We start from the raw sequence: 230686 nt of genomic DNA, 5'->3' as shown, positions 1-230686 counted from the left end.
GTACTTGGCGAGTATCCGCAGGTGGTAGGAGCAGCTGGCCACGGACTCGCCGGTCAGTTCGGCGGCCCGGGTGGCGGTGAAGGGGCCGCTGCTGCGCAGCATCCCCACCAGCGACATCCGCAGGGGGTGAGCGTAGGCGCGCAGGGCTCGCGGGTCGGTGAGTCGGATACTGCGGGGCTGCTGGCCCTCGGGCTGCGGGTCGATGATCTCCTCCGGCATGATGAAAAGATATCTTTAGAAAGATTTCTTTACAAGCATTCTCTCCGTCGGCGGTCACCCTCCCCCCGGTACGGCCGCCAGCCCCGGCCCCGCCCCGACGACCGCGATCGCCCCGTCGCGGTCCGTCCGCAGCACCCGCGCCCCACCGGCCCGCAACGACTCCACCGTCCGGGGCGAGGGATGCCCGTACGGGTTGTCGCGCCCCGCCGACACCAGCGCGAGCCGCGGCCGTACGGCCCGTATCAGCCCCGGGTCCTGATGCGCGGAGCCGTGGTGGGCGACCTTGAGCACGTCCACCGGCGCGAGCCCCGGATGAGCCCGCAGCAGCCCCCGCTGGGCCGGCGGCTCCAGATCACCGAGCAGCAGCAACGTCAGCCCACCGGCGGCCCTGACGAGCAGCGCGACACTGGCGTCGTTCGCCCCACCGGAGCCCGCCGCCGCTCGCCCTCTCCCCACCGCCCCTCTCCCCACCGCCCCACCATCTGCCGCCCCACCACCTGCCGTCGGCCAGAGCACGGTCCACTCCAGCTCGCCGATCCTGCGTCGCTCGCCCGGCCCCGCACGGATCAGCGGCACCCGCGCCGCCGCCGCCGTCCGCCGTACGAACGCCGCCTGGGCCGGCGGCTCCTCAAGACCCGTCGTCTGGATCGCGCCCACCGACCGCCCCCGCAACACCCCCGGCAACCCGGCCACATGGTCCGCGTGGAAGTGCGTCAGCACCAGCAACGGCACCCTGCGCACCCCGAGTTCCCGCAGACACCGGTCCACCGGTACGGGGTCGGGGCCCGCGTCCACCACAACGGCCGCGTCCCCGCCCGCCGCGAGGACCGTCGCATCCCCCTGCCCCACCTGACACATCGCGAACACCCAGCCCCGCGGCGGCCATCCGGTGGCCCACCGCGTCAGCGGCACCGGCCGCACCACCACGAGCAGCAGCAGTACGACGACGAGCCCGGCGACCGGCCCCCGGTACGGCAGCCTGCGCGCCGCGAGAACCACCACCGCGGTCACCAGGGCGAGAGCGAACCCGCCCCACCACCCACCGGGCCAGCTCAGCTCCGCCCCCGGCAGCGCGGCGCCCGTACGGGCCACCCGCGCGATCCACCCGGCCGGCCACCCCGCCACCCACGCCAGCCCCTCCGCGGCCGGCATCCAGATCGCCGCCACGGCGAGCGTGGCGAAGCCGAACACCGTCGCGGGCGCCACCGCGAGCTCGGCGAACAGATTCGCCGGGATCGCCACCAGACTCACCCGGGCGGCGAAGACCACCACGACGGGTGCGCACACCGCCTGCGCCGCCAGGGACGCCGCCAACACCTCCGCCAGACGGCCCGGCACCCCGCGCCGCCGCAGCGCCTCGCTCCAGCGTGGCGCCGCCGTCAGAAGGGCTCCGGTGGCGAGGACCGAGAGCAGGAATCCGTAACTCCGCGCGAGCCACGGGTCGTAGAGCACCAGCAGCAGTACCGCGGCAGCCAGCGCGGGGATCAGCGATCTCCGCCGGCCGGTGCCGATCGCGAGCAGCACGACGAACCCGCAGGCCGCGGCGCGCAGCACACTCGGATCGGGCCGGCAGACCACCACGAAGGCAAGCGTCAGCGCTCCCCCGGCCACCGCCGTGACCCGCAGCGACATCCCCAACCTGGGCGCGAGCCCGCCACGTTCCACCTGATGGGCCCGCCCGGGACGGCCGACCAGCAGAAGCAGGACGACGGACAGATTGCTTCCCGAAACGGCAAGCAAGTGGGTGAGGTCGGTGGCCACGAAGGCGTCCCGCAGCTCGGACCCGATCCGTGAGGTGTCCCCGACGACCAGACCGGGCAACAGGGCCCGCGCGTCCGGGTCGAGGCCGTCCGTCGCCCGCCGCAGGCCGGCACGCAGCTCCCCCGCCGTCCGCTGCAGCGCGCTCGGCGGACCGACGATCCGCGGCGGTCCCCCACCGCCGACCTTGAGCACCGCCGCGAAGGGATCGCCGGGACGCGAGGGCGGCGCGAGCCGGGCACCGACCCTCAGCCGCGTGGACGGCAGCAGCCGCAGCCACTCCGCCCGCCCCTCCCCGGGCGGCACGATCAGCAGCACCGGCGCCCTCGTCCGGTGGACCGTCCCGTCCGACCGCTCGGCGCGGGTCACCTCGCCGTCCAGGACGACGGAGACCGGCACCGTCTCACTGCCCCGCACCCGGGGCCGGGTGAGCCGGGGATCCGAGGTCACCGTCACCTCCAGCTGCGCCCGCGCGTACTCCCGCGCCAGGGCCGGTACGGGACCGCGCCGCAGATCCGCCGTATGCAGCCCGGCCGACGCGGCCCCGGCGGCGGCACAGAGCAGGACTCCGGCGAACGCAGTCGCCCGTAACCGCCACCCGGGTGTGCCCCGCCGAGTCGGCGGGTCCGCCGCCGCGATCGCCTCGCCGGGCCAGGCGGTCCCGCCGAGCCAGCGCGCCGCCACAGGCGTCAGAAGGAGACCGCCTCCCACCAGACAGACCACGACTCCCGCCACCGTCCACCACCCGGAGACCCCCACCGCGATCGCCGCCGCCACCCACGCGGCCACCGCGAGCGGGATCAGCCGGAGATCGGCCGGCCCCTCCTCCCAGGAGGGCGCCCTGGCTCCCCGCTCGTCAGCTGTCTCTTCGTCCGCCGTCGCCCCGTCCACCGTCGCCTCGTCCGGCTTCACGGCCGCACCAGCCGTTCGAGTTCGGCGAACCGTCGCTCGCCGATGCCGTTGACCTCCCGCAGCTCCCCGACCGATCGGAAACCGCCGTGCTCCGCACGATGGTCGACGATGTGCCGGGCAAGAACCGGACCGACGCCCGGCAACGTGTCGAGCTGCTCGACCGTGGCCGTGTTGAGGCTCAACGGCACCCCCGGCCCACCCCCACCGGTACCGCCACCGGGGCCCGCTCCGCCGCCGGAGCCAGGACCTGAACCCCCGACCGGCGTCCCCGGCAGCCCGACGAGAACCTGCTCGCCGTCGAACAGCACCCGGGCCCGGTTGAGTCCGGTGAGATCGGCGCCGGGCTTCGCCCCACCCGCGGCCCGCAGGGCGTCCGCCACCCGCGAGCCGGCCGGCAGGGTCAGCACCCCGGGCCTGCGCACCTTGCCCCCGACATCCACGATCACCCGCGCCCCACCCGCGCCAGACCCCGGCCCGGCCCGCGTGGCGGACCCCGCGGGTACAGCGGGTACAGCGGGTACAGCGGGTACGGAGGGTACGGCAGCGACCGGCGCGGCGCGCACGAGCTCCGGAGCCCGCACCGGCTCCGGCCGCCCCGTCCAGAAATAGCCGCCCGCGAGACCCGCGGCCACGACCAGCACCACCGTCAGCGCGGCCAGCGCCCTCGGTTCGAGCCCGATCCGCGTCTGCACCCACACCGGAGTCCGGTCACGCAGCACCGCCGCAAGCCGCGCCCGCACCCCCGGCGGCGAACCCCGATCCCGTACCCCCGACGGAGATCCCCGCTCCTCCGCCACCGGGCCCGCAATCGCGTCCTCCGCCGCAGCCGCCTCCTCCGCTGCCGCTGCTGACGCCGCCGGGAACAGCTCATCCCCTCGCCGCCGTACGACAGCCTCGGGAACCGCCCCGGCCCTCCTCACCCGGGTCCGCCTCCTGACCCGCCCAGGAGCCGCGCCACGCGCCCCTGGGCGGGTCCTGCCGTCGGAGCCCGGCGTCCTGCCGGGACCGCTGGTCGGAGCGCCCGTCGTGACGAGAGCGCCGGAGGACGTCGATGAGATACGTGTACGAAGAGTCATGCGGATGACGGTAGGAATCACCGCCGTGCTGTGCGGGACTCACCCACGTTCCGTGGACAGAGCCCACGCTGTGGACAACTCCGTCACTCCCCCGGGGGATGGACCCGTGTACGGACTCAGCGCGGCGAGACGACCACCGCGAGCAGCCCGGGCCCCGTGTGGGCGCCGATGACCGCTCCCACCTCGCTGACGTGCAGCTCCGCCACACCAGGCACCCGCTCCTTGAGCCGGTCGGCGAGCGCGGCGGCCCGCTCGGGCGCGGAGAGATGGTGGACGGCGATGTCGACGGGTCCGGAGCCGGCGCGCTCCACGGCGATCTCCTCGAGCCGGGCGATGGCCTTCGAGGCCGTCCGCACCTTCTCCCGCAGCTCGATCCGTCCGCCGTCGAGTTCGAGGAGCGGCTTCACCGCGAGCGCGGAGCCGAGCAGCGCCTGCGCCGCCCCGATGCGACCGCCGCGGCGCAGATAGTCCAGGGTGTCGACGTAGAAGTAGGCGGAGGTGCCCGCGGCGCGCTTCTCGGCGGCCGCGACGGCCTCGTCGAGCGATCCCCCGGCCTCGGCGACCTCGGCCGCCGCGAGGGCGCAGAAGCCCAGGGCCATGCCCATCATGCGGGTGTCCACGACCCGCACGGGCACGGGAGCGTCCTTCGCGGCGAGCACGGCCGCGTCGTAGGTCCCGGAGACCTCGGCGGAGAGATGGAGGGAGACGACGCCCTTCGCGCCGGCCTCCGCGGCCTCGCGGTAGGCCTCGGCGAAGATCTCGGGGCTGGGCCGCGAGGTGGTGACGGCGCGCTTCTTCTGCAGGGCCTCGACGAGCGCCTTGGCCGAGACCTCGGTGCCCTCCTCGAGGGCGCGGTCGCCGATGACGACGGTCAGCGGGACCGTGGTGATGGCGTGCCGCTCCCTGGTCTGGCGTGGCAGGTAGGCCGTGGAATCGGTGACGATCGCGACATGCCGGGACATGAGCGGGAGGTTACCCGCCGAGACCGGCGCGCGGCAGCCCGGCCCCCGTCGTGAACGCTCTGACGCCACCGGGCGCCCGTCCCGACCGGCGCCCGGCCGGGCTTCCGCGTCCGCGGTTCCGTCAGGTGGTGGTCTCCGGGCGGGCCGACTTCTCCCAGGGGTAGGAGGTCAGCCGGGGGTCGGGCGCCGTGATCGCGGACGGCTCACCGCCGGCTCCCGGTCGCGAACTCCCGGAGGCGGCACCCTGGCCACCCGGCACCGTGCTCCCTGAAGCCGCCCCGGGAACCGTCCCCGGCGTGCCGGCGGTCCCCGACGTCCCGGTCGTCCCTGAGGTGGTCTCCGGGCCCGTCGTCGTCCAGTGCCGCAGCGCACCCGCCTCGACGTCGATCTGGGCGCTGAGCGACGACAGGTCGTCCTCGGCGAACCTGAGGGCCCGCTCCCGGGCGGCGCGGCGCAGTGCGTCGGCCGAGCTGGTGATCCGCTCGGTCCGTGCGGTGAGCTCGGGGAGCTGTCCGGCCGCCCAGGCCCGGTCGGGCTCCCGCTCGATCCGCTTGAGGTCCTCGTCCAGTTCGAGCCCGTGCGCGCTGAGCCGGTGGAACAGTTCGAGCGACTCCTTCAGCGAGGCGTCCTCGCCGACCCCGGCCTGCAGGGCCTCCTGGGTGGCTCGCATCGAGGTGCGCAGCGAGAGCCTCAGTCGGGCCAGCTCACCCGCCGTCCCGGCCTGGCCGAAGCTCTTGGCCCGCAGCGTGGTGTCCTCGACGGTGCGCCGGGCCTGGTCGATCGTGCGGTCCACGCCGCGCTTGGCGGCCTTGACCGCCTTCACCGTGGCGTAGACCCCCAGCGCCACGAAGGACAAGAAGAGCAGCGCCATGATCGTGATAATCGCGGCTTCCATGTGCGCCCCTCCGGCGTCCGTCCGGTCCCCACGGATGTGGTTCCTCCACGGTAAACGGAACGGGCAGGCCAGGGGTTCCATCGGAACCCCCAACCTGCCCGTAGGGGAAATCCCTATGTGCGTCAGCCGGCGACGATGTTGACCAGCTTCGGCGCCCGCACGATCACCTTGCGGATCTCGGCGCCGCCCAGCGCGGCGACCACGTGCGGGTCGGCCAGCGCCAGCGTCTCGAGCTCCGCGTCGGTGATCGACGGGGAGACCTCCAGGCGGGCCTTGACCTTGCCCTTGATCTGCACGACGCAGGTCACGGTCTCGTCGACGACGTACGCCGGGTCGGCGACCGGGAAGCCCTGGTGGACCACCGAGTCGCTGTGGCCCAGCCTGCGCCACAGCTCCTCCCCGATGTGCGGGGCCAGCGGGGCGACCAGCAGGACCAGCTGCTCGGCGACCGACCGGGAGAGCGCGCCACCGGACTTCGTCAGGTGGTTGTTCAGCTCGGTGATCTTGGCGATGGCGGTGTTGAAGCGCATCGCGACCATGTCCTGGGCGACGCCGTCGATCGCCTTGTGCAGGGCGCGCAGCGTGTCCTCGTCGGCCGCGGCGTCGACGACGGTGACCTCACCGGTCGACTCGTCGACGATGTTGCGCCACAGCCGCTGCAGCAGCCGGTACTGGCCGATCACCGCGCGCGTGTCCCAGGGGCGCGAGACGTCCAGCGGGCCCATCGCCATCTCGTACAGACGCAGGGTGTCGGCGCCGTACTCGGAGCAGATCTCGTCCGGCGTCACGGCGTTCTTCAGGGACTTGCCCATCTTGCCCAGGACGCGGCTGACCTTCTCGCCCTGGTACCAGAAGCCGCCGTCGCGCTCCTCGACCTCGGCCGCCGGCACGGCGATGCCGCGCGCGTCGCGGTACACGAAGGCCTGGATCATGCCCTGGTTGTAGAGCTTGTGGAACGGCTCGGCCGAGGAGATGTGCCCCAGGTCGAACAGCATCTTGGACCAGAAGCGCGCGTACAGCAGGTGCAGCACGGCGTGCTCGGCGCCGCCGACGTACAGGTCGACTCCACCGGTGGGCATGCCCTCGCGCGGGCCCATCCAGTACTGCTCGACGGCGGGGTCGACCAGCTGCTCGGAGTTGCGCGGGTCCAGGTAGCGCAGCTCGTACCAGCAGGAACCGGCCCAGTTGGGCATGGTGTTGGTCTCGCGGCGGTACGGGCGCGGACCGGCGCCGTCACCGAGGTCCAGGGTGACGTTGACCCAGTCCTCGTTGCGGGACAGCGGGGTCTCCGGCTGGGTGTCCGCGTCGTTCGGGTCGAAGGTGCGCGGCGAGTAGTCCTCGACCTCCGGCAGCTCCAGCGGCAGCATCGACTCGGGCAGCGAGTGGGCGACGCCGTCCTCGTCGTAGACGATCGGGAAGGGCTCGCCCCAGTAGCGCTGGCGGCTGAACAGCCAGTCGCGCAGCCGGAAGTTGACGGTGCCCTCGCCGATGCCGCGGTCGGCCAGCCAGGCGGTGATCTTCGCCTTGGCGTCGACGACGCCCAGGCCGTCGAGCGCCACGTCCTCGTTGGAGGAGTTGACCAGCTTGGCCTCGTACGAGGAGAAGGCGTCGTCCCAGGTCGACGCGTCGGTGCCGCGCTCGTCGCTCGGCTCGACGACGCAGCGCATCGGCAGCTCGAAGGCGCGCGCGAAGGCGAAGTCGCGGCTGTCGTGGGCGGGGACGGCCATGATGGCGCCGGTGCCGTAGCCCATCAGGACGTAGTCGGCGATGAAGACCGGGACCCGCTCGCCGCTGACCGGGTTGGTCGCGTACGCGCCGGTGAAGACGCCGGTCTTCTCCTTGGCGTCGGCCTGCCGCTCGACGTCGGACTTGGAGGCGGCCTGCTTGCGGTAGGCGTCGACGGCCTCGGACGGGGTGGCGTGTCCGCCGGTCCACACGTCGTGGGTGCCCTCGGGCCAGGTGGCCGGGACGATCTTCTCGACCAGGTCGTGCTCGGGCGCCAGGACCATGTAGGTGGCGCCGAACAGGGTGTCCTGGCGGGTGGTGAAGACGGTGATGGCACCGGTGTCGCCGACCTGGAAGTCGACGCGGGCGCCCTCGGAGCGGCCGATCCAGTTCCGCTGCTGCAGCTTGATGGCCTCGGGCCAGTCCAGCGCGTCCAGGTCGTCGAGCAGGCGGTCCGCGTAGGCGGTGATCCGCATGTTCCACTGGCGCAGCTTGGACTTGAAGACGGGGAAGTTGCCGCGCTCGGAGCGGCCGTCGGCGGTGACCTCCTCGTTGGCCAGGACCGTGCCCAGGCCGGGGCACCAGTTGACGGGCGCGTCGGAGGCGTAGGCCAGGCGGTACTCGCCCAGGACCTCGGAGCGCTCGGCGGCGGTCAGCTCGCTCCACGCGCGCGTGGTGCCGGGAACCTCACGCGTGCCGTTCTCGAACTGCGCGATCAGCTCGGCGATCGGACGGGCCTTGCCGGCCTCGTCGTCATACCAGGAGTTGAAGATCTGCAGGAAGATCCACTGGGTCCACTTGTAGTACTCGGGGTCGATCGTGGCGAACGACCGGCGCTTGTCGTGGCCCAGGCCCAGCCGGCGCAGCTGGACCTTCATGTTCTCCATGTTGGCCTCGGTGGACACACGCGGGTGCGTGCCCGTCTGCACGGCGTACTGCTCGGCCGGCAGGCCGAAGGCGTCGAAGCCCAGGGTGTGCAGCACGTTGTGGCCGGTCATGCGCGCGTGGCGGGCGAAGACGTCCGTGGCGATGTAGCCGAGCGGGTGGCCGACGTGCAGGCCCGCACCCGAGGGGTACGGGAACATGTCCATGATGAACTTCTTGGGCCGGGCGGCGATCGCGGGGTCGCCCGCCAGGTCACCGGTGGGGTTCGGGGCCTCGTACGTGCCCTCGGCGTCCCAGAAGTCCTGCCAGCGTGCCTCGATGTCGGCGGCCATGGCCGCCGTGTAGCGATGCGGGGCCGCCGTCTCGGCGGCCGTATTGATCTCGGTCATGGTCCTTGAAGCTCCATCGATCGTCTCTGCCCACTGCCACGGACTGCCGTGAAATGAAAAAACCCCTCACACAGGAGGGGACGCCGCGCCGACTCCGACGAATGTCTGTCATCCGCCGGGACTGATCAGCGCGGCTCGGTAAGCAGAAGGCGTACGGCACGCATGGCGCCAGGGTACCGCAGGGCCCGAGCGGGCCGCACCGGCGTTCCACGGCGCCGAGCCGCGGCGAATGAAGCCGGACGGAGCCGCGGCGAGTGAAGCCGGACAACGAAGAAGCGGGCCACCCGATCCGGGTGACCCGCTTCTTTTCTGTGGAGCTAAGGAGAATTGAACTCCTGACCTCCTGCATGCCATGCAGGCGCTCTACCAACTGAGCTATAGCCCCTTGCTTTCCGTCTCCGTTTCGGTTTCCCTCGCGGCGACAGACAGAACATTAACCGGCTCCCCGGCAGATCTCCAAATCGATTCTCCGGGCCCTCCTGACCTGCCGGGTAGGGTCGCCGACTGTGTCCGTCTCCGTGCTCTCCAAGACCCGCGCCCGGCCCTGGCCCCTGGCCACCGCCGCGGCGATCTGCCTGCTCTCGTTCGTGGCCTTCTGGGTGGCGCAACGCCTCGCCCACGTGAACATGCTCGACGTGATGGTCTACCGGGCCGAGGGCGAGACGGTCCGGGCGGGCGGTGATCTGTACGCGATGCGCGCGACCTCGGCGAACCTCGGCATGACCTACCCGCCCTTCGCGGCCCTGCTGTTCGTCCCGCTGACCCTGGTGAGCGTGCCCGTGATGCGGACGCTCGCCACCGCGGGGAACCTGCTCCTGGTGGTCGCGCTGGTGCAGCTGTCGCTCCAGCTGGTCCGCCCGTCGCTGTCGCGTACGGACCTGTGGCGTACGACACTGTGGGTCGCCGCGGTGGTGGTCTGGTGCGAGCCGGTGTGGACGACCCTGCGGTACGGCCAGATCAACCTGCTCATAGCGGTGGCGGTGCTCTGGGACCTCACCCGGCACCGGGACAGCCGCTGGGCCGGGCTGGGCATCGGCCTGGCGACCGCGGTAAAGCTCACACCGGGGCTCTTCGTGGTCCTGCTGCTCGTCGCGGGCGTGCTGCTGTGGCGCCGGGACCGGAGCTGGAACACCTGGCTGCGCACGGCGGTGACGGCGACCGGGGTGTTCCTGGGGACGGCACTGGCCGTGGCGCTCGTGCTGCCGGCGGACTCGAAGCGGTTCTGGACGGAGACGCTGTTCGAGACCGGCCGGGTGGGCTTCGCCGAGGAGACCGCCAACCAGTCGATCCGCGGGGTCCTGGCCCGGCTGATGCACACCGACGACCCGGGCATGTGGTGGGCGGTGACCGCGGCCGTCCTGGGCGGCGTGGCGATGGTCCTCGCGGTGCGGGCGGCGGTGCGCGGGGACAAGGCGGTGGCGGTGATCGTCTGCGCGTTCACGGCGCTGATGATCAGCCCGATCTCCTGGTCCCACCACTGGGTCTGGTGTGTGCCCCTGCTGATCCTGCTCGCGGACCGCGCCACGCGCACGTGGCCGGTGACGGGGGCGGTGGCCCTGGCCTTCGCCTCGTTCGCGCTGTGGTGGGTTCCGCACGACCCGGGCCGGCCGGAACTGGACCAGAACGCGGGTCAGATGGTGCTGTCCGCGATCTATCCGCTGACGACCACGGCCCTGCTCGTGGGGTACGTGCTGACGCTGCGGCGTCAGGCCGTGGCGAAGGAGTAGAACCGCTTGAGGGTGCAGTGCTCGTCGAGGAGCCGGCCGTAGATCGGCTCCCCCTCCAGCTCGCGGTACGTCTCGATGGGGTCGCCTTTTATGATCAGCGCCCGCGCGCACTCCTCGCACCAGTACTGGAACCCCGGGTTGACGGGGTCCATGTCGCGCACGATGGGCGTGCCGCTGCCGCACCAGTCGCACTTCCGCCTGTGTGCACCCATCAGTCAGCTCCAGCTGTGGCCGCAGGCCGTGCACCCATAGGACACCCCGCCGTTGTCGCCGAGCACTTGGGCCACCCTCCCGTCCGGATCCTCGTCCCCCTCCGGCCGTCCGATTCTGCCATGGCCCCGCAAGGGGGTCAGCGTGCTCGACGCCACGGTCCGGCCACCGCGCCGGCGAGCGCGGCGACGGCCAGGGCGATCATGGTCGTCCGCAGCGCGTCGGCGGAGTTCTGTGCTCCGGATCCGTCCGACGCGGCGAGGAAGAGGGTCCCGAACGCGGCGACCCCGATGAGCTGGCCGAGCTGGGTGACGGTGGCGAGCAGCCCGCTCGCGTCGGCCGCGTCCTCCGGTCGTACGGTGGCCAGCGCGCCGGTCAGGGCGGGGCTGAAGGCCAGCGAGATCCCGGCGCCGAGCGCGCCCAGGGCCGGATAGAGCCCCCAGCCGCCCGCACCACCGTCCGCGAGCAGCCCGCCGACGCCGAGGGCTCCCGCGGCGGCGAGCAGGAATCCGCCCGGGATCAGCGCGCGGTGGAGCCGGGCAGGCCAGCGCCGCCAGGTCAGCCCGACGGTGCCGAAGACGACGGCGGCGGGACCGAAGGTGAGCCCGGCGCGCAGCGCGCTGTGGCCGAGTCCGCCCTGCAGATGCAGGGTGAGGGTGAACAGGAAGCCGGCGTTGACTCCCATCGACACCGCGATCCACACGACGGCCCGCCCCATGCCCGGGAGCCGCAGCACGCGCGGGGCGATGAGCGGGGCGCCGCCGCGCCGGGCGAGCCGCGACTCGTACGCGCCGAAGAGGGCGAGGAGCATCAGGGAGCTGCCGAGCGAGAGCCAGGACCACAGGGGCCAGTCCTGTTCCTGGCCGAGGACCAGGGGAACGGTCAGCAGGGACACGGCGCCGGCGAGCAGGACGAGGCCCGGCAGATCGAGGGCACGCGCACGCGTGGCCCCGGCCGGGGCGTCACGGGGCAGGACCCGGGCTCCGAGCACGAGCAGGGCGATGCCGATGGGGACGTTGACGAGGAAGACGGGCCGCCAGCCGGTGCCGAAGAGGTCGGCGCTCACCAGGATCCCGCCGACGACCTGCCCGGCGGCGGCGCCGGTGGCCAGGACCGCGGAGTAGGCACTGAGCGCCTTCACACGGCGCTCGCCGGCGAACTCGCGCTGGATGAGGCTCAGGACCTGAGGGATCATCAGGGCGGCGCCCGCGCCCTGCGCGAGCCGGAAGGCGATCAACTGGCCGGTTCCTGCGGCGAGGCCGCAGGCGAGGGAGGCCGCGGTGAAGACGGCGAGGCCGCCGAGGTACATCCGGCGGTGTCCGACGAGGGCGCCCAGGCGGGCACCGGTGATCAGCAACACCGCGTAGGCGATGGTGTATCCGGCGACGACGAGCTGGAGCGCGGCTCCGGACGCGGAGAGCTCGACACGGATCGTGGGCGCGGCGACGTTGACGATGAAGACGTCGAGGAGCGCCATGAACTGGGCGGCGAGGACCACGCCGAGCAACAGTCCGGGGCGGTTGTCGGTGCCACCGTCTTTACTGAGTACGGGACGTGTTGTGGTCGAGGTCATACGCCGAGCGTGACCTCGATCGGATACGGGTAACGAGAGCCCGCTGATGCTGGTACTGACACCACCTGGCAGCGGCGGCACGGGGACTCGACCATGGGGGTGTGACGATCGTGGCAGCGGTACCGACACAGCGACGCCGACGACCGGAGCTGGCCGCGTTCCTGCGCAGCCGCCGGGCCAGGGTGACACCGGAGGACGTGGGGATGCCCCCGGGACTCCGCCGCCGCACGCCGGGACTGCGCCGCGAGGAGGTCGCCCAGCTCTCCGGCGTCGGCGTCACCTGGTACACGTGGCTGGAGCAGGGGCGCCCGATCAACGCCTCGGCGCAGGTGCTCGACGCGGTGGCCAGGACGCTCCGGCTCGACCGGCCCGAGCGCGAGCACCTCTACCACCTGGCCGAGGTGCCGTACGCGCCGGAGCGGTCGGCCTCGGACGTGGCGGTGGTCAGCCCGGAGATCCAGGGCATCCTCGACGCCCTGGACCCGCACCCGGCGGTGCTCTACAACGCGCGGTACGACGTGCTCGCGACCAACGCCATGTACGAGCTGCTCTTCTTCCAGGAGGGCCGGGACGACCTGGACACCGGCCCGTTCGGCATACGCAACGTGCTGTGGGCGCTGTTCAGCGTGCCCGGACCCACCTGCCCGGTGGTCGACCGGAAGCGGGAGCTGCCGCTGATGGTGGCCCAGCTGCGGGGCGCGTACGGCCGCCATGTCGGCGAGCCGGCCTGGGAGGAGTTCGTACGGGCCCTGGCGGAGACCAGCTCGGAGTTCACCCGGCTGTGGCGCAGCGGCGACGTGGTCCCGCCGGGGACGCGGGTGAAGACCTTCCGTCACGCGCGGACCGGCGAGATCCGGCTGACCTCGGTCTCCCTCTCGGTGAACGGGTTGCCGGAGTGCCGGATCGTGGCCTACACGCCGAACGACGAGGAGAGCCGCCACGGGCTCGCGTCCCTGCGGGAGATGACGGAACGACCGACCCCGTAGAACGACCGACCCCACCGGCCGACGGACCCCGGGAACGACGAATCCCGCCCCCTGCTGGGGACGGGATCCGGTGATTGTGGAGCTAAGGAGAATTGAACTCCTGACCTCCTGCATGCCATGCAGGCGCTCTACCAACTGAGCTATAGCCCCTCGTGTTCTTCGCGCTCTGCGCTGCGAACAAGAAGAACTTTAGCCTGTGACCTGCCGGAAAGCGAAATCCGGGTCCGGCAGGCCGGTCGTGGGGCTCAGTCGTCGTCGCCGAGGACCGGCTCGGGCAGCGTGCCCGCGTTGTGCTCCATCAGACGCCAGCCGCGCGCGCCCTCGCCGAGGACCGACCAGCAGCAGTTCGAGAGGCCACCCAGGCTCTCCCAGTGCTGGGACTCCAGACCGAGGAGCCGGCCGATGGTGGTGCGGATCGTGCCGCCGTGGCTGACCACGACGAGCGTGCCGTCCTCGGGAAGCTTGTCGGCGTGCTCCAGGACCACCGGGGCGGCCCGGTCGGCCACCTCGGTCTCCAGTTCGCCGCCGCCCCGGCGCACGGGCTCGCCGCGCTTCCACGCGGCGTACTGCTCGCCGTACCGCGCCACGATCTCGTCGTGGGTCAGTCCCTGCCACTCCCCCGCGTACGTCTCGCGCAGCGCGGAGTCGTGGGCGACGGCGTGGCCGGTGAGCACGGCGAGCTCGGCGGCGGTGGCCGCCGCCCGCTTCAGGTCGGAGGCCACGATGGTGTCCGGCTTCAGCGCGGCGAGCAGCCGGGCGGCCCGGCGCGCCTGGGCGACGCCGGTCTCCGTCAGCTCGATGTCGGTCGAGCCCTGGAAGCGGCGCTCCAGGTTCCAGGAGGTCTGGCCGTGACGCCAGAGAACGATGCGGCGGCCAGTGCCGCCCTTGGTGGTGCTCAGCTCAGCTCACCGTCGGGTCCGTCGGGCAGCCCTGCGGCGTGCTCGGAGAGGTCGACACCGGTCAGCTCGGCGTGCTCGGCACCCTTGCCGCGGGTCTTCGCCGCGTCCTCGGGGAGCTCGAGCTCGGGGCAGTCCTTCCACAGGCGCTCGAGCGCGTAGAAGACACGCTCCTCGCTGTGCTGGACGTGGACGACGATGTCGACGTAGTCCAGGAGGATCCAACGCGCGTCGCGGTCGCCCTCACGGCGGACCGGCTTGGCGCCGAGGTCCTTGTTGAGGCGCTCCTCGATCTCGTCGACGATCGACTTGACCTGGCGGTCGTTGGGCGCGGAGGCGAGCAGGAAGGCGTCGGTGATCGACAGCACATCGCTGACGTCGTACGCGATGATGTCGTGCGCGAGCCGGTCGGCGGCCGCCTGAGCGGCGGCGTTGACGAGTTCGATGGAACGATCCGTGGCGGTCACAAGCAGGCTTTCGTCGGCGGTCCAGTACCCCTCCAGGGTCTCACGGACCGCCGACGGCCCCGCCAACGTTTTCCGGAGCGCCGTTACGGGGCCTCCGGCACCTTGTAGTCCTGGCCCAGAATCACGGTCACCGCGGCCGCTCCCGAGGGCTTGCCCTTGGCTACCGAGCCGGCCGGCAGACCCAGCGTCTTGGCCACCTCGGCCGCCGTCGCCTTCTGGAGGTCGTCACCGTAGACGACCTGCGACTTCTCCTGGGTGTCCGCGTCGCCGCCGCCCACGAAGGCGTAGCCGCCGTTGATCAGGACGATCCGGGCCGCCTCGGTCGCCTTCTTGCCGGAACCGTCCCGCAGCGAGACCCGGGGCACGTCGCCCGCCTCGGGGGCGGTGACCTTTCCGCCCAGGATGTCCTTCACCACACTGTCGCTCGCGCCCTCGGTCAGCATGCCGTCCTGGCCGACCGGGAGCAGGGCCGTCTTGTAGTCGCCGACCTTGGCGTGCTCGGCGAGCTTGGCCAGGGCGGCGCCCAGGTCCTTCTCGGAGAGCGAGGGGTCGAAGATCTGGGTGAGGCTCTCGACGGTCATCGTGGCGGACTCGGGATTGTCCGAGATCTTGCGCAGTACCGCGAACATGACCTGGCCGAAGCGCTGGAGCTGCTTGGTCTCGGCCTCGCCGGGGGCCCGGTAGGTCGCGTAGGCGACGGCGGCGCGGCCGTTCAGGGACTGCTTCTCGCCCTTCCTGACCAGCGGATCGGCGCCCTTCTTCGTGTCGGGCACGTCGATGTCGGTGTCCGTCTCGATACCGCTGACGAGGTCGACGAGGGTGTCCAGGTACGGCGTGTCCAGGCGCCAGGTGCCGGTGATGGGGGCGCCGAGGAGATTGCCGATCGCCTCGCGGGTCCCGCTGGACCCGTCGTCCTCGACCGACTTGCCGAGGGTGGTCGCGGCGCCCTCTCCGTCGGCGACGACGACGGAGTTGGGAATCAGGACCGAGGTGCCCTGACCGGTGGTGGTGTTGTTGACGAGCAGGACGGTGGAGGTCCCGCCTCCCGTGGTGTTGTGGAGGTGGATGACGATCGTGTCGCGCTTCTGCGGACCGGTCGCGGTGCCCCCCTTCTGCTGCTCCTCGGAGGCCCCGGGGAGCATTCCCGCGGACCAGAGGTAGCCGACGCCGCCCACGGCCGCGAGGACGAGCACGACGACAAGGGCGATGATCCGGTTGCGGCCCTTGCGCCTGGCCTCCTCGCGCCGCTCGGAACGGCTCTCGGTGAACTTCAGCCAGTCGATGACGTCCTCGGAGTCCTCGTCCGGCTCCTCGATGAACGAGAACTGCTCGGTGCGGTACTCACGGTCGTCGTCGGGGGCGGGCCGGGCCGGCGCGGAGCGCTCGGAGGCGGGGCGCTGGCCGGGGACCCCGGCGGGCGCCGCGACGGGCGCGGCCGGCGCCGCGGGAGGTGCGGCCTGCGCCATGGGGGGTGCGGCGGGCGCGACGGGTGCGGCGGACTCGGGCTGGGCCGCCCACTGCTGCCCCGTGTCGTAGGAGGGGTAGCTGTAGCCCTGCTGTCCGTACGGGTCGTACTGCGGCTCGTGGGACGGCTGGGGCTGCCCCTGGTACTGCGAGGGCTGCTCCTGGTACTGCTGCTGCGGTTCCTGGTACTGCTGCTGGGCGTACGGGTCATATCCGTATCCCTGCTGCGGCTGCTGATACACCGGCTGCCCGTACTCGTCGTAGCCGATGATCTGCGGCTGCGGATAGTACGGGTCGTACGGATGCTGCTGATCGTTCACCGGTGGCCCTCCCCGAAGCTCACTCGCCGCGGTACAACTGGCGCTTGTCGATGTAGCGCACCACGCCGTCCGGGACCAGATACCAGACGGGATCGCCCTGTGCGACCCTCGCCCGGCAGTCGGTGGAGGAGATGGCGAGCGCGGGAACCTCGACCAGCGAGACGCCGCCCTTGGGCAGTCCGTCGTCGGTGAGGTCGTGACCCGGCCGGGTGACGCCGATGAAGTGCGCGAGCGAGAAGAGTTCCTCGGCGTCGCGCCAGGTGAGGATCTGCGACAGCGCGTCGGCCCCGGTGATGAAGAAGAGGTCCGAGTCGCTGTTGAGGGAGCGCAGGTCCCGCAGGGTGTCGATGGTGTAGGTCGCGCCGCCGCGGTCGATGTCGATCCGGCTGACCGAGAACTGCGGGTTGGAGGCCGTCGCGATGACCGTCATCAGATAGCGGTCCTCGGCCGCGGACACGGCCCGGTCGCTCTTCTGCCACGGCTGCCCGGTCGGCACGAACACGACCTCGTCCAGGTGGAACAGGGCGGCGACCTCGCTGGCCGCCACCAGGTGTCCGTGGTGGATCGGGTCGAAGGTTCCGCCCATCACGCCGAGTCGGCGCTTCCCGCGCCCGCCAGTAGGCATTTCCTGCTCTCCCATGCGTGCAGAGCCTACTGGCACGGCAGCGGACGCCTGATCAGGGTCGCCGGTTCAGCGGTCGCGGTTGAAGCGCGTGGTGATCCACAGCAGCAGAAGCAGGGCGCCGAAGGCACCGAAGCCGGTGAGGTAGGGGCTGAGGCTGTCGTGGTTGCCGCCGTGCTCGGCGCCCTCGGCGAGAGTGACCAGGTTGGCGGCGGTGCTGTGGAGGCTCATCTTCGGCAGACCTATCGATCGGGGATGGGAGCGGAGACTTCGCGCACATCGTATGCGGGCGGTCCGGGCGGGCTCACGCCGACTCAGGCACTCGCGTCACGGTCCGTGTTGCCGTCCGGGCCGCCTTCGCTGCCGCCGCCGGCGCCGTCGCCGGTGCGGGCGTCAGCCGAGTCGTCGGTGCGGTAGCCGCGCAGCAGGAACCAGGCGAGCAGCGCGCCGCCCACGATCGAGACCAGCAGCACGATACGGAGCGTGTCACCCGGCCCCTGCTGCGCGGCGGCCGCGAGCAGGGCGGCGGCGGTGTCGACGGTGTCCGGCATGTCGGTCGTGCTCCTCGGTCGTCCTTGGTGCCCGAGTTATCCACAGGCCCCGGCACACGGTAGCGCCAGCGCCTAGGCTGGGGTTCGTCAGGGGGACGAGCATCGACTCGTACGAACAGGGGGCATCCATGACCGAGAACGACCAGGGGAACGTGCCGAGCAGGCAGCGGAAGCGGTTCCCCGGCATCTCCTCGCGGGCCTACGAGCATCCGGCCGACCGCTCGGCGCTGGTGGCGCTGCGCAAGCTCAGCGGCTTCGACACGGTCTTCAAGGCGCTCAGCGGGCTGCTGCCGGAGCGCAGTCTGCGACTGCTCTTCCTCTCGGACTCCGTCCGGGTGAGCGACGCGCAGTTCAGCCATCTCAACGACATGCTGCGGGACGCCTGTTACATCCTGGACCTGGAGAAGGTCCCGCCGATGTACGTGACGCAGGACCCGAAGCCCAACGCGATGTGCATCGGCCTGGACGAGCCGATCATCGTCGTCACGACCGGCCTCGTGGAGCTCCTCGACGAGGAGGAGATGCGTGCGGTCGTCGGCCACGAGGTGGGCCACGCACTGTCCGGGCACTCCGTGTACCGCACGGTGCTGCTCTTCCTCACCGGCCTGGCCCTCAAGATCGCCTGGATCCCGCTGGGGAACGTCGCGATCATGGCCATCGTCACGGCGCTGCGCGAGTGGTTCCGCAAGTCGGAGCTCTCCGCCGACCGGGCCGGGCTCCTCGTCGGGCAGGACGTGCAGGCGTCGATGCGCGGTCTGATGAAGATCGCCGGCGGCAACCACCTCCACGAGATGAACGTGGACGCGTTCCTCGCCCAGGCCGACGAGTACGAGAAGGCCGGGGACCTGCGGGACTCGGTCCTCAAGATCCTCAACGTGCTGCCGCGCACGCATCCCTTCACCACCGTCCGGGCGGCGGAGCTGAAGAAGTGGTCGGAGAGCCGCGACTTCCAGCGGATCATGGACGGCCACTACCCGAAGCGCTCGGAGGACAAGGACGCCTCGGTCACGGACTCCTTCCGCGAGTCGGCTGGGCACTACGCCGACACCGTGCGGACCAGCAAGGATCCGCTGATGAAGCTGGTCGGTGACATAGCCGGTGGCGCCGGTGACCTGGCGGGCGACCTGGGCGGCAAGCTGCGCAACGCCTTCGGCGGCGGCCAGGGCCCGCAGAAGCCGGACGCCGCGGGGACCGACGGAACCACGGGGACCACCGGGACAGCCGGGGACGGCAAGAGCGGCCCGGACAGCGGCGCCGGGGACGCCAAGTAGCGAGAACCGGGCGCTCGGGGCCTCAGGAGCGAGGGCTGAGGGCTCGCGGTCTGAGAGCGACGGCGAAGCACTGCGGGCCTCAGAGCGACGGCTGAGGGCTGCGGGCCCCAGAGCAAGGGCTGAGGGCTCGTGGTCTCAGAGCAAGGGCTTAGGGCTCGTGGTCTCAGAGCAAGGGCTGAGGGCTCGCGGTCTCAGAGCAAGGGCTGAGGGCTCGCGGTCTCAGAGCAAGGGCTGAGGGCTCGTGGTCTCAGAGCGAGGGCTGCGCGTCCGGCGCCAGCGCTCCGCACAGTGAGGGGGCGGCGGGGCGGCCCGTGGCGTACGGGTCGGTGACCGGAGGTCCGCCGCCCGCCTCGGGGGCCCGCGCTCCGGCCAGGAGCGGCTTCAGGGAGCCGGTGGTGTCCGCGCCGCACGCCTGCGGGCCCGCCTCGACGGTGCTGGTCACCAGCTCGGCCCGGTGCATGCGCAGGTCCTCGCGGTCGAAGCGGAAGTGCACCTCGCGGTGGACGGTGAAGAGCGAGGCCTGACCGACCGGTCCCGCGCCCTGGGCGGCCGGGCGGAGCGCGTAGGTGTACGTGTGGTCCGCGGTGACGTCCAGGGTGTCGGGTCCGGTCTCCTCGAAGCGGAGAGTGCCCTGGACGCGGGCCGAGGGGTCCGCGAGGACGGCCTGGCGCGGGTCGAAGCGGACCAGCCAGGCGGCGAGGGCGTGCCGGCCGTCGTCGGCCGGTGCCTCCACGCTCCGGTCGAACTGTTCCAGCTGGTCGGGGTCGAGCAGCAGGCGCGCGGGCCGCACGGTGACCCCGGCCAGGACGTCGGGTTCCAGGGACGAGGCCACCAGATAGTCCTTGGCGATGCTCAGGGCGGTGACGACCTGGCTCTCGGCGAAGTGGGTGGTGCGCCCCGCGACGGGGAGGTTGATGCCGGCGGCCCCCGTGCGGTACTCGGCGACCGGACTGTGGTCGAAGAGCCGGTCGGGCACACCGCCGACGACGGGGCCCTGCGGGGCGAGCGGGACCACGGTGGTCCGCAGTGGCTCGGCCCGCTGGTCGGCGGGCGGCTGGTAGGGGTTCCGGACGCCCAGATAGATGGCCGTACCGAAGGCGAGGAGGATCAGCAGGACCAGCATGAGGGCCTGGCGGGAGCCGCTCCGGCCCTCCCAGGACGACGGGCGGCTGCGGACGGCCTCGGTGTGCTCGCCCATCCGCTCCCGGGCCGAGAACTCCTGGAGGTGGGCAGCACGGACAAACGCCTCGTCGAAGACGACGGACCTGTACTCGTCCTCACCGCCGGGGAGACCCTCGGGTGTCCCCTCAGGCGGGTCGCCACGCCCTGCCATACCTTCAGGGTAGGTCCGCGGGGGCTTCGGTAAACGCCCAGGTACAGGACAAGTTCGGAAGAATTCCGCCGTCAGGGTGTGTCCGCGCCGCCGTGGAGCCGTGCGGCTCGGCCACCCGGGGGACGCGGACCGCACCGGGACGGCAGCGGACCGCGATGCGGGGGACGCGGAGCGTGCCTACTCGGGAGATGCGGAGCCGGCCTACTTGGGGGACGCGGAGCGTGCCGCGGGCGCGTGGGCGGCGGGCGGGGCCGGGTTCGGGTTGGGCGTGTCGACGCCGGTCGTGGCCGGCGGCGGAACCTGGTCCTGGCGGTTGGCGGCCGCGCCCCGGTAGACGGCGCTGAACGCCAGGGCGACCATGCCGATCCCCATGACGAGAGCGAGGACCCAGGCGACGGGCCGGTGCCAGCGGGCGCTGCCCCGGTAGGGGCGCAGAGCGCCGCCGTGGCGGCCGTAGGGGCTGGCGTCGTCGCCGACGTCGTCCGGCTCGTAGGTGAGGCCGGAGACGTCGTGGAAGTCCTCGTAGAGGTCGTCGTCGGCCGATCCGCCACCGGCGCGGGCGCGGGCCGACTCGGCCTCCGCGCGGGCCTGGGCGGCGGCGAGCAGCCGCTCGACGGCGGTGGGTTCGTGGACGGTCGCGGCCCGCACGAAGGCCTCGTCGAACACCACGTCGGCGTAGACCTCGTCGGCGCCTCCGCGGTCGACAGAGTCCTCAGGGTCCCCGCCGTTCTGGAACGGCGTGCCCCCCACGTCGTCCGGCACGGATTCAGAGTAGACCCGCGAGGTGGTTTTGGGCAGGGAGAGTGCGAACCCTCCCCGCCCGTACCGAAAGGAGCGATTACCGCACGTGACCGTCGCCGGTGACGATGTACTTGGTCGAGGTGAGCTCCGGAAGGCCCATGGGGCCCCTGGCGTGCAGCTTCTGGGTGGAGATGCCGATCTCCGCGCCGAAGCCGAACTGGCCGCCGTCCGTGAACCGGGTGGAGGCGTTCACGGCGACCGTGGTGGAGTCGACCAGCTGGGTGAAGCGGCGCGCCGCGGCCTGCGAGGTGGTCACGATCGCCTCGGTGTGACCGGAGGACCAGGTCCTGATGTGCTCGACGGCCTTGTCGAGGGAGTCGACGACGGCGGCGGCGATGTCGTACGAGAGGTACTCGGTCTCCCAGTCCTCCGGCGTGGCCGGTACGACGGTGGCCTTGGAGCGCTCGGCGAAGGCGATCACCCGCTCGTCGGCGTGGACGGTGACACCGGCCTCGGCGAGCGCGTCGAGGGCCCTGGGCAGGAAGGCCGCGGCGACGTCCTGGTGGACGAGGAGGGTCTCGGCCGCGTTGCAGACGCTGACCCGGTGGGCCTTGGAGTTGATCAGGATGTCGACGGCCATGTCGAGGTCGGTCTGGGCGTCGACGTAGACGTGGCAGTTGCCGGTGCCGGTCTCGATGACGGGGACCGTGGACTCCTCGACGACCGTCCGGATCAGGGAGGCTCCGCCGCGCGGGATGAGGACGTCGACGAGGCCGCGGGCGCGCATCAACTCGCGGACCGAGTCACGGGACTCGCCGGGGACGAGCTGGATGGCGTCCGCGGGCAGTCCGGCGCCGCCGACGGCGTCGCGCAGGACCTTCACCAGGGCGCTGTTGGAGGCGTAGGCGGAGGACGAGCCGCGGAGCAGGACGGCGTTGCCGGACTTGAGGCAGAGGGCGGCGGCGTCGACGGTGACGTTGGGGCGGGCCTCGTAGATGATGCCGACGACGCCGAGCGGGACGCGGACCTGGCGCAGGTCGATGCCGTTGGGCAGGGTCGAGCCGCGGACGACCTCGCCGACGGGGTCGGGCAGCGCGACCACGTCGCGGACGTCGGCGGCGATGGCCCGGACGCGCTCGGGGGTGAGGGTCAGCCGGTCGATGATCGCCTCGCTGGTCCCGGCTTCGCGGGCCTTGGCGATGTCCTCGGCGTTGGCCTCGACGATTTCGGCGGTGCGCACTTCGAGGGCGTCCGCGATCGCCAGCAGGGCGTCGTCCTTGGTCGCGCGCGGGAGTGGCGCGATTTCGGCGGCGGCGCCACGGGCCCGGTAGGCGGCCCGGGTGACCGGGGACAGGTTGTCGAGGGGCGTGAGCGAGGTCATGCCCGCAGGGTACTGGCACCCCTGCGGACATCCCTCACGTATCCCGCACTGCGAGACGTGCCCCGGTGGTTCCGAGACGCCCCGCACGGGGAGGCGTCTTGAACACGCCCCCGTGCAGGAACGCGCCCCCGCTCAGTACGGGTGGACGCCGACCGGAGCGGCCGGCGGCGGGCCGTAGCCCTCCGCGATCCGCTGGTGGTAGGTCTCGCGGTCGATGACCTCGAGGCCGACGATCTCCCACGGCGGCAGCTTGGCGGTCTGCCGGTGCTCGCCCCACAGGCGCAGGGCGACGGCCGCGGCGTCGTGCAGGTCGCGGGCCTCCTCCCAGTACCGGATCTCGGCGTGGTCGTTGGCATACCTGCTGGTCAGCAGGAAGGGGTGGTCGTGGGCCAGTTGTTCGAGCCCGCGGCGCACCTCCTTCAGGGGTGACTCCACACCCGACACGCTGAGCGTGATGTGCCAGAGTTTGGACACGGGCTGTTCCTTGGCGCGTGCCTCACGTGCCTCGCGAACCTCGCGTGTCTCGGTGGTGGTCTCGGTCTTGGTGTCCGTGGACCTGTCCCGTGCCTCGTCGAAGTCGGCTCCGGCCTCGACACTGGTCAGGGCGCGTTCGGCAGTCCCTCGGGGCGGTGCCCCTGGGCGCGCTCGTCTCACCGGCGGCCTCCTGTGTGATGCGTGTGGTGCTGTACCCCGCCCCTGCTCTCTTACCCCCGAGACAAAGTTGACCAGCCCGAGGCGGCACTTGGGGCGGTTTTGGTAAACGTCCCTTCCGGATGGCCGCACTTTCAGCCGTTTCGGGAGGGGCCCGAGGGTCAGCGGATGACGACCAGGTCGTCGCGGTGGACGACCTCGCGCTCGTACTCGGGGCCGAGCTCCCTGGCGAGCTCGGGGGTGGAGCGCCCGAGCATCCGGGGCATCTCCTTGGCGTCGAAGTTGACGAGACCGCGGGCGACGGCCCGGCCGGCGGTGTCGCGCAGTTCGACCGGGTCGCCCGCCACGAAGTCGCCCTCGATGCCCGCGACACCGGCCGCGAGCAGGGACTTCTTGCCCTCGACGACGGCTCGTACGGCTCCGTCGTCCAGGGTGAGGGAGCCCTGCGGGGTGGAGGCGTGCGCCAGCCACAGGAGCCGGTCGGCGGAGCGGCGGCCGGTGCGGTGGAAGTACGTACCGGTGTCGCGCCCGGCGAGGGCGTCGGCGGCGCGGCTCGCGGAGGTGAGGACCACGGGGATGCCGGCGGCGGCGGCGATCCGGGCGGCCTCGACCTTGGTGACCATGCCGCCGGTGCCGACGCCCGCCTTCCCTGCGGAGCCGATCTCCACATGGGCGATGTCGTCGGGGCCGGCGACCTGGGCGATCCTCGACGTGCCGGGCTTGGACGGGTCCCCGTCGTAGAGGCCGTCGACGTCGGAGAGCAGGACGAGCAGGTCGGCGCGGACGAGATGGGCGACGAGGGCGGCGAGCCGGTCGTTGTCGCCGAAGCGGATCTCGTCGGTGGCGACGGTGTCGTTCTCGTTGACGACCGGCAGCGCGCCCATGGCGAGGAGCTGGTCGAGGGTTCGGTAGGCGTTGCGGTAGTGCGCGCGCCGACTGGTGTCGTCGGTGGTGAGGAGGACCTGTCCGACACGGACGCCGTAGCGGGCGAAGGAGGCGGTGTACCGGGCGACGAGGAGGCCCTGGCCGACGCTGGCGGCGGCCTGCTGCCGGGCGAGGTCCTTGGGGCGGCGGGTGAGTCCGAGCGGCGCGAGTCCTGCGGCGATCGCGCCGGAGGAGACGAGGACGATCTCCTTCTCGCCGCCGCTGCGGACCTTGGCCAGCACATCGACGAGGGCGTCGACGCGGTCGGCGTCGAGGCCTCCGGAGGCGGTGGTGAGGGAGGAGGATCCGACCTTGACGACGATCCTGCGGGCCTCCGTCACATATCGCCTCGCGTCGTCCGTCTCTCCGGTCATCTGCGTCGTCACCTGTGCCGCCACCTGCGTCGTCCTCACTCGGCTGTCCCACGCGCCGTGTGTTCCCCGCCGCGACTGCCAGGCAATCTACGCGAGCCGGGAGGGCTGCCGCTCGTCCGTTTCGCTCCCTGGACCGGGGTCGTCGGTGTCCTGTCCGTTGTTCCGGGGGACGAGGATCCGCTGGGAGATGAGGTAGGTGAAGGGGATGGCGACGACGGCCGCGACGAGTGGCGCGATTCTGTCGTCCATTCCGGCCCAGGTGACGAGCGCGTACAGACCGACGCTCTGCACCAGGTAGTTGGTGACGTTGGTAAGCGGGAAGAGGGCGAACTTCTTCCAGGTCGGCCGGGTGCGGTAGGTGAAGTACGTGTTGAGGAAGAAGGAGCCGATCATGCTGAGGACGAAGGCGAGGGAGTACGCGGCGAAGTAGGGCATCCACGGGTGGAGCAGCAGGTAACAGCCGAAGAAGGTGCCGGTGTTGACGCCGCCGACGAGCGCGAAGCGGAAGATCTCGGCGAGCCGTCCGCGCCGGGCGGTGGGAGACCCGGCTCCCATCAGTGCTCTCCCTCGGTGGCCACGACGCTGATCCGCTCGGCGGCGGCGCGCTCGGACGCGCCGCGGCCGAAGGAGCGGTGGGTCTCCTTGACGAGGAAGTGCGGCCGGCGCTTCGTCTCGTAGTAGATACGGCCGATGTACTCGCCGATCAGCCCCAGCATCACCATCTGCACGCCTCCGAGTCCCGCGATGATCGCGACCAGGGTGACGTATCCGGGGGCGGTGACGCCCTGGGTGAGGGCGGCGACGACGACCCAGGCCGCGTAGAGGGCGGCGAGGCCGGTCAGTGTCATGCCGAGCCAGAGGGCGATGCGCAGCGGACGGTTGTTGAAGGAGATCAGCCCGTCCATGCCGTAGTTGATCAGGGAGCTGAACCTCCACTTCGTCTCACCGCCCTCGCGTGCGGCGTTCTGGTAGTCGAAGGTGACGGTGTCGAAGCCGATCCAGGAGAAGAGGCCCTTGGAGAAGCGGTTGTACTCGGGCAGCGAGAGCAGCGCGTCGACGGCGGGCCGGGACAGGAGGCGGAAGTCACCGACGCCGTCGGTGAGTTCCACGTCGACCCAGCGGTTGACCGCCCGGTAGTACATCCGGCTGAGCGCGGATCGGAGCTTCTTGTCGCCTTCGCGGGTCCGGCGCGCGATGACCTGGTCGTGGCCCTGGTGGTGCAGGTCCAGCATGCGCGCGAGGAGCTCGGGCGGGTGCTGGAGGTCGGCGTCCATGATGACCACGGCGTCACCGGTGGACTTGCGCAGGCCGGCGAGCATGGCGGCCTCCTTGCCGAAGTTACGGCTGAAGGAGGCGTACTGGGTGCGGTGCGGGTGCCGGGCGGCGATCTCGCGCAGCTTGTCCAGCGTTCCGTCGGAGCTGCCGTCGTCGACGTAGCAGATCTCGTAACCGACGGGGAGTGTGTCGAGCACCTGGCGCATCCGCGCGTCGAAGCGTTCGACGACGTCCTCCTCGTTGTAGCAGGGGACGACGACGGAAAGCCTGGTCATGAACGGTCACTCCAGAGGGATGGGCAAGAGAACGTCCTGAGGGACCGCCACCGAACTCGCCTTCGAGCAGCGCGGCCACGGTACGAAGCGGCGGTGACCGTCCGGCGTCGCCCGGGTGGCCACCCCCGGTCGGCATGTCGTCCATGCGGCAAAGCATGCGGGGAAGATACTGCTATTCGTGGCGTTTTTTTGGCTTTTGTCACCCGAAGAGACCCGTTGTGCCGATACCTTGGCGACGCCACGGAGGCGGCGCCCTCGTGCCACGGAACTCGGCCCCCTGGAGCAATGCCCCGTGAGTAGAACGACCCTGTCGGACCTCGGTGACGCACGAATGTCGGACGACGAAGAACAGCACACCGACGCGGCGCGCGGACTCCGGCAGGTACTCCCCTGGATCGCGCTGGTCATCGCCACCGGAGCGGGCGCGCTGCTCTCGGTCGGCGCCTTCCTCGGTCTGTACGTTCGCCCCACGTCGGACGACTGGTGCGCCCTGTGGAAGACCCGGGACATGGGGGTCCTCGGCATCACGTCGGACTTCTACCTCACCCAGAACGGACGCGTCACCAACGCCTTTCTGACCGGGCTGCTCTACTCCGACGGCATGCGGGGGCCGAAACTGCTGCCCGCCTTCCTGGTGGTCGCGCTCGGCTCGGGACTGTTCCTCCTCGCCCGCGCCGCCCTGCGCTCCCTGCACCACGCCACGGGCACACGCGCCGAGCCCGCCGCCCTCGCCGAGCCCCGTCCCCGGCTGCCCGTCGTCCCGCTCGTGGCCGCGGCGGGGCTCCTCTCCGCGCTGCTGTTCTTCGCGGGCACCCGCTCGTACCAGGTACTGCTCTGGGCGCCCGCCACCATCTCCCACACCCTGCCGAGCGTGATCGGCCTCTGGACCGTGCTCGGCGCCGTGCGGGCCGCGCGCAGCGGCGTGCGGTGGGCCAGGATCGCGGCGGTGGGGGCGGTGCTCCTGACCGGAGCGGCGCTCGGCATGCTGAGCGAACCGTTCACGCTGGTGGCCGGCCTGCTCGCGGCCACCGTCGGGATCCTCTGTCTGCCCTGGTTCGGCTGGGCGGCGAACCGGTACGTCTCCACCTGGTGTGCGGCGGCGTGTCTTGGGCTCCTCCTCGGGCTCGTCCTGCTCTACACCTCACCCGGCGCACGCTGGCGGCGCGCCCAGCACCCGCAGGAGCCACTGTCGGCGGCCCAGCTCGGAGAGACGTTCCAGGACTGGTGGCGCCTCTGGCAGACGGTCGGCGGCCAGTGGGCGTACCTGGGGGCGCTCGCCGTCGGCGCGCTGCTCGGCCTGGCGCTGGCCGCCGCGCCCCGGCAGGACGGCAGCGCCGTCCCCCGGGATGCCTCGGGGCTCCCGCCCCGCAGGCTGTTCCTGGTCGCGGTGCTCCTGCCGCTGCCGCTGATCGCCCTCGCCTCCCTGGCCGTGGTCTTCGGACTGCGCAGCGGCTACGGCGACGTCGGCTGGACGTACGGCCGGACCTGGACGAGCTTCCTCCTGCCGATGCTGCTCGTGCTCTGCGCGTACGGCGCGTGGGGCGGCCACGTGTGGGGACGACGCCTGCTGAAGCCCGCGCGGCCCGCGGGACGCGCCGCCGCGCTCGTGGCGATCGGCGCGGTCGCCGTCGGCAGCGCGGCCGCCCTGGTGCAGCCGGTCTACGCGCTGACCACGGACACGGTGGTACGGGCTGCCGCATGGGACCGTCAGAACGCCCGCATCCGGGCGGAGGTGGCGGCGGGCGCCCGCGACGTCGCCTATCAGCCGCTGCTCATCGGGGGTCTCTCCGAACCCCTCTTCGCCTCCTCGTACCGGCGGGACTGGGCGGCGCAGTGCACGGCCACGTACTACGGAGTGGACCGCATCCACCGGCCCTGAGGGCCCGGCTCCGGCCGCCCACCCGCCACCGGCCCTGAGGGCCCGGCTCCGGCCGCCCGCCCGCCACCGGCCCGCGCCGGCATCCGAGCCCGCCGGCAGGGATCGGGCACGCGAAAGCGGGGTGCCCCACCAGGGGCACCCCGCCTACGGAAACGCTCGCGTCAGACCGTCGCGCGGACCGCGCGGTTCGCGCCCCAGCCCTCCCAGGCGGAGCTGATCATGGAGCGGACGTCGTGCTGCGCCTTCCAGCCCAACTGCGACTCGATGCGCTCCGCCGAGGCGACCACGCGGGCCGGGTCGCCCGGCCGACGCGGAGTGACCAGGGGCTCGATGCTGTGACCGGTGATCTCGTTGATCAGGTCCACCATCTCACGCACCGACACGCCCTCGCCGCGCCCGATGTTCAGGGTCAGCGCGGCCGTCTCGCCGGCCTCGCCCGCCGCGACGAGCGCGCGGGCCGCGGCCAGGTGCGCGTCCGCGATGTCGGCGACGTGGATGTAGTCGCGGATGCAGGTGCCGTCCGGCGTCGGGTAGTCGTCACCGAAGATGCGCGGGGACTCGCCGGCGTCGAGGCGCTCGAAGACCATCGGCACCAGGTTGAAGACACCGGTGTCGGCGAGCTCCGGGGCGGCGGCGCCCGCCACGTTGAAGTACCGCAGGCAGGCCGTGGAGAGGCCGTGGGCCTGGCCGACGGCGCGCGCCATCCACTCGCCGACGAGCTTGGTCTCGCCGTACGGGCTGAGGGGCAGGCACTCGGTGTCCTCGGTGACCAGGTCCACGTCGGGCATGCCGTAGACGGAGGCGGAGGAGGAGAAGAGGAAGCTCTTCACGCCCGCTGCGGCGGCCGCGTCGAGGATGATCTGCAGACCCGTCACGTTCTCGTGGTAGTAGAACAGCGGCTTCTCGACGGACTCGCCGACCTGCTTCTTGCCGGCCAGGTGGACGATGCCCTTGATCTGGTGCTCGCGCAGCACCCGGTCGAGGAACGCGCGGTCGAGGACCGTGCCCTGCTCCAGGACGATGCCCTCGGGGATGCGCGCGGGGTTGCCGGTGCTGAGGTCGTCGACCACGACGACGCGCTCGCCGCCCTCGGTCATTGCTTTGACGACGTGGGAACCGATGTAACCGGCGCCGCCGGTGATGAGCCAGGTCATTCCGACAGTGTAGCCACAGCCTCCGGGGCCTCCGGCGGCTCCGGAGGTGGCCTCGGACACCCGACCTGGGCACACGGCCCGACACGCGCGGAAGGCCCGTCCGGCCTCGTGGCCCGACGCGCGGAGCCCCGCCGGGACACCTCTGCCGACATGCGGAAGCCCCGTCCCGGCGCGTGGTCGGGGCGGGGCTTCCGCAGTCGTCCGTGGTCGTCCGTGGTCGTCGTGACCGGACGTCCTCCGGCGGACCTAGCGCTCGATCTCCTCGAACGCCGCGTCCCACTGGTCGAGGACGTGCGGCAGCGCCAGGTGCGCGACGTGCTCGCGGCCCGCCCTGCCGTACCGCAGGCGCATCGCGTCGTCGTCCATCAGCTCGCCGAGCGCGGCGGCGAGACCCGGCACGTCGGCCGGCGGCACCAGGGTGCCGGAGACACCGTCCGCGACGAGCTCCCGGACACCGCCGGAGACGTCGAAGCTGACGCACGGCACACCGCAGGCGGCGGCCTCGGCCAGCGCCATCGGGCGGCCCTCGCGCTCACTGCTGATCGCGACGACGGACAGCTCGCGGTAGGCGGCGGCCATGTCCTGCGCCGTGCCCCGGAAGACGACCTGCTCCGCCACGCCGAGGTCCTCGGCGCGCATCCGGAGCTCGCCCTCCAGCGGGCCCTCGCCGAAGAGGTGCAGCTCCCAGCCGTCGCGGCCCTTGTGGGCCTGGGCGAAGGCCTCGATCATCCGGTCGTACCGCTTGATCGGGTCGAGCCGGCCGACCGCGCCGATCTTGCGGGTGTCGAGCGGCGCCAGCTCGTCCGGGAAGAACGGCAGCGGATTCGGCATGACCCGCACGTTCGGCACGCGCTGGTTGACGAACTCGACCGCGTCGCCCTCGGAGAGCACCAGGGTCTGCTCGAGCGCCGGGTAGTGACGCCGGATCAAGCCCAGGTTGGCGCTCCGCTTCGCCTGCGCGAAGGACTCGTGGTACTGCCCGATGCCCTTGAGGTGACGCCACTTCAGCGGCATGACCCAGTCCACCGCCCACGGCGAGCCGAAGACGATGTAGCCGTCCTCGACCTCCGCGAGCTTGCGCTCGAACTCCGCCCGCGCGTTGTCGCGGTCGGAGAGGGCCCGGCGCGCTTCGGCGCGCCGCGCCAGGCTGATCCGGTCGCCGACCGTACGCACGGGCGGCTTGGGCTCGGAGGGGGCCGGGTAGAGCGTCGAGTGCCGGTACGCGCGCGTGGCGTTGTACGGGAACGGCTCCGGGCTCGGCCGGATGCCGATCAGCTCGACCCGGTGACCGCGCTCCCCCATGCCCTGGGCGAGGGTGTGCAGCACCCGCTGGGAGCCACCCATCGAGTCGACGTCGATGCCGACGAAGAACACGTTGCGGACAGGGGAGGCCTCAGTCATGGGTGCCGCCTTCGAAAAAAGCATCGACCACCATCTTGCTGGCGTGGCCGGTCTCGTACGAGCAGAACATTTCCTGGAAGCGCGCGTACCGCTGGGCGTGGCGCTCCTGGGTGCCCTCGAGGTCCCGCACGGCGGCGGCGAGGTCCTCGGTGGTCGTCACCATCGGCCCGGGCGCGATGTCCTCGAGGTCGTAGTACGTGCCGCGGTCGCCGCCCCGGTACGCCTCGTAGTCGTCCGTGTAGAGGAATATCGGACGACCGGTGTTGGCGTAGTCGAACATCAGCGACGAGTAGTCCGTGAGGACCGCGTCCGAGGCCAGCATCACATCGTTGATGTCGGCGAACGAGGAGCCGTCGCGCAGGAAGTGACCGAGCTCCGGAGCGATCTTGAACCGGTCGTACGGGTGGGTCCGCACGACGATGATCCACTCGTCGGACAGGTGCGGGGCCAGCGCCTCGAAGTCCACCCGCACCGACTGTCCGGTGCGGCGGGCCGCGTCGCGGAAGGTCGGCGCGTAGAGCAGCACCTTCTTGTCGGCCGGGATGTTCAGGGCCTCACGGACGGAGGCGGCCCTGGCCTGCTGCTCGGGCTCGGCCCAGCGCACCAGCACGTCGTTGCGCGGGTAGCCGGAGCGGATCAGGTCGGCGGACACCTCGAAGGCCGGCACGAAGGTCTTCTCGAACTCGGCGCTCGGGCAGACGAGCGCGTCCCAGCGGCCCACGGCCGCGCGGAAGCGCCCCTTCTCGATCTCCGACGCACCCCGCAGCGAGGGCACGTCGAAGCCCATCGCCTTGAACGTCTGACCGTGCCAGGTCTGCAGGTACCGGGTGCCCTTGGGCTTCGGGTACAGGTACGGCAGGTTGTGCGAGTCGACCCAGTAGGTGGCGCGGGCCAGCGCCCGCCCGTACGCGAAGCTGCCGCGCCGGACGAGGGTGACGTCCTTCGGGAAGGACGAGCGGTCGCCGGAGTACGCCCAGATCACGTCGATCGGGAGGTTCCGGCGCTTGAGCTCCTCGTAGATGTAGCGCGGGCTGTCCGCGTAGCCGCGGCCCTCCATCGCCTCGAACACGGCGAGGCTGCGCTTGCGCGGGAGCTTGGACACGGCGTCGTAGGCGGTGGCCTTGCCCTCGTTGCCGACGAGGATCTTCCTGACCTTGCCGACCTTGCCCTTGGCCTTGCGGGCGTAGGGGCCGAGCGGTTCGAGGGACTTCAGGACGCCGGACCGCTGCCAGGTCACCTCAAGACGACCGGCACCCTTCTGCTCCGCCTTGATGCGGAGGTGGTGGATGCCGAACTTGTTGTAGGTGACGGTGGCGCGGAAGTCCGGCTGGTCGTGCTCGGCCAGCAGGACGTCCGTACGGCGGGCTCCGTCGCGCTCCAGCGCGACCACCGGGTGGCGGCGGGTCGCCACGCCGGCGCGGCCGACGGGCACCTTGCGGAAGTCGATCTCGGCCTTGGAGACGTACTGTCCGTCGCCCTCCGGGCGCAGGGTCAGCGGCACCGTGAGCGGCGTCTTGTGCGCGGCCAGCTTCACCGAGGCCTGGGTGCCCTCGCCGATCAGACCCACCGGGTCGTACGTGCGGATCTCCAGGTGCAGGACCGGGCCCAGCATCGTCACGGAGGTCAGCTCGTGCCGGATGCGGCCGGTGGCGAGCGTCTGCTCGCGCATGTGCCACTCGCTGATGTCCAGCGCGTCACGGCTCGCGTCGTCGGCGGGGGCGACGGCGCCCCAGTAGGCGGTCTCGCCCTCCTCCGTCACGAAGCGCGGCGCGAGCTGCGGCCGGCCCAGCTGGCGGGCGGCGACCTTGAGGTCCTCCAGCCGGCCGGTGCGGAGCAGGTGGATGCAGATGCGCTCTTCGCGGGAGAGCCGGGCGTAGGTCTCGTCGGAGATCTCGTCCAGGTACGGGTTCACCACGTCGGCGAACTCGGCGACCCATTCGAGGTCGCGGAACGGCAGGTCGCCCAGGTAGAGACGGAAGTCGTGGCGGAGGAACTTGTAGTCCTTCTCCGCACGCAACTCGGCGCGGCCGTTCTCCTCGAACCAGGTGTCGATGAGCCGGGCCACACCGATGCGGTCCGCGACGTTCTGGATCTTGTGACGGCTGGAGGAGATGGAGACGCTCTCCGGGGCGAGACGCCAGGTGTAGACCGACCACGGGACGACGGCGAAGGTCTCCGCGAGCGAGAAGGCCTGCGCGGAGAACAGCTGGTCCTCGTAGTGGATGCCCTCGGGGAAGGTGAGCGCGTTGTCCCGGATGAAGGAGGTCCGGTAGAGCTTGTTCGTCGACAGGTGGTCGAAGAAGTACTCGGGGCGCTCGGCGATGCCGTTCACGACCCGCTTCTCGGTGAAGAGGTGCGGGTACCAGAAGCCGGTGGTGTTCGACTCCTCGAAGAGGCGGGTCACCTCACCGGTGACGAAGTCGACCCCGGTCTCCTCGGCGACGAGCAGCAGGCTCTTGCAGGCATGGCGGGGCAGCTCGTCGTCGCTGTCCAGGAACATGACGTACGGGGCGCGCGCGACCGCGATGCCGCGGTTGCGGGGCGCGCTGCAGCCGCCACTGTTCTGCTCCAGGCGCACGTAGCGCACGCGCGGGTCGGATGCCTCCAGGGCGCGCGCCACGCGCTCGGTGTCATCGGTCGAACAGTCGTCGGCGATGATCACTTCGAGGTTGTTCAGGGTCTGGTCGAGAAGTGACCGAACCGCTCGCGGGAGCCGTTCCTCATCGTTGTAGACGATGACGACGACGCTCACATCAGGGACGTCGCTAGTCGGCATCCAAGTCCTCTCACAAGTGCGGGCGGCAACATCTGGCGTGTCTCGGCCAGGCGCGGCGCTGCCTGCGCCATGGTCAATGGCGCACTACTGCCTTCAGGGGTGAAGGGTGTCGTCCCGCTTGTTCGACGAGCGCCACCCGGCGACCGGAAAGATTACCCGGCAGGAGGAATTGTTCCATACCTGATCTCCCAGACCTTCGGTGATTTTCACCGCATCGCAAACAACCTCTTGAAGCGGCCGGACATGACCTGCCGAGCGCCCACCGCGCCGCCCGCGAACCGCAGGACGAGGCCCCGGCGCGCCGAGGCCACCACCTGGACGAGCAGCACCCGGCCCAGTCGGCCGAGGACCATGCCACGCCGGCCCGCGAACCCCTGCGGGGCCCTGACCTCGGCGTTCGTCGTCGATCCGTCGGCGTACCGCAGCTCGGCGTGGAGCGACCAGGCGGCGAGGCGGCCCGCGCGGAGCAGCTTCGCGGTGGGGAGTGTCACGGTGGCGGTCCAGCCCCCGTCCGTCGGGAGCAGCGGTGCCTCGGCCGGCAGCTCGGCCGCGGAGACCCGCTCGGTGAACACCACGCGAACGGCGGTGGGGGCCAGCGCGCCGACCCGGCCGTACAGGTCGTGGACGGTCACGGTCAGCCGCGTCGACGCTCCGACGGTCACGGAACCGTCGACCGCCACGGGAAGCGCGGCGGGCGCCAGCTCCGCGAGACCCTCCAGGGGTACGTCGGCGGGCGCGGCGGCCAGGACGGGGGCGCCGTCCTCGGCACGCGGGTACGGCGGGACCAGCCGGGGCCGGGGCGCGGCCAGTTCGACGAACCGGGTCAGCTCCCGGCCCTCGGGTACGGCGCCGAGCGCGGTGAGCGCGGCGTGCAGCCAGCGGGACGGGGCCTGGGCGCCGGCGACCGCGGCGGGCTCGAAGCCGGCCAGATGGGCGCGGGTCACCGTCCACCAGTCGGCCCGGTAGGCGGCGGTCCGCTGCGGAAGCTCGCGCAGATACATGGGGAGGTCGTAGTCGAGGAACTTCGTCTGCGCGGAACGGGCGAGCGCGGGTCGCCCCGCCGCGCGGAACACATCGAGGACGGCGGCGTGCGCGGCGATCCGGTGCTCCCAGTTCGCCAGGGAGGCGCGGCGCAGCGAGATCGACAGGGTCGCGGCCTGGCGCCGGACGTGCCACACGTACACGGGCACGTCGGTGACGGCGAGCCGGGGGGCGGCGGCCTGGACGCGGGCGCTGAAGACGAAGTCCTCGTAGTGGAAGGCGCCGTCGGGGAAGCGGATGGCGTGCCGGTCGAGGAAGTCGCGGCGGTAGAGCTTGTTCACGGAGAGGGTGTCGAGGACGAACTCGGGGTTCTCCTCGACGCCGTCGAGGACGGTGCCGGGGAGCGTGGCGCCCTGGGACACGTCGTACAGCGAGGGGGCCCAGACGGTCTCCCGCCCCTCGGGGAGCTCGCGGCGCACGCAGATCCCGGCGACCACGTCGGCGTCCTGCTCGGCGGCGACGGCGAGCAGCCCGTCGACGGCGCCGGGCAGCAGCAGGTCGTCGCTGTCGAGGAAGAGGACGTACGGGTGGACGGCGGCGCCGATGCCGTCGTTGCGGGGGGTGCCGCAGCCGCCGCTGTTCTCGGTCCGGATCAGCGGCCTGACCCGCGGGTCGTCGGCGAACCGGGCGAGCACGTCGGGTGTGGTGTCCCCGGAGGCGTCGTCGACGACGACGACCTCACCGACCGCCTCGCCCTGGGCGAGAGCGGAGCGGATGGCGTCGGCGACGTGCGCGGCGTCGTTGTACGCGATGACGACGACACTGACGCGCGCGGGGTCCTGCGGCCGGGGGATCTCACTCACCCGTGAATCCTACGTGGCTCCCGTACGGCCCCCGGAGGACGAGGGCCTGAACGAAGCCCGACCGGGCCCCGAGGGGCCTCACCGGCATCGGGCGGTGCGCCGGACTCCGTCCGGCGACCGGCGCACCGCCCGGTCCCGCTAGAACGGGTCGAACTCGTCGAACTCGCGCTGCGGGTCGCTGCGCTCCGCGTCGCGGTCCCGACGGCGCTGGGCCGCCGGACGCGGGGCTTCGAGGCGGTGGTCCTCGCCGCGGCGGCCGAGCATCTCGGCGCCGGCCATCATCGAGGGCTCCCAGTCGAAGACGACCGCGTTCTCCAGGGAGCCGATCGCGACGCCGTCGCCCGCGCGGGCACCGGCCTTCATCAGCCTGTCCTCGACACCGAGGCGGTTGAGGCGGTCGGCCAGGTAGCCGACGGCCTCGTCGTTGTTGAAGTCGGTCTGGCGGACCCAGCGCTCCGGCTTCTCGCCGCGCACCCGGTACACGTCCTCGGCCTCGTCGTACACGATGGTGAAGCCCGCGTCGTCGACGGCCTTCGGGCGGATGACGACACGGGTCGCCTCCTCCTTCGGCTTGGCCGCGCGCGCCTCGCCGACGATGCCGGCGAGCGCGAAGGAGAGCTCCTTGAGGCCCAGACGGGCGACGGCGGAGACCTCGAACACCTGGTAGCCGCGCTCCTCCAGGTCCGGGCGGATCATGTCCGCGAGGTCCTGGCCGTCCGGGATGTCGATCTTGTTGAGGACGACGATGCGGGGCCGGTCGTCGAGGCCGCCGTACTGCCGCAGCTCCTCCTCGATGACGTCGAGGTCGGAGACCGGGTCGCGGTCGGACTCCAGCGTCGCGGTGTCCAGGACGTGCACGAGGACCGAGCAGCGCTCGACGTGGCGGAGGAACTCCAGGCCCAGGCCGCGGCCCTGGCTGGCGCCCGGGATCAGGCCCGGGACGTCGGCGATCGTGTAAACGGTCGAGCCGGCCGTGACGACGCCCAGGTTCGGGACGAGCGTGGTGAAGGGGTAGTCCGCGATCTTCGGCTTGGCGGCCGAGAGGACCGAGATGAGCGAGGACTTGCCGGCGCTCGGGTAGCCGACGAGCGCCACGTCGGCGACGGTCTTCAGCTCCAGGACGATGTCCCGCGCCTCGCCGGGCTCCCCGAGGAGCGCGAAGCCGGGGGCCTTGCGGCGCGCGGAGGACAGCGCGGCGTTGCCGAGGCCGCCGCGGCCGCCCTGGCCCGCGACGAAGACGGTGCCCTGGCCGACGAGGTCGGCGAGGACGTTGCCGTCCTTGTCGAGGACGACGGTGCCGTCGGGCACGGTCAGGACGAGGTCCTGGCCGTCCTTGCCGGAGCGGTTGTCGCCGGCGCCGGGCTGGCCGTTGGTGGCCTTGCGGTGCGGCGAGTGGTGGTAGTCGAGGAGCGTGGTGACCGACTGGTCGACGACCAGGGTCACATCGCCGCCGCGGCCGCCGTTTCCGCCGTCGGGGCCGCCGAGCGGCGTGAACTTCTCCCGGTGAACGGAGGCGCAGCCGTGGCCTCCGTTACCCGCGGCGACATGCAGCTCGACGCGGTCCACGAAGGTGGTCATGGGTGTGCCTCCATCTGAATACGTGCGGAATGTCTATCTAGTAACACGCGAAAGGCGGACCCGCTTCCCGACCGGGAAGTGAGGTCCGCCTCCGCAAAATGAACCGATCAGGCGACCGGAACGATGTTCACGACCTTGCGGCCACGGTGGGTGCCGAACTGCACCGAACCGGCCTGCAGGGCGAACAGCGTGTCGTCGCCGCCACGGCCGACGCCGGAGCCCGGGTGGAAGTGGGTGCCACGCTGGCGGATCAGGATCTCACCCGCGTTGACGACCTGACCGCCGAAGCGCTTCACGCCGAGCCGCTGGGCATTGGAGTCGCGCCCGTTCCGGGTGGACGATGCGCCCTTCTTGTGTGCCATGTCTCAGTCCCTCTTACTTCGCAGCCGCGGGGATACCGGTGACCTTGATCGCCGTGTACTGCTGGCGGTGACCCTGGCGACGGCGGTAGCCGGTCTTGTTCTTGTAGCGCAGGATGTCGATCTTGGCGCCCTTGTGGTGGTCCACGACCTCGGCCGTGACCTTGATGCCGGCCAGGACCCACGGGTCGCTGGTCACGGCGTCGCCGTCGACAACGAGCAGGGTCGAGAGCTCGACCGTGTCGCCAACCTTGGCAGTGGAAATCTTGTCAACCTCAACGATGTCGCCGACAGCAACCTTGTGCTGGCGACCACCGCTGCGCACGATGGCGTACACGCGGATCTCTCTCTCACTCGGGATCGAAACCTCTGAAGCCAGCCACTCACACGGACCCGAGGGTCCGCGGCGTTCCGGGAATCGGACGAGCGGCCTCTCCCGACGAGCGGGAGGGAAGTTGCTCAGAGGCGCGACGCGTCGATAGACACGCCGACGGTCTAGGTTACGGGCGGCTGCCTCGGAGGGTCAAATTCGCCCGTTCGGTGCGGGCCGCCCCCGGTCAGGGGGCGGCCCGCACCCACCGGTCAGTCCTGGGCCGGGGCGGCGGTCTTCTCCGCCGCCTTCTTGGCCGGGGCCTTCTTGGTGGTGGTCTTCTTCGCCGCGGTCTTCTTGGTCGCCGCCGTCTTCTTGGTGGCGGCCTTCTTGGCCGTGGTCTTCTTCGCCGCGGTCTTCCGCGCCGCCGTCTTCTTGACGGGGGCGGGCTCGGCCTCGGCGGCCTCCGGAGCCGTCTCGGCGGCCTCGGCCGGGGCCGTGGTCACCACGACGACGGCCGCGTCCTCGGCGCCCGAGGGCGAACCGGCGGGAGCGGTGGCCTTACGGACCACCCGGCGGCGGGCGCGCGGCGGGGCGGCCACGGGGGCCTCCTCGGCAACGGGCTCGGCGACCGGCGCCACGACGGGCTCCGGCTCCGGGGCGGTCTCGACGACCGGCTCGACGACGGTCGGCGCGGCGGCCGGCTCCGTGGTCGAGACGACCGGGGAGGTCGCCCGGCGGGTGGCACGGCGACGGCCGCGCGGGGCCGGGGCGGCGGTCTCCTCGACCACCGGCTCGGCGACCGGCTCGACGACGGCCTCGGCGACCGGCGCCACGACGGGCTCCGGCTCGACGACCGGCTCCGGCGCCGCCACGGGCTCCGGCTTCGGCTCGGCCTTCGGCTTCGCCTCGAACTCGACGGCCTCGGTCTCCACGACCGACCGCGGGGCGGCCGGCGCGGACACCCGGCGGGTCGCGCGACGACGGCCACGACCGCGCGTCGCGGCGGCCTCCGCCTCGGCGATGGAGCCGTACAGCTCCTCGTCCGCGGCGATCGGCTCGGGCAGGGCCACCGGGGCGGCCAGCTCGGCGGCGACCTCGGCCTCGGTCTCGGCCTCGGTGGTCTCGCCGTCCGTCTCGGTGGGCTCGGTGACCTCGGCGTGCTCGTGCTCGTGGACGTGCTCGGCGCCGCCGCGGCCACGCTTCTTCGAGCGCTTGCCGCCGCCACCGCCACCGGCGGTGCTCGGCTGCTCCATGTGCACGATGACACCGCGGCCGTTGCAGTGGACGCAGGTCTCGGAGAAGGACTCCAGGAGGCCCTGGCCGACCCGCTTGCGGGTCATCTGCACCAGGCCGAGCGAGGTGACCTCGGCCACCTGGTGCTTGGTCCGGTCCCGGCCCAGGCACTCCAGGAGGCGGCGCAGCACCAGGTCGCGGTTGGACTCCAGGACCATGTCGATGAAGTCGATGACGACGATGCCGCCGAGGTCGCGCAGCCGGAGCTGGCGCACGATCTCCTCGGCCGCTTCGAGGTTGTTCCTCGTCACGGTCTCTTCGAGGTTGCCGCCCTGGCCGGTGAACTTGCCGGTGTTGACGTCGACGACGATCATCGCCTCGGTCTTGTCGATCACCAGCGAGCCGCCGCTGGGCAGCCAGACCTTGCGGTCGAGCGCCTTCATGAGCTGCTCGTCGATCCGGTACGTCGCGAAGACGTCGACCTCGCTCGTCCACTTGGACAGGCGGTCGGTCAGGTCCGGGGCGACGTGGTGCACGTAGCCGTGGATGGTCTCCCACGCCTCGTCACCGCTGACGATGACCTTGGAGAAGTCCTCGTTGAAGATGTCGCGGACGACCCGGACGGTCATGTCCGGCTCGCCGTAGAGCAGCGTCGGGGCGTTGCCGCTCTTCGCCTTCTTCTGGATGTCCTCCCACTGCGCCTGCAGTCGCTCGACGTCGCGGCGCAGCTCGTCCTCGCTCGCGCCCTCGGCGGCGGTGCGCACGATGACGCCCGCGTCCTCGGGGACGATCTTCTTGAGGATGGTCTTGAGGCGGGCGCGCTCGGTGTCCGGGAGCTTGCGGCTGATGCCGGTCATCGAGCCCTCGGGGACGTACACGAGGTAGCGGCCGGGCAGCGAGACCTGGCTGGTCAGACGGGCACCCTTGTGGCCGATCGGGTCCTTCGTCACCTGGACGAGGACCGACTGGCCGGACTTGAGGGCGGTCTCGATGCGGCGCGGGCCGTGGCCCATGCCGAGCGCCTCGAAGTTGACCTCACCGGCGTACAGGACCGCGTTGCGGCCCTTGCCGATGTCGACGAAGGCGGCCTCCATGGACGGCAGGACGTTCTGGACCTTGCCCAGGTAGACGTTGCCGACGTACGAGGTGGCCTGCTCCTTGTTGACGTAGTGCTCGACGAGCACGTTGTCCTCGAGGACGCCGATCTGGGTGCGCTCGCCGCTCTGGCGGACGACCATGACGCGCTCGACGGCCTCGCGGCGGGCCAGGAACTCGGCCTCGGTGATGATCGGGACGCGGCGACGGCCCTGCTCACGGCCCTCGCGGCGGCGCTGCTTCTTGGCCTCCAGGCGGGTCGAGCCCTTGATGGACTGGACCTCGTCGGCGCCGGTGCCGGGCTCGGCCTTCTCACGGGCCGGGCGGGGCTCGCGGACCTTGACGACCGTACGGACGCCCTCCTCGTCGGTGCCCTCGACGTCGGCGGAGGCGTCCCCACTGCGACGGCGGCGACGACGACGGCGACGGGAGCTGCTGGAGCCGCCGGCGAAGGCCTCGGCCTCGTCGTGCTCCTCCTCGCCGTCCTCGGACTCCTCGGTCTCGTCGGACTCGTCGGAGCGCGGCTCCTCGCCCTCCTCGGACTCCTCGATCTCGGTGAGCTCACCGCGACGACGGCGACGGCCGCCACGGCGGCGACGACGGGACGGGCGGTCCTCGTAGTCGTCGGCCTCCTCGGCTTCCTCGGCCTCCTCGACCTCGTCGGCGACGGCCTCGACCTCGGGCTCGTCGGCGACGGTGGCCGGGACGGGCTCGACGGCGACGGGCTCGCCACGGCGGCGACGGCGACGGCGGGAGCCCTCGGGGCGCTCGGCGGGCTCGGGGGTCTCCTCGACCTCGGCCTCGACCTCGGCCTCGACGAGCTCGATCTCCTCGACCGTCTCGTCGTCCTCCGGCTCCTCCGGGGCGGCGGCAGCGGCCGCGGCGGCGGTCTCCGGGGTCTGGAACATCGGCTCGGTGAAGACCGGCGCCTGGAAGACGGCGACGGAGGGGCGCGCGGCACGGCGCGACTCGCGGGTCGGGGCGGGCTCGGAGGTGAACTGCGGGGAGGTCGCGCGGCGGCGGCCGCGGCCACGGGTGGCGGCGGTCTCGGCGGCGGCGACCTCGGCCTCGTCGGCGGCGATCTGCGCGACGGCGGCCGTCGGCAGCGACTCACCGGTGGCGGCGGCCTCGATGGTGGCGGCGGCCTCGGTGGTGGCGGCGGCCTCGGTGGTGGCGGCGGCCTCGGTGGTCACCTCGGGCGAGGTGACCTTGCGGGTGGCGCGGCGGCGGGTACGCGGGGCGGGCTCGGCCTCGGCCGGAGCGGCAGCGACGGCCGGAGCGGCAGCGACCACCGGTTCAGCGGCCGGAGCGGAAGCGGCCACGGCCTCCGCGGTCTCGGTCTCGGAGGCGACGACCCCCGCGCCGGCCGGGGCGGTGGCCTTACGGGTGGCGCGGCGGCGGGCGCGGGCCGGCGCGGCGGCCTCGGGGGCCTCCTCGGCGACCGGCTCGGCCGGCGTGACCGCGGCGGTCTCTTCGGGGGCCTCGGCGGCGACCGGGGAGGTCACCGGCGAGGTGGCCTTACGGGTGGCGCGGCGGCGCGTGCGGGCCGGGGCGGCCTCGGGGGCCTCCTCGACGGCCTCGGGGGCGAGGGCCTCGGCGGCGGGGGTCTCCACGACCGGCTCCGGGGTCTCCACGGCGGGTGCGGCGGTCTCCGCGGCCGGTGCGGTGGCCTTGCGGGTGGCCCTGCGGCGGGCACGCGGCGCGGGTGCGGCCTCGGTCTCGGCCGGGGCGGCCTCCACGGCCGCGGTCTCGGCGGCCGGCGTGGCCGCTGTGGTCTCGGCGGTCGCGCCCGTCACCGGCGGACCGGCGGGGCGGGAAGCGGCGCGGCGCCTGCGGCGCGGCGGCAGCTTGTCACCGGGGGCGTTGGTGTCTTCGTTGGACTCGAGCATGCGGGGTTCTCCCGTCACGCTCCCGGGCGCCGCGTCTTGGTCCGGTCCGGTGGCACGGTCGCGCCTGGGGCGCGGTGCCGCCGTCCGGGGCGCGGGCGCCGCACGGGAGCTCTATGTCTGGCTCGCCGGTTCCGTACGCCCTGTGCGTACGGCCTGGCGAAAGTCTCCTGGTCTGTGCGCTGCCCGACCCAGGTGGCTCCCGAGTACCAGGGCTGCGCTACGACGACCGCTCCCTACGCGATGCCGGCACCCGGCGCCGTCGCAGAGGCGGTCGCGGCGGCCGTGGTAGATGCGGCCTTGACTGCCTCGCGGTCGGGCGCGAGCGGGTCGGTCACCGTGCCGGACTCCTCGTCGAAGAGCCCCTGCGCCAGCCTGGTCACCGCAGCGGGGACCGGCGGCGCCAGGTCGGCCACAGCTCGGAGACCGGACAGGACGTCGTCGGGTCGTACGGCAGGTGTCACGTGCCGAACAACCAGCCGCAGTATCGCACAGGCGCTGTCCAGCGGCCTATCACCCTGGGGATCGCCCTGGGGAGCGGCTACCGTCAGCTCGCTGACCGCGGAGCGTGCGTCGAAGGTGCGGACGCCGTTCTTGGTCTTGCGCTGTACTTCCACGGTCTCGGCCGCGAGAAACGCCTCGGCGGCCTTCTCCACGTCCTCGACGGTGACGCCTTCGAGGCGCAGCTCCCAGATGGATGCGGTGAGCCGGTCGGCGAGGCCCGAGGTGCGGGCCTCGACGGCGTCGGTGATGTCGAGGCCGGCCGGGAGGGAGTCGTCGAGCAGGACCCGCAGGGTCTCCGGGTCGCGTGCCTCGGTGAGGGCGATCTCCAGGTATTCGGCCTCGGAGCCCGTGCCCGTGGGGGCGGCGTTGGCGTACGACACCTTGGGGTGCGGGGTGAAGCCGGCCGAGTACGCCATGGGCACCTCGGCACGGCGCAGCGCACGCTCGAAAGCGCGCTGGAAGTCACGGTGGCTGGTGAACCGGAGGCGGCCGCGCTTGGTGTAGCGCAGTCGGATGCGCTGCACCGCCGGTGCGGGCGGCGGGCCTTCGGGCTGTCGCTTGCCCAGTGGTTCTTCTCCTCGGTGCGGGGCGGCGCGGGTGGCGCCGTCCACGAGATGTACGGGTTGCCTCGGGGGTCCCGCCCGGTTCACCCCCGCTTTCGCGGGGAGATCTCGGGGGCGGGCACCGCGCCGGGGACGTTCGTTGTACTACCCAGAGTACGCGCCCGGGCCGCCTCCGGTTCCCCGGGCCGGGTCACCGCAGTCCGCCGAAGAGAGCGACCCGCACCTCCCGGGCGGCGGTGCGGACGGCCCGCGCGGCGGCGGCGACGGGCGCCCACACCCAGGCCCGCAGCCAGTGGCCCACGGGGGTGAGGACCACCCGGTACACCCAGGCCAGGGGCCGGCCGATCACGTTCCACAGGACCCAGCCGATCGCCCGGCCGACGGCCCGCAGGATCAGGCCGGCGATCCGCCACGCCCAGGCGAGTACGGCGCCTGCCGCCCGGCCGACGGGCGCGAGCACGTACCGCCAGAGCCAGGTCAGCGGAGTGACGATCAGCAGGTCGACGACCCACCACAGGGCCTTGAGGACGGGGAGGAGGACCCAGCGCCAGAGCCATTCCAGGGGAGTGACGATCAGCAGGTCGATCAGCCACCAGAGGGCCCGGCCGACCGGAACGAGCACCCACTCCCACAGGAATCGCAGCGGTACCACGATCAGGTAGTGGATCAGCCATCCGAGGGCCCGGCCGATCGGGGCGAGGATCCAGCGCCACAGCTGCTTCAGGCAGAAGGCGAAGGCGTCCCAGATCAGCCGGATGGGCAGGACGATCACCAGGGCGACGGCGCGCGCCACCCCGGTCAGACAGCCCGGGTTTTCCGTGTTCATGCCCAGAACGACGTACCGGCCCGGCGAAGGGTTTCCCCTTCGCCGGGCCGTCACGCAAGCGTTACCGCTCGACCACCGTCCACAGACAAGGGCGCCCGGACCGTGTGGTCCGGGCGCCTCTCGTTCAGGTGGGAGCGGCTACTTCACGACCGACAGCGGCAGCAGCTTCTTGCCGGTGGGGCCGATCTGGATGTGGGTGTCCATCTGCGGGCAGACGCCGCAGTCGAAGCACGGCGTCCAGCGGCAGTCCTCGACCTCGGTCTCGTCGAGCGAGTCCTGCCAGTCCTCCCAGAGCCAGTCCTTGTCGAGACCGGAGTCCAGGTGGTCCCAGGGCAGGACCTCCTCGTAGGTGCGCTCGCGGGTCGTGTACCAGGCGACGTCGACGCCCACCTCCGGCAGCGTCTTCTCGGCGCAGGCCATCCAGCGGTCGTACGAGAAGTGCTCGCGCCAGCCGTCGAAGCGGCCGCCGTCCTCGTACACCGCGCGGATGACCGCGCCGATGCGACGGTCGCCGCGGGAGAGGAGGCCCTCGACGATGCCCGGCTTGCCGTCGTGGTAGCGGAAGCCGATCGAGCGGCCGTACTTCTTGTCGCCGCGGATCTTGTCGCGGAGCTTGCGCAGCCGCTCGTCCGTCTCCTCGGCCGACAGCTGCGGGGCCCACTGGAACGGGGTGTGCGGCTTGGGGACGAAACCGCCGATGGAGACGGTGCAGCGGATGTCGTTCTGGCCGGAGACCTTGCGGCCCTCGGCGATCACGTTCATCGCCATGTCGGCGATCTGGAGGACGTCCTCGTCGGTCTCCGTCGGCAGGCCGCACATGAAGTACAGCTTCACCTGGCGCCAGCCGTTGCCGTACGCGGTGGAGACGGTCCGGATGAGGTCCTCCTCCGAGACCATCTTGTTGATGACCTTGCGCATGCGCTCGGAGCCGCCCTCGGGGGCGAAGGTGAGGCCGGAGCGGCGCCCGTTCCTGGTCAGCTCGTTGGCCAGGTCCACGTTGAAGGCGTCGACACGGGTGGAGGGGAGGGACAGGCCCACCTTGTCCTCCGTGTACCGGTCGGCGAGGCCCTTGGCGATCTCACCGATCTCGGAGTGGTCCGCGGAGGACAGCGAGAGGAGGCCGACCTCCTCGAAGCCCGTCGCCTTGAGACCCTTCTCGACCATCTCGCCGATGCCGGTGATGCTTCGCTCCCGCACGGGGCGCGTGATCATGCCGGCCTGGCAGAAGCGGCAGCCGCGGGTGCAGCCGCGGAAGATCTCGACGGACATGCGCTCGTGGACGGTCTCCGCGAGCGGCACGAGGGGCTGCTTGGGGTACGGCCACTCGTCGAGGTCCATGACGGTGTGCTTGGAGACGCGCCACGGCACACCGGACCTGTTGGGCACGACACGGCCGATGCGGCCGTCCGGCAGGTACTCCACGTCGTAGAACCGCGGGATGTACACCGAGCCGGTCTTCGCGAGGCGGAAGAGGACCTCCTCGCGGCCGCCCGGCCGGCCCTCGGCCTTCCAGGCGCGGATGATCTCGGTCATGTCGAGGACGGCCTGCTCGCCGTCGCCGATGATCGCCGCGTCGATGAAGTCCGCGATCGGCTCGGGGTTGAAGGCCGCGTGGCCGCCCGCGAGCACGATCGGGTGGTCGACGGTCCGGTCCTTCGCCTCCAGCGGGATGCCGGCCAGGTCGAGGGCGGTGAGCATGTTCGTGTAGCCGAGCTCGGTGGAGAAGCTCAGGCCGAAGACGTCGAACGCGCCGACGGGGCGGTGGCTGTCGACCGTGAACTGCGGAACCTTGTGCTCCCGCATCAGCTCTTCGAGGTCCGGCCAGACGCTGTAGGTGCGCTCGGCGAGGACGCCCTCGCGCTCGTTGAGCACCTCGTACAGGATCATGACGCCCTGGTTGGGCAGACCGACCTCGTACGCGTCCGGGTACATCAGCGCCCAGCGGACATCGGCGGACTCCCACGGCTTGACCGTGGAGTTCAGCTCTCCACCGACGTACTGAATCGGCTTCTGCACGTGCGGGAGCAGAGCTTCGAGCTGCGGGAAGACAGACTCGGCAGCAGACATCTCGAACCTTCGTGAGCTGGCAGGGGGGCGACTCTCAAGCGTACCCCGGTGCTCAGTGGGTCAGGGACGCCGTGAGTTCCGGGGCCGAGGCCCTGGCCCACACCTCGGGGAGCGCCCGCTCGGCGGCCGCCGCGGCCGCTTCCTCGTGTCCGTACAGAAGCCCCCAGGTGAAGGCCGATTCGCCGGCCCCGTGGGCCACGATCGCGAGCTCGCGCAGGGCGCCCCGGGCGACGACGGCGTCCTGGTGCTCGCCGAGCAGGCTCTGGACGGCCTTCACGCGTTTCGCCAGCCGCTTCGCGGGCTTCCCGAGCGTGGGGCGGGCGGCCTCGGCCGCGTAGCGCGCGCGTTTGGCGGCCTTGCGGGCCTCGTGGAGGGCGAGGTCGCGTTCGTGCTGGGGTTCGAGGGAGTGGGCGTGGCCGATCCGGCCGGCGAGGCGGTCGTGGTCCTTGCGGACGGCGCGGGCGAGGACCGTCCGGGCGTCGCCGGCGGCGTCCTTGAGCAGCGGCGGGTCGGCGAGGAGCGCGTCGAGGGCTCCGAGAAGGGCGAGGTAGCGGGTGGAGTCGAGGGCGGCGAGGGCCTGGCGGCGGGCGGTCCTGCCGTGGGCGGCGTCACGGCGGCGCAGCCGGGCCTTGACCGGGCCGAGGACCAGGGTGCGGGGCAGCTCGTCGAGGCGGGCGCGCAGCCGTTCGTCGAGGACCTCCTGGTCGCGGGCGACGCCGAGCTCTCCGGCGAGCCATTTCAGTTCCTCGCCGATCGGGTCGGTGACCTCCCGGTCGAGGACCTTCCTGTACGTCTTGAAGGCGCTGCGCAGTCGGCGGCAGGCGACGCGCAGCTGGTGGACGGCGTCGGGCAGTTCGCGCCGTACGGCGGGGTCGTACGCGACGATCGCCTCGACCTGTTCCCGTGCGTAGGCGAGGACGGCGGCTCCTGCCGTGCCGGGCGCACCGGGTGGCTCCGGCGTGGCCGCGGGCGCCTCGGGCTCCACGCCCGTCTCGGCGAGCGCGCGCGACAGTTTCGACGGGGAGTCCGAGGGCCGGATGCCGGCCTTCCTGAGGCGTTTCTCGACGGCGTCGAGGACGGCGGGGTCGGTGTCGTCGGCGAGTTCGACCTCGATCTCGGTCCAGGCGGCCTCTCCCCCGCTCGTGAGGCCCTCGGCATGGACGGTGTCCACGGAGAGTTCGGCGAGGAGGGTGCCGTCGCCGTCGCGGAGGTGGCGGACGTCACGGGAGGAGCGGAGGCGGACGACGGGGACGACCTCGGCGTCCCGGACGCGGGACCGCAGGAGCCCCGCAAGGGACCGCGGGAGCGTGTCCGAGAGCGGGGCTCTGATCTCGTCGCGGATACCGGAGGCGACGGGGAACTTCAGGTGCCAGCCGGCGTCAGCGCCGCCGGTGCGGCGGCGCAGGGTGAGCGCGTCGGCGGCGAGCCGCAGGTCGGGTGTGTCGTAGTAGACGGCGTCGAGTTCGGTGACGCCCTCGTCGGTGACCGAGGCCACCCCGGCCGCCCGGGTCAGGTCCGGGAGGCCGGTCCGGGGGGTGGCTTCGTACTTCCGCTCGATCTCTCGCTTCGTCTCCGCCATGAATCGAATCTAGACGGGAAGTGAACTCCGCGGGAGTACGCCCATCAGCCTGTCCGGAAATCCCCTGGGGGATCCGCCGGACACCCCTAGGGGTGTCTTGCCGATCAGGCCGTCATGGGCCGCTGGACCCTGATCGACTGGAGCAGTCCGATCGCCACCCACACCGCGAACATCGACGAGCCGCCGTACGAGACGAACGGCAGCGGCAGTCCGGCGACCGGCATGATGCCGAGCGTCATGCCGATGTTCTCGAAGGACTGGAAGGCGAACCAGGCGATGATCCCGGCCGCGACGACCGTGCCGTAGAGCTCGGTGGTCTCGCGGGCGATCCGGCAGGCCCGCCAGAGGACGACGCCGAGGAGCAGCAGGATCAGGCCGGCGCCGACGAAGCCGAGTTCCTCCCCGGCCACCGTGAAGACGAAGTCGGTCTGCTGCTCGGGCACGAACTGGCCGGTGGTCTGGGAGCCCTTGAAGAGCCCGGAGCCGAGGAGGCCGCCGGAGCCGATCGCGATCCGGGCCTGGTTGGTGTTGTAGCCGACGCCGGCCGGGTCGAGGTCGGGGTTGGCGAAGGCCGCGAAGCGGTTGATCTGGTACTCGTCGAGCATGCCGAGCGCGGTGACGAGTACCGCGCCTCCGACGCCGGCGCCGATCAGTCCGAGGACCCAGCGGTTGGAGGCGCCGGAGGCGAGCAGCACGCCGAGCACGATGACCGCCATGACCATGACCGAGCCGAGGTCCGGCATCAGCATGACGATGCCCATGGGGAGCGCGGCCAGGGTGAGGGCCTTGGCGACGGTGCGGTGGTCGGGGTGGATCTGGTCGCCTGCGTCGACCTTCGCGGCCAGCAGCATCGCCATCACCAGGATGATCGTGATCTTCACGAACTCACTGGGCTGGAGCGAGAAGCCGCCGCCGACGACGATCCACGCGTGGGCGCCGTTGATGGTGGCGCCGAGCGGGGTGAGGACGGCGAGGATCAGCACGATCGAGAGGCCGTAGAGGACCGGGACCGCGCCGCGCAGGGTGCGGTGGCCGAGCCAGATCGTGCCGATCATCAGGGCGACGCCGATGCCGGTGTTGAGCAGGTGCCGGAAGAGGAAGTAGTACGGGTCGCCGTTGTTGAGCTCGGTGCGGCCGCGGGTGGCGGACCAGACGAGCAGCGCCCCGAGCAGGGAGAGCGCGAGCGCGGAGAGCAGTATCGGCCAGTCGAGCCGGCGGACCACCGAGTCGCGGGCGGCCAGCTTGGCGAGCGTGCCGCGCTCGGGGGCGTACCGGGAGATGGAGAAGCCGTGGGGTGCGGTCATCGGTTCAGTCCCTCCGCCAGGCGGCGGGCGGGCCCGCGAGTTCCTGCTGGTCGGGCTTGTCGGGGTCGGCCTGGCCCGGGTCGGTCGGGTCGGGCTGCCGGGTGCCGTCCGGCGTGTTCAGGGGCGCGTCGGGGTCGACCTTCCCGATCTCCGGGTCGTACGGCTTGATCTTCGGGGCGTCGATGGAGCCGTCGGCCTCGATCTTCGGGAGGGCCTTCTGCGGCTGCGGCAGCAGGGCCCTCTTGAGGTCCTGGTTGCCGGCGTCGTCGAGTCCGTAGAGCGCGTCGTAGATGTTGCGGACGGCGGGGCCGGAGGCGCCGGAGCCCGTACCACCCTGGGCGATCGTCATGATGATCGCGTAGTCCTTGGTGTACGTGGCGAACCAGGAGGTCGTCTGCTTGCCGTAGACCTCGGCGGTACCCGTCTTGGCGTGCATCGGGATCTTGTCCTGCGGCCAGCCGCCGAATCGCCAGGCGGCCGTACCGCGGGTGGCGACTCCCGCGAGGGCTTCCTCTATCAACGCCTGCGTCTTGGCGTCCATGGGGAGCCTGCCGTGGGACTTGGGCTTGATCTCGGTGACCTTCTTGCCGTCGGGGCTGACGATCGCCTTGCCGACGGTGGGGTTCCAGAGGGTGCCGCCGTTGGCGATCGCGGCGTAGATGGTGGCCATCTGGATGGGGGTGACGAGGGTGTCGCCCTGGCCGATGGAGTAGTTGACGGAGTCACCGGCGCGCATGAGGTTGCCTTCGAGGCAGTTCTCGTAGGAGAGCTGCTGCACGTAGGTGCCACCGCGCTTGCCGATCTTGCACCAGTAGTCCTTGTTGGCCGTCCAGAAGTCCTGCTTCCACTTCCGGTCGGGGACGCGGCCGGTGACCTCGTTGGGGAGGTCGATGCCGGTCTCGGCGCCGAGGCCGAACTGATGGGCCGTCTTGTAGAACCAGTCCTTGGCGTCCTTCTTCGGCTTCATCCCGCCGTCGTTCAGCCACTGCTGGTGGGAGAGGGCGTAGAAGACGGTGTCGCAGGAGACTTCGAGGGCCTGGCCGAGGGTGATGGAGCCGTGGCCCTGGGACTCGAAGTTCTTGAAGACCTGGCCGCCGATGGAGTACGAGGACGGGCACGGGTAGCGGCCGTTGAAGTCGTATCCGGCGTTGACGGCGGCGGTGGTCGGGACGACCTTGAAGATCGAGCCGGGGGCGGCCTGGCCCTGGATGGCCCGGTTGAGGAGCGGGAAGTTGGAGTTCTTGCCGGTGAGCGCCGCGTAGTCCTTGGCGGAGATGCCGCCGACCCAGGCGTTGGGGTCGTAGTCGGGCTGGGAGGCCATGGCGACGATCCGGCCGGTCTTGTTCTCCATGACCACGACGGCGCCGGAGTCGGCCTTGTAGTTCTCGCTGGTGTTCTTGTCGTGCACCTTGCGGGCCTCGACCATCGCGTTGTGCAGCTCCCACTCGGCGACCGCCTGCACGCGGGCGTCGATGGAGGTGACGACGTTGGAGCCGGGGACCGCGGGGTCGTTCTTGGCCTGGCCGATGACCCGGCCGAGGTTGTCGACCTCGTAGCGGGTGACGCCGGCCTTGCCGCGCAGTTCCTTGTCGTACGTGCGCTCCAGGCCGGAGCGGCCGATCTGGTCGGAGCGGAGGAACGGCGAGTCCGTGTCCTTGGCCTTCTCGATCTCCGTGTCGGTGACGGGCGAGAGGTAGCCGAGGACCTGCGAGGTACGGGACTTGCCGGGCGCCGGGTAGCGGCGTACGGCGGTGGGTTCGGCGGTGATGCCGGGGAAGTCCTCGGCGCGCTCGCGGATCTGGAGGGCCTGCTGGGTGGTGGCCTCGTCCGTGACCGGGATCGGCTGGTAGGGCGAACCGTTCCAGCAGGGCTTCGGGGTCTTGGAGTCGCAGAGCCGGATCTTGTTGACGACGTCGTCGGCCTTCATGTCGAGGACGTCGGCGAGCCGGGTCAGGACCGCCTTGCCGCGGTCCTTCATCTTCATCATCTCGGTGCGGGACGCGGAGACCACGAGCCGGGTCTCGTTGTCGGCCAGCGGGACGCCGCGGGCGTCGAGGACGGAGCCGCGCACGGCGGGCTGCACGACCTGCTGGACGTGGTTGTTCTTCGCCTCGTCCGTGTACTCCTTGCCGTTGCGGATCTGGAGGTACCAGAGCCGGCCCCCCAGGGTCAGCAGCAGCGAGAAGACGAGGATCTGGATGACGACGAGCCGGATCTGGACCCGAGGGGTCCGCCCTGTCTCGGGGATGTTGCTCATACGGCCGGGGCCCCCTCGGTCACAGTCGCTTGACTCCCTTGATGCGTCCGGCCCGTGAGGCGCGGCTCCGGGCGGTCTTCACCCGCAGGCCGCCGCGCTGGTTCCCGATCCTCAGGCCGGTGCCGGAGGAGAGCCAGCCGGAGGCGACGTCGGTGCCGTTGCCCCCGCCGGCGTCGGCGAGCGGGTCGTTCTCCGCGCGGCGGGCCAGCGCCATGATGAGCGGCACCGTGAAGGGCGCGAGGAGCAGGTCGTACACGGCCGCGGTGAACAGCAGGAACCCCAGCCCGACATGGCGGGCGGCGGTGTCGCCGACGAGGGCGCCCACCCCCGCGTACAGCAGGGTGGAGCCGACGGCGGCCGCGACGACGACGGCCATCGGGCCGGTCGCCGAGGTCAGCCGGCCGTTCTCCGGGCGGGCCAGGCCGACGAGGTAGCCGATGACGCAGAGCACGAGGGCGTAGCGGCCGGCGGCGTGGTCGGCGGGCGGGGCCAGGTCGGCGAGGAGGCCGGCGCTGAAGCCGATGAGCGAGCCGCTGACCGGTCCGTACACCAGGGCCAGGCCGACCACGGTGAGCAGGACCAGGTCGGGGACGGCGCCGGGCAGCTGGAGCCGGGCGAGCACGGAGACCTGCACGACCAGGGCCACCACGATCAGGGTGGCGGAGAGGAGGATCCGGTTGAACTTCACGGTGTCGCGTCCCCCTGGTCCTGGCCCTGCTGGTTCTGGCCCTGCTGGTTCCGCTGTCCGTCGGCGGCCTGCTGCCCGTCCGGCGGCGGTGGCGTCACCGTGACGGTGACGGTCGGCGCGGGCTTGGGCTTCTGCGGAAGGACCATGTCGCGCGGGTCGGCGCGGGGGGCCTGGACGACGATGCCGACGATGTCGAGCTTGGTGAAGCCGACGTACGGGCGGACGTAGATGTTGCGGGTCAGGCCGCCGCCCGCGGGGTCGACGCGGACGACCTCGCCGACCGGGACGCCGGGCACGAAGGGCTTGTCGGCGCGCGAGCCGAAGGTGACGAGCCGGTCGCCGGGCTTCACCTTGGCCTTGCCGTTGAGGAGCTGCACGAGCAGCGGGCGGTCGCCCTGGCCGGTGGCGAAGCCGAGTTCGTCGGACTTCTCCATGCGCGTACCGACGGTGAAGTCGGGGTCGTTGGCGAGCAGGACCGTGGAGGTGGAGGGGCCGACGGTGGTGACGCGGCCGACGAGCCCGGAGCCGTTCAGCACGGTCATGTCCCGCTTGATGCCGTCGCGCGCGCCCACGTCGACGGTGACGGTCCAGGAGAAGCCCTGGGCCGCTCCTATGGCGATGACCTGCGCGCCCTTGATGCCGTACTGCCCGGCGCCGGCGGTCTTCAGCATGGAGTCGAGCTCGCGCAGCCGGTTGCGGTTGCGGTCGTCGCTGCCGAGCTCCGCCTTGAGCTCGGCGTTCTCCTTCTCCAGAGCGGCGATCCGGGTGTGCCGCTCGCCGGAGTCCCTGACCGCGCCTATGGCGTTGCCGATGGGATCGACGGCGGCCGCCACACCGTTCTCGACCGGCCCGAAGACCGCCGCTGCGGCCTGCCGGGCACCGTCGACGGGTGACTCCTGGCCGCCGCGGATGTCCACCGTGATCAGTGCGAACGCGATGGCGATCAGCAGCACCAGGAGCAGCCGGCTCTCTCGTGTGTCCCTCACGTGCGGCGGCCGTGCCTTTCCTCGTGGTTCGGTTGTTCGGCTGTGCGGTTGTACGGCTGTGCAGTCGTACGGCTGTGCGGTGGTGCTCGCGTGGGCCGTACGGGTGGTGCTAGCGGCGCGGCTGGGCGTCCAGGACCTGCTGGAGGGCCTCGAACTCCTCCACGCACTTGCCGGAGCCGAGCGCCACCGAGTCCAGCGGGTCCTCGGCGATGTGGATCGGCATTCCGGTCTCGCGGCGGAGTCGCTCGTCGAGGCCGCGCAGCAGGGCACCGCCACCCGTGAGAACGATGCCGCGGTCCATGACGTCACCGGAGAGCTCCGGCGGGCACTTGTCGAGGGTGGTCTTCACCGCGTCGACGATGGCGTTCACCGGCTCCTCGATGGCCTTGCGGACCTCGGCGGCCGAGATGACCACGGTCTTGGGCAGACCGGAGACGAGGTCGCGGCCGCGGATCTCGGTGTGCTCGTCCTTGTCGAGGTCGTACGCCGAGCCGATGGTGATCTTGATCTGCTCGGCGGTGCGCTCACCGAGGAGGAGCGAGTACTCCTTCTTGATGTGCTGGATGATCGCGTTGTCCAGCTCGTCGCCGGCGACCCGGATCGACTGTGCCGTGACGATTCCGCCGAGGGAGATGACGGCGACCTCGGTGGTGCCGCCGCCGATGTCCACGACCATGTTGCCGGTGGCCTCGTGGACCGGGAGGCCCGAGCCGATGGCCGCCGCCATGGGCTCCTCGATGATGTGCACCTGGCGGGCGCCGGCCTGCGTCGAGGCCTCGATGACGGCGCGGCGCTCCACTCCGGTGATGCCGGAGGGCACGCAGACGACGACCCGGGGGCGGGCCAGGTAGCGGCGCTTGTGGATCTTGAGGATGAAGTAGCGGAGCATCCGCTCGGTGATCTCGAAGTCGGCGATCACGCCGTCCTTCAGGGGCCGGACGGCGACGATGTTGCCGGGGGTCCGGCCGATCATCTTCTTCGCCTCGGCGCCCACCGCGAGGATGCCTCCGGTGTTGGTGTTGATGGCGACCACGGACGGCTCGTTGAGGACGATGCCACGCCCCCTGACGTACACCAGCGTGTTGGCAGTCCCGAGGTCGATAGCCATGTCACGGCCGATGAACGACATTGAGTTCCCCTTGTTTCCCATGAGGATGCTTCGGGCCTTCCCCAGCGAGCGTTGACGGCTTCTCAGGCAGGCGAAACGGTGGCTGAAATGGGTGGCTGAAGGTGGTGCGGCGTGGAGTTTTCCATCGTAGTGCCGCCCGCCCGGATACCGCGCGGTGGTCCACCTCTGTACAGGTGACGGTAGGACGCGGCGATCCGTTCCCGGGATCGGCGTTCATATGCCTGGGGGCGACCGAATTCCTTCGGTCGCCCCACAGGCTGCTGCATTCGGCTGACGCCGAGTCAGCGACGTCGGGTCGGCTCAGGCGAGACCGGGGAAGAAGATCTTCAGCTCGCGCAGGGCCGACTCCTCCGAGTCGGAGGCGTGGATCAGGTTCTCCCGGACGATGGTGCCGAAGTCGCCGCGGATCGAACCGGGCGCGGCGGCGATCGGGTCGGTCGGACCGGCCAGCTGGCGGACACCCTCGATGACCCGCTCACCCTCGACGACGAGCGCGACGACGGGGCCGGAGGACATGAAGCCCATCAGCGGCTCGTAGAAGGGCTTGCCCTTGTGCTCGCCGTAGTGCTGCTCCAGGGTCTCCTGGTCCAGCTCGCGCAGCTCCAGGGCCGCCAGGGTCCAGCCGGCCTTGCGCTCGATGCGGCCGATGATCTCGCCGACCAGGCCACGGCGGACGGCGTCGGGCTTGAGCAGGACGAGCGTGCGCTGGCTCACGGGGGAACTCCTTCGGAAAAGCGTGTGCGGGACCTCCGAGGCTACAGGCCCCGCACGCCCCTCGATTACGCAGCGTCAGGCCCTGCCGAGGCCCCCGCGGCCTGGGCCTCGGCCCACCGTGCCTTGATGTCGTCGATCCGTCGCCCATAGTGAACGGACGCCCACCACAGACCGGCGAAAACCGCCCCGAGGAAGAACATCGTCGGCACGACGAAGCCGCTGAGGATCAGGCCGATCTGCAGAACCCAGCCGAGCTGCACACCGCCGGGGCGGGTGACCATCCCACAGAGCAGCACCGAGATGACCATCGCGACACCGCAGACCCACCAGACGGTGGACATCGCGAGACTGTCGTCCTTCATCGCGACGAGACCGGCGAAGCCGATCACGAAGAACTCGCCGATGAGCGTCGAGGAACAGAGGGTACGCATCGGGTTCAGCCCCTTCGCAGCAGCAGCCGGGCATCGCCGACCGTGAAGATCGAACCGGTCACGAGGACACCCGCGCCGCCGTACTCGGCCTCTTCCTCCGCGAGCGTGATGGCCGCCTCCAGGGCGTCGGGCAGCCGCGGCTCCACGACGACCCGGTCCTCGCCGAAGACCTCGACCGCGACGGCGGCGAGCTCGTCCACGTCCGTGGCACGGGGGTTGGAGTTCGCCGTGACGACGACCTCCGCGAAGATCGGCTCGAAGGCCTCCAGGAGGCCCTTGGCGTCCTTGTCTCCGCTCGTCGAGACCACGCCGACGAGCCGCGAGAAGCCGAAGGCCTCGCTGACGCCCTCCGCCGTCGCCCGCGCGCCGTGCGGGTTGTGCGCGGCGTCCAGGATCACCGTCGGGGACGAGCGGACGATCTCCAGACGGCCGGGCGAGGCCACCTGGGCGAAGGCCTGCCGGACCGTGTCGAGGTCCAGGGTCCGCGCGTGCTCCGAGCCGATCCCGAAGAAGGCCTCGACCGCCGCCAGCGCCACCGCCGCGTTGTGCGCCTGGTAGGCGCCGTGCAGCGGCAGGAAGATGTTGTCGTACTCGCCGCCCAGACCGCGCAGGGTGAGGAGCTGGCCGCCGACCGCGACCTCGCGGGCGACGATGCCGAACTCCATGCCCTCGCGGGCCACGGTGGCGTCCGCCTCGACGGCCTTCTTCAGCAGGACCTGCGCCGCGTCCACCGGCTGCTGGGCCAGGATCACGGTCGCGCCCTGCTTGATGATCCCGGACTTCTCGCCGGCGATCTCGGCGGTCGTCGTGCCGAGCCGGTCCGTGTGGTCCAGGTCGATGGGGGTGACGACGGCGACGGAGCCGTCGATGACGTTCGTCGCGTCCCAGGTGCCGCCCATGCCGACCTCGACGACGGCCGCGTCGACCGGGGCGTCGGCGAAGGCCGCGTACGCCATTCCGGTGAGGACCTCGAAGAAGGAGAGCCGGTACTCCTCGCGGGCGTCGACCAGCTCCACGTACGGCTTGATGTCCTGGTACGTCTCGACGAACCGCTCGGCGGAGATCGGGGCGCCGTCCAGGCTGATGCGCTCGGTGATGGTCTGCACGTGCGGCGACGTGTACCGCCCGGTGCGCAGCTCGAAGGCGCCGAGCAGGGCCTCGATCATGCGGGCCGTCGACGTCTTGCCGTTGGTGCCGGTGATGTGGATCGAGGGGTACGCGCGCTGCGGCTCGCCCAGGACGTCCATCAGGGCCGCGATCCGGGTGACCGAGGGCTCCAGCTTGGTCTCGCCCCAGCGGGTGGACAGCTCGGTCTCGACCTCGCGCAGCGCCTTGTCGAGCTCCGGGTCCTCGGGGCGGCTGGGCACCGGGTCGCCCTGGGGCCGGCCGCCCTGGGTGCGCAGGGTGCGGCTGCCGGCCTCGATCACCGCCAGGTCGGGGTCTCGGTCGGTCTCGGCGTCGACGATGTCGTCGAACTGGTCACTCGGGTCGCTCGGCTCGCTCACGGGCCCAGTCTACGGAGCGGTACCGACAGGACATCGGACCCACCCCTTTCGGGACTTTCGGTCCACCGTCCGCCGCACCCGCCCGGCAAAGTCGGCGATCACGGACATCGGGATCGACCGTGTCAGCGCGGCAGGCCCGTCGGCAGCAGCGCCGTCACCTCGTAGCCGTCGCCCTCCCGGCGGGCGTTCAGGGTGCCGCCCATGCTGGTGACCCGTTCCTCCATCGAGACGAGCCCGGTGCCGGTGGAGACCGGGGCCGGGTCCGGCGGGGTCTTCGGCAGCGGGTTGCGGACCGCGATGCGCAGATCGGGGCCCTCCACCGTGATCGCGACCGTCACGGCCAGCCCGGGGGCGTGCTTCGCGGCGTTCGTCAGGCACTCCCGCACGACCCGGTGGACGGCCGCCTGCCGCAGCGGCGAGAGGGCCTTCGCCTCCTCGGCGACCGTCAGCTCGACGGGACTGCCCATCCGCTCGCTCTCCCCGGCGAGCTCGGCGAGCCCTTCGAGGCCGGGGGTGGCCGCGTCCCGGTCGGCGCGGCGCACGATCGTCTCGTTGAGCATGAGGTGGGCGCGCCGGGCGGTGTCCGCGAGCTCCTCGAAGTCCTTCTGGTGGCCCTCGCCCCTGGCCCGTACGGCGAGGACCTCGGCCCGCACCGCGAGGACGGTCAGCTCGCGGCCGACCAGGTCGTGGACGTCCCGGCCGACGGAGATCCGCTCCTCCTGGACGGCCTGCCGGGCGGCTGCCTCGCGCCGCTGGACCTCCAGGGCGCGGACGAGGTCCTGCCGGTACGCCGCGATGCCGACGCCCGCCGCGAGGACGCCGATCGGGACGACCAGGCTCAGGAAGTCGCTCAGGGTGTCGCCGTGCCGGGCGGGCCAGCCGGGTGTCAGGAAGAGGCCGTAGGCGACGCCGACGTACAGCAGGGTGGCGACGACGGCGGCGCGGCGCCCCCGGTACCGGCCGATCGAGTACAGCGCGAACTGGATCATGGTCAGCTCGTGCAGCCAGCCCATCAGACCGAGCGCCACCAGGTACGGCACCCAGGGCAGTCGGCGCCGGAGGACCAGGGTGGCGGCGCCGGCCGCGAGAACCAGGGTGGCGGTGACGCCGGTCAGGGAGTTGTCGGCGCGGGCGAGCCCCGGCACGTCCAGGCACATGAGGCCGAAGGCGCTGAGCGCGGCGACGACGTCGAGGGCGCGGGGCGAGACCGCCCACCGGTCCACGCATCGGCGCAGCGCGGGGACGGTGGGGAGGCGGAGCATGCCTTCCATCATCCAAGGTCTTTCGTCCCGACGGCGTGGACCTGAAGTCCCGTCTGATGTGACATCGGGCACTTCGTCCCTATTCCTGTTTGACTCGGAATCGTGCACGACGCCTCACAGGAGCAGCTGTCCTTCGCCGCCGCACTGCTCGACGCGCTCCCCCAGGCGGCGCTCCTCCTCGACCGTGAGCTGCGGGTGGTCCGGATCAACCGCCGCTTCGCCACGCTCCTTCGGCTGCCCGAGGGAGCCGGCCTCTCCCCCGGCACGCCGCGCGAGCGGGTGGTCGACCTGGTGGCCGGCCTGCTGGCCCGTCCGGAGGAGCGGCGGCGCCTCCTGGAGGAGAGCGAGACGCACGGGCCCGTCACCCGCTCGACCGACTACCACCTGCGGGACGGCCGGACGCTGCGCCGCCGGCGGGCCCCCGTCCTCGACGACGGCGAACTGCTCGGCCATCTCTGGCTGGTCGAGGACGTGACGCGGCGCGGCGCGGCGGAGGACGGCCTGTACGAGCAGGTACGGAAGCTGGCGGCGCTCGCCGACGAACGGGCGGCGTTCGCCGGACGGGCCCTGCACGAGCTGCGGACCCCGCTCGCCACCGTCCTCAGCTTCGCCGAACTGCTCCGGGACCCCGCCGGCGGCCCCCTCAGCCAGGAGCAGGCCTCGTACGTGGACGCCATCCGCCGCAACGCGATCCGCATGCGGTCGGTCGCCGAGAACCTGCCGAAGGCCGCCACCGGGGGTCCGACGGCCGAGCCCCGGCTGGGGCAGGTCCTCGTCCACGAGCTGATCGAGCGGGTCGTCCTGGAGGCGCTCCAGCGGGCGGACGGGGCCGGCCCGTACATCGCGTCCGAGTGCCCGCCGACCGGGCCGCCGCTGGTCGCCGACGCGGGCATGCTGACGGGCGCGATCGAGGAGCTCCTGGCGAACGCGCTGCGCTTCACTCCGGAGGGCGGCCGGGTCGACGTCGTCGGCCGGACGGCCGACGGCCACTGGACGATCGAGGTCCGGGACAACGGCATCGGGGTCCCGATGGAGTACCACGAGGAGATCTTCACCCCCTTCGTCCGGGCACCCAACGCCCGGCGCGGCGGCTTCCCCGGTACGGGCCTGGGCCTGGCGGGAGCGCTCGACACGGTACGGCTGCACGGCGGGACCATCACGGTCCGCGACCGGGACGGCCGGCCCGGCGCCGTGTTCACCGTCCGGCTTCCCCTGCCCCACACCGGCCACACCGGCCACACCGGCCACACCGGCCGCGCCTCATGACGAGACTCCTGATCGTGGAGGACGACCCGGACCTCGCGCTGGCCCTCCGGGTCCTCCTCGGCCGCCGCGGATACGAGGTCTCGGTGGCCGCCGACGGCCGCGAGGGCCTCCGTCTCCTCTTCGCGGAACGCCCGGCGCTCATGCTCCTCGACGTCCTCCTCCCGGAACTGGACGGCTGGGAGGTCCTGGACCGCACCCGGGACATGAGCGACCTGCCGGTCCTGGTCCTGTCGGGCCTGGGAGACGTCGACGACCGGGTACGCGGACTGCGCTCGGGCGCCGACGACTACCTGGTCAAGCCCTTCGACCACACGGAGCTCCTGGCCCGCGTCGAGGCCCTGCTCCGAAGGTCGGGCCCCCGCCGCTGGGCGGGCGAACCGGTCGAGGAGGACCTCCGCCTCGTCCCCGAACGACGCGCCGCCCTCTGGCAGGGCAGCGAGATCCGGCTGAGCGACATCGAGTACCGGCTGCTCCAGCTCCTGGTCCGCAACCGGGGCCGGGTGGTGACCACGGAACAGCTTCTGGACCAGGTCTGGGACGACACGACCGCCATCGGCCGCGACCGGGTGAAGTTCGCCGTCCTCCGCCTCCGCCGCAAACTCCGCACCGCTGCCGGCCCCGGCTCCCGGGACCCCCTGGAAGCGGTCCGGGGCCTGGGGTACCGCTACGAGAGCGCACCGGGGGGAGGCCGGAACCGCTGACAGGCCCGTCCCCCCGGGACCGGCCCTCCCCCGGGACCAAGGTCCCGGCGTCCACCGGCCGTACGGCCCGGACGGACGTCCCGACCCACCCGGCCCCGCCCCACCGCAACCGTCCGGCAACCGAGCACCACCGCATCACGCGACCGGGGCCCGCCACCTTCGACCGTATGAAGACTCTCCCTGCCCGCAGCGTCGCCGTCGTCCTCGGCACCCGCCCCGAGCTGGTCAAGCTCGCCGAGCTGATCCGGGCCCTCGGTCCCGCCGCCCGGGTCGTGCACACCGGTCAGCACTACGACGACGCGCTCTCCGGCGACTTCCTCGACGAGCTGGGGCTGCCCGAGCCCGAGTATCTGACCGGGGTCGGCGGGCAGCCGCGGGCCGTGCAGGTCGCCGCCGCCCTGACCGGCCTCGACGAGCGCTTCTCCGCCGAGCCGCCGCTCGCCGTCGTCGTCCAGGGCGACACCAACGCCGCCCTCTCCGGCGCCCTCGCCGCCAACGCCCGTGGCCTCCCCCTCGTCCACGTCGAGGCGGGCCTCCGCAGCCACGACCGGGCCATGCCCGAGGAGCACAACCGGGTCCTCATCGACCGGCTCGCCGACGTCCTGTGCGCCGCCACCCCCGACAACCGCGACCTCCTGCTCGCCGAGGGGGTCGCGGAGGAGCGCATCGCGGTCACCGGCAACACCGTCGTCGAGGCCGTCCACGACCACCTCCCGCCGCCCGAGGAGCGCGCCCGGCTGCTCGCCATCAGCGGTCTCGTCCCCGACGGCTACGTCCTCGCGACCGTCCACCGGCCCGAGAACACCGACGACCCCGCCGCCCTCAGCGCCGTCCTGGAGGAGCTCGCCGCCCTCGCCCGCGAACTGCCGGTCGTCCTCCCCCTGCACCCCCGCACCCGCGCCCGGATCGAGGCGGCCGGACTGCTGCCGCTCCTCGACGGACTGACGGTGCTGCCGCCGGCCGGCTACGGCACCTTCCTTGCCCTGGCCCGGCACGCCGCCCTGATCGTCTCCGACTCCGGCGGCATCCAGGAGGAGACGACCGTCCTCGGCCGCCCCCTGGTCGTCGTCCGCCGCTCCACCGAGCGCCCCGAGTCGCTCACCGACTTCGCCGACCTGGTCGCACCCGGGCCGGGCATCGGGGCCGCGGCCCGCCGGCGCCTCGCCGAGGGCGGCCTCGGACTGCGCCGTCTGGGCACGCTCCCCAGCCCGTACGGCGACGGCACCGCGTCCCACCGGATCGCGGCCCTCCTCCGGGACCTGATCGCCGAGCGGGGCGCGGACCGCGTGCTCCCGGTCCCCCGCCCGGCCCCCGCCGACGTCGTCACCGCGGCCTGACCACCGAGCCCCCACCGGAGACCCCCATGAGCCTTCCTTTCCTGCTGTACGTCTTCCCCTTCCTCCTCCTCGCCTGCTTCCTCCTCTACTGGGCCGGTGCCCGCCATGCCTACGCCCGCCGCCGGCCCACCGAGGCCGGTGACCCGGCCGCGTACGACTGGCACTTCTTCGTGCCCTGCCGGGACGAGGAGGCCGTGATCGCGACGACCGTCACCCGGCTCCGCGGCGACTTCCCCGGCGGCCACGTCTGGGTGATCGACGACGCAAGCGACGACCTCACCGCCCCGATCGTCACCTCGCTCGCCGGCCGGGACCCCCGCATCCACCTCGTCTCCCGCCACCGTCCCGACGCCCGCATCGGCAAGGGAGCCGCGCTCAACGCCGCCTACGCCGCCCTCGACGAGCACCTCGCGGACACACGGGACCGCGACCGCGTGATCGTCTGTGTCGTCGACGCCGACGGCCAGGTGTCCCCCGAAGCCCTCGCGCGGGTCAGCGGCCCGGACGCGTTCGGCGACCCGGAGACGGGCGGGGTGCAGATCGGGGTCCGGATGCGGAACGTCGAGGACGAGCGCCCGCTCGCCCACCGGGGCCGGCTGGGCAACGCGTACGCCCGGCTCCTGATCCGTATGCAGGACGCCGAGTTCGCCGTCTCCAACACCGGCATGCAGCTGCTTCGCCGCCGCACCGGCTCGGTCGGCCTCGGCGGCAACGGCCAGTTCACCCGGCTCACCGCCCTCGACCGGATCGCCGCCGCCGAGCGCCGCCCGTGGCAGCAGGACGCCCTCCTGGAGGACTACGAGCTCGGCCTCCACATGCGGCTCGTCGGCTACCGGGTCACCCATGTCGCCGACACCTGGGTCACCCAGGAGGCACTCCCGTACACCCGCCGCTTCCTGACCCAGCGCACCCGCTGGGCCCAGGGGAACATCCAGTGCGTGCGCTACACGGGCCGGATCGCCGGCTCCCGCCACTACAAGGCCGCCGGTGTCCTCGAATCCCTCTACACCTTCTGCCAGCCCCTCGCGCATCTCGCGACGCTCGTCCTGACCGCGGTCATGCTCGTCGCCCTCCTGACCGGCGGCGGCGCGGCCGAGGTGCTGCTCGCCGCGTGGCCGCTCGCGCTCGCGCTGGCCGTCGTGTCGATCGTCCCGTTCCTGCTGTGGGGCCCGGTCTACCGCCGCGAGTTCGCCCCGGACCGCTCCCGGCTGAAGGGCCTGCTGTGGGGGTTCGCGCTCTGGCTGTACGCGTACCACCTCTTCATCGTCTCGGCGCGCGGCTTGGTGCGGCTGGTGCGCGGCAGGACGGGCTGGGCGAAGACCCGGCGGAACGCGGAGACGGCGGGCGTGGGCCCGGTGGCCACGGAGTCCTGAGGAGTACGGGAAGGCGTACGCGAAGGGGCCCGGAACCGTGTCACGGTTCCGGGCCCCTTCGTCATGCCGTGCTAGGCCTGCGGCAGGTTCGCCAGCTGGGCCTCGATGCGGGCGATGTCCTCGTCCGCCTTGGCGAGGCGGCCACGGATCTTGTCGACCACGTTGTCCGGGGCCTTGGCCAGGAACGCCTCGTTGCCGAGCTTTCCGTTCGCCTGGGCCTTCTCCTTCTCGGCGGCCGCGAGGTCCTTCGCGAGACGCTTGCGCTCCGCGGCCACGTCGATCGTGCCCGACAGGTCGAGCGCGACCGTGGCGCCGGCGACCGGCAGGGAGGCGGTGGCGGCGAAGCCCTCGCCCTCCGGCTGGAGGCGCAGGATCTGGCGGATGGCGGCCTCGTGCGCGACGAGCGGGGTGCCGTCGACCATGAGGCGGGCCGGCACCTTCTGGGCGTCCTGGAGACCCTGCTCCTTGCGGAAGCGGCGGACCTCGGTGACGACCCGCTGGACGAGCTCGATCTCCTGCTCGGCGGCCTTGTCGCGGAAGCCGCTGTCCTTCGGCCAGTCGGCGATCACCAGGGACTCACCGCCGGTGAGGGTGGTCCACAGGGTGTCGGTGACGAACGGGACGATCGGGTGCAGCAGCCGCAGCATGACGTCCAGGACCTCGCCGAGGACCCGGCCGGAGACCTTGGCGCCCTCGCCGCCCGCGAAGAACGTGGTCTTCGACAGCTCGACGTACCAGGCGAAGACCTCGTCCCACGCGAAGTGGTAGAGGGTGTCGGCGAGCTTGGCGAACTGGAAGTCCTCGTAGTACGCGTCGGCCTGCGCGACCGTCTCGTTGAGCCGGGACAGGATCCAGCGGTCGGTCGCCGACATCTCGGAGGCGTCCGGCAGCGGGCCCTCGGTCGTGGCGCCGTTCATCATCGCGAAACGGGTCGCGTTCCAGATCTTGTTGGCGAAGTTCCGGGACGCCTGGACCCAGTCCTCGCCGATCGGGACGTCGACGCCCGGGTTGGCGCCCTTGGCCAGGGTGAAGCGCAGGGCGTCGGAGCCGTACTTGTCCATCCAGTCCAGCGGGTTGACCGTGTTCCCGAACGACTTCGACATCTTCTTGCCGAACTCGTCGCGGACCATCCCGTGGAACGCGATGGTGCGGAACGGCGGCTGACCGTCCATCGCGTACAGACCGAACATCATCATCCGGGCGACCCAGAAGAACATCAGGTCGTAGCCGGTGACCAGGACGGAGTTCGGGTAGAACTTCTCCAGGTCCGGGGTCTTCTCGGGCCAGCCGAGCGTGGAGAACGGCCACAGGCCGGACGAGAACCACGTGTCGAGGACGTCGGTGTCCTGCGTCCAGCCCTCACCCGTGGGCGGCTCCTCGTCGGGACCGACGCAGACCAGCTCGCCGTCGGGGCCGTGCCAGACGGGGATGCGGTGGCCCCACCACAGCTGGCGCGAGATGCACCAGTCGTTGAGGTTGTCGACCCAGTCGAAGTACCGCTGCGACATGTCGGCCGGGTGGATGTCGACCCGGCCGTCGCGGACCGCGTCACCGGCGGCCTTGGCGAGGGTCTCGACCTTGACCCACCACTGCAGCGACAGACGCGGCTCAAGCGTCGTCTTGCAGCGCGAGCAGTGGCCGACGGAGTGGACGTACGGGCGCTTCTCGGCGACGATCCGGCCGTCGGCCCGCAGGGCGGCGACGATCGCGGAGCGCGCCTCGAAGCGGTCGAGGCCCTGGAAGGGGCCGTGGACGGTGATCACGCCGCGCTCGTCGAGGACCTCGATGGACTCGAGGTCGTGGCGCTGGCCGATGGCGAAGTCGTTCGGGTCGTGCGCCGGGGTCACCTTGACGGCGCCGGTGCCGAACTCCGGGTCGACGTGCGTGTCGGCGACGACCGGGATGGTCCGGTCCGTCAGCGGCAGCTTGATCCGCTTGCCGATCAGGTGGGCGTAGCGCTCGTCGTCGGGGTGGACGGCGACGGCGGTGTCACCGAGCATCGTCTCCGCGCGCGTGGTGGCGACGACGATCGTGTCGTCACCCTCGCCGTACTTCATGGAGACGAGCTCGCCGTCGTCGTCCTGGTAGTCGACCTCGATGTCGGAGATGGCCGTCAGACAGCGCGGGCACCAGTTGATGATGCGCTCGGCACGGTAGATCAGACCGTCGTCGAACATCTTCTTGAAGACGGTCTGGACGGCGCGGGACAGACCCTCGTCCATGGTGAAGCGGTCGCGGCTCCACGCGAGGCCCTCGCCGAGGCGCCGCATCTGGCCGGCGATCTGCCCGCCGGACTCGGCCTTCCACTCCCAGACGCGCTCGACGAAGGCCTCGCGGCCCAGGTCGTGGCGGGACTTGCCCTCCTTGGCGAGCTCACGCTCGACGACGTTCTGGGTGGCGATGCCGGCGTGGTCCATGCCGGGCTGCCACAGCGTCTCGAAGCCCTGCATGCGCTTGCGGCGGGTGAGGGCGTCGATCAGCGTGTGCTCGAAGGCGTGGCCCAGGTGGAGCGAGCCCGTGACGTTCGGCGGCGGGATGACGATGGTGTACGCGGGCTTCTCGCTCTTCGCGTCCGCCTCGAAGTAGCCGCGCTCTACCCAGCGCTCGTACAGCGGCCCCTCTACCTCGGCCGGCGCGTACGTGGTCGGCAGTTCGGTGGTGGGCGCTGTCTGCTGCTGAGTGTTCTCGGTCACGGGGCCAGTTTAGGGGTGTCGCGGTGCTGTCCTGAAACGCTTTGGTTCGGTAACGGTGTGGGCCCCGCCGCACTTACGCCCCGGCGGTTCCGCCAGGATGTTCGGTAGGCATAAACATCCTGTGAGGGGAACCTGTCGATGAGCTACAACCAGCCGGGCCCGTACGGCCAGCAGCCGCAGCAGCCCGGGCCCTACGGCCAGCAGCCGGGACCGTACGGGCAGCAGCCGCAGCAGCCGGGACCGTACGGCGCGCAGCCCGGTTACGGCTACCCCCAGCAGGCCCCGCAGGGCGTCCCGCCGCAGCAGCCGCCGTACGGCTACCCGCAGCAGCAGCCCCAGCAGCCCGGCCCGTACGGGCAGCAGCCCCAGTACGGCGCCCCCCAGGGCCCGGGCGGCTACGTCCCCCACCCGCCGGCCCCGAAGAAGTCGAAGGCGGGCTGGATCATCGGCGCGGTCGCGGTGGTCGCGGCGATCGGCGTGGGCGCGTACTTCGTGCTGGGCGGGGGCGGCGCCTCGGTCGCGGACGACGGCCCGCACAAGCTGACGACACCGGAGACGGTGCTGGGCGAGTACAAGAAGGCCGCCGGCAAGAGCGGCTCCCAGAACAGCGACGACGACTTCGTCAAGGACGCCGAGAAGTTCGGCATGAAGAACCCGCAGCGCGTCAACGCGCAGTGGGAGGTCAAGAACGACGCCAACCCGCTCGGCTCCAAGCTCCTGCAGTTCGGCGGCGCGTACGGCCAGATCGACGACCCGGAGAAGACCCTCGACGCCGTCTTCGCGAACATGCGTGCCGAGGCCGCGAAGGAGAAGGACGGCAAGACCCAACTGGTCGGAGACCCGAAGGAGTTCACGCCGGAGGGGCTCGACGGAGCGCTCCTGAAGTGCCAGGAGATCAAGTCCAAGACGGACACCGGAGCGGAAACCGGCGGCCTCGGCCCCAAGGAGATCGTCATGGCGGTCTGCATCTGGAGCGACCACAGCACGCTCGGCTACGTCATGCCCATGAACCTCGCCGACCTGATGGCCGGCAAGAGCACCTCGATGGAGGACGCCGCGGCGACCTCCGCCAAGCTCCGCAAGGAGATCCGCGTCAAGCTCTGACCGGCTCGCCGGACATGACGAAGGGGGTCCCGCCTCGGGCGGGACCCCCTTCCGTCGTTCTCGGCGTCAGGCCGACTTCTCGTGCCTGCCGTCGTTCTTCACGATCCGCGGGACCAGCGTCGGGTTCACGTTGTTGCGGACGACGTCCGCCGTGATGACCACGCGGGCCACGTCCTTGCGGGACGGGACCTCGTACATCACCGACTGGAGGACCTCCTCCATGATGGCCCGCAGGCCTCGCGCGCCGGTGCCGCGGAGGATCGCCTGGTCGGCGATGGCCTCCAGGGCCGGGCGGTCGAAGTCCAGCTCCACACCGTCGAGTTCGAAGAGGCGCTGGTACTGCTTCACCAGGGCGTTCCGCGGCTCGACCAGGATCTGGAGGAGCGCCTCGCGGTCCAGGTTGTGGACGGAGGTGAGGACGGGGAGGCGGCCGATGAACTCGGGGATCATCCCGAACTTCACCAGGTCCTCCGGCATGACCTCCTGGAACTGGTCGCTCGCCTCGATCTCGCGCTTGGAGCGGATGGTCGCCCCGAAGCCGATGCCCTTGGCGCCCGCCCGCGACTCGATGATCTTCTCAAGGCCGGCGAAGGCGCCGCCCACGATGAAGAGCACGTTCGTCGTGTCGATCTGGATGAACTCCTGGTGGGGGTGCTTTCGGCCGCCCTGCGGGGGGACCGAGGCCGTCGTCCCTTCCAGGATCTTCAGGAGGGCCTGCTGCACGCCCTCGCCGGAGACATCGCGGGTGATCGACGGGTTTTCGCTCTTACGGGCGACCTTGTCGATCTCGTCGATGTAGATGATCCCGGTCTCGGCCTTCTTGACGTCGTAGTCGGCCGCCTGGATCAGCTTGAGCAGGATGTTCTCGACGTCCTCGCCGACATAGCCGGCCTCCGTCAGCGCCGTCGCGTCGGCGATGGCGAACGGAACGTTGAGCATGCGCGCCAGCGTCTGCGCCAGGAGCGTCTTGCCGGAGCCCGTGGGGCCCAGCAGCAGAATGTTGGACTTCGCCAGCTCGATGGCGTCGTCCCGCCCCGCCCCGCCGCCGTTCTCGCCGGCCTGGACGCGCTTGTAGTGGTTGTACACCGCGACCGAGAGGGCCTTCTTCGCGGGCTCCTGCCCGACGACGTACCCCTCGAGGAACTCGTAGATCTCGCGGGGCTTGGGAAGTTCCTCCCAGCGCACCTCGCTCGTCTCCGCGAGTTCTTCCTCGATGATCTCGTTGCAGAGGTCGATGCACTCGTCGCAGATGTACACACCGGGTCCCGCGATGAGCTTCTTCACCTGCTTCTGGCTCTTTCCGCAGAACGAGCACTTGAGCAGGTCGCCGCCATCACCGATGCGTGCCACGAGGTGCTTCCCCTTCGCCTGGGAGCGCTTGGTTCAGCGACTCCTGGTGCCTCATATTCGACGGTACCTTGCCGGGCCCCCCGTTCGGGCCCCCCTTGGCACGGTTCACATGGTCGCGATTCGGCCACGCGTACCGTGCCACGGGAAGGTCGGGCGTCAGCGCTCCGCGGAGGCCGTGCTCTTACGGGTCGAGACGATCTGGTCGACCAGGCCGTACGCCAGGGCGTCCTCGGCCGTGAGGATCTTGTCACGCTCGATGTCGTCGCGGATCTTCTCGATCGGCGTCGAGGAGTGCTTGGCCAGCATCTCCTCGAGCTGGCTGCGCATCCGCAGGATCTCGCGGGCGGCGATCTCCAGGTCGGAGAGCTGCTCACGGCCGGTGCCGCCGGACGGCTGGTGGATCAGCACGCGGGCGTTCGGCAGGGCCATCCGCTTGCCGGGGGTGCCCGCGGCGAGCAGCACGGCCGCGGCGGAGGCCGCCTGGCCCATGCAGACCGTCTGGATGTCCGGCTTCACGAACTGCATGGTGTCGTAGATCGCCGTGAGGGCGGTGAAGGAGCCGCCCGGGCTGTTGATGTAGATCGAGATGTCGCGGTCCGGGTCCATCGACTCCAGGCACAGGAGCTGCGCCATGACGTCGTTGGCCGAGGCGTCGTCGATCTGCACGCCGAGGAAGATCACGCGCTCTTCGAAGAGCTTGGCGTACGGGTCGTACTCGCGGATGCCCTGCGAGGTGCGCTCGACGAAGCGCGGCACGACGTAGCGGTTGTCGATCGGCGCGCCGGTGTAGAGGCCGCTCGCGGAGAGGTTGTTCTGCATCTGGGTGTTCACCGTCCTGGTGGCGTTCGGTGGGCTGGGGCTCTTGGGCGGGCGGACGGGCTCAGGCGCCCGTGCCGCCGCCGCCCGGAACACCTGCGGCGTGCGTGATGATGTCGTCGATGAGGCCGTACTGCTTGGCCTCGTCCGCGGTGAACCAGCGGTCGCGGTCACCGTCACGGATGATCGTCTCGACGGTCTGGCCGGAGTGCTGCGCGGTGATCTCGGCCATCCGCTTCTTCGTGCGGAGCAGGTACTCGGCCTGGATCTTGATGTCGGAGGCGGTGCCGCCGATACCGGCGGAGCCCTGGTGCATCAGGATGTCGGTGTTCGGCAGCGCGAAGCGCTTGCCGGGGGCGCCGGCGGTGAGCAGGAACTGGCCCATGGAGGCCGCCATGCCCATGCCGATGGTGACGACGTCGTTCGGGATGAACTGGATGGTGTCGTAGACCGCCATCCCGGCCGTCACCGAGCCGCCGGGGCTGTTGATGTACAGGTAGATGTCCTTGTCCGGCTCGGCGGCCAGGAGGAGCATCTGGGCGGTGATCTTGTTGGCGATGTCGTCGTCGACCTGCTGGCCGAGGAAGATGATCCGCTCGCCGAGCAGCCGGTTGTAGACATGGTCGCCGAGGCCGCCACCGATGGACGGCTCACCCGCGGCGTAAGGCTTCAGATTCGTCACGTATCCACCTGCTCGTCTCCGACGGCCAGGGCCGTCTCAGCGTCTCGTACCGAGGGCACTGCCCTCTCTTCATGGACCCTAACGCGCAGGTAGGACAACGCCATCCCGGTTCCCGAACTGTTCGCTGGGAGCGCAAGGTAGTTGGGGGCGCATGGCCGGGTCCTCGTACGTCCACGGGCCCGTACGCACTGGAGTGCGTACGGGCCCGTGGAGCGGGGTCCGCGCGGGGCGGAGGGCCCCTTACTTGTCCTCGGAGACCTCGGCCTCGCCGGTGACGGCCTCGACGGCCTCGGCGGCGGTCTCGACCTCGTCCTCGTCGTCGGAGAGGTCGACGACCTCACCGTTGCTGTCGAGGACCTTGGCGGCCTCGACGACGACCGCGAGGGCCTTGCCGCGGGCGACCTCGCCGACGAGCATCGGAACCTGGCCACCCTCGGCCACGGCCTGGGCGAACTGGTCGGGGCTCATGCCGGAGGAGGCGGCACGGCGGAACAGGTGCTCGGTGAGCTCCTCGCGGGAGACGTCGAGCTTCTCCTTGTTGACGAGCTCATCGAGGATGAACTGCGTCTTGATGCCCTTCTCGGCCTGCTCCTTGGTCTCGGCCAGGAACTCTTCCTCGGTCTTGCCCTGGATCTCCAGGTACTTCACGAGGTCGAGGCCCATCTGGCCGAGCTGGTGGTGCTCCAGGTTGTGCTTGCGGGTGTTGATCTCGTCCTCGAGAAGCTTCTCGGGCATCGGGACCTCGACCAGCTTGAGGAGCTCGTCGAGGACGCGCTCCTGGGCCTGGGTGGCCTGGTCGAACTGCTTCATGTTCTCGAGGCGCTTGCGGCTGTCGGCCTTGAGCTCGTCGAGGGTGTCGAACTCCGACGCCATCTGCGCGAACTCGTCGTCGAGCTCGGGGAGCTCACGGGCGGAGACGGTGGTGACCTTGACGGTGACCTCCGCGTCCTTGCCCTCGGCGGAGCCGCCCTTCAGCTGCGAGGTGAAGGTGGCCTCGCCACCGGCCTCCAGGCCCTTGACGGCCTCGTCGATGCCTTCGAGCAGCTCGCCCGAACCGATGGTGTACGAGACGTCGCTCGCGACACCGTCGGGCAGGACCTCGCCGTCGACCTTGGCTTCGAGGTCGATGGTGACGACGTCGCCGTCCTGGGCGGCGCGCTCGACCGCGGAGGTCGAGGCGAAGCGCTCGCGGAGCTGCTCCACGGACTTCTCGACGTCCTCGTCGGTGACCTCGACCGCGTCGACGGTGACCTCGATGCCGGAGTAGTCCGGGATCTCGAGCGTCGGGCGGATGTCGACCTCGGCGGTGAAGGCCAGCAGCTCGCCGTCCTTCAGCTCGGTGATGTCGACCTCGGGCTGGCCCAGCGGGTTGACCTCGGCCTCGTTGACGGCCTCGGTGTAGAACTTCGGGAGCGCGTCGTTGACGGCCTCTTCCAGCACGGCGCCGCGGCCGAACCGCTGGTCGATCACGCGAGCCGGGATCTTGCCCTTACGGAAGCCCTTGACCGTGACCTGCTGGTTGATCTTCTTGTACGCCGCGTCGAGGCTGTCCTTGAGCTCCTCGAAGGGCACCTCGACAGTGAGCCGAACCCGAGTCGGGTTCAGGGTCTCCACGGCGCTCTTCACGGTTCGGTCTCCTTGTGGCTGATTCCTGGAATCCACCGGCGCCGCGTGTGGCGGTTCCGGCGGGTCGGCCCGGTCAGAAAGACACACGGGCACGCAGCTTGCATAGTAACCGCAAGCGGGATGACGCCCACAACGTGATCAAGAGCGCGCGGTCTTTGCGCGTGATCGTCATGGTCGGGGTGGCGGGATTTGAACCCACGGCCTTCCGCTCCCAAAGCGGACGCGCTACCAAGCTGCGCCACACCCCGTCGGTGCGACACGTAGGGTACATGGACGGGGACTGTACGGCGCCCCCTGTTTTCGGGGTGTGCGCGAAGGGCCCCCGAACCGCTACCATGCTCTTCGTGCCGCGGTCCTCGTGACCTGCGGCGCGATGCTGTGCGGGTGTAGCTCAATGGTAGAGCACTAGTCTTCCAAACTAGCTACGCGGGTTCGATTCCCGTCACCCGCTCCATGTGCTCGGGGCCGGTCAGGAGTTGTCTTCTCCTGACCGGCCCCGAGGCGTTTCACGGGGTGTCCCCCGTTCGTGCGAGATGCCGGGTCGGGCGGACGGCCGCAGACTGGGCTGAGATCGATCCCGTCCTTCTCCGCACCGGAGGCCGTCCATGAAGGACCTGAAGTTCGAGCAGAAGCGCTCGCTGTCCCGCGCCGAGGCCGCGGATCAGCTGACCGCGCTCGCCGCCGCCCTGCGCCAGGGCGGAGAGGCCGAGCTGGAGCTGGGGGCGGGGACCCTGAGCCTGCGCATCCCCGACGAGCTCCGCTGCGAGCTGGAATTCGAGGTGTCGAACGGGGAGATCGAGCTGGAGATCGAGTTCAAGTGGCCGACGGGCCGCGCCCGGAAGAGCGCGCCCGCGAAGCCGGCCGAGCCGGCGAAGACCGCGGCGGCGAAGTCGACCAGGACGGCCACACCGGCGAAGCGGGCGTCGCGCAAGGCGGCGGCCGGGCCCGCGTCGGCCTCCGGTGGCGGCCGGCGGACGAAGCGAGCGGCGGCGACGCCCTCCGCGGCGGCCGCGCCGGCCGCGACCTGAGAGTCGCCTCGGAGCTTTCCCGGGGTCCGCCTCAGAACTTTATCGAGGCGACCGTCTGCGTTATCGAGTCCAGGAAGCGCTGGATGTCGTCGGCCATGCCGGTGGAGGCGAGGAAGAAGCCGAAGAGGACCGCGACCACGGCCGGGCCGCCCTTGAGGTTCCCCCCGCGGATCAGCACCACCAGGATGATTGCCAACAGCAACACCACAGACAGTGAAATGGCCACAACTGATCACACCCTCGGTCGGTCCCGCCTTGCCCACCAGGGAGCCCGTGTCCCGGAACACCCCCCGCTGTCTCCATCGTGCCACCAACCCCCCTGCCCCCGCTGCCCGGTGACGAATCGTCGTGGACGAGATCACGTCGCCGCGGCGGACGCGGGTCAGGCGCGGCGGGAGATCAGCAGCAGGGCCCGGTCGTCGTTGACGTCCTTGGCGACGGCCTCGATCAGGTCCCAGGCGACGCCGTCGAAGCCTTCCACGACACAGCGGTCGGCCTCGCCGGTGAGGCGGTCGATGCCCTCGGCGATGTCCCGGTCGGCGGCCTCGACGAGGCCGTCGGTGAAGAGCATGAGGACGTCGCCGGGGCGCAGGGATCCCTTGTCCGGGTGGAACTCGGCGCCGTCGTAGACGCCGAGCAGCGGCCCGTCGGCGGCCTTCTCCTCCCACCGCCCGTTGCCCGCGTGCAGCTGGAGGGCGGGCAGGTGGCCGGCGGAGAAGAGCTCGTAGTCGCCGGACTCCAGGTCCAGGACGAGGTGGATGGAGGTGGCGAAGCCCTCGTCCCAGTTCTGGCGGAGCAGATAGCCGTTGGCCGCGGGCAGGAAGCCGTGCGGCGGGAGCGAGCCGAGGAGTCCGCCGAAGGCGCCGGAGAGCAGCAGGGAACGGGAGGCCGCGTCCATGCCCTTGCCGGAGACGTCGGTGAGGACGACCTCCAGGGTCCGGCCGCCGTGGGTGCGGGCGGCGACGACGAAGTCGCCGGAGAACGACTGGCCGCCGGCCGGGCGCAGGGCCATCTCGCGGTGCCAGCCCTGCGGGAGGCGCGGCAGGGCGCTCTGGACGCGGATGCGCTCGCGCAGGTCGAAGAGCATGGTGCCGCCGCGCCGCCAGGGCACCCCGACCCGGGCCCTGAACTGGGCGATGAGCAGTCCGAAGAGTCCGCAGGCGGCGACGACCAGGACGGTGCCGGGGGTCACGCGCGCGGGGCCCTGGGTGTACGGGCCGAGGACGATGGACTCGACGATGAGGGCGCCGGCGGCGGCCGCGTACAGACCGAGCAGGCTCGCGGGGCGCAGCAGCAGTCCGCCGGCCACGATCGGCAGCACGAGGGCGGCGGGTGCGCACCAGACCGGGTCGAGGAGCGTTCCGAAGGCGATGGCCGGAATCGTCAGCAGGAGTCCGGCGAAGGCGAGCCAGTCGGAGCCGTCCCCGCGGAAGTAGTCGACACCGGATCTGCGCAGCGCGATGCGGGCCCGGCGGGCGCGTCGGCGCATCCGGGCCGCGTACGTCTTCACTCCGGCGCGGTGTCCCATTGGCCTGGACCCTATCCATCCCGTCCGACATCGCGCAGGGGTACCCCTGTGACAATGTGCGCGAAATCGGGTCGCCCCGGGCGGGCGCCGCTGATATCGATGGCATATGACTACTGAACTGCGGGTTCTCGACCCGACCGAGTGGGACCGCTGGTACGGAGTCCTCGAACTCGCCTTCGGGGGTGTGCCCGAGGCACCGGAGGAACGGCAGCTGTGGCGCGACCTGACCGAGTTCGACCGGTCTCTGGGGGTTTGGGACGGTGACCTGTGTGTCGGCACGGCGGGGGCGTTCACGTTCCGGCTCACGGTGCCGGGCGGGGCGTCGGTCCCGGCCGGCGGCGTGACGATGGTGAGCGTGGCCGGCACGCACCGGCGGCGCGGGATCCTGACCTCGATGATGCGGCGGCAACTGGACGACCTGCGGGCGGCCGGCGAGTCGATCGCGGTGCTCACGGCCTCGGAGCCGGAGATCTACGGGCGGTTCGGGTACGGCCTGACCGCGTACACGGCACGGGCGACGATCGACACCACGCGGGTGCGGCTCACGGTGCCGGAGGGCACGGACGAGGTGCGGCTCCGGCAGGCCGATCCCACCGAGTCCTCGGCGGCGTGCGAGGCGGTGTACGCGCGCCTCGTGCCCACGCGGCCGGGCATGCTCGCCTCGATGCCCGGCTGGGAGCGCCTCGCGCTGATCGACCCGCCGGGCGACCGGGAGGGCGCGTCGCCGCGGCTCTGTGTGCTCGCCGAGCGGGACGGGGAGGTCGTGGGGTACGCCCATTACGCGATCAAGCCCGACTGGTCGTTCACGGGAGCGGCGGGGTCGGTGATCGTGCACCGGCTGTTCGGTCTCGACCCGGCGGCGGAGGCGGCGCTGTGGCGGTTCCTCTGCTCGGTGGACCTGACCTCGGAGGTACGGATCCTCAGTCGGCCGGTGGACGACGGCTGGCAGCACCTGGTGAGCGACATCCGGCGCTGCGCGCCGCATCTGCGGGACGCGCTGCATCTGCGGCTCGTGGAGGTGGGCGCGGCGCTGGAGGCGCGGACGTATCAGGCGGCGGTGGATGTGGTGTTCGAGGTCGAGGACGCGTTCTGTCCGTGGAACGAGGGGCGGTGGCGGCTGACGGGAGACCAGAAGGGCGCGACCTGCGTCCGTACCTCGGATCCGGCGGATCTGGCGCTGTCCGTAAGGGAGTTGGGCGCGGCATACCTGGGCGGGATCTCGCTGGCGTCGCTGGCGGGGGCCGGGCGGGTGCGGGAGCTGCGGGAAGGGGCCCTGGTGGAGGCGTCCGTCGCGTTCGGGTCGCCGGTCGCGCCGTGGCTGCCGCACGGGTTCTAGCGCAGCGCGCCCTCTAGAGCTGCTGGCAGCCCGGGCACCAGAAGAGGTTTCGGGCTGCCAGGTCCGCCGTGCGGATCTCCGTGGTGCAGAGGTGGCACGGCATGTGGGCGCGGCGGTAGACGTAGACCTCGCCGCCGTGGTCGTCCACGCGCGGCGGACGGCCCATCGCCTCGGGGGTGTGTTCGGGGCGGACCGTGTCGATGCGGTTCAGGCGGACGCCCTCGCGCATGAGCTCCCTCAGGTCCGTCCAGATCGCGTCCCATTCCCGGCGCGTCAGGTCCTTGCCCGTGCGGTAGGGGTCGATGCCGTGCCGGAAGAGGACCTCGGCACGGTAGACGTTGCCGACGCCGGCGATGACCTTCTGGTCCATGAGCAGCGCGGCGATCGTGGTGCGGGACTTAGAGACCCGGTGCCAGGCCCGGTCGGGGTCGTCGCCGTCGCGGAGCGGGTCCGGGCCGAGGCGGTCGTGTATCGCCTGCTTCTCGGCGTCCGTGATCAGCGCGCACGTGGTGGGGCCGCGGAGGTCGACGTACGACTCAGGGTTCGCGAGGCGCAGCCGGACCGTGTCGGTGGGCGGCGGGGCAGGCGCGTCCCCGAAGTTCACCTTGCCGAAGAGGCCCAGGTGGATGTGGACCCAGCCCATGCCGGCGAAGCCGAGGAAGAGGTGCTTGCCGTGGGCCTCGGTGGTGTCGAGCACGGTGCGGTCGAGCAGCGCCGCGGAGTCCGTGAACTTGCCCTGCGGGCTGGTCACCCGCACGGACCGGCCGCCGAACCGTTCCCGGTGGTCGGCGGCCAGTCGGTGGATCGTGTGCCCCTCGGGCATCAGGCGGTCGGCTCCTGCGGGTGGTGGGCCGGGATCGGGGGGAGCTCGCCGGTGTTCTCGTACGCGGTGAGCATGTCGATCCGGCGGGTGTGACGCTCGTCACCGGAGTACGGGGTGCTGAGGAAGATCTCGACGAACTTGGTCGCCTCTTCCCGGGTGTGCATCCGGCCGCCGACGGAGATCACGTTGGCGTTGTTGTGCTCGCGGCCGAGGGCGGCGGTCTGCTCGCTCCAGGCGAGGGCGGCGCGCACCCCCTTCACCTTGTTCGCGGCGATCTGCTCGCCGTTGCCCGAACCGCCGATGACGATGCCCAGGCCGTCCGGGTCCGCGGCCGTCTTCTCGGCGGCACGCAGGCAGAACGGCGGGTAGTCGTCCAGGGCGTCGTAGATGTGGGGACCGCAGTCGACGGGCTCGTGGCCGTGTGCCGTGAGCCACTCGACGAGGTGGTTCTTGAGTTCAAAGCCGGCGTGGTCGGAACCGATGTAGACGCGCATGAAACCGAGTGTGGCATGTCCGGGCCCGGGTAGCAGGCAGCGGGGTCGGGACCTTCACCCGGCCTGGTACGGACCTTCGACTCTCGCGAAGTGGTCCACACAACGATCCGGAATGAGGTCTTCCGATCACACCCGTTCCCGGTGTTCAATGCTCGGGCTCGCGACCCGAGCGCCCCCCACACGCAAGGAAGCGTTCATGAACACGCAACCGACCCTGACGAAGGACGGCGAGGAGACCGGTGCCCCCGGGGCACCGCACTCCTCCGACGGCCTCAAGGCCGGTCTCAAGAACCGTCACCTGTCGATGATCGCCATCGGTGGCGTCATCGGTGCCGGTCTCTTCGTCGGCTCCGGCTCCGGCATCGCCGCCGCCGGTCCCGCGATCCTGCTCTCGTACGCTCTCGTCGGCACCATGGTCGTCTTCGTGATGCGGATGCTCGGCGAGATGGCCGCCGCCCGGCCGTCCTCCGGCTCCTTCTCCGCCTACGCCGACCGGGCGCTCGGCCGCTGGGCCGGCTTCAGCATCGGCTGGCTCTACTGGTTCTTCTGGGTCGTCGTGCTCGCCGTCGAGGCGACCGCGGGCGCCAAGATCCTGGAGAGCTGGATCCCCGCCGTGCCGCAGTGGGGCTGGGCGCTCATCGTGATGGTGGTGCTCACCGCCACCAACCTCGGTTCCGTCGCCTCGTACGGCGAGTTCGAGTTCTGGTTCGCCGGCATCAAGGTCGTCGCGATCGGCGCGTTCGTCGTCATCGGCATGCTCGCCGTCTTCGGCGTGCTGCCCGGCTCGGACAACCCGGGCGCCGGGTTCGCGCATCTCACCGACAGCGGGGGCTTCTTCCCGATGGGCGCGGGGGCGATCCTCACCGGTGTGCTGATGGTCGTCTTCTCCTTCATGGGCAGCGAGATCGTCACCCTGGCCGCCGGCGAGTCCGAGGACCCGCAGCGGGCCGTCACCAAGGCCACCAACAGCGTCATCTGGCGCATCGGCGTCTTCTACCTGGGCTCGATCTTCATCGTCCTGACCCTGCTGCCGTGGAACGACAAGTCGATCGTCGAGAAGGGCTCGTACGTCGCCGCCCTCGACTCCATCGGCATCGCGCACGCCGGTCAGATCATGAACGTGATCGTCCTCACCGCCGTGCTCTCCTGCCTGAACTCGGGCCTCTACACCGCCTCCCGCATGGCCTTCTCGCTCGGCCGGCGCGGTGACGCGCCCAAGGCCTTCGCCAAGGTCAACAAGCGGGGCGTGCCGGTGGCGGCGATCCTCGGCTCGGTCGTCTTCGGCTTCGTCGCGGTCTTCTTCAACTACAAGTGGCCGGACACCGTCTTCGCGTTCCTGCTGAACTCCTCCGGCGCGGTGGCGCTCTTCGTCTGGCTGGTCATCTGTGTGACCCAGCTGCGGATGCGCGGCATCATCCTGCGCGAGACGCCGGAGAAGCTCGTCGTGAAGATGTGGCTCTTCCCGTACCTGACCTGGGCGACGATCGCCATGATCGTCTTCGTCCTCGGCTACATGATCTACGACGGCGGCAGCGCCCGTGAGCAGGTCGTCCTCTCGCTGCTCGTGGCCGCGCTCGTGATCGTGATCGCGCTGGTCAAGGAGCGGTTCACGAAGGCCTCGACGGAGGCCGCCACGGAGATCTCCGAGCGCGTCTAGCGCCGGGGGCACCCACGCGAGAGGGCCCGCCGTTCCTCGGGGAACGGCGGGCCCTCTTCGTATGCGCGCGGGTCCGTACCCACGGGGTGACGGCTCAGCCCTTGCGGTCGAGCAGCTTCCACGCGGTCGGCAGGACGCCCATCGCGAGGGCCGCCTTGAGGGCGTCGCCGATGAGGAACGGGGTGAGGCCCGCCGCGACGGCCTGGCCGAGGGTCATGCCGGTGGCGAGCGCCAGGTACGGCACGCCGACCGCGTAGATGATCGCGGAGCCCAGGACCATCGCGCCGGCCGTGCGGAGCACCGAGCGGTCCGCGCCCCGGCGGGCGAGGGCGCCGACGACGGTCGAGGCGAGCAGCATGCCGAGGACGTAGCCGAAGGACGGCATGCCGTAGCCCGAGGATGCCTGCGCGAACCACGGCACGCCCGCCATGCCGGCCACCGCGTACAGGGCAAGGGCGAGGAAGCCGCGGCGGGCGCCGAGGGCCGTGCCGACGAGCAGGGCGGCGAAGGTCTGGCCGGAGACCGGGACCGGCGAGCCGGGGACCGGGAGGGAGAGCTGCGCGGCGAGGCCGGTGAGGGCGGCGCCGCCGACGACCAGGGCGATGTCGCGGGCGCGGCTCGCGGCCACGCTCCCGCTCGTGGGCAGCAGGTCGGCGAGGACGGTTCCCGCACGGAGGGAACGGACGGGGGCGGCGGCGGTGCTCATCGGTACTCCGCGGGGGTGAGGGTGAGTGGGACGCCTTGACGGTATGCCAGGAGTGAACGCTCGATCACCGTCAGCCGCCGACAAAGCGACGGTCGAGTGCTTCGTTGAGAACGAACAAACCGCGACGATCACCCTTCTCGCCACGTGACGCTTGTCACTGGGAACTCCTGCGCGGAGGTCCCTTTTGCGCCAGGGGTCGTTCACTGGAGAGACTGTGGGGTCTCCATAAACCGTCAGAGAGCACGAGCCCCCACATGCACGACTCCCTCGCCTCCGAACCGGAGCCCCTCTCCCACGGTCTGAAGCAGCGTCATCTGACGATGCTGGGGCTCGGCGGTGTGATCGGCGCCGGGCTCTTCGTCGGATCCGGCGCGGGCATCGCCGTCGCCGGGCCAGGCATCGTGGTCTCGTATCTGATCGCCGGCGCCCTCGCGATGCTGGTCATGCGGATGCTGGGCGAGATGTCGGCGGCGATGCCCGCCTCGGGGGCCTTCTCGGTGCACGCCGAGCGCGCGCTCGGCCGGTGGGCCGGTTTCTCGGTGGGCTGGCTGTACTGGTTCCTGCTCGTCGTCGTCCTCGCCGTGGAGGCGACGGGCGCGGCGCGGATCGCGAACGGCTGGGTGCCGGAGGTCCCGCAGTGGGGCTGGGTGCTGATCTTCATGATCGTGTTCACCGTGGCCAACCTCGCGGCGGTGAAGAACTTCGGCGAGTTCGAGTTCTGGTTCGCGGCGCTCAAGGTCGGTGCGATCGTCCTCTTCCTGGTGCTCGGCACGCTGGCGATCGTGGGCTGGCTGCCCGACACGGATCCGGTGGGGCTCGCGAATCTGACCGGGCAGGGCGGTTTCCTGCCCAACGGCTGGTCGGGAGTGATCTCCGGGGTCCTCGCCGTCGTCTTCGCCTTCGGCGGTCTGGAGGTCGTCACGATCGCGGCGGCCGAGTCCGACGACCCGGCGCGGAACGTGGCCCGGGCGGTGCGCAGCGCGGTCTGGCGGATCCTCCTCTTCTACGTGGGCTCGATGCTGGTCATCGTGACGCTGCTGCCCTGGACCTCGATGGAGCCGGGCGAGTCGCCGTACGTCGCCGTCCTGGACGCGATCGGGGTGCCGGGGGCGGGCCAGATCATGAACGTGGTGGTGTTCGTGGCGCTGCTCTCGGCGCTCAACGCGAACCTGTACGGCTCCTCGCGGATGGTGTTCTCGCTGGCCGAGCGCGGCGAGGCGCCGAAGGGGCTGCTGCGGGTCTCGGGCGGCGGGGTGCCGCGCCGGGCGGTGCTCGCCTCGGTGGCCTTCGGCTTCGTCTCCGTACTGCTGAATCTGAAGTGGCCGGATTCCGTCTTCCTCTACATGCTCAACGCCGTCGGCGCGGTGCTGCTCTTCGTCTGGGCGCTGATCGCGGTCTCGCAGCTGCGGCTGCGGCGCCGGATCGAGCGCGAGGCCCCGGAGACGCTGACGCTGAGGATGTGGGGCTTCCCGTGGCTGACCTGGGTGGCGCTCGCGGCGATGGGCGCGGTGCTGGTCCTGATGCTGACGGACGACGCGGCCCGGCCGCAGGTGCTGTGGTCGGGGGCGGCGACCGGGGCGGTGCTGCTGGTCGCCTGGGCCCGGGAACTGCGTACGAAGCGAGGTTAGATCTTCACCTTGTGTGAAGGTCGTGCCCGTATAGCGGACATCCGTTCCCTGTCAGCGGTGGTGGCCCACAGACTGTGGGCTCCCTCCCCGTCTCAGCTAGTGAACAGGGCTCGCCCATGTCTCGGACCACCGCGCCCGCGCCGGCCGACCGCAAGGACGGCGCGACCGCACCCGCCGAAGGCCTCACCCACGGCCTCAAGCAGCGCCATCTCTCGATGATCGCCCTCGGCGGCGTCATCGGCGCCGGGCTCTTCGTCGGCTCCGGCGCCGGCATCGCCGCCGCCGGGCCCTCGATCGTGATCGCCTACGCGATCTCCGGCATCCTCGTGATGCTGGTGATGCGCATGCTCGGCGAGATGTCCGCGGCGAACCCGGCCTCCGGCTCGTTCTCCGTCCACGCCGAGCGGGCCCTCGGCCCCTGGGCCGGGTTCACCGCCGGCTGGGCCTTCTGGTTCCTGCTCTGCGTCGCCGTCGGCCTGGAGGGCATCGGCGCCGCGAAGATCATGACCGGCTGGTTCCCGGACAGCCCCGAGTGGGCCTGGGTCGCGCTCTTCATGCTGGTCTTCTGCGTCACCAACCTCGCGGCCGTGAAGAACTTCGGCGAGTTCGAGTTCTGGTTCGCCGCGCTCAAGGTCGGCGCGATCGTCCTCTTCCTCGGCATCGGCGTCCTCGCGATCGTCGGCGTCCTGCCCGGCACGGACGCCCCCGGCACCGCGAACCTCACCGGCGACGGCGGCTTCTTCCCGCACGGCTCCGAGGGCCTGATCGTGGGTCTGCTCGCCTCCGTCTTCGCGTACGGCGGTCTGGAGACGGTCACCATCGCGGCGGCCGAGTCGGAGCACCCGGTACAGGGCGTCGCCAAGGCGGTCCGTACGGCGATGTGGCGGATCGCGCTCTTCTACATCGGCTCGATGGCGGTCATCGTCACCCTCGTCCCGTGGGGCGACAAGGGGGTCGTCGAGAAGGGCCCGTACGTCGCGACCCTCGACCACCTGGGCATCCCGGCGGCCGGCCAGATCATGAACGTCGTCGTGCTCGTCGCCCTGCTGTCGGCGATGAACGCCAACATCTACGGCGCCTCCCGCATGGCCGGTTCGCTCGTCTCGCGCGGCCAGGGCCCGAAGGCGCTCGGCCGCACCTTCGGCGGGGTCCCCCGCCCGGCGGTGCTCGTCTCCTCCGTCTTCGGCTTCGCCTGCGTGCTGCTCAGCTACTGGCGTCCGGACGACATCTTCGTCTGGCTGCTCAACACGATCGGCGCGATCATCCTGGTCGTCTGGTTCTTCATCGCCGCCTCCCAGCTGGTGCTGCGCCGCCGCACCGAGCGCGAGGCGCCCGAGAAGCTGGTCGTGCGGATGTGGGCCTTCCCGGTGCTGACCTGGGTGGCGCTCGCCGGCATGGCGGCGATCTTCGTCCTGATGGCCCGTGAGGAGGGCACGCGGGTGCAGCTGTACTGGACGGGCGGCCTGACGCTGCTGCTCGCCGCCGTCGGCTTCGCGCGGCAGAAGCTGCGGGGGCCGGTGACCGAGGAGTCCTGAGCCTCCCTCCTCCCGCGTGACCGCGCCCCGTCGAGCAGCTCGTGCTCGGCGGGGCGCGGTGCCGTGTCCGGAGGGGGTGGGGTCGGAACGGGGTCAGACTCCGCAGCACGGGGCCGCCCGTACGTACCCGCCGGCGTTCTCGTCGTCCGTGCCGAGCAGGGCATCGCCCGTGCCGGGCAGGCACTCCACGGCCTCGATCTTGTAGCCGGGGAAGGTGCCGAGGACCTTCGGTGCCGCTTCGAGCGAGATCCGTACCCGGCCGACGGCCGAGAGGGTCACCCGGCCCGCGTCGCTCACGGCCGAGTCGAACGGGCCGTCATCTCCGGCGTCCGACGCCGAACCGACCAGGATCCGGCCGGAGTCGGTCACCGTGATGTCGGAGATGTGGCGCGTCCCGGCGTCGGTCGGATACGCCGACCGGTAGACCCGCCGGCTGGCGGCGCCGAACAGCACCTGCCCCCAGGACGCGAACGAGAGCGGCGCCGCGTACAGGGTGGCGGGCCGGTCCGTACCGGAGCCGCGGTCCGCCCACAGCGCGGCGAACATCCCGTCCCGGGACACGAGGGCGAAGCTCTCGAAGTCGTCGCCCTCGCCGATCTCCAGGAGCGGGGAGTAGTCGAGGACGGTGGCGGTGTCGCCGTCGACCTTGATGCGGTAGACGATGCCGCGGGCGGCGAGGGCCAGGTACTCGCCGGGTGCGCCGGGGACGGCCTCGATCGCCTCCAGGTCGATGGGCTCGGCCCCGGTCCAGGAGAGCGGGGTGACGGTGGCGGGACCCTCCGCGTGGATGAGGCGGGAGAGGCGCTGCTGTCCGGTCCGCTTGTTGTCGTGGACGACCAGCGCGCCGGCGCCCTCGTGGGCGATGCCGCTGATGCCACTGCGTGCGTCGGTGCCGACCTGCTGCCAGTCCTCGGGGGCGGCGACTGCGGGGGTGGCGCCGAGCACGGCGAGGAGCGTGGTCGCCGCGAGAAGTCTCAGGGGGAGTCTCATGCGAGCACGTTATGGATCTTGGTGGGACCGGTCCCAGTGCCGGTTGACCCGTTCGGCGGAGCGCGCGGAAGCAGGACGAACGCACCAGGGACCAGGACCGGCTTAGGACCAAGGGCTGATCACCTACGACGTGCACCTACTGTTAGCCTGCACCTGCATATAGGTTGCAATAAGAGGTCAGGCGAAGGGCTCGGCAATGGCGATCTACACACTTCCGGAGCTGCCGTACGACTACGCGGCGCTGGAACCGGTGATCAATCCGCAGATCATCGAGCTGCACCACGACAAGCACCACGCCGCGTACGTCAAGGGCGCGAACGACACCCTGGAGCAGCTGGAGGAGGCGCGCGACAAGGACCAGTGGGGCGCGATCAACGGCCTGGAGAAGAACCTGGCCTTCCACCTCTCGGGCCACATCCTGCACTCCATCTACTGGAACAACATGAACAGCCCGAAGGAGGGAGGCGGCGGCGAGCCGCTGGCCGCCGACGGCGTCGGTGACCTCGCGGACGCGATCACCGAGTCCTTCGGCTCCTTCGCCAAGTTCAAGGCCCAGCTGACCAAGGCCTCCGCGACCACCCAGGGCTCCGGCTGGGGCGTCCTCGCGTACGAGCCGATCAGCGGCCGGCTCATCGTCGAGCAGGTCTACGACCACCAGGGCAACGTCGGCCAGGGCTCGGTACCGGTCCTGGTCTTCGACGCCTGGGAGCACGCCTTCTACCTGCAGTACAAGAACCAGAAGGTGGACTTCATCGAGGCCATGTGGCAGGTCGTCAACTGGCAGGACGTCAGCAGGCGCTACCACGCCGCCAAGGCCTCCGTACCGCTGATCTCCTTCTGATCGGTGCCCGAGAGGGCTCCCCTGTCGTCCTGCTCGTGATCGTCTTCTCAACCTTCACTCGCAGGCGGATGAAAGAAGAACCCCCGTGATGACGTGAATCACGGGGGTTCTTCCATGCCTCGGCAGAGGCCTCACGGACTACTTGAAGCTGGGCTCCGCCGTCCGCGTGCGCTTGATCTCGTAGAAGCCCGGCGTCGACGCCACGAGCAGGGTGCCGTCCCAGAGCCGGGCCGCCGCCTCGCCGCGCGGGGTCGGGGTGACGACGGGGCCGAAGAAGGCGACCTCGTCGCCGTCCGCGCCCGGCACCGCGATGACCGGGGTGCCGACGTCCTGGCCGACCTTCGATATGCCCTCGGTGTGCGAGGCGCGCAGCTCGGCGTCGTAGGTGTCCTTGTCGGCGTACTCGACCAGGTCCTCGGGCAGCCCCGCGTCGGTCAGGGCGCCGACGATCGCCTCTCGGGTCGGGCCCTCGCCGTTGTTGTGGAAGCGGGTGCCGAGCGCGGTGTAGAGCTTGCCGACGACCTCGTCGCCGTGCAGCTGCTGGGCTGCGATGACGACCCGGACGGGGCCCCAGGCCTTGGTCTCCAGCATCTCCCGGTACTCGGCGGGGACCTCGTCGAGACGGTTCTCGTTGAGCACGGCCAGGCTCATGACCTTCCACCGCACGTCGACCGGGCGGACCTGCTCCACCTCCAGCATCCAGCGGGAGGTCATCCAGGCCCAGGGGCACAGCGGGTCGAAGTAGAAGTCGGCGGTGGTCCTGCTCTCGGACATGTCACTCCTCGGTACGGCCGTGGCGAAAAGAAAGGCGGAAAGAAGACGGTGGTGCGCCGAAAGGAGGGAACCCCCGGACGCGCGACGGCATTCCCGTGTCCCGGGTGACAGCTGCACATGGGAAGATCGGTGCTGTTTCGAACGTGCCACGAAGGAGTGACCGTGCCCGGTGAGAATCTGTCCCGCGACGAGGCCCACGAGCGGGCGGCGCTGCTGTCCGTCGACGGGTACGAGGTCGTCCTCGACCTGCGCTCGGCGGTCGGCGACTCGGCCGAGGCCGTGCGCACCTTCCGCTCGGAGACGACGATCCGCTTCCGCCGCACCGGCGAGGGCACGAGCACGTTCGTGGATCTGATCGCCCCGTCCGTGACCGCGGTCACCCTCAACGGGCGCTCCCTCGACCCGGCGGTCGTCTTCGACGGCTCCCGGATCGTGCTCGACGGGCTCGCCGACGAGAACGTCCTCGTGGTGGACGCGCAGTGCGCCTACAGCCGGACCGGCGAGGGCATGCACCGCTTCGTCGACCCGGAGGACGGCGAGGTCTACCTCTACACGCAGTACGAGCCGGCCGACGCCCGCCGGGTGTACGCGAACTTCGAGCAGCCCGACCTCAAGGCCCCGTACCGCTTCGCGGTGACCGCGCCCGAGGGCTGGACGGTCTGGTCGAACGGCGTGGGCGAGCAGGACGCCGAGGGCGTGTGGCGGTTCGCCGAGACGGCGCCGATCTCCACGTACATCACCTGTGTCGTGGCGGGGCCGTACCACTACGTCACGGACAGCTACACGCGGACGCTGGCCGACGGGACCGAGCTGGAGATCCCGCTCGGCGCGATGTGCCGCAAGGGGCTCGCCAAGCACTTCGACGCGGACGACGTCTTCCTGATCACCAAGCAGGGCTTCGACTTCTTCCACGACAACTTCGACTACCCGTACCCCTTCGGGAAGTACGACCAGGCCTTCGTCCCCGAGTACAACCTCGGCGCGATGGAGAACCCGGGCATGGTGACCTTCCGCGAGGAGTACATCTACCGGGGCAAGGTGACGCAGGCGGCGTACGAGCGCCGGGCGAACGTCATCCTGCACGAGATGGCGCACATGTGGTTCGGCGACCTCGTCACCATGGTGTGGTGGGACGACCTGTGGCTGAAGGAGTCCTTCGCGGACTTCATGGGCTCCTTCTCGCTCGCCGAGGCGACCCGCTTCACCAACAGCTGGGTGACCTTCGCCAACAACCGCAAGGCCTGGGCGTACCGCGCCGACCAGCTGCCGTCCACGCACCCGATCACGGCCGACATCCGTGACCTGGAGGACGCCAAGCTCAACTTCGACGGCATCACGTACGCCAAGGGCGCGTCGGTGCTCAAGCAGCTCGTCGCCTACGCCGGCCGGGACGCGTTCCTGGAGGGCGCGCGCCGCTACTTCAAGCGCCACGCGTACGGGAACACGCGGCTCGCCGACCTCCTCACCATCCTGGAGGAGACCTCGGGCCGCGACATGAAGGCCTGGGCGAAGTCCTGGCTCCAGACCTCCGGCGTGAACACCCTGACGCCGGCCGTCACCTACGACGCCGAGGGCCGGATCACCGAGCTCGCGGTCCTCCAGGAGGGCGACGAGCTGCGCCCCCACCGCGCCGCCGTCGGCCTCTACCGGCTCTCCGGCGGAGAGCTCGTCCGGTACGCGCGCGCCGAGGCCGACATCACCGGGGCCCGGACCGTCGTCGCCGACCTGGCGGGCGAGGAGAAGCCCGACCTGGTCCTCGTCAACGACGACGACCTCACCTACTGCAAGGTCCGCTTCGACGAGGACTCGCTCGCCACCCTGCGCGCGCACCTCGGCGACATCACCGACCCGCTGGCCCGCGCCCTGTGCTGGTCGGCGCTGTGGAACCTGACCCGCGACGCCCTGATGCCCGCCCGGGACTTCGTCTCCGTCGTCCTCGCCTTCGCGGGCCGCGAGACCGACATCGGCGTCCTCCAGATGGTGCACGCCTGGGGCAAGTCCGCGGTCACCCACTACGCGGCACCCGCGTGGCGCGAGGAGGGCGGGCGGCTGCTCGCCGAGGGCGCCCTGCGCGAGCTGCGGGTGGCCGAGCCGGGCAGCGAGCACCAGCTGACCTGGGCGCGGTTCTTCGCCGCGACGGCCTCGTCCGACGCCGGGTTCCAGCTCCTCGAAGGGCTGCTCGACGGCACGGCGAAGATCGACGGGCTCGACGTCGACCAGGAGCTGCGCTGGTCGCTGCTCTCGCCGCTCGCCGCGCACGGCCGCGCGGACGAGAGGCGGATCGGCGAGGAGCTGACCCGGGACGACACGGCGACGGGCAAGCGCCACCAGGTCCGCCTGCTGGCCTCGCGGCCCTCGGCGGCCGTCAAGGCGCAGGCCTGGGCGCAGGTCGTCGAGTCGGACACCCTGTCGAACGCTCTCGTCGAGGCGACGATCGCGGGCTTCGTCCAGCCCTCGCAGCGCGAACTGATCGCCCCCTACGCGGAGAAGTACTTCGCGGTGATCGAGCGGCTGTGGGCCGAGCGGTCGATCCAGATCGGCATGGACGTCGTCCGGGGCCTGTTCCCGGCGCTCCAGGACGACGAGGCGACGCTGGCCGCGACGGACGCCTGGCTGTCGGCGCACGAGACGGCCGCCCCGGCCCTTCGCCGGCTGGTCCTGGAGTCGCGGGACGACCTGGCGCGGGCGCTGCGGGCGCAGGACCGTGACGGACGCCTGGCCGGCTGACGTCCTCGGTCGACGGCGGTGGGGGTCGCGGACTTCGGTCCGCGGCCCCCTCCGGGCTTTCCGGGCCCGCGCCGGGGCGGGCCGGGGCGCGTCCCTCATCGGCACTCGAACGCGCGTACTTTAGGGCGGGGTTGTCCCTAATTGTCGACGAGCGTGTAACAGGGGTTAGGGCAGCCTTCGGGAGCGGAAGACCCCCGGCATGAACCACAACACCCCCATCACTCCCCGCCCCCTCCCCCTCTCCCCCCACACCGGCCGGGAACAACGCCTGGCGTCCGCCGACCAGTTGAGGGCCCAGGGCATTGCCGCCGGCGAGGTCGCCGCACACTGCCGGCCGGGCGACTGGCAGCAGCTCCTCCCCGGCGTCTTCCTGCTCCGGCCGGGGCCGCCCACCAGCGAGGACCGGCTCCACGCCGCGCTCCTCTACGCCCGCAGGACCGGGGCCGTACCCCCGCAGGGTCCCGACGCGATGATCACCGGGCTCGCCGCGCTGACCCTGCACCGCTTCTCCTCCGCTCCCCCGCTCACCGCCCTGGACCGGATCGACGTCCTGGTCCCCCGCACCCGGCGGCTGCGCTCCACCGGCTGGGTGCGGGTGGTGCGCGCCCCCGAGTCCCCGGAGCCGGTGGAGCTGACGGGGGTGCCCGTCGCCCCGGTCGCCCGCGCCGTCGCCGACGCGGTGTCCGGGCTCTCGGACGCGGAGACCGTACGCCGGCTGCTCACCGAGGCGGTGCGCGGCGGGCACTGCGAACCGGGCTCGGTGGTACGCGAGTTGAACCGCGCCCGGCTCCTCACCCGGCCGCACGTGGTGGACGCGGTGGACGCGCTGCTCGCCGAGGGGCGCTCGCTCTCCGAGGAGCGGCTGTACGAGATGGTGCGGGAGTTCGCCCTGCCGGACCCGCTGTGGAACGTGGACCTGCGGCTGCCGGGCGGCCCGCACCTGGGCGGGGTGGACGCCTACTGGCCCGACCAGGCCGTCGCCGTCGAGCTGGACACCCGGGCGCCGCGGCAGGACGAGGACGCGCTGTGGTCCGAGTACACCCGCAAGCGGGAACATCTGGAGCGGCTCGGCATCACGGTCGTCCACCTCACCCCGCGCAAGCTGCGCGAGGCGATGGACCAGCAGGCCACCGTGGTGCGTACGGCCCTGATGGCCGCGCCCGACCGGCAGCCCGCCGCGTATGTCGTCGTCCTGCCGCGGTGAGGGGTCAGCCCTTCGGCGTGACGCCGCAGAACTCGGCCTCCAGGACGCTGCTGCCGTCACCCGTCCAGTCGGCGTTGAAGTTCATGGCGAGGGAGTGCCCCCCGTCGCGGGTGGCCTGGGCCTCGGAGGAGGAACCGTGGATGCCACCGCCGTGACCCCAGATCTCCTTGCCGCAGCTCAGCTTCTGCTTCATGAGCCCGAGTCCGTACCCCACGCCGGGGAGTTCGGGGGACACCGGGACGGTGGCGGTCATCTCCTTCATCTCGGCCTTCGGGAGCAGCCGGCCCTTGAGCAGGGCGCGGTAGAAGGTCTGGAGGTCGTTGGAGTCGGAGATCATCTCGCCGGCCGCGTAGGCGATGGTGGGGCTCAGCTCGCTGACGTCGTGGACCTGCGCGTCCGGGTCGGCGGAGAGCGTGGACCAGGCGGGGGAGCTCGGCTTCGGCATCCTCACATCGGTGCCGGGGACGCTCGTGGCGCGGAGCTTGAGCGGCTTGACGATGCGGTTCTCGACCGCCTTGCCGTAGGGGCGTCCGGTGACCTTCTCGATGACCATCCCGGCGAGGACGTAGTTGGTGTTGGAGTAGTTCCAGCCGGTGCCGGGGGTGAAGTCCGGCGCGTGGGTCATGGCGATGTCGACGAGCTGACGCGGGGTCCAGCGGTCGTAGCGGTGCTCCAGGAAGCCGGGGCCGAAGACCTTCTCCTGGAAGCCGGGGTCGGAGGTGACGCTGTAGACGCCGCTGGTGTGGTTGAGCAGCTGACGGACGGTGATCCTGCGGCCGTCGTGGCCGTTGCCCCGGACGACGCCGGGCAGCCACTTCTCGACCGGGTCGTCGAGGTCGAGCCGGCCCTCCGCCTGGAGCTGGAGGAGGACGGTGGCGACGAAGGTCTTGGTGATGGAACCGACGCGGAAACGGTCGTTCCCACGCCGCTCGCCGGCGGTGCCGGTCCAGTTGCCCCGGCCGTCCCGCGCCTGGGCCACGACCCCGGGCACACCGGCGTCGACCGCGGCCTGGAGCGCCGCCTGGGTGGCGGCGTGGTCGCCCGCCTGCACTGAGGCCGTCGGCGCGGCCGCCGCCAGGGCCGGGGTGGCGAGTGCCGTGGCGGTGAGTCCGGCGACCAGGACGGCGGCGAGGACGGTGCGGGTCGTGCGTACGGCTGACATGCGGGCTCCCCTGAGATTCTGCTGCGGTGCGTGTACCGCGGTCGGCGGGGAGGACCGCGGGGGCCTGCGGGACGGTTGAGCGGGGTTGCACCGGTTGAGCGGTTTTCAGCCGATCCTCAGCCGTACGGTCGATCCTCAGGTGATCGACGGATCGGCGAGCCGCGAGCGGCCGACCGGGGGCCGCTCGCGCCACAGGTCGAGGCCGATGTCGACGAGGCCGACGCGGGCCAGTTCGGGGACGGCTTCGAGCGGATGCCAGGCGGCGAGGTCGGTGGAACCGTCGGTCTCGTTGCGCAGCGCACCGCCGGTGATACGGGCCTCGTAGATGATCCCCAGGCCCTGGAAGTCGCCGGGTCCACCGAGGCGGCGCAGCCGGCCGCGACGGATGGAGTCGATGCCGAGGAGGGCGGTGGGCTCGGTGAGATAACCCGTCTCCTCCTCCACCTCGCGGACCACGGTGTCCACGGGCTCCTCGCCGTGGTCCATGCCGCCGCCCGGCAGCGTCCACCGCTTGGTGCCGTCGCCCGCCACCCAGCGGGCCAGGAGCATCTGCCCGTCCCGTACGCACACGGCGTAGGCCGCCACCCTCAACTCCTTCTTCATGAGCCGAGGTTAGAACCAGTACACGGGGTATGTCCGGCCGGTGACGCGGGCGGCTCCGAGACCGACGGCGACGAGGAGGAGGCAGGCGAGCGCGAGAAGGCCGAGAAACAACCAGAAGGGAGGCGACGTGACGGCGACGATCACGGCGGTGGCGGCGGCGGGCGAGTGCGGGGTGCGGGCCATCGTCATCACGCCCAGGGCGAGACCGCCCGCGACGGCGGCGCCCCAGAGGCCGGGCCCGGCCACGGTCAGGACGGCGAAGCCGGTGAGGGCGGAGAGCAGCTGGCCGCCGACGACCGAGCGCGGCTGGGACAGCGGCAGATCGGGTGCGCCGGCGACCAGGGCCATGCTCGCGGCGAGCGGCGGGATGAGCAGGGGCTGGTCGAGCACGGTCCCGACGGCGACCAGGAGGAGCAGCGCGGCGACGCTCCCGGCGGTGGAGAGGAGGAGGACCCGGGGCCGTGGACGCGGGGGGCCGGGGCGGCGGGGCGCGACGGGGACCGCGACGGCCGCCGGAGCCGTGGAGGGGGCGGTTTCGGTGGCGGTCGCGGTCGCGGTGGGCAGGGTGGTGTCGGGGGCCGGGGTGGTGGTCACGGAGCGGTCCTCGGGGTGGGGTCGGCGGGTGGGCGTGGGTGTACGGGGGGGGTGGGCGTACGGGGGCGTGGGCGTACGGGGGCGGGTGAGCGGCGGGGGCCGCGGCGGCGCGGTGGGCGCGGCGCGTGGCGGTGGTGGGTCGTCGTCAGGCCGCGGTCGGGTTGGCCGGGGAGTACTCCGGCGGCGACCAGCGCAGCGGGCTGCCGGCCGGGGTCTCGGCCGTGCGCTCGACACGGAAGCGGGTGACCCGTCCCTCGGGACCGTACTCGGTGTGGGCGAGGCCGCTGAACTGCAGGGTCGCCCCCGTCTCCCAGTCGAGGAAGAGCAGCCCCGCGCGGCCGTCCGACTCCAGGTTCCCCAGGGTCAGGAACATCGCGTTGCCCGGATAGTCGCGCCAGCTGAGCTCCCGGGGCGCGTCGACCCGGACGAAGCCGGGGTTGCCCCCGCGATGACTGGTGTCGACCCCGTCGGACGCGACGCTGGCCACGAAGAAGGTGTCCGCCGCCCGGACGTGGCGCACCTGGGCGGGGGTGAGCTCCTCGCCGTACTGGACGGTGCCGGTCCCGGGGCGGGTGGGATCGGAGCCGTACCACTCTCTCTTCTGGAGGTACTTCGGGCAGTTGGAGAACACCTGCTCGGCCTCGATCGTGAAGCCGCGCGCGCTGGGGCGGGCGGTGCCGTTGAGGCGCATGCGGCGGCGGGTGCGGGGGTCGAGGGCGAGGGTGCCGACGGGTGTGCCGTCGGGGGTGATCGCGTCGGCGAGCGGGTCGTACGCGGGGATGCCGCCGGCGACGGAGACGGTGTGCGGGCCGGTGGCGCGGGTGAAGCCGGGCGCGCCGGTGAGGAGGCTCGCCCAGACGCGGCCGCCCTGGTCCGCCGCGCCGATCATCAGCATCGGCTGGGCTTCCAGGAAGGCGGCGGCGATGGGGCGGATGCCGGGGCTTATGGAGGGGGCGATGTGGGCGGCCAGGTCCTGGACTCCTACTCGGGCCTGGACGTTGATCGAGCCTTGGTTGTAGGCGGTCACGTGGTCACGGGCGTGCACGGGGTCCTCCGGAGTGCGGGTTGCTCGGGGTGCGGTTCTGGTCCCTGGCGCGGGAGGCGCGTTCTCGGTTAGAAGAAGCCGCAGGTCGGGGCCGTTTCGCTGGGGGCTTCCGCGTCCTCCGCGCCCTTCGGGATCGAGATTTCCAGGCGGGTGCCGTCCGGGTCGTGGAAGAAGATGCCGCCCGAGGCCGCGCCCTCGCGGTGGGCCACCACGCCCTCGTACGCGAAGGTCGTGCCGCGGGCGAGCAGCGCGGCCTCGGCGGCGCGGACGTGGTCGAGGGACTCGGCCTCGAAGGCGAGGTGGTGGAGACCCGCCCGGCCCGGCGCGTAGGCCTCGTCGGCCTGCTGCCAGAGGGTGAGGACCAGGCGGCCCTCCCGGCCGAGGAAGGCGAAGCGGCTGTCCCCCTCCTTGCCCTCGCCGAGCGTCTCGAAGCCGAGGACCTCTCCGTAGAAGGTGAGCGAGCGGTCCAGGTCGGTGACGTTGAGGCCGACGTGGTGGGTGGTGAGCGTGCCGATCGCGGTCATGGCGGATCCATCCGATCTGATGCGGCCGGCCCTCCTCCCGGGCTAACCTCTTAATTCGACTTTAGGGGTTAGACACCAAGAGCGTCAACCGCTCACGTACTCTTGAGGGGTTAGTTCATCGAGGAGGGCTCCGTCATGACCGCGATCGACCCACGGCCGCTCGTCGGCGAGCCCGTCGCCCTTGATCTGCTCAACACCCGCTGGAACGAGGAGGGCGTCCGGCAGGACCTGCTCGCCGGGGTCGAGGGGCTCACCGTCTGGCTCGCCGCCAACGGGCTCGACGAGCGGTTCACCGCCGACGCCACCACCCTGCGCCACACCCTCACCGCCCGGGACGCGCTCGCCGCGCTCGTCGACCGCCCCGGCGACCCCGCCGCCACCGCCCGCGTCGACTTCGTCCTCGGCCACGGCCGCATCCGGGCCACGCTCACCGCCGAGGGCCCCGGCGAGCGGCCCGAGTTCGCGGACCCCGCCTGGGGCCCCGGCTGGACCGCCGCCCGCGACTACCTCGACCTGCTGCGCACCGCCCCCGACCGGATCCGGGCCTGCGCCCACGAGGCGTGCATCCTGCACTTCTTCGACACCTCGCGGAACGGCACCCGCCGCTGGTGCTCGATGGCCGTCTGCGGCAACCGCGCCAAGGCCTCCCGCCACTACGCCCGCACGAAGGAGAGCTGACCCTCTTTCGTCCCGTCCCTTGGACAATGGATTGGACAAGGCGACCCGGGACATACGCATCATGGACCGGCAGCAACCTGCACATACGTACGGAGGAGTCCTCGTGAAGGTCGGAATCGTCGGAGCCACCGGTCAGGTCGGCACAGTCATGCGCAGCATCCTGGCCGAGCGGAGCTTCCCCCTCGACGAGCTGCGGCTCTTCGCCTCCGCCCGCTCCGCCGGCACCGTCGTGGACGGCGTCACGGTCGAGGACGCCTCCACCGCCGACTACACCGGCCTGGACATCGTCCTCTTCTCCGCCGGCGGCGCCACCTCCCGCGCCCTCGCCGAGAAGGTCGCCTCCCAGGGCGCCGTCGTGATCGACAACTCCTCCGCCTGGCGCGGCGACCCCGAGGTCCCGCTGGTGGTCTCCGAGGTCAACGCGCACGCGATCAAGGACCGCCCCAAGGGCATCATCGCCAACCCGAACTGCACCACGATGGCCGCGATGCCGGTCCTCAAGCCGCTCCACCAGGAGGCCGGCCTCACCGCGCTGATCGCCACCACCTACCAGGCCGTCTCCGGCTCGGGCGTGGCCGGTGTCGCCGAGCTGCGCACCCAGGCGTGTGCCGTGGCCGAGACCGCCGACCAGCTGGCGTTCGACGGCGAGGCCGTCGAGTTCCCCGAGCCCGCCGTCTACAAGCGCCCGATCGCGTTCAACGTGGTCCCGCTGGCCGGCTCGATCGTCGACGACGGCTCCTTCGAGACCGACGAGGAGCAGAAGCTCCGCAACGAGTCCCGCAAGATCCTGGAGATCCCCGGCCTCAAGGTCTCCGGCACCTGCGTGCGCGTCCCGGTCTTCTCCGGCCACTCCCTCCAGGTGAACGTCCGCTTCGACCGCCCGATCAGCGTCGAGCGCGCCTACGAGCTGCTCAAGGACGCCGAGGGCGTCGAGCTCTCCGAGATCCCGACCCCGCTCCAGGCGGCCGGCAAGGACGCCTCGTACGTGGGCCGCATCCGGGTGGACGAGACCGTCGAGAACGGCCTCGCGCTCTTCCTCTCCAACGACAACCTGCGCAAGGGCGCGGCGCTGAACGCCGTGCAGATCGCGGAGCTGGTCGCGGCCGAGCTCAAGGGCGCCTGACGCCCGGAACGGTACGAGGGCGGCCATCCGGAGACGGGTGGCCGCCCTCGCGCGTTCGCCCCGGAAGGCTCCCGTGTTCGCCCTGGGAAATGTCTCGTGCGCTGCCGACACGCCCCGTGGAAGGATGGGCCAAACATCACAAAACCGAGGAGTTGACCGGGTGCCTGGCACAAACCTGACCCGTGAAGAGGCGCAGCAGCGGGCAGCGCTGCTCACCGTGGACGCGTACGAGGTCGAACTCGACCTCTCCGGTGCGCAGGAGGGCGGCACCTACCGGTCCGTCACCACCGTCCGCTTCGATTCCGCCGAGGCCGGTGCCTCGACCTTCATCGACCTCGTCGCCCCCGCCGTCCACGAGGTCGTGCTGAACGGCCACGCGCTGGACGTCGCCGCCGTCTTCCGCGACTCGCGGATCGCGCTGGCCCACCTGGCCGCGGGCCGCAACGAGCTGAAGGTCGTCGCCGACTGCGCGTACACCAACACCGGCGAGGGTCTGCACCGCTTCGTCGACCCGGTCGACGACCAGGCCTATCTGTACACGCAGTTCGAGGTCCCGGACGCGCGTCGCGTCTTCGCCTCGTTCGAGCAGCCCGACCTCAAGGCGACCTTCCAGTTCACCGTGAAGGCACCGACGGGCTGGAAGGTCATCTCGAACTCGCCGACCCCGGAGCCCAAGGACGACATCTGGGTCTTCGAGCCGACGCCGCGGATCTCCACGTACATCACCGCGCTGATCGTCGGCCCGTACCACTCGGTGCACTCCTCGTACGAGAAGGACGGGCAGAGCGTCCCGCTCGGCATCTACTGCCGTCCGTCGCTCGCCGAGTTCCTCGACGCGGACCACATCTTCGACGTCACGCGCCAGGGCTTCGACTGGTTCCAGGAGAAGTTCGCGTACGACTACCCGTTCGCGAAGTACGACCAGCTCTTCGTGCCGGAGTTCAACGCGGGCGCGATGGAGAACGCGGGCGCGGTCACCATCCGCGACCAGTACGTCTTCCGCTCGAAGGTGACGGACGCGGCGTACGAGCGGCGCGCCGAGACCATCCTGCACGAGCTCGCCCACATGTGGTTCGGCGACCTCGTGACGATGGAGTGGTGGAACGACCTCTGGCTGAACGAGTCGTTCGCCACCTACACCTCCGTCGCCTGCCAGGCCTCGGTGGCGGGCACCCGCTGGCCCAACGCCTGGACGACCTTCGCCAACGCGGAGAAGACCTGGGCCTACCGCCAGGACCAGCTGCCGTCCACGCACCCGATCATGGCCGAGATCAACGACCTGGAGGACGTGCTCGTCAACTTCGACGGGATCACGTACGCCAAGGGCGCCTCGGTCCTGAAGCAGCTCGTCGCCTATGTCGGCCAGGACGAGTTCTTCAAGGGCGTCCAGGCCTACTTCCAGGCCCACGCCTTCGGCAACACCCGCCTCTCCGACCTCCTCGGCGCGCTGGAGGAGACCTCCGGCCGCGACCTGAAGACCTGGTCGAAGGCATGGCTGGAGACGGCCGGCATCAACATCCTCCGCCCGGAGATCGAGACCGACGAGAACGGCTCGATCACCTCCTTCGCCGTCAAGCAGGAGGCGCCCGCGCTTCCCGCCGGCGCCAAGGGCGAGGCCGTCCTGCGCCCGCACCGGATCGCGATCGGCTTCTACGACCTCGACGCGGCCGGCAAGCTGGTCCGCACCGAGCGCCTCGAACTCGACATCGAGGCCGCCGAGCTGACCGCCGTCCCGCAGCTCGTGGGCAAGGCCCGCCCGGCGGTCGTCCTCCTCAACGACGACGACCTGTCGTACGCCAAGGTCCGCCTCGACGAGGTGTCCCTGCAGAACGTCACCGCGCACCTCGGCGACTTCGCCGAGTCGCTGCCGCGCGCCCTGTGCTGGGCCTCGGCCTGGGACATGACCCGCGACGGCGAGCTGGCCACCCGCGACTACCTGGAGCTCGTCCTCTCCGGTGTCGCCAAGGAGTCCGACATCGGCGTGGTCCAGTCGCTCCAGGGCCAGGTCAAGGCGGCCCTGGAGATGTACGCGGCGCCGGAGTGGCGGGCCACCGGCCTGGCCCGCTGGGGCGCCTTCGCCCAGGAGCAGCTGCGTGCCGCCGGGGGTGGCAGCGACCACCAGCTGGCGTGGGCGCGGGCCTTCGCGGCGACCGCGCGTACCGACGCGGAGCTCGACCTGCTCGCCGGGCTGCTCGACGGCTCCCAGGTGATCGACGGCCTGGCCGTCGACACCGAGCTGCGCTGGGCGTTCGTCCAGCGGCTCGCGGCCACCGGCCGCTTCGACGAGGCGGAGATCGCCGCCGAGCTGGAGCGCGACCGCACGGCGGCGGGCGAGCGCCACGCGGCCACCGCGCGCGCGGCCCGTCCGACGGAGGCGGCGAAGGCGGAGGCCTGGGCGTCGGTCGTCGAGGACGACAAGCTGGCGAACGCCGTGCAGGAGGCCGTCATCGGCGGCTTCGTGCAGGCCGACCAGCGCGAGCTGCTCGCCCCGTACACGGCGAAGTACTTCGCCGCGATCAAGGGCGTCTCGGAGACCCGCAGCCACGAGATCGTCCAGCAGATCGTGGTCGGTCTCTACCCGAGCTTCCAGGTCTCGCAGGAGACCCTGGACGCGACGGACGCCTGGATCGCCGAGCACGACCCGGCCCCGGCGCTGCGGCGCCTGGTGACGGAGAGCCGCGCGGGCATCGAGCGTGCGCTCCGGGCGCGGGCGGCGGACGCGGCGGCGGCGAAGTAACGCACCCCGTAGGGAAGAAGGGGCCCCGGACCATGTCGGTCCGGGGCCCCTTCGGCGTGTCGACGACCCGATGGCTCAGCCCGGCGCCGTGAGGTCCGCCCGGCGCCGTGAGGTCCGCCCGGCGGGCGGGCGTCGGCGCGCTGCCGCGCCGCCGGGCGGAAGTGTGCGGCTCGCGGCCGTGATCAGCCGCCGAGCGCCGTGAACCGGGCGCGCAGATCGGCCGCGCCCTGCTCCGTCAGCGCCCCGTGCAGGCGCATCCGGGCGACGCCGCCGTCGGGGAAGGCGTCGAGGCGGACGTGGGTGACGACGGCCTGGGCGGGGAGCTTGAAGCGGTGGAGGGTGTCGGGCTGGAGCTTGGTGCGGGGGATGATCTCGAACCACTCTGCGCCTCCCGAGGGATCGCCGTTGCATCCCTGGAGCGCGATCCAGCCGGCCGAGTTGCCCTTGAGGTAGGCGGTGTCGATCTCGACGGCGCGGACGGCGCCCTGCGCGGCGAGCCGGAAGCGCACCCAGTCGTTGGTGCCGCGCACCCGGCGGCGCCGGTTCTCCCAGCCGTCGTCCATCTTGCGGGAGGTGCCGGGCAGGATGATCTGGGTCGGCGAGGAGTAGAACCTGTCCGAGGCGTCCTCGTACGAACCGCCGTTGAGTACGGAGATCAGGTCGAGGGTGCCGAGCAGCTCCAGCCATTCGGGGTCGGGCACGACCTCGCCGTGGACGCGGAGGCGGGCGATGCCGCCGTCGGGGTGCTGGCAGACCCGGAGGTGGGTCCAGCGGCGCTCGGCGGTGAGGGTGAAGCCGTTCTCGGCATGGCCCCGGACGGGGGTCGGCGGGACGAGCTCCTCCCACTTGGCGTCCAGGAGCTCCGCGGGGCTCGGAGAGCCCTCCACCGAGGTGGCCTGGATGCTCACGCGCTGCGGGTAGTTGCCGCGGAAGTGGGCGGTGTCGACGATGATCCCGCGGATCACACCGGGGGCGCCGAGCCGGACGATCGCCCAGTCGTGGTCCTCGGGGGCGGGGAAGACGTTCTCGGCGTCGGCGCCACGGCGGCGGCGGGTCTCCCAGCCGTCCATGATCTTGCCCTTGTGGCCGAAGTGCTCCGGGTCGAAGACGGCCCGCTCACGGACGAGGAGGTTCTCCCGCTCGGCGAAGAACTCGTCGTTCGCGGCGACGACGCCGGCGCCGAGACGGCGGTCGGCGAGGTCGACCAGCTCGGTGAAGGGGAAGTCACCGGTCCGGTAGTCGGCGTACGGGTCGCCGCCGGAGTACGGGGCGGCGTCGTTGGCGTGCGGGTCCTGGTCCTGGCTCGTCTCGAAGGTCATGCGTCGACTGTGCGCCTCGGAGACCTGGTGGGTCCATCGAATGTTTTCGATGGACATCTTCAGCTCTGCTGAACGGTCTCCCGTTGGGCCGCCGCCTGCCGGAGGGCTCCCAGCACCCGTGCCACCGCCGGGCCTTCCTCCGCCCCGCGTCGTACCGCCGCGACGACATGGCGGCGCGGCTGGTCCGCGGCGAGGACGCGCATCACGATCCCTGCGCCGCCCCGGCGTTCCGCGGAGGCCATCCGGGGCACCAGGGCGATGCCCATCCCGGCCTCGACCATCGCGAGGATCGCGGTCCAGCCGGAGGCGCTGTGGGCCTGCTCGGGCACGAAGCCGGCGGCCTCGCAGGCGGCGGTGGTGATCTCCGACCAGGGACCCGAGCCGCCGAAGATCCAGGGCTCGGCGGCGAGATCGGCGAGCCGCAGGCCGGGCGCGTCGGCGTGCGGATGCCCGGCGGGCAGGGCCACGTCGAGGGGGTCGGCGAGCAGCGGGACCCGGCTGAACTTGGGGTCGCGCGCGGAGGGCGCGTGGGCGGCCAGCGAGAGTGCCAGGTCGACCTCGCCGGCCGAGAGCAGCTCGTACGCCTCCGCCGCCTCGGCCTCCCGGATCCGGACGTCGAGCCCGGGGTGCGCGCTCCGCAACTGCCGTACGGCGGGCACGACGAGCGCGGGCACGGCCGTCGAGAACGCCGCCACCCGCACCTCTCCGGCCTCGCCCCGCAGATAGCCGTCGAGTTCGGCGTCGGCGCGCTCCAGCTGGGCGAAGACCACCTCCGCGTGCCGCAGTACGAGATGGGCGGCGTCGGTGAGCCGGACGCGGCGGCCCTGGGCCTCGAGGACGGGTACGCCGAGCTGTCTGGCGAGGTTGGTGAGCTGCTGCGACACGGCCGAGGGGGTCATGAGCAGCGCCTCCGCGGTCGCGGTGACGGTGCCGCGGTCACGGAGGGTGCGGAGGATCTGGAGCTTCTTGATGTCCCACTCGGTCATGGGGCGCAACCTATCCGGACCCGTGCGGCCCCGCGCGCGCCGGTCGCCGAGCTCAGGGCCACTCCGCCGAGGATGAGCGCCATGCAGGCCGCACCGAGGGCGTCGAGCCGCTCGCCGAGCAGGGCGTACGAGAGGAGGGCGACGCAGACGGGCTGGAGGTGGTAGATGACGCCCGCGCGGGCCGCGCCGATGAGGGAGACGGCCTTGTTCCAGGCGAAGAAGGCGACGGCGGAGGAGAGCACGCCGACGTAGACGAGCGGACCGACGGTGCCGACGGTGGGCTCGAAGCCGCCGTGGACCGCGAGGTCGGCCACGTACACCGGGAGCAGCATCAGGGCGCCGAAGAGGAAGGTCGCGTAGAGGAAGACGACCCCGCCGAGTCCTTCCGGTCGGCGCTTGAGCAGGGCGCTGTATGAGGCGAAGCCGAGCGCCGCGGCGAACATCCACAGGTCGCCGGCGCCGAGCCGGGACGGCAGGGCTCCCTTGCCGACCAGGAGCAGCACGCCGACGCAGGCGATGGCCATGCCCGTGACGCGCCGGGCGCCGAGCCGGGCGCCGCCGAACCGCTCGTACAGCGCCATGACCACCGGCGAGGCGGCCATGATCATGCCCATGTTGCCGGCGGAGGTGGTGAGTCCGGCCTGGTTGACGAGGGTGTTGTAGACGGTGATGCCGAGCAGCGAGGCGAGGACGACGAAGCCCAGGTGACGGCGGATCAGGTGCCGCTGCCGCCAGGTGGCGCGGGCGGCGAAGGGGGTGACGACCAGGATCGCCACGATCCAGCGCCAGAAGGCGGCCTGGACGGGTGGGACGGTGTCGTGCAGGGCGCGGGCCGCGACGAAGCTGCCGGACCAGACGACGGTGGCGAGCAGGGCGAGGAGCACACCGAAGCCGGCGCCTCGGGCGGGCGCCGGCTTCCGGGTGCTGACGGGGGTCGGGTGACGTGCGGTGATCAGGCTCATGGGGCCTACCGTCGCACCGCCGAACCTTCCAGGTCCATCGAAACTTCCTGACCATTCCCTTCAGTGGAGCTGAACGATTCGGCGTCCGCCTCGCCGATCGGTCCGACCTCCTTCGCCTTACGGGGGCTCAGCTGGCCCGCCAGGGTCGCACCGAAGGCGATCGTCATGCCGAGCAGCTGCACCGCGCCGAGGGCCTGGCCGAGCGCCACCCAGCCGATGATCGCGGCGGTGATGGGCGAGAGCGGGCCGAGGAGAGTGACGGAGGAGGCGCTGAGCCGCTCGATGCCGCGGAACCAGAGGAAGTACGAGATCGCGGTGTTGCCGAAGGCGAGGTAGGCGTACCCGGCCAGGTTGGTGCCGGTCAGGGCCGGCGGGGCACCCTCGATCAGGAAGGCGATCGGCAGGATGATCAGGCCGCCCGCGGTGAGCTGCCAGCCGGTGAGCGCGAGGGCGCCGACGCCCTCGGGGCGGCCCCAGCGCTTGGTGAAGACCACGCCCGCCGACATCGACAGGGAGGAGAGCAGTCCGGCGAGCACGCCGACGGTGTCGAACGCCGCCCCGGCCTTGAGGACCACGAGGCTGACGCCGAAGGCGGCGGCGATGGCGGTGAGCAGGGTCCTCACCGTGGGCTTCTCGCCGAGGAAGAGGGCGGCGAGGCCGACGACGAAGAGCGGGCCGACCGAGCCGACGACGGCGGCGACGCCGCCGGGGAGCCGGTAGGCGGCGAGGAAGAGCAGCGGGAAGAACGCGCCGATGTTGAGGGCTCCGAGGACGGCGGACTTCCACCACCAGGCGCCCTGCGGGAGCTTGCGGGTGAGCGCCAGGAGCAGGAGTCCGGCGGGCAGGGCGCGCATCAGGCCGGTGAAGAGCGGCCGGTCGGGCGGCAGGAACTCCGTGGTGACGAAGTAGGTCGAGCCCCAGGAGATCGGGGCCAGGGCGGTCAGTGCGACGACGGCTGCCTTGCGGGACATGACGGTCTCCCCCTTGCTGCGGATGCCGGTCCGGGTGAGCCGGACTGGCTTGGCGGTAATTAACTTACCACTAAGCTACTTACTTGCAAGTGGCTTTCTTGCCATCGAGTCACACGGAAGAGGAGACTGCTCGCATGGACACGAAGACCCCCGGCCCCGGCCCCGCCCACGACGCCGTCGACGCCATCACCGACCAGTGGGCGGCGGTCCGCCCCGACCTGGACACCGTGCCGATGGCCGTCTTCGGGCGGATCTACCGGCTCTCGAACGCCATGCGCGGCAAGGTGGACAAGGCGTACGCGCCCTACGGGCTGGCGCTCGGGGAGTTCGACGTGCTCGCGACGCTGCGCCGCTCAGGGGAGCCGTACACGCTCTCGCCCCGCGAGCTGACGGCGACGCTGATGATCACCACCGGCGGGATGACCGGCCGGCTGGACAAGCTGGAGAAGGCGGGGCTCGTCACCCGCAGCCCCGATCCGCACGACCGGCGCGGACTGCGGGTCACGCTCACCGAGCGCGGCCGGGAGCTGGTGGACGAGTCCGTCGCGGCCGGCCTCGCGCAGCAGCGGGCGGCCCTGGAGGGCGCGCTCAGCGAGGAGGAGGCGGCGCAGCTGGCCGGACTGCTGCGCAAGCTGCTGGCGACCACGGCATAGGGGCCGGAAGGGGTTTCCGCGCACGGATCCGCACGCGGTTCCACGCACGCGAGGGCGCCGCACGGTACGTCGTACCGTGCGGCGCCCTCGGCGGAGCGGAGGAGGAGGCGGTCAGGCCTTCTTGGACTTGTCGAGCAGCATCACGAGACCGACGATCACCAGGAACAGCACCAGCGGTGCGGCCACGAACAGGCCGAGGGTCTCGATGACCTCCAGCTTGGGGGCCGGGTCGTCGCCGTCGTCGCGAGTGAGCGCGAGCGCGGGGGACGACATGAGCAGCATCATCAGCGTCGTACCGGCCGCGAGCGAGCCGGCGCGCAGTGCGTTCTTCTTGTCCACGGTGCAAACGTAGCGAACACCTAATCGGACCGCGCGCCCGGGGGTGCCGTACGGGCGTCGGACGGGGTGGTACGTGCCTCCGGGACCGCCGTACGCGCGTGGAGTTCGCGCAGCAGGGCGTGCGCCCGGGGCGAGGCGGCGAGGCGCTCCAGGGTCATCGGCTGTCCGTCCGCGTCCGCGAGCGGCAGCCGCCAGTTGGGGTACTCGTCCCAGGTGCCGGGCAGGTTCTGCGGCCTGCGGTCGCCCACCGCGTCCGGCAGCCAGACGCCCACCATCCGGGCCGGGGTGTCGAGCAGGAACCGGTGGACGGCCGTGATCTCGGCCTCCTCGGCTCCCGGGCCCTCCGGGAGCAGACCGAGCCGCTGGAACAGGCCCAGCCACTCGGCCGTCTCGGCCGCGTCCGCCGCCCGCTCGCGCGCCAGGTCTCCGGGGAGCAGGCCGAGGCGGTGCCGCAGGGCGACATGGTCGCCGGAGAGCCGGGCGGCGGTCGGGGGCAGGTCGTGGGTCGTGGCGGTGGCCACGCACTCCGCGCGCCACTCGGCCGGGGCCAGCGGACGGCCGGAGGCCGCCCAGTCCCGCTCGAACCAGAGCACGGAGGTACCGAACACCCCGCGCGCGGCCAGCTCCTCCCGTACGCCGGACTCGACCGTGCCGAGGTCCTCGCCGATGACGAGGGCGCCGGCGCGGTGGGCCTCCAGGACGAGGACGGCGAGCATCGCCCCGGCGTCGTACCGGACGTAGGTGCCCTCGGTGGGCTCGCGGCCCTCCGGCACCCACCAGAGCCGGAACAGGCCCATCACATGGTCGATGCGCAGCGCGCCCGCGTGGCGCAGGAGTTCGCGCAGGAGTCCGCGGTACGGGGCGTAGCCGGCGGCGGCCAGGGCGTCGGGCCGCCAGGGCGGCAGGCCCCAGTCCTGGCCGCGGGAGTTGAAGGCGTCGGGCGGGGCGCCGACCGACATGCCGGCCGCGAAGGCGTCCTGCTGGGCCCAGGCGTCGGAGCCCTCAGGGTGGACGCCGACCGCCAGGTCGTGGACGATCCCGACCTCCATCCCGGCCTCGCGGGCGGCCGCGGCGGCGTCGGCGAGCTGCCGGTCCGTCAGCCAGGCGAGCCGGCAGTGGAAGTCGACCCGGGCGGCGAGGGCGGGGTCGTCCCGGACGACGGCCTCCGCCGCGCGCGGGGAACGCAGCTCCTCGGGCCAGCTCCGCCAGTGGTGGCCGTGCCGCTCGGCGAGGGCCTGGTAGGTGGCGTGGTCCTCCAGGGCGCGGCCGCGCGCGGCGAGGAAGTCGTGGAAGTCGGCGCGTCTGCCGGGGCCGAGTTCCACGCCGCCGACGACGAGTTCGAGGGCGCGCCGCTTGACCTCCCACACGGCGTCCCGGTCGATCACCGCGCCCTTGCCGAGGACCCGTTCACGCAGGTCGGCGGCGTCGGCGAGGATCAGGTCGAGCTCCTCGCGGCGCTCGGGGCCGACCAGGGCGTACTCGGGGATCTCCTCGATCCGCAGATGGACCGGGTCGGGGAAGCGGCGCGAGGACGGGCGGTACGGGGAGGGGTCGCTCGGCGCCCCGGGCACGCCCGCGTGGAGCGGGTTGACCTGGACGAAGCCGGCGCCGTGCGTGCGGCCGGCCCAGGTGGCGAGTTCGCGCAGGTCGCCGAGGTCGCCCATGCCCCAGGAGCGGGTGGAGAGCAGAGAGTAGAGCTGGACCAGCAGCCCGTACGCGCGCCGCTCGGGGGCGGGCACGCGCGCGGGGGCGACGATCAGGGTGGCGGTGGCGGCGCGCCCGTCGGGGGCCTGCGCCTCGACCGCGTGGACGCCGGGGGGAAGGTGCTCCCAGTCCTGGCCGGTGACGACGGTGCCGTCCTCGGTGGTGACCCGGAGCCGGGTGCCGGGCGGCAGGTCCGCCGGCGGGCGGGCGGGCTCCGCGCCGCGCCACCGGACCAGGGTCGGGGGCAACAGGCGCTCCCGGTCGGCCCGTTCGGCCGCGTCGAGGGCGGCGGCGACCGCTTCCGGCGTCGCCGCGTCCACGCCGAGGGCGCCGAGGACGGCCACCACGGTGGCGTCCGGCACGGGCACGGTGACGCCCGCGGAGGGGCTGTATGCGGTGGCGACGCCGTGACGGGCGGCGAGACGGGCCAGGGTCACTTCACACTCCGGGGGACTCCGTGCCCGCACTTCCTGGGGCGGTGGGTTCGCTGGTGAGGGGGGCCGCCACGGTCAGGGGCGGCTCGCTGGTGAGGGGCGCGGCGTCGGGGAGCGGCGGTTCGCTGGTCAGCGGTTCGTCCGTCCGGGCCGGCTGCTGCGGAATCCGTATCCGTCCGAGGTGCGGGGCGGTCGTGGTCACGGGGGTCTCCCGATTCGTCTCGACTGGTGGGACCTGGGTAACGACTGAGCCCTACCCAGCGCACCTCGTTTTACCGGCGGAAAGTGGCGAAGTGACGTCACCTCGCCGACGGCTCGCCGGGCAAAGCCGACACATCGGCCATGCGCATTGACACTTCAGTGCGACGGGTGGTGGGCTCGTGACCCACTCGTGACCAAACCGGCGAGCGGCCGGCGGCCCCGGCCGAAGGGAGACCCCCGTGCACCTCGGGCACCTCGGACGCAGCAGGCGCACCGCGACGGCCGTCGCCGCCGCCGTCATCGGCGGCCTCCTCGGCGGCACTGTGCCGGGCTCGGCGCAGGCGGTCCCGGGGGCGGCTCCGAACGAGCGCCCGAAGGCCGCGCCGTTCACCCCGACGACGCCGTTCGCCCCCGCGGCGCCGAACGTTCCGACGGCCCCGGGCGCCCCGGCGGACCCGGTCACCCCCACGGCCTCCTCCCCCAAGGCCTCCTCCACCACAGCCCCCTCCGCCGGCTCCGCGGACGCCGCCTCCGCGCGCGTGCCCGCCGTCTGGCCGCGCCCGCAGTCGCTGACCGCCGCCGGGCCCGCCGTACCCCTCGGGGACGAGGTGACGCTGCTCGCGGACGCCGACGCCGATCCGTACGCCCTCGCCGCCCTGCGCGAGCTGCTGCGGGCCGCCGGGGTGCGGACCGTCCACACCGGACTCCCGGGCCGGGGGCCGCTCTTCCGGGTCGCGGGCCCCTCCGGCGGGGCCGCCGAGGACGCGCTGAGCGCCCTGCGGGTGCCCGACCGGCTCGATCTGCCGCGCGGTGGCTACCGGCTCGCCACGGGCCGCCTCGGAGGCCGGGACACGGTCGTCCTGGACGGGGTCGGCGGCGACGGAGTGTTCCACGCCGTGCAGACGCTGCGTCAGCTCATCGGCGGCGGCAGGGAGATCCCCGGGGTCGTCGTGCGCGACTGGCCGGGCACGGCCGAGCGCGGGATCACCGAGGGCTTCTACGGGACGCCCTGGACGGCCGAACAGCGGCTCGCCCAGATCGACTTCCTGGGCCGGACCAAGCAGAACCGCTATCTGTACGCGCCCGGCGACGACCCGTACCGGGGCGTGCAGTGGCGCGACCCCTACCCGGCCGCGCGGCAGGCCGAGTTCCGCACGCTGGCGGAGCGGGCCCGCGCCAACCACGTGACGCTCGGCTGGGCCGTGGCGCCCGCCCAGTCCATGTGCCTGTCCTCGGGCGGTGACATGGCGGCGCTGACGCGGAAGCTCGACGGGATGTGGGCGCTCGGGGTGCGCTCCTTCCAGCTCCAGTTCCAGGACGCCTCGTACGACGAGTGGCACTGCGACCGGGACGCCGACACCTTCGGGCGGGGTCCCGAGGCCGCCGCGGCCGCCCACGCGCGCGTGGCGAACACGGTCGCCCGGCACCTCGCCGAGCGGTATCCGGACGCCGAGCCGCTGACGGTGATGCCGACGGAGTACTACCAGGACGGCGCGACCGCCTACCGCACCCGGCTCGGCGAGGCGCTCGACGCGGACGTGCGGGTGGCGTGGACCGGCGTCGGTGTCGTGCCGCGCTCGATCACCGGCGGGGAGCTGGCGCGGACGCGGGGCGCCCTGCGCCATCCGCTGGTCACCATGGACAACTACCCGGTCAACGACTACGCGCAGGACCGGCTGTTCCTCGGCCCCGCGACGGGCCGTGAGCCCGCCGTGGCCGCCGGTTCCGCGGCCTTCCTGGCGCTCGCCATGGAGCAGCCCACGGCCTCCCGCGTCCCGCTCTTCACCACCGCCGACTACGCCTGGAACCCGCGCGGCTACCGGCCGGAGGAGTCCTGGCGGGCGGCCGTCGACGACCTCGCGGGCCCGGAGCCGGCCGCCCGCGAGGCGCTGCGGGCACTCGCGGGGAACGGCGCCTCCTCGGTGCTCGACCCGGCCGCCGAATCGGCGTACCTGAAGCCCCTCCTGGCGGCCTTCTGGGCCTCGCGCACGAGCGCGGGGACCGGGGCGAACCCGGGGCGGGAGAAGGCGGCGCGGGAGCTGCGGGCCGCGTTCACCGTGATGCGCGAGGCCCCCGGGCGGCTCTCGGGCAGCGCCGGCGGCACCCTCGACGACGAGACCGGCCCCTGGCTCGATCAGCTCTCCCGGTACGGCCGGGCGGGCGAGACGGCGGTCGACATGCTGGTCGCCCAGGAGTCCGGTGACGGGGCGGCGGCCTGGCGGGCGCAGTTGAGCCTGGAGTCGCTGCGGAAGGACCTCGCGGCGGGCCGGGTGACGGTCGGCGCGGGGGTGCTCGACCCGTTCCTCACGCGCGCGGTGGACCGGGCGAAGGCCTGGACCGGCGCCGACCGGACGCCGAAAGCCCGTGCCGACCGCGCCACCGGCTCGTACACCGTGCGGCTCGACCGGGCGCGGCCCGTGGAGGCCCTGACGGTGATGACGGATCCGGGTGCCGGGGCGCCGCGCGACGCGCGCGTGGAGGCGTACGTCGAGGGCGAGGGCTGGCGGCAGCTCGGCCCGCTGTCTGCGTCCGGCTGGACGCAGGCCGAGCTCAAGGGGCTGCGGGCGGAGGCGCTGCGGGTGGTGTGGAGCGGCGACGGGCCGGCGCCCGCGGTGCGCTCGCTGGTGCCGTGGTTCGCGGACGGGCCGCGTGCGGCGCTCGACCTGGCCCGGACGGAGACGGACGCGGAGATCGGCGGCCCGGCCCAGCGGGTGGACGTGGAGCTGTCGGGCCTGCGCGCGGGCGAGGTGCGGGGGCCGCTGACGGCGAAGGCCCCGAAGGGGATCACGGTCACGCTGCCGAAGCAGGCGGTGGTCGAGCGCGGTGCCCGGTCGACGGTGCCCCTTGAGGTGTCGGTGGCGCCGGACGCACACGCGGGCACGTACCGGGTGCCGGTGTCGTTCGCGGGCGAGGAGCGGGTGCTGACGGTGCGCGCCTTCCCCCGTACGGCGGGCCCTGACCTGGCGCGGACGGCGACGGCCTCCTCCTCGGGCGACGAGACGCCGGACTTCCCGGCCGCCCTGGCGGTGGACGGCGATCCGGCCACCCGCTGGTCCTCGCCTGCTGAGGACGGCGCCTGGTGGCAGCTGGAGCTGCCGGAGCCGGCCCGGATAGGGCAGGTGGTGCTGCACTGGCAGGACGCGTACGCCTCCCGCTACCGGGTCCAGGTCTCGGCAGACGGGCGCGTGTGGCGTACGGCGGCGACGGTCGCGGAGGGCCGGGGCGGCCGTGAGTCGGTGCGGATGGACGCGACGGACACGCGCTTCCTGCGGGTGCAGGGCGACGCGCGGGCGACGCAGTACGGCTATTCGCTCTGGTCGGTGGAGACCTATGCGGTGGCCGGGCAGAAGCAGCCTGAGCGGCCCGAGCAGCCCGCCGGGAAGCCGGCGGAGCCGCCGACGGGGGCCGAGGGCACGGCGCCGGACGACGCGCCGGACGACGCGCCGGAGGGCACGCCGGAGGGCACGCCGGAGGAGCGGCCCGCCCCCTGAGGGGCACACCGCTCCCGTGCCGAACCCGCCTTCGCGTACGTACGCGCGTGGTGTTCGCGTACGTACGCGAAAGGCCCGGCTCAACCCGTCGTCAGCGCCCTCACGGGGGCGTCGGCGACGGAGTCGATCCGGGCCATCACATCCTCGGCGCCGTACGGCTGGAGGTACGGCAGCCAGCGGGGGTCCCGGTGTCCGGTCCCGATGATCCGCCAGGCCAGGCCGGTCGGCGGGGCCGGTTGGTGGCGCAGCCGCCAGCCGATCTCGCGCAGGTGCCGGTCGGCCTTGACGTGGTTGCAGCGGCGGCAGGCCGCCACCACGTTCTCCCAGGCGTGCGTGCCCCCGCGGCTGCGGGGGATGACGTGGTCGACGCTGGTCGCGACGCCCCCGCAGTACATGCAGCGCCCGCCGTCACGTGCGAAGAGGGCTCTGCGGGTCAAGGGAACGGGCCCCCGGTAGGGGACCCGCACGAAGCGCTTCAGTCGCACCACGCTGGGCGCGGGGACGACTTGGGTCTCGCTGTGCAGGAAGGCGCCGGATTCCTCGAGGCAGAGAGCCTTGTTCTCCAGGACGAGGACGAGTGCGCGGCGGAGCGGTACGACGCCGAGCGGCTCGTACGACGCGTTGAGGACCAGGACATGCGGCACGGATGCCTCCTATGACGCCGGCGGCGCGTGGCTCGCGCCGGGACGAACTGCTCTCAGTCTCTCCTCATGCCTGGTCGGAACGCCACCACGTACCGGGATCGGGGTGACGGGCCCGGCGTGTTCTCGACCACATCGGCATGTCTCCTTCTCTTTGCCCGGGTGAGGTCCGTCTCTCCCTCGAACAGGGCTACGGGACCATGTCCGACGCCCCGTTACTGTGGATGGTCTGCGTACGCGATGCCTGGAGGTCCCCCCGTGTTTTGGTCCGCCCTTGCGGCTGCCACCGAACCCGAGCCCATTCCGGTGACCCTCGACGAGGCGGCGGAGAAGGCCACGAACGCGGCGAGCTGGGTGGAGGAGAACTGGTCCACCTGGCTGAACACCGGCCTGCGCATCCTGCTCATCCTGATCGTCGCGCTGCTTCTGCGGATGGCCGTCCGGCGGGCCCTGACGAAGCTGATCGAGCGGATGAACCGTTCGGCGCAGGCGGTGGAGGGGACGGCCCTGGGCGGTCTCCTGGTCAACACCGAGCGCCGGCGGCAGCGCTCGGAGGCGATCGGTTCGGTCCTGCGTTCGGTGGCGTCGTTCCTGATCCTGGGCACGGCCGGGCTGATGATCCTGGGCGCCTTCAAGATCGACCTGGCGCCGCTGCTCGCCTCGGCCGGTGTGGCCGGTGTGGCGATCGGTTTCGGCGCGCGGAACCTGGTGACGGACTTCCTGTCGGGTGTCTTCATGATCCTTGAGGACCAGTACGGCGTGGGTGACTCGGTCGACGCGGGCGTGGCCTCCGGCGAGGTCGTGGAGGTCGGTCTGCGGGTGACCAAGCTGCGCGGCGTGGACGGCGAGATCTGGTACGTGCGCAACGGCGAGATCAAGCGGATAGGGAACCTCAGCCAGGGCTGGGCGACGGCGGGCGTGGACGTGACCGTCCGGCCGACGGAGGACCTGGAGAAGGTGAGGTCCGTGATCGTCGAGGCGGCGGAGTCCATGGCCAAGGAGGAGCCGTGGAACGAGCGCCTCTGGGGTCCGGTGGAGGTGCTCGGCCTGAGCGAGGTGCTGCTCGACTCGATGACCGTCCGGGTCTCGGCGAAGACGATGCCGGGGAAGGCGCTGGGCGTGGAGCGCGAGCTGCGCTGGCGGATCAAGCAGGGCCTGGACCAGGCCGGCATCCGGATCGTGGGCGGGCTTCCGGCGCAGGCCGAGGAGTCGGCCGCGGATCCGACCGCGGGCATGGCGGCGCCGTCGGCCTTCGCCTCGGCGACCTCGCCGCAGTCGGCGGCGGCGACCCCGCTGCCGAAGGCGGACCTCACCAAGTAGCGGGACCTCGACAAGTCTCGACAAGCGGCCGGACCTCGACAAGCAGCCGGACCGCGACAACCGGGAACGCCCGGCGAACGCGCGCGTGGACGACGCCCCCGCAGGTAACGCTTTGGTTGCCTTCGGGGGCGTCTCGCGTGCCCGGGTATTGACGCCCCGATGACGGCCGCCTTATTTTCCTCCCACCGAATAGGAAACTTTCCTAACAGTGAAGTCGGGGAGACGGGCGGCCGCGAGGCAGCAGAATGGCCCGACGAGCAACCGAAGGGCAGGTGCGACCACATGGCCGGTACGACCCCGGGAACCCCCGGCACGCCGCGCGTGCTGCGCGCCATGAACGACCGCGCCGCCCTGGACCTGCTCCTGGAGCACGGCCCCCTCTCGCGGACCCGGATCGGCAAGCTCACCGGCCTGTCCAAGCCGACCGCCTCCCAGCTGCTCGCCCGCCTCGAAGCGGCCGGTCTCGTCGTCGCCACCGGCACCATCGCGGGCCGACCCGGACCGAACGCCCAGCTCTACGCGGTGAACGCGCGGGCCGCGTACGCCGCCGGACTCGACGTCAACCCGTTCCGCATCCACGCCGCCGTCGCCGACATCACGGGCGAGATCGTCGGCGAGTACGAGCTCCGCACCCCCGGCCGCGCCGCCTCCGGCGTCGTCCGCCAGGTCACCGACGCCCTCGACGGGGCCGTCAAGGCGGCCGGGATCACCCGCGAGGACGTCCGGCGTCTGGTCATCGGCACCCCCGGCGCCTTCGACCCGGCCACCGGACGCCTGCGGTACGCCTCCCACCTGCCCGGCTGGCACTCCCCCACCCTCCTGGAGGAGCTGGCCGCCGTCCTGCCGATGCCGTTCGAGTACGAGAACGACGTCAACCTCGTCGCCGTCGCCGAGCAGCGCGTCGGCGCGGCCCGCGGTCACACGGACTTCGCCCTGCTGTGGAACGAGGAGGGCCTCGGCGCCGCCCTCGTCCTCGGCGGGCGGCTGCACCGCGGCTTCACCGGCGGCGCCGGCGAGGTCGGCTTCCTGCCCGTGCCCGGCACCCCGCTCGTACGGCAGGTCACCAAGGCCAACTCCGGCGGCTTCCAGGAGCTCGCCGGCGTCCAGGCCGTGCCCCGGATCGCCCGCGCCATCGGGATCGACACCCCCGAGCAGCCGTACGTGGCGGTCGCGAGCGGGCTGCTCGCGCACGCTGTCGAGGCGCACGGCGAGGACCCCCGGTACGCGGAGCTGCTCGACCGGTACGCCGAGCGCGTCGCCATCGGACTCGCCTCGATCGTCGCCGTCCTCGACCCCGAACTCATCGTGCTCTCCGGCGACGTCCTCGTCGCCGGCGGCGAACCCCTCCGCGCGCGCGTGCAGTCCGAGCTCGCCGACCTCGCCGCCTCCCGGCCACGGCTCGTCCTCGCCGCCGTTCCCCGGCGCCCCGTGCTGCGCGGCGCCCTCGAAAGCGCCCTCGCCACCACGCGCGCCGAGGTCTTCGACACCTCGCGCTGACCCACCGACCGTCTCACCGCCCCATGCGTTGCCCTTCCCCCGTAAGCCCTCCGCCACAGGGAGACACCGTCATGCCCGTACGTCCGCGCAGAGCAGCCGCAGCGCTCGCCGCCACCGCCTCGATAGCCCTCTTCGCCTCGGCCTGTACGGGCTCCGCGAACAACGCGGCCTCCGACGACCCCAAGGGCGAGACCACCATCACCTTCTGGCACGGCTGGTCGGACCCCGCCGAGGTGAAGGCGATCACGGACAACGTCGCCCGCTTCGAGAAGGCCCACCCGAACATCAAGGTGAAGCTCGTCGGCGACATCAACGACGACAAGCTGGGCCAGGCGCTGCGCGCGGGCGGTTCGAAGGGCCCGGACGTCGTCTCCTCCTTCACCACCTCCAACGTCGGCAAGTTCTGCTCCTCGGGCGCGCTCGCGGACCTCAAGCCCTTCATCGAGAAGGACAAGCTGGACCTCGACAAGCTCTTCCCGAAGGTCCTCCAGGAGTACACGCAGTTCGAGGGCAAGCGCTGCTCGCTGCCCCTGCTCTCCGACGCGTACGGCCTCTACTACAACAAGGACTTGTTCAAGGCGGCCGGTCTCGACCCCGAGGCCCCGCCGAAGACCTGGTCCCAGTTCACCGAGGTGGCCAAGAAGCTCACCAAGGCCAAGGGCGACTCCTACGAGCGGATCGGCTTCATGCCGAACTACCTCGGTTACGAGACCGTCGTGGAGCACTACATGTCGCAGTGGAAGCACAACGGGTACTTCGACGCGGACGGCAGGTCGACCATCGGGAAGGACCCGGCGTTCGCCGAGATGTTGACGTACCAGAAGTCCCTGGTGGACGCCCTGGGCGGGTTCCAGAAGCTCGACAAGTACCGCACCACCTTCGGTGACGAGTGGGGCGCCAAGCACCCCTTCCACACCGGGCAGGTCGCCATGCAGCTGGACGGCGAGTGGCGACTGAACTTCGTCAAGAAGGCCGGCGTGACCTTCGACGTCGGCGTCGCGCCGCTGCCGGTCGCCGACGACGAGATCGCCGAGTACGGCAAGGGCTACCTCTCCGGCACGATCATGGGCATCGCTCCGCAGAGCAAGAAGCAGAGCGCGGCCTGGGAGCTGATCAAGTACATGACCACGGACACCGAGGCCGTGGTGAGCTTCGCCAACGACATCGGCAACGTCCCCTCCACCCTGGAGGCGCTGAAGTCCCCGAACCTGAAGTTCGACGCGCGCTTCAAGACCTTCCTGGACATCGCCCGGCACCCCGAGTCCACCACCATGGACGGCGCCGTGAACGGCCCGAGCTACCAGGAGACCCTCTCCGCCTTTGGCCACAAGTACGAGAAGGGCCAGGTCACGGACCTGAAGAAGGGCCTCGCGGACACCGCGGCGCAGATCGACCGCGACATCGCAGCCGCGAAGTGACGGCCGGCACCCACCCATGAGCACGGACACCCTGCCCGCGAAGGAGGCGGCCGCCCCGGCCGCCGCCTCCCCGGAGGGACGGAACACCCTGCGGTCGAAGCGCCGACGCAACGCGCTCCGCACCCTGGCGTTCATGTCGCCCTGGCTGCTCGGATTCGGCATCTTCTTCGCCTATCCGCTCCTCTCCACCCTGTACTTCTCGTTCATGCGGTACGACGGCCTCAACCCGCCGACCTGGCGGGGCGTGGAGAACTGGACGTACGTCTTCTCCGACCTGCCGAAGTTCTGGCCGGCGATGCAGAACACCCTCTGGCTGGCCGTCGTCATGGTCTCCTGCCGAGTGGTCTTCGGCCTGGGCATCGGCATGCTGATCACCAAGATCAAGACCGGCGCCGGAGTCTTCCGCACCCTCTTCTACCTGCCGTACCTGGCCCCGCCGGTGGCGGCCACGCTCGCCTTCGTCTTCCTGCTCAACCCCGGCACCGGACCGGTCAACTCCCTCCTCGAGGCGGTCGGCATCCCCGCCCCCTCCTGGTTCAACGACGCGGCCTGGGCCAAGCCGGCCCTGACCGTCCTCGCCGTGTGGGGCGTCGGCGACCTCATGGTCATCTTCATGGCTGCGCTGCTCGACGTACCGAAGGAGCAGTACGAGGCCGCCGAGCTGGACGGCGCGTCCCCGTGGCAGCGGTTCCGCTTCATCACGCTGCCGAACATCTCGCCGATCGTGCTCTTCGCGGTCGTCACCGGGATCATCGGCGCGATGCAGTACTACACCCAGCCGATCGTGGCCTCGAAGGTCGCCTCGGGGGTGCTGGGCGGCTCCGGCGTCACCTTCCAGCCCGGCTACCCGGACGACTCCACACTGACCCTCCCGCAGCTGGTCTACAGCCTCGGCTTCAGCCAGTTCAACTACGGCGCGGCCTGCGTCGTGGCACTGGTGCTCTTCGCCTTCTCCATGGCCTTCACCGCGCTCCTCATGCGCCGGCGCGGCGGCCTGATCGGCTCGGGTGACTGACTCATGACGACCGCATCCGCCCCCGCCCGCCCCGCGGTGAGCCCCGCCGAGAAGCGGGCCCGCCGGAAGTCGCTGCTGCACTGGATCGCCGTGCACTCGCTCGGCATCGCCGCGGCCCTGTTCTTCGTGCTCCCGTTCGTCTTCGTCTTCCTGACCTCCCTGATGAGCGACCAGCAGGCGCTCACCCGGGACCTGACGCCGAACTCCTGGCACTGGGAGAACTACGTCAAGGTCTTCCAGACGGACGGCTTCCTCACCTGGTGGAGGAACTCGCTGCTGTACGCGGGGCTCGGCACCGTCCTCGTCGTGGTGTCGTCGATACCCGTGGCGTACGCGCTCGCCAAACTCCGCTTCCGCGGCCGGCACCTGTCGCTGCTGCTCGTCATCTCGATGATGATGCTGCCGCCGCAGGTGATCATCATCCCGATGTACCTGTTCTGGGCCAAGCAGATGGACCTCTCCGGCAGCCTGTGGCCGCTGATCATCCCGATGGCCTTCGGTGACGCCTTCGCCATCTTCCTGCTGCGCCAGTTCCTGCTGACCATCCCGAACGAGTACATCGAGGCCGCGAAGATCGACGGGTGCGGCGAACTGCGCACCCTGCTCAAGGTCGTGCTCCCGATGGCGAAGCCCGGCATCGCCGCCGTGGCCCTGTTCCAGTTCTTCTACAGCTGGAACGACTACTTCGGACCGCAGATCTACGCCTCGGAGAACCCGGGCGCCTGGACGCTCAGTTACGGCCTGGAGTCCTTCAAGGGCGCGCACCACACCGACTGGAATCTGACCATGGCCGCGACCGTCCTGGTCATGGCCCCTGTGATCCTCGTCTTCTTCTTCGCCCAGAAGGCGTTCGTCGAGGGAGTCACACTGACCGGAGTGAAGGGCTGACTCACATGAAGCTCACTGTCGTGGGGGGCGGTTCCACCTACACCCCCGAACTGATCGACGGATTCGCGCGGCTGCGCGACACCCTGCCCATCACGGAACTCGTCCTCGTCGACCCGGCCGCGGACCGGCTCGACCTGGTCGGCGGTCTCGCCCGGCGGATCTTCGCCAAGCAGGACCACGAAGGGAAGATCACCACCACCTCCGACCTCGACGCCGGGGTCGACGGCGCCGACGCCGTCCTGCTCCAGCTGCGGGTCGGCGGACAGGCCGCCCGCGAGCAGGACGAGACCTGGCCGCTGGAGTGCGACTGCGTCGGCCAGGAGACCACCGGCGCCGGCGGTCTCGCCAAGGCGCTGCGCACGGTCCCGGTCGTCCTGGACATCGCGGAGCGGGTCCGGCGCGCCAACCCGGACGCCTGGATCATCGACTTCACCAACCCGGTCGGCATCGTCACGCGCGCGCTGCTCCAAGCCGGCCACAAGGCCGTCGGCCTGTGCAACGTGGCCATCGGTTTCCAGCGGAAGTTCGCCGGGCTCCTCGGCGTCGCCCCGTCCGAGGTCCACCTGGACCACGTCGGGCTCAACCACCTGACCTGGGAGCGTGCCGTACGCGTCGGGGGCCCCGAGGGCGAGAACGTGCTGCCCCGGCTGCTCGCCGAGCACGGTGACACGATCGCCGACGACCTGCGACTGCCGCGCCCGGTCCTGGACCGGCTCGGCGTCGTCCCCTCGTACTACCTGCGCTACTTCTACGCGCACGACGAGGTCGTCCGGGAGCTCGGCACCAAGCCCTCGCGGGCCGCCGAGGTCGCCGCGATGGAGAAGGAACTCCTGGAGATGTACGGGGACCCGGCGCTCGACGAGAAGCCGGCCCTGCTCGCCAAGCGCGGCGGCGCCTTCTACTCGGAGGCGGCCGTGGACCTGGCCGCGTCCCTGCTCGGCGGCGGGGGTTCGCCGTACCAGGTGGTCAACACGTACAACAACGGCACGCTGCCGTTCCTGCCGGACGACGCCGTCATCGAGACGCAGGCCGCGGTCGGCGCCCACGGTGCCGCGCCGCTGCCGGTCGCGCCGGTGGACCCGCTGTACGCCGGACTCATCGCGAACGTCACGGCCTACGAGGACCTGGCGCTCGAAGCGGCGCTGCGCGGCGGCCGCGACCGGGTGTTCAAGGCGCTGCTCGCGCACCCGCTGGTGGGTCAGTACGCGTACGCCGACGGGCTCACCGACCGGCTGATCGCGCACAACCGGGAGCACCTCGCGTGGGCGTGAACCTGAACGGCGTGCTCCTCGCGATCGACGCGGGGAACAGCAAGACCGACGTCGCGGTCCTCGCCCAGGACGGCACCGTCCTCGGCGCGGCGCGCGGCGGCGGGTTCCAGCCGCCGGTGGTGGGGGTGGAGACGGCCGTCGACGCCCTGGCGGAGATCGTCGGGCGGGCGTGGGCGGAGGCCGGCGGCGCCGGTCTCTCCCCGGCGTTCGCCCATGTCGCGGCCTGTCTCGCCAACGCCGACCTGCCCGTCGAGGAGACCGCTCTCCAGGCCGAACTCCTCCGCAGGGGCTGGAGCCGGTCGGTGAGGGTGCACAACGACACCTTCGCCATACTGCGGGCCGGGCTCGACGAGCCGCGCGGTGTCGCGGTGGTGTGCGGGGCGGGCATCAACTGTGTCGGGATGACCCCGGACGGCCGGACCGCGCGGTTCCCCGCGATCGGGAAGCTCTCCGGGGACTGGGGCGGCGGCAGCGGCATGGCCGAGGAGGCGCTCTGGTTCGCGGCGCGCGCCGAGGACGGGCGCGGCGAGGCGTCCGAGCTGGCGCGGGCGCTGCCGGCGCACTTCGGTCTGGAGACGATGTACGCGCTGATCGAGGCGCTGCACCTGGGTCTTGTGCCCTTCGAGCGGCGGCACGAGCTGACGCCGGTCCTGTTCCGGGTGAGCGCGGACGGCGACCCGGTCGCGCTGTCGCTGGTGCACCGGCTCGCCGAGGAGGTCGTCGCGCTGTCGGCGGTCGCGCTCGGGCGGCTCGGACTCCTGGAGGAGGAGGCGCCGGTGATGCTGGGCGGCAGCGTGCTGGCCGCACGGCATCCGCAGCTGGAGGAGAGGATCCGTGAACTCCTCGCCGAGCGGGCGCCGAAGGCCGTCATCGGCTTCGTGACGGCGCCGCCGGTCCTCGGTGCGGGGCTGCTCGCCCTGGACGAGGTGGCGGCGGGCCCGGAGGCGGCGGCCCGGCTGCGGGAGCACTACGGGGCCTGAGTGACCTGTGGGGTGTGGTCGCGGGGCGTCTCCTCTGCCGGGGGAGACGCCCCGCAGGCATGTTCACCTGTTCGAGCGATGTCCGATACGGAACCGATCACGGCCGCGTGACGTATTCAGAGTGAGGGGATTCGCCCCTCGATGTGAGGGGGGTTCGCCCCTCGACGTGAGGGGGCTCGCCCGCGGATGTGCCGGGGGCATGCGGCAGGATAAGAACAAGATCCAGTCAATCCCGGTGTGCGGACGGCCCCCTGCGGCCATACTGCAGGCCGGACCGGCCGAAGTCGGCGACCCAGGGGGAGGTCACGTGACACACCCGCCGAACGCACCCGCCGCCCCGGCGGCGCGGAGCACGGCGCAGGCGCCCGCGCGCCCGGCCGGCGTGCCCGCGCAGCCGTCGCCCGCGCCGGGCGCCGCCCCGCCCGCGGGGCAGAGCGCCTGGGCCGTGGGACGGGAGCGGCTGCGGGTCGCCACGACGACCGAGCCGGGCCGGCTCCAGATCCTCGGGGCCGTCCTCGCGCTGCTCGTCGTCGCGTTCGGGGCCGTCACCGCCGTCCAGGTCGACGACCGCACGACCGCCGCCGACGACGTCGTCAGCCGCAGCCAGCCGCTGTCCGCCGACGCCGCCGCGATCTACCGCTCCCTCGCCGACGCGGACACCACCGCCGCCGGCGGCTTCCTCGCGGGCACCCTGGAGCCCGCGGAGTCCCGCGCGCGGTACGACCGGGACATCGCCACCGCCGCCCGACTGCTCGTCAAGGCCGCCGCGAGCACGGACGGTTCGGGCGAGTCGGCCCGCGAGATCGCCACCCTCAACGAACAGCTCCCGCGCTACACGGGCCTGATCGAGCGCGCCCGCGCCGCCAACCGGCAGGGCCTCCCGCTGGGCGGGGCCTATCTGCGGTACGCCAACCAGCAGATGACCAGCATCCTGCTGCCCGCCGCCGAGCGGCTGTACGAGGCCGAGACGGTACGGCTCCACGAGGACGACGAATCGGCCCGCACCTGGCCGTTCCTCGCCCTCGGCCTCGGACTGCTCACCCTCGCCGTCCTGGCCTGGGCCCAGCGCCGCACCTACGCGCGGACGAACCGGGTCTTCAACCACGGACTGCTCGCCGCCACCGCCGCCACGCTGACCGTGCTGCTCTGGCTGCTCGCCGCGCACACCGTCGCCCGCAGCGGCCTCGACAACGCGCGGGCACACGGGCAGGAGTCCCTCCAGGCCCTCAACACGGCCCGGATCGGCTCGCTCACGGCCCGCGCCAACGAGCTCCTGACCCTGGTCGCCCGGGGCGCCGTCCTCACCGAGGACGGCAAGAACGACAAGTACGAGGCCGAGTACACGTCGAGCACGGGCACCCTGACGGACGCGCTCGCCACGGCGCGGGAGCTGGCCGACGACGACGCCGGCCGCGTCCCCGTCGACGAGGCCGCCTCGCGTACGGCCGAGTGGAAGCAGCGTCACAAGGACGCCCGCGCCAAGGACGAGGCGGGCGACTTCGAGGGCGCCCTCGGCCGCATCGTCGGGCCCAAGGACTCGGCGCAGTCGACGGGGCAGTCCTTCGACCAGGTCGACGCCGCCCTGGACCGCGCCCTGGCGCACGAGCAGACCGAGTTCACCCGCTCCGCCGGGCACGCCAGGGACGCGCTGACGGCGCTGCCGCTCGGCGCGCTGGCCCTCGGGATCCTGGGCGCGGCGGGCGCCGTGCTCGGCATCAACCGCAGACTGTCGGAGTACCGGTGAGAGGGGGCGGGATGCCGAACGGCACGTACCCGCTGGTGCGGCGGACGGCGCAGCGCTTCCGGGGCTGGGGCGGGGTGGCCGCGATGGCCGTGGCCTGCGGGCTCACCGCCTCGCTCACCGTGCTCCCGCTGGCCCACGAGGGCGGCGACGCGGCGGCCGTACCCGGCATCGCGGGGCCGGGGCCCGGCATCGGCACCGGGGTCCAGATCAAGGCGGACACCTGCGACAAGCCCTGGGCCTCCCTCACTCCCTCGACGGCGGACGGCCCGTCGATCGAGGCGATCAGGAACCGCGGGAAGCTCGTCGTCGGCGTCGACCAGTCCAGCTACCGCTGGGGCTACCGCAACCCGGAGACGCGCGCGCTCGAAGGCTTCGACATCGATCTGGCCCGGGCCATCGCCAAGGACATCCTGGGCAGTCCGGACGCCGTCATCTTCCGGGCGATCCCCACGAACCAGCGGATCGCCGCCCTGGACAGCGGCAAGGTCGACCTCGTCGTGCGCACCATGACGATCAACTGCAAGCGGATCCAGCAGGTCGCCTTCTCCACCGCCTACTTCCAGGCCGGACAGCAGGTCCTCGCGCCCAAGCAGGCCACGGACATCACCGGCTACGACACCTCGCTGAAGGGCAAGCGGGTCTGCACCGCCGAGGGCTCCACGGCCTACGAGGCCCTGGAGGAGAAGTCCTTCGGCGCGCTCTTCAAGGACGAGGCCGACGGCACCAAGGACGACAGGGACCTGCTGACCGTCCCCAACCAGCTGGACTGCCTGGCCAGGCTCCAGATGGGCGAGGTCGACGCCGTCGTCACCGACAACGCCCTGGCGGCCGGCCAGGCCGCCCAGGACCCGGCGGTCGAGCTCAAGGGCACCCCGTTCACCACCGAGTTCTACGGCGTGGCCGCCAAGCTCGGCAACGACGACCTGGTCCGCCGGGTCAACCAGGTCCTCGTGGGCTACCGCCAGGGCCCCTGGCAGCAGGCGTACAGGAACTGGCTGGAGAAGGACCTGCCCGGGATAACCGGGCCGCCCGCTCCCCTGTACAAGTAGCGCCGGGCAGCCCCCGTACAACCAGCCCTGTACACGGAGAGGAAGAGGTGATCGATGGGCGTCACGGGACCCCCTGGGCCGGTGATGGACCGGGACGAGGTGGACCGTGCGCTGGCGCGCCTCGGAGCCGAGCACAAGGCGGTCGAGGACTCGCTCCTCGCGCTCCAGGACCACGCGGGCCGCAGGCTGCTCGAAGGGGCGGAGCTGACCGGCACGACCCGGGACCGCTGGGTGACGACCGAGCGGACCATCACCCTGCTCTGGACCTGCTTCGACGTGTACACCGGCGCCCTGCGGGACGCCCGCGAGGTGCGCGCCCGGCGCCGCTGGCCCGGCCGTGAGGAGCTCGTGGAGCTGACCGACCGGCTGCGCGGCGAGAGCGTCCACGTGGCCGGCGGGGCGGGTGAACAGGGACTGCTCACCGAGCGGTTCACCCTGGAGGGCCTCGTCCGGCGGATGAACGAGCTGTACGCGTCCTCGCTGGACATGGTGGTGACCGCCGACGGGGTCTGGTCGGCGCTGCCCGCCCGGATAGACCTCCTCGCCGCCGAGCTGGGCCGGACGCGCTCGCTCGCGCACTCGGTCGGCGTACGGCCCGGGGAGCACCCGGCCGGCGACGAGCTGGAGGACATCACCGCCGAGCTGACCCTGCTGCGGGCCCAGGTCGTCACCGATCCGCTGGCCTTCTGGCGTCCGGCGGTCGGGAGTTCGGCGCCCGGCGGGGGCCGTCCCGACACCGAGCGGTACGACCGGGCGGCCCTGGCCCTCGAGGACATCCGACGGGAGATCGAGGCGGTGCTCGCGGTCCGGCAGGACTCCGAGGACCGGCTGCTCCGGCTGCGGGACGTGCTGTCGCGGGCGGACCGGACGCTCGCCGAGGCGCGGGCCGCGCGCGGCGAGGTCCTCGCGAAGATCGCCGCCTCCGAGGTGCCGGCCGTCAGCGGGCCGCCGATCGTGCTCCAGGAGCGGCTCGTGGCGGCGGCCGAGTACCGCAGGCACGCCCAGTGGCACCGGCTCTCCCCGCTCCTGGAGTCCCTGGAGCGGGACGCGGAGGACGAACTGCTGCGGGCCCGGGAGTCGCTGACCGCGGTCACGGCACCGCTCGCGGTCCGGGCCGAGCTGCGCGGCAGGCTCGACGCGTACAAGGCGAAGGTGGCGCGGCTCGGGGCGGCGGAGGACCCGCTGCTCGTGGAGCGGTACGACGCGGCCCGCCGGATGCTGTGGAGCGCGCCCTGCGATCTGCGGGTCGCGGAACAGGCCGTCCTGCGCTACCAGCAGGCGGCGGCGGACGTACTGTCCGGCCCGAGAGACGCGGGAGGACGACAGTGGTGAGCGGGGAACAGTGGTGAGCGGCGGGGAGACGGGCGTGGGGAGCTGTCAGCGTCCTTCGTGCGAGGGTTCGTACGAGGACATGGGAGGCGGCGAGCTGTACTGCGACACCTGCGGCCTCGCCCCGGTGGTCGCGGCCGGAGGGCTCATCGGCTCGACGCCCACGGGGGTGGCCGTGCCGGGCAGAGGCACGGGCACGGGCAGCGGTGTCGGGGGCGGCTCCGGCGTCGGGGGGCCGGACTCCAGCTCCTCGCGGAGCAGTTCGCGGGCGTCCTCGCGGGCCTCGTCGCGCTCGTCGACCTCCCGCCGTTCGGTCTCCGGGCGGCTCTCGCGCTCGCTCTCCGGGGCCTCCGCGTCCCGCTCGGTGTCGGTGCGCAGTTCCGGTACGTCGACCGGTCAGTCCGCCCGCAACCGGCTGGGCGCCGGCCTGGTGTCGATCCCCGAGGTGCCGCGCCCGGATCCGCGGGCTGCGGTCATGGAGAACCCCGAGGTTCCCGAGCGGAAGCGTTTCTGCTCGCGCTCGGACTGCGGTGCGCCCGTGGGCCGTTCGCGGGGCGAGCGGCCGGGCCGTACGGAGGGTTTCTGCACCAAGTGCGGGCACCCGTACTCCTTCGTGCCGAAGCTGCGCGGCGGGGACATCGTCCACGGCCAGTACGAGGTCGCGGGCTGTCTCGCGCACGGCGGCCTCGGCTGGATCTACCTCGCCGTCGACCGGGCCGTCTCCGACCGCTGGGTCGTCCTCAAGGGCCTTCTCGACACTGGCGACCAGGACGCCATGGCCGCCGCGATCTCCGAGCGCCGCTTCCTCGCCGAGATCGAGCACTCCAACATCGTCCGCATCTACAACTTCGTCGAGCACCTCGACCAGCGGACCGGCTCCATGGACGGCTACATCGTCATGGAGTACGTCGGCGGCAAGTCCCTCAAGGAGATCGCCAACGACCGGCGCACCCCGGACGGCCGCCGTGATCCGCTGCCGGTCGAGCAGGCCTGCGCGTACGGGATCGAGGCCCTGGAGGCGCTCGGCCACCTGCACAGCCGCAACCTGCTGTACTGCGACTTCAAGGTCGACAACGCCATCCAGTCCGAGGACCAGCTGAAGCTCATCGACATGGGCGCGGTCCGGCGGATGGACGACGACGAGTCCGCGATCTACGGCACCGTCGGCTACCAGGCGCCGGAGGTGGCCGAGGTCGGGCCGTCGGTGGCGAGCGACCTGTACACGGTGGCGCGCACCCTCGCGGTGATGACCTTCGACTTCCAGGGCTACACGAACGTCTTCGTGGACTCGCTGCCCGACCCGGACCACATCGCGGTCTTCCGGACGTACGAGTCGTTCTACCGCTTCCTGGTCCGCGCCACCGACCCGGACCCGGCGCGCCGGTTCGCCTCCTCGCAGGAGATGGCGGAGCAGCTGACAGGTGTGCTGCGGGAGGTCGTGGCGCTCCAGTCGGGGCGGCCGCGGCCCGCGCTGTCGACGCTGTTCGGCACGGAGGTACGCGTCACGGACACGGCCCTGTTCGCCGAGCTGACGGAGGACGTGTCGCTGCTCGGCGCCCGCCGGGGACGCAAGCAGCCCGCGCTGCCCGCCGCCGCGACCGGTGCAGTGCCGGGCGCTGTGCCCGGTGCTGTGCCCGGTGCTGTGCCCGGTGCTGTGCCCGGTGCTGTGCCCGGTGCTGTGCCCGGTGCTGTGCCCGGTGCTGTGCCCGGGCCCGCCCTGCCGGGCGCTGTGCCCGGGGCCGCGTCCGGCTCTGTGCCCGGGCCCGTGTCCGGCGCTGTGCCCGGGGCCGTGCTGCCCGGCGGGCCCGGGGCCGTGGCATCCGCCCCCGCCGCCTCGCCCGGGCTCGGGGCCCTGCTCGCGCCGCTCGACACGCCCGCCACCGCGCTCGCGCTGCCCGTCCCGCGCGTCGACACGGGCGACCCCAACGCCGGCTTCCTCGCCGGTCTCGCCGCCGCCGCGCCCGGCGAGCTGCTCGCCGCGCTGCAGGCCGCGCCCGCGCCCTCCGCCGAGCTGCGGCTGCGGACCCTGCGGGCCGAGCTGGAGCTGGGCGACCTGCCGTCCGCCGCCCGGACCCTGGCCGGTCTCGAGGAGCGGGACCCGGACGACTGGCGGGTCGTCTGGTACCGGGGCGTTGCCTCCCTGGTGACCGGCGACCACCAGCACGCGGCGCTCGCCTTCGACGCGGTCTACGACGCCTTCCCCGGCGAGCCCTCGCCGAAGCTGGCCCTCGGGATCTGCGCCGAGGTGCTGGGCCAGCTGGACAACGCCGCCGAGTACTACCGCCTGGTGTGGGCCACCGACCCGAGCTTCGTCAGCGCGGCCTTCGGGCTCGCCCGGGTGCAGCTCGCCGCCGGGGACCGGATCGGAGCCGTACAGACGCTGGAGTCCGTGCCGGAGGCCTCGATCCACTACACGGCGGCGCGGGTCGCGACCGTGCGGGCGCGGCTGCGGCGGCGCCCGGCGTGGGAGCCGCTCGCCGCCGATCTGACGGCGGCCGCGGCTCAGGTCTCGGCGCTCCAGGGCTTCGGTCTGGACGCCGTGCGCCGGGAGCAGTTGTCGACGGAGGTCCTCGGGACCGCCCTCGACTGGGTACTCTCCGGGAGTCCCGGTGCGGAACCGGGCGGCGGCGCGCTGCTGCTCGGGAGTGAACTGGACGAGCGCGGACTGCGCTTCGGCCTCGAACGCTCGTACCGGGTGCTGGCCCGGCTCGCCCAGCAGGGCGAGGAGAGGATCGAACTGGTGGAGCGGGCCAACCGCTTCCGCCCTCGGACGTGGGTGTGAGGATGTCCCAGAAGCCGAAGCCGTCGCACGGCCTCACCGTCTGCCCGGACTGCGCGGAGCCGCTGGAGTCGGGTGACCGGTTCTGCGGGGCGTGCGGTCACGACCTGACGGCCGTGCCGGTCGCCGAGGTCGAGCCGGACCGCCCGACCGTGGCCATCGGCACCCCCGTGGCATGGCCGGACGCCCCGCCCCGGGACCCCGGTTCGCTGTCGACCGCCACCCAGCACCCGGGCGACCTCCCGGGCACCGACTCCGGTGGCCGCGACCTGCCCACGATGGCGGTCCGCACGGACGGGCCGGTGCCGCCCGGAGCCGACCCCGCCGGGGAGACCACGGCGGGCAGCGGCGACTTCGAGCTGGCCGCGCCGGACCCGCGTGCGGCGGTACGGGTGGACCCGGCGCCGGCGGCACCCGCCCCGGCACCCACGCCCTCCCCCGCACCGGCAGCGGCACCGGCAGCTCCGGCTCCCGCCGCCGGTGCCGCCCCGGGCTCCGCCCTGTGCGTGGCCTGCCGGGCCGGGCGGGTGGACACCGACGGCTACTGCGAGAACTGCGGGCACGCTCAGCCCCGCGAGCGCGACCACATGGAGCGGGAGCTCGGCAGTGTGGCCGCCGTCTCCGACCGGGGCCTGCGTCATCACCGCAACGAGGACGCGTTCGCCGTATCGGCGACCACGCTCCCGGACGGCTCGCCCGCCACCCTCGCGATCGTCTGCGACGGCGTGTCCTCGGCGACCCGGCCCGACGAGGCGTCCGCCGCCGCCGCCGAGGCGGCCGGCGCCTCGCTGCTCGCCGCGCTGCCCAGGGGAACGCACCCGCAGCAGGCGATGCACGAGGCGATCGTGGCCGCCGCCGAGGCCGTCAACTCCCTCGCGGAGGAGCCCGGTCAGGACGGCGCCGAGCACGACCCGCACCGCCACCGCAACGCCCCGGCCTGCACCATCGTGGGCTCCGTCGTCGCCGACGGCCTGCTCGTCGTCGGCTGGGTCGGCGACAGCCGCGTCTACTGGGTGCCGGACGACCGGGCCACCCCGGCCGCCCGGCTCACCGAGGACGACTCGTGGGCCGCGCAGATGGTCGCGGCCGGCCTGATGAACGAGGCGGAGGCGTACGCGGACGAGCGCGCCCACGCGATCACCGGCTGGCTCGGCGCCGACGCGTACGAACTGGAACCGCACACCGCCGCGTTCAAGCCCGACCGGTCCGGTGTGGTCGTCGTCTGCACGGACGGCCTGTGGAACTACGCGGAGGGCGCCGACGACATGGCCAGGGTCATCCCGGCCGACGCGTCCGACCGGCCGCTGCACAGCGCCCAGGTCCTCGTCGGCCACGCCCTGGACGGCGGAGGCCACGACAACATCACGGTCGCGCTCGTGCCGTTCACCGTCGCTCCCCAAGGGGCAGGATCCGCCTGAGCGGCCGCCGATCCCCTGTCCCTCCACCGATTGACCGTTGTTGCCCGAGGAGCCGTAACAGATGGCGAACTTCTCCAAGTCGACCGTGCCGCAGTTCTCGGTGGACGTCTACCAGAACGAGTTCCTGCCCGAGGGCGGCCGGGACGTCAGCGCGATCGTCACGGTCACCTCGACCGGCGGCGGCACCACCGGCCGGCAGCCGCTCGGCGCGGCGGGCGGCGGCACGGCCGGTGTCGTGATCATGGTCGACTGCTCCGGTTCGATGGACTACCCCGCCACCAAGATGCGCGGCGCCCGTGAGGCGACCGCCGCCGCCGTCGACACCCTGCGCGACGGCACGGCCTTCGCCGTCGTCGCCGGTACGCACGTGGCGAAGGAGGTCTACCCGGGGAACGGCGGGCTCGCCGTCGCCGACGCCAGGACCCGGGCCGAGGCCAAGGAGTCGCTGCGCCGGCTGAGCGCGGGCGGCGGCACGGCCATCGGCACCTGGCTGCGGCTCGCGGACCGGCTGCTCTCCACCGACGGCCTCACCATCCGGCACGGCATCCTGCTCACCGACGGCCGCAACGAGCACGAGTCGCCGGAGGAGCTGCGGGCCGCGCTCGACGCCTGCGCCGGCCGCTTCACCTGCGACGCGCGCGGGGTGGGCACCGACTGGGAGGTCAAGGAGGTCACCGGGATCGCCTCGGCGCTCCTCGGCTCCGCCGACATCGTCGCCGACCCGGCCGCCCTCGCGGCCGACTTCACGGCGATGATGGAGCAGGCGATGGGCAAGGGCGTGGCGGACGTCGCGCTGCGGCTGTGGACCCCGGTCGGGGTGGAGATCGCCTATGTGAAGCAGGTCGCGCCGACGGTGGAGGACCTGACCGGGCGCCGTACTGAGGCCGGGCCGCGCGCCGGGGACTACCCCACGGGCTCCTGGGGCGACGAGTCCCGCGACTACCACGTGAGCGTGCGGGTCCCGCAGGCCGCGATCGGCCAGGAGATGCTGGCGGCCCGGGTCTCCCTGATCGCGCCGGACCCGCTGGGCGGCGACCCGAAGCCGCTGTCCCAAGGACTGGTACGCGCGGTGTGGACCGACGACCTGGCGATGTCGACGTCGATCAACCCGCAGGTCGCCCACTACACGGGCCAGGCCGAGCTCGCGGACGTCATCCAGCAGGGGCTGGATGCCCGCAAATCGGGCGATCACGACGGCGCGACGGCGAAACTGGGCCGCGCCGTGCAGCTCGCGGCGGCCTCCGGCAACGCGGATACGGCGAAACTCCTTTCGAAGGTGGTCGACGTCGTCGATGCGGCGACCGGTACTGTGCGTTTGAAGGCGAAGGTCGCGGAAGCGGACGAGATGACACTCGAGACCCGCTCCACCAAGACCGTTCGCGTCAAGAGGTAGCCCGGCCAGCGGGCCGGACGACGAGAGGGGGAAGCACCGACATGCCTACCTGCCCGAACGGACACCAGTCGGTCTCCGACGACTGGTGCGAGGTCTGCGGCCATCGCATGGCCGGGGCGGGTGCGCCGACGGGTGCCGTACCGCCGCCTCCCCCGCCGCCGCCTCCCGCGTACGGATATCCCGGCCCCGGTGGCCCCGGTGGCTACGACGCACCCGGTGCTCCCGGTGGCTTCGGCCACGGTGGCGACCCGAACGCGACGGCCCAGGCCGAGCTCTGCCCGCAGTGCCGGACGCCGCGCGAGCACATGGCGCCGTTCTGCGAGGAGTGCCGCTGGAACTTCCTCACGAACACGGCGACCTCGTACACGCCGGTGGCCCCCCAGAACGTACCGTCCGCGCAGCGCCCGGCGGGCCCTCCGCCCGGTCTGAACCTGCCGCCGGGCTTCCAGTCCACGCCGCCGCCCCCGCCGGGACCGCAGCCGGGCCATCCGGGCCAGCAGCCGGGTCCGCAGGGTCCGCACGGGCAGCAGGGACCGCCGCCGGGGCAGGATCCGTTCGGCTACCAGGGCTCGCGGCCCTCGCAGGTGAACCGTCCCGCCGAGCCGCTGGGCGGCGACCCCACGCACCACCAGGCCCCGCCGCAGCGCCCGCCGGCGCAGCAGCCGCCCGGCCCGCCCGGTCAGGGCGACCCCTTCGGTCCGCCTGGTCAGGGCGACCCCTTCGGCCCGCCCGGTCAGAGCGACCCCTTCGGCCCGCCCGGTCAGAGCGACCCCTTCGGCCCGCCCGGTCAGCAGCCGCCCGCGCCTCCGGCGTACCTCCAGACCCCGTCCGCTCCGCCGGCCGCGCCCCCGGGCGCTCCGGCCCAGGCCCCGGCGCCGCCCGCGCCGCCGCAGCCGCGCGCGGACGACGACTGGGTGCTCTCGCCGCCGTCGCACCAGGCACCGCCGCAGCCCCCGCAGCATCAGGCACCCCCGCAGCATCAGGCACCCCCGCAGCCTCCACAGCACCAGGGACCCCCGCCGCACATGGCACCCCCGCCGCCACAGCAGCAGCAGCAGTTCCAGGCGCCCCCGCAGCAGCAGTTCCAGCCGCCGCGGCAGCCGCTGACCTGGACCGCGGTCATCGGTCCGGACCGCGAGTACTTCATGGCGATGATGCAGCGCAGCGGCCCGGAGGCCGGCGGGCTGAACCTGCCCGCGTACTCGCCGGACAAGCACCTGCCGCTCCAGGGCAACCAGATCTCCATCGGCCGTCGCCGGCACTCCACCGGCGAGTCCCCGGACATCGACCTGGCGGTGCCGCCGGAGGACCCGGGCGTCTCGCACCAGCACGCCGTGCTCGTGCAGCAGCCGGACGGTTCGTGGGCGGTGGTGGACCAGAACTCCACCAACGGCACCACGATCAACGGCGGCGAGGAGCCGATCCAGCCCTACGTCCCCGTCCAGCTCCAGGACGGTGACCGGGTGCACGTCGGCGCCTGGACGACGATCACGATCCGCGTGGGCTGAATCCCTCTCTGAGCAGCGGCCAGGCGTACGGCCCTCCGGGGTCGTCCAGCCAGGCCCACTGCCGGTCGCCGCTGACCGTCACACCGAAGCGCTCCCGCTCCGGCCGCCCCTCGCGCAGCCAGAGCGAGAGCGCTTCGTTCCTGTCCAGGGCCTGGTCGACCAGCCCCCAGAAGAAGCGGAAGCGCTCGTCCCCGGCCGGGCCGTGGCGCGGGACCCGTCCCGCGACGCCCCGCAGCGCCACGAAGTACGCCGAGGTCTCCAGGAACCGTCCCTCCGCGTGGGTGACGTCATGCACCCGCAGCAGCAGGAGCCCGGTGGAGAGCGGGGCGAGCACCAGGGCGCCGGGCCTGCACTGGGCGAGCCAGGGGTACGGGACCGAGGGCATCGCGCAGGTGGCCACGATCCGGTCGAAGGGGGCGTGCTCCGGGCAGCCGCGGGCGCCGTCGGCGGCGACCACGGCGGGCCGGTACCCGGCGGCGGCCAGATGGGTCCGGGCGGACTCCGCGATCTCCTCGTCCAGGTCGACGGTGGTGACGTGCTCCGCGCCGAGGCGGTGGCAGAGCAGGGCGGCGTGGTAGCCGGTCCCGGCGCCGATCTCCAGGACGTCGTCCCCCTCGCGGACGTCGAGGGCGTGGAGCATCAGGGCCATCAGGGAGGGCTGGCTGGCGGAGGAGACCAGTTCCCCGTCCCGTACCCGGGTGGCGATCGCGGTGTCCGCGTAGGCGCCGCTCAGCCAGCGGTCCCGCCGCTCGGGCTCGGGGTCGCCGGACCAGAGCCGCTCGTAGCCGCCGGTGCCGGGGACGTAGTAATAGGGCACGAAGAGATGGCGCGGGACCTCGGCGAAGGCCTGCCGCCAGCGGGCGTCGGCCAGCACGCCCTCGGTCTCGATCTCCCGCACGAGCGCCCGTCGCGCCCGTGCGCCGGCCTCGGCGAACTCGTCCCGCCGCTCACCCATGCCTCCACTGTCCCGCCGCCCGGGGGCCCCGGCGAGCGGTCCTGGACCTCAAGTCCTAGGGCGGGGCATCTGAGACGATGGAATGGTGAACGAGATTCCCGGGGAAACAGTGCAGGAGCAGACCTTCTACGAGCAGGTGGGCGGCGAGGAGACCTTCCGCCGTCTGGTCCGCCGTTTCTACGAGGGAGTCGCGGGGGACCCGCTGCTCCGCCCGATGTACCCCGAGGAGGACCTGGGCCCGGCGGAGGAGCGTCTCGCGCTCTTCCTGATGCAGTACTGGGGCGGCCCCCGGACCTACAGCGACCACCGCGGCCACCCGCGCCTGCGCATGCGCCACGCTCCGTTCACCGTGGACCAGGCGGCCCACGACGCGTGGCTCCGTCACATGCGCGCGGCCCTGGACGACCTCGCCCTGGTCCCGGAGCACGAGGCCGAACTGTGGCGCTATCTGACGTACGCGGCGGCGTCGATGGTGAACACGGCCGGCTGACGGCCCCTCACACCCCCGTCGTCGCCCCGTCCTCACCCCCGCCCACCCCGATCCCACCCCCCTCACCGCTTCCACCTCCACGGACGGACACATTCCGGAGTCGGAACCCCGAATAACGGTCACGATCGGATCAAGGTCGGCCCGCAAGCGGTTTCCAGCGGCACATGCACTCTGAAAGCATCCGAGAGAAGTTTCGGGAGCGTTCGGCACATGTTCGACGTGCGCACCGTGATCAGGGTGGCCAGGGGGATGGGTGACGGGGTTCGTATTTCTGCGCGTCAGGGCGCACCGGCTGTTGCTCGCCGCGGCACTGCTCGCCGTGCTCCTGACGACCTCGGTGCTCGCCACCCTCGCCTCGTTCTCCGGGACGATCGGGGACGCCGCGCTCCAGGCGGGGCTGCGGGGGCGTTCCGCGGCCGCCGCCTCGCTGCTCGTGAGCGGGCAGGTGTCCGCCGCCAAGCGGGCGGATGCGGAGGAGGCCGTCCAGGAGGGGATGCGGAAGACCTTCGACGGGCTGCCCGTGACCGTACGGCGGCTCGAGCGCTCGGGGCCGTACGCGCTGCCCCGCAGCCTTCAGCCGGCCTCCGCCCGTAAGGGCGACCCCGACCTGACGCACTTCGCCGCGCTCGACCGCTCGCGGCTCTCCCTCGTCAAGGGCGCCTGGCCCTCGGCCGCCCGCACGGCCGGTGTCGTCGAGACGGCGCTGCCCGAGGAGGCCGCGCGGCGGCTGAAGGTCGCTCCCGGGGCGGTGCTCGACCTCACCGACCGGCTCGACGCCCGGAAGGTGAAGGCCCGGGTCACCGGCGTCTACCGGCCCACCGACACCGGCGACCTGTACTGGCAGCTGGATCCGGCCGGGGGCCGCGGCGTGCGGACGGTCGCGTTCACGACGTACGGGCCGCTGCTCGTCGACCCGGCCGTCATGAGCTCCGGGGCGCTGACCACCGGCGAGACGTCCTGGCTGGGCTCCGCCGACTTCACCGGCTTCACCACCGACCGCATCGACACCCTGCGCGCCACCGCGACCGAGGGGCCGAAGGCGCTGGCCGGTGCCACCGACCGGTTCGGTACGACGGTCGCCGCCTCCACCGCGCTGCCGACCGTCCTGGAGCAGACCCAGCGGTCCCTGCTCGTCTCCCGCTCCACCCTGCTGATCGTCGCCGTCCAGCTGATCCTCCTCGCCGCGTACGCACTGCTGCTCGTCGCCCGGCTGCTCAGCACCGAGCGGTCCGGGGAGACCGCGCTGCTGCGGGCCCGCGGTGGTTCGCGGCGCCGGATCGCCGGGCTCGCCGCCACCGAGGCACTGCTGCTCGCCCTGCCCGCCGCGCTCGCCGCCCCGCTCCTGTCCGGACCGCTGACCCGGCTCTTCGCCGAGCGGTCCGCACTCTCCTCCCTCGGCGTACGGCTCGACACGACCCCGTCGCTCCAGGTGTGGCTGGTCGCCGCCGCCGTCGCCCTGTGCTGCGCCGCGGCCGTCGTCGCGCCCGCGCTGGCCGCCGGGGACGGCTCCGTCGTCTCGCTGCGCAAGGCCCGCTCGGCCTCGCTGCCCGGGCCCGTACGGGCCGGGGCGGACCTCGGTCTGCTCGCCGTCGCCGCCGTCGCCTACTGGCAGTTGCAGCGGCCCGCCGCCGCGGGCGGCACCCTCGGCACGGACGGGGACGGCGGCGGCTCCATCGACCCGGTGCTCGTCGCCGCGCCCGCCCTCGCCCTGCTCGCCGGCACCGTCCTGACGCTGCGTCTGCTGCCGCCCGCCGCCAAGCTGGCCGAGCGGCGGGCGGCGGGCGGGCGCGGTCTCTCCGCCGCCCTCGCCGGCTGGCAGTTCAGCCGCCGGCCGCTGCGCGGCGCCGGACCGGTCCTGCTGCTCGTCCTCGCCGTGGCGATGGGCATGCTGGCCATCGGACAGAGCGGCTCGTGGGAGCGTTCGCAGCGCGACCAGGCCGACTTCCGCGTCGGCGCGGCCGTCCGCGTCCTCAGCGCGGGCCCCGGTGAGCCCACCGAGACCGAACAGCTGGGCAAGGTACCCGGTGTCCGCGCCGTGGCCCCGGTGCACCGCACCACCATGGACCTGACCGGCAAGAACGCGACCATCCTGGCCGTGGACACCCGTAACGCCGGCGACGGCATGCTGCTCCGCTCCGACCTCGCCGACGTCCCCGCCCGCTCCCTCCTCTCCCCGCTGGCCCCCAAGGCCACCACGCGCCCCGGCCTCCCCCTGCCCGCCGGTACCCGGACGCTCACCGCCGACCTGCGGCTCGCCGAGCCGAAGGGCGACGCCCGGGTCACGGCGGTCCTGGAGGACCCGAACGGCGTCCCGTACCGACGGGCCCTGGGCTCGCTGGCCGACGACGGCCGGACGCACCGGCTGACCCTGGACGTCGGTGCCACGACCACGAGCCCCGGCAGCACCGGGGGCGACCCTGGCTCCGCCGGGCTGCTCACCCTCGTCGGTCTGGAGTTCAACGGAGAGGTCACCGCCGACGCGAAGGGCACCCAGACCCTCCACGTGGAGCGGTTCGGTGTCGTCGGTGCGGACGGCGGCGAGAAGGTCCACGCCCCCGGGACGCTCCTCGGCTCCTGGGCGCACTCCTTCGAGCAGACCAAGCAGGGCGACCCCCAGAACCCCGTCCCCACCTCCGGCGTGCCCGGCGCCGCCGGCCCGGGCGGCCGCCCCGCCCCGTACGTCCTCAGCTTCGCCGTCTCCGGCACGCCCCTGAGCGAGATGTTCTGGTCGGCGGAGGAGTTCGTCGTCCGCATGAAGGCCCCCGGGCCCAAGGCGCCCGGCCGCCTCTCGGCCGTGGCCACCCGGACCTTCATGACGGCGGCCGGCGCCAGGCCCGGCGACGTGATCGAGATCGCCCTCGGCGGCCGCCGGATCGACGTCGCCGTCTCCCGCATCGTCGAGGAACTGCCCACCACAGGACCCGGCGCCCAGGCCGCGTCCGCGACCAGCCCGGTCGCCACCCCCGAGGACGGCGGCACGATCCTCCTCGACCTGGCCTCCGTCAACCAGTACCTGTCCACCGGTGAGGCCTCGACCGTGGCGGCGACCGAGTGGTGGCTGACCGTCGAACCCGGCCGGGCCGACGACGTCGCCGTCGCCCTGCGCGCCCGGCCCAACGCCGACCCCGCCCAGGTCCTCGTACGCGACGAGGTCGCCGCCGAACTGCTCGGCGACCCGCTCGGCGCCGGCCCCAACGCCGCGCTCATGGCGGTCGCCGCCGCTGCCGCCGCGCTCGCCGCCGTCGGCTTCGCGGTCGGCTCCGCCGGCGCCATGCGGGAACGGTCCGCCGAGTTCGGCGTCCTGCGCGCCCTCGGCGCACCACGCCGCCGCCTCGCCCGGCTGATCGCCGCGGAACAGGGGCTCCTCATCGGCATCGGCCTGCTCATCGGCATCGGACTCGGCACGGTCCTGGCCCGGGCCGTCGTCCCGCTCGTCGTCCTGACCGGCCAGGCCGCCCGGCCCATACCCCCGGTCCTGGTCGAACTGCCCCTCGGCCAGGTGGCCCTGCTGCTCGCCGGCGTCGCCGCGCTGCCGCTCGCCATGGTCGCCGCGATCGCCCTGCGACGCACCGACCCGGCCGTGACGCTGCGCCACCAGGGGGAGAACTGATGTCCGGCACGGCCGGGGAGCACCCGGACGAGGGCCCGCACCGGATGAAGACCCCCGACACACCCGCCGTACGCAGGAAGGCACCCGACATGTCCCGGTCCCGGTCGCCCCGGTCCGAGAAGCCCGCCCGCGCCGTGGCGCCCTGGGTGCGGACCCGGCTGCGGACCGCGCCCTGGGCCGCCGCCTCCCTCGCCGCCCTCGTCCTCGTCACCGCCTACCTCGCGGCCGCGCTGCCGCGCGCCGTGGACGCGTACGAGAGCGAGGGGCTGCGGCACGACATCCGGACCGCCGCACCCCGCAACAGCGTCCTCGAACTGACCGCCGAGCCCCCGGGCCTCGAACTCGACCTGCCCGTACGCGAGGCGGGCCTGACCCCCGCCGTGCTCGGGAAACAGCGTGACGAGGCGCGCGCCCTGCTGCCCGAGCCGCTGCGGACCGACCCGGAGCAGACCGTCCACGGCCTGCGCACGGTCAAGCGGGTCGACGGGCTCGACCCGTGGCTGCCCCGGCCGGACGGCATCTCCCCCGAGTTCGTGCTCTCCTCCCCGTCGGACCTGACGGAACACACCACGCTGCGCACGGGCCGCCTCCCCGCGGGCACGGCCCGTGCCCCGGAGGCGGTGGTGACCGTGAAGACCGCCGAGGCACTGCGCCTGAAGCCCGGCTCCGTCGTGCACGTGCCGGGCCGGGTCAGCGCGGAACCGATCGCCCTGACGATCACCGGGATCGTGGAGCCGCGCCGCCCCGAGGGCCCGTACTGGGCGGTGGAGCCGCTGCTCCGCACCCCGGCGCTCGCCCCCCTGGTCGGCGACGAGATCAAGTACTACTGGCAGGGAGCGCTGCTGCTCTCCCCCACGTCGGCGCCCGCGATGCTCTCCACCACCGGTGAGCCGGAGGTCTTCTTCCGGTACATGCCCACCGCCGGGCATCTCACCGGGCGGGACACCGAGCGTCTCGGCGCGGCGCTCGACTCGGCGGCAGGCGGCCCCGATCTGGTCAAGATGCGCGAGGTCGTGGGACCCACCGGGGCGCTGATCACCGAACTCGACTCGATCGTCGACTCGTACGGTTCGATGCGCGAGGCGATCAATCCGGTCGTGGCCGTCGCCGTCTTCGGGATCGGCGCGGTCGCGGCGGTCGTCCTCGCCATGACCGGCGGGCTCTTCGTCGCCCGCCGGGACAGCGAACTGGCCCTGATCCGCTCCCGAGGCGCCTCGCTCACCGGGATCGGGCTGCGACTGCTCGGCGAGACCTCGGCGGTCGCCGTACCGGCCGCGGCGCTCGCGCTGGGGCTCGCGGTGGTGACGGTACGGGGGCCCGACGGCGGGTCCGACGGCGCGTCGGGGGGAATCCCGCTGCTCCCCTCGGTCCTCGCCACCTCCGCCGTCGCCCTGGTCGCGATGCTGGTCCTGCCGCTGCGGGCCGTAGTCGTGCACCGGCGCCCGCGGCTGCACGGCGGTCGCGACGACCTGCTCACCGCCCGCCCCTCACGGCGCCGTACGGTCCTCGAACTCACCCTGCTCGTCCTGGCCGTGGGCGCGGTCGGCTCGCTGCGGCTCCGTGGCACCGGAGACTCCGGAGACCATCTGGTGAGCGCCGCCCCGGTGCTCGTCGGCCTGATCGCCGCCATGGTGCTCGTACGGATCTATCCGCTGCCCCTGCGGTGGGCGGCCCGCCCGGCCCGCCGGCTGCGCGGGGCCGTCGGCCCGCTGGCCCTGGCCCGTGCCGGGCGCACGTCCTCGGCGGGCACACTGCCCCTGCTCGCGCTCGTCCTCGCCCTGACCACGGCGGCCTTCGGCGGCTCCGTCCTGGCCGGCGTGGCCGACGCCCGCGACCGGGCCGCGCTCCTGGCGACCGGAGCGGACGCCCGGATCGACGGCTCGGTCGAGTGGACCCCGGTGCCGGCCGACCTCACCGAGGCGGTGCGCGGGACGGCGGGCGTACGGGACGTGGCGCCGCTGCAGATCGAGTACGGGGTGTCGCTGCCGTCCCCCGGGAACAGCTCCGCCCAGCCGATGAGCTCGGCGCTCGTGGGCGTCGAACCCGGCTCGTACACCCGGCTCGCGAAGCGGACCGGTTTCGGCCCCTTCCCGGCGGCACTGCTCGCGTCGACGGGCAAGGGCGGCAAGGAGGCCGCGGCGGACACGGAGCGGGTACTGCCCGCGATCGCCTCGCCCTCGGTCGCGAAGCGGCTCGGCAGCGCGCCGCAGGAGATCGTGTCGGCGGCCGGGGTGTTCCGGGTGAAGATCGTCGCGGTCCGGCCGACCACCCCGGCCCTGCAGGGCGCCGACTTCCTCCTGGTCAACGCCGCCGACCTCACCCACCGGACGAACACGGCCCTGCTCGTCACGGGCCCGGAGGACGGGGCCGCGCTGCGGGCCGTGGTGAAGGCGAAGTCCGACGCGCTCCTGGTGTCGATGCGGACCGAGGAGCGGGCCGGCTATGTGGACTCGCCGCTCCAGTCGGGCGCCGAGCGGATGTACCTGGGCGCGATCGGCGCGGGCGCCGGGTTCGCCGTGGTGGCCGTGCTGCTCTCCCTGATGCAGAGCGCGCCGGAGCGGACCACGCTCCTCGCGCGGCTGCGGACGATGGGCCTGACCCGCAAGCAGGGTCGGCGGCTGCTCGGTCTCGAGGCGCTGCCGCAGGCGATCCTCGCTGCGGTCGGCGGCACGCTCGTCGGCTGGGCGACGGTGCCGCTGCTCGCGCCCGGCATCGACCTGTTCCGGCTCGCGCTCGCGACGACACCGGGGTTCGCCCCGCTGGACAGCGCGCCGCTGCGGGCGGACCCGTGGTCGTTGGTGGTGCCGGCGGTCGCGGTCGTCCTGATCACGGCGGTGGCGGCGGCCGGACAGGCGTGGTGGGCGGGACGCAAGGGCTCGATCAAGGAACTCAGGGCAGGAGACGCACGATGACGAAGACCGACACGTCGATCCGGGCCGGTGCGGCCGGGTCCGCCTCCGGCCCCACCACCCTGGAGGAGCTGGAGCGAAAGGTGACCGCGCGGCGCGACCGGCCCTCCTACGGCCATGACGCGCTCATCGCCTGCGACCGCCTCGTCCGGATCTTCACCACGGACGGGGTGGAGGTGCAGGCCCTCCAGGGGCTCGATCTCCTCGTGAAGGAGGGCGAGTTGATGGCCCTGGTCGGCGCCTCGGGCTCCGGCAAGTCGACACTCATGAACATCCTCGCCGGCCTGGACGTGCCGACCGCCGGGGCGGCCCGGGTCGCCGGGGCCGATCTCCTCGCGATGGACGGCAAGGCGCGGCTGCGCTACCGCCGCGAGGTCGTCGGCTTCGTCTGGCAGCAGACCGCCCGCAACCTGCTCCCCTATCTGACGGCAGCCCAGAACGTGGCGCTGCCCATGCAGCTGAAGGGCCGCGCGAAGCAGAAGGCGGAGCGCGCCGAGGAGCTCCTCGCCATGCTGGGCATAGCGGACGCCCGCGACCGGCGGCCGAACCAGCTCTCCGGCGGCCAGCAGCAGCGGGTGGCCATCGCCGTCGCGCTGGCCAACAACCCGGCCGTGCTCCTCGCCGACGAGCCGACGGGCGAGCTGGACTCGGCCACCGGCGAGCAGGTCTTCGCGGCCTTCCGCCGCGCCAACGAGGAACTGGGCACGACGATCGTGATCGTCACCCACGACCAGGCGGTCGCCTCCGAGGTCCGCCGCACGGTCGCCATCCGCGACGGCCGCACCTCCTCGGAGGTCCTGCGCCGCACGGAGGTCGACGAGCAGGGCAAGGAGTCCGTGGTGGCCCGGGAGTACGCGATGCTCGACCGCGCGGGCCGGCTCCAGCTCCCGGCGGACTACACGCAGGCGCTCGGCATGGAGCACCGGGTGGCCCTGGAGCTGGAGCAGGACCACATCGGGGTGTGGCCGGACGACGCGGAGGGCTGAGCAACCGGGAGACGCCGCCGGACGTCCCACCCTGCGGGGGTGATGTCCATGTCATCTAGCGGTGCGGGAAGCCCGTCGGGTACGGGGAGTCCGTCGGGTACGGGGAGTCCGTCGGGCGCCGGGACTCCGGCAGGCGCGGGGAGTCGGGCGGGCGCGGGGAGCCGGGCAGGCGCGGGGAGCTGGGTGGCCACGCTCCTGCCCGCGTTCTGCGCGGTGGCCGTCTACGCCTGGTCGGCCTGGTCCTTCGGAAGCGCCTCGGCGCCGTCCACCACGGTCGCGGTCTCGGTCGGCGGCGTGGCGGTCCTCGCCGCGGCCGTGGCCTACTACCTGCTCGTCGACGGGGTGGCGGGCTTCTGGGGCGCGCTGGCGCTGGTCGGCGCGCTGCTGCTCACGGTGGCCACCGCCGACCAGTGGGCCTCGCGCGGGGCGGTCGCGGACTGTGTGGTGGTGAAGGTCCACGAGGAGAAGCACGTATCGGTCGGCGAGGGCGGCGGCGAGCGGACCGTGTACCGCCACATCCTGCGCTGCCCGGGCGGCTATCCGTCGGCCCTGTCGGAGAACCGCCGGATCGCCCCGGACGGCGGGGAGGTACGGGTCGCCTACGATCCGCGGCGACGGGTGGCACCGGCGGTGGAGGGCTCGTCCCCGCCCTGGGGCCAGGCGGTCTTCGCCGTACTGCTGCTCGCGGCCGCCACGGCGGGGGCTCGGAAGTTCAGCCGCGCGGGCCGGCGGGAGCGGGAGGCCCGCTCAGGTCCATCAGGCCGACCGCCGTCGGCCTGAAGCCGCACCGCTCGTGGAAGGCGGTGAGGTGGGGCTCGTCTCCCGTGAGCCCCGCGTCGACCTCGACGACGAGGTCCGTCACGCGGGGCCGCCGGGGGTGACGGTCAGCGACATGGACACCGTACGGAGGGCGATCGAGCCGTACGGGGTGCGGAGCCGCAGCCAGGGACCGGAGGCGAAGAGGACGACCGGGGCCTCGGTGTCCGCGGACGGCAGGAAGCCCAGCGACTGCGCGGCGTGCACGGCCCGCAGCGGGAGTCCGGTGGGCCCGAGGGTCCGGGACCAGATCTCGCGGCCGATCCGGTCACGTTCGGCCGTGGTGCGCCGCTCCTCGGGCAACTCCTCGTCCCGCGACCGGAATTCGGCGACGGCGGCGGCGACCGCACCGCGCATCTCGGCGGCGCCGGGCAGCCCGGCGACCGGCTGCCAGCCGGCGCGGGGCGGGAGGACGCCGGTCCACGGGGGCCCGGTGACGGATCCCGGGACGACCGCCTTGCCCGCCGACTCCTCGATGCCTTCGAGGAGTTCACCGGCGGAGACGGTGACGTCGAGGTCGACGTCGTCGACCAGCCGGGCCGTACGGATCGCGAGCACCTCGAAGGACGCCGGCCGGCCGAAGACGGCCAGCGCCCCGCCACCGGCCTGGAGGCGGACGGCGGCGGCCCGGTCGTAGTGGACGAGCCGGGTCAGGAAGGCGGCGAGGGCCGCCGCCTCCCTGGCGTCGGCGAAGTGCAGGGGCGCGAGCACGGTCATGCTGCGGACGTCATCCCGTCGTCGACGTACTCCTGGAGGAACGCGCGCTCCTCCACGGAGATCCTGCGCGGCCGCTGCGCCTCCAGGTCGAAGGGCACGACGACCGTGGACGCCCGTACGTACGTGACCTCGGGGTCCTTGATCTCGTACGCGATCGTCAGCGACGCCGCGCCTATCTTCGTCACCCAGGACTCGATGGTCACCGGCTGGTGCCGGTGGACCAGCGGCCGCACGTAGTCGATCTCGTGCCGGGCCACGACGGACCCGCCGGAGAACGAGGGGGAACCGTCCCCCGGCGCGAGCCGGAACATGAAGTCGATCCGCGCCTCTTCCAGGTACCGCAGGAAGACGACGTTGTTGACGTGCCCGAAGGCGTCCATGTCCGACCAGCGCAGGGGACAGCTGTAGATGTGGCGCACGCTCAGCCTCGGGTCAGCTTCTTGTACGTGGCACGGTGCGGGCGGGCCGCGTCCGGGCCGAGACGCTCGACCTTGTTCTTCTCGTACGACTCGAAGTTGCCCTCGAACCAGTACCACTTCGACTCACCCTCGTACGCGAGGATGTGCGTCGCCACCCGGTCCAGGAACCAACGGTCGTGGGAGATGACCACGGCCGCACCCGGGAACTCGAGCAGCGCGTTCTCCAGCGAGGAGAGGGTCTCGACGTCGAGGTCGTTGGTGGGCTCGTCGAGGAGCAGCAGGTTGCCGCCCTCCTTGAGCGTGAGCGCCAGGTTCAGGCGGTTGCGCTCACCACCGGAGAGGACACCGGCCGGCTTCTGCTGGTCCGGGCCCTTGAAGCCGAAGGCGCTGACGTACGCGCGCGAGGGCATCTCGACGTGGCCGACGTTGATGTAGTCCAGCTCGTCCGACACGACGGCCCAGAGGGTCTTCTTGGGGTCGATGTTGGAACGGGTCTGGTCGACGTAGCTGATCTTGACCGTGTCGCCGATCTTGACCGAGCCCGAGTCCGGGGCCTCCAGGCCCTGGATCATCTTGAACAGCGTGGTCTTGCCGGCGCCGTTCGGGCCGATGATGCCGACGATGCCGTTACGGGGCAGGGTGAAGGACAGGTCGTCGACGAGGACCTTGTCGCCGAACGCCTTGGAGAGGTTGGTGACCTCGACGACGATGGAGCCCAGACGCGGGCCCGGCGGGATCTGGATCTCCTCGAAGTCCAGCTTCCGCATCTTGTCGGCCTCGGCAGCCATCTCCTCGTAGCGGGCGAGGCGCGCCTTGGACTTGGTCTGCCGGCCCTTGGCGTTGGAGCGGACCCACTCCAGCTCTTCCTTGAGGCGCTTGGCGCGCTTCTCGTCCTTGCGGCCCTCGACCTTGAGGCGGGTGGCCTTCTTGTCCAGGTACGTGGAGTAGTTGCCCTCGTACGGGATCGCGCGGCCGCGGTCGAGCTCGAGGATCCACTCGGCGACGTTGTTCAGGAAGTACCGGTCGTGCGTGACGGCGACGACGGCGCCCGCGTACTTCGAGAGGTGCTGCTCCAGCCAGTTCACCGACTCGGCGTCGAGGTGGTTGGTGGGCTCGTCGAGGAGGAGCAGGTCCGGGGCCTCGATCAGCAGCTTGCAGAGCGCCACGCGACGCTTCTCGCCACCGGAGAGGTTGGTGACGGCCCAGTCGCCGGGCGGGCAGCCCAGGGCGTCCATGGCCTGCTCCAGCTGCGCGTCGAGGTCCCAGGCGTTGGCGTGGTCCAGGTCCTCCTGGAGCTTGCCCATCTCGTCCATGAGCGCGTCCGAGTAGTCGGTCGCCATGAGCTCCGCGACCTCGTTGAAGCGCTTGAGCTTCCCCATGATCTCGGCGGCGCCGTCCTGGACGTTCTCCAGAACCGTCTTGGCCTCGTCCAGCTTCGGCTCCTGCATGAGGATGCCGACGCTGAAGCCCGGCGACAGGAACGCGTCACCGTTGGACGGCTGCTCGAGGCCCGCCATGATCTTGAGAACGGTGGACTTACCGGCACCGTTCGGGCCGACCACACCGATCTTCGCGCCCGGCAGGAAGCTCAGCGTCACGTCATCGAGGATGACCTTGTCGCCGTGCGCCTTGCGCGTCTTGCGCATCGTGTAGATGTACTCAGCCAAGAGAAACCGTCCGGCTAGGAGTGAGTGGGCAGATACACCCATCTTGCCTGACCGGAACCCTCGGGCGGAAACCGGTAAGACGGGAGCGGGGCCCGGCCGAGGGGGCGCACCGGGGCCGGGACGGAGCCGTACCAGGCGGTAGGGGGCGGAAACGGAGCCCGGACGTGCGACGACCCCGGACGCCGATGCGTTCCGGGGTCGTGCGGTGATCACGGGGCGATCATGGTGTGACGCAGATCACTCCACGGGATCGGGCGGCTTCCCGGTGCCGGCGGGGCCGGCACCGGGGGCCTGGGATCAGGCGCCGGCGGCCTTCTTCTTGCGGAGGAAGAACACCGCGCCGCCGCCGATCACGACGAGCGCCGCGGCGATGCCGGCGATCATCGGGGTGGCGTTGGAGCTGCCGGTCTCGGCGAGGTCGCCGCCACCGGTCGTGGTGGAGCCGGTGGTGCCGGTGCCGCCCGTGGTGTCACCGGTCGTGGGAGCGGTGGTCGACGGGGAGGGCTCGGCCGGCGGCTCGGTCGAGGGCTCCGTGGTGGGGGTCTCGGACGGCTTCGGGCCGGGGGTGGCCGTCTTGCAGTCCAGGACGCCCTCGAAGGTCTCCTCGAAGCCGTTCGGGCCGGTGATGGTGAACTTGTAGGCCTCGTCCTCGGCGAGCGGGACCGGGATGGTCTTCGTCTCACCGGCGGCGATGGTGTACGAGGTGCCCTTCAGGTCGAAGGTCCAGGCCTCGTCGCCCTCGTTGGAGGCGATGACCTCCAGGCCGCCCTTGGCGCAGTCCTTGGCGACCGTGACGGCCGGGACGGCACCCTTCTTCGCCCACGTGGCCGAGGCCTGGGCGGTGACGGTCGACTCGCTGGAGCCGGCCAGGATCAGGGTCTGGGACGGGCCGTCGATGGAGACGAACGCGCGGCCCAGGGAGACCTTGGTGCTGGCCTCGGCGGTCAGACCGGCGGTGCCGTCGGCGGTGCCGGCGGGAACGTCGAAGAAGACCTGGTCGCCGTTCTTGGCCTCGGTGACGGGCTTGCCGTCCTTGTCCACGATCTTGACGCCGTCCGGGGTGCCCGGGGCGGTCGCCAGCTTGGCGATCTGGGCGTTGGTGGAGACGGTGATCGGGCCGAGCCGGTCACCGGCCTTGCCCGCGACCGAGGACGGGGAGAGCGAGAGGGAGGCCTTCGGCTCCTCGAGCTTGACCGCGTCCTTCAGGAGCTGCTCGGTGAGCTTCCGGGCGTCGGGGCTCTTCGGCGTCGCCGTCACGTCGTCGGACAGGGTCCAGATGGCGGCCTGGGTGGCCGCGGCGGCCTCGTTCTTCGACAGGTCGACGTCGAGCTTCGCGCCGAGCTCCTCGGCGGAGAGCTTCGGGTAGCCGTGCTCGAGGATCCAGAGGATCTTTCCGGCGTTGTCGTTGTTGTGCAGGGAGGACTCGTCCCAGCCGACTTCCTTGTAGTCGAAGTCGTGCTTGGCCGGCGTCCGGAGGTCGATGCAGTAGGTCTGGAGCGTTCCCCCGCCCTCGACCTGCATCTTGAAGAGGCCGCCCTTGACGCCCCACTTCTGGCCGTTCTTCTCGGCGATCACGACGTCGTCCCGGTCGGTCATCCCGCCGAGCTTCGCCGTCACACCTCCGGTGCCCGGGGCACCGTCGTCGGCCAGCGCCGGACCGGCGGTCGCTATCGCGCCGGCCATGACGAGGCCGGAGACGAGGGCGGCGGCAGCGAGGCGAGCAGCGCCTCGGCCACGTACTGAATACATTGCTTTCCCCTCCGGGCGAGTCGCTCCACGAACATGTTGATTCGCGTGGGGGGAGCGCACGCCAGCAGATCACAGACCCGATGGGCTCACGTGCCACATGAGTACCCGGGAATCCTAGGGATGCGGAACCCCCCGGTGCCCGGCCATACGGTCAGATAACCATTCCGAATCGGAATCGTTATCGCGCAGGGCGAGTTGGTCGATAAATCCCCACAACACAAGGTCAGGGCACGGTCACCAACCGCGTCGTCGACTCCGCCGCTGCCTCCTCCGCCGCCACCGCCCAGGGGTCCCGGTCCGGCGCCGGACCGAGCGCCGGCACCCTCTCCGCCGCCCCCACCTGCGGTTCCGCCCATGGCCCGGCCCCCGGCCCGGCCCCCGGATCGGCTCCTGGCCCGGCTTCCGGCCCGGCTCCTGGCCAAGTTCCCGGCTCCGACTCGGCCCTGAGCGGCCGTGCCGCCCGCCGGAAGGCCGCAGTCCCCCGGCTCAGATCGTGCCCCACGGCCAGCGCGGCCACGTCCACGAAGGTCTTGCGCTGCCCGTCCCGCTCGTCCTCACGCACCCTCAGCCTGCCGTGCACCACGAGCGGTTCCCCGACGGACACCGAGGCCGCCAGATTGGCCCCGAGGGAGCGCCAGGCGGACACCGTGTAGAAGCTGGTGGGCCCGTCGGACCAGAGCCCCTTCTCCCGGTCCCAGCGGCGCGCCGTCACCGCGAAGCGGAACCTGGCGACCCCGCCCGTCGCCGTGTCCCGGTACTCCACCGCCGTCGCCACGTTGCCGACGAGCGTCACGGTCGTGTCGTTCATGGTCCGTACCCCCACCCTGCGTTCACGCTGCTGCCTCTTCACCGGTCGGACACCATCGTGGGGCCGCGGAGAAGAAGCCGCCGGGGGCTGTGGACAAGGGCAGGAATGTGGATAACTCCCCCACCCGGAAGGGGGACCGAAGGCCTGTCGAGGGGCTCCGAAGGCGTACCGAGGGGACGCTCCGAAGGCGTACCGAGGGCGTACCGCGGTCGTACCGAAGGCGTGCCGAAGGGGAACGCGCCTGCGAGAAGACGTCTGCGGACGAGTGCTCCGCTACCTCCCCCGTACCCCTGTCCGCGTCGCACCCAGCCGCCCCGTACCGCCGCGGCTTCCGCCGACGATCCGAGCCGACGGACGCGTGCCCACCACCGTCGCGTACTGCTCGCGCACCTCGCGGTAGCGCATCAGCTCCGCCGCGACCGGGTCGAGCACCCGGGCCCGGCCGCAGGCCGCCGTCGCCTCGCGCAGGCGGCGTTCGGCCTCCTGCCCGTACCGTCGCGCGGGGCCCTTGACGGCTCCCTCGCAGGCCCATTCGACGAGCGGTCCGCCGATGATGCCGCCGAGCATGACGAGGACCGGCGGGAGCAGTCCCGGCTCGACGACGCCGACGATCTGGCCCACCAGCCACAGCGCGCCGAAGATCTGCAGGAGCGTCATCACGGCCTGGGCGAGGACGGCCGCGGGCCACCAGGCGGGGCGGGGCGGCCGGGCCGCCGCGTCGCCGATGGTGACCGTGAGCTCGTCCAAGGCCTCGGGCAGCCCTTCCGCCCCGCGCGCCGCCGCCTCGCGCACGGCCTGCGCCCAGGAGGCCGGGAGACCGCGGGAGGCCTCGTCGGCGACGACCCGCACCGCCTGCTCCACGCGTTGGCGTGCCGTCAGTTCGTCCTCGACCGGGGTGGCGAGGTGCGGGTCGGTGGAGCCGTGCTCGCGGATCCGCTCGTACCAGCGGTAGAGGCGCAGCCAGGGGGTGCCGCACGCCCGGATGGCGCCGCGGCGCCAGACCCGTTCGGCGGCCTCGCCTGCGGCCTGGGCGCCGACGGCGACGGCGAGCCGGTCGGTGAAGGCGTCGCGGGCGCGCTCGTCGAGCCCTGACCGGCCGTCGCCGAGGTAGGCGGGGCGGAGCCGGGCCGCGGCGGCGTCGACGTCGGCGGCGAGTCGACGCTCGGGAGCGGTACGTTCCTGGACGAATCCGGCGACCATGTCCCGCAGTTCGGGTACGCCCTCGCCGGTCAGCGCGGAGACGGAGAGGACGGTGGCGCCGGGTTCGCCGTGCTCGCCGAGCGCGACGCCGTCCTCGTCGAGGAGACGGCGGAGGTCGTCGAGGACGAGGTCGGCGGCCTCCGTACCGAGCCGGTCGATCTGGTTGAGGACGACGAAGGTGACCTCGGCGTGCCCGGCGAGCGGCCGGAGGTAGCGCTCGTGGAGGGCTGCGTCGGCGTACTTCTCCGGGTCGACGACCCAGATGACGGCGTCGACGAGACCGAGGACCCGGTCGACCTGGTCGCGGTGGGCGGTGACCGCCGAGTCGTGGTCGGGGAGGTCGATGAGGACGAGCCCCTGGAGCCCGGTGTCGGCGGCGCCGCCCGCGAGCGGCCGGCGGCGCAGCCGGCTGGGGACGGCGAGCCGGTCGAGCAGCCCGGCGGCGCCCTCGGACCACGAGAGCGCGATGGGCGCGGAAGTGGTGGGGCGGCGGAGTCCGGTCTCGGACACGGGAACGCCGGCGAGGGCGTTGAAGAGCGTGGACTTGCCGCTGCCGGTGGCGCCGGCGATCGCGATCACGGTGTGCCGGGAGGAGAGCCGCTGCCGGGCGGCGGCCTCGTCGAGCACCCGCCCGGCCTCGGCGAGGGCCTCGCTCTCGACCCGCGTACGGGAGAGCCCGACGAGTTCGTGGAGGGCGTCGAGTCGGGCACGGAGGGGCCCGCCGTAGGTCCCGCCGAGCGGCGGCAGGGTGTCGGGCTCCTGCGTGTCGTCCGCGCCGGAGGGCACGTCGGCGACGGCGGCACCGCGCCCGGCGGCGCGCCGCGCGATCAGCCCGTCGTCCCAGCGGCCAGGCTGCTCGCGGTCGCGGTCACTGTCACGGTCGCGGGTACTGTCGCCGCCGCGGTGCGTGTCGCGGTCGCGGGTACTGTCGCCGCCGCGGTGCGTGTCGCGGTCGCGGGTACTGTCGCCGCCTCCTCCCCCGGTACGGGTACCGGCACCGGCACCGCCCTGGCCACCGGCACCGCTTCTCCCCGTGTCGGCACGGGCTCCGGCGCGCGACTCGTCGTCGTCCACCACGTCACTTCTCCTTCTGCAGTACGGAGAGCGCGGCGATGAGCTCCGCCTGCGGCTCGGGGGTCACGTCGAGCGCTTCGAGGGGCGCGAGACGCCGGTCGCGTTCGGCGTGCAGGACACGGTCGACGTACGAGAGGACGAGTGCGCCGCCCTTGTCGCGCAGGCGCAGGGCGGCCTGGGCCCCGAGGAGTTCGGCGAGGCGCTCGCCCGCGGCCCGGGTGCGGCGGCCGCCGAGGAGGGAGGCGGCGAGGAGGGCGGCGACGGTGTCGGCCTCGGGGGCGGCCGTACGGGGAGCGGAGGGGCGCTCGACGGTGCGCACCTCTTCCTCGGCGACTTCCTCCAGGACGCGGCGCCAGCGCCGTACCTCCACGCCGATCCGCTCGGCCGTGTCGCGGTCGCCGCCGGTCCGGGCGGGGCCGAGGGCGTCGGCGGCGGGTTCGCGGCGCCAGGCGTCGCGGACGCGTTCCTCGGCGGCGGAGACGGCGCAGTGGAGGAGCGCGGCGAGGGACTCGGCGAGGGCGTCGAGGAGCTCGTCGGCGGTGCTGTCGCGGGGGTAGGCGCGCCAGCGGGTGCGGGCGTCGCCGGCGAGGACGGCGCCGCGGCCGAGCTGTTCGCGCACCCGCTTGGCCTGTTCGCCGTAGGCGGCTTCGACGGCGCCGCCGAGGCGGACGGAGGCGGCGTACTGGGCGGCGACGGCGCCGGCCAGTTCGGGGAGCCGGGCGTCGAGGGAGTCGATGACGCCGGTGGCCGTCCGGTCGGCGGCCTGCTGACGGGCGGCGGGGTCCTCGGCTCGGTGGGCGAGCCAGCCGCGCAGGGCGGCGACGGCGGAGTCGGGGAGCAGCCCGCTGCCGCCGTCGGCGGACTCGGGGAGCTCGGGGATGGTGAAGCGGGGCACGTCGCCGAGGCCGGCCTTGTCGAGGAGGGCCTCGTACTGGCGGGAGACCTCGCCGATGACCTGGTGGGGGACGCGGTCGAGGACGGTGACGAGGGTGGCGTCGTACTCCTTGGCGGTACGGAGGAGGTGCCAGGGGACGGCGTCGGCGTACCGCGAGGCGGTGGTGACCATCACCCAGATGTCGGCGGCGCAGATCAACTCGGCGGCGAGGAGTCGGTTCTCGACGACGAGGGAGTCGATGTCGGGCGCGTCGAGGAGGGCGAGGCCGCGGGGCATGGAGGCGGCGGTCTCGACGCGGAGCGCGTTCTCCTCGGGGGGCGGGGCGTCGTCGGCGTGGTCGTCGTCGGCCTGGGGCAGCCAGACGCGGGTGAGCTGCGGGAGGACCCGCGTCCCGGCGAACCAGTGGTGGTCCTCGGGGTGGCAGACGAGCACGGGGGTGCGGGTGGTGGGCCGGAGCACACCGGACTCGCTGACGCGCCGCCCGACAAGGGAGTTGACGAGCGTGGACTTGCCGGCCCCGGTGGACCCGCCGACGACGGCGAGCAGCGGGGCGTCGGGATCTTTGAGCCGGGGCACCAGATAGTCGTCGAGCTGAGCGAGCAGCTCGGCCCGGGTCTGCCGGGCGCGTGGCGTGTCGGGGAGGGGGAGGGGAAGGCGCACGGCGGCGACACGGTCGCGCAGGGCGGAGAGTGCGTCGATCAGCTGAGGCCGTTCGTCCAAGGTCACCACATGCGAAGAATGCCCAATTTATGAGTGTTTTTGAAGCCTATTGCGGCCCTGCGCGCCGAAGAGAGGGGTGGTGACCGGAACCTCAGGCATAACGAGTGCACAACACCCGCCCCGAGCGATGCGAAAAGCGCTGCGCGAATCGCACCTGCCTGCGATTATCGTTCCGCTTCACCGAACCTACACATCGTGCCACGCAGGTGAAGCAACCGGGCCAAGGCGATCGGAGCCCTATCCTTGTCCCGGCAGGCCACACCCCACCCACAAGGGGCTCCTGGCCACACGGCCACCACCCGGCCCCCGTAGCTCAGTGGATAGAGCAGGTGCCTTCTAAGCACTTGGCCGCAGGTTCGAGTCCTGCCGGGGGCGCTCCGCGATCGGCCCTCCTTCGGGAGGGTCTTTTTGCTGGTCGGGGGTGGCTGATCCGGCCGAGACCGGGACCGAGCGGTCAGCCCGCGTCGTGGTCGAGCACGTCGCCGTCGGTGCAGTGGTTGACGGTGTCGCCCGTCCACGTGCCGCCCGTCCACGTGCCGCCCACGGGGCGATGACCTTCTTCATGGTTCGCCAACCGGCCACCGGAACGCCCGGTCACGGGGCCGTGGGGCGTGTCCCCCGCACGGCGCTCGCACCCCGCCTCCGTCCGGGTGGCCTGACGCTGCGTCAACCCGGATCGGCTCAGGCCCGAGTCGGGACGTCCGGGGCGGTCCGTACAGGCGGGAGACCTTGATCAGGACCACCACGCGCCGGTCGGGCGGCAGCCTTGGGTGCTCAGTCCTCCAGCGCCTGGTAGAGGGTGGTCCAGAAGTCGTGCATCAGGTGCACCGAGTTGGGGGCTGAGCTGCCGACCTGGGTGAGGAGGATGCCGACGACGTTGTCGACGGGGTCGGCGTACGTGGAGGTCCCGGACCCGCCGTCCCAGCCGAACTGGCCGATCGGCGCGTAGTCGCCCCGGTACGTCCGTACCGCCATCCCGAAGCCCCAGCCTCCGTGCTGCCCCTGACCGTAGGAGATGTGGACGTTGCCGGTGGCCAGTTCGGTGCGGGCGGCGTTCTGCTCGGGGGTCAGGCGGTTGGTGGTCATCAGCTCCACGGCCTGCCGGGACAGGATCCGCTCCCCGCGGTGCTTGCCGCCGTTCAGCAGCATCCGGAAGTAGGCGTGGTAGTCGTCCGCGGTGGAGACCAGACCGCCCCCGCCGCCCTGGAACGCCGGCGGCGTGTTCCACCGGCCGCCCCGGGACTCGTCCCACACGTGGAACTCGCCCGACGCCGGATCGGGGGCGTACAGGACCGGCATGCGGTCGGCCTTCTCGTCCGGCACGTGGAAGCCGGTGTCCCGCATCCCCAGCGGGTCGAGGACGCTCTCGCGCAGCACTTCGCCGAAGGGCCTGCCCGTCACCCGGGAGACCAGCACACCCGCCAGGTCGCCGGCGATGTGGTACTGCCACCGGTCGCCGGGCTGATGCATCAGCGGCAGCGCGCCCAGGCGGCGCAGCCACTCGTCCTGGTCGGGCATCGGAGTGGGCAGGTTGGGCGTCAGCCCCTGCGCGAAGACCTCGTTCATGATCGGTGTACCGATCGAGGTCATGTCCATCCCGAGGCCGAACGTCGAGGTCAGCACGTCCCGGACGGTGATCGGACGGCGCGCCGGGACCGTCTCGTCGAGCGGGCCGTCGAACCTCTTCAGCACCTGCCGGTCGGCCAGTTCCGGCAGCCACGGGTCCACGGGGTCGTCCAGCCGCAGCCGGCACTCGTCCAGGAGCACCATCGCCGCCGCTATCGACAGCGGCTTGGAGGCCGAGGCCATCCGGAAGACGGTGTCCCGGCGCATCGGGGCGCCGCCGTCCTGCCGCATCGTGCCGAGCGTCTCGACGTGCGTCTCGTCGTCCTTGCCGAACAGCGCGACGACACCGGGGATCTTCCCGGAATCGACATGCCGGGCCAGCACGTCGTGGATCTTGCGCTGCCCTGCTGCGGTGAAGTGGGACATGGTGCGGTGCTCCCTGGTCGGGTGGGGGTGAGGGGGGAGGTGATCGAGGCGGGGGGAGGTGATCGAGGCGGGGCAGGTGCGGGCCCCGGTCACTCCGCCGGCAGGTCCAGCTGGTACTCGTGCGTGCTGCGGTGGAAACGGAAGCCCAGTCGGCGGTTCACCGCGATCATGTGGGTGTTGTCCTGCGCGTTGTCCGTCTCGACCTCCTCGATTCCGGGGTGTTCGGCCCGCAGCCTGCGCACCATCTCCGCCTTGACCCACAGCCCCAGCCCGTGGCCGCGGTGGGCCGGCGCCACGACGGTGTCGTACTGCAGGGCCCGGTGGGTCTCCCCGGAGCGGATGACGATCTCGGTGTATCCCGCCATCTCGCCCTTGCCGAGCGCGGCGGTCGTCAGCAGCAGGTCACCGCGGTCGGCCAGTACTTCGGCCATCGCGCGGACCCGGTCGGCGGTCCAGGTCTGGCTGCCGTAGTCCATGTCGCCCATGGGCATGTCGTTCATCGCGTTCTTGACCGAGGCGAACGCCTCCGCCAGTTCGTCGGGAACCGTGCCGGTCCAGCTGACCAGTTCGTAGCCGGGGTGTTCGGCCTCGGCGACGTCGGCGTCCGCGACGTCGAGCAGCAGGTGGTCGAGGGCCAGGACGCGCCGGAAGCCGCGGGCGGCGCAGAAGGCGCCGGTCGGTCCCTCGCCGGGTGCGGCGGCCACCAGACTGCGGCGATCCTCGTCCCGTGCCGCCCGTACGGCCGTGGCCAGCAGGTGCGAGCCCACTCCCGAGCGTCGCCGGTCCGGGGTGACGTGCAGCTCCAGCTCCGCCAGGTGCTGCTGCCCGGACGAGGTGAACAGTCGCAGTCCGGCCACACCGACCACCGCGCCGTCGGCGTCGGTGGCCAGCCACAGGAGTCGGCGGTCGTGCCGCCCGGTGACGGAGAGTTGAGCGTGGATCTGCTCGAAGGTGGGCCGGGGCTCCTCGGGCAGGTCGGCGGCGAGCGAGGCCGACACGACCGCGTGCCAGGCGGTGGCGTCCTCGGTCGAGACCCGGGTGAGCGGGACGGCGTTGATCATGGGGAACTCCTCGGTGGGAATGGCTTCTGTCGCCTGTGTGGGGACCGGCTCGGGAGAGCCGCTCGGGTGATCCGGCCCAACCTGTGTCATCGCGTGCATTCAGGCCGTCCCGTTCTCCCAGTCGGTGTGCCGCACGAGCGGCCAGTCGATGTCGATACGCGCCGCCGTGGCCAGGTGATGGGTGAACACGCCGAGCGCCACGTGGGCGATGATCTCGACGACATGCCCGTCGGAGAGGCCGGCGTGCCGGGCCGCGTCCAGCCGCTCGTCGGAGACGACCCCGTGGTCGCGTACCACCGCGGCGGCCAGGTCCAGGACAGCGGCTGCCCAGGGGTCCCCGGCCTCGCCCCTCCGTGCGCGGGTCGCCTCGGCCGTGGTCAGCCCGGCCACCTTGGTCCCGCGGAACGTGTGCACGGACAGGCAGTAGTCGGACCGGTTCTCCTGCGCCACGAGCAGCGCGATGCGCTCGCGCACGTCCGCCGACAGGGTCCCCCGCGTGCTCAGGGCGGTGACCACGTCCACGTATCCCCTCAGTACGGTCGGGTTGTTGGCCATCACCCTGGCCAGCTGGGGGATGACCCCCAGGGCGCGGTGTGTGGCGGTGAACAGGGACGCGGTCTCGCCGGTCGCCTTCTCCGGGTCGACGGGGTGGAGCGCTGGGGCGGGGAATGCGGGGGTGGGGAGTCCGGGGGTGGGGAGTGCTGGCATGCCGGTAACCCTGCCGGTGGATCTTGATACATTCCCGATGCTTCTTCGATGCACGTACTGGTGACCCCCGGAGTGACGGAATGCGGTTCACGATTCTCGGCCCGGTGGAGGTCCAGGCCCCCGGTCCGGAGTCGCCCGGTCTTGCGCCCCGCCATCGGGCCGTACTCGCCTATCTGTTGCTGCACGCCGGGGTCGTGATCAGCGCGGACCGCCTGGTCGACGCGATGTGGGGGCCGCTGCCGCCGGACTCCGCCCGCGCGCAGATCCAGACCACGATCGCCGCGATCCGCCGTATGCTGCGCGCTTCGGGTGCCGACCACATGCTGGCCACGCGGCCGGCGGGGTACGTGTTCACCCCCGAGCCGGGACAACTCGATCTGCAGGAGTTCACCGGCCTGATCGCCAGGGCACCGGGCGGGCCCGACGACGCGGCGGCCACCGCCGACGCCGCCGACACCGCCGCCGATACCGCCGCCGCCGACCGGATACGTGCCGCGCTGGCCCTTTGGCGGGGCGAGCCGCTGGCCGACATCACCGCCCATTACGTCCCCGCCGCCAGAGCGCGGCTCGACGGCCGGCGCCTGACGGCGATCGAGCGCCTGGCCGAGCTCGAGCTGTCCCTGGGCCGTCACGACGACCTCATCGACGAACTGACCGCCCACATGGCGGCCAACCCCCTGCGGGAGCGGCTGTGCTGCCGGCTGATGCTCGCCCTGCACCGCGCGGGACGCCAACCCGAGGCCCTGCGGGTGGCCAGGGACTTCCGGACGGCGCTGGCCGAGGAGCAGGGCCTCGACCCCGGCCACGCGTTCGCCCGGCTCGAACAGGACATCCTGCGGGACGCACCCGGTCTCCGGGCGCCGGCCTCCGCGCCCGCGAGGCCGCAGGGGGGCAACTTCCTGCCGTACGACGTCCCGGACTTCACCGGACGCGACGGCGAGTTCGACGGGCTGACCCGCCAGTGGGCGGGCAACAGCGGCGGCGTCGTGACGATCTCGGCGATCGACGGGATGGCCGGGGTCGGCAAGACGACGCTCGCGGTCCACGCGGGGCACCGCCTCGCGGACCGGTTCCCCGACGGACAGCTCTTCGTGGACCTGCAGGCCCACACCGCCGGTCAGGCACCGCTCGACGCCGGTGCCGCGCTCGAGGTCCTCCTGGGCCAACTCGGCGTGCCCGCCAAGAACATCCCGGCGTCGGTCGCCGATCGCGCCGCGCTGTGGCGGTCCGAGCTCTCCGGCCGCCGGGTACTGGCCGTACTGGACAACGCCCTCGGCACCGAGCAGATACGCCCCTTGCTGCCGGGCGCCTCCTCCCACACCCTCATCCTGATCACGAGCCGCCGGCGGCTGACCGACCTGGACGGGGCGCACGCCCTGTCCATGGACGTGCTGCCCGCCGCGGACGCCATGGAGTTGTTCACGTCGATCGTGGGCGAACGGGCGACCGCCGAACCCCTGGCCGCCCTCGACGTCCTGCAGCTGTGCGGCTTCCTGCCGCTGGCCGTCCGCATCGCCGCCGCCCGCCTGCACCATCGCCGCAGCTGGACCGTCGCCTACCTGGCCGACCGGCTCCGTGACCAGCGCCGCCGACTGGCCGAGCTCGCCACCTCGGAGCGCGGCGTGGCGGCGGCGTTCACGCTGTCGTACCAGCAGTTGACGCCCGAGCAGCAGCGGATGTTCCGTCTTCTGGGGCTGCAGCCGGGCCGGGACATCGGCCCGGACGCGGCCGCCGCGCTGGCCGACCTCCCCTTCGATCAGGCCGAGATGCTCCTGGAAGACCTCCTGGACGCCCATGTCCTGATCCAGCTCAAGCCCGGCCGCTACACCTTCCACGACCTGCTGCGCGAGCACGCCCTTGCCACGGCGGACGCCCAGGAACCTCCCCAGGCGCGGCACGAGGCCGTCGACCGGCTCGTCCACCACTATCTCCACACCGCGAGCACGGCCGTCGACCACCTCTACCCCGAGGGCCGGAACCGCAGACCACGCATCCCCGCCCCGGACACCCCGACCCCGGCCCCGCCCCCGCGGGACGGCGCCGAGGCGATCAGCTGGCTGGACGGCGAGCGCGCGAACCTCATGGCGGTCGGCCAGTACGCCGCCGAGCACGACCGGCACCCGCACACCAGCCAACTGGCCGCCACCCTGCACCGCTACCTGCTGGGCCACGCCCACCAGACCGACGCGCTGACCCTCCACGGCCTGGCGCTCCGGTCAAGCCGCCGCGGCGGCGACACGACCGCCGAGGCACGCACCCTCATCGACGTCGGCGAGGTCCACTTCTGGTGGCACGGCGCGTACGAGCAGGCGGCCGAGCACTACCGGCACGCCCTGGGCCTCGCCCGGGAGAGCGGCGACCGGATCGCCGCCGCCCGCGCGCTGCAGAACCTCGGCGACGTCGCCAGGCGGCGGCGTGACCACGAACGGGCCCACGAACACTGCGTCGAGGCCCTGTCGCTCTTCCGCGAACTCGGCGACCGCGCCGGCGAGGCACGCTGTCTGACCGGCCTCGGCATCGACCACGACCGTCAAGGCCGGTACGAGGAGGCCCACGACCACCACCGCCAGGCCCTGCACGCGTACCGCGAGACCGGATCCCGCATCGGCGAGACCATCGTCCTGAACAACATCGGACTGCTGTACCGACGGCAGGGCCGTTACGACGAGGCCCGGCGGCACCATCACGACGCCCTGGAACTGAGCCGCAGGTTCGACTTCCCCGGCGACGAGGCCGAGTCCCTCAACGCCCTGGCGGAGGCCGCCCGTTCCATGGGCGACCTGGAACGGGCGGAGGTCGAACACGACTCCGCGCTGGCCCTCGCCCGCGAGTTCGGCTACCGCCCCGAACAGGCCCGCGCCCACCGGGGCCTGGCACACGTCCACCGCGATCTGGGCCGCGTCGACCGCGCCCACGACCACGCCCGGCAGGCCCTCGATCTGTACACCGCCCTCGCCGTCCCCGAGGCCGAGGAGCTCCGCGCCTTCCTCACCGAGCCGGTGCCGGCGACGGAGGCGGAGGCGGAGGCGGAGACAGAGGCAGAGGCAGAGGCAGACGCAGACGCAGACGCAGAGGCAGACGCAGAGGCAGACGGCTCGTGAACGGCCGGTTCCTCGACGGTACGGGTGAGGTGCGGGGGCTTCCCGATTGGCGGGTGCTCGTCGTCGGGGGCGCGTCGGGACGGGGAAGACCGGTGTCGGGCGGGCGCCGGCGCGGCGGTACGACGTCCCCGTCGTGGAGGCCGACGACATCGTGGAGGCGCTGCTCGCGGTGACGCTGCCCGAGCACCTGCCGGAGGTCCACTTCTGGCGTCCGCACGGCCGAAGCGGCGTTCACGGCCGCTGCTAGCCTGCGGCTCATGATCAAGAGCAGCCCGGCCGACCGAACAGCCCGCCTGGCCCGCGTGGCGGGGGACAGCAGGCCGGAGCGCGTGCTGATCGCCGCCAGCTTCGTCAACCGGGTCGGGAACGGTCTGTTCAACGCGGCGTCGGCGCTCTACTTCACCTTGATCGTGGGCCTGCCGGCGGTGCAGGTCGGTGCCGCGCTCACCATCGCCGGACTGATCGGCCTGTTCGCGGGGATACCCGGGGGCCATCTCGCCGACCGGCGCGGGGCCCGCACGATCATGATGCTGGCCCTCGCGGTCCAGGCGGTGTCGATGTCGGCTCTCGTGCTCGTCGAGAGCTGGACCGCGCTGACCGTCCTCGCGACGGTCGACCAGATCGCCGCGGCGGCCGGCGGGGCGGCCTGGGGCGCTCTGGTGGCCCGGGTCGGTACCGAACGCCCGGCGCTGTTCCGGGCGAAGCTGCGCACCTTCGTCAATCTGGGCGTCATCTTCGGAACCGTGGGTTCCGGGCTGGCGGTGGCAGCGGGCACCCGCGGCGCCTATGTCGCGCTGATCCTCGGCAACGCCGCGAGCTTCGCCCTGTGCGCGCTGCTTCTGTTCCTGCTGCCGAACTACCCGGCGCTGCCGGCACCGCCGCGAGAGCATCGCCGGCCGGCCTTCTCGGACCGCCCGTACCTGACGTTCACCGCCCTGTACGGGGCCATGGGGCTGCAGTACTCGGTGGTGTCCCTGCTCCTGCCGATCTGGATCTCCCAGCACACCGAGGCGCCGCGCTGGACGGTGGCGGCGGTGTTCGCCGTCAACGCGGCCTTCTGCGTCCTGCTGCAGACCAGGATCGGCTCCCGTATCGAAACCCCGCACGACGGCGGCAGGGCGTTCCGCAACGCGGGCCTGCTCTTCCTCGTCAGCTGCCCGATGATGGCGCTGGCGGCGCACACGCCGGTCTGGGCGGCGGCGGGGCTGCTCGTCGCGGCGATCTTCGTCCACAGCCTCGGGGAGATCTGGGAGTCCTCGGCGGGCTTCGCCCTGGGCTTCGGCCTCGCGCCCGACCACGCCCAGGGCCAGTACCAGGGCCTCCTCGGCCTCGGCTTCCGCGCGGGCCAGGCGCTGGCCCCCGCGATCCTGACCACGGTGGTACTCGGCCTCGGCACGGCGGGCTGGCTGCTCCTCGCGGCGTTCTTCGCGGCCCTGGGCGCGGCCGGGCCCGCGCTCGCCCGCTGGGGCGTACGAACCCGGCCGCAGCCGGCCGTGGCCGCGGAAGCGACGGGGTGACCGGGACGACCGGGTGACTGCGCGGACCGGGCTGACCGGGCTGACCGCGGAGTAGCCGGGCCGGGCTCCAGGGGCCTTCCGCCCGGGTGGCCGCTCCCGCCGTGCGTGCCGGGGCGCCCCGCCGTGGGTGCCATGGCCGGGAACGTGGGTCATTCTTGGGGTATGGATGCCGTGCGTGGTGGGTCCCCGGGGAAGGGGCGGAGTCGCGGCCGAGGGCCGCGCTCGGCTCTGGTCGGCGTGGTCGCCGCCCTCGTCGTGGGTTTCACCGCCTCGGCCGGTTGCGCGGGCGGTGGCGGCAGCGGTGCGGATCGCAGTGCCGGTACGTCCACCGGCGCGCCCGGGCCCGTGTCGCTCGTTCCCCCGGTCTCCGCCCCTCCCCCGACGCCCTCGATCGCTTCCCCCGTGTCCCGGGTCGCCGCCCCTCCCCCCACGCCCTCCCCCGCGCCCTCCACCTCGGCGGCCCCCACGCCCCGTGGGCCCGTCGCCGCCGAGATCTCCATACCCTCGATCGGTGTCGAGGACCTCGACGTCCTGCCGTACGAGGGGACGACCGACGACCGCGCGGGCACCCGTATCCAGGACCGTGGCGTCGCCGCGAGTCCCCACGGCGCGCAGGGCGGTGTGGGGCCGGGTGAGGTCGGCAATTACCTGGTGACCGCCCACCGGCTCTCCGCCGGCGGGCCCCTGCGTGAGCTTCCCTCGGTCGAGGTGGGCGATCCGGTGCACGTCACCGCCGACGGCACCGTCTACACCTACGAGATCGTCGAGACCCGGACCACGTCGTTCCGCTCGGCCCGCTCGCTCGCCGAGCAGCGGGCCGCCGTGCCGGGCGAGCCGGGCGAGCCGCCCACCCGGGCCATGATCACGCTCTCCACCTGTGCGACCCCCGAGGACAACGCCGCGGGCAACTTCTGGCGGGACGCCCAGCACAACCCCGAGCACCGCATCGACAAGATCGGTGTCCTGACGTCCACGCGGCCCGCGTAGTGTCCCGGCGCGTCAGCGCAGGCGGTGCGGCAGGCGGACGCGGACCAGCGTGGTGTCCACATCGCTGTCGACCAGGCGCCCGTTCGCGTCGAAGGCCGCCGGGCCGTCCGTCATGCCGAAGTCGTTGTCGTTGAGGAGGACCAGGGTCGAGGAGCCCTCCACCGCGATGCCCTCGATCTTGCCGGGGACGCCCTCGACCGTGTTCAGGTCGACCACCAGGCGCTTCGCCAGGACCGGGGCGTCGGCGGCCGCCTCGTCGTCGAGCTGCTCCAGGGCCGGGCTCGCCGTCGTGTCCCACGGGGAGCCGAGGATGTCGGCGCCGCGGCGGAGCCGTACCTCGTGGACGCGGGAGGACTTGTCCGTGCGCTCCTGGACCAGGAGGCGGTCGCCGCCCAGAGCCACGATCGAGGAGATCTTCAGCTCCGACGTCTTCGTCTGGCCCGGCTCCACGACGCCCACCGGGTCGAAGCGGTACGCGTACTCCGCCGTGACCCGGTTCTTGCGGGTCGAGAAGCGCAGCAGGCGGGTGTTGCGGGAGTCCTCGCCGGCGGCCTTGTCCGGGTTGAGGAGCGGGCTCTGCAGCGCCATCACCAGGTCGCCGTCGGGGAGCAGCGCCAGGCCCTCGAAGCCGCGGTTGACCTTGCGCTTGAGGAAGATCGACGGGAGCGACTCGATCACCGGGTAGTCGGCGCCGGTCAGGTTGAGCCCCTTGGGCACGTGGCGGGCGAGGACCCGGCCCTTGGCGGAGACGTGCACCAGCGACGGGCCGTACTCGTCCACCAGCCAGAAGCTGCCGTCCCGGTCCCGTACGAGCCCCTCGGTGTCGAGGCCGTTCACGTTGTACGCGAGCGGGGTCGTGGCGTTGTAGTCGTACGGGGCCTCGTCGCGGCCCGGCTGGTTGGGCAGGCCCGTGACGGGCGCGCCGGAGGCGGTGGTGAGCGGGATGGACCTCAGCACCTGGATCCGGCCGCCGGTCGCGCGGACCTTCACGATCGCCGGGTCGAAGCCGGGCACCGGGAACGTGCGCCGCTTGTCCTTGCCGACCGCTATCTGGCCGTTGGGGCCCCGGTCGGTGACCGTCCAGTACTCGCCGCGCCGCTCGGCCGGGTACAGGTCGCTGCCGATGCCGCCCAGGTCGACGTCCCGGTCGTCGTCGACGCTGCCGGGCAGCAGGCCGTTGCTGAAGGCGGCCAGCGGAATGTCCGGCAGGGTCGAGGTGGAGACGACCCGGGCGGCGGAGCCGTGCCGCGCCGGCTCCGCCTCGGCCGTACCCATGACCACCGTCAGCGCGAGCGCGGCGGACAGCGGAAGAACCACGGCGGCGGGCCGGCGCATGAGGCGCGGATTCATCTGAACTCCCTTTGAACACATGGAATGTCGCCCATGGAGGCGGCCTCATGGTCCAGTTCCGGCCACAACGGTGGGCGTCGGGTGTGCGACGTCGGGGCGAGCCCTGGGTGAACGCGCGACTCCGGCCCGCGGGTGTCCGTGCCAGGGGGGACAATCGCGCCATGGTGATCAGCGCGCGCGCCCTCAACCGCTCCACTCTCGCCCGGCAACTCCTCCTCGACCGGGTGCCGATCGGCGTCGGGGACGCCGTACGCCGGGTGGTGGCGCTGCAGGCGCAGCAACCGGGCTCGCCCTACGTGGCGTTGTGGAACCGCGTCGCCGGCTTCGATCCCGCGCTGCTCGACAAGGCCGTGGAGGGTTTCGAGCTCGTCAGGTCGACCCTGATGCGGCTCACGCTGCATCTGGTGCACGCCGAGGACTACCGGGCGTTCCGGGAGGGCATGGAGCCGACCCTGCGCGGTTCGCGGCTCCACGACCCCCGGTACAAGGCGGCGGGGTTCACGGCCGACGACGCCGACGCGCTGCTGCCCGCTCTCCTCGACTTCGCCGGGGAGGCCCGGAGCGGAGCACAGATGCGGGAGCGCCTCGAAGCGGCGCGGGGCGGGCCGGTGGAGGCCGTGGTGTGGCGGATGATGCGGCAGTACGCGCCGCTGTGGCACGCGCCGACGGGGCCGCCGTGGTCGTTCGGGGCGGCGCAGTCGTTCGTGACGGCGAGCGCGCCGCTGCCCGTGCTCGGTGATCCGGAGGCGGCGACGGCGGGGCTCGCCGTCCTGATCCGGCGCTATCTGGAGGGTTTCGGGCCGGCGTCCGTACCCGACATGGCGCAGTTCACGCTGGCACCGCGGGGGAAGGTACGTGAGGCCGTACGGCTTGTCGAGGGCGAGCTCGAGCGGTTGGAGGGGCCCGGAGGGATCCTCCTGTACGACGTACCCGGGGCGCTCCGGCCCGAGGAGGACGTCCCGGCGCCGCCCCGTCTGCTGGCGATGTGGGACAGCGTCCTGCTGGCCTACGCGGACCGCAGCCGCGTCATCCCGGCCGAGTACCGCAAGCACGTGATCCGCGTGAACGGCGACACGCTGCCCACGCTGCTCGTCGACGGGTACGTGGCCGGGGTCTGGCGCCCCGTCGAGGGAGGCATCGAGGCCTCGGCCTTCCACTCGCTGCCCGACCGGGTCTGGGCGGAACTCGCGGAGGAGGCCGAGGCGCTCGACGGCTTCCTCGCCGCCCGTGACCGTCGTGTCTACAGCCGCTACGACCACTGGTGGGTCAAGGGGCTGCCCACGGTGGAGACCCGGGTGCTGCCGGGGCGCTGACCGCCCCCGGGGGCCGGCACCGGGGTCGCCGGCCCGCCGGCCGGGGCTCAGCCCTTCGCCGCCACCAGCTGCTTGAGGGCGATGTTGAGCCGGAGGACGTTGACGCGGGGCTCGCCGACGAAGCCGAGGATGCGGTCGTCGGTGTGGTCGGCGACCAGCTTGTCGACCGCCTTGACGTCCAGCTCGTTCACCTCGGCGATCCGGTGGACCTGGAGCTTGGCGTACTCCGGGGAGATGTGCGGGTCCAGGCCGGAGCCGGAGGAGGTGACCGCGTCGGCGGGGACGTCCGACGGCTTCACCTCGTAGTCGGCCGTCGAGTTGTCCTTGATGACGGCGGCCTTGGCGGCCTTGACCCACTGGATCAGGTCCGCGTTGTCGCCCGAGCGGTTCGTGGCACCGGAGAGGATGATCGAGTACCGGGTGTTGACGCTGTTGGAGCCCAGGCCGTTCGACGGGCGCGGCTGGAACCACTTCAGTTCCGGGGACGCGGTCTCCTCCCCCTCCTTCATCGGCAGGCTGTAGGTCTGGCCGATCAGTTCCGAGCCGACGACCCTGCCGCTCGCGTCGGTGACCTCGGAGCCGTTCGCCTTGCCGGGGAAGGCCACCTGGGCGATCCCGGTGACGGCCAGCGGGTAGAGGACACCGCACACGACGGTGAGGACGAGGAGGGCGCGAAGGCCCGCCCAGAGCACGCGGCCGGTGTTTCCTACGGAGTTGTTCATCGTGGTCAGCCGATTCCGGGGATGAGGGAGATGAGCAGGTCGATGATCTTGATGCCGATGAACGGGGCGATCAGGCCGCCGAGTCCGTAGATCCCGAGGTTGCGCCGGAGCATCGAGTCGGCGCTGGACGGCCGGTAGCGGACGCCCTTGAGGGCGAGCGGGACCAGCGCGATGATGATCAGCGCGTTGAAGACGACCGCGGAGAGGATCGCGGACTCGGGCGAGGTCAGGCCCATGATGTTGAGCCTGTCGAGGCTCGGGTAGGCCACCGCGAACATCGCGGGGATGATCGCGAAGTACTTCGCCACGTCGTTGGCGATCGAGAAGGTCGTCAACGCACCGCGTGTGATGAGGAGTTGCTTGCCGATCTCGACGATCTCGATGAGCTTGGTCGGGTTGGAGTCGAGGTCGACCATGTTGCCGGCCTCCTTCGCGGCCGACGTGCCCGTGTTCATCGCGACACCGACGTCGGCCTGCGCGAGCGCGGGGGCGTCGTTGGTGCCGTCACCGGTCATCGCGACCAGCTTCCCGCCCGCCTGCTCACGCTTGATGAGGGCCATCTTGTCCTCGGGCGTCGCCTCGGCGAGGAAGTCGTCGACGCCCGCCTCCTCGGCGATCGCCTTCGCGGTCAGCGGGTTGTCGCCCGTGATCATGACCGTACGGATGCCCATGCGGCGCAGCTCGTCGAACCGCTCCCGCATGCCCTCCTTCACGACGTCCTTCAGGTGGATGACGCCGAGGACGCGCGCGCCCTTGTCGTCCTCCAGAGCCACCAGCAGCGGCGTGCCACCAGCCTGGGAAATCCGGTCCGTGAGCGCCTGCGCGTCCTCGGAGACACTGCCGCCCCGCTCCTTCACCCACGCCACGACCGAACCGGTCGCGCCCTTGCGCACCCTGCGTCCGTCCACGTCCACACCCGACATGCGGGTCTGGGCGGTGAACTCGATCCACTCGGCACCGGCCAACTCGCCCTGATGGCGCTCTCGAAGGCCGTACTTCTCCTTCGCCAGGACCACGATCGAGCGGCCCTCGGGCGTCTCGTCGGCGAGCGAGGACAGCTGGGCGGCGTCGGCCAGCTCGGCCTCCGTCGTCCCGGCCACCGGGGCGAACTCCGAGGCCTGGCGGTTGCCGAGCGTGATCGTGCCGGTCTTGTCGAGCAGCAGCGTCGACACGTCGCCGGCGGCCTCGACCGCGCGGCCCGACATGGCGAGGACGTTGCGCTGCACGAGCCGGTCCATGCCCGCGATGCCGATCGCGGAGAGCAGCGCGCCGATCGTCGTCGGGATCAGACACACCAGCAGGGCCGTGAGGACGATGAGCGAGGTCTGCTTGTCGGCGCCCGCGTAGATCGCGAACGGCTTGAGCGTCACGACCGCGAGCAGGAACACGATCGTCAGCGAGGCGAGCAGGATGTTAAGCGCGATCTCGTTCGGCGTCTTCTGCCGGGCCGCGCCCTCGACCAGGCTGATCATCCGGTCGATGAAGGTCTCGCCGGGCTTCGTCGTGATCTTCACGACGATCCGGTCGGACAGCACCTTCGTGCCGCCCGTCACCGCACACCGGTCGCCGCCGGACTCGCGGATCACCGGGGCGGACTCGCCGGTGATGGCGGACTCGTCGACGCTGGCGACGCCCTCGACGACGTCACCGTCGCCGGGGATGATGTCGCCGGCCTCGCAGACGACCAGGTCGCCGATGCGCAGCTCCGTTCCCGGGACCCGCTCCTCGTTCGTGCCGATGAGACGGCGGGCGACGGTGTCGGTCTTGGCCTTGCGCAGGGTGTCGGCCTGCGCCTTGCCGCGGCCCTCGGCGACCGCCTCCGCCAGGTTGGCGAAGATCGTGGTCAGCCACAGCCAGGCCGTGATCGCCCAGCCGAACCAGTCCCCCGGGTTCTTGACCGCGAGCACGGTCGTGACGATCGAGCCGATCAACACCACGAACATGACAGGGGACTTGACCATGACCCGCGGGTCGAGCTTCCTGACCGCGTCCGGGAAGGACGTGACCAGCTGCTTCGGGTCGAACAGTCCGCCGCCGACGCGTCCGGCCTCGGCCGGCCGGCCGCTGGGCGCCCCGGACTGCGGGAGCCGGGTGGGAGTGATGGTGCTCATGCTGCGAGCCCTTCGGCGAGCGGTCCCAGCGCGAGGGCCGGGAAGTAGGTGAGACCGGTGATGATGAGGATCGTGCCGACCAGCAGGCCGGTGAACAGCGGCTTCTCGGTCCGCAGCGTGCCCGCCGTCTCCGGTACGGGCGTCTGCTCGGCCAGCGAACCGGCCAGCGCGAGCACGAACACCATCGGCAGGAACCGGCCGAGCAGCATCGCGATGCCGATGGTCGAGTTGAACCACTGGGTGTCCGCGTTCAGACCGGCGAAGGCCGAACCGTTGTTGTTCGCACCCGAGGTGTAGGCGTAGAGGATCTCGGAGAAGCCGTGCGCGCCGGAGTTCGTCATCGAGTTCGACGGTGTGTCCAGCGCCATCGCGACCGCCGTGAAGCAGAGCACCAGGGCGGGGGTGATCAGGATGTAGCAGGCCGCGAACTTGATCTCGCGGGTGCCGATCTTCTTGCCCAGGTACTCCGGGGTGCGGCCGACCATCAGGCCGGCGATGAACACCGCGATGATCGCCATGATCAGCATGCCGTAGAGGCCGGAGCCGACGCCGCCGGGCGCGATCTCGCCGAGCTGCATGCCCAGCATCGTGATGCCGCCGCCGAAGCCGGTGTACGAGGAGTGGAAGGAGTTCACCGCTCCCGTCGAGGTCAGCGTGGTGGCGACCGCGAAGATCGACGAGCCGCCGATCCCGAACCGGGTCTCCTTGCCCTCCATCGCACCACCGGCGATGTCGAACGCCGGGCCGTTGTGGGCGAACTCGGTCCACATCATCAGCGCCGTGAACCCGAGCCAGATCGCGGCCATCGTGCCGAGGATCGCGTACCCCTGCTTCAGCGAGCCGACCATCCGGCCGAACGTCCGCGTCAGCGCGAAGGGGATGACCAGGATCAGGTAGATCTCGAAGAGGTTCGAGAGCCCGTTGGGGTTCTCGAAGGGGTGGGAAGAGTTGGCGTTGAAGTAACCGCCGCCGTTCGTGCCCAGCTCCTTGATGACCTCCTGCGAGGCCACCGCCCCGCCGTTCCACTGCTGTGTCCCGCCCATGAACTGGCCGACCTCGTGGATGCCGGCGAAGTTCTGGATCGCGCCGCAGGCCACCAGGACCAGCGCGCCGATCACCGAGATCGGCAGCAGGATGCGGACGGTGCCCCGGACCAGGTCGGACCAGAAGTTGCCCAGCTCACCGGTACGGGACCGGGCGAAGCCGCGCACCAGGGCGACCGCGACCGCGATGCCCACCGCCGCCGACACGAAGTTCTGCACCGCCAGGCCGCCGGTCTGCACGACGTGGCCCATGGCCTGCTCGCCGTAGTACGACTGCCAGTTGGTGTTCGCCACGAAGGACGCGGCCGTGTTGAACGCCTGGTCCGGGTCGATCGACACGAAGCCGAGCGAGCCGGGCAGCGAACCCTGCACCCGCTGGAGCAGATAGAGGAAGAGGACGCTCACGGCGGAGAAGGCGAGGACTCCGCGCAGGTAGGCGGGCCAGCGCATCTCCACCGACGGGTTGGCGCCGATGCCCTTGTAGATCCACTTCTCCACCCGGAGGTGCTTCTCGGAGGAGTAGACCCTGGCCATGTAGTCACCCAGCGGGCGGTACGAAAGGCCGAGTGCGACCAGAAGAGCGAGGAGCTGGAGGACTCCAGCAAGAACGGGACTCATGATCGGCCTCAGAACCTCTCGGGCTTGACGAGGGCGAGGACGAGGTAGCCCAGGAGGGCGGCGGCCACCAGCAGACCGACGATGTTCTCGGCACTCACAGCTTGGCCACCCCCTTGGCGATGAAGGCCACCAGCGCGAAGACCGCGATCGTGGTGACGACGAAGGCCACGTCGGCCATCGTGAGCTCCCGGATGCAGGAAGAAGGAAGAACGGATTCTCGGACGAGACGAGGAAACCTCTCCCCTGCTGCCTCGCCGCCTCCGTTGACGTGCCCCTAACGCCGCCCATGCCCGTCTTGACGCGTCCCGTACGTCCGGGTGACCTGGCCCACGGGTTTCGGCCTCCCCCGGGTTCGGTGCTCGCCCATTGCCAGTGGCCGGAAGGGGACATATCTTCGAGCGAAACCTACGGACCGGGATGCTCGTCAGTCCCGGGGCGGCCCGCCGTTCACGGGCCGGACGGCGGGGAGCGGAACCCTCGGGGACGACGGGGGACGCTGGACGCCGGGCGTACGGGATATCCGTATCCACGTACCCGCAGGAGCTGAGCAGCATGAGCAAGCACGTCCTGGCGCAGAACCAGTACGGCAAGGCCGAGAACCGCATCGTCGCCGTGACCCGCAAGGGCGACGACGGCGCATGGCACGAGATCCGCGACCTGAACGTGTCGGTGGCGCTGCGCGGTGAGTACCGCGACGTCCATCTGACCGGCGACAACGGCAACTGCCTGCCGACCGACACCACCAAGAACACGGTCTACGCCTTCGCCAAGGAGCACGGCGTGGCCTCCCCCGAGGCCTTCGGCATCCTCCTGGCCAAGCACTTCGTGACCTCGCAGGCGGTGATCCACGAGGCGCAGATCCGGGTGGAGGAGTACACCTGGGAACGGATCTCCGTCCCCACCCGCAAGGAGCAGCACTCCTTCGCCCGTAAGGGCCAGGAGGTCCGCACCGCGCAGATCACCTACTCGGCGAACACCGGGCTCCAGGTCCTCTCGGGCCTCAAGGACCTCACCGTCATGAACTCGACGAACTCCGAGTTCCACGGCTTCATCAAGGACAGGTACACGACGCTCCAGGAGGCGTACGACCGGATCCTCGCCACCAAGGTCACCGCCCGCTGGGCGAACTCGGCCCCGGCGGCCGCGGACGAGGAGCACGACTGGGACCGCTCGTACCAGAAGGTGCGCCGTCACATGCTGGAGGCGTTCGCGGAGACGTACAGCTACTCGCTCCAGCAGACGCTGCACGCGATGGCCGACCGGGTCCTGGACAACGTCTCCACGGTCAACGAGGTCCGGCTCAACCTGCCGAACAAGCACCACTTCCTGGTGGACCTGGAGCCCTTCGGCCTCAAGAACGACAACGAGGTCTACTTCGCGGCGGACCGGATGTACGGCCTCATCGAGGGCACCATCCACCGTGACGGCGTGCAGCCGGTGATCGCGACCGGCGACTGGATCACCGCCTGAGGAACCGGATCACCACAGCCTGGCCGTCTCCACTCCCAGCCATACGGCTCCGAGTCCGGCGGCCAGGCTCGCGGCGACGTTGAGCACCGCGTACCCCTTCGCCCCGTCCTCGTACAGCTTCAGCGTCTCGTACGAGAAGGTCGAGTACGTCGTGAGCGCCCCGCACAGGCCCGTGCCGAGCAGCAGATGGATCTGGGCCGACGTCACCCCGGTGAGCAGTCCGAGGAGGAACGAGCCGGCGACGTTCACCGTGAACGTGCCCCAGGGGAACCCGGGACCGAAGCGGGCGCGCGCCGCGCGGTCCGTGAGGTAGCGCAGGGGCGCGCCGACGGCGGCGCCCGCGACGACCAGCAGCCAGTTCACGCCCGCCCCACCCGGCCCCGTCCCGCCCTCGCGCGGACGGCCCTGGTGCCGGCGACCCCGGCCCAGACGGCGGCGAGCGCGGTGACCAGGGTGCCGCCGAGGTAGAGCAGACCGCGCGTCGGGTGCCCGGCGCTCAGCAGCCGCTCGGTTTCGAGGCTGTACGTCGAGAAGGTGGTGAACCCGCCGCAGAATCCGGTGCCGAGGAAGGGCCGGAGAAGTGGGTGCGGGGGTGCCGTCGACCACTCGGTCGGCCGCTCCGTCACCAGGACCATCAGCGTGCCGAGGAGTGCGCACCCGACGACGTTCACCGTGAACGTGGTCCACGGGAAGGCGCCTTCGGGGGTCGGCCAGACGAGTCCCGCGCCGTAGCGGGCGGATGCGCCGAGGGCGCCACCGGCGGCCACCACCCCGACGACCGGCAGTTCCGCGCGCAGTCCCATGGCCGCAAGCCTACGAGGGACGGGTCAAGGCGAGGCGCACAGGCACGGCCCCCGGCCTGGGGCATTAACCGGGGTCCGGCCCGTGCAGCCTCGCTCTGCGATGGTCCGGCCACGCCCTGCGACCGGTCAAAGCCGGTCCTGCGAGTCTGTCAGATCCCCCACGGGGTATTCCGGAGGGCCGTGGCAAGGCGCGGGCCGGCCACCGGCGGTGGGCCGTGGGAGGGCCTTGGGCACGCCTCCGACCTGCGACGACACGGCGGGGGGTGGTCCGGTCACCATCCGACGGCCGATTCGGGTGCCGGGTACACCTCGCCGCCGGAGGGCGTGTCGGGCGACGGTGGTGGAGCAGCGGGAGGGAGCTGCGCAACCTTCGGGCAGGAGTGTCGTGAGTACATCCGTCGCAACCAAGCGCAGGGCCGTGACCGGGTCCGTTCCGCCGGCCGTTCCCCTGGACGTCGTCAGGTCCGTCGGCGCGCCCGGCTCGCGCGAGGACGTCTACGCCGAGCTGTGTGCCGCGCTGTTCTCCGGCTTCCCGCGCCGGGACCAGCGTCTGAAGGCCGAGCAGTATCTGCACGGCCTGCTCACCGCGCAGGGCCGCAAGTCCATCCGTAACATCGCCGCTCAGATAGGCGGTCCCGCCGCCGAGCAGAGCCTGCACCACTTCGTGTCCAGTTCCACCTGGGACTGGCAGCCGATGCGGGCGGCGCTCGCCCGCTACCTCGAGCGCAACAGCTGCCCGCAGGCCTGGGTGGTGCGGCCGATGCCGATACCGAAGGCCGGGGAGCACTCGGTGGGTGTGGACCGGCGGTTCGACCCGGAGCGCGGGCAGGTCTTCCACGGCCAGCAGGCGTTCGGCGTGTGGTTCGCGAGCGACGAGCTGAGCGTGCCCGTCAACTGGCGTCTCTTCCTGCCGGACCCGTGGGTGAACGACCGTACGCGGCGTGATCGCGCGGAGGTTCCGCAGGAGGCCGGCGAGGAGACCCTGGAGGAGTGCGCCGTCGCGGCGGCGCTCGACACGGCCCGCTGGTCGGACGTGACCCGGAAGCCGGTGCTGCTCGACATCCGGGGCGGCGCGGGGCGGGCTGCCCTGACCCGGCTCGCCGGTGCGGGGGTGCCGGTCGTGGCCCGGATCGGTCCGGGTTCCCGGTTGGCGATCGCCGACCGTTCGCTGCCCGGCTTCGGGGCCGGTCCGCTGTCGGCGCTCCAGATCCTGGAGTCGCTCAAGGGTCTGCGCAGGCCGGTGAGTTGGGTGGACACGGTGGCCGGTGCGCGGACCTCGCGCACCTCGCTGGCCACGGCGGTGCGGGTGGCGCTGCCCACGCCGGGCGGCGAGCGGATGCGTCCGCTGGTGCTGCTCGGCGAGTGGGACGACCCGCGGCGGCCCCCCGCCCGGGTGTGGATCAGCGATCTGACCGGTTCGCCGGTCGGCTCCCTGCTGCGGCTGACGAAGCTGGCCCGCCGGGTGGAGCGGGACTTCGTGGAGGTCGGCGAGGGGGCGGGTCTGCGGGACTTCGTGGGCCGCTCGTTCCGCGGCTGGCACCGGCACATCACGCTGGCCTCGGCCGCCCACGCGGCGACGGTCATGGCCGCCACCGACTGGGAGGCGTCCTACGGCTCCGGCTACGGATCAGGACGTACGGCGCGTACGGCGAGCTGAGCCGCACGCGCGGCCGCACGGCGCGCGCACACGGATCAGGCGCTCCGCTCCGGCGGACCCGGTGACGGCCGGCCCGGGTCCGCGGTGGCGCGGCCCCTGGCCAGGACCTCCCGGGTGCGCTGGAGGCGCAGCGCCAGCTGGACCTCCAGGACCTGGCCGGGCTTCTGCCACTCGGGGCCGAGGAGTTCACCGATCCGTTCCAGCCGGCGCGAGACCGTGTTGGGGTGGACGTGGAGCGCCTCGGCCGCGTTGGTCGGGCTGCCGCCGGAGGCGAAGTACGCCTCCAGGGTGTGGGTGAGGTCGGTGAACCGCTCGGCGTCGTAGTCGAGTACGGGTCCGATCGCCGCCTCGACGAAGCCGTCGACGTCGTTGTCGTCGGAGAGCAGCAGCCCGAGGAAGCCCAGGTCCTGCACGGACGCCGCGGAGCCGGTGCCGCCGAGGGCGCTCATCGCGTCCAGGCAGCGCCCGGCCTCCTGGTGCATCCGGGCGACGCCGTCCGGGCTCTGACCGGGTCCGGCGGCGGCGACGGATACGGGGTGGCCGAGCAGCGGGGACAGTTCGTCGGCGACGGCCCTGGCGGCGGCCGAGGCGTCGATGCCGGGGAGCAGCAGCACGATGCAGCCGCCCTGCACGGTCTTCAGACCGCTGAGGCGGTACGCGTACGAGGACGCCCACACCACGGCCCTGCCCTGTTCTCCGCCCTCCGGCCGGGCGAGCACGAGGACGTGCGGTTTGCGCAGGTCGACGCCGAGGCGGCGGGCGCGCTGGGCGATCTGCTGGGGTGCGTGCGGCGGGTCGGCGATGAGGTCGTCGAGGAGTTCGTCGCGGACGGGTCCCTCGGCGACGGCGGTGGAGCGCCGCATGAGGAGGAGGAAGGCGACGGACTGGGCGGCGAGTTCGAGGAGCCGCTCGTCCTCGCCGGTGAGGCCGCCGGCGGCGCGGATGACGAGGCCGCCGAGGTCTTCGGAGCCGGCGATGACGGGGGCGACCCAGGTGTCGTCGTCGGCGAGGACCGGGCGGCGGCGGGCGTGTGCGTCGAGCGAGGCCTTGGCGACGGCCTCCTCGACGAGGCCGGGTATGTCTCCTGCGGTGGCGAGGCAGCGGCCGCCCTGGTCGCGGATCATCACCGTCGCGTCGAGGGCGTCGGCGGCGGCCTTGGCGACACTGCCCAGGTCCCCGCCGGCGAGCACGAGGTTCATGATCCGGCCGTGGGCCTCGCTGACGTGCCGCATCCGGGTGAGGCTGGTGCGGACCCGGGAGCTGTCCCGTTCGAGTTCGGAGACCTCGGCCCTGGTCCTTTCGAGGAGTCCGGCCTTCTCGACGGCGAGTGCGGCGAGGTCGGCGAGCGCGGTGAGGAGCCCGATCTCCTCGCCGGTGTGGTGGCGGACCCGCCGGTCCGCTCCGTGCAGGACGCCGATCACGGTGTCGCCGCTGCGCAGCGGCGCAGCCATGATCGCGTGCAGTTCCTCGGCGCGCAGGGCCGCTTCGGCGACCTCGTCGAAGGCGGGTGCGTGGACGCCGGCGTCGAGGGAGTCGAAGGAGGCGAAGCGTTCGTCGGCGAGGCGGTCGGCGGTCCACACGGCCTCGCCGTGCGACTGGACGGCGCCGCCCAGCCCGTACCCCTCGGCGATCCGCAGACCGGGGGCGATCCTCGGGCCGCCGGCCTGTCCGGTGCGGGAGCCCTCGGCGGAGTGGACGTAGCAGACTCCGTGCGGGCCGCGCAGGGTCACGTACGCCAGGTCGAGGCCGAGGAGCCGGCGGGCTCGACGGATGATCACGCGCAGCAGGCTGTCGAGGTCGTACGACAGGGTGAGGTCGCGGGCGGTGTCGGTGAGCGCGGCGAGTCCGGCTTCGCGGCGCGCGTCCTGCTCGCGTCCGGCGTTCACCTCACCGGCGAGTGCCACGGCCCGTTCGACGCGGTCGAGTTCCGCTCCGCCAGGCCCGGCGAGCCGGGCCTCGTCGAGGAGGGTGTCGAAGTGGGCGGGCGGAGCCTGCCGGGCGAGTAGTTCGAGGACCGTGAGCAGCGCGTCGGCACCGGCTCCGTCCGCGCCGTGCAAGGTCATGGCCCCGTCCCCCGTAGTCGAGCGAAATCGGGCACCTGGGAGGAAACCCGTACTGCTCGCCGAAACTAATTCGGCTTCGGGAGTCGGTCAACGGTGAGTTCCCGCACTTCATTCCCGGTGAAGGCCCCCGGGAGGTGTCCGGCTGGTCAGACCGGCCATCCTCGGAGGGCTGTGATGTCGAACGGGCGGCCGTGCTCCGGGCCGCGTCGAGCGGTCAGCCCACGGATCCCGCCGGGACGAGCCGGGCCCGCGCGGGGCTGAACTGGGCCGGGATGCGAGGCGCGTAGAACGGGCGGACCTCGGTGTTCCGTACGGCGAGGACCGAGCGCTGGAGGCGGCGCAGCCGCGCCGAGGGCTCCATGCCGCTCTCCCCCTTGAGGGCCACGCGCAGCCGCTCGTACACGGTGAGGGCCTCGTCGTGCTGGCCGCAGCGCAGCAGGGCCACCATGTAGTGGGCGTGGAGGGGCTCGTTGGTGCGGTAGCGGGCGACGAGCCCGGAGAGTTCGGGGACGAGTTCCACGTGCCGGCCGAGGCCCAACTGGGCTTCCACCCACTGGTCGAGGACGCTCAGCCGCGAGGTTTCGAGGCGCTCGACCTCCCGGCGGAGGCGGGGTCCCGCGGCGACGCCGGCGTAGGGTTCACCGCGCCACAGGGCGAGGGCCTCGCCGAGGCGGAGTGCGGCGCGGTCGAGGTCGCCGGCCTCCATGGCGCGGTATCCGGCGCCGGCCGCGCGCTCGAACTGCCGGACGTCGTTGGTACCGCCGCCGGTGTCGAGCCGGTAGCCGCCGGGCTGGGAGACGAGGATCGCGTCGGCGGTGCGCCGGTCGGACCAGCCGGGCCCGGGCTCCGCCGAGGGGGCACCGCGCAGCGCACCGGTGATGAGGGCGCGCAACTCGGTTATGTGGGCCTGGAGTTCGGCGCGGGCGCCGCGCGGCGCACCGGACGGCCACAGCTCCTCGGTGAGCACCGTCACGGGGACGACCTGGTCGGCGCTGGCCGTGAGTAGGGCGAGGAGCTGCCGGGGCGCGGCGGCTGTCGGCGTGATCGACACCCCGTGCTCACGTACCGACAGTCCCCCCAGAATCCGGACGTCCACCTTGCCCCCTCCATGCCTGTGCGGTGTCAGCGCGCGGGATGACTCTCGATGATTAGAAAAGACCCCCGTAGGCATGTCAATAAGAAACCGGAGGGTACGGAAACCCAACCCGGGATATCGGGGTGATTCACCCCCTTTGAGGGCCTATAAGGGCGTAGGATTTTCGTCACTGGCGCAGACCGACACACACCCGAAGACTGTTTCCGGACTCGTAGGTACGCTTTCGCGGGACCCTGGCGAAGGGTGAAGAGGCCGACACGCACGAGTTCACGCCAGAAACCGTCGGCCGGGTACGGTTCCGCGGCCGGCGGGCTCCGGGGGTGCGGGCAGCCGAACGGCCCGCCGGGGCATGCCGACGGGCCGGGGGGCGGAAAGGGGCGGAAGGGGGCGGAAGGGGCCGGGACGGGCCGCCCTAGACGACGGCGGCGGCGGTCAGCAGGCCGAACGCGAGGACGATCAGGGGCGTACGGACACGGTGGAAACCGTTCCAGCGCTTCTCGAAGGCGGCCCGGACGGCCGACGGCTCGTCGCCCGTGGCCTCCGACGCGGCCAGCGCGTTGTTGAGCGGGATGTTCCCGCCGATGGTGACCGCGTGGTTGAGGGCCGCGCACACGAGCCCCGCGAGCACCAGCCACTTCTGGGTGTCCGTCCGGCCGTCGACGGGGACGAAGAACGCGGCGACGGGGAAGGCGACCACCCCGAGGAAGACGATCAGGAACACGCCCCTCGGGACGGCTTCGTTGATCCGGCGCATCGCGGTGACGAACTCGGCGTCCGTCAGACGGGCGAGCGCGGGCATGATCCCGGTCTGGAAGATCAGCATGAAACCGGCGTACAGGCCGGTGGATCCGATGGCGAGGGCGAGCAGCAGGGAAGCCATGCGGCCATTCTCACCCGCTGCCCGCCCCACGCGTCAGCTGTACGGGTCGCCGGATTTCACCTCGCCCTCGTGAGTGGCCCCTTCGGTCGGCCCGCGCAGCCGGTCGGCCTGCCGTACGGCCTCGGCCAGGTCCCGCACCACCGCCGAACCCGACCGGCCGGCGATCGACTCGGCGCGCTCCGCGAGCGCCGGAAACCCCGGCGCGCCCGGCAGGTCGCCGCCCCGCAGGGCGTCCGCGAAGTAGGCGGTGACCGCCGTCAGCTGCAGGCTGTCGTGGCCGCCGCCCCAGAGGTCACCGGCGAGGGCGGCCGTGCCGACCGAGCCGGAACGCTCGTGGGGCGCGCGCGTGGCCGGGTCGAGCCAGCGGACGGTGGCGGTGGCCACCGGGCCGGTGGCCCCGGCCCTGGTCCTGACCGCGTACAGCGCGGTGACCGTGTGACCGGCACCGACCTCACCGCCGTCGACCCGGTCGTTCCGGAAGTCCTCGTCGGCGACCTCACGGTTCTCGTAGCCGATCAGCCGGAACTTCTCGACGGTCCGCCGGTCGAAGGAGACCTGCGCCTTGGCGTCCCGCGCGCGCAGTTCGACATGGGCGGGCAGCTGGTCGACGAAGACCTTGCGGGCCTGCGCCGAGTCGGAGACGTACGTGGTCTGGCCGTCGCCCCGGTCGGCTAGCTGCTCCATGAACGCGTCGCCGTAGTCGCTGCCCACGCCGACGCCGAAGAGGGTGATCCCGTACCGCTTCCGCTCCGCGTCGATGCGTTCCAGGATCGTCCCGGCCCCGGTGGCACCGGTGTTGGCGAGTGCGTCGGAGAGCAGCACGACCCTGTTGGTGGCGCCCTCGCGGTGGCCGTCGACGGCCACGTCGTAGCCGGTGCGGACGCCCGCCTCGACATTGGTGGAGGAGCTCGTCGCGAGGGAGTCCACCACCTCGCGGATCCGGCCGCGGGCGTCGCCCACCCGGGTCAGCGGCAGCCGGGTCTCGGCCTGGTCGCTGAAGGTGACGAGGCCGATCGAGTCGTCGTCGCGGAGCTCGTCGGCGAGCAGTCCGAGCGACTCCTTGACCAGGTCGAGCCGGCCCGGCTCGGCCATCGAGCCGGAGACGTCGACGACGAAGGTGAGGGCGGCGGGCGGGCGTTCGCCGCTCCGGTCCGCCGCGCGCGTGGCGAGACCGACCCGGACCAGGGACCAGCCGTCCTGCCCGGCGCGGGCCCCGTCGAGGGTCACGCTGAAGCCGTTGTCCTCCGGGCGCGGGTAGTCGGGACGGAAGCTGTTGACGAACTCCTCGGGGCGCACGGTCGCCGGGTCCGGCAGCCTTCCCTCGGCGAGGGTGCGGCGGGCGTAGCCGTACGAGGCGGTGTCCACGTCCAGGGCGAACGTGGAGAGGTAGTCGGGGGCGGGCGCGGAGGACGGCCGCCGGTCCTCCGCGGCGCCCTCGGCTCCCTCGGGGTTCACGGTGCCCGCTCCCCCGTCGGGGGCCGCCGGGGCGGTCCGGCCGCCCTCCCCCTTCGCCCGGTCGGCGCTGGTTCGTTCGCCGCCCGCGCCGCAGCCTCCGACGGCCAGTCCGGCCGCCAGCAGAGCCGCGACGGTGGCCGAGAACCGGGCCCGGCGGCGTCCGGCCGTCCCCTTGTCCTGTCGTGTCATGTCATCTCCCCCTCTTGGTAAGCCACTTGTGAATGTGACGAACGAGAGGCCCGCTGGGAGCAGTCGAAGGAGTTGCGGATGGATCTCGATGCGGCAACGGCGACCGGGGGGACAACGTGTGGCATGGATTCGCCATCCTCTTCAACAGGGGTTGTCACCGTGTGCAGTCGCATGCGTACATGGAGTGGACATCGATCGGGCGGGGGTGGTCAGCGGTGGCAGAGAGCGCGGGCTCCGTGATGCTCGCCCGTTCGGCGATGAACCGGGCCGCGACCGAGGGACAGCGGCCCGCGGGGCGCCCGGTCCGGGGTGCGCGGCGCATCAGCGCGGCGCTCGCCGGGCTGGCCGCTTCCACGCGGTACGAGTTGCTGACCTTCGACGACCCGGTCGCGTCGGCGGGCTGCGCGATCCCCGAGCCGTTCCTGGAGCTGGCGGAGGCGTGCATGCGGGCGGCGGCGGAGCGGGCCGGCGAGGTCCGGCGGATCGTGCCGCGGCACGCGCTGCCACGCATCGAGGGCGGGCTCCGGATTCCCGGCCGGGCCCGGCTCGCGGAGGCCATTCCGTTCAAGATGATCGTCGTCGACCGGACGGTGGCCGCGGTCCCGCTCGACCTGGAGCTGCTCTACAACGGGCTGTTGCTGATCCGCGACCCGGTGGTGGTGCAGGCCCTCGCCCGGGCGCATCACGCCTGCTGGGCGACGGCCGAGGAGCTGACGTACACGCCGCCGCCCCCGCGGCCGCCGTGCGATCTGCCGCCGCAGCTGCGTCCGGTGCTCGACGCCCTTCTGTCGGGGGTCACGGACGAGACGGCGGCGGCCCGGCTCGGCATGTCCGCGCGGACGTACAGCCGGCGGGTGGGCGAGCTGATGGCCGCCCTCGGCACGACGAGCCGCTTCCGCGCGGGCGCGGAAGCGGCTCGAAGGGGGTGGCTGTGAACAGAAGACCCTAGGGCCCCGGCCGGGACTGCCGTTCGGGACTGCCGTTCGGAAGTGCCGGTGAGCCGTGCCGGTCGGGAGTCGCCGGTCGGGGCCTACGACACGATGTCCTTGCGGGCGAAGCCGCGGAAGGCGAGCGCGAAGAGGACCAGGGCGTACGTCAGTGAGATCGCCGTGCCCTTCACCATGCCGCCCCACTCCAGCTGCGGCTGGAGCGCGTCGATCCAGGCGAACTGCCAGTGCGCGGGCAGGTAGTCGCGCCAGTCGCCGAGCGCCGTGACGGCGTCCAGGACGTTGCCGACGATCGTCAGGCCGACGGCTCCGCCGACCGCGCCGAGCGGGGCGTCGGTGCGGGTGGAGAGCCAGAAGGCGAGGCCCGCGGTGACCAGTTGGGAGGCGAAGACGAAGGCGACGGCGATGCCGATGCGGAGCACCGCGTCCCCGGCGGGCACCGCGCCGCCGGTGGGCAGCTGGAGCGGCCCCCAGCCGTAGGCGACCGTGCCCACGGCCAGGGCGACGAGCGGCAGCAGGACCATCGCGGCCGCGCTGTAGGCGAGGGCGACCGTCAGCTTGGAGGCGAGGAGCCGGGACCGGGGCACGGGCGCGGCCAGGAGGTAGCGCAGGGAGGACCAGCTCGCCTCGGAGGCGACGGTGTCCCCGCAGAAGAGCGCGACCGGGACGACGAGGAGGAACCCGGCCGAGACGAAGAGGCTGGTCGCGGCGAAGTTGGCGCCGGAGGCGGTCGCCGTGTCCATCAGGGTGATGCGGCCGTTGCCGCCGCCGTCCTGGTCGCCGCCGATCGCGAAGGCGATCAGCAGGACGAACGGCAGGGCGACCAGGATGCCGCCCATGATCAGGGTGCGGCGGCGCTTCCACTGGCGCAGGGCCTCGACGCGCAGCGGCAGGGTGCGTCCGGCGCGGTAGCCGGGGGCGGACTCCACGGGTGCCTCGGCGGCCTCGGGAGCCGTGGGGGTGTCGAGCAGCGGGCTCATGCGGCTCCTCCTCCGATCAGGGTCAGGAACGCGTCTTCGAGGCGCCGGTGCGGTCCGACGCCGGTCAGCGGCACGTCCAGGCCGACGAGTTCGCCGATGAGGGCGGTCGGGTCGAGGGTGTCGAGGCGGACGAGGATCCCGCCGTCGCTCCGGGTCGCCGTGGCGACGCCCGGGAGGGCGCCGACCTTCTCGACGAGCGCGTCGGGGACGGCCTCGGCGAGGGTGACGAGCAGGGTGTCGCCGGAGCCGGTGATCTCGGCGACCGGTCCGGCCTGCACGAGCTGTCCCCGGTCCATGACGACGAGGTGGGTGCAGGACTGCTCGACCTCGGCGAGGAGGTGGCTGGAGACGATGACGGTACGGCCGCCGGCCGCGTACCGGATCATCACCTCGCGCATCTCGCGGATCTGCGGCGGGTCGAGTCCGTTGGTGGGCTCGTCCAGGATCAGCAGGTCCGGCATGCCGAGCATGGCCTGGGCGAGGGCGAGGCGCTGCCGCATGCCCTGCGAGTAGGTGCGGACGGCCCGGTCGAGGGCGTTGCCCAGGTTGGCGATGCGCAGGGCCTCGTCGGCATGGGCGTCCTCGGCGGGGCGGCCGGTGGCCTTCCAGTACAGGTCCAGGTTCTCCCGGCCGTTGAGGTGCGGCAGGAAGCCGGCGCCCTCGACGAAGGAGCCGACGCGGGAGAGGACCGGGGCGCCGGGCCGGATGGCCTGGCCGAAGACCCGGATCTCGCCCTCGTCGGGGGTGATCAGGCCCATCAGCATGCGCAGGGTGGTGGTCTTTCCGGCGCCGTTGGGGCCGAGGAGGCCCAGGACCTGGCCCTGCTCGACGCGGAAGGTGAGGTCCTTGACGCTGTACCGGTCGCCGCCCTTGTACTTCTTGGAGAGCCCGGTGATCTGGAGCGGGACGGCGGCCAGTTCGGGGTCGGGCGAGGGGGCGGCGGTGCGGCGGCGGGCGGTGAGCAGCAGCGCGGCGGCGCCGGCGAGGCCGAGGAGCGGCAGGCCCCAGACCCACCAGGGCAGGGCGGCGGCCTGGGTGTCGAGGCCGGGGGCGGTGGGGACGGTGAGCGGGCCCTCGACGGCGACGGTGTAGCCGGCGGGGACGGTCGGGGAGGCGTAGCCGAGGTCGGTGGCGGCGACGACGAGCCGGAGCCGGTGCCCGGCCTCCACCTCGTGGTCGATCGCGGGCAGGGTGAGTGTGACGCTCTTCCCGGCCTCGGCGCCGTCGACGCGGACGGGGGCGACGAGCTGGGCGGGCAGTACCTGCTGCCGGCCGTCGGGCCCGACGTCGTACACCTTGGCGAAGAGGACGGCGGAACCGTCGGCGGCGGTGGAGGTGACCTTGACGCGGACGGTCGGGGTGCCGGTGATCCGGAGCGGCTCGTCCTGCGGCTTCGCGTCGAACCGGGCGTGCTGGCCGGGGAAGTCGAGGGAGAGGCCGACGCCGAGGGAGGAGAGGCCGGCGAGTCCGCCGCCGAGGCCGGGGACGGCCGAGACGGCGGGCGGTGCGGCGCCGGCGGGGTTCGCGAAGGTCTGGGCCGGTCCGGCGAGCGGGATGTCGGTGGCACCCGCGGTGAGACCCGGGTAGCGGTCGGCGGTCGCGGCGCGCAGGGTGGCCTGCCCGTCGGTGGAGTCGACGCCGCCGGTTCGGCTGACGCGGAAGGCGGGGCCGGTGTCGACGGAGGTGTCCTTCTTCAGCCAGCGGTCGAACCAGGTGCTGATCCGTCGCTCGACGCGCTCGGTCTCGCGGTCGCCGCCGTCGTGACCGCCGGAGATCCAGTCGACGGCGACGGGGGCGCCGTTGGCGGTGAGGGTGCGGGCCATGGCGTCGGACTGGGCCAGGGTGAAGAGCGAGTCGGACTGGCCCTGGACGAGCAGCGCGGGCACCTTGACCTTGGAGCCGACGGCGGAGGGGCTGCGGGCTTCGAGGAGGGCGCGGGCGGCGGCGTCGGGCTTCCCGGAGACGGCGACGCGCTCGTAGAGGGCGCAGAGCTCGGGGGTGAACCGGCCGCAGGCGGCCGACTTCTCCGCGGGGGCCTTCCCCGTCGGGGGCTTCCCCGCGGGGGCCTTCTCCGCGGGGGCCTTCTCCGGTGCGGTCGCGGAAGGAGCTCCGGGCTGGTTCCCCGCGGAGAAGAAGATCCCGGCCCAGAGCTTCTTGAAGACACCCTCCGGGAAGAGGGCGTCGGCGAGGTTCCAGTAGGTGATCTGCGGGGCGATGGCGTCGACGCGGTCGTCGTGTCCGGCGGCGAGCAGGGAGATCGCGCCGCCGTAGGAGGCGCCGGTGACGCCGACGCGCGGATCGCCCGGCTTGTCGAGGAGGACCTCGGGTCGGGCGGCGAGCCAGTCGATCAGCTTCCGGGCGTCCTCGACCTCGTGGTCGGGGTCGTTGAGCCCGATCTCGCCGGTGGAGGCGCCGAAGCCGCGTGCGGACCAGGTGAGGACGGCGTAGCCGTCCCGGGCGAGCTGCTCGGCCTGGGCGCGGACGTCGTCCTTGGAACCGCCGAAGCCGTGGCCGAGGAGGACGGCCGGCCGGCGTCCGTCGGCGTCGCCGGTGAAGTACGAGGTGTCGATACGGGTGCCGTCGAGGTCGAGCATCCGGTCCACCCGGTGCACGGGCGGCGGATCGTCCGAGGCAACGGCGGTCCAGGTGCCGGCACCCGCGATGACGGCGAGGACGGCGGTGACCGCGGCCCACCGGGGAAGTCGGAGTCGCATGGTTCGAGCGTAAGCGGGCCGCCTGTGCGCCACGGCTGCCCGAAGACGGAAGTACCGCACCTCCTCCGGTCGTACGCAGTACGGTCCGCGTACAGCAGGCGCGGTACGCGGGCACGCGAACACACGGGGGCGGCATGGAGATCCGGCGGGCGGCGACGGTGGCGGAGCTGCTGGCGGCGGGACACCTGTACGACGACCCGCCCCGGGAGGACTGGGCGGCGCGCTTCCTGGCGGCACCGGGCCATCTGATGCTGATCGCGTACGCGGAGGACGGCTTCCCGGCCGGGTTCGTCTCCGGGATCGAGATGCTGCACCCGGACAAGGGCGCGGAGATGTGCCTCTACGAGCTGTCCGTGGACGAGGCCCACCGGAGGCGCGGGGTGGGGCGGGCCCTGACGGAGGCACTCCTCGCGGAGGCCAGGGAGCGGGACTGCCGGGGCGTGTGGGTGGGCGTGGACACGGACAACGATCCCGCGCTCGCGACGTACCGGTCGGCGGGCGCGGCGGACGAAGGGGTGTTCTCGATGCGCGGCTGGATCTTCTCCGAGGACCGCTGACCGGCCTTCACCGAGAACCGCTGAGGCAGGAGACCGCCGGGCCGGGAGACCGCCGGGCCGGGAGACCGCCGGGCCGGGAGACCGCCGACGGCCCCCGGGGTGTGCTGTCAGCACCCCGGGGGCCGTCGGCGTGAACCGCCCGCGTCAGTGGTTGCGCGGGAAGCCCAGGTCCACGCCCGCCGGGGCGTCGGACGGGTCCGGCCAGCGGGTGGTGACGACCTTGCCGCGGGTGTAGAAGTGCACGCCGTCGTTGCCGTAGATGTGGTGGTCGCCGAAGAGCGAGTCCTTCCAGCCACCGAAGGAGTGGTAGCCGACCGGCACCGGGATCGGCACGTTCACGCCGACCATGCCGGCCTCGACCTCCAGCTGGAAGCGGCGGGCGGCGCCGCCGTCGCGGGTGAAGATCGCGGTGCCGTTGCCGAAGCGCGAGCCGTTGATGAGGGCGAGGCCCTCCTCGTACGACTCGGCGCGCAGCACGCACAGCACCGGGCCGAAGATCTCGTCCTGGTACGCCTTGGCCGTGGTCGGCACGTGGTCCAGGAGGGACAGGCCGATCCAGTGGCCGTCCTCGTGACCCTCGACCGTGTAGCCGGTGCCGTCGAGGACGACCTCGCAGCCCTCGTCCGCCGCGCCGTGGACGTAGGAGGCGACCTTGTCGCGGTGGACGGCCGTGATGAGCGGGCCCATCTCGGAGGTCGGGTCGGTGCCGGGGCCGATCTTGATCTTCTCGGCGCGCTCGCGGATCTTCTGGACCAGCTCGTCGCCGATGGAGCCGACGGCCACGACGGCCGAGATGGCCATGCAGCGCTCGCCGGCGGAGCCGTACGCCGCGGAGACCGCCGCGTCGGCCGCCGCGTCGAGGTCGGCGTCCGGGAGGACCAGCATGTGGTTCTTCGCGCCGCCGAGCGCCTGGACGCGCTTGCCGTTGGCGGAGGCGGTGGTGTGGATGTACCGGGCGATCGGGGTCGAGCCGACGAAGGAGATCGCGGAGACGTCCGGGTGCTCCAGGAGGCGGTCCACGGCCACCTTGTCGCCGTGCAGGACGTTGAAGACACCGTCCGGGAGGCCCGCCTCGGCGAGCAGCTCGGCCATCTTGAGGGACGGCGAGGGGTCCTTCTCGCTCGGCTTGAGGATGAAGGTGTTGCCGGTCGCGATGGCGATCGGGAACATCCACATCGGCACCATGGCCGGGAAGTTGAAGGGCGTGATGCCGGCGACGACGCCGACGGGCTGGCGGATGGACGCCACGTCCACCCGGTTCGACACCTGGGTGGAGAGCTCGCCCTTGAGCTGGGTGGTGATGCCGCAGGCCAGGTCGACGATCTCCAGGCCGCGGGCGACCTCGCCGAGCGCGTCGGAGTGGACCTTGCCGTGCTCGGCGACGATCAGCTCGGCGATGGCGTCGCGGTTGGCGTCGAGGAGCGCGCGGAACTTGAAGAGGATGGTGGTGCGCTGGGCGAGCGAGGAGGTGCCCCAGGTCGCCCAGGCGTCCTTGGCGGCGGCGACGGCGAGGTCGACCTCCTCGACGGAGGCGAGCGCGACCTTCGTGGTCACGGCGCCGGTGGCCGGGTCGGTGACCGGGCCCCAGTTGCCCGACGTGCCCTCGACGGTCTTGCCACCGATCCAGTGGTTGACGGTCTTGACGGTGTTCGTCATGACGAAATGCTCCTTCAGAGATGGCGGCGTCGGGCGGTGACGTGCCGGTCGTACTCCTCCCGGGCCTTGACCGCCGACGGGCGGGTCGAGGTCTCGGCCACGGGCACATCCCACCATGCCTGGGCCGGGGGCGGGCCCGACACAGTGTCTGGCGTTTCGGTCTCGACGTAGACACATGTGGGAACCCTCGCGGTCCGCGCGTCCGCGAGGGCTTCCCGCAGGTCACGCACGGTGCGGGGGCGCAGCACCCGCATGCCGAGGGAGGCGGCGTTGGCGCCGAGGTCGACGGGGAGCGGCGGGCCGGTGAAGCCGCCGAAGGCGTCCCGGTGGCGGTAGTCGGTGCCGAACCGCTCGGCGCCGACGGCTTCCGAGAGGCCGCCGATGGAGGCGTAGCCGTGGTTCTGGAGGATGACCAGCTTGATGGGCAGTCCCTCCTGGACGGCGGTGACGATCTCGGTGGGATTCATCAGGTACGTACCGTCGCCGACGAGGGCCCAGACCGGCCGGCCGGGGGCGGCGAGGGCGACGCCGATGGCGGCGGGGATCTCGTAGCCCATGCACGAGTAGCCGTATTCGACGTGGTACTGGTCGCTGGACCGGGCCCGCCACAGCTTGTGCAGGTCGCCGGGGAGCGAGCCGGCGGCGTTGATCAGGATGTCGCTGCCGTCGACCAGAGTGTCGAGTGCACCGAGGACCTGGACCTGGGTGGGGCGGGCGCGCGGGTCGGGTGCGGCGTAGGCGGCGTCGGTCCGCTCCTGCCAGTCCTGCTTGGAGGAGGTCCACCGCACTGTGTCGTGCCGTCCGCCTTGCCGGTGGCCGCCGAGCGCCTCGGTGAGCGCCTCGAGCCCGGCCCGGGCGTCGGCGACGAGCGGCAGCGCGGCCTGCTTGTGGGCGTCGAATGCGGTGATGTTGAGGTTGACGAGCCGCGTGTCGGGGCGGAAGAGGGTGCCGGATGCGGTGGTGAAGTCGGTGAGGCGGGTGCCGACGCCGATGATCAGGTCGCTGGTGCGGGCGAGGGCGTCGGCGGTCTGTGTGCCGGTGTGGCCGATGCCGCCGACGTCGCAGGGGTGGTCCCAGGGCAGGACGCCCTTGCCGGACTGGGTGGTGGCGACGGGGAGGTCGGCCGACCGGGCGAGGGTGCTCAGGGCGTCCTGGGCCGCGCTGTACTTGACCCCTCCGCCGGCGATGATCATCGGCCGGCGGGCCTTCCTGACCGCCTGTACGGCCGCGTCGAGTTCGGCGGTGTCGGGTCGCGGCCGGCGCACGGTCCAGGTCCGCTCGGCGAGGAACTCCTCGGGCCAGTCGTACGCCTCGGCCTGCACGTCCTGCGGCAGTGCGAGCGTGACCGCCCCGGTGTCGGCGGGGTCGGTGAGGACGCGTACGGCGGCGAGGGCGGCCGGGACCAGCGCCTCGGGGCGGGTGACCCGGTCGAAGTAGCGCGACACGGGGCGCAGGCAGTCGTTGACGGACATCTCGCCCGCGTACGGGACTTCGAGCTGCTGCAGGACGGGGTCGGCGGGGCGGGTGGCGAAGGTGTCGCCGGGCAGCAGGAGGACGGGCAGCCGGTTGACGGTGGCGAGGGCGGCGCCGGTGACGAGGTTGGTGGCGCCGGGGCCGATGGAGGTGGTGACGGCGTGGGTGCGCAGCCGGTTGGACTGGCGGGCGTAGCCGACGGCCGCGTGCACCATGGCCTGTTCGTTGCGTCCCTGGTGGTACGGCATGAGGTCGGGGTACTCGACGAGCGCCTGCCCGATGCCGGCGACGTTGCCGTGGCCGAAGATGCCCCAGGTCGCGGTGATCAGCCGCTGCCGTACGCCGTCGCGTTCGGTGTACTGCGCGGCGAGGAAACGCACCAGGGCCTGGGCGACGGTGAGCCGGACGCTCATGCGTATCCCTCCGTGTGGTCGGGGTGGAAGCAGATCCGCCACTCCCGTTCGGGGCCGGGTCCGGCCATGACGTTCAGGTAGTACAGCGGGTGTCCGGGCTGGGCGATCGACGGGCCGTGCCAGCCGTCGGGTACGAGGACGGCGTCACCGTCCCGGACTTCGGCGAGGAGCTCGGCGCCGCCGGGCCGGGAGGGGGAGATCCGCTGGTAGGCGAGGGCGCCCGGGCCCTCGATCTCGTAGTAGTAGATCTCTTCGAGGACGGACTCGGCGCCGGGGCGGTGCTCGTCGTGCTTGTGCGGCGGGTAGGAGGACCAGTTGCCGCCGGGCGTGACGACCTCGACGGCGATGAGCCGGTCGCAGGCGAAGGCGTCGGCCGAGGCGAAGTTCCGCACCTCGCGGATGCAGTTGCCTCCCCCGGACTTCGTCCGGGGCCCCGAGCCGCGGGTCTCGACGGGAACCTCCGGCGCGGGGCCGTAGCGGGCGGGGAGTCGTCGCTCGCACTTCGCTCCTGCCAAAGCGAAGCGGCCTCCCGCACCGGAGGCGATCTGGGCGTGGGCGTCGCGCGGTACATAGGCGAAGTCGGTCACTCCGTCGAACACGCTCGCGCGGCCCTGGAGTTCGAGGATCTCTCCGTCGACGCGCACGCTACAGGCACCGGAGAGGGGAAGCACGACCCATTCGGAATCCCCGCTCTCGAAGGAGTGGATCCCGCCCGGTCCGAGCGTGAGGACCCGGAGGGCGGAGTACGTCCAGCCGGCCCGCCCGGGGTCGATGTCGAGCCCGTACGGGCCGCGGGCGGCGGTTCCGGCGGGGAGGTGGAGGGACGGGGGGTGACGGGTGCTCATGACTCAGCCCTACCCGTTTTCCGCCAGTGTTCCTGAGCCGGTCGCGAGTGCCTCGGCGATCTCGGCGGCGTACGGCATGGCGGACGAGCAGGCGAGGCGGCCCGCGACGATCGCGCCGGCGGCGTTGGCGTGGCGCAGGGTGGTCTCCAGGTCCCGGCCGGCGAGCAGTCCGTGGACGAGCGCCCCGCCGAACGCGTCGCCCGCGCCGAGGCCGTTGACCACCTCGACCGGCAGCGGCGGCACCTCGGCGCTCGTCCCGTCGGCGGCGAGCGCGAGGACGCCCTCGGGGCCCCGCTTGACGACGGCTAGCCGGAGCCCGGTGTCCCCTCCGGCGGCGAGCAGCGCGCGGGCGGCCGCATACGGCTCGCGCTCCCCCGTCGCCACCTCGCACTCGTCGAGGTTGCCGACGGCGACGGTCGCGTGCCGCAGCGCCTCGGCGTAGTACGGGCGGGCGGCCGCCGGGTCCGTCCAGAACATCGGCCGCCAGTCCAGGTCGAGGACCGTCACCTCCCGCCCGGACCTGGCCCGCAGCGCCTCCAGGGTCGCGGTGCGGCTCGGCTCGGCGCAGAGGCCCGTGCCGGTCGCCCAGAGGACCCGGGCGGCGCGGATCGCGTCGAGGTCCAGCTCGTGCGGGTGGATCTCCAGGTCGGGGGCCTTGGGGCGGCGGTAGAAGGTGAGCGGGAAGTCGTCGGGCGGGAAGAGGGCGCAGAAGGTGACGGGGGTGGGGTAGGCGTCGACCTCGGTCACCCAGCGGTCGTCCACCCCGAAGCCCTTCAGCTCGCGGCGCAGATAGGTCCCGAAGGGGTCGGCGCCGGTGCGGGAGACGAGTGCGGTGCGCAGGCCGAGCCGGGCGGCGGCGACGGCCACGTTCGCCGGGGACCCGCCGAGGAACTTGGCGAAGGTCTCGACCCGGTCGAGCCCGACCCCGGTCTGGAGCGGGTACAGGTCCACGCCGAGGCGCCCCATGGTGATCAGGTCGTACGGCTCCGACTCCACCCGCGCCACCTCTCGCGTCCGGCTTCCGCACCCAGGTCTAGCCGTCCGCCCGGAGGCGTGTCAACGATATGTCCGGACATTCTGACGACCGGGCCGCCGGCGAGGAGCGGCACGTGCGGGCCGGAGCGGCCTCCTTGACGCTGCTCGCGGGCCCCGGTCAAGGTGGCAGGCATGACGACGCCGTCACCGCAGCCGCCCTCGCCCGCGTCCCCGTCCCGGATCCGGATCGGCTCCGCGCCGGACTCCTGGGGGGTGTGGTTCCCCGACGATCCCCGGCAGGTGCCGTGGCAGCGCTTCCTGGACGAGGTGTCCGGCGCGGGTTACGCGTGGATCGAGCTCGGGCCTTACGGCTATCTGCCCACCGATCCGTCCGTCCTGACGGAGGAGACCGCGCGGCGCGGGCTGCGGGTCTCGGCGGGGACGGTCTTCACCGGCCTGCACCACGGCCCGGACGTCTGGGACCGGACCTGGGCGCACGTCGCCGAGAACGCGGCCCTGGCGCAGGCCGTGGGCGCGGGCCATCTGGTCGTCATCCCGTCGTTCTGGCGGGACGACCGGACGGGCGAGGTCCTGGAGGACCGGACGCTCACCGCCGCGCAGTGGCGGGACCTGACGGGGCTCACCGAGCGGCTCGGCCGGGAGGTGCGCGAGCGGTACGGGCTGCGGATCGTCGTCCATCCGCATGCCGACACCCATCTGGACGACGAGGAGAGCGTGACGCGGTTCCTGGACGCGACCGACCCGGAGGCGGTCTCGCTCTGTCTGGACACCGGGCACTACGCGTACGCCGGCGGTGACAGCGTCAAGCTGATCGAGACGTACGGCGAGCGGATCGGCTACCTGCATCTCAAGCAGGTCGACCCGGAGATCCTGGCGGGGGTGGTGGCCGAGGGGGTGCCGTTCGGGCCGGCGGTGGCGCGCGGGGTGATGTGCGAGCCGCCGTCCGGGGTGCCCGCCCTGGAACCGGTGCTCGCGGCCGCGTCGGCGCTGGACGTGGACCTGTTCGCGATCGTCGAGCAGGACATGTACCCGTGCGAGCCGGACGTTCCGTACCCGATCGCGTTGCGTACCCGGCGCTTCCTCCGCTCCTGTGGCGTGTGACCGGCGCGCGACCGGCGTATATCTCCCTGACCAGGGGCGAGGCACGCGGACACACCGATGTCCCGATGCCGCGTTTTCGTCACACACGTCCCTTCGGCGTCACGCATGTCTTCGTTACGCGGGCTTTCCGTCACAGGCGCTCGACAGGCGCTCTCCTCCGGTCTGACGGGGTCGTTGCAGGGGGCAATGGCTCAGTGATCGCCATCGCATGCCCGCAGCGCCCCCGAACGGCACCCCCGCCGCCGCTGCGCGGCGCGCAGGGAGGTACCAGGCATGACGGACAGAAGTCTCTGGTCGTACAAGGACATCGCCGCACACATCCGGGTGCAGCCCGACACGGTCCGCTCCTACCGGAAGCACGGACTGCTGCCTGCCCCCGACCACGTGGAGTCGGGCAAGCCCTACTGGTACGCGGACACGATCCGCGTCTGGGTCGCCGGCCGCCCCGGCAACCGGGGCCGCCGCGACTGACCTGGCGTACCGCACCTCCTCTCCCCCGCGGGGCCGGACCCGGTGTTCCCGGGCCCGGCCCTCGACGTGTCACGAGGACGTGTCACGGGGGTCTGTCACGAGGGTCTGTCACGAGGACGTGTCACGGGTGGAGCGAGCTCATCTCCCGGCGCTCCTCGGCCACCGCGCTCCCGTCCGGCGCGGGCGCGGGCGTGTCCGACTCGCTGATTCCGAAGCGGTCGTGGAAGCGGCGCAGCGGGCCTGGGGCCCACCAGGTGAGGCGGCCGGTCAGCTTCATGACGGTGGGGACGAGGAGGCTGCGGACCACCATGGCGTCCATGAGGACGGCGAGGGCGACGCCGAGGCCGAGCATCTTGGTGTTGGTGACGCGGGAGGTGCCGATGGCGACCATGACGACGGCGAGGATCACGGCGGCCGCGGTGATGAGGCCGCCGGTGTGGCGCAGACCGAAGCGGACGGAGTGCTCGTGGTCGCCGGTGCGGTCGTACTCCTCCTTGATGCGGGAGAGCAGGAACACCCCGTAGTCCATGGAGAGTCCGAAGGCCACGCAGAACATGAGCACCGGCAGGGTGGTCTCGATGTCGCCGGTGGGGGTGAAGCCGAGGAGTCCCGCGAGGTGCCCGTCCTGGAAGACCCAGACCACCGCGCCGAACATCGCCGTGAGGCTGAGGGCGTTGAGGGCGACGGCCTGGACGGGGATGAGGACGCTGCCGGTGAGCAGGAAGACCAGGAGCAGCGTGACGATCACGATGATCGCCGCGGCCCAGGGCAGCCGCTCGGCGAGGGCGTCCTTGGAGTCGGCGAGGACGGCTGCCTGTCCGGTGACGGAGGTCTCGAACGGGGCGGGTGCGGCGCGCAGTTCGGCCACGGTCCGCTGGGCCTGGGCGCCGACGGTCTCGCCCTCGGGGACGACGGTGAAGTAGGCGTGGCCGCCGGCGGCGGTCACCGGCCCGTCGGCCCGGACCACGCCGTCGAGGGCGCCGATCCGCTCACGGAAGGCCGCGTACTGCGCGGGGGTGGCCTCGCCCTCGGCGAGGACGGTGAGGGTGCCGCCGGGGTCGCCGGGGAAGCCGTGCCGCAGTTCGTCCTGGACGACCCGGGAGGAGGCGGTGACGGGGAGCTGGCGGTCGTCGGCGGTGCCGAACTTCACGCCGAGGAAGGGCAGTCCGAGGAGGACGAGTCCGGCGGTGGTGAGGACGGCGAAGACCGGCGCCCTGCGCATCACGAGCGCGGCGGCCCGCCCCCAGCCCGTCCCCTCGCCGTCCCCGACGGGGTGGGCGCCGGGCGTCCGGCCGCGCCGGAGGAGGCGCCGCAGGTCGAGCGCGTTGACCCGGTCGCCGAGCAGCACGAGAGCCGCCGGGAGCAGGGTGAGGGCGGCGGTCGCGGCGAGCAGGACCACGGCGATGCCGGCGTATGCGAAGGAGCGCAGGAAGTACTGCGGGAAGACCAGCATCGCGGCGAGCGAGACGGCGACGGTGAGGGCGGAGAAGAGCACGGTCCGCCCGGCGGTGCGCAGGGTGGTGCGGACGGCGGTGTACGTGTCGGCCCCGGCGGCGAGCTCCTCGCGGTAGCGGCGGACGACGAACAGGGCGTAGTCGATGGCGAGTCCGAGGCCGAGGGCCGTCGTCAGGTTCTGCGCGAAGACGGAGACGTCGGTGAACTCGGTGAGGCCGCGCAGGACGGCGTTGGTGCCGAGGATGGCGACGATGCCGACGCCGAGCGGCAGCAGGGCGGCGACGGCGCTGCCGAAGACCATGACGAGCAGGACGAGGGTGAGGGGCAGGGCGATGAGCTCGGCCCGCAGCAGGTCCTCCTGGATGACCGTCTGCATCTCGTGGCGCACGGCGAGTCCGCCGCCGAGGGAGACCTCGACGGGGCCGTGGGTGCCGCGGTACTCGGGGGCTATCCGGTCGAGGACGGCGGCCGCGTCCTTCTCCTCGCCGGCGATCCGGGCGGCTATCACGGCCTTGCGGCCGTCCTCGGAGCGGAGGGCGGGTGAGCCGGTGGACCAGTAGGAGCCGACGCCGTCGACGCCCGGTTCGGCGTCGAGCCGCTCGGCGAGCCGGCGTGCCTCGGCGGCGACCGCGGGCGCGTCGGCGCCGGCCGCTCCGGCGTCGACGAGCAGGAGCAGATTGGGCTGGGAGCCGGGGAACTGGCGCCCGAGGGCCTCCGTCGCATACGTGGACTCGGCTGCCGGGTCCTCCCAGCCGCCGCTGCCCATCCGGTCGGCGACCCCGCCGCCGGCCAGGACGGCGAGGGCGGTGAGGACGAGGGCGACGAGCAGGGTCAGGCGCGGCCGGACGGTCACGAACCGCGTCCAGCCGCCCGCCCCGTCCCGCTTCGGCGATCCGCCGCCATCCGCGGGGGGCCCGCTGGATCCGGCCCCGCCGGGCGCTGATTTCTTGACTTCGGCCATGACGAGGTGTCCCCTTCACCTGACCCCTGCGCTCGCTTCCCGGCAGGTCACATGGGTCGCCCATTGCCATAGACTGGCAAACACGAGTGATCACTCGCGTTTCTCAAGAATGCGAGCGACCGCTCGTGTTTGTCAAACGTGTTGAGGAGAGCTGGGGACAGCCATGTCCGAAGAACCGAAGCCGCGCCGCCGTCAGGCGCGGGGAGAGCGCCGTATCGCGCAGCTGCTCCAGGCCGCCGCGAACGTCTTCTGCGCGAACGGCTACACGGCGTCCAGCACCAACGCGATCGCGCGCGAGGCCCATGTCTCGCCCGGCACGCTCTACCAGTACTTCCCCAACAAGGAAGCCATCGCGATCGAGCTGGGCGAGCGCCTGCTGCACCAGATGCGCGAGGCCCACGGCCAGGCGTTCACCCCGGAGAACCTCGCGCTGCCGCTGCCCGGCCTGCTGGACGCCGTCGTCGACCCGCTGATCGAGTTCAACTGCGCCAACCCGGCCTTCCTCGCCCTGATGCACGGCTCCGAGGTCCCCGGCCGGATCGCGGAGGAGCACGACGAACTGCACGCGACCCTGCTCACCCGCGTGCAGGACGTGATCGCCCACTACGCGCCCACGCTGCCCGCCGAGGACCGCCTCCGGACGGCGGGCATGGCCTTCGCCGCCTTCAAGGGGGGCCTGGACCTCGTCCTCGCCGCGCCGGAGGGGGCCGAACGGGACGCCACGATCGCGGAGCTGAAGACGCTTCTCCTGCGCTACCTCTCCCCCTTGGTCGAGGGGCCGGTCACCACGACTCCGAGCCGCTGATCCGCTCGGTCGGGAGGCCCTTCGCCCCCGACCGCGACTTCAGCGCGACCAGCGGGAAGACGAGCACGGAGACCATGCCGGCTCCGACGAGCGCCGCCGCCTCGCCGGCCGTCATCGCCTTGTCGTCCACGCCGATGGTCGTGATGGCGACGACGAGCGGCAGCGCGGTGGAGCCGTACAGCACGAGCCCGCCCCGGTCCCTGCGGTCGAGGTCGCGCGGGGCGAGGAACCAGATCGGTCCGCCGCGCACCGCCAGGAAGAGCAGCAGGAAGACCGGCAGCAGGAGCAGGGTGCGGCCGCCGTCGAGGAGCGAGGCCAGGTCGAACTCGATCCCGGTGACCACGAAGAAGACCGGCACGAGGAAGCCGAAGCCGACGCCCTCGATCTTCTCCAGGATCTGCGGCCCCGACTCGGGCGCGGCCCCGGTCAGGACGAGCCGGGTGACGAGTCCGGCCGCGAAGGCGCCGAGCAGGATGTCGAGTCCGAGGGCCTGCGAGGCGCCCAGCATCAGGGCGAGCAGCAGGAAGACGAACCGGACCGCGAACTGACCGCTGGTGTGCAGGGTCTTGGCGATGATCCGGGAGAACCACGGCGGGCGCGGCCGCAGCGCCCAGAACACCGCCCCGGCGGTGAGCGCGGCGAAGACCGCGAGCAGCGCGGTCGACTCGCCCGCGCCGCGTCCGCTGAGCAGCAGGGCCATCGCGATGATCGGGCCGAACTCGCCGACCGCGCCGAACGCCATGACGACCGAGCCGAACCGCCCGTGGAGGTCGCCCGAGTCCCGGAGCACGGGCAGGACGGTGCCGAGCGCGGTACTGGTCAGCGCGACGCCGATGAAGACGCCCTTGGTGTAACCGCCGCCGAGGAGGACACCGGTGGCGAGTCCGAGCCCGAGGGCGATCAGCCAGGCCCGGACGGAGCGCCGGAGGGTGTCGCCGCGGACCTTGCCGAACTCGATCTCGTACCCCGCGAGGAAGATCAGCATGGCGAGGCCCAGCTCCGAGAGCCCGTCGATCAGCGCGTCGGGCTGCGCCCAGTCCAGGACGTCGGGGCCGATGAGGATGCCGAGCAGGATCTCGAAGATGACGAGGGGGACGGGAAGCCTGCGCCCGACTCCGTAGGCGAGCAGCGGCGCCAGGACGGCGATCGCCATGATCAGGATGAGCGTGGTCCCCGAATGCGACATATCGGGTATTTACCATAGGCTCCAGCCGGGGTCACCGGCGCGGCGCGGCCGGACCCGACTGGATTTCATACCCCCTAGGGGTATAAACTGCCGGCGTACGGTCCTGAACCCACGAGGAGAACGCCATGACCGCAGAGACGAAGACCGACCTCACCACCGTCTACCAGGTCAAGGGCATGACCTGTGGCCACTGCGAGGGCGCGGTGTCGAGCGAGATCTCCGAGCTTCCCGGCGTCTCGTCGGTGACGGCCGTCGCCTCCACCGGCCAGGTGACCGTCGTCTCCGCAGCCCCGCTCGACGAGGAGGCCGTCCGCGCCGCCGTCGACGAGGCCGGCTACGAGCTGGTCTGACCACTCCCCCCGTCAACACCCCGCAGGGCCGTACCGTTACCGGGTACGGCCCTGCTCCCCTTTGGAACCGCACATGACCTCCAGCACCACCGCACCCCCCGTCGATGTCGCGGTCACCGAGCTGACGATCGGCGGGATGACCTGCGCCTCGTGCGCGGCCCGCGTCGAGAAGAAGCTCAACCGCCTCGACGGGGTGACCGCGACCGTCAACTACGCCACGGAGAAGGCGCGGATCGAACACCCGCCGGAGGTCGGGGTCGACGCGCTGATCGCCACCGTCGTCAAGACCGGCTACACGGCCGAGGAACCGCCGCCGCCGGAGCCCGAACCGACCGCCGCACCGGAGGATCGGGAGCCCGCCCGGGACCCCGAACTCGCCTCCCTCCGGCAGCGGCTCACCGTCTCCGCACTGCTCTCCGCGCCCGTCGTCCTGCTCGCCATGGTCCCGAGCCTCCAGTTCGACAACTGGCAGTGGCTCTCCCTCACCCTCGCCGCGCCCGTCGTCGTCTGGGGCGGGCTGCCCTTCCACCGGGCCGCCTGGACCAACCTCCGGCACGGCGCCGCCACCATGGACACCCTCGTCTCGGTCGGCACCCTCGCCGCCTTCGGCTGGTCGCTCTGGGCCCTCTTCCTCGGCGACGCGGGCATGCCCGGCATGCGGCACGGCTTCGACCTGACCGTCGACCGCTCCGAAGCCTCGTCCGCGATCTACCTGGAGGTCGCGGCGGGGGTCGTCACCTTCATCCTCCTCGGTCGCTACCTGGAGGCCCGCGCCAAGAGGAAGGCGGGCGCGGCACTCCGGGCCCTGATGGAACTCGGCGCCAAGGACGTGGCCGTCCTGCGCGGGGGAACGGAGGTGCGGGTGCCGGTCGCCGCGCTGCGGACCGACGACCTCTTCGTCGTACGGCCCGGGGAGAAGATCGCCACCGACGGCACCGTCACCGAAGGCGCGTCGGCCGTCGACGCCTCCCTGCTCACCGGCGAGTCGCTGCCGCTGGACGTCACCGCGGGCAGCGACGTCGCCGGCGGCTGCGTCAACGTCTCGGGCCGGCTCGTCGTCCGGGCCACCCGGGTCGGCGCCGACACCCAGCTCGCCCGGATGGCGAAGCTCGTCGAGGACGCCCAGAACGGCAAGGCCGAGGTGCAGCGGCTCGCCGACCGGATCTCGGCCGTCTTCGTACCGGTCGTGCTGCTCGTCGCGCTCGGCACCCTCGTCACCTGGCTGCTGCTGACCGACGACCCGACGGCCTCCTTCACGGCCGCCGTCGCCGTCCTGATCATCGCCTGCCCCTGCGCCCTGGGCCTCGCGACCCCGACGGCACTCATGGTCGGCACCGGCCGCGGCGCCCAGCTCGGCATCCTGATCAAGGGCCCCGAGGTCCTGGAGTCCACCCGCCGCGTCGACACGATCGTCCTCGACAAGACCGGGACGGTCACCACGGGCCGGATGCGGCTGGCCGGTGTGCGCGTGTACGGCGGGAAGTACGCCACCGACGCCACCGACGAGACCGAGCTGCTCCGGCTGGCCGGGGCCCTGGAGCACTCCTCCGAGCACCCGGTGGCCCGCGCGGTCGCGGCCGGCGCCGTCGAGCGCTGCGGGGAGCTTCCCGTACCGAAGACCTTCGAGAACGTCCCCGGGCTCGGCGTCCGCGGCTCGGTCGACGGCCACCTGGTCCTCGTCGGCCGCGCCGCGCTGCTGACGGCGGAGGGCGTCGACGTGCCGACGGGGGCGGAGCCCGGCGCCGTCCACGTCGCCTGGGACGGGGTCGCCCGGGGCACCCTGACCGTCGCGGACACCGTCAAGGACACCAGCGCGGAGGCGGTGGCGCGGCTGCGCGGCCTCGGACTGCGGCCGGTCCTCCTCACCGGGGACCACCGGGCGGTGGCGGAGGCCGTGGCGGCGGAGGTGGGCATCGACGAGGTGATCGCCGAGGTGCTGCCGGAGGAGAAGGCCGAGGTGGTCCGGCGGCTCCAGGCGGAGGGCCGGACGGTCGCGATGGTCGGCGACGGGGTGAACGACGCGGCGGCCCTCGCCACGGCGGACCTGGGCCTGGCGATGGGGACGGGCACGGACGCGGCGATCGAGGCGAGCGATCTGACCCTGGTACGGGGCGACCTGCGGGTCGCGGCCGACGCGATCCGGCTCGCCCGCCGCACCCTGGCGACGATCAAGGGCAACCTCGGCTGGGCCTTCGGCTACAACGTGGCGGCGCTGCCGCTCGCCGCGGCCGGACTCCTGAACCCGATGATCGCGGGCCTGGCGATGGCCTTTTCGTCCGTCTTCGTCGTATCCAACAGCCTTCGTCTACGCCGCTTCACGTGAATTCACCCACGTGTGACGCACAGGACCTTCACAAAGAGACCTAGATCACAGATATTGGGGGGTAACCATCTGGGCTGTTCGCGAGTCTAAGTGGGCGATGCCGAGAACGTCTTGGGGGACGTTCATGGAATGTCTTGGGGGACGTTCCAGGCAAGCGTTGGCCGGGGCACGTGCACCGGGGAGCTTTGAGCGGCCCTCCCGTACGTACCCCGGCAGACCGCGTCGCGCCGACCCGCATAGCTTCTGCGACACCCGCAGACGCCCGGCCCGGATCCCGTGGGGGGAATCCGCACCGGGACATGGGAAGCGCCCCGATCGTCGACCCGTGGGGGGATCGACGACGGGGCGCTTCCTCTTTTTCCGGAGGCCCGTTCGCCGCAAGGGCTCGGCCCGCAGTCGACGCGGGCCGACCCCGGGCGCAGCGACTAGCGCGCCTCGACCGGAACGAAGTCGCGGAGGATCTCGCCGGTGTAGATCTGGCGCGGGCGGCCGATGCGGGAGCCGGGCTCCTTGATCATCTCGTGCCACTGGGCGATCCAGCCGGGCAGGCGGCCGAGCGCGAAGAGCACGGTGAACATCTCGGTCGGGAAGCCCATCGCGCGGTAGATGAGGCCCGTGTAGAAGTCCACGTTGGGGTAGAGGTTGCGCGAGACGAAGTACTCGTCGGAGAGCGCGTGCTCCTCCAGCTTGAGCGCGATGTCCAGCAGCTCGTCGGACTTGCCGAGGGCCGAGAGGACGTCGTGCGCCGCCGCCTTGATGATCTTGGCGCGCGGGTCGAAGGACTTGTACACCCGGTGGCCGAAGCCCATCAGGCGGACGCCGTCCTCCTTGTTCTTCACCTTGCGGATGAAGGAGTCGACATCGCCGCCGTTGGCCTTGATGCCCTCGAGCATCTCCAGGACCGACTGGTTGGCGCCACCGTGCAGCGGGCCCCACAGGGCCGAGATGCCGGCGGAGATCGAGGCGAACATGTTCGCCTGCGAGGAGCCGACCAGACGCACGGTGGAGGTCGAGCAGTTCTGCTCGTGGTCCGCGTGCAGGATCAGCAGCTTGTCGAGCGCGTTGACGACGACCGGGTCCAGGTCGTACTCCTGCGCCGGGACCGAGAAGGTCATGCGCAGGAAGTTCTCGACGTACCCGAGGTCGTTGCGCGGGTAGACGAACGGGTGGCCGATCGACTTCTTGTACGCGTACGCCGCGATCGTCGGCAGCTTGGCGAGCAGCCGGATCGTGGAGAGGTGGCGCTGCTCCTCGTCGAACGGGTTGTGGCTGTCCTGGTAGAAGGTGGACAGCGCGGAGACCACCGAGGACAGCATCGCCATCGGGTGGGCGTCCCGCGGGAAACCGCGGAAGAAGTTCTTGACGTCCTCGTGGACGAGCGTGTGCTGCGTGATCTCGTTCTTGAAGGTCGCCAGCTCGTCGACCTTGGGCAGCTCACCGTTGATCAGCAGGTACGCCACCTCAAGGAAGGTGGAGCGCTCGGCCAGCTGCTCGATGGGGTAACCGCGGTACCGCAGAATCCCCTGCTCACCGTCCAGGTAGGTGATCGCGGATTTATAGGCGGCGGTGTTGCCGTATCCGCTGTCCAGGGTGACCAGACCGGTCTGGGCTCGGAGTTTCCCGATGTCGAAGCCCTTGTCGCCGACGGTGCTCTCGACCACCGGGTAGGTGTATTCACCGTCCGCGTACCGCAGTACTACAGAGTTGTCGCTCACGTCATCCCTCACCGACGTAGTGCCTCTTCTTCGAGGTGCCCTGACTGTCTCTACCATCCCCCATTTGGCTCAGGAGAGTGCACTCGGGGTCGACCATTGGGCCAATCGGCGGCACTCAGTGCCGCCAACCTTCATATCCTGCCCCCTTCGCCCCGGTTCCGGTAGCCCTCCGTGATCTTTCACACGGGGGTGCTCCCTGTGAGCCGAAACGCGAGTGCGGTAAAGCGTCTGCCTGCGGAGACCGTTCTGACCGCCTGGGCGATCGCCCGCCGGGAGCCGACGAGGACCACGAGCTTCTTCGCCCGGGTCACCGCCGTGTAGAGCAGGTTCCGCTGAAGCATCATCCAGGCACTCATCGTGACCGGAATCACCACGGCCGGATACTCGCTGCCCTGCGAACGGTGGATGGTGACCGCGTAGGCGTGGGCGAGCTCGTCCAGCTCGTCGAAGTCGTACGGCACCTCCTCGTCCTCGTCCGTCCGCACCGTCAGCTTCTGCTCGACCAGGTCCAGCTGGGTCACGACACCGACCGTGCCGTTGAAGACCCCGTTGACCCCCTTGTCATAGTTGTTCCTGATCTGGGTGACCTTGTCACCAACCCGGAAGACCCGGCCGCCGAACCGCTTCTCCGGCAGATCGGGGCGGCCCGGGGTGATGACCTGCTGCAGCAGCCCGTTGAGCGAGCCCGCGCCGGCCGGGCCGCGGTGCATGGGGGCGAGGACCTGCACGTCACGGCGGGGGTCCAGGCCGAACTTGGCCGGAATCCGCCGGGCCGCGACATCCACGGCGACCCGTGCGGCGTCCTCGGTCTCCTCCTCGACGAAGAGGAAGAAGTCCGGCAGGCCCTCGGTCTTCGGCGGGGTGCCGGCGTTGATCCGGTGCGCGTTGGTGACGACGCCGGACTCCTGCGCCTGACGGAAGATCCGGGTCAGCCGGACCGCCGGTACGGGGCTTCCCGGGGCGAGCAGATCGCCGAGGACCTCGCCCGCGCCGACCGACGGGAGCTGGTCCACATCGCCCACGAGCAGCAGATGAGCCCCGGGGGCGACCGCCTTGACCAGCTTGTTCGCCAGGAGCAGGTCGAGCATGGAGGCCTCGTCGACCACGACCAGGTCCGCGTCGAGCGGCCGGTCCCGGTCGTAGGCCGCGTCGCCGCCCGGCTTCAGCTCCAGGAGCCGGTGGACGGTGGAGGCCTCCGCGCCGGTCAGCTCGGCGAGCCGCTTGGCCGCCCGCCCGGTGGGGGCGGCGAGGACGACCTTGGCCTTCTTGGCGCGGGCCAGCTCCACGATGGAGCGGACCGTGAACGACTTGCCGCAGCCCGGGCCGCCGGTGAGCACGGCAACCTTCCGGGTGAGCGCGAGCCGGACGGCCTCCTCCTGCTCGGGCGCGAGCGAGGCCCCCGTCCGGTCCGCGAGCCAGGCGAGGGCCTTGTCCCAGGCCACGTCCCGGAAGCCCGGCATCCGGTCCTCCTCGGCCCGCAGCAGCCGCCGGAGCTGTCCGGCGAGCGACAGCTCGGCCCGGTGGAAGGGGATCAGGTACACGGCGGTGACAGGCGTCCCCTCGGGACCCGGCACCGTCTCCCGTACGACCCCCTCGGGGTCCTCGGCCAACTCGGCGAGGCACTCGATGACCAGTCCGGTGTCGACCTGGAGGAGCTTCACCGCGTCGGCGATCAACCGCTCCTCGGGGAGGAAGCAGTGCCCCTGGTCGCTGGACTGCGAGAGGGCGTACTGCAGGCCGGCCTTCACCCGGTCCGGGCTGTCGTGGGGTATGCCCACGGCCTGGGCGATCTTGTCGGCGGTGAGGAAGCCGATGCCCCAGACGTCGGCGGCGAGCCGGTAGGGCTGGTTCCGCACGACCGAGATCGAGGCGTCCCCGTACTTCTTGTAGATCCGGACCGCGATGGAGGTGGAGACGCCGACGCCCTGGAGGAAGACCATCACCTCCTTGATCGCCTTCTGCTCCTCCCAGGCCGCGCTGATCTTCTTCGTGCGCTTGGGACCCAGGCCCGGGACCTCGATCAGCCGGCCGGGGGCCTCCTCCAGGATCTGGAGGGTGTCCAGGCCGAAGTGCTGGGTGATGCGATCGGCGAAGACGGGGCCGATGCCCTTGACCAGACCCGAGCCGAGATAGCGGCGAATGCCCTGGATCGTGGCGGGCAGCAGGGTCGTGTAGTTCTCCACGGTGAACTGCTTGCCGTACTGCGGATGCGAGCCCCAACGGCCCTCCATCCGCAGCGACTCCCCCGGCTGCGCGCCGAGCAGCGCCCCGACCACGGTGAGCAGGTCCCCGGCCCCGCGCCCGGTGTCGACGCGGGCGACCGTGTACCCGCTCTCCTCATTGGCGTAGGTGATCCGCTCCAGGACCCCTTCGAGCACGGCCGATCCCGGCCCACGACCTTCGTTGGACATGCCCCGAAGGTAGCGAACCGGTCGGACAGCGTGGGCGGCCCTGTGGACAACTCCCCTCCGGGGCACCGGGGGCAGGGGAGCTCGGTACGACCACGAAGAAGGACACGATCGACACGGCCCTGGAAGAGGTCATAAGGCGGCATCACCGCCGGGGCGTTCCAGCGGCTCGCAGAGCGCGGCGCGCGCGGGGAGCTGGAGCGCACACGCCGGGACTGGGAAGCCCGCAAGGCCGCCCAGCACGCTGGGGACGGCGAGTGATCACGTACCTCATCGACACCAGCGCGTACGTCCACCTGGGCACCGATCCCGCCGCACAGCGGCGCTGGGACGCCGAGATCGAGACAGGCGCCATCGGCATGTGCGAGGCCATCCGGACGGAGATCCTTTTCAGCGCCGTGAACGCGGAAGACCGCGATGAGATCGATGACGACCTCGCTGCCATGTTCGCGCCGGTGCGCGTCCCGAAGGACGCGTGGCGATGGGTGGAGACCGCCCAGTACAAGCTGACGCAGAAGGGGCGGCACCGCGCGGCGGGTGTCGTGGATCTGCTTCTCTGCGCCACGGCGGTCCATCACGGCCTGACCCTCCTGCACAGGGACGACGACTTCGCCACGGTCGCTCGCGTCCTCAAAGGGGTCGAGCAGCAGGACGTGCGGCGCCCGGGCGAGTGACAGCCCACGCGCGGCGCCGCCGGGGCTCGTCCGTCACACCTCCAGGAAGCGTTCCAGCGTCTCCTCCAGGACCTCCACGCCGTCCCTCGACCACAGGTCGTCGTTGAAGATCTCCACCTCCACCGGGCCCGTCCAGCCCGCCTTCTCCGTCAGGTCGGCCCAGGCCCTGAGGTCGATCGCGCCTGTGCCCAGTTGACCTCGGCCGGTCAGGACGCCGGCCGGGAGGGGGGTGGTCCAGTCGGCGAGCTGGAAGGAGTGGATGCGGCCCGAAGCGCCCGCGCGTTCCACCGCCGCCGGGGCGCGGTCGTCCCACCAGAGGTGGTACGTGTCGACCACCACGCCCACCTGCTCGGGCGGGAAGCGCTCGGCGACGGCCAGTGCCTGGTCCAGGGTGGAGACCGCGCAGCGGTCGGCGGCGTACATGGGGTGGAGGGGCTCGACGGCCAGGCGGATTCCCCGTTCCCCCGCGTAGGGGGCCAGCGCGCCGATCGCCTCGGTGATCCGGGCGCGGGCCGATGCCAGGTCCGGGAAGGCGGGGGTGAGGCCGCCGGAGACCAGGACGACGGTGTCCGTGCCGAGCGTGACCGCCTCGTCGATGGCCGTCCGGTTCTCCGCCTCCCAGCCGTCCGAGGTGAAGAAGCCGCCCCGGCAGAGGGTGGTGACCGTCAGCCCCGCGTCCCGCACCAGGTCGGCCGCCGCCTCGACGCCGTACTCCTGGACCGGCTCGCGCCACAGTCCCACGCCCGGGATGCCGAGCCGGACGCAGTGGGCGACCAGGTCGGGGAGGGACAGCTGCTTGACCGTCATCTGGTTGACGCTGAAGCGGTCGAGGTTCATCACAGGCCTCCCTGGACCGTCAGGAGGGAGCGCATGCGCGATTCCGCGAGCGCCGGATCGGGGAACAGGCCGAGACCGTCCGCCAGTTCGTACGCCTTCGCGAGGTGCGGGAGCGAGCGGGCGGACTGCAGGCCGCCGACCATCGTGAAGTGGTCCTGGTGCCCGGCGAGCCAGGCGAGGAGGACCACTCCCGTCTTGTAGAAGCGGGTCGGTGCCCGGAACAGGTGCCGGGACAGGGCGACCGTCGGGTCGAGGACGGCACGGAAACCGTGTACATCGCCCGTGTCGAGAATCCGCACCGCCTCCGCCGCGAGCGGCGCCAGCGGGTCGAAGATGCCCAGCAGGGCGTGGCTGAAGCCCTGTTCGTCGCCCGCGATCAGCTCCGGGTAGTGGAAGTCGTCGCCCGTGTAGCAGCGCACGCCCTCCGGGAGGCGGCGGCGCAGTTCGACCTCGCGCCGGGCGTCCAGGAGGGAGACCTTGATGCCGTCGACCTTGTCCGGGTGCGCGGCGATGACCTCGAGGAACGTCTCGGTCGCGGTGTCCAGGTCGGCCGAGCCCCAGTACCCGTCGAGCGCCGGGTCGAACATCGGGCCGAGCCAGTGCAGGATCACCGGCTCGCTCGCCTGGCGGAGGAGGTGGCCGTACAGGTCGAGATAGTCCTCCGGGCCCGACGCCGCCGCGGCGAGGGCGCGGGAGGCCATCAGGATCGTCTGGGAGCCGGTCTCCTCGACGAGCGCGAGCTGTTCCTCGTACGCCTTGCGGACCGCCGCCAGGCCGGCGGGGCCGGTGAGCAGGTCCGGTCCGGCGAGTTGGTCGGTGCCGACGCCGCAGGCGATCTTGCCGCCCACCGCCTTCGCCTCCGCCGCGCTGCGGCGGACCAGCTCGGCCGCCCCCGTCCAGTCGAGGCCCATCCCCCGCTGCGCGGTGTCCATGGCCTCGGCGACCCCGAGGCCGTGGGACCAGAGGTGACGGCGGAAGGCGAGGGTGGCGTCCCAGTCGACCGCGGCGGGCGAGTCGGGGGTGGTGTCGGCGTACGGGTCGGCGACCACGTGGGCGGCGGAGAAGACCGTACGGGAGGTCAGGGGGCCGCTCCCGCCCGGCGTCAGCGGCTCGGTGCGCGGCGCGTACTCCCGTACGCCGCCGCCGGTTTCGGGCAGGCGGATCACAGGCTCACCTCCGGGACGTCGAGGCGGCGGCCCTCGGCGGCGGACCTCAGGCCGAGCTCGGCGAGCTGGACGCCGCGGGCGCCCGCCAGGAGGTCCCAGTGGTACGGCTCGTCGAGGGCGACGTGCCGCAGGAACAGCTCCCACTGGGCCTTGAAGCCGTTGTCGAACTCGGCGTTGTCGGGGACCTCCTGCCACTGCTCGCGGAAGGGCTCGGTCGCCGGGATGTCCGGGTTCCAGACGGGCTTGGGGGTCGCCGAGCGGTGCTGGACGCGGCAGTTGCGCAGTCCGGCGACGGCGGAGCCGTGGGTGCCGTCGACCTGGAACTCGACGAGCTCGTCGCGGTTGACGCGGACGGTCCAGGAGGAGTTGATCTGAGCGATGGCGCCGCCCTCCAGCTGGAAGATGCCGTAGGCGGCGTCGTCCGCGGTGGCCTCGTACGGCTTGCCCTGCTCGTCCCAGCGGCGCGGGACGTGGGTGGCGACCTGGGCGGTGACGGAGGTGACGCGGCCGAACAGCTCGTGGAGCACGTACTCCCAGTGCGGGAACATGTCGACGACGATGCCGCCGCCGTCCTGGGAGCGGTAGTTCCAGCTGGGGCGCTGGGCGTCCTGCCAGTCGCCCTCGAAGACCCAGTAGCCGAACTCGCCGCGGACGGACAGGATCTCGCCGAAGAAGCCGCCGTCGATGAGGCGCTTGAGCTTGAGCAGGCCCGGCAGGAACAGCTTGTCCTGGACGACGCCGTGCTTGACGCCCTTCTCGGTGGCGAGCCGGGCGAGCTCCAGGGCGCCGGCGAGGTCGGCGGCCGTGGGCTTCTCGGTGTAGATGTGCTTGCCGGCGTGGACGGCCTTGGTGATCGCCTCGGCACGGGCGGAGGTGACCTGGGCGTCGAAGTAGATGTCGATCGTGTCGTCGGCGAGGACGGCGTCGAGGTCGGTGGACCACTCGGTGAGGCCGTGGCGCTCGGCGAGCGCGCGCAGGGCGGGCTCGCGGCGGCCGACGAGGACCGGCTCGGGCCAGAGGGTCTCGCCGTTGCCGAGGTCGAGGCCGCCCTGTTCACGCAGGGCGAGGATCGAACGGACGAGGTGCTGGCGGTGTCCCATGCGCCCGGTAACGCCGTTCATGGCGATGCGGACTGTCCTGCGTGTCACGAAAGGTTCCTCTCCCCGGTGTTCCGCGCCTCGATAGAAAGCGCTTTCCATCGGCGATGACGCTAGCCTGCCGACATCGCCGTCGACAAGGCCCTGGAGGTACGCACACGATGACCGTCACCCTGGCGGACGTGGCCGCTCGCGCACGGGTCTCGCCCGCCACCGTGTCCCGCGTCCTCAACGGCAACTACCCGGTCGCCGAGTCGACCCGCGAGCGGGTCCTGCGGGCCGTGGACGAGCTGGACTACGTCCTCAACGGGCCCGCCAGCTCACTCGCCGCCGCCACCTCCGACCTCGTCGGCGTCCTCGTCCACGACATCGCCGACCCGTTCTTCGGGATCATGGCGAGCGCGGCGCAGAGCGCCATCGGGGAGAGCGGATCGGGGCGCGGCGGCGGCGAGAAGCTCGCCGTCGTCTGCAACACCGGCGGCTCCCCCGAACGCGAACTGACCTACCTCACCCTGCTCCAGCGACAGCGGGCCGCGGCCGTGATCCTCATGGGCGGCTCCCTGGAGGACCCCGAGCACCTGGCGGCGACGACCGGCAAGCTGGCCAAGCTGGCGGAGGCGGGGACCCGGGTCGTGCTCTGCGGGCGCCCGCCGGTCACCGGCGACGCGAACGCCGCCGCGCTCGTCTTCGACAACCGGGGCGGCGCGCGCCGCCTCACCGAGCACCTGCTCGAACTCGGCCACCGGCGCATCGGTTACGCGGCCGGCCCGGCCGACCGGACGACGACCCGGCACCGCCTGGAGGGCCACCGGGCGGCACTCACGGCGGCGGGGATCACCGAGGGTCCGACGGTCCACGGCGCGTACGACCGACAGGCCGGCTACCGGGCCACGGCAGAGCTCCTCGCCCGCGATCCGGAGCTCACGGCGGTCGTGGCCGCCAACGACACGGTCGCCCTCGGCGTCTGCGCGGCCCTGCGGGAACGCGGCCTGTCGATCCCGGGCGACGTGTCCGTGGCGGGCTTCGACGACCTCCCGTTCTCGGTGGACGCGGTCCCGTCCCTGACGACTGTCCATCTGCCGCTGCACGAGGCGGGGACCCGAGCGGGCCGCCTGGCGATGGGCACGGAGGACCCCCCGGCGGGCGGCCTGGCACGCGTCCCGGCGGAGCTGGTGGTACGGGGGTCGACGGGGCGGCCTCGGGGGTAGGCGGGGGCCGGGACTGCGGGGGGGGGGCGCTGGGCCACGGGGGTGGCTGAGCGCCGGGCGCGGCTGGCGGCTGGCGGCTGGCGGCTGGCGGCTGCGCAGGTACGGGGGTACGGGGGTACGGGAAAGTACGCGGCCTGATGGTCGCAGGAGGTACGCGGCCTGATGGTCGCAGGAGGTACGCGGCCTGATGGTCGCAGGAGGTACGCGGCCTGATGGCCGCGAGGGGGGAAGTGGCCGGGCGGGCGCGGGAGTAGGCGCCCGGCCCCGCCGGGTGCCGACAAGGGCGAACGACCCGCCCGCCGAGCATCCACGAGGGCCGGATCCGGCGCGCGCGGCGCCGCACCGGGATCCGCCGACCGGGCCGGCCGGGCCGGCGACCGAGGACGCGTCCGCCCTCGCCGTATCGCCGTCGGCACCGACACCGGCGGCCCGCGCCCCGCACGAGCGCCCGGAGCACCCGGAGCGCCCCCACAGTGCATTCACCTTCATTTCATTGCAACGAACAACACTCCTGACGTTGCATTAGCCTCGAAATCGTTGCAACGAAATCCCTCAATCTACCTGCGGTGATGCCTATTTCGCGCAACGAACATGTTGCCAGATCTATGAACGCAACGTAGCTTTTCCCTCATCGGAAACGGCGGGCCCGAGAGTGGGTCCGCCCCAAGAAGGAGAAGAACCTTGCAGAAGTTCGCCACCACCGCCGCCATCACCACCGTCCTCGACATCCCCGCCGGCCGCATCCAGCTCATCGCCGCCGACCGCGCCGACGCCACCGTCGACGTCCGCCCCGCGAACGCCGCCAAGGGCAACGACGTGAAGGCCGCCGAAGAGATCACCGTCGAGTTCTCCGACGGCGTCCTGCGGATCGCCGCCGCTCCCGCGAAGAACAAGATCCTCGGCGACTCCGGATCGGTCGAGGTGACCGTCCAGCTCCCGGCCGGCTCCCGCGTCGAGGCCAAGACCGCCGCCGCCGAACTCCGCGGCGTCGGACGCCTCGGAGACGTCACCGTCGAGGGTGCCCAGGGCACGGTCAAGCTCGACGAGACCGCGGGCGCCCGCCTCACCCTGCTCGCCGGCGACATCACGGTCGGCCGCCTCGGCGGCCCCGCCGAGATCAGCACCAAGAAGGGCGACCTCCGCATCGCCGAGGCCACGCAGGGCACCGTCGAACTGCGCACCGAGTCCGGCGAGATCGTGGTCGGCGCCGCCCGCGGCGTCTCCGCCACCCTGAACGCCGGCACCGCCTACGGCCGCGTCCACAACGCCCTCACCAACACCGACGGCGCCGCCGCCGGACTGCACATCCACGCCACCACCTCGTACGGCGACATCACCGCCCGCAGCCTCTGAACCACCCCGGCGGCGTGACCCCGACCCCCAGATCTTCAGCGACGAACTCCGAGGACGGACAAGCAGAATGAGTACCACTCAGAACTACCAGGCCGCCGAACAGCTCCTCCGCCGCCCCGCCCGCCCGGGCGAGCTCGTCGTCGGTGACAAGGTCAGGCCGCAGTGGATCGACGGGGGCGCCCGGTTCTGGTACGCGGTGAGCAACGGGGTCGGCAGGCGGTTCATGCTGGTCGACCCGGCGGCGGGCACGCGTGAGCCGGTCTTCGACCACGCCCGGCTGGCCGCCTCGCTGGCCACCGCATCCGAGCAGCGGGTCGACCCCGAGGCCCTGCCGTTCATCGGCATCGAACTCGCCGGGAACGAGGTCAAGTTCGTGGCGTTCGGCGCATATTGGCGCTGCGACCTGGACAGTTACGTCTGCGAGCCGGCCGAGTTCACCGCCCCGGGCAACCCGCTGGACGTGACGTCGCCCGACGGGAAGTCCGCGGTGTCCCAGCGGGGGCACGACCTGTGGGCCCGCTCGCTGTCCGACGGCCGCGAGTGGCCCCTGACCACCGACGGCGCACCCGATCACGCCTACGGTCCGGGCCCCGCCGCGACCGGCAACGCCACCCTGCTGCGCAAGCTCGGCGTGCCCTACCTGCCGCCCGCGGTCGCCTGGTCGCCGGACTCGACGAAGGTCCTCGCCCACCGGACCGACGAGCGCGAGGTCCGCAGGACCCACCTCGTGGAGGCGATGCCCGCCGACGGGGGCGCGCCCCGCCTGCACACCCAGCCGTTCGCGTACGCCGGGGACGAACACCTGCCGCTGGCCGAGCTGGTCGTCCTCGACGTCGCCGAGGGCACGGTGGTCCGCGCCAAGACGGAGCCGCTGATCATGACCCACGTGTCGCCGATCACCGTGAAGTGGGCGTGGTGGGCCGCGGACGGCTCCGCCGTCTACTTCCTCGCCCGGCCCCGGGACCAGCACTCCCTCACCCTGAACCGCCTCGACCCGGTCACCGGCGACGTCACCACCGTGATCCGCGAGACCGGGGAGACCCGGGTGGAGCCCAACCAGTGGATGACCGAGCCGCCCCTCGTGCGGGTGCTCGCCGACGAGGTGCTGTGGTTCTCGCAGCGCGACGGCTGGGGCCACCTCTACCGTTACGACCTGCACACCGGCGAGCTGCTCGGCCGGGTCACCTCCGGGCCGTGGCTGGTGCGGCAGATCCTGCGCGTCGACGAGGCCGAGCGCGTCGTGTACTTCACGGCCTCCGGGCTCGTCGAGGAGGACCCGTACCGGCGCACGGTGTGCCGGGTCGGCCTGGACGGCTCCGGTTTCGCCCGGCTCACCGACGACACGCTCGACCACGTCGCCGCCCTGCCGGAAAGCCCGTACGACCAGGAGTACTTCATCGACTCCGCGTCCACCGTCGACACCGCGCCCGTCACCACGGTCCGCGACTGGACCGGGCGGGTGCTCGTCGCACTGGAGCGCGCCGACATCAGCAGGCTCGCCGCCACCGGGTGGACCGCGCCGGAGCGCTTCCGCGTCAAGGCGGCCGACGGCGAGACCGACATCTACGGAGTGCTGTACCGGCCGAGGGACTTCGACCCCGCCCTGTCCTACCCGGTGGTGGACAACCTCTACCCCGGCCCGCAGGTCAACCGGGTCGCCCCGTGCTTCGACCCCGGCGGCATGGGCATGGACGCCGAACCCCTCGCGGCACTCGGCTTCGTGGTCATCGCGCTCGACGGCCGGGGCACCCCGGGCCGGAGCAAGGCCTTCCACGACGCCTCCTTCGGCCACCTGGCCGACGCCGGCTCCCTGGCCGACCATGTCGCGGCGCTGGGGCAGCTGGCCGAGACCCGGCCGTGGATGGACCTGGACCGGGTCGGCGTCTTCGGCCACTCCGGGGGCGGGTTCGCCGCGGCCCGCGCGATGCTGGACTTCCCCGGGACGTACAAGGCCGGGGCCGCCCTCTCCGGCTCGCACGACGCCCGCTCCTTCAACGCCGGCTTCGTCGAGTCCTACGACGGCGCGGACGCCCCCGAGGCCTGGGCACGGACGTCCAACCTGGACCTCGCCGACCGGCTGACCGGCAAGCTGCTGCTCGTCCACGGCGACATGGACGACCAGGTCCACCCGCACCAGACCCTGCGGTTCGCCGACCGGCTCCTCGCCGCCGGCAAGGACTTCGAACTGCACGTCGTGCCCGGCGCCGAGCACACCTTCATCGACTGCCTGGCCCATGTCCGCACCCGCTGCTGGGACTTCCTGGTCCGCGAGCTGATGGGCACGCTGCCGCCCGCCTACCGCCCGGCGCCGATCGTGATCGGCCCCGAGCTGCTGGCCGACATGTTCGCCTGACCACGACGCCGCGGACAGGACGACGAGCCCGTCGGATCCCACCCCCGTGGGGATCCGACGCGCTACTTCTCGGGGGTCAGGCCCGTCGCCGCGAGGACCGCGTCCACCGTCTCCGCCACCGTGAGGTCCGCGTTGTCGATCCAGACGCCCTCGTCCGACAGCTCCGCGCGCATCGCCTCGTCCAGGAAGGCCCAGTTGGTCGTCAGGCGCTTGTCGCGGGCGTTGTTGCGTTCCCAGGCCTTGTCGGGGCCGGGGGCCAGGATCACCACATGGAGCGCGGCCGCCTTCGTCTGGGCGCGGTAGTAGTCCAGGTGGGAGCGGCGTACGACCACGTCGTCGAGGACCGGGAGGAAGCCGGCCGCGGCGAAGCTGCCGGCGAGGAGGCAGGCGTTGCGGGCGCGCAGCAGGATCTGGCGGTCCGCCTCGGGGTCGCCGTCCGGGCTCGGCCAGTGGCAGCCGCTCACGATGAGGGACTGGAGGTCGTCGACCTCGATGTGCGCCGCCCGGGCGAAGCGGGCCGCGAGGGCGGCCGCGACGGTGGACTTCCCGCTGCCGGGGATGCCGGCGAGCAGCACGGCCCCGGGAGCGGGTCCGAAAGCGTCGACGGTGATGTTCTCGAAGGTCATGCGGGCCTTTCCTCGCGGGTCGTACGCCGTTCCTCGCCGAGCGGGCGGCCGGTCGACGATACGGCCACGGGCTCCGGCGACGCCACGGGATTCCCGGCCCCGGTGGCCCGCCGGCCCGGCGCGAACGACGTCAGGGCCACTCCCCCGACGAGCAGCGCCGCCGCGCACCAGCGGGCCGGGCTCACTCCCTCGCCCAGGACGAGCGCCGCCGAGGACATCCCGAAGACGGGCACGAGGAGGGAGAAGGGTGCGACGGAGGAGGCCGGGTAGCGGCGGAGCAGCCAGCCCCAGGCGCCGAAGCCGAAGACGGTCGTGACCCAGGCGACGTAGACGATGACGCCGACGCCGGTCCAGTCGAGCCCGCGCAGGGCCGCGAGGTCGCGGTCCGGGCCCTCCAGGAGGAGGGAGAGACCGAGCAGCGGCAGGACGGGCACGACGCTGACCCACACCATGAAGTTGAGCGCGTCGGGCGGGGAGGCCTTGCGGGTCAGGACGTTGGAGACGCCCCAGCAGGCCGCGGCGGCGATCACCAGGGCGAATCCGGTGAGGGACCCGGCCCCGCCCTCGTCGGCCGCCGCCACGCCGATGCCCACCAGGGCGACCCCCATGCCCGCGAGCTTGAGGCGGCCGGGACGTTCGCCGAGGGCGGCGAAGGCGAAGAGGGCGGTGAAGACGGCCTGCACCTGGAGGACGAGGGAGGAGAGCCCGGCGGGGGCGCCGAGGTCCATGCCCGTGAAGAGGAGCCCGAACTTGGCGACGCCGAGGACGAGTCCCACCGCCAGGATCCACTTCCAGGCCACGGTGGGCCGGCCCACCAGGAAGACGGCGGGCAGGGCGGCGGCGAGGAAGCGGAGGGCGGAGAAGAGCAGCGGCGGGAAGTGGTCGAGGCCGATCTCGATGACGACGAAGTTGACTCCCCAGACGGCGGCGACCAGGGCGGCGAGGGCGAGGTGGGCAGGGCGCATGCGATCGAGCATGGTCGCCGCGACCGTGTAGCACCAGCACGGACTTCTTCATGGTGAGATGTAGCAACGCTTCATCCATGACGTACGAGGATGCGGCGACGCTTCGTCCAACCGTCCCGCGCATCGAAGAGGAGGAGGGCCCGTGCTGGATCTCGGCCGTCTGCGCGCCCTGCACGCCGTCGCCGTCCACGGCAGTGTCGGCGCCGCCGCCACCGCCCTCGGCTACACGCCGTCCGCGGTCTCCCAGCAGATCGCGAAGCTGGAGCGGGAGACCCGGACGACCCTGCTCGAACGCAGCGGCCGCGGCATCCGCCTCACCGACGACGCCCATCACCTCGCCGCCACCGCCCGCCGGTTGCTCGCCCTCGTGGAGGAGGCGGAGGTACGACTGGAGGAGCGGCGCGGCCGGCCCGCCGGCCGGCTCGACATCGGCTGCTTCGCGAGCGCGGCGCGCGGGCTGATGCCCCGGGTGCTCGCGGAGCTGGGCCGGGTCCATCCCGATGTCGACGCCCGGCTCTCGGAGGTGGACCCGCATGTGTCGATCGACCTGGTGGCGCGCGGGGTCATCGATCTGGCGGTGGCGCACGACTGGGACATCGCCCCGCTTCCCGTACCGCCGGGGGTCGAGCAGGCGGTGATCGGCGACGACCTGTGCGACATCCTCGTCCACCGGGGCCATCCGCTGGCCGCGCGGGACTCGGTGCGCCGGGAGGAGCTGGCGGCGGAGCGGTGGATCTCGCAGCCGCCGGGGACGGTCTGCCACGACTGGCTGACGCGGACGCTGCGGGAGACGGGTTTCGAGCCGCTGATCGTCCATCAGGCGGAGGAGAACCACACGCAGGTCGCCCTGGTCGCGGCCGGTCTGGGCATCGCGCTGGTGCCGCGGCTGGGACGCGGGGTCCTGCCGCCGGAGGTGGCGCCGGTGCGGCTGGACCCGATGCCGACCCGTCGCCTGCACGCCATGTGGCGGACCGGGGCGGCGCGGCGCCCGGCGATCCGGGAGACGGTCCGTACGCTCCAGGAGCTCTGGCCCGGGATCGCCGCCGTGGGCGATTCGTGCGCGGGTCCTTGACCTGGCAGTTACTTTCGGGCTATCCGTGACTCCTTGGAAGTTTCCTTCAGAGGCGGCTTCCGAGGATTTCGCGCATGGATCCCTTCAACCTCGCACGGCCGGAAGGAGCATCAGTGCACCACCGCGCCCCCGCCCCCTCCCGACGCACCCTCCTCACGGTGACCGCCGCCGCGGCAGCGGCCGCCGTCACCGGGGTCAGCACCCCCGCCCTCGCCGGGCAGGACCGGCACGACGACCGGAAGCTCCGGCGGATCATCGACCGCATGTCCCTTGAGGAGAAGGTCGGCCAGCTCTTCGTGATGCGGGTGTACGGCCACTCCGCCACCGCACCCGACCAGGCCGACATCGACGCCAACCTCGCGGAGATCGGTGTCCGTACGGTCGCCGAGCTGGTCGAGCGCTACCACGTGGGCGGCGTCATCTACTTCTCCTGGGCCCACAACACCCGTGACCCGCAGCAGATCGCCGCGCTCTCCAACGGCATCCAACAGGCGGCGCTCGCGCAGCCCACGCCGATCCCCGCGCTCATCTCCACCGATCAGGAACACGGCATCGTCTGCCGGGTGGGCGAGCCCGCCACCCTGGTGCCCGGCGCGATGGCCCTCGGCGCCGGCGGTTCGCTCGCGGACTCCCGTAAGGCGGCACAGATCGCGGGCGCGGAGCTGGCGGCCGTCGGCATCCGGCAGAACTACGCCCCGGTCGCGGACGTCAACGTCAACCCGGCCAACCCGGTCATCGGCGTCCGCTCCTTCGGCGCCGACCCCGCGGCGGTCGCCGGAATGGTCGCCGCGCAGGTCAAGGGCTACCAGCGGGCCGGGGTCGCGGCCACCTCCAAGCACTTCCCGGGGCACGGCGACACCGCCGTCGACAGCCACTACGGCCTGCCGACGATCACCCACACGCGGGCGCAGTGGAGTGCGCTTGACGCCCCGCCGTTCCGGTCCGCGATCGCCGCCGGGATCGACTCGATCATGACCGCGCACATCGTGGTCCCGGCGCTCGACCCGAGCGAGGACCCGGCGACGCTGTCCCGGCCGATCCTCACCGGCATCCTCCGCGAGGAGCTCGGCTACGACGGGGTGGTGGTCACCGACTCGCTCGGCATGGAGGGGGTGCGCACCAAGTACGGCGACGCGCGCGTCCCGGTCCTCGCCCTGAAGGCGGGTGTGGACCAGCTGCTCAACCCGCCGAAGCTGGACGTGGCCTGGAACGCGGTCCTGAAGGCCGTCAGGGACGGCGAACTGACGGAGGCCCGGCTCGACGAATCGATCCTGCGGATCCTGCGGCTCAAGTCGAAGCTCGGTCTGTTCCGGAACGCGTACGTCACCCGGGCCGGCGTCGAGCGGGTGGTCGGCACCGCCGCCCATCTCGCCCAGGCCGACCGGATCGCCGAGGCCACCACGACCCTGCTCCGCAACGAGGGCGGTTTCCTGCCGCTGAGCCCCGCCCGTCACGGCTCGGTCCTCGTCGTCGGCGCCGACCCGGCCTCCCCGTCCGGTACGACGGGCCCGCCGACGACGACGCTCGCGAACGCCCTGACGGAGCTGGGGTTCACCGCGACCGCGCTCTCCACCGGGATCACCCCGACGGCCGCGAAGATCGAGGAGGCGGTGGCGGCGGCCGCGGGCAGGGACGTCGTCGTGGTGGGCACGTACAACGTCACCGCGGCCAGCCCGCAGCGCACGCTCGTGGCGCGGCTCGTCGCGACCGGGGTGCCCGTCGTGACGATCGCGATCCGCAACCCGTACGACATCGCCCGGATCGACGGCCAGCGGGCGACGCTCGCCGCCTACTCCTGGACCGATGTCGAACTCCGGGCCGCCGCACGGGTCCTGGCGGGCAGGGCCAGGCCCAGGGGCCGCCTGCCGGTCCCGGTGCAGAGCGCCGACGACCCGGCGAAGGTGCTCTACCCGGTCGGACACGGCCTGTCGTACCGCTGACACGGCTGATGCGACGAAGGGGGTGGGGTGCGCCGCCGGGCGCACCCCACCCCCCTCGAAGCGGTTACGGCCGCAGGCCGTGCTCCTTCGTCGCGTCCTCGTCGACCTGCTGGTCGAGGCGCGCGTCGAAGCGGGCCAGCGGCTGCGCCGCCTGGACGGCCGGGGCGGGGACGCCGGCCCAGGCGAGGATGCGGGCGGTGGCGTTGTTCCGCTCGGCCTCGACGAGCCCGGCGACGTTCGCACCGTGGTTGGCGCCCGGCGCCACGTACACGTAGCTGTCGCGCGCGCTCTTGCCCAGGTGGAACTTCTCGGAGCCCCACGGGTCGTTGCCGCCGTACACGAACAGCATCTTGTTCGCGTTCTTGCGGACCCAGTCGTCCACGTCACGCATGGCGTGCTGCTTGAACTTCATGGGGATCTCGCGCGGCACGAAGTTGCTCGCGGGCTGGTAGCCGTAGCGGCTCAGGCCCTTGAGGTGCGGCTGCTTGATCGTGGGCGAGCCGAGCTCGGTCGCCGCCTGGTAGTAGTACGGCGTGTACGGCTCCAGGCCCTGGTCGGTGTAGGCGGCCCAGCCGGAGAAGGCGTCGATCGTGCCGTACACCTCGTCGTCGGTGGCGGTCTTCGCGACCGGGATCTGGTCGCAGACGTCCTCGCCGTAGTACTGCCAGAAGCCCCACACGAAGTCGAGGACGACGGCCTCGAAGGCCTTGTCGAGCGTGCCGACCGTGTTGAAGGTGACGCCCTCCGACTCGGCCCACGCCTTGTACTTGGCCTCGAGCGGCGCGCGGCGGACGAGGGCCTCGCGCTGCAGGTTGTTCAGACGGTCGCGGCACTCCTTGGTGCCGACGGTCTCGAAGAACCGGTCGTAGGCCGAGTCCTCCTTGTTGACCACGTCGTTCGGGGCGACGTAGGCGACGACACCGTCCATGTCACGCGGGTAGAAGCGCTCGAAGTAGGTGGCGGTCATGCCGCCCTTGGAGGCGCCGGTCGAGAGCCACTTCTGGCCGTAGATCTTCTTCAGCGCGGTGAAGATCCGGTGCTGGTCGCTGGCCGCCTGCCAGATGTCGAGCTTCGACCAGTCGGCGGGCTGCGGGCGGGACGGCGTGAAGAAGCGGTACTCCATGGAGACCTGGTTGCCGTCGATGATCCGCGTCGGCTCGGCGCGGCTCGGGGTGGTGCTCAGCGAGTAGCCGCTGGTGCGGAAGACGGTCGGGCGGCTCGTGTCCTTGTGGAGGACGGAGATCCGCTGGTCGAACGTGCCGGCCCACGGGCGCCGGTGGTCGATCGGCTGCTTGTAGTTCAGGACGAAGAAGCGGTAGCCCGCGTACGGCTTCTCCTCGATCAGGCTCATCCCGGGGATCGCCAGGATGCGGTCCTTGATGTCCGTGCTCTGCGAGTCGACGACGGCCGTGCTGCCCGTGTCCGTGTCCGCGGCGGTAGCCACGCCGGTCGGTGCCACGGTGCCTATGAGCACCGAAAGCGACAGCGCCCATCTCAGCGACTTGCGCATTCACCCTCCCCTTGGTTCACAACGGTGTCGCGAACCTAGCGGGGGCAACGTGTGGACCGCCAGCCCCAGTTGATCCTTACTCTTGGACTTTCCTGTACATCAGCACAGGATCCAGCCGATCGACGTGCCTTCTCCGGCCACCGAACCGCTCGCCCGGACGCAGCGGTTGAGGGCGTGGACGGTGACGGGCCCGGCCTGCCGGTCGAACCGTCCGGCCCGGACGGCGGGCCGGCCGCCGCGCGGCTGGAGGGAGACGGCCATCGGGCGGCGGGCGCCGGGGCGCTTGGCGACGGTGACGGCGCAGGCGTAGTGGCGGGTCCGGTAGAGGCGGAGCTCGCCGGTGGCGAAGGTGAGGGTCCGGGTGGGCCGGCCCTGGCAGACGGAGACGGCCTCGGCGGTGTCGGCGGCGGCGCCGGGGACGAGGGTGGCCGGGGTCAGGACGAGGACGAGGGCGGCGAGGAGCGGCGCGAGGACTCGGGCGAGCAGCCGTGGGCCACGTCGTGGGTGCTGCGGGTCCGTGGGCATGCGTTCCCCTCCCGAGTGGATCGGCGTACAGGCGTACGACGCAGCCCGCCCCGGAACGGTTGCCTCCGCCCTGGGCGCCCGCTGCGAGAACGCGGTGAGGAGGAAGATCAGGAAGATGCCCTCGGCGCCGAGCCGGGTCCAGAACGCCGCCCGGCGGACCTCGGGGCCGGGACGGGCGAGGCGGCGCGGGGGCGGGGCTCGGGGCTCATGCCCCCGTCCCACCCCGCCCGTCCGTGCTCCGGTATCCGCCCGGGTACTCACCTGCCGGGCGGGCGGGTGCTCACACCCGCTCCGGCTCCTCCTCGTCCACGGTCTCGCCGATGAACGTCCGCCACAGCGTCGCGTATTGGCCGTCGAGGGCGAGCAGCTCCTCGTGGGTGCCGTCCTCCGCGACCCGGCCGTGGTCCATGAGGACCACCCGGTCGGCGCGGGCGGCGGTGGTCAGCCGGTGGGCGACTACCAGGGTCGTGCGGCGGCCGGCGAGGCGGTCGGTGGCCTGGTTGACCTGGGCCTCGGTGGCCAGGTCCAGGGCCGCCGTGGCCTCGTCGAGGAGCAGGACGTCCGGGTCGACGAGCTCGGCCCGGGCGAGGGCGATGAGCTGGCGCTGACCGGCCGAGAGGTTGCGGCCCCGCTCGGCGACCTCGTGGAGGTAGCCGCCGTCGAGGGTCGCGATCATGTCGTGGGCGCCGACCGCGCGGGCCGCCGCCTCCACCTCGGCGTCGGTCGCCTCGGGACGGCCGTACGCGATGGCGTCGCGGATCGTCCCGGCGAAGAGGTACGCCTCCTGCGGGACGACGCCGAGCCGGTGCCGGTACGCGGTGAGGTCGAGGTCGCGCAGGTCGGTGCCGTCGGCGGTGACCCGGCCGCCCGTCGGGTCGTAGAACCGGGCGACCAGCTTGACCAGGGTGGACTTGCCCGCGCCGGTCTCGCCGACGAACGCGACGGTCTGACCGGCCGGGATGCGCAGGTCGATGCCCGTGAGGGCGGTCTCGTCCTTCGGGGCGCCGTCCTCGCCGCCGTACGCGAAGGAGACGTCCTCGAACGCGATCTCGCCGCGCAGCGACAGCACGTCCAGGGGCGCGGGCGCGGCGGCCGTCGACGTCGGCTCCTGGAGGAGCTCCTGCATCCGCTTCAGCGACACGGCGGCCTGCTGATAGCCGTCGAAGACCTGTGAGAGCTGCTGCACGGGGGCGAAGAACAGGTCGATGTAGAGGAGGTAGGCGACGAGGGCGCCGGTGGTGAGCGTGCCGCCGTCGATGCGGTTCGCACCGACGATCATGACGGCCGCGGCGGCCACCGAGGACAGCAGGGTGACGAACGGGAAGTAGATGGAGATCAGCCACTGGCCGCGGACGCGCGCCTCGCGGTAGTGGTCGCTGCGCTCGGCGAACCGGGCCGCGCCGGACTGCTCGCGGCGGAAGGCCTGCACGATCCGGAGGCCGGAGACGGACTCCTGGAGGTCGGCGTTGACGACGCTGATCCGCTCGCGCGCCAGCTCGTACGCCTTCACGCTGGAGCGGCGGAAGTAGTACGTGGCGACGGCGAGGACCGGCAGGGTCGCGAAGACGACCAGGGCGAGCTGGAGGTCCAGCACGAGCAGCGCGACCATGATCCCGAAGAAGGTCACGACGGAGACGAAGGCGGTGACCAGGCCCGTCTGCAGGAACGTCGACAGGGCGTCCACGTCCGTGGTCATCCGGGTCATGATCCGGCCGGTGAGCTCGCGCTCGTAGTAGTCGAGACCGAGCCGCTGGAGCTGGGCGAAGATCTTCAGGCGCAGCGCGTAGAGGACCCGCTCGCCGGTACGGCCGGTCATCCGGGTCTCCGCGGTCTGTGCGACCCACTGCACGAGCACGGTGACCAGGGCGAGCGCGGAGGCCGCCCAGACGGCGCCGATCGCGAGCCGGTTCACGCCCTCGTCGATGCCGTGCCGGATCAGGACCGGGAGCAGCAGACCGGCGCCCGCGTCGAGGGCGACCAGGCCGAGGCTGATGAGCAGCGGGGCGCCGAAGCCGCGGAGCAGCCGGCGCAGACCGTAGCTGTCCTCGGGCGAGACGGCGCGGCCCTCGTCGATGCCGGGGATGTCGGTGGCGGGCGGCAGCGCCTCGACGGCGGCGAGCAGCTCGGGGGTGGCCCCGGGCGCGTCGCTCTCCCGGTCGGTGGTCTCGTCCCGTACCCACAGGGTGGGGGTGAGGCCGCGCTCGGCGTCGAACTCGGCGTCCAGTTCGGCCCGCAGGGTGCGGTCCTCGGGGAGCTCGGCCGGGGTGAGGTGGCCGGGCGAGACGGCGCCCAGCTCGTCGGGGTCGGTGAGCAGGCGGCGGAAGAGCGGCGAGCGCTCCTCCAGCTCGGCGTGGGTGCCGATGTCGGCGAGCCGGCCGTCCTCCAGGACGGCGATGCGGTCGGCGAGGCCGAGGGTGGAGCGGCGGTGCGCGATGAGCAGGGTCGTACGGCCCGCCATCACCGACTTCAGGGCCTCGTGGATCTCGTGCTCGACCTTGGCGTCGACGGCGGAGGTGGCGTCGTCGAGGAGGAGCAGCCGGGGGTCGGTGAGGATCGCGCGGGCGAGGGCGACGCGCTGGCGCTGGCCGCCGGAGAGGGTGAGGCCGTGCTCGCCGACCTTGGTGTCGTACCCCTCGGGCAGCTCGGCGATGAAACGGTCCGCCTGGGCGGCGCGGGCGGCCGCCTCGATCTGCTCCTGGGTGGCCTCCGGGAGGCCGTACGCGATGTTGGCGCGGACGGTGTCGGAGAAGAGGAAGGAGTCCTCGGGGACGAGGCCGATCGCGGCGCGCAGCGAGTCCAGGGTGAGCTCGCGGACGTCGTGGCCGCCGACGAGGACGGCGCCGTGGGTGACGTCGTAGAAGCGCGGGAGGAGGAGGGAGACGGTGGACTTGCCGGAACCGGAGGCGCCGACGACGGCGACGGTCTCGCCGGCGCGGATCTCCAGCGAGAACCCGTCGAGGACGGGGCTGGTCCTGCCGTGGGCGTCCTCGTATCCGAACGAGACGTCGTCGAACTCGACGGTGGCGGGCGCGTCGGCGGGCAGCTCCTTGGTCCCGTCCTCGATGGCCGGCTCGGTGTCGACGAGGTCGAGGACCCGCTCGACGCCGGCGCGGGCCTGCTGGCCGACGGTGAGGACCATGGCGAGCATGCGGACCGGGCCGACGAGGGAGGCCAGGTAGGCGGAGAAGGCGACGAAGGTGCCGAGGGTGATCTGGCCGCGGTAGGCGAGCCAGCCGCCGAGGGCGAGGACGGCGACCTGGCCGAGGGCGGGGACGGCCTGGAGGGCCGGGGTGTACCGCGAGTTCAGCCGGATCGTCCGCAGCCGGCCGGCGAACAGCTTCCGCCCGGCCTCGCGGATCTTGCCGGTCTCCTGGTCCTCCTGGCCGAAGCCCTTGACGACCCGGACGCCGGTCACGGCCCCGTCGACGACCCCGGCGACGACCGCGGCCTGCTGCTGCGCGTGCCAGGTGGCGGGGTGGAGGCGGGTACGGCTGCGCTTGGCGATGAACCAGAGGGCGGGGGCGACGGCGAGGGCGACGAGGGTGAGCGGCAGGGACAGCCAGGCCATGACGCCCAGCGAGATGAGGAAGAGGAGAACGTTCCCGATCGTCATCGGAAGCATGAACAGCAGACCCTGGATCAGCTGGAGGTCGCTGGTGGCCCGCCCGATCACCTGCCCGGTCGACAGCTCGTCCTGCCGCCGCCCGTCGAGCCGGGTGATGGTGGCGTACATGTCGGTGCGCAGGTCGTGCTGGACGTCGAGGGCGAGGCGGCCGCCGTAGTAGCGGCGGACGTAGGTGAGGGCGTAGACGAGGACGGCGGCGCCGATGAGGAGGCCGGTCCAGACGGAGAGGTCCCGGGTCTTCGCCCCGATGACGTCGTCGATGATCACCTTGGTGACCAGCGGCACGAGGGCGAGCACGGCCATACCGGCCAGCGAGGACCCGAGCGCGAGCAACGTGTTCGCCTTGTACCGCCACGCGTACCCGGCGAGCCTTCGCGCCCAGCCCTGCTGTTGTTCCCCGACCGCCGCCACGAGTGGCCTCCCGTTCGTCCTGCTCTACCGGAAGCCCCAACACGGGTGGGCTGCGATTTCATCCCGCCGCAACAAACCGGGGAGAAGGTCCGGTCTCTGGTCCTAGGACCTCACGGACGGCCCCGGCGCGCGAGGGGGCCTCGGGATGGGTATGGGGACAGGGAGTGCGGGGTGGTCTCGCAGGGTGCCCGGGGAGAAGGGGTCGTACGTGACGCGGATCGAGGACGGCAGGCCGTACGCGTGGGGGCAGCTGTACGCGGCGTTGCTCGCGTTGCGGGGGCTCGCGGTGGCCGGGAGGGTCGACCCCGCCCCCGAGGCGGAGCTGGAGCGGACGGCCGGCAAGCCGCGCAGCGTCTTCGAGGAGTGTCTGCGGGCGGTCGGGGTCCAGGTGTTCGCCGCCCGGCAGAAGGGCGGAACCGTGGCGGAGGCGGCCGCCGTGGTCTTCGCCGACGCGGGAAGGCTGATACGGCCGGAGCGGATGTCCCGCGAGGGACTCACCCCCCGGGAGGCGAAGGAGTTCCGGCAGGGGTACGAGGCGCGGCTCGCCGAGTACCGGAAGGCGTGGGAGGGACTCGTCGGGTGAGCCCCGGTGGCCCGGCCCTTCCGGGTCCGGGCCACCGGCTCGGCACCGTCAGAGGTGCGTCGGCTCGAACATGCGGAGGAGGGCCGGGAGGACGACCACCGACGGGCCCGGGGTCGCGAGGGACTTCGCGAGGTCCGCCGTCAGGGATTCCGGGGTCGTCAGGGTCGCCGGGACGCCGAAGGACTCCGAAAGGGCCACGAAGTCCGGGCGGGACAGCTCCGTGCCCGTGGCCTCGCCGAACGCGCCCGTCATGTACTCGCGCAGGATGCCGTAGCCGCCGTCGTCCACGATCAGCCACGTCACGTCGAGGCCGTACTGCTTCGCCGTCGCCAGCTCCGCGATCGAGTACATCGCGCCGCCGTCGCCGGACACCGCGAGCACCGGCCGGCTCGGGTCCGCCGCCGCCGCGCCGAGCGCCGCCGGGAAGCCGTAGCCGAGGCCGCCTGCGCCCTGCGCGGAGTGCATCGTGTTCGGGTGCTTCGCGTCGAAGGCCGACCACGCCCAGTACGCCAGGATCGTCATGTCCCAGAAGCTCGGGGACCGCTCCGGGAGCGCCTCCCGTACCGCCGCGACGATGCGCTGCTCCAGGCCCAGGTCCTGCGCCGCGATCCGGTCCCGGACCTTCGTCAGGACGGCCGAGACCCGCTCGGGAGCGGTGGCGTCCCGGCGCTCCGGCACCGTCTCCAGGAGTGCCTGGAGCGCGAGCCGGGCGTCCGCGTGGATGCCGAGCGCCGCGTGGTTGGACTCCAGCTTCCCGGCGTCCGCCTCGATCTGGATCACCCGGCCGCGCGGCGCGAACGTGTGGTAGTTCGAGGACAGCTCCCCGAGCCCCGAGCCGACGACGAGCAGGACGTCCGCGTCCTCCAGGAAGTCGGTGGTGTGCCGGTCCTCCAGCCAGGACTGCAGCGACAGCGGGTGCTCCCAGGGGAACGCGCCCTTGCCGCCGAAGGTCGTCACCACGGGGACGTCGAGCCGCTCCGCGAGCGCGAGCAGCTTGCCCGAGGCGTCGGAGCGGACGACCCCGCCGCCCGCGATGATCGCCGGGCGCTCGGCGTTCGCCAGGAGGTACGCGGCGACCGCCGTCAGCTCCGGGCGCGGGGCGATGTCCTCGGGCGTCGCGTCCATCGCCGTCACGACCGGCAGGGTGGTCTCCGCGAGGAGCACGTCCTGCGGGATCTCCACCCAGACCGGCCCGTGCGGGGCGGTGAGCGCCGACTCCCAGGCCGCGGCGATGGCCGACGGGATCTGGGACTGCGTACGGACCGTGTGGACCGACTTCACGATGTCCCGGAAGGACGCCTGCTGGTCGCGCAGCTCGTGCAGGTAGCCGTGCCGGCCGCCACCGAGGCCGGCCACCGGGATCTGGCTGCCGATCGCGAGGACGGGCGCGGAGGCGGCAGCCGCCTCCTGGAGCGCGGCGAGCGACATGAGCGCGCCGGGGCCGGTGGAGAGCAGCAGCGGGGCCGCCTCGCCGGTGATCCGGCCGTACGCGTCGGCGGCGAAGCCCGCGTTGTTCTCGACACGGAGGCCGACGTACCGGAGGGCGGAGCGGCGCAGGGCGTCGAACATGCCGAGCGCGTGCTGGCCCGGGAGGCCGAAGACGGTGGTGGCGCCGAGGCCGGTGAGGGTCTCGACGACGAGGTCACCGCCGTTCCGCCCTGCGGGCGGGTTGAGCGCGGCGGTCGTCTGCGCGGCGGTCGGGCGGAGTACCAGGTCGTGGTCGTGGGTCATCAGGTCCCTCGGGGCGTGGCTCGGTCGGTCGGGTGCGGCCCGGTGGTCGGGTTGTGCCCACCCTCCCCCAGAGCTTCGCCTGGGGGTGCCCCCAGCCCTGCGGAACGATTGCCCACAACCAGGCCCGATGGCCAGGCGCGGCGCGCGCCGCGCCTGGCGGGGGCGACTACTTCGCGGCGCGGCTCTCGGCGATCTGGCGGGACATGATCGTCGTCAGTTCGTACGCGGTGTGGGAGGCGGCGACCGCGGTGATCTCGGCGTGGTCGTAGGCCGGGGCGACCTCGACGACGTCCGCCGACACCAGGTTGCAGGAGGAGAGGCCGCGGAGGATCTCCAGGAGCTCGCGGGAGGTCATGCCGCCCGCCTCCGGGGTGCCGGTGCCCGGCGCGTGGGCCGGGTCGAGGCAGTCGATGTCGATGGAGATGTACAGCGGGCGGTCGCCGATGCGCTGGCGCAGCTGGTCGGCCACCTCGTCGGCGCCGCGGCGGTAGATGTCCGCCGAGGTGACGATGCCGAAGCCCATCTTCTCGTCGTCGGTGAGGTCCTGCTTGCCGTACAGCGGGCCGCGCGTGCCGACGTGGGAGAGCGCCTCGGTGTCGAGGATGCCCTCCTCGACGGCGCGGCGGAACGGGGTGCCGTGGGTGTACTCGGCGCCGAAGTACGTGTCCCAGGTGTCGAGGTGCGCGTCGAAGTGGAGCAGGGCGACGGGGCCGTGCTTCTTGGCGACGGAGCGGAGCAGCGGAAGCGCGATGGTGTGGTCGCCGCCGAGGGTCATCATGCGGGCGCCGGAGTTCAGCAGGTCGTCCGCCGCGGCCTCGATCGTCTCGACGGCCTCGTTGATGTTGAACGGGTTGGCGGCGATGTCACCGGCGTCCGCGACCTGGGCGAGGGCGAACGGGGAGGCGTCCTGCGCCGGGTTGTACGGGCGGAGCAGGCGGGAGGCCTCGCGGATGGCGTTGCCGCCGAAGCGGGCGCCGGGGCGGTAGGAGACGCCGCTGTCGAAGGGGACGCCGACCACGGCGATGTCGGCGGTGCCGACCTCGTCGAGCCGCGGCAGCCGGGCGAACGTCGCGGGACCGGCGTACCGCGGGATGCGGGACGAGTCGATCGGGCCGCGCGGGGTGTTCTGGTCGCTGCTGCTCATGGTCGGGTCCTCCTGGGATGTATCGGTGGGGGTCCGGTCGGGGCCTCGGGTCTCGGGGCCCCGTCCGGGAGTCTCGGTGCGGTCAGCCGGTCGCGGGGGCCGGAACGGTCTCCGGCGTCGGGTCGGCCTCGGGGGTCTCCCGGCCCGCGAGGCGGGCGCGCCAGTGCGCGAGCACGGCGGCGTCCGTCGGACGGGTCGACAGGGAAACGATCACATATGCGGCGAGCGAGGCCAACAAACCATAGTAAACAGGCTCATTTGCCAAGATTCCGTAAGTCCACATCAGGCCAATGACAGCCAGGCCGCCGACGGTGACCGCGGCGAGCGCGCCCTGGACCGTGCCGCGGCGCCAGAGCAGTCCGCCGAGGATCGGCACGAGGAGCCCGCCGACCAGCAGGTTGTAGGCGACGGTGAGGGCCTGGACGACGTCGTTGAGGGCGATGGCGATGAGGATGACGGCGATGCCCATGATCAGGATGAAGACGCGGTTGCCCTTCACCTCGTCGTGGTCGTCCTTGTCCACCGACACGGTTCCGCGCAGCCGCGACCAGATGTCGTTGTTGGCGACGGTGGCGCAGGCGATCAGCGCGCCGGAGGAGGTCGACATGACGGCGGCGAGCGCGGCGGCGAGGACCAGGCCCCGGACGCCCATCGGCAGCTCGTCCTTGACGATGGTGGCGAAGGCGTCGTCGGCGCTCGGCAGGTTCGGGTAGAGCACCTTCGCCGCCGTACCGATGACGGCTCCGGCCAGGGCGTACACGAGACAGTAGGTGCCGGCGACGGTGCCGCCCCACTTGGCGACCTTGTCGGTGCGGGCGGTGAAGACCCGCTGCCAGATGTCCTGGCCGATGAGCATGCCGAAGGTGTAGATCAGCACGTACGTGAAGATCGTCTCGCCGCCGATGCCGAGGGGCTCGAAGTACGAGGTGGGCAGCGCGGCCTTCATCTCGGCGAAGCCGCCCGCCTTGACGACGGCGATCGGCAGCAGCAGGAGCAGCACGCCGATGGTCTTCACCACGAACTGCACCATGTCGGTGATGGTGATGGACCACATGCCGCCGAGCGTCGAATAGGCGACGACGATGGTGCCGCCGAGGACGATCGCGAGGGTCCGGGGCAGGTCGAAGAGGACGTCGAAGATGGTGGCGTACGCGATGGTCGAGGTGACCGCGAGCATCAGCGTGTACGCCCACATGACGACGCCCGAGATGACGCCGGCCCGGCCGCCGTAGCGCAGGTCGAGCATCTCGGAGACGGTGTAGACCTTCAGCCGGGCGATCCGGGCGGAGAAGAACACGCTCAGCGCGAGCAGGCCGAGGCCGATGGCGAAGACCATCCAGGCGCCCGAGAGGCCGTACTTGTAGCCGAGGCCCACGCCACCGATGGTGGAGGCACCGCCGAGGACGATGGCGGCCATCGTGCCGGAGTACATCCAGGGACCGAGGCGGCGCCCGGCGACCAGGAACTCGCTCTTGGACTTGGCACGGCGCATGCCCCACCAGCCCATCGCGAGCATGCCGGCCAGGTACAGGGCGATCACTGTGTAGTCGACGGCCATGGGGCCTCCTTCGTTCACCTCGGTGGCGTGTCGTGCAGGGGAGTGACCGGAAGCTGATCGCGGGGACATCCGCCCGTACCCGCGGCCTCTGGATGCCATGACAGTAGGTGGCCGGAAAGCGACGATGAAGTGTACGTTTCCTCCACTGACCGGGCGGGGGGTGTACGAAGGGCCCATGACCATGACCTCCGCCGAGCCCGCCGCCACCCCTCCCGCGCCGCCGGTCTCGCTGGCCGCGCTGCTCGCCCGGCGGGACCTCGGGCTGCGGCTGCTCGCCGGTCCCGAGGACGTCTCGATCCACTGGGTGCACACCTCGGAGATGGCCGACCCGTATCCGTACCTACTCGGCGGTGAGCTGCTCATGACGGCAGGCGTGCTGCTCGCCGACCCGGCGCACTACGTGGAGCGGGTGGTGGAGGCGGGGGCGGCGGCGCTCGCCTTCGGCGTGACGCCGGTGTACGACACGGTCCCCGCGGAGCTCGTCGAGGCCTGCGCCCGGCACGGTCTGCCGCTGGTCGAGGTGCCGCCGAGGACCCCGTTCACGGCGGTGGCGCGGGCGCTGTGGCGGCTGATGGCGGAGGCCAGGCTGCACGAGCTCCGCCGGGTGACGGAGGCGCAGCAGTCCCTGGCGGCGGCCGCGGCCCGGCCGGCCCCGGTCCCGGCGGTGCTCGGCGCGCTCGCCTCACGACTCGGGGGACGGGCGGTGCTCTTCGGGGCGGACGGTACGGAGTCGGTGGCGGCCGGCCGTGAGGTGCCGGAGGAGGTGACCCGGGCGCTGCGGGACCTCGCGGGCGTCCTCGGCCCGCGCCCGGGCGGCCCGGCCTCGGCGAGCGGGGACGGCGGCGGGCTCCGGCTCGCCGCGTACGCGCTCGGCGGCGGGGACGGGCTGACGCTCGGGGTGGCGACGGAGCGGCGCGGCCCCGGGGACCACACGATCGCGGGGGTCGCGGTCGTCCTGCTGTCCCTGCTGACGGCCCCGCACCGGGGCGCGGACGCGACCGTACGGGACGGGGCCCTGGTCCGGCTCCTGCTCGGCACGGCCCCGGCGGAGATCGCGGGCGCACTGGGCCCGGGCCCGTGGACTGTGGTCCACGCCTCGGGCGGCGACGGCACCCCGTTCGCGGCGGCGGGCCTGGCGGCGGCCCTGGGCACACCGCTGCTGGACACGGGCGGTACGGCTCCGGGGGCGGCGGGCTCGGGAGGTACGGCTCCAGGGGCCGGGGGCTCGGGCGGCACGGCAGCAGGGGCCGCCGGCTCGGGAGGTACGGCTCCAGGCGCGGCCCGCTCAAGCGGCACGGCCCCGGGGGCTGCGGGCTCGGGCGGTACCGCTGCAGGGGCCGCGCTCGGAGCCGTACGCCTGCTCCTGCCCGCCCCCTCCCCCGTCACCGCTCAGTCCGGCTGGACGCTCGGGGTGAGCGCCCCGGTGGAGGTGGGCGAGCTCGCGGCGGCCGACGCGCAGGCGGCGCGAGCCCTGCGGCGGGCGGAGGCGACCGGGGCGGATCTGGTGCGGCACCGCCCGGGCGGGATCGCCGCCCTGGTGGACCCGGACGAGGCCACCGCCCACGCGCGCGCCCTCCTCGCCCCGCTGAGCGAACCCCTCGCCGAGACCCTGCGCGTCTGGCTCTCGCTGCACGGCGGCTGGGACCGGACGGCCGCCGCGATGGACATCCACCGCAACACCGTCCGCCAGCGGATCACCCGCTGCGCCGCCCTCCTGGACCGGGACCTGGACGACCCGGACGTGCGCATGGAGCTGTGGTTCGCGCTCAAGTCCCTCTGAGGGGAGGGGCCGAGGACTCCACCGGAATCCGCCCCGGTGTCGCGGCGGCCGGTTCGGGCGTCGCCCCAGTTGCGTGATCAGGCGTTCGGGACGCCGAGGACTCGGGACGCGGAGGACTCGGCACGCCACCCCCGTCGGCGTGCTCGAGTCCTCCGCTCTGCGACTCACCGAGGAGCCGCTCGTGCTGCTCGGCCGGGTCAGTGAACGCCCGCGGCCTGGGCGGCAGCCAGCTCCTCGACCCGGCTGCGGTACGCCTCCGCCAGGCCGCCGCCGTTGGAGGCGGGAGTCCCCTCGGCACCGGTCCCGAGGGACTCCAGGACCGCGTCGGCGCGGGCCTGACGGTCCGCCAGTGCGCCTGCGGTGTGCGGGTACAGCAGGTCGAGACCGCGCTTGTCGCCGTCCGACAGGTTCTGCCCGTCACTGGCCGGCGCGCAGCTGCTGGGGGTGGACTTGTAGAAGAACTCCGGGAACCGGTACAGCATCACGGACCTCGTGTCGAAGGGTCCGAGAACGAGATCCGGGTCGTTCACGGTGCGCAGGTTGTGGTCCACCTTCGCGCGCGGCCACCGGTTCGGCGCACCCGCGAGGAACGTGTAGATGCCGGGTTGCCGACCCTGGGCGTCCGCCACGAAGGCACCGGTCGGGTCCTGCGTGAGGATGTAGTCGGCCGGGTCCTCCCACCGGAACTCGCCCTCGCAGGTGCCGCGCATGTTCTGGTGGGAGTGGTGGAATCCCAGTGCGTGCAGGAACTCGTGCCGCACGGTGCCCTTCCAGTCGACGGGCCTGTTCGACACGAACCGCCCGAGGTTCAGGCTGCGCTGGTTGGGGTTGCCGCCGACCGGGCCGCCTCCCGCGCCGATGGTGCGGTCCGTGCTGTCGGTGCCCACCAGGGAGAAGAAGCCCGACTGGTCGAAGCTGACCCGGATCTCGGCGGCGTAGTCGGTGTCGGCCGTGGTCCATCGCCGGAACGTTCCGGCCCCGTTCTGCCCGAAGTCGAGTGTCAGGTTGCAGGCGTCGGTGATCTGCTTCGTCGCTCCCGCGATGTCCGCGTGCAACTGGTCGTTCCCGTCGAGGAACGCGACCCGCACCGTCTTGCCCAGTGGCCATCTCCCGAGGTCGGTGAAGATGAACTCCAGGCCGTCGTGGGCCAATGCGCGCCTCCAGCGATCCCGTACCTCGATCTCGGCGACGACCTCATCAGGGAGGGATTCGAGTTCCATGACGCATCCTTTCGCATCACATTCGAAACGGTCCCCCCGGCCGACAGCGGCCTGACGACGGATGGGCAGCTCGGCTCGACACGAGCATGCCTACGTCGGAATCTCACCTCCCAGTATCGCCCGAATGGAGGTATTCTGCGACTTGACTGTCACTCTGAGTAGTTCAATATCTGCCGTGATGACGCTGCGTCAGGACCAGAGCTTGTTGACGGCGGTCTTCGTCGTCGCCTTGAACGCCGTCAGCGGCGCGTCCTTCAGGTCGCCCATCTGACCCCACCGGACGAACGTGACGGTCCGGCCGTCACGGCCCACCGAGAAGAGGTGGATGTCGGTGTTGCCGACCTGCGGGTCGGCGGTGTCCAGGCTGTAGACCCAGGCGCCCTCCTCGACGGCGAGCTTGCCGTGGGAGGCGCTGACGGCGTGCAGGCCCGGGTTCTGCCGCTCAAGGAGGGGCCCGCAGCCGGCGAGGGCCTTGCGGAGGGTGTCGACCAGCTTCACGGCATCGGCCTCGGTGCGGGCGACGGTGGTGATCTGGACGCCGTTGGTGTCGAGCTCGGTGCTGAACTCGCGGTAGCGGGTGTTCTGCGCCGGGATCTTGTACGGGGCGCAGAGGGCGCCGCCGTTCTCCGGGACACCGGCGAAGACCTGGGTGGCGGTCCACGGCGTCGACGACGGCGGCATCTGGGACGCGGCGAGGAAGGCGGGCTGGGCGGCGGCCTGCGCCGGGCCCGTGGCGAGGGCCGCGAGGCCCAGGGCGGCAGCGGCGGTGGTGGCGAGTGCGGTACGGAGCTTGTTCATGGTGGTGGATCCCCCGTCGGGTCGTTCGGTCAGTGCTCAACCAGCGTCGGGCCGGCGCCCGCCGCCTGCAACGGTGACGCGCCCGCCATCCGTCCCGGAACCATTCCACCCCCGCTGACGTGCAAGGACGTGAAGGGTGGGACGCAGGGTCGAGGGGGATGGAATGCCGAAGGACGCCGCCGTCGAGGAGTTCGCGCGGCTCGTGCGCGCACTGAAGGCGCGGGACGGGAGGAGTTACGAGGCGCTGGGCCGGCGCCTGAGCGTCAGCGCGTCCACCCTCCACCGCTACTGCTCCGGCGCGACCGTCCCGGAGGAGTTCGCCGTGGTCGACCGCCTCGCCCTGCTGTGCGGGGCGGACGAGGAGGAGCGGCGGGCCCTGGAGGTGGCCTGGACCCGCGCGGACGGCGCCCGCCGCCCTCCGGCACCGGAACCCGGCGCGGAGCCGGCGCCCGAGCCCGACCCGGCGCCCGCTCCGGCCCCGGAGGCGGCGCCCGAGCCCGAGTCGGAACCCGTGCACGCGCGCGTGCCGGGCCTCCCGCCCGAGCGGCGGAGGCACCGCTGGGGGTGGGTGGGCGTGGTCTGCGGGGCGCTGGCGGTCGTGGGGACGGTGACGCTCGGAGCCGTACTCCTGCCCGGGAAGACCCGGGAGCGGGCCGCCGAACCACCGGCGCCGCTGACGTGGACGGTCGCCTCGGACCTCTGGAAGAACGGATGCGGGCACACCTACCTCGTGGAGCGGACGCCCCCTCCCCCGCCGGAGTCGGCCGACGCGCGGAGCTGGGCGGCGGCGCAGGGGGCCGTGGACGGCGGGGAGACGCTGGTGCGGGTGTCGGTGCAGGGGAAGAGCGCGGCGGCGGTGGTGCTCCAGGCGCTGCACGTGCGGGTGGTGGAGCGGGGCGCGCCGCTGCCGTGGGCGGCGTACCGGATGGACGACGGGTGCGGCGGGGCGGTGACGCCGCGCCGTTTCGAGGTGGACCTGGACCGGCCGCGGCCCGTGGCGCGGGCGCTGGACGGGTACGACGCCTCCGGGCAGGAGGGCCGGACGCTCCCGGCGGTCTCCTTCCCGTACGCGGTCAGCGCCGCCGAGCCGGAGGAGCTGCTGGTCTCGGCCGGGGCGGCGGGGTGCGACTGCCGCTGGTACCTGGAGCTGGAGTGGAGCTCGGAGGGGCGCCGGGGCACGGTCCGGATCGGGGACGAGGACGGCCTGCCCTTTCGGACGAGCGGGGCGAAGGGGCGGCCCGCGTACGCGTACGACTCCGTGGGGCGGGCCTGGATCACAGGCGAGAAGTCTGGACAGGGCGAGTGACCGCTGGGTAACTTCGTTGACGACAGACTGAGCAAGCGCTTAGACAACTGGGCACCGGAGGAGTCGCATCGTGCGCCGTACCGTATTCAACGAGGACCACGAGGCGTTCCGGGAGACCATCCGCGCCTTCATCGAGGCCGAGGTCGTCCCGGTCTACGACGAGTGGTTCGCGGCCGGCCAGGCGCCGCGCGAGTTCTACGACAAGCTCGGCGAGCTGGGCATCTTCGGCATCAACGTGCCCGAGGAGTTCGGCGGCGCGGGCCTGGACACCCACAAGTTCGAGGCCGTCCTCTACGAGGAGACCTCGCGCGCGGGTGTGCAGTTCGGCGGTTCCGGTGTCCACGTGCTGCTCGCCCTGCCGTACATCAAGATGCTCGCCACCGGCGACCAGAAGAAGCGCTACCTGCCGAAGTTCGTCACCGGCGAGGAGATGTGGGCCCTCGCGATGACCGAGCCGGGCACCGGCTCCGACGTCGCGGGCATGAAGACCACCGCCAAGCTCTCCGAGGACGGCACGCACTACGTCCTCAACGGCTCCAAGACCTTCATCACCGGTGGCGTCCACGCCGACCGGGTGATCGTCTGCGCCCGTACGTCCGCCCCGACGGCCGAGGACCGCCGCCACGGCATCTCCCTCTTCGCCGTGGACACCAAGTCCGAGGGCTACTCCATCGGCCGCAAGCTGGACAAGCTCGGCCTGCGCACCTCCGACACCGCCGAGCTCGCCTTCGTCGACGTCAAGGTGCCCGTCGAGGACCTCCTCGGCGAGGAGAACAAGGGCTTCCACTACCTCGGCCACAACCTGGCCTCCGAGCGCTGGGGCATCGCCTTCGGTGCGTACGCGCAGGCCAAGGCCGCCGTGCGCTTCGCCAAGGAGTACGTGCAGGACCGCACCGTCTTCGGCAAGCCGGTCGCGCACTTCCAGAACACCAAGTTCGAGCTGGCCGCCTGCCAGGCCGAGGTCGACGCCGCCGAGGCCGTGGCCGACCGCGCCCTGGAGGCCCTGGACGCGGGCGAGCTGTCCCCGGCCGAGGCCGCGAGCGCCAAGCTCTTCTGCACCGAGGTCGCGCACCGCGTCATCGACCGCTGCCTCCAGCTGCACGGCGGCTACGGCTACATGAACGAGTACCCGATCGCGCGCCTGTACGCCGACAACCGCGTCAACCGCATCTACGGCGGCACCAGCGAGATCATGAAGTCGATCATCGCCAAGTCGATGGGCCTCTAGGTCCAGGTGCCCGACGCACACAACGCCCTGGATGCCCTGCTCGATCTGCTCGACCTGGAGCGGATCGAGCGGGACATCTTCCGGGGTGAGTCCCGCTCCGCGCTCGTCCCCCGCGTCTTCGGCGGCCAGGTGGCCGCCCAGGCCCTGGTGGCGGCCGGCAGGACCGTACCCGCAGACCGCCTGGCGCACTCGCTCCACGCGTACTTCCTGCGGCCCGGGGACCCGGGCGCGCCGATCGTGTACACCGTCGACCGGATCCGCGACGGACGCTCCTTCACCACCCGCCGGGTCGTCGCCGTCCAGCACGGGCAGCCGATCTTCCACCTCTCGGCGTCCTTCCAGACGTACGAGGAGGGGCTCGACCACCAGGCGGACATGCCGGCCGCGCCGGACCCGGAGTCGCTCCCCACACCGGCCGAGATGCTGCCCCGTCACCTCCCCCGCGAGGTCGCGGACCGGCTGATCGAGGCCAGGGCGGCCGTCGACCTCCGCTATGCCGAGGTCCCCCCGTGGGGCTCGGTCGGGGAGCCGCGCGAGCCGCGCTCGCAGGTCTGGTTCCGCACCAACGGCAAGCTGGCCGACGACCCTCTCCTCCACGTCGTCCTCGCCACGTACGTCTCCGACATGACGCTGCTCGACTCCGTCCTGCTCGCGCACGGGCGGGGCGGCTGGGCCGTCGGGGACGTCGTCGGGGCGTCCCTGGACCACGCGATGTGGTTCCACCGCCCCTTCCGGGCCGACGAATGGCTGCTGTACGACCAGGAGTCGCCGACCGCGTCCGGCGGGCGCGGCCTGGGCCAGGCCCGGATCTACACACAGGACGGCAGGCTCGCGATCTCGGTCATCCAGGAGGGTGTCGTTCGCGTGCCGCGCTGATGATCGGACATAGCGTCCGATGTCATGGCAGAACAGTCGGAGAACGGTGAGAGCACGTTCACGGTGATCGTGGCGGCGGTGGCGAATCTGGGGATCGCCGCCGCCAAGGCCGTCGCCGGTGTCATCAGCGGATCCAGCGCGATGCTGTCGGAGGCCGCCCACTCGGTCGCCGACACCGTCACCGAGGTCATGCTGCTCACCGCGCTGAAGCGGAGCGAGAAGCCGGCGGACGAGGACCACCCGGTGGGCTACGCGGGCGAACGGTACGTCTGGGCGATGCTCGCGGCCGTGGCGACCTTCGTGGGCGGCGCGGTCTTCTCGATCTACGACGGCATCCACACCCTCACCCACGGCGAGGAGCTGGGCGACCCGCTGGTCTCGTACATCGTGCTGGGCGTCGCCTTCGTCCTGGAGGGCTACTCGCTCCGGACCGGCGTCAGGCAGATGCGGGCCGAGGCGGATCGGGCCCGGACCCCCTTCGCCCGCTACCTCCGCCTCACCCCCGACACCACGGTGAAGGCGGTGGTGATGGAGGACTCGGCGGCCCTGGCCGGCCTGATGCTGGCGGCGGGCGGGCTCCTCGGCGGCCAGATCACCGGCTCCGGCGTCTGGGACGGCGTCGCGTCGATCCTCATCGGCGCGCTGCTCGTGTACGTGGCCTGGGTCCTGGGCCGCTCCAACGCCGAACTCCTCATCGGCCGGCCGCTGCCGAAGCACGTACGGGCCGAGGTCCGCGAGGAGCTGCTCTCCGTGCCGCACGTGGTGGACGTCCTCGACCTGACGACGCTCATCCAAGGGCCCGGGGAGGTACTGATCGCGGCGAAGGTCGACTTCCGGGACGTGTCATCGGCGGAACAGGTGGAGTGGGCGTGCGAGGACGCGGAGTCGCAGCTCCGGGAACGCTTCCCCCAAATCCGCCGCGTCTACCTGGACCCCACCCCAGCCCTGACCCAACACCGCCCCCACCCCTGAGAACTCACGGACCCCACACGCCGTGCGCCACCCCGCCCACACCACCTCTGCGCAAGCACACGCCGCGCCCCACCCCACCGCCGTGTGGGCAATCGTCCCGCTGGGCGGGACGGGTGGGCACACGGGACGGCGCCCTCGGCGGCGCCTCCGCCCCTTGTGCCTGGACCCGCACCCGACTGTGCGCCGCACCTGTGGTGCGGGTTCAGGCGCGGAAGCCTAGGCCCGGCAAAGGGGCGCCGCAGGGACGGGGCGCGTGCCCCGGAACAGCAGGGGTGGGGGCACCGCGGCGCGCGGTCAGGTCGTCAGAGGAGGCCGGCCGCGTTCAGGGTGTACGTCGTCATCGGTTCGTAGAAGCGCGGGTCCAGGACGTGGTCGTCCAGCGGGATCGTGACCTGCATCGTGCCCTCGGCCTCGCCGATGAAGAGGGCGGGGTCGTTGCAGTCCGCGTACCCCACCGAGTCGATCCCCCGCTGCCCCGCCCGCCCGGCCCACCCGTGGTCCGCGATCACCAGATCGGGCCGTCCGTCCTCGCCGAGCGCGTCGAGGATCGCGTTCATCGGCTCCGGGGAGTGGGTGTGCCAGAGGCTCGCACCCCGCTCGAAGACCGCGACGTCGGCGAACTGCACGACGTACCCCTCGTCGGCGACGAGCCCCCCGGGGATCTTCACGATGTCGCAGCCCTGGGCGCGCAGCCCGGCCGCGACCCGGCTGTGCACGTCGATCAGCGCGCCGGGGTGGCCGGTCGCGAAGAGGACCCGCTCCTTGCCGGCGGCGGCCTTGCGGAGCCGGGCGGCCATCCGCTCCAGGCCGTCCACGGTGAGCTCGGGGTCGATGGTGTCCTGGCCGGCCCGGTGGGCCGGGTCGTCGATGACTCCGCAGCGCTCGGCCATCACGGCGAGCACGTCCTGCTCGTCGGTCCAGCGGTCGCCGAGCTCCAGGCCGAGCCAGTAGTGCCGGTCGCCGTTGGCGAGCTTGCGGTAGTGGGAGAGGTTGTTGTCGCGCGGAGTGGCGACGTCTCCCGCGATCCGGGTGCGGACGAGGTGCTCGACAAGGGCAGGGCGGCTGAGTATCGGCATGGGGCTCATTCTGGACGACGGCCCGCCGTTGTGGACAATCGTTCCGTCCCGTGGACCCGCCGGGCCCCAGGGGGTGTCCGACCCTGATCCGCCGGACAGACCCTAGCCCTGGAGCGCCCCGAAGGCCCCGTGGGCCAGGCGCCGGAGAAGGTCCTCCATCGACCGGCGACCCACCGCGTCGAGGTGCGGCGTCGAGTTGAGCAGGCCGAACACCGCGTGGACCGCCGTCCGCGACTCCGACTCCCCCGCGTCCGGGTACAGCTCCCGCACCACCGTCACCCACAGCTCGACGTACTGCCGCTGGAGCTGCCGTACCCGCTTGCGGTCCTCGTCCTTGAGGCGGTCCAGCTCGCGGTCGTGGAGGATGATCAGCGGCCGGTCGTCGAGGGCGAAGTCGATGTGGCCGTCGATGAGGGCGCCGAGCAGGGCCTCGGGGTCGCCGGTGGTCTCGCCGACCCGCAGCCGGCCGCCGTCGAGGAGGCGCTCGCTGATGCCGACGAGGAGCTCGGCGAGCATCGCGTCCTTGCCGGGGAAGTGGCGGTAGAGGCCGGGGCCGCTGATGCCGACGGCGGCTCCTATCTCGTCCACGCCCACGCCGTGGAAGCCGCGCTCGGCGAAGAGGCGGGCGGCCTCCTTGAGGATCTGCTGGCGCCGCGTCGGGGCGTCGGTCCTGCCGGTGGCGGTCCGGATCGTGGCGGGGGTCGTGGTCATGGATTCGATTCTAGACAACCCGGTTAGCGGTCGTTAACCTGAACGGCATACGTTAACGCTCATTAACCGAGCAAGGGAGCTCGAGGGATGCAGCAGGCACCTGTGCTGGCGAGTGCGGCGGATCCCGCCTCGCCGGCCTGGCAGGCGAACGAGGCGGCGCACCACGAGCTGGCGGCCGTCCTGCGCGCCAAGCTCGCGGCGGCGGCGCTGGGCGGCGGTGAGAGGTCCCGGGCCCGGCACACCGCGCGCGGGAAACTGTTGCCGAGGGACCGGGTCGACACCCTCCTCGACCCCGGCTCCCCCTTCCTGGAGCTGGCGCCGCTCGCGGCGAACGGGATGTACGGCGATGCGGCGCCGGCGGCCGGGGTGATCGCGGGTGTCGGCCGGGTCTCGGGTCGTGAGTGTGTGATCGTCGCCAACGATGCGACGGTCAAGGGCGGTACGTACTACCCGATGACGGTGAAGAAGCATCTGCGGGCGCAGGAGGTGGCGCTGGAGAACCGTCTCCCGTGTCTTTATCTGGTCGATTCGGGTGGTGCGTTCCTGCCGATGCAGGACGAGGTGTTTCCCGACCGGGAGCACTTCGGCCGGATCTTCTACAACCAGGCCCGGATGTCCGGCGCGGGCATCCCGCAGATCGCGGC

At 72.2% G+C, this 230686-nt stretch carries 181 protein-coding genes and 5 tRNA genes (1 of these 186 cut by a window edge); 69 read left to right on the top strand and 117 right to left on the bottom strand.

The window, feature by feature from the left end; translation table 11 throughout:
- From E0F75_RS23575 to E0F75_RS23545, 7 genes are all read right to left on the bottom strand, one after another.
- A protein-coding gene (locus E0F75_RS23575) for a helix-turn-helix domain-containing protein (RefSeq protein ID WP_187624543.1) crosses the window boundary here: on the bottom strand, positions 1–219 show its beginning. The gene continues 405 nt to the left of window position 1, outside the view; only the first 219 of its 624 coding nucleotides appear in the window; it begins with the start codon at positions 217–219; its stop codon lies beyond the left edge, outside the window.
- 54 nt (positions 220–273) lie between these two features.
- Positions 274–2889, bottom strand: coding sequence for a ComEC/Rec2 family competence protein (locus E0F75_RS23570; protein ID WP_374115424.1), 2616 nt, complete (start codon positions 2887–2889; stop codon positions 274–276).
- The gene (locus E0F75_RS40745) at positions 2886–3965 is read right to left on the bottom strand and encodes a ComEA family DNA-binding protein (protein ID WP_187624542.1); all 1080 of its coding nucleotides are present in this window, start codon (positions 3963–3965) and stop codon (positions 2886–2888) included. Before E0F75_RS40745 ends, E0F75_RS23570 begins: the two co-directional genes overlap by 4 nt.
- Before the next feature lie 116 nt (positions 3966–4081).
- Positions 4082–4927, bottom strand: a complete 846-nt coding sequence (locus E0F75_RS23560) for a DegV family protein (RefSeq protein ID WP_187624541.1) — start codon at positions 4925–4927, stop codon at positions 4082–4084.
- A gap of 121 nt (positions 4928–5048) precedes the next feature.
- The gene (locus E0F75_RS23555; RefSeq protein ID WP_187624540.1) at positions 5049–5822 is read right to left on the bottom strand and encodes a hypothetical protein; all 774 of its coding nucleotides are present in this window, start codon (positions 5820–5822) and stop codon (positions 5049–5051) included.
- 122 nt (positions 5823–5944) lie between these two features.
- A complete protein-coding gene (leuS, locus tag E0F75_RS23550) occupies positions 5945–8821 on the bottom strand; it encodes a leucine--tRNA ligase (protein WP_187624539.1) in 2877 nt (958 codons plus the stop codon).
- A 312-nt stretch (positions 8822–9133) separates the two neighbouring features.
- Positions 9134–9206: transfer RNA gene (locus E0F75_RS23545), tRNA-Ala, on the bottom strand.
- A gap of 121 nt (positions 9207–9327) precedes the next feature.
- Between E0F75_RS23545 and E0F75_RS23540 the strand changes: the two genes are divergently transcribed.
- Positions 9328–10548, top strand: coding sequence for a glycosyltransferase 87 family protein (locus E0F75_RS23540; RefSeq protein ID WP_187624538.1), 1221 nt, complete (start codon positions 9328–9330; stop codon positions 10546–10548).
- Here the strand turns inward: E0F75_RS23540 and E0F75_RS23535 are convergent.
- Entirely contained in the window at positions 10527–10760 is a 234-nt protein-coding gene (locus E0F75_RS23535) for a hypothetical protein (protein ID WP_015033559.1), read from the bottom strand. The two genes, E0F75_RS23540 and E0F75_RS23535, sit on opposite strands and share 22 nt — an antisense overlap.
- A 137-nt stretch (positions 10761–10897) precedes the next feature.
- The gene (locus tag E0F75_RS23530) at positions 10898–12331 is read right to left on the bottom strand and encodes an MFS transporter (protein WP_187624537.1); all 1434 of its coding nucleotides are present in this window, start codon (positions 12329–12331) and stop codon (positions 10898–10900) included.
- Positions 12332–12432: 101 nt separating this feature from the next.
- Between E0F75_RS23530 and E0F75_RS23525 the strand changes: the two genes are divergently transcribed.
- Positions 12433–13317, top strand: coding sequence for a helix-turn-helix transcriptional regulator (locus E0F75_RS23525; protein ID WP_187624536.1), 885 nt, complete (start codon positions 12433–12435; stop codon positions 13315–13317).
- A 77-nt stretch (positions 13318–13394) separates the two neighbouring features.
- Here the strand turns inward: E0F75_RS23525 and E0F75_RS23520 are convergent.
- From E0F75_RS23520 to E0F75_RS23490, 7 genes are all read right to left on the bottom strand, one after another.
- Positions 13395–13467: transfer RNA gene (locus tag E0F75_RS23520), tRNA-Ala, on the bottom strand.
- A 95-nt stretch (positions 13468–13562) separates the two neighbouring features.
- On the bottom strand, positions 13563–14216 hold the full coding sequence (locus E0F75_RS23515) for a histidine phosphatase family protein (RefSeq protein WP_187624638.1): 654 nt from the start codon (positions 14214–14216) through the stop codon (positions 13563–13565).
- Positions 14213–14680, bottom strand: coding sequence for a ribosome silencing factor (rsfS, locus tag E0F75_RS23510; protein WP_187624535.1), 468 nt, complete (start codon positions 14678–14680; stop codon positions 14213–14215). Before rsfS ends, E0F75_RS23515 begins: the two co-directional genes overlap by 4 nt.
- 83 nt (positions 14681–14763) lie before the next feature.
- On the bottom strand, positions 14764–16464 hold the full coding sequence (locus E0F75_RS23505; RefSeq protein WP_187624534.1) for an LCP family protein: 1701 nt from the start codon (positions 16462–16464) through the stop codon (positions 14764–14766).
- Between the two features lie 19 nt (positions 16465–16483).
- A complete protein-coding gene (gene nadD / locus E0F75_RS23500) occupies positions 16484–17104 on the bottom strand; it encodes a nicotinate-nucleotide adenylyltransferase (RefSeq protein ID WP_079042300.1) in 621 nt (206 codons plus the stop codon).
- A gap of 51 nt (positions 17105–17155) precedes the next feature.
- Positions 17156–17317 (bottom strand): hypothetical protein, encoded by a 162-nt coding sequence (locus tag E0F75_RS23495; RefSeq protein WP_015033566.1) that lies wholly within the window; start codon positions 17315–17317, stop codon positions 17156–17158.
- Between the two features lie 83 nt (positions 17318–17400).
- Positions 17401–17637: a hypothetical protein gene (locus E0F75_RS23490; protein ID WP_187624533.1), complete on the bottom strand. Its 237-nt coding sequence runs from the start codon at positions 17635–17637 to the stop codon at positions 17401–17403.
- Between the two features lie 128 nt (positions 17638–17765).
- On the opposite strand from E0F75_RS23490, the gene E0F75_RS23485 reads away from it, so the two are divergent.
- Positions 17766–18908, top strand: coding sequence for a M48 family metallopeptidase (locus tag E0F75_RS23485; RefSeq protein WP_187624532.1), 1143 nt, complete (start codon positions 17766–17768; stop codon positions 18906–18908).
- A 247-nt stretch (positions 18909–19155) separates the two neighbouring features.
- On the opposite strand, the gene E0F75_RS23480 is transcribed toward E0F75_RS23485, so the two are convergent.
- From E0F75_RS23480 to E0F75_RS23450, 7 genes are all read right to left on the bottom strand, one after another.
- Positions 19156–20241 carry a hypothetical protein gene (locus E0F75_RS23480; protein ID WP_187624531.1) on the bottom strand — a complete coding sequence of 362 codons (1086 nt, stop codon included), beginning with the start codon at positions 20239–20241 and terminating at the stop codon, positions 19156–19158.
- 201 nt (positions 20242–20442) lie between these two features.
- Positions 20443–21003 (bottom strand): hypothetical protein, encoded by a 561-nt coding sequence (locus tag E0F75_RS23475; protein WP_187624530.1) that lies wholly within the window; start codon positions 21001–21003, stop codon positions 20443–20445.
- A 76-nt stretch (positions 21004–21079) separates the two neighbouring features.
- Positions 21080–22363 (bottom strand): glutamate-5-semialdehyde dehydrogenase, encoded by a 1284-nt coding sequence (locus E0F75_RS23470; protein WP_187624529.1) that lies wholly within the window; start codon positions 22361–22363, stop codon positions 21080–21082.
- A 132-nt stretch (positions 22364–22495) separates the two neighbouring features.
- Positions 22496–23017, bottom strand: coding sequence for a hypothetical protein (locus E0F75_RS23465; RefSeq protein WP_187624528.1), 522 nt, complete (start codon positions 23015–23017; stop codon positions 22496–22498).
- Positions 23018–23175: 158 nt separating this feature from the next.
- A complete protein-coding gene (gene proB / locus E0F75_RS23460; RefSeq protein WP_187624527.1) occupies positions 23176–24312 on the bottom strand; it encodes a glutamate 5-kinase in 1137 nt (378 codons plus the stop codon).
- 87 nt (positions 24313–24399) lie between these two features.
- On the bottom strand, positions 24400–24867 hold the full coding sequence (locus tag E0F75_RS23455) for a GtrA family protein (RefSeq protein ID WP_187624526.1): 468 nt from the start codon (positions 24865–24867) through the stop codon (positions 24400–24402).
- Positions 24867–25862: a glycosyltransferase family 2 protein gene (locus E0F75_RS23450; protein WP_187624525.1), complete on the bottom strand. Its 996-nt coding sequence runs from the start codon at positions 25860–25862 to the stop codon at positions 24867–24869. Before E0F75_RS23450 ends, E0F75_RS23455 begins: the two co-directional genes overlap by 1 nt.
- A 292-nt stretch (positions 25863–26154) precedes the next feature.
- Between E0F75_RS23450 and E0F75_RS23445 the strand changes: the two genes are divergently transcribed.
- Positions 26155–27741 carry a hypothetical protein gene (locus E0F75_RS23445; protein ID WP_187624524.1) on the top strand — a complete coding sequence of 529 codons (1587 nt, stop codon included), beginning with the start codon at positions 26155–26157 and terminating at the stop codon, positions 27739–27741.
- A gap of 161 nt (positions 27742–27902) precedes the next feature.
- Here E0F75_RS23445 and galE read toward each other — a convergent pair whose 3' ends face one another.
- From galE to E0F75_RS23340, 21 genes are all read right to left on the bottom strand, one after another.
- Entirely contained in the window at positions 27903–28895 is a 993-nt protein-coding gene (gene galE, locus E0F75_RS23440) for a UDP-glucose 4-epimerase GalE (RefSeq protein ID WP_187624523.1), read from the bottom strand.
- 246 nt (positions 28896–29141) lie between these two features.
- A complete protein-coding gene (locus tag E0F75_RS23435; RefSeq protein ID WP_187624522.1) occupies positions 29142–30296 on the bottom strand; it encodes a glycosyltransferase in 1155 nt (384 codons plus the stop codon).
- Positions 30289–33072, bottom strand: coding sequence for a CDP-glycerol glycerophosphotransferase family protein (locus tag E0F75_RS23430; protein ID WP_187624521.1), 2784 nt, complete (start codon positions 33070–33072; stop codon positions 30289–30291). Before E0F75_RS23430 ends, E0F75_RS23435 begins: the two co-directional genes overlap by 8 nt.
- 206 nt (positions 33073–33278) lie before the next feature.
- A complete protein-coding gene (locus tag E0F75_RS23425) occupies positions 33279–34916 on the bottom strand; it encodes a glycosyltransferase (RefSeq protein ID WP_229312801.1) in 1638 nt (545 codons plus the stop codon).
- A gap of 138 nt (positions 34917–35054) precedes the next feature.
- Positions 35055–36494, bottom strand: coding sequence for a GTPase ObgE (gene obgE / locus E0F75_RS23420; RefSeq protein ID WP_187624520.1), 1440 nt, complete (start codon positions 36492–36494; stop codon positions 35055–35057).
- 107 nt (positions 36495–36601) lie between these two features.
- Complete coding sequence (gene rpmA, locus E0F75_RS23415; RefSeq protein WP_030317577.1) at positions 36602–36856, bottom strand: 50S ribosomal protein L27; 255 nt, start codon at positions 36854–36856, stop codon at positions 36602–36604.
- Between the two features lie 13 nt (positions 36857–36869).
- Positions 36870–37190: a 50S ribosomal protein L21 gene (gene rplU / locus E0F75_RS23410; protein WP_015033583.1), complete on the bottom strand. Its 321-nt coding sequence runs from the start codon at positions 37188–37190 to the stop codon at positions 36870–36872.
- Between the two features lie 245 nt (positions 37191–37435).
- A complete protein-coding gene (locus E0F75_RS23405; protein WP_187624519.1) occupies positions 37436–41383 on the bottom strand; it encodes an Rne/Rng family ribonuclease in 3948 nt (1315 codons plus the stop codon).
- A 233-nt stretch (positions 41384–41616) separates the two neighbouring features.
- Entirely contained in the window at positions 41617–42408 is a 792-nt protein-coding gene (locus tag E0F75_RS23400; RefSeq protein WP_187624636.1) for a TIGR03936 family radical SAM-associated protein, read from the bottom strand.
- 229 nt (positions 42409–42637) lie between these two features.
- Positions 42638–43273 (bottom strand): hypothetical protein, encoded by a 636-nt coding sequence (locus E0F75_RS23395; RefSeq protein ID WP_187624518.1) that lies wholly within the window; start codon positions 43271–43273, stop codon positions 42638–42640.
- Positions 43274–43411: 138 nt separating this feature from the next.
- Positions 43412–45340, bottom strand: coding sequence for a TIGR03960 family B12-binding radical SAM protein (locus E0F75_RS23390; protein ID WP_187624517.1), 1929 nt, complete (start codon positions 45338–45340; stop codon positions 43412–43414).
- A 52-nt stretch (positions 45341–45392) separates the two neighbouring features.
- Positions 45393–46919 carry a CYTH and CHAD domain-containing protein gene (locus E0F75_RS23385; protein ID WP_187624516.1) on the bottom strand — a complete coding sequence of 509 codons (1527 nt, stop codon included), beginning with the start codon at positions 46917–46919 and terminating at the stop codon, positions 45393–45395.
- Positions 46920–47023: 104 nt separating this feature from the next.
- Entirely contained in the window at positions 47024–48223 is a 1200-nt protein-coding gene (rodA, locus tag E0F75_RS23380; RefSeq protein WP_187624515.1) for a rod shape-determining protein RodA, read from the bottom strand.
- Positions 48224–48227: 4 nt separating this feature from the next.
- Positions 48228–50480, bottom strand: a complete 2253-nt coding sequence (mrdA, locus tag E0F75_RS23375; protein ID WP_187624514.1) for a penicillin-binding protein 2 — start codon at positions 50478–50480, stop codon at positions 48228–48230.
- Positions 50481–50499: 19 nt separating this feature from the next.
- Entirely contained in the window at positions 50500–51168 is a 669-nt protein-coding gene (mreD, locus tag E0F75_RS23370; RefSeq protein ID WP_030317589.1) for a rod shape-determining protein MreD, read from the bottom strand.
- On the bottom strand, positions 51165–52154 hold the full coding sequence (gene mreC, locus E0F75_RS23365) for a rod shape-determining protein MreC (protein ID WP_187624513.1): 990 nt from the start codon (positions 52152–52154) through the stop codon (positions 51165–51167). Before mreC ends, mreD begins: the two co-directional genes overlap by 4 nt.
- Positions 52155–52263: 109 nt before the next feature.
- A complete protein-coding gene (locus E0F75_RS23360) occupies positions 52264–53283 on the bottom strand; it encodes a rod shape-determining protein (RefSeq protein WP_030317599.1) in 1020 nt (339 codons plus the stop codon).
- 300 nt (positions 53284–53583) lie between these two features.
- Complete coding sequence (gene ndk, locus E0F75_RS23355) at positions 53584–53997, bottom strand: nucleoside-diphosphate kinase (RefSeq protein ID WP_109185942.1); 414 nt, start codon at positions 53995–53997, stop codon at positions 53584–53586.
- A gap of 65 nt (positions 53998–54062) precedes the next feature.
- A complete protein-coding gene (locus E0F75_RS23350) occupies positions 54063–54428 on the bottom strand; it encodes a DUF4233 domain-containing protein (RefSeq protein ID WP_187624512.1) in 366 nt (121 codons plus the stop codon).
- A 5-nt stretch (positions 54429–54433) separates the two neighbouring features.
- On the bottom strand, positions 54434–55933 hold the full coding sequence (locus E0F75_RS23345; RefSeq protein ID WP_187624511.1) for a folylpolyglutamate synthase/dihydrofolate synthase family protein: 1500 nt from the start codon (positions 55931–55933) through the stop codon (positions 54434–54436).
- 122 nt (positions 55934–56055) lie between these two features.
- The gene (locus E0F75_RS23340) at positions 56056–57195 is read right to left on the bottom strand and encodes a sensor histidine kinase (protein ID WP_229312800.1); all 1140 of its coding nucleotides are present in this window, start codon (positions 57193–57195) and stop codon (positions 56056–56058) included.
- Between the two features lie 102 nt (positions 57196–57297).
- Between E0F75_RS23340 and E0F75_RS23335 the strand changes: the two genes are divergently transcribed.
- From E0F75_RS23335 to E0F75_RS23320, 4 genes are all read left to right on the top strand, one after another.
- On the top strand, positions 57298–58461 hold the full coding sequence (locus E0F75_RS23335) for a PAS domain-containing sensor histidine kinase (protein WP_187624509.1): 1164 nt from the start codon (positions 57298–57300) through the stop codon (positions 58459–58461).
- Positions 58458–59162 (top strand): response regulator transcription factor, encoded by a 705-nt coding sequence (locus E0F75_RS23330; RefSeq protein WP_187624508.1) that lies wholly within the window; start codon positions 58458–58460, stop codon positions 59160–59162. Before E0F75_RS23335 ends, E0F75_RS23330 begins: the two co-directional genes overlap by 4 nt.
- A 167-nt stretch (positions 59163–59329) precedes the next feature.
- On the top strand, positions 59330–60499 hold the full coding sequence (wecB, locus tag E0F75_RS23325) for a non-hydrolyzing UDP-N-acetylglucosamine 2-epimerase (RefSeq protein ID WP_187624507.1): 1170 nt from the start codon (positions 59330–59332) through the stop codon (positions 60497–60499).
- A 26-nt stretch (positions 60500–60525) separates the two neighbouring features.
- Complete coding sequence (locus tag E0F75_RS23320) at positions 60526–61872, top strand: glycosyltransferase family 2 protein (protein ID WP_187624506.1); 1347 nt, start codon at positions 60526–60528, stop codon at positions 61870–61872.
- Between the two features lie 71 nt (positions 61873–61943).
- On the opposite strand, the gene E0F75_RS23315 is transcribed toward E0F75_RS23320, so the two are convergent.
- Positions 61944–64565, bottom strand: a complete 2622-nt coding sequence (locus E0F75_RS23315) for a valine--tRNA ligase (RefSeq protein WP_187624505.1) — start codon at positions 64563–64565, stop codon at positions 61944–61946.
- 138 nt (positions 64566–64703) lie between these two features.
- Here E0F75_RS23315 and E0F75_RS23310 point away from each other — a divergent pair, with 138 nt between their 5' ends.
- Entirely contained in the window at positions 64704–65669 is a 966-nt protein-coding gene (locus E0F75_RS23310) for a hypothetical protein (protein WP_187624504.1), read from the top strand.
- Positions 65670–65735: 66 nt separating this feature from the next.
- Here the strand turns inward: E0F75_RS23310 and clpX are convergent, their stop codons facing one another.
- From clpX to E0F75_RS23285, 5 genes are all read right to left on the bottom strand, one after another.
- Positions 65736–67019: an ATP-dependent Clp protease ATP-binding subunit ClpX gene (gene clpX, locus E0F75_RS23305; protein WP_024755522.1), complete on the bottom strand. Its 1284-nt coding sequence runs from the start codon at positions 67017–67019 to the stop codon at positions 65736–65738.
- Positions 67020–67175: 156 nt separating this feature from the next.
- Entirely contained in the window at positions 67176–67838 is a 663-nt protein-coding gene (locus tag E0F75_RS23300) for an ATP-dependent Clp protease proteolytic subunit (protein WP_187624635.1), read from the bottom strand.
- A gap of 61 nt (positions 67839–67899) precedes the next feature.
- Entirely contained in the window at positions 67900–68517 is a 618-nt protein-coding gene (locus E0F75_RS23295; protein ID WP_187624503.1) for an ATP-dependent Clp protease proteolytic subunit, read from the bottom strand.
- A 240-nt stretch (positions 68518–68757) separates the two neighbouring features.
- Positions 68758–70143 carry a trigger factor gene (gene tig / locus E0F75_RS23290; RefSeq protein WP_187624502.1) on the bottom strand — a complete coding sequence of 462 codons (1386 nt, stop codon included), beginning with the start codon at positions 70141–70143 and terminating at the stop codon, positions 68758–68760.
- A 171-nt stretch (positions 70144–70314) separates the two neighbouring features.
- Positions 70315–70391, bottom strand: a tRNA-Pro gene (locus E0F75_RS23285).
- 132 nt (positions 70392–70523) lie between these two features.
- Between E0F75_RS23285 and E0F75_RS23280 the strand changes: the two genes are divergently transcribed.
- A tRNA-Gly gene (locus tag E0F75_RS23280) sits at positions 70524–70597 on the top strand.
- 151 nt (positions 70598–70748) lie between these two features.
- On the top strand, positions 70749–71171 hold the full coding sequence (locus E0F75_RS23275; protein WP_187624501.1) for an amphi-Trp domain-containing protein: 423 nt from the start codon (positions 70749–70751) through the stop codon (positions 71169–71171).
- A 31-nt stretch (positions 71172–71202) separates the two neighbouring features.
- On the opposite strand, the gene E0F75_RS23270 is transcribed toward E0F75_RS23275, so the two are convergent.
- Together E0F75_RS23270 and E0F75_RS23265 are read right to left on the bottom strand one after the other, a co-directional pair.
- Entirely contained in the window at positions 71203–71397 is a 195-nt protein-coding gene (locus tag E0F75_RS23270) for a hypothetical protein (protein WP_015033610.1), read from the bottom strand.
- A gap of 156 nt (positions 71398–71553) precedes the next feature.
- Positions 71554–72699 (bottom strand): PP2C family protein-serine/threonine phosphatase, encoded by a 1146-nt coding sequence (locus E0F75_RS23265; RefSeq protein WP_187624500.1) that lies wholly within the window; start codon positions 72697–72699, stop codon positions 71554–71556.
- A gap of 106 nt (positions 72700–72805) precedes the next feature.
- Between E0F75_RS23265 and E0F75_RS23260 the strand changes: the two genes are divergently transcribed.
- Positions 72806–74035 carry a GNAT family N-acetyltransferase gene (locus tag E0F75_RS23260; RefSeq protein WP_187624499.1) on the top strand — a complete coding sequence of 410 codons (1230 nt, stop codon included), beginning with the start codon at positions 72806–72808 and terminating at the stop codon, positions 74033–74035.
- 13 nt (positions 74036–74048) lie between these two features.
- On the opposite strand, the gene E0F75_RS23255 is transcribed toward E0F75_RS23260, so the two are convergent.
- Both E0F75_RS23255 and E0F75_RS23250 read right to left on the bottom strand, forming a co-directional pair.
- The gene (locus E0F75_RS23255; RefSeq protein WP_187624498.1) at positions 74049–74858 is read right to left on the bottom strand and encodes an Fpg/Nei family DNA glycosylase; all 810 of its coding nucleotides are present in this window, start codon (positions 74856–74858) and stop codon (positions 74049–74051) included.
- The gene (locus E0F75_RS23250) at positions 74858–75352 is read right to left on the bottom strand and encodes a ribose-5-phosphate isomerase (protein WP_187624497.1); all 495 of its coding nucleotides are present in this window, start codon (positions 75350–75352) and stop codon (positions 74858–74860) included. Before E0F75_RS23250 ends, E0F75_RS23255 begins: the two co-directional genes overlap by 1 nt.
- Positions 75353–75548: 196 nt before the next feature.
- Here E0F75_RS23250 and E0F75_RS23245 point away from each other — a divergent pair, with 196 nt between their 5' ends.
- A complete protein-coding gene (locus E0F75_RS23245) occupies positions 75549–77009 on the top strand; it encodes an amino acid permease (protein ID WP_187624496.1) in 1461 nt (486 codons plus the stop codon).
- A gap of 94 nt (positions 77010–77103) precedes the next feature.
- On the opposite strand, the gene E0F75_RS23240 is transcribed toward E0F75_RS23245, so the two are convergent.
- The gene (locus tag E0F75_RS23240; RefSeq protein ID WP_187624495.1) at positions 77104–77715 is read right to left on the bottom strand and encodes a biotin transporter BioY; all 612 of its coding nucleotides are present in this window, start codon (positions 77713–77715) and stop codon (positions 77104–77106) included.
- A gap of 254 nt (positions 77716–77969) precedes the next feature.
- On the opposite strand from E0F75_RS23240, the gene E0F75_RS23235 reads away from it, so the two are divergent.
- Both E0F75_RS23235 and E0F75_RS23230 read left to right on the top strand, forming a co-directional pair.
- Positions 77970–79343, top strand: a complete 1374-nt coding sequence (locus E0F75_RS23235) for an amino acid permease (protein WP_187624494.1) — start codon at positions 77970–77972, stop codon at positions 79341–79343.
- 116 nt (positions 79344–79459) lie between these two features.
- Positions 79460–80878 (top strand): amino acid permease, encoded by a 1419-nt coding sequence (locus E0F75_RS23230; RefSeq protein WP_187624493.1) that lies wholly within the window; start codon positions 79460–79462, stop codon positions 80876–80878.
- Positions 80879–80971: 93 nt separating this feature from the next.
- Here the strand turns inward: E0F75_RS23230 and E0F75_RS23225 are convergent, their stop codons facing one another.
- Entirely contained in the window at positions 80972–81868 is an 897-nt protein-coding gene (locus E0F75_RS23225; protein ID WP_187624492.1) for a hypothetical protein, read from the bottom strand.
- A 196-nt stretch (positions 81869–82064) separates the two neighbouring features.
- Here E0F75_RS23225 and E0F75_RS23220 point away from each other — a divergent pair, with 196 nt between their 5' ends.
- The gene (locus E0F75_RS23220) at positions 82065–82709 is read left to right on the top strand and encodes a superoxide dismutase (RefSeq protein WP_187624491.1); all 645 of its coding nucleotides are present in this window, start codon (positions 82065–82067) and stop codon (positions 82707–82709) included.
- Between the two features lie 138 nt (positions 82710–82847).
- Here the strand turns inward: E0F75_RS23220 and E0F75_RS23215 are convergent, their stop codons facing one another.
- Positions 82848–83483 carry a DsbA family protein gene (locus tag E0F75_RS23215; RefSeq protein WP_187624490.1) on the bottom strand — a complete coding sequence of 212 codons (636 nt, stop codon included), beginning with the start codon at positions 83481–83483 and terminating at the stop codon, positions 82848–82850.
- Between the two features lie 162 nt (positions 83484–83645).
- Here E0F75_RS23215 and pepN (E0F75_RS23210) point away from each other — a divergent pair, with 162 nt between their 5' ends.
- Together pepN (E0F75_RS23210) and E0F75_RS23205 are read left to right on the top strand one after the other, a co-directional pair.
- Complete coding sequence (gene pepN, locus E0F75_RS23210; RefSeq protein WP_187624489.1) at positions 83646–86210, top strand: aminopeptidase N; 2565 nt, start codon at positions 83646–83648, stop codon at positions 86208–86210.
- 199 nt (positions 86211–86409) lie between these two features.
- Entirely contained in the window at positions 86410–87414 is a 1005-nt protein-coding gene (locus tag E0F75_RS23205; RefSeq protein ID WP_187624488.1) for a hypothetical protein, read from the top strand.
- Between the two features lie 4 nt (positions 87415–87418).
- Here E0F75_RS23205 and E0F75_RS23200 read toward each other — a convergent pair whose 3' ends face one another.
- From E0F75_RS23200 to E0F75_RS23180, 5 genes are all read right to left on the bottom strand, one after another.
- On the bottom strand, positions 87419–88576 hold the full coding sequence (locus E0F75_RS23200) for a serine hydrolase (protein WP_187624487.1): 1158 nt from the start codon (positions 88574–88576) through the stop codon (positions 87419–87421).
- Positions 88577–88711: 135 nt separating this feature from the next.
- Complete coding sequence (locus E0F75_RS23195; RefSeq protein WP_187624486.1) at positions 88712–89179, bottom strand: NUDIX hydrolase; 468 nt, start codon at positions 89177–89179, stop codon at positions 88712–88714.
- A 9-nt stretch (positions 89180–89188) separates the two neighbouring features.
- Complete coding sequence (locus E0F75_RS23190; RefSeq protein ID WP_308189598.1) at positions 89189–89773, bottom strand: HPP family protein; 585 nt, start codon at positions 89771–89773, stop codon at positions 89189–89191.
- Between the two features lie 145 nt (positions 89774–89918).
- Entirely contained in the window at positions 89919–90818 is a 900-nt protein-coding gene (locus E0F75_RS23185; protein WP_374115423.1) for a pyridoxamine 5'-phosphate oxidase family protein, read from the bottom strand.
- Positions 90819–90886: 68 nt separating this feature from the next.
- Positions 90887–91342: a VOC family protein gene (locus tag E0F75_RS23180; RefSeq protein ID WP_187624485.1), complete on the bottom strand. Its 456-nt coding sequence runs from the start codon at positions 91340–91342 to the stop codon at positions 90887–90889.
- A 135-nt stretch (positions 91343–91477) separates the two neighbouring features.
- On the opposite strand from E0F75_RS23180, the gene E0F75_RS23175 reads away from it, so the two are divergent.
- From E0F75_RS23175 to pepN (E0F75_RS23165), 3 genes are all read left to right on the top strand, one after another.
- A complete protein-coding gene (locus E0F75_RS23175; RefSeq protein ID WP_187624484.1) occupies positions 91478–92020 on the top strand; it encodes a CGNR zinc finger domain-containing protein in 543 nt (180 codons plus the stop codon).
- A gap of 103 nt (positions 92021–92123) precedes the next feature.
- On the top strand, positions 92124–93143 hold the full coding sequence (locus E0F75_RS23170) for an aspartate-semialdehyde dehydrogenase (RefSeq protein WP_187624483.1): 1020 nt from the start codon (positions 92124–92126) through the stop codon (positions 93141–93143).
- Between the two features lie 160 nt (positions 93144–93303).
- A complete protein-coding gene (pepN, locus tag E0F75_RS23165) occupies positions 93304–95880 on the top strand; it encodes an aminopeptidase N (protein WP_187624482.1) in 2577 nt (858 codons plus the stop codon).
- 182 nt (positions 95881–96062) lie between these two features.
- Here pepN (E0F75_RS23165) and alc read toward each other — a convergent pair whose 3' ends face one another.
- From alc to E0F75_RS23145, 4 genes are read right to left on the bottom strand one after another with little or no spacing between them, the layout of a single operon-like run.
- On the bottom strand, positions 96063–97199 hold the full coding sequence (gene alc, locus E0F75_RS23160) for an allantoicase (RefSeq protein ID WP_187624481.1): 1137 nt from the start codon (positions 97197–97199) through the stop codon (positions 96063–96065).
- A gap of 59 nt (positions 97200–97258) precedes the next feature.
- Positions 97259–98185 (bottom strand): LysR family transcriptional regulator, encoded by a 927-nt coding sequence (locus E0F75_RS23155; RefSeq protein ID WP_187624480.1) that lies wholly within the window; start codon positions 98183–98185, stop codon positions 97259–97261.
- On the bottom strand, positions 98182–99147 hold the full coding sequence (locus tag E0F75_RS23150) for a DMT family transporter (protein WP_187624479.1): 966 nt from the start codon (positions 99145–99147) through the stop codon (positions 98182–98184). The genes E0F75_RS23155 and E0F75_RS23150 overlap by 4 nt, the downstream gene beginning before the upstream one ends.
- 5 nt (positions 99148–99152) lie before the next feature.
- Entirely contained in the window at positions 99153–100118 is a 966-nt protein-coding gene (locus tag E0F75_RS23145; RefSeq protein WP_187624478.1) for an EamA family transporter, read from the bottom strand.
- 134 nt (positions 100119–100252) lie between these two features.
- Between E0F75_RS23145 and E0F75_RS23140 the strand changes: the two genes are divergently transcribed.
- Entirely contained in the window at positions 100253–100771 is a 519-nt protein-coding gene (locus E0F75_RS23140; protein ID WP_187624477.1) for a MarR family winged helix-turn-helix transcriptional regulator, read from the top strand.
- A gap of 111 nt (positions 100772–100882) precedes the next feature.
- Here the strand turns inward: E0F75_RS23140 and E0F75_RS23135 are convergent, their stop codons facing one another.
- Genes E0F75_RS23135 through E0F75_RS23125 form a run of 3 tightly spaced genes read right to left on the bottom strand, consistent with a single transcriptional unit; the run spans position 100883 to position 103450 of the window.
- Positions 100883–101110, bottom strand: coding sequence for a hypothetical protein (locus E0F75_RS23135; protein WP_187624476.1), 228 nt, complete (start codon positions 101108–101110; stop codon positions 100883–100885).
- Between the two features lie 20 nt (positions 101111–101130).
- Positions 101131–103251, bottom strand: coding sequence for a 4-alpha-glucanotransferase (malQ, locus tag E0F75_RS23130; protein WP_187624475.1), 2121 nt, complete (start codon positions 103249–103251; stop codon positions 101131–101133).
- Position 103252: 1 nt separating this feature from the next.
- On the bottom strand, positions 103253–103450 hold the full coding sequence (locus E0F75_RS23125; protein ID WP_187624474.1) for a hypothetical protein: 198 nt from the start codon (positions 103448–103450) through the stop codon (positions 103253–103255).
- 238 nt (positions 103451–103688) lie between these two features.
- On the opposite strand from E0F75_RS23125, the gene E0F75_RS23120 reads away from it, so the two are divergent.
- Entirely contained in the window at positions 103689–106940 is a 3252-nt protein-coding gene (locus E0F75_RS23120) for a beta-N-acetylglucosaminidase domain-containing protein (RefSeq protein ID WP_229312799.1), read from the top strand.
- Positions 106941–107020: 80 nt separating this feature from the next.
- On the opposite strand, the gene E0F75_RS23115 is transcribed toward E0F75_RS23120, so the two are convergent.
- Positions 107021–107584 (bottom strand): HNH endonuclease, encoded by a 564-nt coding sequence (locus tag E0F75_RS23115; RefSeq protein ID WP_030325842.1) that lies wholly within the window; start codon positions 107582–107584, stop codon positions 107021–107023.
- 237 nt (positions 107585–107821) lie between these two features.
- On the opposite strand from E0F75_RS23115, the gene E0F75_RS23110 reads away from it, so the two are divergent.
- The 14 genes from E0F75_RS23110 (at position 107822) to E0F75_RS23045 (ending at position 127190) form a co-directional block, all read left to right on the top strand.
- A complete protein-coding gene (locus E0F75_RS23110; protein WP_194481531.1) occupies positions 107822–108901 on the top strand; it encodes a mechanosensitive ion channel family protein in 1080 nt (359 codons plus the stop codon).
- A 282-nt stretch (positions 108902–109183) separates the two neighbouring features.
- Positions 109184–110398, top strand: a complete 1215-nt coding sequence (locus E0F75_RS23105; protein WP_187624472.1) for an ROK family transcriptional regulator — start codon at positions 109184–109186, stop codon at positions 110396–110398.
- A 71-nt stretch (positions 110399–110469) separates the two neighbouring features.
- Positions 110470–111816: an ABC transporter substrate-binding protein gene (locus E0F75_RS23100; RefSeq protein WP_187624471.1), complete on the top strand. Its 1347-nt coding sequence runs from the start codon at positions 110470–110472 to the stop codon at positions 111814–111816.
- Positions 111817–111949: 133 nt separating this feature from the next.
- The gene (locus E0F75_RS23095; protein WP_229312807.1) at positions 111950–112831 is read left to right on the top strand and encodes a carbohydrate ABC transporter permease; all 882 of its coding nucleotides are present in this window, start codon (positions 111950–111952) and stop codon (positions 112829–112831) included.
- Between the two features lie 3 nt (positions 112832–112834).
- Complete coding sequence (locus tag E0F75_RS23090; RefSeq protein ID WP_187624469.1) at positions 112835–113719, top strand: carbohydrate ABC transporter permease; 885 nt, start codon at positions 112835–112837, stop codon at positions 113717–113719.
- Positions 113720–113724: 5 nt separating this feature from the next.
- On the top strand, positions 113725–114990 hold the full coding sequence (locus E0F75_RS23085) for a 6-phospho-beta-glucosidase (RefSeq protein WP_187624468.1): 1266 nt from the start codon (positions 113725–113727) through the stop codon (positions 114988–114990).
- Positions 114981–115970 (top strand): N-acetylglucosamine kinase, encoded by a 990-nt coding sequence (locus E0F75_RS23080; protein WP_374115422.1) that lies wholly within the window; start codon positions 114981–114983, stop codon positions 115968–115970. Before E0F75_RS23085 ends, E0F75_RS23080 begins: the two co-directional genes overlap by 10 nt.
- 307 nt (positions 115971–116277) lie before the next feature.
- Entirely contained in the window at positions 116278–117714 is a 1437-nt protein-coding gene (locus tag E0F75_RS23075; protein WP_187624467.1) for a hypothetical protein, read from the top strand.
- Positions 117715–117725: 11 nt separating this feature from the next.
- The gene (locus E0F75_RS23070) at positions 117726–118763 is read left to right on the top strand and encodes a glutamate ABC transporter substrate-binding protein (protein ID WP_187624466.1); all 1038 of its coding nucleotides are present in this window, start codon (positions 117726–117728) and stop codon (positions 118761–118763) included.
- 54 nt (positions 118764–118817) lie between these two features.
- Positions 118818–120095 (top strand): hypothetical protein, encoded by a 1278-nt coding sequence (locus tag E0F75_RS23065; protein ID WP_187624465.1) that lies wholly within the window; start codon positions 118818–118820, stop codon positions 120093–120095.
- A gap of 79 nt (positions 120096–120174) precedes the next feature.
- Positions 120175–122874: a tetratricopeptide repeat protein gene (locus E0F75_RS23060; RefSeq protein WP_187624464.1), complete on the top strand. Its 2700-nt coding sequence runs from the start codon at positions 120175–120177 to the stop codon at positions 122872–122874.
- A gap of 2 nt (positions 122875–122876) precedes the next feature.
- On the top strand, positions 122877–124289 hold the full coding sequence (locus E0F75_RS23055; RefSeq protein WP_187624463.1) for a PP2C family serine/threonine-protein phosphatase: 1413 nt from the start codon (positions 122877–122879) through the stop codon (positions 124287–124289).
- 61 nt (positions 124290–124350) lie between these two features.
- Positions 124351–125682, top strand: a complete 1332-nt coding sequence (locus tag E0F75_RS23050; protein WP_187624462.1) for a VWA domain-containing protein — start codon at positions 124351–124353, stop codon at positions 125680–125682.
- Between the two features lie 41 nt (positions 125683–125723).
- Entirely contained in the window at positions 125724–127190 is a 1467-nt protein-coding gene (locus E0F75_RS23045) for an FHA domain-containing protein (protein ID WP_187624461.1), read from the top strand.
- On the opposite strand, the gene E0F75_RS23040 is transcribed toward E0F75_RS23045, so the two are convergent.
- Positions 127171–128145 (bottom strand): methyltransferase domain-containing protein, encoded by a 975-nt coding sequence (locus E0F75_RS23040; protein WP_187624460.1) that lies wholly within the window; start codon positions 128143–128145, stop codon positions 127171–127173. The two genes, E0F75_RS23045 and E0F75_RS23040, sit on opposite strands and share 20 nt — an antisense overlap.
- Before the next feature lie 85 nt (positions 128146–128230).
- Between E0F75_RS23040 and E0F75_RS23035 the strand changes: the two genes are divergently transcribed.
- The 5 genes from E0F75_RS23035 to E0F75_RS23015 all read left to right on the top strand — a co-directional run bounded on the left by E0F75_RS23035 (position 128231) and on the right by E0F75_RS23015 (position 136920).
- Positions 128231–128635, top strand: a complete 405-nt coding sequence (locus E0F75_RS23035; RefSeq protein ID WP_229312798.1) for a globin — start codon at positions 128231–128233, stop codon at positions 128633–128635.
- A 253-nt stretch (positions 128636–128888) separates the two neighbouring features.
- The gene (locus E0F75_RS23030) at positions 128889–132245 is read left to right on the top strand and encodes an FtsX-like permease family protein (protein ID WP_187624458.1); all 3357 of its coding nucleotides are present in this window, start codon (positions 128889–128891) and stop codon (positions 132243–132245) included.
- An 89-nt stretch (positions 132246–132334) separates the two neighbouring features.
- Positions 132335–135157, top strand: a complete 2823-nt coding sequence (locus tag E0F75_RS23025; protein ID WP_187624630.1) for an ABC transporter permease — start codon at positions 132335–132337, stop codon at positions 135155–135157.
- Complete coding sequence (locus E0F75_RS23020; protein ID WP_187624457.1) at positions 135154–136140, top strand: ABC transporter ATP-binding protein; 987 nt, start codon at positions 135154–135156, stop codon at positions 136138–136140. The genes E0F75_RS23025 and E0F75_RS23020 overlap by 4 nt, the downstream gene beginning before the upstream one ends.
- Before the next feature lie 183 nt (positions 136141–136323).
- Entirely contained in the window at positions 136324–136920 is a 597-nt protein-coding gene (locus tag E0F75_RS23015; protein ID WP_187624456.1) for a hypothetical protein, read from the top strand.
- Between the two features lie 78 nt (positions 136921–136998).
- Here E0F75_RS23015 and E0F75_RS23010 read toward each other — a convergent pair whose 3' ends face one another.
- The 7 genes from E0F75_RS23010 to E0F75_RS22980 form a co-directional block, all read right to left on the bottom strand.
- The gene (locus E0F75_RS23010) at positions 136999–137673 is read right to left on the bottom strand and encodes a hypothetical protein (RefSeq protein WP_187624455.1); all 675 of its coding nucleotides are present in this window, start codon (positions 137671–137673) and stop codon (positions 136999–137001) included.
- A complete protein-coding gene (locus E0F75_RS23005; RefSeq protein WP_187624454.1) occupies positions 137670–138092 on the bottom strand; it encodes a thioesterase family protein in 423 nt (140 codons plus the stop codon). The genes E0F75_RS23010 and E0F75_RS23005 overlap by 4 nt, the downstream gene beginning before the upstream one ends.
- Positions 138093–138094: 2 nt before the next feature.
- Positions 138095–139759 carry an energy-dependent translational throttle protein EttA gene (gene ettA / locus E0F75_RS23000; protein WP_187624453.1) on the bottom strand — a complete coding sequence of 555 codons (1665 nt, stop codon included), beginning with the start codon at positions 139757–139759 and terminating at the stop codon, positions 138095–138097.
- A gap of 297 nt (positions 139760–140056) precedes the next feature.
- Positions 140057–141508, bottom strand: a complete 1452-nt coding sequence (locus E0F75_RS22995; protein ID WP_187624452.1) for an LAETG motif-containing sortase-dependent surface protein — start codon at positions 141506–141508, stop codon at positions 140057–140059.
- A 223-nt stretch (positions 141509–141731) separates the two neighbouring features.
- Positions 141732–142316 (bottom strand): single-stranded DNA-binding protein, encoded by a 585-nt coding sequence (locus tag E0F75_RS22990; RefSeq protein WP_187624451.1) that lies wholly within the window; start codon positions 142314–142316, stop codon positions 141732–141734.
- A gap of 273 nt (positions 142317–142589) precedes the next feature.
- Positions 142590–144593, bottom strand: a complete 2004-nt coding sequence (locus tag E0F75_RS22985; RefSeq protein ID WP_374115421.1) for a GTPase — start codon at positions 144591–144593, stop codon at positions 142590–142592.
- Between the two features lies 1 nt (position 144594).
- Positions 144595–146205, bottom strand: a complete 1611-nt coding sequence (locus E0F75_RS22980; protein WP_187624629.1) for a dynamin family protein — start codon at positions 146203–146205, stop codon at positions 144595–144597.
- 302 nt (positions 146206–146507) lie between these two features.
- Here E0F75_RS22980 and E0F75_RS22975 point away from each other — a divergent pair.
- Positions 146508–146580 (top strand) — tRNA-Arg (locus E0F75_RS22975).
- 399 nt (positions 146581–146979) lie between these two features.
- Here E0F75_RS22975 and E0F75_RS22970 read toward each other — a convergent pair.
- The 3 genes from E0F75_RS22970 to E0F75_RS22960 form a co-directional block, all read right to left on the bottom strand.
- Positions 146980–148197 (bottom strand): serine hydrolase, encoded by a 1218-nt coding sequence (locus tag E0F75_RS22970; RefSeq protein ID WP_187624450.1) that lies wholly within the window; start codon positions 148195–148197, stop codon positions 146980–146982.
- 89 nt (positions 148198–148286) lie between these two features.
- Complete coding sequence (locus E0F75_RS22965; RefSeq protein WP_187624449.1) at positions 148287–149258, bottom strand: GNAT family N-acetyltransferase; 972 nt, start codon at positions 149256–149258, stop codon at positions 148287–148289.
- A gap of 99 nt (positions 149259–149357) precedes the next feature.
- Positions 149358–149966 (bottom strand): carboxymuconolactone decarboxylase family protein, encoded by a 609-nt coding sequence (locus E0F75_RS22960; protein WP_187624448.1) that lies wholly within the window; start codon positions 149964–149966, stop codon positions 149358–149360.
- Between the two features lie 80 nt (positions 149967–150046).
- On the opposite strand from E0F75_RS22960, the gene E0F75_RS22955 reads away from it, so the two are divergent.
- The 3 genes from E0F75_RS22955 to E0F75_RS22945 all read left to right on the top strand — a co-directional run bounded on the left by E0F75_RS22955 (position 150047) and on the right by E0F75_RS22945 (position 155571).
- Positions 150047–153067 carry a tetratricopeptide repeat protein gene (locus tag E0F75_RS22955; RefSeq protein WP_187624447.1) on the top strand — a complete coding sequence of 1007 codons (3021 nt, stop codon included), beginning with the start codon at positions 150047–150049 and terminating at the stop codon, positions 153065–153067.
- Positions 153068–153324: 257 nt separating this feature from the next.
- Positions 153325–154584 (top strand): MFS transporter, encoded by a 1260-nt coding sequence (locus tag E0F75_RS22950; RefSeq protein WP_187624627.1) that lies wholly within the window; start codon positions 153325–153327, stop codon positions 154582–154584.
- A gap of 162 nt (positions 154585–154746) precedes the next feature.
- On the top strand, positions 154747–155571 hold the full coding sequence (locus E0F75_RS22945; RefSeq protein WP_194481529.1) for a class E sortase: 825 nt from the start codon (positions 154747–154749) through the stop codon (positions 155569–155571).
- Between the two features lie 12 nt (positions 155572–155583).
- Here E0F75_RS22945 and E0F75_RS22940 read toward each other — a convergent pair whose 3' ends face one another.
- The gene (locus tag E0F75_RS22940) at positions 155584–156921 is read right to left on the bottom strand and encodes an esterase-like activity of phytase family protein (RefSeq protein WP_187624446.1); all 1338 of its coding nucleotides are present in this window, start codon (positions 156919–156921) and stop codon (positions 155584–155586) included.
- Between the two features lie 161 nt (positions 156922–157082).
- Here E0F75_RS22940 and E0F75_RS22935 point away from each other — a divergent pair, with 161 nt between their 5' ends.
- Positions 157083–158234: a winged helix DNA-binding domain-containing protein gene (locus tag E0F75_RS22935; RefSeq protein WP_187624445.1), complete on the top strand. Its 1152-nt coding sequence runs from the start codon at positions 157083–157085 to the stop codon at positions 158232–158234.
- Between the two features lie 47 nt (positions 158235–158281).
- Here the strand turns inward: E0F75_RS22935 and E0F75_RS22930 are convergent, their stop codons facing one another.
- The 4 genes from E0F75_RS22930 to kdpF are packed head-to-tail and all read right to left on the bottom strand — an operon-like array spanning position 158282 to position 162826.
- Positions 158282–158956, bottom strand: a complete 675-nt coding sequence (locus tag E0F75_RS22930) for a potassium-transporting ATPase subunit C (protein ID WP_187624444.1) — start codon at positions 158954–158956, stop codon at positions 158282–158284.
- 5 nt (positions 158957–158961) lie between these two features.
- Positions 158962–161067 (bottom strand): potassium-transporting ATPase subunit KdpB, encoded by a 2106-nt coding sequence (gene kdpB / locus E0F75_RS22925; RefSeq protein WP_187624443.1) that lies wholly within the window; start codon positions 161065–161067, stop codon positions 158962–158964.
- Positions 161064–162728: a potassium-transporting ATPase subunit KdpA gene (gene kdpA / locus E0F75_RS22920; RefSeq protein ID WP_187624442.1), complete on the bottom strand. Its 1665-nt coding sequence runs from the start codon at positions 162726–162728 to the stop codon at positions 161064–161066. Before kdpA ends, kdpB begins: the two co-directional genes overlap by 4 nt.
- Positions 162729–162736: 8 nt before the next feature.
- Complete coding sequence (gene kdpF, locus E0F75_RS22915; protein WP_033204243.1) at positions 162737–162826, bottom strand: K(+)-transporting ATPase subunit F; 90 nt, start codon at positions 162824–162826, stop codon at positions 162737–162739.
- A gap of 454 nt (positions 162827–163280) precedes the next feature.
- Between kdpF and pucL the strand changes: the two genes are divergently transcribed.
- Complete coding sequence (pucL, locus tag E0F75_RS22910) at positions 163281–164198, top strand: factor-independent urate hydroxylase (RefSeq protein WP_187624441.1); 918 nt, start codon at positions 163281–163283, stop codon at positions 164196–164198.
- A 9-nt stretch (positions 164199–164207) separates the two neighbouring features.
- Here the strand turns inward: pucL and crcB (E0F75_RS22905) are convergent, their stop codons facing one another.
- Together crcB (E0F75_RS22905) and crcB (E0F75_RS22900) are read right to left on the bottom strand one after the other, a co-directional pair.
- The gene (crcB, locus tag E0F75_RS22905; protein ID WP_187624440.1) at positions 164208–164561 is read right to left on the bottom strand and encodes a fluoride efflux transporter CrcB; all 354 of its coding nucleotides are present in this window, start codon (positions 164559–164561) and stop codon (positions 164208–164210) included.
- Positions 164558–165001 carry a fluoride efflux transporter CrcB gene (gene crcB, locus E0F75_RS22900; RefSeq protein WP_187624439.1) on the bottom strand — a complete coding sequence of 148 codons (444 nt, stop codon included), beginning with the start codon at positions 164999–165001 and terminating at the stop codon, positions 164558–164560. Before crcB (E0F75_RS22900) ends, crcB (E0F75_RS22905) begins: the two co-directional genes overlap by 4 nt.
- A 385-nt stretch (positions 165002–165386) precedes the next feature.
- On the opposite strand from crcB (E0F75_RS22900), the gene E0F75_RS22895 reads away from it, so the two are divergent.
- Positions 165387–166658, top strand: coding sequence for a transposase (locus E0F75_RS22895; RefSeq protein WP_037639756.1), 1272 nt, complete (start codon positions 165387–165389; stop codon positions 166656–166658).
- 35 nt (positions 166659–166693) lie between these two features.
- Here the strand turns inward: E0F75_RS22895 and E0F75_RS22890 are convergent, their stop codons facing one another.
- The 4 genes from E0F75_RS22890 to E0F75_RS22875 all read right to left on the bottom strand — a co-directional run bounded on the left by E0F75_RS22890 (position 166694) and on the right by E0F75_RS22875 (position 172341).
- On the bottom strand, positions 166694–168721 hold the full coding sequence (locus tag E0F75_RS22890; protein ID WP_187624438.1) for a helix-turn-helix domain-containing protein: 2028 nt from the start codon (positions 168719–168721) through the stop codon (positions 166694–166696).
- Positions 168722–168935: 214 nt separating this feature from the next.
- Complete coding sequence (locus E0F75_RS22885) at positions 168936–169817, bottom strand: AfsR/SARP family transcriptional regulator (RefSeq protein WP_187624437.1); 882 nt, start codon at positions 169815–169817, stop codon at positions 168936–168938.
- 412 nt (positions 169818–170229) lie between these two features.
- Positions 170230–170697 (bottom strand): DUF1772 domain-containing protein, encoded by a 468-nt coding sequence (locus tag E0F75_RS22880; protein WP_187624436.1) that lies wholly within the window; start codon positions 170695–170697, stop codon positions 170230–170232.
- Positions 170698–170730: 33 nt separating this feature from the next.
- A complete protein-coding gene (locus E0F75_RS22875; protein ID WP_187624435.1) occupies positions 170731–172341 on the bottom strand; it encodes a von Willebrand factor type A domain-containing protein in 1611 nt (536 codons plus the stop codon).
- 215 nt (positions 172342–172556) lie between these two features.
- Here E0F75_RS22875 and E0F75_RS22870 point away from each other — a divergent pair, with 215 nt between their 5' ends.
- Positions 172557–173276: a DNA-binding response regulator gene (locus E0F75_RS22870; protein WP_187624434.1), complete on the top strand. Its 720-nt coding sequence runs from the start codon at positions 172557–172559 to the stop codon at positions 173274–173276.
- A 95-nt stretch (positions 173277–173371) separates the two neighbouring features.
- Here E0F75_RS22870 and E0F75_RS22865 read toward each other — a convergent pair whose 3' ends face one another.
- Positions 173372–174268: an ABC transporter permease gene (locus E0F75_RS22865; protein ID WP_187624433.1), complete on the bottom strand. Its 897-nt coding sequence runs from the start codon at positions 174266–174268 to the stop codon at positions 173372–173374.
- A complete protein-coding gene (locus E0F75_RS22860) occupies positions 174265–176982 on the bottom strand; it encodes a CocE/NonD family hydrolase (RefSeq protein ID WP_187624432.1) in 2718 nt (905 codons plus the stop codon). The genes E0F75_RS22865 and E0F75_RS22860 overlap by 4 nt, the downstream gene beginning before the upstream one ends.
- A gap of 134 nt (positions 176983–177116) precedes the next feature.
- Here E0F75_RS22860 and E0F75_RS22855 point away from each other — a divergent pair, with 134 nt between their 5' ends.
- A complete protein-coding gene (locus E0F75_RS22855; protein ID WP_187624431.1) occupies positions 177117–177539 on the top strand; it encodes a GNAT family N-acetyltransferase in 423 nt (140 codons plus the stop codon).
- A gap of 144 nt (positions 177540–177683) precedes the next feature.
- Here the strand turns inward: E0F75_RS22855 and mmsA are convergent, their stop codons facing one another.
- Genes mmsA through iolC form a run of 4 tightly spaced genes read right to left on the bottom strand, consistent with a single transcriptional unit; the run spans position 177684 to position 182892 of the window.
- Entirely contained in the window at positions 177684–179195 is a 1512-nt protein-coding gene (gene mmsA / locus E0F75_RS22850) for a CoA-acylating methylmalonate-semialdehyde dehydrogenase (protein WP_187624430.1), read from the bottom strand.
- 14 nt (positions 179196–179209) lie between these two features.
- Positions 179210–181081 (bottom strand): 3D-(3,5/4)-trihydroxycyclohexane-1,2-dione acylhydrolase (decyclizing), encoded by a 1872-nt coding sequence (gene iolD / locus E0F75_RS22845; protein WP_187624429.1) that lies wholly within the window; start codon positions 181079–181081, stop codon positions 179210–179212.
- Positions 181078–181926 (bottom strand): 5-deoxy-glucuronate isomerase, encoded by an 849-nt coding sequence (gene iolB / locus E0F75_RS22840; RefSeq protein WP_187624428.1) that lies wholly within the window; start codon positions 181924–181926, stop codon positions 181078–181080. The genes iolD and iolB overlap by 4 nt, the downstream gene beginning before the upstream one ends.
- Before the next feature lie 9 nt (positions 181927–181935).
- Positions 181936–182892 carry a 5-dehydro-2-deoxygluconokinase gene (iolC, locus tag E0F75_RS22835; protein WP_187624625.1) on the bottom strand — a complete coding sequence of 319 codons (957 nt, stop codon included), beginning with the start codon at positions 182890–182892 and terminating at the stop codon, positions 181936–181938.
- A 201-nt stretch (positions 182893–183093) separates the two neighbouring features.
- On the opposite strand from iolC, the gene E0F75_RS22830 reads away from it, so the two are divergent.
- Both E0F75_RS22830 and E0F75_RS22825 read left to right on the top strand, forming a co-directional pair.
- Positions 183094–184023, top strand: coding sequence for a sugar phosphate isomerase/epimerase (locus E0F75_RS22830; RefSeq protein WP_187624427.1), 930 nt, complete (start codon positions 183094–183096; stop codon positions 184021–184023).
- Between the two features lie 273 nt (positions 184024–184296).
- Entirely contained in the window at positions 184297–184494 is a 198-nt protein-coding gene (locus E0F75_RS22825) for an AlpA family transcriptional regulator (RefSeq protein WP_187624426.1), read from the top strand.
- Positions 184495–184615: 121 nt separating this feature from the next.
- Here the strand turns inward: E0F75_RS22825 and E0F75_RS22820 are convergent, their stop codons facing one another.
- Positions 184616–186910 (bottom strand): MMPL family transporter, encoded by a 2295-nt coding sequence (locus E0F75_RS22820; RefSeq protein WP_194481525.1) that lies wholly within the window; start codon positions 186908–186910, stop codon positions 184616–184618.
- Between the two features lie 163 nt (positions 186911–187073).
- Here E0F75_RS22820 and E0F75_RS22815 point away from each other — a divergent pair, with 163 nt between their 5' ends.
- Positions 187074–187715: a TetR/AcrR family transcriptional regulator gene (locus E0F75_RS22815; RefSeq protein WP_187624425.1), complete on the top strand. Its 642-nt coding sequence runs from the start codon at positions 187074–187076 to the stop codon at positions 187713–187715.
- Here E0F75_RS22815 and E0F75_RS22810 read toward each other — a convergent pair.
- Positions 187693–188901: a cation:proton antiporter gene (locus E0F75_RS22810; RefSeq protein ID WP_187624424.1), complete on the bottom strand. Its 1209-nt coding sequence runs from the start codon at positions 188899–188901 to the stop codon at positions 187693–187695. The genes E0F75_RS22815 and E0F75_RS22810 overlap by 23 nt on opposite strands.
- 125 nt (positions 188902–189026) lie before the next feature.
- On the opposite strand from E0F75_RS22810, the gene E0F75_RS22805 reads away from it, so the two are divergent.
- Both E0F75_RS22805 and E0F75_RS22800 read left to right on the top strand, forming a co-directional pair.
- Positions 189027–189251 (top strand): heavy-metal-associated domain-containing protein, encoded by a 225-nt coding sequence (locus E0F75_RS22805; RefSeq protein ID WP_030325038.1) that lies wholly within the window; start codon positions 189027–189029, stop codon positions 189249–189251.
- 73 nt (positions 189252–189324) lie between these two features.
- Positions 189325–191574, top strand: a complete 2250-nt coding sequence (locus E0F75_RS22800) for a cation-translocating P-type ATPase (protein WP_187624423.1) — start codon at positions 189325–189327, stop codon at positions 191572–191574.
- 425 nt (positions 191575–191999) lie between these two features.
- Here the strand turns inward: E0F75_RS22800 and E0F75_RS22795 are convergent, their stop codons facing one another.
- Both E0F75_RS22795 and E0F75_RS22790 read right to left on the bottom strand, forming a co-directional pair.
- Positions 192000–193289 carry a citrate synthase gene (locus E0F75_RS22795; protein WP_187624422.1) on the bottom strand — a complete coding sequence of 430 codons (1290 nt, stop codon included), beginning with the start codon at positions 193287–193289 and terminating at the stop codon, positions 192000–192002.
- A 179-nt stretch (positions 193290–193468) separates the two neighbouring features.
- A complete protein-coding gene (locus tag E0F75_RS22790; RefSeq protein ID WP_187624421.1) occupies positions 193469–195700 on the bottom strand; it encodes an ATP-dependent RecD-like DNA helicase in 2232 nt (743 codons plus the stop codon).
- 254 nt (positions 195701–195954) lie between these two features.
- Here E0F75_RS22790 and E0F75_RS22785 point away from each other — a divergent pair, with 254 nt between their 5' ends.
- Positions 195955–196371, top strand: coding sequence for a PIN domain nuclease (locus E0F75_RS22785; RefSeq protein WP_187624420.1), 417 nt, complete (start codon positions 195955–195957; stop codon positions 196369–196371).
- Positions 196372–196404: 33 nt separating this feature from the next.
- On the opposite strand, the gene E0F75_RS22780 is transcribed toward E0F75_RS22785, so the two are convergent.
- The 3 genes from E0F75_RS22780 to E0F75_RS22770 are packed head-to-tail and all read right to left on the bottom strand — an operon-like array spanning position 196405 to position 199522.
- Complete coding sequence (locus tag E0F75_RS22780) at positions 196405–197208, bottom strand: sugar phosphate isomerase/epimerase (protein WP_187624419.1); 804 nt, start codon at positions 197206–197208, stop codon at positions 196405–196407.
- A complete protein-coding gene (locus E0F75_RS22775) occupies positions 197208–198374 on the bottom strand; it encodes a dihydrodipicolinate synthase family protein (protein ID WP_187624418.1) in 1167 nt (388 codons plus the stop codon). Before E0F75_RS22775 ends, E0F75_RS22780 begins: the two co-directional genes overlap by 1 nt.
- Positions 198371–199522 (bottom strand): Gfo/Idh/MocA family protein, encoded by a 1152-nt coding sequence (locus E0F75_RS22770; RefSeq protein ID WP_187624417.1) that lies wholly within the window; start codon positions 199520–199522, stop codon positions 198371–198373. The genes E0F75_RS22775 and E0F75_RS22770 overlap by 4 nt, the downstream gene beginning before the upstream one ends.
- A gap of 110 nt (positions 199523–199632) precedes the next feature.
- Here E0F75_RS22770 and E0F75_RS22765 point away from each other — a divergent pair, with 110 nt between their 5' ends.
- From E0F75_RS22765 to E0F75_RS22755, 3 genes are all read left to right on the top strand, one after another.
- Entirely contained in the window at positions 199633–200679 is a 1047-nt protein-coding gene (locus E0F75_RS22765; RefSeq protein WP_187624416.1) for a LacI family DNA-binding transcriptional regulator, read from the top strand.
- Positions 200680–201360: 681 nt separating this feature from the next.
- On the top strand, positions 201361–202032 hold the full coding sequence (locus tag E0F75_RS22760) for a DUF4097 family beta strand repeat-containing protein (protein ID WP_187624415.1): 672 nt from the start codon (positions 201361–201363) through the stop codon (positions 202030–202032).
- A 67-nt stretch (positions 202033–202099) separates the two neighbouring features.
- Positions 202100–204385, top strand: coding sequence for a DPP IV N-terminal domain-containing protein (locus E0F75_RS22755; RefSeq protein WP_187624414.1), 2286 nt, complete (start codon positions 202100–202102; stop codon positions 204383–204385).
- Positions 204386–204447: 62 nt separating this feature from the next.
- On the opposite strand, the gene E0F75_RS22750 is transcribed toward E0F75_RS22755, so the two are convergent.
- Both E0F75_RS22750 and E0F75_RS22745 read right to left on the bottom strand, forming a co-directional pair.
- The gene (locus E0F75_RS22750) at positions 204448–205011 is read right to left on the bottom strand and encodes an AAA family ATPase (protein WP_187624413.1); all 564 of its coding nucleotides are present in this window, start codon (positions 205009–205011) and stop codon (positions 204448–204450) included.
- Complete coding sequence (locus E0F75_RS22745; RefSeq protein WP_187624412.1) at positions 205008–205976, bottom strand: EamA family transporter; 969 nt, start codon at positions 205974–205976, stop codon at positions 205008–205010. Before E0F75_RS22745 ends, E0F75_RS22750 begins: the two co-directional genes overlap by 4 nt.
- A gap of 142 nt (positions 205977–206118) precedes the next feature.
- Here E0F75_RS22745 and E0F75_RS22740 point away from each other — a divergent pair, with 142 nt between their 5' ends.
- Positions 206119–207048 carry a LysR family transcriptional regulator gene (locus E0F75_RS22740; RefSeq protein ID WP_187624411.1) on the top strand — a complete coding sequence of 310 codons (930 nt, stop codon included), beginning with the start codon at positions 206119–206121 and terminating at the stop codon, positions 207046–207048.
- Between the two features lie 113 nt (positions 207049–207161).
- Positions 207162–208988, top strand: coding sequence for a glycoside hydrolase family 3 protein (locus E0F75_RS22735; RefSeq protein ID WP_187624623.1), 1827 nt, complete (start codon positions 207162–207164; stop codon positions 208986–208988).
- 64 nt (positions 208989–209052) lie between these two features.
- On the opposite strand, the gene E0F75_RS22730 is transcribed toward E0F75_RS22735, so the two are convergent.
- From E0F75_RS22730 to E0F75_RS22720, 3 genes are all read right to left on the bottom strand, one after another.
- Complete coding sequence (locus E0F75_RS22730) at positions 209053–210498, bottom strand: S28 family serine protease (RefSeq protein ID WP_187624410.1); 1446 nt, start codon at positions 210496–210498, stop codon at positions 209053–209055.
- 99 nt (positions 210499–210597) lie between these two features.
- Positions 210598–211023, bottom strand: a complete 426-nt coding sequence (locus E0F75_RS22725) for a hypothetical protein (RefSeq protein WP_187624622.1) — start codon at positions 211021–211023, stop codon at positions 210598–210600.
- Positions 211024–211303: 280 nt separating this feature from the next.
- Positions 211304–215059, bottom strand: a complete 3756-nt coding sequence (locus tag E0F75_RS22720; protein WP_187624409.1) for an ABC transporter ATP-binding protein — start codon at positions 215057–215059, stop codon at positions 211304–211306.
- Positions 215060–215267: 208 nt separating this feature from the next.
- On the opposite strand from E0F75_RS22720, the gene E0F75_RS22715 reads away from it, so the two are divergent.
- Entirely contained in the window at positions 215268–215642 is a 375-nt protein-coding gene (locus E0F75_RS22715; RefSeq protein WP_187624408.1) for a hypothetical protein, read from the top strand.
- Positions 215643–215690: 48 nt separating this feature from the next.
- Here E0F75_RS22715 and E0F75_RS22710 read toward each other — a convergent pair whose 3' ends face one another.
- The 3 genes from E0F75_RS22710 to E0F75_RS22700 form a co-directional block, all read right to left on the bottom strand.
- Positions 215691–217373, bottom strand: coding sequence for a thiamine pyrophosphate-binding protein (locus tag E0F75_RS22710; protein ID WP_187624407.1), 1683 nt, complete (start codon positions 217371–217373; stop codon positions 215691–215693).
- A 166-nt stretch (positions 217374–217539) separates the two neighbouring features.
- Positions 217540–218517, bottom strand: a complete 978-nt coding sequence (gene speB / locus E0F75_RS22705) for an agmatinase (RefSeq protein WP_030325085.1) — start codon at positions 218515–218517, stop codon at positions 217540–217542.
- Positions 218518–218599: 82 nt separating this feature from the next.
- Entirely contained in the window at positions 218600–220075 is a 1476-nt protein-coding gene (locus E0F75_RS22700; RefSeq protein WP_187624406.1) for a sodium:solute symporter, read from the bottom strand.
- A gap of 181 nt (positions 220076–220256) precedes the next feature.
- Between E0F75_RS22700 and E0F75_RS22695 the strand changes: the two genes are divergently transcribed.
- On the top strand, positions 220257–221855 hold the full coding sequence (locus E0F75_RS22695) for a PucR family transcriptional regulator (protein ID WP_374115428.1): 1599 nt from the start codon (positions 220257–220259) through the stop codon (positions 221853–221855).
- A 197-nt stretch (positions 221856–222052) separates the two neighbouring features.
- Here E0F75_RS22695 and E0F75_RS22690 read toward each other — a convergent pair whose 3' ends face one another.
- Together E0F75_RS22690 and E0F75_RS22685 are read right to left on the bottom strand one after the other, a co-directional pair.
- Entirely contained in the window at positions 222053–223075 is a 1023-nt protein-coding gene (locus E0F75_RS22690; RefSeq protein ID WP_187624404.1) for a hypothetical protein, read from the bottom strand.
- 189 nt (positions 223076–223264) lie between these two features.
- Positions 223265–223873 (bottom strand): hypothetical protein, encoded by a 609-nt coding sequence (locus E0F75_RS22685; protein ID WP_187624403.1) that lies wholly within the window; start codon positions 223871–223873, stop codon positions 223265–223267.
- Positions 223874–224036: 163 nt separating this feature from the next.
- Between E0F75_RS22685 and E0F75_RS22680 the strand changes: the two genes are divergently transcribed.
- The 4 genes from E0F75_RS22680 to E0F75_RS22665 all read left to right on the top strand — a co-directional run bounded on the left by E0F75_RS22680 (position 224037) and on the right by E0F75_RS22665 (position 228255).
- Positions 224037–225179, top strand: coding sequence for a helix-turn-helix transcriptional regulator (locus E0F75_RS22680; RefSeq protein WP_187624402.1), 1143 nt, complete (start codon positions 224037–224039; stop codon positions 225177–225179).
- Between the two features lie 70 nt (positions 225180–225249).
- The gene (locus E0F75_RS22675; protein WP_187624401.1) at positions 225250–226407 is read left to right on the top strand and encodes an acyl-CoA dehydrogenase family protein; all 1158 of its coding nucleotides are present in this window, start codon (positions 225250–225252) and stop codon (positions 226405–226407) included.
- 6 nt (positions 226408–226413) lie between these two features.
- Entirely contained in the window at positions 226414–227283 is an 870-nt protein-coding gene (locus E0F75_RS22670; RefSeq protein ID WP_187624400.1) for an acyl-CoA thioesterase II, read from the top strand.
- 24 nt (positions 227284–227307) lie between these two features.
- Positions 227308–228255 carry a cation diffusion facilitator family transporter gene (locus E0F75_RS22665; RefSeq protein WP_187624399.1) on the top strand — a complete coding sequence of 316 codons (948 nt, stop codon included), beginning with the start codon at positions 227308–227310 and terminating at the stop codon, positions 228253–228255.
- A gap of 302 nt (positions 228256–228557) precedes the next feature.
- Here E0F75_RS22665 and E0F75_RS22660 read toward each other — a convergent pair whose 3' ends face one another.
- Both E0F75_RS22660 and E0F75_RS22655 read right to left on the bottom strand, forming a co-directional pair.
- A complete protein-coding gene (locus tag E0F75_RS22660; RefSeq protein ID WP_187624398.1) occupies positions 228558–229331 on the bottom strand; it encodes a phosphatase in 774 nt (257 codons plus the stop codon).
- Positions 229332–229433: 102 nt separating this feature from the next.
- Positions 229434–230042 carry a TetR/AcrR family transcriptional regulator gene (locus tag E0F75_RS22655; protein ID WP_187624397.1) on the bottom strand — a complete coding sequence of 203 codons (609 nt, stop codon included), beginning with the start codon at positions 230040–230042 and terminating at the stop codon, positions 229434–229436.
- Between the two features lie 87 nt (positions 230043–230129).
- Here E0F75_RS22655 and E0F75_RS22650 point away from each other — a divergent pair.
- Positions 230130–230686: carboxyl transferase domain-containing protein (locus E0F75_RS22650; RefSeq protein WP_308189596.1), on the top strand; the 557-nt coding region annotated here is incomplete at its 3' end.

This window comes from Streptomyces sp. CB02980, from assembly GCF_014451325.2.
In the GTDB taxonomy this organism is placed as follows: domain Bacteria; phylum Actinomycetota; class Actinomycetes; order Streptomycetales; family Streptomycetaceae; genus Streptomyces.
This window is presented reverse-complemented; position numbering and strand designations above follow the sequence as displayed.

What these genes read in the sequence shown, in the direction of transcription:
- E0F75_RS40745 (WP_187624542.1), bottom strand. Translation starts at nt 3,965, where the DNA reads ATGACTCTTCGTACACGTATCTCATCGACGTCCTCCGGCGCTCTCGTC.
- E0F75_RS23560 (WP_187624541.1), bottom strand. Translation starts at nt 4,927, where the DNA reads ATGTCCCGGCATGTCGCGATCGTCACCGATTCCACGGCCTACCTGCCA.
- E0F75_RS23555 (WP_187624540.1), bottom strand. Translation starts at nt 5,822, where the DNA reads ATGGAAGCCGCGATTATCACGATCATGGCGCTGCTCTTCTTGTCCTTC.
- leuS (WP_187624539.1), bottom strand. Translation starts at nt 8,821, where the DNA reads ATGACCGAGATCAATACGGCCGCCGAGACGGCGGCCCCGCATCGCTAC.
- E0F75_RS23535 (WP_015033559.1), bottom strand. Translation starts at nt 10,760, where the DNA reads ATGGGTGCACACAGGCGGAAGTGCGACTGGTGCGGCAGCGGCACGCCC.
- E0F75_RS23530 (WP_187624537.1), bottom strand. Translation starts at nt 12,331, where the DNA reads ATGACCTCGACCACAACACGTCCCGTACTCAGTAAAGACGGTGGCACC.
- nadD (WP_079042300.1), bottom strand. Translation starts at nt 17,104, where the DNA reads ATGGGAGAGCAGGAAATGCCTACTGGCGGGCGCGGGAAGCGCCGACTC.
- E0F75_RS23495 (WP_015033566.1), bottom strand. Translation starts at nt 17,317, where the DNA reads ATGAGCCTCCACAGCACCGCCGCCAACCTGGTCACTCTCGCCGAGGGC.
- E0F75_RS23490 (WP_187624533.1), bottom strand. Translation starts at nt 17,637, where the DNA reads ATGCCGGACACCGTCGACACCGCCGCCGCCCTGCTCGCGGCCGCCGCG.
- E0F75_RS23485 (WP_187624532.1), top strand. Translation starts at nt 17,766, where the DNA reads ATGACCGAGAACGACCAGGGGAACGTGCCGAGCAGGCAGCGGAAGCGG.
- E0F75_RS23480 (WP_187624531.1), bottom strand. Translation starts at nt 20,241, where the DNA reads ATGGCAGGGCGTGGCGACCCGCCTGAGGGGACACCCGAGGGTCTCCCC.
- E0F75_RS23470 (WP_187624529.1), bottom strand. Translation starts at nt 22,363, where the DNA reads ATGACCTCGCTCACGCCCCTCGACAACCTGTCCCCGGTCACCCGGGCC.
- proB (WP_187624527.1), bottom strand. Translation starts at nt 24,312, where the DNA reads ATGACCGGAGAGACGGACGACGCGAGGCGATATGTGACGGAGGCCCGC.
- E0F75_RS23455 (WP_187624526.1), bottom strand. Translation starts at nt 24,867, where the DNA reads ATGGGAGCCGGGTCTCCCACCGCCCGGCGCGGACGGCTCGCCGAGATC.
- E0F75_RS23450 (WP_187624525.1), bottom strand. Translation starts at nt 25,862, where the DNA reads ATGACCAGGCTTTCCGTCGTCGTCCCCTGCTACAACGAGGAGGACGTC.
- galE (WP_187624523.1), bottom strand. Translation starts at nt 28,895, where the DNA reads ATGACCTGGCTCATCACCGGCGGCGCCGGTTACATCGGTTCCCACGTC.
- E0F75_RS23435 (WP_187624522.1), bottom strand. Translation starts at nt 30,296, where the DNA reads ATGACTGAGGCCTCCCCTGTCCGCAACGTGTTCTTCGTCGGCATCGAC.
- E0F75_RS23430 (WP_187624521.1), bottom strand. Translation starts at nt 33,072, where the DNA reads ATGCCGACTAGCGACGTCCCTGATGTGAGCGTCGTCGTCATCGTCTAC.
- obgE (WP_187624520.1), bottom strand. Translation starts at nt 36,494, where the DNA reads ATGACCACCTTCGTGGACCGCGTCGAGCTGCATGTCGCCGCGGGTAAC.
- rpmA (WP_030317577.1), bottom strand. Translation starts at nt 36,856, where the DNA reads ATGGCACACAAGAAGGGCGCATCGTCCACCCGGAACGGGCGCGACTCC.
- E0F75_RS23405 (WP_187624519.1), bottom strand. Translation starts at nt 41,383, where the DNA reads ATGCTCGAGTCCAACGAAGACACCAACGCCCCCGGTGACAAGCTGCCG.
- E0F75_RS23395 (WP_187624518.1), bottom strand. Translation starts at nt 43,273, where the DNA reads ATGAACACGGAAAACCCGGGCTGTCTGACCGGGGTGGCGCGCGCCGTC.
- E0F75_RS23390 (WP_187624517.1), bottom strand. Translation starts at nt 45,340, where the DNA reads ATGTCTGCTGCCGAGTCTGTCTTCCCGCAGCTCGAAGCTCTGCTCCCG.
- E0F75_RS23385 (WP_187624516.1), bottom strand. Translation starts at nt 46,919, where the DNA reads ATGGCGGAGACGAAGCGAGAGATCGAGCGGAAGTACGAAGCCACCCCC.
- rodA (WP_187624515.1), bottom strand. Translation starts at nt 48,223, where the DNA reads ATGACCGCACCCCACGGCTTCTCCATCTCCCGGTACGCCCCCGAGCGC.
- mrdA (WP_187624514.1), bottom strand. Translation starts at nt 50,480, where the DNA reads ATGAGCAACATCCCCGAGACAGGGCGGACCCCTCGGGTCCAGATCCGG.
- E0F75_RS23360 (WP_030317599.1), bottom strand. Translation starts at nt 53,283, where the DNA reads ATGTCGTTCATCGGCCGTGACATGGCTATCGACCTCGGGACTGCCAAC.
- E0F75_RS23350 (WP_187624512.1), bottom strand. Translation starts at nt 54,428, where the DNA reads ATGCGTACCCTCTGTTCCTCGACGCTCATCGGCGAGTTCTTCGTGATC.
- E0F75_RS23340 (WP_229312800.1), bottom strand. Translation starts at nt 57,195, where the DNA reads ATGCTCCGCCTCCCCACCGTCCCCGCGCTGCGCCGATGCGTGGACCGG.
- E0F75_RS23330 (WP_187624508.1), top strand. Translation starts at nt 58,458, where the DNA reads ATGACGAGACTCCTGATCGTGGAGGACGACCCGGACCTCGCGCTGGCC.
- wecB (WP_187624507.1), top strand. Translation starts at nt 59,330, where the DNA reads ATGAAGACTCTCCCTGCCCGCAGCGTCGCCGTCGTCCTCGGCACCCGC.
- E0F75_RS23320 (WP_187624506.1), top strand. Translation starts at nt 60,526, where the DNA reads ATGAGCCTTCCTTTCCTGCTGTACGTCTTCCCCTTCCTCCTCCTCGCC.
- E0F75_RS23310 (WP_187624504.1), top strand. Translation starts at nt 64,704, where the DNA reads ATGAGCTACAACCAGCCGGGCCCGTACGGCCAGCAGCCGCAGCAGCCC.
- E0F75_RS23300 (WP_187624635.1), bottom strand. Translation starts at nt 67,838, where the DNA reads ATGCAGAACAACCTCTCCGCGAGCGGCCTCTACACCGGCGCGCCGATC.
- E0F75_RS23275 (WP_187624501.1), top strand. Translation starts at nt 70,749, where the DNA reads ATGAAGGACCTGAAGTTCGAGCAGAAGCGCTCGCTGTCCCGCGCCGAG.
- E0F75_RS23265 (WP_187624500.1), bottom strand. Translation starts at nt 72,699, where the DNA reads ATGGGACACCGCGCCGGAGTGAAGACGTACGCGGCCCGGATGCGCCGA.
- E0F75_RS23260 (WP_187624499.1), top strand. Translation starts at nt 72,806, where the DNA reads ATGACTACTGAACTGCGGGTTCTCGACCCGACCGAGTGGGACCGCTGG.
- E0F75_RS23255 (WP_187624498.1), bottom strand. Translation starts at nt 74,858, where the DNA reads ATGCCCGAGGGGCACACGATCCACCGACTGGCCGCCGACCACCGGGAA.
- E0F75_RS23250 (WP_187624497.1), bottom strand. Translation starts at nt 75,352, where the DNA reads ATGCGCGTCTACATCGGTTCCGACCACGCCGGCTTTGAACTCAAGAAC.
- E0F75_RS23245 (WP_187624496.1), top strand. Translation starts at nt 75,549, where the DNA reads ATGAACACGCAACCGACCCTGACGAAGGACGGCGAGGAGACCGGTGCC.
- E0F75_RS23240 (WP_187624495.1), bottom strand. Translation starts at nt 77,715, where the DNA reads ATGAGCACCGCCGCCGCCCCCGTCCGTTCCCTCCGTGCGGGAACCGTC.
- E0F75_RS23235 (WP_187624494.1), top strand. Translation starts at nt 77,970, where the DNA reads ATGCACGACTCCCTCGCCTCCGAACCGGAGCCCCTCTCCCACGGTCTG.
- E0F75_RS23230 (WP_187624493.1), top strand. Translation starts at nt 79,460, where the DNA reads ATGTCTCGGACCACCGCGCCCGCGCCGGCCGACCGCAAGGACGGCGCG.
- E0F75_RS23225 (WP_187624492.1), bottom strand. Translation starts at nt 81,868, where the DNA reads ATGAGACTCCCCCTGAGACTTCTCGCGGCGACCACGCTCCTCGCCGTG.
- E0F75_RS23220 (WP_187624491.1), top strand. Translation starts at nt 82,065, where the DNA reads ATGGCGATCTACACACTTCCGGAGCTGCCGTACGACTACGCGGCGCTG.
- E0F75_RS23215 (WP_187624490.1), bottom strand. Translation starts at nt 83,483, where the DNA reads ATGTCCGAGAGCAGGACCACCGCCGACTTCTACTTCGACCCGCTGTGC.
- E0F75_RS23205 (WP_187624488.1), top strand. Translation starts at nt 86,410, where the DNA reads ATGAACCACAACACCCCCATCACTCCCCGCCCCCTCCCCCTCTCCCCC.
- E0F75_RS23200 (WP_187624487.1), bottom strand. Translation starts at nt 88,576, where the DNA reads ATGTCAGCCGTACGCACGACCCGCACCGTCCTCGCCGCCGTCCTGGTC.
- E0F75_RS23195 (WP_187624486.1), bottom strand. Translation starts at nt 89,179, where the DNA reads ATGAAGAAGGAGTTGAGGGTGGCGGCCTACGCCGTGTGCGTACGGGAC.
- E0F75_RS23180 (WP_187624485.1), bottom strand. Translation starts at nt 91,342, where the DNA reads ATGACCGCGATCGGCACGCTCACCACCCACCACGTCGGCCTCAACGTC.
- E0F75_RS23175 (WP_187624484.1), top strand. Translation starts at nt 91,478, where the DNA reads ATGACCGCGATCGACCCACGGCCGCTCGTCGGCGAGCCCGTCGCCCTT.
- alc (WP_187624481.1), bottom strand. Translation starts at nt 97,199, where the DNA reads ATGACCTTCGAGACGAGCCAGGACCAGGACCCGCACGCCAACGACGCC.
- E0F75_RS23155 (WP_187624480.1), bottom strand. Translation starts at nt 98,185, where the DNA reads ATGACCGAGTGGGACATCAAGAAGCTCCAGATCCTCCGCACCCTCCGT.
- E0F75_RS23150 (WP_187624479.1), bottom strand. Translation starts at nt 99,147, where the DNA reads ATGAGCCTGATCACCGCACGTCACCCGACCCCCGTCAGCACCCGGAAG.
- E0F75_RS23145 (WP_187624478.1), bottom strand. Translation starts at nt 100,118, where the DNA reads ATGTCCCGCAAGGCAGCCGTCGTCGCACTGACCGCCCTGGCCCCGATC.
- E0F75_RS23140 (WP_187624477.1), top strand. Translation starts at nt 100,253, where the DNA reads ATGGACACGAAGACCCCCGGCCCCGGCCCCGCCCACGACGCCGTCGAC.
- E0F75_RS23110 (WP_194481531.1), top strand. Translation starts at nt 107,822, where the DNA reads ATGCCTGGAGGTCCCCCCGTGTTTTGGTCCGCCCTTGCGGCTGCCACC.
- E0F75_RS23105 (WP_187624472.1), top strand. Translation starts at nt 109,184, where the DNA reads ATGGCCGGTACGACCCCGGGAACCCCCGGCACGCCGCGCGTGCTGCGC.
- E0F75_RS23100 (WP_187624471.1), top strand. Translation starts at nt 110,470, where the DNA reads ATGCCCGTACGTCCGCGCAGAGCAGCCGCAGCGCTCGCCGCCACCGCC.
- E0F75_RS23095 (WP_229312807.1), top strand. Translation starts at nt 111,950, where the DNA reads ATGTCGCCCTGGCTGCTCGGATTCGGCATCTTCTTCGCCTATCCGCTC.
- E0F75_RS23090 (WP_187624469.1), top strand. Translation starts at nt 112,835, where the DNA reads ATGACGACCGCATCCGCCCCCGCCCGCCCCGCGGTGAGCCCCGCCGAG.
- E0F75_RS23085 (WP_187624468.1), top strand. Translation starts at nt 113,725, where the DNA reads ATGAAGCTCACTGTCGTGGGGGGCGGTTCCACCTACACCCCCGAACTG.
- E0F75_RS23070 (WP_187624466.1), top strand. Translation starts at nt 117,726, where the DNA reads ATGCCGAACGGCACGTACCCGCTGGTGCGGCGGACGGCGCAGCGCTTC.
- E0F75_RS23065 (WP_187624465.1), top strand. Translation starts at nt 118,818, where the DNA reads ATGGGCGTCACGGGACCCCCTGGGCCGGTGATGGACCGGGACGAGGTG.
- E0F75_RS23060 (WP_187624464.1), top strand. Translation starts at nt 120,175, where the DNA reads ATGGGAGGCGGCGAGCTGTACTGCGACACCTGCGGCCTCGCCCCGGTG.
- E0F75_RS23055 (WP_187624463.1), top strand. Translation starts at nt 122,877, where the DNA reads ATGTCCCAGAAGCCGAAGCCGTCGCACGGCCTCACCGTCTGCCCGGAC.
- E0F75_RS23050 (WP_187624462.1), top strand. Translation starts at nt 124,351, where the DNA reads ATGGCGAACTTCTCCAAGTCGACCGTGCCGCAGTTCTCGGTGGACGTC.
- E0F75_RS23045 (WP_187624461.1), top strand. Translation starts at nt 125,724, where the DNA reads ATGCCTACCTGCCCGAACGGACACCAGTCGGTCTCCGACGACTGGTGC.
- E0F75_RS23040 (WP_187624460.1), bottom strand. Translation starts at nt 128,145, where the DNA reads ATGGGTGAGCGGCGGGACGAGTTCGCCGAGGCCGGCGCACGGGCGCGA.
- E0F75_RS23025 (WP_187624630.1), top strand. Translation starts at nt 132,335, where the DNA reads ATGTCCCGGTCCCGGTCGCCCCGGTCCGAGAAGCCCGCCCGCGCCGTG.
- E0F75_RS23020 (WP_187624457.1), top strand. Translation starts at nt 135,154, where the DNA reads ATGACGAAGACCGACACGTCGATCCGGGCCGGTGCGGCCGGGTCCGCC.
- E0F75_RS23010 (WP_187624455.1), bottom strand. Translation starts at nt 137,673, where the DNA reads ATGACCGTGCTCGCGCCCCTGCACTTCGCCGACGCCAGGGAGGCGGCG.
- E0F75_RS22995 (WP_187624452.1), bottom strand. Translation starts at nt 141,508, where the DNA reads ATGTATTCAGTACGTGGCCGAGGCGCTGCTCGCCTCGCTGCCGCCGCC.
- E0F75_RS22990 (WP_187624451.1), bottom strand. Translation starts at nt 142,316, where the DNA reads ATGAACGACACGACCGTGACGCTCGTCGGCAACGTGGCGACGGCGGTG.
- E0F75_RS22970 (WP_187624450.1), bottom strand. Translation starts at nt 148,197, where the DNA reads ATGTCCCACTTCACCGCAGCAGGGCAGCGCAAGATCCACGACGTGCTG.
- E0F75_RS22965 (WP_187624449.1), bottom strand. Translation starts at nt 149,258, where the DNA reads ATGATCAACGCCGTCCCGCTCACCCGGGTCTCGACCGAGGACGCCACC.
- E0F75_RS22960 (WP_187624448.1), bottom strand. Translation starts at nt 149,966, where the DNA reads ATGCCAGCACTCCCCACCCCCGGACTCCCCACCCCCGCATTCCCCGCC.
- E0F75_RS22955 (WP_187624447.1), top strand. Translation starts at nt 150,047, where the DNA reads ATGCGGTTCACGATTCTCGGCCCGGTGGAGGTCCAGGCCCCCGGTCCG.
- E0F75_RS22950 (WP_187624627.1), top strand. Translation starts at nt 153,325, where the DNA reads ATGATCAAGAGCAGCCCGGCCGACCGAACAGCCCGCCTGGCCCGCGTG.
- E0F75_RS22945 (WP_194481529.1), top strand. Translation starts at nt 154,747, where the DNA reads ATGGATGCCGTGCGTGGTGGGTCCCCGGGGAAGGGGCGGAGTCGCGGC.
- E0F75_RS22940 (WP_187624446.1), bottom strand. Translation starts at nt 156,921, where the DNA reads ATGAATCCGCGCCTCATGCGCCGGCCCGCCGCCGTGGTTCTTCCGCTG.
- E0F75_RS22935 (WP_187624445.1), top strand. Translation starts at nt 157,083, where the DNA reads ATGGTGATCAGCGCGCGCGCCCTCAACCGCTCCACTCTCGCCCGGCAA.
- E0F75_RS22930 (WP_187624444.1), bottom strand. Translation starts at nt 158,956, where the DNA reads ATGAACAACTCCGTAGGAAACACCGGCCGCGTGCTCTGGGCGGGCCTT.
- kdpB (WP_187624443.1), bottom strand. Translation starts at nt 161,067, where the DNA reads ATGAGCACCATCACTCCCACCCGGCTCCCGCAGTCCGGGGCGCCCAGC.
- kdpA (WP_187624442.1), bottom strand. Translation starts at nt 162,728, where the DNA reads ATGAGTCCCGTTCTTGCTGGAGTCCTCCAGCTCCTCGCTCTTCTGGTC.
- pucL (WP_187624441.1), top strand. Translation starts at nt 163,281, where the DNA reads ATGAGCAAGCACGTCCTGGCGCAGAACCAGTACGGCAAGGCCGAGAAC.
- crcB (WP_187624439.1), bottom strand. Translation starts at nt 165,001, where the DNA reads ATGGGACTGCGCGCGGAACTGCCGGTCGTCGGGGTGGTGGCCGCCGGT.
- E0F75_RS22890 (WP_187624438.1), bottom strand. Translation starts at nt 168,721, where the DNA reads ATGACCTTGCACGGCGCGGACGGAGCCGGTGCCGACGCGCTGCTCACG.
- E0F75_RS22880 (WP_187624436.1), bottom strand. Translation starts at nt 170,697, where the DNA reads ATGGCTTCCCTGCTGCTCGCCCTCGCCATCGGATCCACCGGCCTGTAC.
- E0F75_RS22875 (WP_187624435.1), bottom strand. Translation starts at nt 172,341, where the DNA reads ATGACACGACAGGACAAGGGGACGGCCGGACGCCGCCGGGCCCGGTTC.
- E0F75_RS22865 (WP_187624433.1), bottom strand. Translation starts at nt 174,268, where the DNA reads ATGAGCCCGCTGCTCGACACCCCCACGGCTCCCGAGGCCGCCGAGGCA.
- E0F75_RS22860 (WP_187624432.1), bottom strand. Translation starts at nt 176,982, where the DNA reads ATGCGACTCCGACTTCCCCGGTGGGCCGCGGTCACCGCCGTCCTCGCC.
- E0F75_RS22855 (WP_187624431.1), top strand. Translation starts at nt 177,117, where the DNA reads ATGGAGATCCGGCGGGCGGCGACGGTGGCGGAGCTGCTGGCGGCGGGA.
- mmsA (WP_187624430.1), bottom strand. Translation starts at nt 179,195, where the DNA reads ATGACGAACACCGTCAAGACCGTCAACCACTGGATCGGTGGCAAGACC.
- iolD (WP_187624429.1), bottom strand. Translation starts at nt 181,081, where the DNA reads ATGAGCGTCCGGCTCACCGTCGCCCAGGCCCTGGTGCGTTTCCTCGCC.
- iolB (WP_187624428.1), bottom strand. Translation starts at nt 181,926, where the DNA reads ATGAGCACCCGTCACCCCCCGTCCCTCCACCTCCCCGCCGGAACCGCC.
- iolC (WP_187624625.1), bottom strand. Translation starts at nt 182,892, where the DNA reads ATGGGGCGCCTCGGCGTGGACCTGTACCCGCTCCAGACCGGGGTCGGG.
- E0F75_RS22830 (WP_187624427.1), top strand. Translation starts at nt 183,094, where the DNA reads ATGACGACGCCGTCACCGCAGCCGCCCTCGCCCGCGTCCCCGTCCCGG.
- E0F75_RS22825 (WP_187624426.1), top strand. Translation starts at nt 184,297, where the DNA reads ATGACGGACAGAAGTCTCTGGTCGTACAAGGACATCGCCGCACACATC.
- E0F75_RS22820 (WP_194481525.1), bottom strand. Translation starts at nt 186,910, where the DNA reads ATGGCCGAAGTCAAGAAATCAGCGCCCGGCGGGGCCGGATCCAGCGGG.
- E0F75_RS22815 (WP_187624425.1), top strand. Translation starts at nt 187,074, where the DNA reads ATGTCCGAAGAACCGAAGCCGCGCCGCCGTCAGGCGCGGGGAGAGCGC.
- E0F75_RS22810 (WP_187624424.1), bottom strand. Translation starts at nt 188,901, where the DNA reads ATGTCGCATTCGGGGACCACGCTCATCCTGATCATGGCGATCGCCGTC.
- E0F75_RS22805 (WP_030325038.1), top strand. Translation starts at nt 189,027, where the DNA reads ATGACCGCAGAGACGAAGACCGACCTCACCACCGTCTACCAGGTCAAG.
- E0F75_RS22800 (WP_187624423.1), top strand. Translation starts at nt 189,325, where the DNA reads ATGACCTCCAGCACCACCGCACCCCCCGTCGATGTCGCGGTCACCGAG.
- E0F75_RS22790 (WP_187624421.1), bottom strand. Translation starts at nt 195,700, where the DNA reads ATGTCCAACGAAGGTCGTGGGCCGGGATCGGCCGTGCTCGAAGGGGTC.
- E0F75_RS22780 (WP_187624419.1), bottom strand. Translation starts at nt 197,208, where the DNA reads ATGAACCTCGACCGCTTCAGCGTCAACCAGATGACGGTCAAGCAGCTG.
- E0F75_RS22765 (WP_187624416.1), top strand. Translation starts at nt 199,633, where the DNA reads ATGACCGTCACCCTGGCGGACGTGGCCGCTCGCGCACGGGTCTCGCCC.
- E0F75_RS22755 (WP_187624414.1), top strand. Translation starts at nt 202,100, where the DNA reads ATGAGTACCACTCAGAACTACCAGGCCGCCGAACAGCTCCTCCGCCGC.
- E0F75_RS22750 (WP_187624413.1), bottom strand. Translation starts at nt 205,011, where the DNA reads ATGACCTTCGAGAACATCACCGTCGACGCTTTCGGACCCGCTCCCGGG.
- E0F75_RS22745 (WP_187624412.1), bottom strand. Translation starts at nt 205,976, where the DNA reads ATGCGCCCTGCCCACCTCGCCCTCGCCGCCCTGGTCGCCGCCGTCTGG.
- E0F75_RS22730 (WP_187624410.1), bottom strand. Translation starts at nt 210,498, where the DNA reads ATGCGCAAGTCGCTGAGATGGGCGCTGTCGCTTTCGGTGCTCATAGGC.
- E0F75_RS22725 (WP_187624622.1), bottom strand. Translation starts at nt 211,023, where the DNA reads ATGCCCACGGACCCGCAGCACCCACGACGTGGCCCACGGCTGCTCGCC.
- E0F75_RS22710 (WP_187624407.1), bottom strand. Translation starts at nt 217,373, where the DNA reads ATGACCCACGACCACGACCTGGTACTCCGCCCGACCGCCGCGCAGACG.
- speB (WP_030325085.1), bottom strand. Translation starts at nt 218,517, where the DNA reads ATGAGCAGCAGCGACCAGAACACCCCGCGCGGCCCGATCGACTCGTCC.
- E0F75_RS22700 (WP_187624406.1), bottom strand. Translation starts at nt 220,075, where the DNA reads ATGGCCGTCGACTACACAGTGATCGCCCTGTACCTGGCCGGCATGCTC.
- E0F75_RS22695 (WP_374115428.1), top strand. Translation starts at nt 220,257, where the DNA reads ATGACCTCCGCCGAGCCCGCCGCCACCCCTCCCGCGCCGCCGGTCTCG.
- E0F75_RS22690 (WP_187624404.1), bottom strand. Translation starts at nt 223,075, where the DNA reads ATGGAACTCGAATCCCTCCCTGATGAGGTCGTCGCCGAGATCGAGGTA.
- E0F75_RS22685 (WP_187624403.1), bottom strand. Translation starts at nt 223,873, where the DNA reads ATGAACAAGCTCCGTACCGCACTCGCCACCACCGCCGCTGCCGCCCTG.
- E0F75_RS22680 (WP_187624402.1), top strand. Translation starts at nt 224,037, where the DNA reads ATGCCGAAGGACGCCGCCGTCGAGGAGTTCGCGCGGCTCGTGCGCGCA.
- E0F75_RS22665 (WP_187624399.1), top strand. Translation starts at nt 227,308, where the DNA reads ATGGCAGAACAGTCGGAGAACGGTGAGAGCACGTTCACGGTGATCGTG.
- E0F75_RS22660 (WP_187624398.1), bottom strand. Translation starts at nt 229,331, where the DNA reads ATGCCGATACTCAGCCGCCCTGCCCTTGTCGAGCACCTCGTCCGCACC.
- E0F75_RS22655 (WP_187624397.1), bottom strand. Translation starts at nt 230,042, where the DNA reads ATGACCACGACCCCCGCCACGATCCGGACCGCCACCGGCAGGACCGAC.